Raw genomic sequence first — 176,154 nt, forward strand, 5'->3', positions numbered from 1 at the left:
GATCAGCCCGGTGCTGGTGATCCCCTGGATGATTTTCGTGGCGGTGCTGATGATCGCCTGGGGAGGGTGGAACCTGTTCCGCCGCCCGGCGTCGCGCGAGTTGAAAGAGATCCACTGCCTGCGCGGCACGCCAAAGCGCTGGGGCCTGTTCGGCGAATCCGGCCAGGGGCAGATCAGCAATATTTCGCTCGGCATTATCGATCTGATCTATCCGCCGCACTGGCAACCGTACCTGACGCAGGATCTGGGCAAAACCACCGATGTGGACGTCTATCTCAACCGTCAGGTGGTGCGGCAGGGGCGCTTCCTGTCGCTGCATGACGAAGTGAAGAATTTCCCGTTGCAGCAGTGGGGCCGCAATGCGGTGCTGGTCGCCAGCTCGGCGCTGGTTCTGCTGCTGCTGCTGATCTATATCCCGCTCAACCTGCCGTTGACCCTCAGCATGGCCTGGCTGCAAGGCGCGCAAAAAGTGGAAGTGACCAGCGTACAGGCGCTGGAGGCCACGCCGCTGCGCATCGGCGACACGCTGAAAGTGCGCGGCAGCGGCATGTGCTATGTCCCGCCGCCGGCCAACGGCGGCGGCGCCGTCAATTTTGCGCCGTTCGACTGCTCCGGCATCTATTGGAACACCGCCGCCCCGCTGCCGCAGCCGGAATCGGAAGTCATAGACAAAGCGACAGCCCTGCTGGCGACGGTCAGCGGTCAGCTGCATCCGAGCGGCGCCGATCAGAAGGTCAACCCGCAGCTGGCCAGCGCCATCGAGAAATCCGGCATGATCCTGCTGGACGATTTCTCCGATATCGTGCTGAAAACGCAGGATCTGTGCCAGACGGAAAACGACTGCGTACGGCTGAAAAACGCGCTGGTTAACCTGGGCAACGCGAAAAACTGGAGCAGCCTGGTGAAACGCGCCAAATCCGGCGCGCTGCAAGGCGTCAACGTCCTGCTTCGTCCGGTCAGCGCCGAATCGCTGGAAAGCCTGACCAAAGTGGCCACCTCGTCGTTCATCTTCAATGAGACGCGACTGGCCGCCGCTGCGCTCAACAGCCCGCCGCCAGGCGGTTTCCTGATCCGCAGCGACGAAGGCCGCCAGTGGGTCAGTCACCCCCAGCCGCAGACGCCGCAAAGCGAATACAACGCGCTCGACCAGTGGAATGAGCTGCAGCGCCAGTCCAACCTGCTGCTGCATACCCCATTCCAGGCGCAGGGCGTGATCACCAGCCTCAGCGTTGACGCCAACGGCACTCGCCACGTGGCGTTGCACAGCGAACCGGATATGATCACCCTGTGGCGCTATCTCGGCACCAGCCTGTTGTTGCTGGCCGTAGTGGTCAGCCTGGGTTATAACGCCTGGCGGCTGGTGCAGCGTCGGCGCATCAATCAGCACCGCGTCGCCGATATCCAGCGTTACTACGACAGCTGCTTCAACCCGCAGCTCAATCCGATGTCGATGCGGCCGATGGCCTGAACCTGACGCCGGGGCTTCGGCCCTGTCATCCGCTTATGCTACGCTAACGCTATTATTCTCATCTGCGGACTGCCCGTCGGTCCGCCCGTGGAGTTTTTATGGTTCCCGAGTTTGATTGGCCGCAGATCGATACCGTGCTGCTGGACATGGACGGCACATTGCTGGATCTGGAGTTCGACAGCCACTTTTGGCTCAGCCTGGTGCCACAGGCGCTGAGCGAAAGGCGCGCTATTCCGTTCGACGAAGCCCGCCACATCATCGAGCGGGAATACCAGGCGGTGCAGCACACCATGAACTGGTATTGCTTCGATTACTGGAGCGAGCGGCTGGATCTGGACATTTACCGCATGACCAGCGAAGTGGGCAGCCGCGCCCGGCTGCGCGAAGACACCGAGCCTTTTTTACGGGCGCTGCGCGACGCCGGCCTGCAAACCATTTTGCTGACCAACGCCCATCCGCACAGCCTGGCGGTGAAAATCGAGCATACCGGCCTCGATCGGCACCTTGATTTATTGTTTTCCACCCACACATTTGGTTATCCGAAAGAAGATCAGCGTCTGTGGCAAGCGGTGCAACAGCACACCGGATTCGACCCGCAGCGCACGCTGTTTGTCGACGACGGCGAGCCGATCCTCGACGCGGCGCGCACTTTCGGCATTCGTTACTGCCTGGGCGTGCAAAACCCGGACTCCAGCTCGGCGGAGAAAAGCTTCCAGCGCCATCCGTCGATGCGCGACTACCGCCTGCTGATACCGGCGCTGGCCAAGGGGGAAGCATGAAGGAAAAAGCGACGCGCGACGACGCGGTCCGACTGGATAAGTGGCTGTGGGCCGCACGCTTCTACAAGACCCGCGCGCTGGCGCGCGAAATGATCGACGGCGGCAAGGTGCATTACAACGGCCAGCGCGGCAAGCCGAGCAAGATTGTCGAGCTCAACGCCGAGCTCAAACTGCGGCAGGGCAACGAAGAACGTACGGTGATCGTGCTGGCGCTGACCAGCCAACGCCGCGGCGCCAACGAGGCGCAGCAAATGTATCAGGAAACCGAAGCCAGCATCGCCAACCGCGAAAAAATGGCGCTGGCGCGCAAGATGAACGCGTTGACCATGCCGCATCCGGACCGACGTCCGGACAAAAAGGAGCGGCGCGACCTGATGAAATTTAAATTTGGTGAGCAGGAATAACCCCTCACCGCAATGAGAGAAGATTATGTCCAACCATGACCAATTGCACCGTTACCTGTTTGAAAACTACGCGGTGCGCGGCGAGCTGGTTACCGTCAGCGAAACCTATCAGCAGATCCTGAACAACCACGACTACCCGGCGCCGGTGCAAAAACTGCTGGGCGAGCTGCTGGTCGCCACCAGTCTGCTGACCGCAACCCTGAAGTTCGACGGCGACATCACCGTTCAGCTGCAAGGCGACGGCCCGCTGAAGCTGGCGGTGATCAACGGCAACAACCGCCAGGAGATGCGCGGCGTTGCGCGCACCCAGGCGCCTATCGCCGACGACAGCACCCTGCATCAGATGATCGGCAACGGCGTCATGGTCATCACCATTTCCCCGACGGAAGGCGAGCGCTATCAGGGCGTGGTCGGCCTGGAAGGGGAAACGCTGGCCGAATGCCTGGAAGCCTACTTCCGCCAGTCTGAACAGTTGCCGACCCGCCTGTTCATCCGCACCGGCGAAGCGGAAGGCAACGCCGCGGCGGCCGGCATGCTGCTGCAGGTGCTGCCGGCGCAGGACGGCAACCTCGATGATTTCGATCACCTGGTGCAACTGACCAACACGGTCAAAAGCGAAGAGCTGTTCGGCCTGCCGGCCAATGAGGTGCTGTACCGCCTGTATCATCAGGAAGAAGTCACCCTGTATGAACCACAGGACGTGCAATTCCGTTGTACCTGTTCACGTCAGCGTTGCGCCGACGCGCTGCTGACGCTGCCGGCCGACGAAGTGGCGGACATGCTGGAGCAGGACGGCAATATCGACATGCACTGCGACTACTGCGGCAGCCACTATGTCTTTGACCCGGTTGATGTTGCCGCGTTGTATGCGGGCAACGCCGGCGAAAGCGACCGGTTGCACTAAGTCATACCCTCTCGGCGGGCGCGCCCGGCACCCGCCAAGCCCCGCCGTTTGCACGTTTGCTTTTTTCCGTGTGCTATCTCTCAGATCGTAACGAAATACCGCCTAAAACGTTAAATATTTGATACCCATCGCGGTTACGCACCGTTAGATCCCTACAATTGCCGCCAGAAATTCTGTGACCAAGGAGTAGTAACATGCGCGTTAAAGGTATAACCCCTCAGGATCTGGCCGCTTACGGCATTCACGACGTCAGCGAAATCGTTCACAACCCGAGCTATGAACTGCTGTTTAAGGAAGAAACAGACCCATCTCTGGAAGGTTTTGAGCGTGGGGTAGTCACCAAGCTGGGTGCCGTCTCCGTCGATACCGGCATCTTCACCGGCCGTTCGCCGAAAGACAAATACATCGTCCGCGACGACATCACCCGCGATACCGTGTGGTGGGCCGATCAGGGCAAAGGCAAAAACGACAACAAACCTCTCAGCCCGGAAGTCTGGGCCGATCTGAAACACCTGGTCACCGAGCAACTGTCCGGCAAACGCCTGTTCGTGGTGGATACCTTCTGCGGCGCCAACGCCGACTCGCGCCTGAAAGTGCGTTTCATCACCGAGGTGGCCTGGCAGGCGCACTTCGTGAAAAACATGTTCATCCGCCCAAGCGACGAAGAGCTGGCTGACTTCGAACCGGACTTCGTGGTGATGAACGGCGCCAAATGCACCAACCCGAACTGGCAGCAGCAAGGCCTGAACTCGGAGAACTTCGTCGCCTTCAACCTGACCGAGCGCATGCAGCTGATCGGCGGCACCTGGTACGGCGGCGAAATGAAGAAAGGCATGTTCTCGATGATGAACTACCTGCTGCCGCTGAAAGGCATCGCCTCGATGCACTGCTCGGCCAACGTGGGCGAGAAAGGCGACGTGGCGGTATTCTTCGGCCTGTCCGGCACCGGCAAGACCACCCTCTCCACCGATCCTAAGCGTCAGCTGATCGGCGATGACGAGCACGGCTGGGACGACGACGGCGTGTTCAACTTCGAAGGCGGCTGCTACGCCAAGACCATCAAGCTGTCTGAAGAAGCCGAGCCGGACATCTACCACGCCATCAAACGCGATGCGCTGCTGGAAAACGTCACCGTGTTGGCCGACGGCAGCATCGACTTCAACGACGGTTCGAAAACCGAGAATACCCGCGTTTCTTACCCGATCTACCATATCCAGAACATCGTCAAGCCGGTGTCCAAGGCGGGTCACGCCACCAAGGTGATCTTCCTGACCGCCGACGCCTTCGGCGTGCTGCCGCCGGTATCGCGCCTGACCGCCAACCAGACTCAGTACCACTTCCTGTCCGGCTTCACCGCCAAACTGGCAGGCACCGAGCGCGGCGTGACCGAGCCGACGCCAACCTTCTCCGCCTGCTTCGGCGCCGCATTCCTGTCACTGCACCCGACGCAGTACGCGGAAGTACTGGTGAAACGCATGCAGGCCGCCGGCGCCCAGGCTTACCTGGTCAATACCGGCTGGAACGGCACCGGCAAACGCATCTCGATCAAAGATACGCGCGGCATCATCGACGCCATCCTGAGCGGTGAAATCGACAAGGCGGAAACCGTTACCCTGCCTATCTTCGATCTGGCGATGCCGACCGCGCTGCCGGGCGTGAACCCGGAGATCCTCGATCCGCGCAACACCTATGCCAGCCTCGAGCAGTGGCAGGAAAAAGCGCAGGATCTGGCCGAGCGCTTCATCACCAACTTCGACAAATACACCGACACGCCTGCGGGTGCCGCGCTGGTCAGCGCCGGCCCGAAGCTGTAATTCGGTAGCGTTACCTCTTCAGCTAAGGCGCGGATCCCGCGCCTTTTTTTATTTCAATTGATTGCTTTTTAAGCAGCAGGACGAGAGAATAAGTCAATGCAATCATTGATAGCAAAGGAGGTTTCAATGGCTACTATCACCGTCAGAAATCTGGACGACGAAATCAAAGAGCTGCTGCGTATCTCAGCGGCGAAAAACGGCCATTCCATGGAAGAGGAAGCGCGCATGATCCTGAAACAGGCGCTGGTCAAAAAGCCGCCGCGCTATGGATTGGGTACCTGGATGCATCAGCACTTCGCCGAATTCGGCGGCGTTGAGCTGGAGATCCCACCGCGTGACGCCGTGCCGCCACGCATCGTCACCTTTGATGATGAAGATGACAACGCATGATCATTATCGACACCAACGTCATTTCAGAAACGCTGCGTCCCAGCCCGTACTACAACGTCATTAACTGGCTAAATGAAAAGGACAATGACGAGCTCTATCTCAGCGCCATTGTCCTCGCCGAACTGTTCAGCGGCGTGGCCTGCATGCCTGACGGCAAGCGCCAGCGGGATCTCAAGCTGAAATTGGCGGACGCCATTGAATTGAAGTTCGAGGGGCAGATATTGCCGTTTGATGGGCTGTGCGCGATGCAATACGCGGAATTGACGGCAAGGAATCGGCTGCTGGGTAAAGCGATGAGCGTGCCCGATACCCAAATCGCCGCCACCTGCCTGCATTACGGCGCCGCCTTGGCCACCCGCAATACCAAAGGCTTCCTCCACTGCGGCATCGAATTAATCGATCCGTGGCAGGCGCCGACCGGCCGCCGGTTGCATGAGGATGCGGCGGAATACTACGTGATGAGCAGAAAGTCCTGACGGGGCCGCAGCGGCGCGGCCCACATCAGAGGTCAGGCGGTTTCCCTGGCCGTTTGATGGCCGTTGGTCGACTCTTTTTTCTCCATCGGCAACGGAATATAAGCGCGGATCAATAGCCCGCCGCGCTCGCTGGTGCCGATATCCAGTTCGCCGTCATGCGCGTCGATAATACGCTGCACGATCGCCAGCCCCAGGCCGGTGCCGCTGGTGCTGCGCGCGCTGTCACCGCGTACGAACGGCTGCAGCAGGTGCTTCAACTCGTCCGGCTTGATGCCCGGGCCGTCATCTTCCACCTGGAACCAGCCGCGCTGCAGCTCACGGCCGCTGCTGACTTTGATCCAGCCGTTGCCGTAACGCGCCGCGTTCACCACCATATTCACCGCCGCCCGTTTAATCGACAGCGGATGTACGTTCATCATCAGCTCGCCCGGCGACAGCGCGGTTTCAATCACCCGCTCATAGCCGCTCTCGGCCGCGACCACTTCGCCTAAAATGGCGTTCAGATCGCTGCTTTCGGTCGGCATTTCCTGCCCGGTGCGCAGATAATCGATGAACTGCTCGATGATGGCGTTGCACTCTTCGATGTCTTTATTGATCGACTCGGCCAGATAGCCATCTTCGGCGCTCATCATCTCCGTCGCCAGGCGGATGCGCGTCAACGGCGTACGCAGATCGTGGCTGACCCCGGCCATCAGCAACGTACGGTCATCCGCCAGCTGTTTGACGCCCGACGCCATCTGATTGAATGCGCGAGTCACCGACCGCACTTCGGAAGCGCCATACTCGCGCAGCGGCGGCGGAATAATGCCCTTGCCCACCTGTAGCGCCGCATGTTCCAGCTCCACCAGCGGGCGGTTTTGAATACGAATAAACAGCCAGGCGCCGCCGATCGCGAGCAGCATAATCGCCAGCGTATAGCGGAACAGCGGCGAGAAATCGCCCTGGTGGATTTCCGTCAGCGGCACGCGCACCCAGATATCGGGCTGCAGCCAGGTTTTCAGCCACACCACCGGGGAGTTCTTGTTCACCTCCACCCGCACATCGGTCGGCCCGCCGAGCTGCTGCGCCATCTGCTGGCTGAGGAACTGGTAGTGTTGCGCCCAGCGCAGGCCGCTCTCCTCCGCCGCCGAGTTGGTGTAGAGAGAGATGCCCAGTTCGCGGTAGATCTCACGGCGGAACGCCGGCGGCACCTCCAGCAGCGTGCCGTCCTCCAGCTGCAGCCGATCGGTCATCAGCATACGCACTTCGTAGGCCAATACCTTGTTGAACTGCTGCAGGCTGGGCAGGATGGCGAAGTTCAGCACCACCAGATAGGTCGTCACCAGGCTGACAAACAGCAAGGTGACGATCAACAACAGGGTTCGGGCAAACGAGCTACGCGGTGAAAAGCGCAATCGCCTCATGCCTTACTGCCGTCCGGGACGAAGACGTAGCCGAGACCCCACACGGTCTGGATATAACGCGGATGCGCCGGATCTTCTTCAACCATACGGCGCAGACGAGAGATCTGCACGTCGATGGAGCGTTCCATGGCGCTGTATTCGCGGCCACGCGCCAGGTTCATCAACTTATCGCGCGACAGCGGTTCACGCGGGTGGCTGACCAGCGCCTTCAGTACCGCGAACTCGCCGCTGGTCAACGGCATCGGCTCGTCTTCGCGGAACATCTCGCGGGTGCCGAGGTTCAGTTTGAATTTGCCGAAAGCGATCACCGCTTCTTCCTGCGAAGGCGCGCCCGGCAGTTCGTTCGCCTGACGGCGCAGCACCGCGCGGATACGAGCCAACAGCTCACGCGGGTTGAACGGTTTAGGAATGTAGTCGTCGGCGCCGATTTCCAGGCCCACGATGCGATCGACCTCTTCGCCTTTCGCGGTGACCATAATGATCGGCATCGGGTTGCTCTGGCTGCGCAGGCGGCGGCAGATGGATAGGCCGTCTTCGCCCGGCAACATCAGATCGAGCACCATCAAATGGAAGGATTCACGAGTCAGCAAGCGATCCATTTGCTCAGCGTTGGCAACGCTGCGAACCTGGAAGCCCTGCTCGGTTAAATAACGTTCTAAAAGCGCGCGCAGGCGCATGTCATCATCGACAACCAGGATCTTATGATTCTCTTGCATGGTATTACTCCCAAAGGCTTTATTGCCTGACTCGAATATTGTTAGAAAACCTTGCCATTTGAGACAGCGTTTAATGGTATGTATTCTAGACGAAATTGTTACAAAGCTTATTCTTTTCCCCATTTATCAACAATTTTCAGTGAATGTCGACGGGGGTTCGTCAAAATTTCGCCCTTTATCGGCGCAATGTGGGGCGACGGCCCAATTTTGTGCAATTTCGCCACCGGGAAGCGCCCGGTGGCGTTCAGCTGTCGGGTCAGGAAGTTTGCAAGAAACGCGCCAGCTGCCTACGCAGCTGCCGGTTCTCTTGCTGTAGCGCATCAACTCGATCGAGCAGCGTCAGCGCCATGGCGATCCCCGGCCAGTCCAGATCCAGCTCCGCCCGCAGCCTGCGTGCGCGCTGCAGATGGCTCAGCGCCGGATAATCAAACTCCCAGCGCGGCTGCGCCGGCTCCAGCGGCACGATAACGCCCAGGCCGACGATCTCGACCAGCTCGTCCTCTGAAATCTCCACCCTCTGACACAATTCCACCACGGTGAAAGTGATCTCTTTTTTCATCATCTGCTTTACTCCCATTCCGCGCGCGGGTTGAACGCCGCCTGTTCAGCCAGTTCCCGCCACAGGGCGCTGGCCTTCTCGTTCGGCTTCGGCGGCATCACCACCTTGAGAATAACGTACAGGTCACCGGGCTCTTTCTTGCCCGCCAACCCTTTGCCTTTGACCCGCAGCCGTTTGCCGCTCTGGCTGCCGGCCGGCACGGTCAGCGCGATTTTGCCGGTCAGCGTCGGCACCTCAATGCTGGCGCCGAGCGCCGCTTCCCACGGAGCGAGCGGCGCCACGATGCTCAGGTTGTGGCCGTCTATCTCAAACAGCGGGTGCGGCGCGAGGCGGATAACCAGATACAGGTCGCCGTTCTGGCCGCCGCCCACGCCGGCAACGCCCTGCCCCTTGAGGCGAATGCGCTCGCCGTCGCCCACGCCGGCCGGAATTTTCACGTTCAGCGTCTTGCTGGCTTCGCTTACCTGCCGCCCCAGTTCGTCGTACACCGGCAGCTTGTAGGAAATCTCGCGGCTTTGACCATGCAGCGTTTCCTCGAGGAACAGCGGCACCTCCATCTCCAGATCCTGGCCACGGAAGCCATGCCCGCCGTGCGAATGCGCAGAGGAACGGTGCCCGCCCGCCGCCCGCCCGCCGAACATGCTCTCGAAGAAGTCGGAGAAGTCTTGCGCGTCGGCACCGCCGCCGTGCCATGAGGCGCTCTGCTGATAGCCGCCGTGATCGCCGCGCGCCTGGCGGCCAAAGTTCGGATCGTTGCGATGCAGCCGGATCTGATCGTACTCGGCGCGGCGCTCGTCGTCCTTCAGTACCTCATAGGCTTCGGCCAGTTCCTTGAACTTGCTCTCGGCGTCGTCTTCAGTGCTCACGTCAGGGTGATATTTACGCGCCAGCCGGCGGTAGGCCGTTTTGATGGTTTTCAGATCGGCGTTGGGCTCAACGCCCATCGTGGCGTAGTAATCTTTAAATTCCATGCGGTAATACCTTCAATGTGTTGGGTTGTGCGCCAAAATTCCTTGTCTCTCTCGCCAGATATCCTCCTTTCGTCACATTCCTTTTCCGCTATCGCTAAGCATACTCCCGATTGTTAAAAGCTGCGCAAACTGAATAAAAACCGTGCGACAAGGCGCAGGCCCGCGCGCCATTTTTAAAGCCCTGCGCATTCACGTACACTGTGGCGGTGGCCCCATAAAGATAAATCACGATGAGAACTCAACTGATAACCCGTGAAGGGTATGACAAGCTCAAACAAGAGCTGGATTACCTCTGGCGCGAAGAACGCCCCGAGGTGACCAAGAAAGTGACCTGGGCCGCCAGCCTGGGCGACAGAAGCGAAAACGCCGACTACCAATACAACAAGAAGCGGCTGCGCGAGATCGATCGCCGCGTCCGCTATCTGACCAAATGCCTGGAGCAGTTGAAGATCGTCGATTACTCCCCGCAGCAGGAAGGCAAAGTGTTCTTCGGGGCCTGGGTGGAGGTAGAAAATGACGACGGCGAGATCAAACGTTTTCGCATCGTCGGCTACGACGAGATTTTCGGCCGCAAGGATTACATTTCCATCGATGCGCCGATGGCGCGCGCCCTGCTGAAAAAAGAGGTCGGGGACGTCGCCACCGTCAATACCCCGCTGGGCGAGGCGCAGTGGTACGTTAACGAGATAAACTACCCGAAGTAAGCTTTCAGCTTTTTCCGAACCGCCGCCAACGCCGCCGCCTGAGCTGTTCTCCACGCCGCGGCCGCGCGGCGGCGGCCCGCTCCGCTGGCATTTTCCGCGATCAATCCGTATAACTGTCCCCTGTTTATTCACCGTTCTCAATACAGATACCAGACCTATGAATGACCCACTGAGCCGCATTATTGCAACAGAACTGCAGGCCCGGCCGGAGCAAGTCGACTCCGCCATCCGTCTGCTGGATGAAGGTAATACCGTGCCCTTTATTGCACGCTATCGTAAGGAAGTCACCGGGGGCCTGGACGACACCCAACTGCGCCAGCTGGAAACCCGCCTGGGTTATCTGCGTGAACTGGAAGATCGTCGTCAGACCATCCTGAAGTCGATCGATGAACAGGGCAAACTGACCGAACAACTGGCGGGGGCGATCAACGCCACGCTGAGCAAGACCGAACTCGAAGACCTCTACCTGCCGTACAAACCCAAGCGCCGCACCCGTGGCCAGATCGCCATCGAAGCTGGTCTGGAACCGCTGGCTGACACGCTGTGGCAGGATCCGCAACAGCAGCCGGAACAGCTGGCTGAACGCTACGTCGACGCCGAGAAGGGCGTGGCGGACGTGAAAGCCGCCCTCGACGGCGCGCGCTATATCCTGATGGAGCGCTTCGCCGAAGACGCCGCGCTGCTGGCCAAGGTGCGCGACTACCTGTGGAAAAACGCCCATCTGGTCTCCAAAGTGGTCGAGGGCAAGGAAGACGAAGGTGCCAAGTTCCGCGACTACTTCGATCACCACGAACCGATTTCCCAGGTGCCTTCGCACCGCGCGCTGGCGATGTTCCGCGGCCGCAACGAAGGCGTGCTGCAGCTGGCGCTGAACGCCGATCCGCAGTTTGAGGAAGCGCCGCGCGAAAGCCAGGCGGAGCTGATCATCATCAATCACCTCAATCTGCGCCTGAACAACGCTCCGGCCGACGCCTGGCGCAAGGCGGTGGTCAACTGGACCTGGCGCATCAAGGTGTTGCTGCACCTGGAAACCGAGCTGATGGGCACGGTGCGCGAACGCGCGGAGGATGAAGCGATCAACGTCTTCGCCCGCAACATGCATGATCTGTTGATGGCCGCGCCGGCCGGCATGCGCGCCACCATGGGCCTCGATCCGGGCCTGCGCACCGGGGTGAAAGTCGCCGTGGTCGACGCGACCGGCAAACTGGTGGCCACCGACACCGTCTATCCGCACACCGGGCAAGCGGCCAAAGCCGCCGCCATCGTCGCGGCGCTGTGCATCAAACACAACGTGGAGCTGGTGGCGATCGGCAACGGCACCGCTTCGCGTGAAACCGAGCGTTTCTATCTCGACCTGCAAAAGCAGTTCAGCGACGTCCGGGCGCAGAAAGTGATCGTCAGCGAAGCGGGCGCGTCGGTGTATTCCGCGTCCGAACTGGCGGCGCAGGAGTTCCCGGATCTCGACGTGTCGCTGCGCGGCGCGGTGTCCATCGCCCGTCGTCTGCAGGATCCGCTGGCGGAGCTGGTGAAGATCGACCCGAAATCCATCGGCGTCGGCCAGTATCAGCACGACGTCAGCCAGAGCCAGCTGGCGAAAAAGCTGGACTCGGTGGTGGAAGACTGCGTGAACGCCGTCGGCGTCGATCTGAACACCGCTTCGGTGCCGTTGCTGACCCGCGTGGCCGGCCTGACGCGCATGATGGCGCAGAATATCGTCAACTGGCGCGACGAGAACGGCCGCTTCAGCAACCGTGAACAGTTGCTGAAAGTCAGCCGTTTGGGGCCGAAAGCGTTCGAACAGTGCGCCGGCTTCCTGCGCATCAACCACGGCGACAACCCGCTGGATGCCTCTACCGTCCACCCGGAAGCCTACCCGGTGGTGCAGCGCATTCTGGCCGCCACCGAGCAGGCGCTGCAGGATCTGATGGGCAACGCCTCGGCGGTGCGCAGCCTGAAAGCGGTCGATTTCACCGACGACAAGTTCGGCGTGCCGACGGTCACCGACATTCTGAAAGAGCTGGAGAAGCCGGGCCGCGACCCGCGTCCGGAGTTCAAAACCGCCACCTTTGCCGAAGGCGTGGAAACCCTCAACGATCTGCAGCCGGGCATGATCCTGGAAGGGTCGGTGACCAACGTCACCAACTTCGGCGCCTTCGTGGATATCGGCGTGCATCAGGACGGCCTGGTGCACATCTCCTCGCTGGCGGACAAGTTCGTCGAAGATCCGCACACCGTGGTGAAAGCCGGTGACATCGTCAAAGTGAAGGTGATGGAAGTCGATCTGCAACGCAAACGCATCGCGCTGAGCATGCGTCTGGATGAGCAACCGGGCGAAGGCTCGCCGCGCCGCGGCGGCAACGCGCCGGCACAGGCGCGCGACAACGCCAACCGTTCGGCGGGCGGCAACAAGGCCAAACCGCGCAATGCGGCGCCGGCCGGCAACAGCGCCATGGGCGACGCGCTGGCGGCGGCTTTCGGCAAGAAACGCTAAGTCAGACCAACAGGGCGGAGCCTGCTCCGCCCTTTCCAATGAAGAAAACTTGCGGCATTTTTGACCCGTCTCAATAAACCATCATCTTTTTATTTCCCGTTCTTGTGTGACCGTCCTCCCATTATTCAGCCAGCAAAAATCCCTTCTGCAGCCGTTTATTAACAACTCCGTTAACACGCATTTTTCATCTCGCGAATTGTGAGAGAAACACAAATGGTTACCGCTCGCATTACGGCGGAATAATGTTATTGAATTGCCTTTCACCAGAAATAAAAAAGGAAAAAACGCCATCGCCATTTGCAAACGAGAAAACCTGGCTACAAATACGTAACTGATTTAACTCGCCATTCTCATTTGCCGCTGCGTAAAAGCGGTGGTAAAACGGGGATTATCAAGGGGGCCAGCCAAAAAGCGGCCGCCGCCAAAATAATTGGTTACAATACCCTTACTTTTTGTATTGAACGCGATAATGATAATTACTATTATTTTCGCTCACTTTATTGCATGACCTTATGGATGAATACCGCCGACGGCGTGGTATTTTCGCCGGCAACGTCCAATTATCATCAGCCCGATGCTCATCGGCACCCGGAAGGTTAATGACATGCAGCTTCAACCTAAACGCACATATAAGATTGTCGGCTTTTCCAGCGAGATTGCGCCGGCCTACCGCCAGAAACTGTTATCGCTCGGCATGCTGCCCGGCTCTTCGTTCGACGTGGTGCGCGTCGCGCCGCTGGGCGATCCGATAGAAATTAAAACCCGCCGCGTCAGCCTGGTGCTGCGCAGGAAGGATTTGGCGCTGCTGCAGCTCGACGGCCAGCCCTGAGCCGGCGCGCCCTCCGTTTGCCGGTGCGCCTTTGCGCCGGCGCTGTTCTCCTTGAAGACGACACGCAGAACTATGAAAAAACTCACCATCGGCTTAATCGGCAACCCGAACTCCGGCAAAACCACGCTGTTCAACCAACTGACCGGCGCGCGCCAGCGGGTCGGCAACTGGGCGGGCGTGACGGTCGAACGCAAGGAAGGCCATTTCACCACCCCGCAGTCCGACGTGCGGCTGGTCGATTTGCCCGGCACCTACTCCCTGACCACCATTTCGGAGCAGACGTCGCTCGATGAGCAGATCGCCTGCCACTACATTTTGAGCGGCGACGCCGATCTGCTGATCAACGTGGTGGATGCCTCCAACCTGGAACGCAACCTCTACCTGACGCTGCAGCTGCTGGAGCTGGGCATTCCCTGCATCGTGGCGCTCAACATGCTCGACATCGCCAAAAGCCAGCATATCGATATCGACGTCGCCGCCCTGTCGGCGCGCCTCGGTTGCCCGGTAGTGCCGATGGTCTCCACCCGCGCCGACGGCATCGGCGTGCTGAAACAAATGATCGACAATCATCGCATCAACGAACAGCAGGCGCTGGTGAACTACCCGCCGCTGCTGCTGAAAGAGGTCGCCACGCTGAGCGACGCCATGCCGCAAACGCTGCCGGCGGCGCAGCGCCGCTGGCTGGCGCTGCAGATGCTGGAGGGCGACATCTACAGCCATCGTCTGGCCGGCCCCGCCGTGGCGCGGCTGCCAGCGGCCATTCAGGCGCTGCAACAGCAGCAGCAGGAGGACCCGGCGCTGGTGATCGCCGACGCGCGCTACCAGTCCATCGCCGCCCTGTGCGACGCGGTCAGCAACTCGCAGCAGGCGATGCCCAACCGCCTGACCGACATGCTGGATAAAGTGATCCTCAACCGCTGGCTGGGCGTACCGATCTTCCTGCTGGTGATGTACCTGATGTTCCTGCTGGCGATCAATATCGGCGGCGCGCTGCAGCCGATCTTCGATATCGGCTCGGCGGCGATCTTCATTCAGGGCATTCAGTGGCTCGGCTATACCCTGCACTTCCCCGACTGGCTGACCGTCTTCCTGGCGCAGGGCGTCGGCGGCGGCATCAACACCGTGCTGCCGCTGGTGCCGCAGATCGGCATGATGTACCTGTTCCTGTCGTTCCTGGAAGACTCCGGCTACATGGCGCGCGCGGCGTTCGTGATGGATCGCCTGATGCAGGCGCTCGGGCTGCCGGGCAAATCCTTCGTGCCGCTGATCGTCGGCTTCGGCTGCAACGTGCCGTCCATCATGGGTGCCCGTACGCTGGACGCCCAACGCGAACGCCTGATCACCATCATGATGGCGCCGTTCATGTCCTGCGGCGCCCGTCTGGCGATCTTCGCAGTGTTCGCCGCCGCGTTCTTCGGCCAGGACGGCGCCGGCGTGGTGTTCTCGCTGTATATGCTCGGCATCGCGGTGGCGATCCTGACCGGCCTGGTGCTGAAATACACCCTCATGCGCGGCGAAGCCTCGCCGTTCGTGATGGAGCTGCCGGTCTACCACGTGCCGCACCTGAAAAGCCTGCTGCTGCAAACCTGGCAGCGGCTGAAAGGCTTCGTGTTGCGCGCCGGCAAGGTGATCGTGGTCGCCAGCATGTTTATCGGCGGCCTGAACAGTTTCTCGTTCAGCGGCAAAACGGTCGACAACATCAACGACTCCGCGCTGGCTTCGGTCTCCAAGGTGCTGACGCCGCTGCTGCAGCCGATGGGCGTCCACAGCGATAACTGGCAGGCCACCGTCGGCCTGGTGACCGGCGCGATGGCGAAAGAAGTGGTGGTCGGCACGCTGAACACGCTGTACACCGCCGAGCATATTAACAAAGAGGCGTTCGACGCCGCCAACTTCAACCTGCTCGACGAGCTGGGCGGCGCGCTGCAGGAAACCTGGGACGGCCTGAAAAACACCTTCAGCCTGAGCGTGCTCTCCAACCCGATCGAAGCCAGCAAGGGCGACGGCGAGATGGGCGTCGGCTCGATGGGGGTAATGAGCAGCAAATTCGGCTCAGGCATCTCCGCCTACAGCTACCTGATCTTCGTGCTGCTGTATGTCCCTTGCGTCTCGGTGATGGGCGCCATCGCCCGTGAATCGAGCCGCGGCTGGATGACCTTCTCCATCCTGTGGGGACTGAACGTTGCCTATTCGCTGGCAACGCTGTTCTATCAGGCGGCCACCTTCAACCAACACCCGCAGTACAGCCTGACGGCGATCCTGGCGGTGGTGCTGGTAAACCTGCTGGTGCTGTTTGGCCTGCGCCGGGCGCGCAGCCGCGTCACGGTTCGCTTGGGCAACGCCACGCCGGCGGCCTGCTGTCAGGGCGCCAAAGGGAGCTGCCACTGATGGCCGGGCTGCTGCAGGTGCGCGATGCGTTGGCGCTGCGCGGCAGCGCCCAGGCGCAGCAGCTCAGCCAATCGCTGGCGACGCCGCTGCCGCTGGTGCAGGCGATGCTGGACCGTTTGACGGCGATGGGGAAAGTGGAACGCATCGAACAGGATGGCGGCGCCTGTCTGAGCGGCGGCTGCAAAAGCTGCCCGCAGGGCCAGGGGTGCAGCACGGTGTTCTACCGGCTGAAGGCCTAACGTTCAGGGGCGCCGCTGCGGGCGCCCCTGAACGTTCAAGGCTTATTGCTTGTCTTTGTAAACTTCGGCGATGGCGCTGAATTTACCGTGTTCGCGGCCTGCCAGGATCACGTAGTATTGACCGCCCTTTTCGTCCGCCAGTTTGGACAGCTCTTCCTTGGCATCCATCGGCGACGTGGTTTCCGCCGTGGTGGTGACGGTGCCGATCTTCTCGTATTTACCCGGATTCTTATCCAGATCTTCCTTGGTCAGCAGGGTTGCCGCCATGGAGCCGAAAGACACCGAACCCAGCACTGCCGCTGCAATAATCATCTTCAATGATTTCATGACACTAACCTCTCAATGGATAATTTATCTGTTATGAAAGCCGTCCTGGATCCATGCGTAGTACTGCAGGCTGCCGCGACATCCTCAGGCCTCGTTGCTTTCCCTGACGGGGCCTGTTTCCCAGAGACGAAACGCCAAAATGAAAATCGCCGCACGCGGTCTTTTCATTTTGCAGCCAACGCATTGACTCACTAAGTATTGAACAGCTTTGTCTTTTATCCACCCGGCAACGTTTTTTTTCGCGCTCTATTGTGCGTTTTCACGCTGCATTCAATGTGCTGCAATAAACGCTTCGATCATCGTCACAAATTCATCGGGATGAGAGATAAACGGCGCATGGGCGGCTTTGGCCACGATCTGTGACGTGGAGTTCGGCCAGGCGGCGTCGAGCAGCTCGGCGACCTTGCGCGGCACCAGCCCGTCCAGATAGCCATAGATCCGCAGCAGCGGCAGATCCAGCTCCGCCAGCGGCGCGCGCAGATCGGCAGTGCGCAGGATCTCCAGCCCACCGTTCAATACTTCGACGCTCGGCGTCGGCTGGTTGAGCACCACCGCTTTCAGCTGGCGCGCATCCTGACGCGCGCTCTCGGTGCCCAGCGTCTGCAGCGCCAGAAAACGCTCGACGGTGCGCTGGAAATCCAGGCTTAGCTGGTGCTGGAAACCGCTCAGCACATCCGGACGGATCCCCGGCCACGCATCGCGGGCGGCAAAGCACGGCGAGGAGGCCACGGTGATAAGCCCGCTGACCCGCTGCGGCTGCATCAGCGCCGCCTGGCTGGCCACCAGCCCGCCGAGCGACCAGCCGAGCCACCAGGCCTGCGGCGGGGCGGCCGCCAGCACGATTTCCGTCATCTGCGCCAGCGACAGGGCGCCGACCCCCTGGCTGCGGCCGTACCCCGGCAGATCGACCAGGTGCAGGCGAAAATGCGGCGTCAGCCGCGCCTGAATGCAACTCCACACTTCGGCGTTCAACCCCCAGCCGTGCAGCAGCACAAGATCGCGTTCGCCTTCACCTATTGTTTGCCAGTACAGCGCTGTCATTGGTTATTGTCCTTTCATGCTTACCCGTCTCGGAGACGCTATGCTATCAATCCGCAGCCGCTGTTGGCTATGCCGACAGCCATTGAGCCTGATGCGTCATGGCCTCTGCAGCTGCTGCCTGCGTCACCTGCCGGCCAGACCGCCGTGTTGCCCGCGCTGCGGGCTGCCCGCCGGGGAGACGCGCACGCCCTGCGGCCGCTGCCTGCAACGGCCACCGCCCTGGCAACGGCTGGTGTTCGTCGGCGACTACGTGACGCCGCTCAGCCTGCTGGTAAAAAGGTTCAAGTTCCACCGCGCGCCCGAGCTGGCGCCGGCGCTGGCGCGCCTGATGCTGTTGCGCTGGCAGCAGGCGCGCGCAGAGCAGTATCTGAACAGACCCGACCTGATTTTGGCGGTACCCTTGCATGCAACACGCTGCTGGCGCCGTGGCTATAACCAGAGCGATCTGCTGGCCCGGCCGCTGGCGCGCTGGTTGGGTTGCGCCTACCGGCCCGCCGCCTTGCGCCGGGTGCGCAAAACCGCCCTGCAACAGCGGCTGAGCGCCTCTGCCCGCAGACGCAATCTGCAGCGCGCGTTCGTCTGTACCGTGCCGGTCGCCGGCCGGCATATCGCCCTGGTGGATGACGTGGTGACCACCGGCAGCACCGTCTCGGCGATCGCGGCGCTGCTGCGGCGGCAAGGCGCCGCCTCGGTGCAGATATGGTGCGTTTGCCGCACGTTGTAGTGCCACGGCAATGGGCGTATTATAACCGACTATAGAAGTCAACTATTGAGCTAATGCTATGATCCGTATAACAGATGCTGCACAGGAACACTTTGCCAAACTGCTGGCAAATCAAGAAGAAGGCACCCAAATCCGCGTATTCGTGATCAACCCGGGCACGCCGACGGCCGAATGCGGTGTCTCTTATTGCCCGCCGGACGCGGTAGAAGCGACGGATACCGAACTGAAGTTCGACAAACTGTCCGCCTATGTCGATGAACTGAGCGCGCCGTATCTGGAAGACGCCGAAATCGACTTCGTGACCGACCAGCTGGGTTCTCAGCTGACGCTGAAGGCGCCGAACGCCAAGATGCGCAAGGTCGATGACGACGCGCCGCTGATGGAACGCGTGGAATACGTGCTGCAGTCGCAGATCAACCCACAGCTGGCGGGCCACGGCGGCCGCGTAACGCTGATGGAGATCACCGACGACAACATGGCTATTCTGCAGTTCGGCGGCGGTTGCAACGGCTGTTCGATGGTCGACGTCACGCTGAAAGAAGGCATCGAGAAAGAGCTGCTGCAGAAGTTCCCGGAGCTGAAAGGCGTGCGTGATTTGACCGAGCACCAGCGCGGCGAGCACTCCTACTACTGATACCCTTCTTACTTGAAGTTGCAGCGTTGTTGGCCGCATGCGCGCACCCCAGTCACTTACTTAAGTAAGTTCCTGGGGATTTACGCACTTGCCGCCTAGCTGCAACGCCAATTAATTCGGGTATCCGTCATTTGGATGGGACTAAAGTTCTCGTCCTTTGACCTAATACAACGACACCTCATCGTCACCCCACCGACACCTTACGTCGGCGCTTGTCCAAATCCTTCAGCAGCCGGTTTATCCGCGGGTCGGCGAACATATCTTCCAGCGTTTGAGTCAGCTTGCGCCGCCAGTTAGGATACTGATCGCTGGTGCCGGGGATGTTGACCGGATCGGCCATGTCCAGCCAGTCTTCCGGCTGCAGGCCAAGCAAGGCGCTGGCGCTGTCGGCGACATAACGCTGCAGGCCGCGGTTGAGCAGCGGGCTCATGCCGAGCAGCGCCGCCTTCTTGCCCACCTTCTGCGGCACGCAGCCATAACGATGCAATCCATCCAGCAGCCCCTGCTTGGCGCGTTCCCGATCGGCGAACAGCGCCCGCAGGATTTCCGCATCCGGGTAGAGACCCAGCCGGTTGCCGAGCGTCAGATCGTCGCTTTGCCAGTAGCCGCGCAGCGTCGGCAGATCGTGAGTGGTGATGGTCGCCATCGCCTGCACCGGATAGGCCTGCGGCGCGCGGAAATGGTGTTCGCCGTCGCTTTCGAAATAGAGCACTTTGTAGGAATAGACGCCGCTGTCGCGCAGCTTGCCGACGATTTCCACCGGCACCGTACCGAGATCCTCGCCGATCACCATGCAGCGATGGCGCTGGCTTTCCAGCGCCAGCACCGCCAGCAGATCGTCCACCGGGTATTTGACGTAGGCGCCGCGATCGGCGGTTTCACCATACGGGATCCACCACAGCCGCAGCAGCGCCATGACGTGATCGATACGCAGCGCGCCACAGCTGGTCATGTTGGCGCGCAAAAGATCGATGAACGGCTGATACCCGCGCGCCGCCATCACGTGCGGATCCATCGGCGGCAGGCCCCAGTTTTGCCCCAGCGGGCCCAGAATATCCGGCGGTGCCCCGACCGACGCTTTCAGGCAGTACAGCTCGCGGTCACACCAGGTTTCCGCCCCGCCTTCCGCCACCCCGACCGCCAGATCGCGATACAGGCCGATCGGCATCTGCTGCTGCCTGCTCTGGTCAAAACACTGCGCGAACTGGGTGGCCGCCAGCCACTGCAGCCACAGGTAAAAACGAACCGTTTCCTGGTGTTCAGCGCAGAACTGCCGCACCGCTTCGCTATCCCCCTGCCGATAACGTTCGGGCCAGGCCGGCCAGCCCCACTGGCTGATGTCATCCGCCGCCAAATGGGCATGCAGCGCGTCGAAGGCCGCCTGCCGGTACAGGCTGTCGCCGCCGTCCGTCACGAATTGCTCGAACGCCTGACGCTGCGCGTCGTTTGGCTTGCGCGCCTGAAATACCGGAAACGCCAGCTTCAGCGCCGCCAGTTTCAGCTGCATCACGGCGGTGTAATCCACCCACTCCGCAGCGCGCGCCTTGGCCAGCTGTTTCTGCGTCGCCGGCTTCTGCCACCAGCGCTGCGCCGCGTCGCTGCGCTGGAAATCCTCCACCGCGTTGACGTCGATATACGCCAGGTTCAGCCAGCGGCGCGACGAGGGGCTGTAAGGGCTGGCGCTCTCCGGGTTGGCGGGGTACAGCGCATGGATCGGGTTGAGGCCGACGAAAGCGCCACCGCGTTTCCCCACCTCTTCCACCATCAGGCGCAGATCGCCGAAATCGCCGATGCCCCAGTTGCGATCGGAGCGCAGCGTGTACAGCTGAACGCAGGCGCCCCACAGCTTTTTGCCGGTCAACAAGGCGTCCGGCTCGAAGCAGCGCCTCGGCGCGACGATCACTCGGCATGACCACTGCCGTGCGCCCTGGCTCAACGTCAATTGGTGGTAACCCGCCGGCAGCTCACCGGGCAGCGTCAGGGTCTTGCGCGCGCCGACGCGCCCCTGCAGGCATTCGCCGTCTTCACGCTGCAGCGCCCACAGGTATTCGCCTTCGCCCGTCGGCGTCAGCGCCAACGGCGCGCCCTGATAGAACACCTTGACCGCCGGTAACGGCGGCGGCGCGGTATCCTGCACCGCATCATCGGGCCACTTCATGGCCGCCAGCAGCTTGCGCTTGGTCTGCGGCTCAATCGCCTGCCGTTTGCCGTGAGCATTGATGAAATCGGCAGCGATCCCCGCCTGCGCTGCCGCCTGATCGATACGCTTGCGATCCATTCGCTCTCCTTAACGTTTGGCTTGCCAGATGCGCTGCTGGTAATCGCGGATCGAGCGATCCGAGCTGAACATGCCGACGCGCGCGGTGTTAAGGATAGTCCGCCGCGTCCACTCGTCCCGATCGCGATACAGCTCATCGACCCGGCGCTGCGCCTGGCAGTACGAGGCAAAGTCCGCCAGCACCAGATAGGGATCGCCGCCTTCCAGCAGGCTGTGCAGCATCATGTCGAATGCGTGCTTGTCGCCGTGGCTGAAAGCGCCGCTCGCCAGCTCGTCCAAAATCGCCTTCAGGTGCTTGTCCTTCTTGCGGTAGCTGAGCGGATCGTAGCCCTTCGCCACTATTGCCTTCACCTGCTCCACGGTATTGCCGAAGATAAAGATGTTGTCTTCGCCCACCTGCTCGGCGATTTCGACGTTGGCGCCGTCCAGCGTGCCGACCGTCAGCGCGCCGTTCAGCGCCAGTTTCATGTTGCCGGTGCCGGAGGCCTCTTTACCGGCGGTGGAGATCTGCTCGGAGATATCCGCCGCCGGGATCATCAGTTCGGCCACCGACACGCGGTAGTCCGGGATAAACGCCACTTTCAGGCGATCCTTCACCAGCGGATCGTTGTTGATCTTCTCGGCCGCCTGATTGATGGCGTAGATGATGTTCTTCGCCAGGTAGTAGCCCGGCGCCGCCTTGGCGCCGAACAGGAACACGCGCGGCACGATGTCCAGATTCGGGTTGTCGCGCAGCTGGCGATACAGCGACAGGATGTGCAGCAGATTCAGGTGCTGGCGTTTGTACTCGTGCAAGCGTTTGATCTGCACGTCGAAGATTGCGTCCGGATCGAGCTTCAGCCCCATCACGCCGTGCACGTACTGAGCCAGCGCCACCTTGTTGTCGCGTTTGATCTGCTGATAACGCTGGCGGAACGCCGCGTCGTCGGCGAATTTCTCCAGCCCGCGCAGCGCGTCAAGATCGCCCGCCCACTCCACCTTCAGCGTCTCGTCGATCAAGCCTGACAGCGCCGGGTTGCACTGTTTCAGCCAACGCCGCGGCGTGATGCCGTTGGTGACGTTATGGAATTTGTTCGGCCACAGCTGGTGATATTCCGGGAACAGATCCTTCACCACCAGATCCGAATGCAGCTGCGCCACGCCGTTGACCGCAAAGCCGCTGACCACGCACAGGTTGGCCATGCGCACCTGCTTGTCATGGTGCACCGCCAGCTTGGCCCACATCGCCTCGTCGCCCGGCCAGTGCTTATCCACCAATTTTTTAAACCTGGCGTTGATCTGTTTGATGATGGAGAAATGGCGCGGCAGCAAGCTGCGCACCAATTTTTCATCCCAGCGCTCCAGCGCTTCCGGCATCAGAGTGTGGTTGGTGTAGGCGAAGGTGTTGCTGGTGATCGCCCAGGCCGCCTCCCACTCCAGCTGGTGCTCGTCCAGCAGAATGCGCAGCATTTCCGGAATGGCGATGGTCGGGTGGGTGTCGTTCAGCTGGATCACTTCATACTTCGGCAGTTCTTCAATCTTGCGGCCGGCCTGATGGTGCTTGCGCAAAATGTCCGCCACCGAGCAGGCGCACTGGAAATACTGCTGCATCAAGCGCAGGCGCTTGCCGGCCTGATGGTTGTCGTTCGGGTAGAGCACCTTGGTCAGCTTGTCGGCTTCTACGCCCTGCTTCTCAGCCTGCAGGAATTTGCCGTCGTTGAAATCGCTCAGGTTGAACGGATGCTGATGGGTCGCCTGCCACAGACGCAGCGGCTGCGCCACGCCGTTGCGATACCCCAGCACCGGCAGGTCCCAGGCTTCGCCGCGCAGGGTGAAGGCCGGGCGCCACAATTCGCGGCCGTCGGCCTGCTTCTCCAGCTTGCCGCCGATGCCCACGTCCACCGCTAATGCGGCGTTGTGGCGGAACCACGGATAGCTCTCGCGTTGCCAGTTATCCGGCGCCTCTTGCTGTTGCCCACCCTGGAACGACTGGCGGAACAGCCCGTACTGGTAGTTCAGCCCATAGCCGGTGGCCGGTTGTTCCACCGTCGCCATCGAGTCGAGGAAACAGGCCGCCAAACGCCCCAGCCCGCCGTTGCCCAACGCCGGATCGGTTTCCTGCTCCAGCAGATCCGCCAGCTTGACGTTCTGCTCGGCCAGCGCCTGCTCGACGGTGTCGTACCAGCCCAGGTTGATCAGGTTGTTCGCCGTCAACCGGCCGATCAGAAACTCCATCGAGATGTAGTTCACGTGACGCAGCGGTTTGGCGCTTTTGCGCGGCGCCGGCTGTGCGGCCAGTTGCTCGGCCAGCGCCGCACTGACGGCTTCCCACCATTGATGTTGCGTCATTTGCTGCGCGGAACTGAGGCCGAACCGTTGCCACTGACGGGCGAGCGCCGCCAGAAAAGCATCCTTCTTGAGCGTAGGCTGTGACATAAGGAAAACTCTCTATCCAGTAAGTGGGTCAAATTGCCGCTATCGTGCCGGTGAGAAAGCCTGACGGCATCATCCCGCCTGGGGATTAGCTGGGGAGGAGGATTGGGGCGTAGCTGGAATTGTGATCTCAGGCACTTTTTGACTCCCTTGCAACGATGCAAAAAAGCCCGCCAACGCGTGCGGCGAGCACTGAGAACGTTAACCATGACGTTAGCACCAGTATTCGCGCTGCTGAAGTTTTGTCCATGGCCGGAAATGCGATCCACAACCGTATCGCCGTACTCCGACGCCAAACGTAAAAAAGTGTGATCGATAGCAACTTAACTCCAAGCCGATGCGGAAGCTTGTTGCAATACGTTTAGGGTTGGCAGAAGTTAGGGGGAGCTATTAATTACGAACCATAAAATAATTAGCGCCACTCCAATCCCGGCGGGAACCGCGATTTATATCCTGGAATACTATGCTGATCCCATCAAAACTGAGCCGCCCGGTACGGCTGCAAAATACCGTGATCCGCGATCGCCTGCTGGCCAAACTGGCCAGCGCGGGCAACTATCGTCTGACACTGGTCAATTGCCCGGCGGGATACGGGAAAACCACGCTGATCGCCCAATGGGCGGCCGGCAAGGCCGATCTGGGCTGGTATTCCCTGGATGAGAGCGACAACCAGCCGGAGCGTTTCGCCAGCTACCTGATCGCGGCGCTGCAGCAGGCCAGCGGCGGCCGCTGCGTCAAGAGCGAGGCGCTGAGCCAGAAGCACCAGTACGCCAGCCTGTCTGCGCTGTTCGCCCAGCTGTTTATCGAGCTGGCCGACTGGCATCAACCGCTGTACCTGGTGATCGACGACTATCACCTGATCACCAACGACGCCATTCACGAAGCCATGCGCTTTTTCCTGCGCCATCAGCCGGAAAACCTGACGCTGATCCTGCTCTCGCGCACCCTGCCGCCGCTCGGCATCGCCAACCTGCGGGTGCGCGATCAGCTGCTGGAAATGGGCACGCAGCAGCTGGCGTTCACCCATCAGGAAGCCAAACAGTTCTTCGATTGCCGCCTGGCGGCGCCGATGGAACAGCAGGACAGCAGCCGCCTGTGCGACGAAGTCGAAGGCTGGGCCACCGCGCTGCAGCTGATCGCGCTGTCGGCCCGCCAATCCGCCTCCTCGGCCCAACTGTCGGCCAAGCGGCTGGCGGGGCTGAACGCCAGCCATCTGTCCGACTATCTGGTGGACGAAGTGCTGGATCACGTCGATGCCGATGCGCGCGCCTTCCTGCTGCGCTGTTCGGTGCTGCGCTCAATGAACGATGCGCTGATCGTGCGGCTGACCGGCGAAGACAACGGCCAGCAGCGGCTGGAGGAGCTGGAGCGCCAGGGGCTGTTTATCCACCGCATGGACGACACCGGCGAATGGTTCAACTTCCACCCGCTGTTCGCCTCTTTCCTGCGCCAGCGTTGCCAGTGGGAACTGGCGCTGGAGCTGCCGGGGTTGCACCGCGCCGCCGCCGAAGGCTGGCTGGCGCTGGGGTATCCGGCGGAGGCCATTCACCACGCGCTGGCGGCCAGCGACGTCAGCATGCTGCGCGATATCCTGCTGCAACACGCCTGGTCGCTGTTCCACCACAGCGAACTGGCCTTGCTGGAGGAGTGCCTCAACGCGCTGCCGTATGAGCGCCTGATCCAAAACCCCAAGCTGGCGCTGCTGCAGGCCTGGCTGGCGCAGAGCCAGCACCGCTACAGCGAAGTCAACACTCTGCTGGAGCGCGCCGAGCGCACCATGCGCGAACAGAAAATCGAGATAGACCAAACGCTGCACGCCGAGTTCGACGCCTTGCGCGCCCAGGTGGCGATCAACGCCGGCAAACCGGAAGAAGCCGAGCGGCTAGCGACCGAAGCGTTGAAATTCCTGCCGCTGTCCAGCTACTACAGCCGCATCGTCGCCACCTCGGTGACCGGCGAAGTGCACCACTGCAAGGGCGAACTGGCGCGCGCGCTGCCGATGATGCAGCAGACCGAGCAGATGGCGCGTCGTCATCAGGCGAACCATTACGCGCTCTGGGCGCTGCTGCAGCAAAGCGAAATCCTTATCGCCCAAGGCTTCCTGCAGGCCGCTTACGAAACCCAGGATAAGGCGTTCGAACTGATCCGCGAGCAGCACCTGGAACAGCTGCCGATGCACGAATTCCTGTTGCGCATCCGCGCCCAGATCCTGTGGTCATGGTCGCGCTTGGACGAAGCGGAAGACGCGGCGCGAGCCGGGCTGAAAATTCTGGCCAACTACCAACCGCAGCAGCAACTGCAGTGCATCGCCATGTTGGCCAAATGCTCGCTGGCGCGCGGCGATCTGGACAATGCCAATACCCATCTGCAGCGCTGCGAAACCCTGCTGCACGGCGCCCACTATCATCGCGACTGGCTGACCAACACCGACAAGTCGCGGGTGATCCACTGGCAGATGACCGGCGACACCGCCGCCGCCGCCCAGTGGCTGCGCCACACCGAAAAGCCCGGCATGGCGGACAACCACTTCACGCAGGGGCAATGGCGCAACATCGCGCGAGTGCAGATCCTGCTCGGCCAGTATGAAGAGGCCGGCGTGGTGCTGGATGAACTGAACGAAAATGCCCGCCGCCTGCGGCTGGTGAGCGATCTCAACCGTAATCTGCTGCTCAGCAACCAGCTCTACTGGCTGCAAGAGCGCAAGGGCGAAGCGCAGCAGGCGCTGATCGAAGCGCTGTCGCTGGCCAACCGCACCGGCTTTATCAGCCACTTCGTCATCGAAGGCGAAGCGATGGCGCAGCAGCTGCGCCAGCTGATCCAGCTCAACACGCTGCCGGAGCTGGAACAGCATCGCGCCCAGCGCATCCTGCGCGACATCAACCAGCATCATCGGCACAAGTTCGCGCATTTCGACGAGAACTTCGTCGATAAGCTGCTGACCCATCCGCAGGTGCCGGAACTGATCCGCACCAGTCCGTTGACCCAACGCGAATGGCAGGTACTGGGGCTGATCTATTCCGGTTACAGCAACGACCAGATCGCCGGTGAGTTGGATGTAGCGGCCACCACCATCAAGACCCATATCCGCAATCTGTACCAGAAGCTGGGCGTGGCCCATCGCCAGGAAGCGGTGCAGCAAGCGCAGCAGCTGCTGAAGATGATGGGGTACGGCGCCTGATAGTCAGCGCTGGCCGTAATAAGCGCCGGCGCCATGTTTGCGGCTGAAATGTTTCGCCGACAGGTGTTCATCGATCCGGCGCAGGCCAGGGTTAATGCCCCGGCTGATCCACGCCATCTTAGCCACCTCCTCGAGCACCACCGCGTTATGCACCGCCTCATCCGGCGAGCAGCCCCAACTAAACGGGCCATGCTGATACGCCAGAATACCGGGAATGTGCAACGGCTCGCGCCCGCACAGGGTTTCGATAATCACCCGACCGGTGTTCAATTCATATTCCCGCGCCACCTCTTCCGCCGTCAGCGCGCGGGTGCAAGGAATGTCGCCGGAAAAATAGTCGGCATGGGTGGTGCCGAACGCCGGTATCGCCTCACCCGCCTGGGCCCAGGCGGTGGCGTGAGTGGAATGCGTATGCACGACGCCGCCGAGTTGTGGGAATGCCCGGTACAGCGCCAGATGCGTCGGCGTATCGGATGAAGGCCGCAGTTGTCCCTCAACAACCTCCCCTCGCGCATTCACCACCACCATATCTTCCGCCCGCATCGTTTCATAAGGCACGCCGCTGGGTTTTATCACCATCAGATCGCTGGCCCGATCGATGCCGCTGACATTCCCCCAGGTATAGGTCACCAGCCCGTGCTCAGGCAGCGCCATATTGGCTTTGTAGACCTGCCATTTCAGTTGTTCCAGCATGTTAGCTCCCTATTTCCAACCCGGCCTCTGCCATGCGTTCAACCACCCAGGCACGCGCCTCCCGCACCGCCTGCAGCGGGTCGGGCGCCTTCTCGCTCCACATTTCGAGCAGATAGGGGCCGCGATAGCCGCTCGCAAGCAGCGTTTCGAAGCAGCGGGTGAAATCGACCACGCCCTCGCCGAACGGCACGTTCTTAAACTCTCCCGGCCGCGTATCCTTAACGTGCACCGCCACGATATGCCCGCGTCCGGCTACGAGCTCCATCTGTACATCGTTGTCCCAGGCAGACAAATTGCCGATGTCCGGGTACAGCTGAAACCATGGGTTATTCAGGTAGTGGGCATAGCCCAGCGCCTTGCTGACCGAATTCATCAGCGGATAGTCCATGATTTCCATCGCCAACATGACCTGAGCGCGGCTGGCCATCTCCACCGCCTGCGCCAATCCGGCGCGGAACCGGGCGCGGGTCTGCGCAGTAGACTGCTGGTAATAAACGTCATACCCGGCCAGTTGGATCACCCGGATGCCGGTATCCTGCGCCAGCCGAATAGCCTTGCGCAGGATTTCCAGCCCCTGTTCCCGCACCGCGTCGTCTTCGCTGCCCAACGGAAAACGCCGGTGGGCGCTGAGGCACAGTGAAGGCACCCGCACGCCGCTCGCTGCAACGGCGTTGACCAACGCGAGCCGCTGTTCGGCGCTCCAGTCCAGCCGCGCCAGACGGCCGTCGCTTTCATCGATCGACATTTCAACGAAATCGAATCCCAACTCCCCCGCCAGTTGCAAGCGCGTCAGCCAGTCCTCACCCGGCGGCAACGCTTTCTCGTAGATGCCCAACGGTACGGATTTTTGCAACATAACCGCTCCTCAGCCCCACAGTTGGGCGATGACGCGTTTAAATTCCCGCGCCGCCGCGACCGGATCGGCGGCATCGCGAATGCTGCGCCCGGCGATAAAGACATGGATGGGAATGCCCCGGAACAGAGGCAAATCCGCCAATGACAATCCGCCGGTAACCGTCACCTTGAAACCCATCTCGTTCAGGCGATGAACCGCGCGGATATCGTCATCGCTCCAGGCGACGCCCGCCGCCTGCGCGTCACGGCTGCGGTGATACACCACCTGACCAATACCCGCCTCACGCCACGCCTGCGCCTGTTCCCAGGTCCAAAATCCCGTCAGTTCGATCTGCACGTCGCCACCGAACTCATGCGCCACCTGCAGCGCGCCCTTGGCCGTATTGATGTCAGCGCAGCAGATCACCGTGATCCAGTCGGCGTGCGCCTCGAAGCACATCCGCGCCAAAATTTGCCCCGCATCGGCGATTTTCGCGTCCGCCAACACGATGCGATCCGGATACAGCGCTTTCAGATCGCGCACGGCCCGTACGCCTTCCGCCACACACAAAATAGTGCCGACCTCAATGATGTCGACTTCGGCCGCGATCAGGCGCGTCGTATTGTAAGCCGCGGCCATGGACAGGTTATCCAGCGCCACTTGCAGCATCGGTAAATGCGTTTTCATTGCATGTCTCCTTCAATTCGCCGCCGCCGCGGACGTTTTTTCGATCAACGCCAGTACCTCGCTCGCGCGGCGACAGGCCCGCAAGCGATCGAAGTTCGCCTCATCTTCGAACAGGTTCACTACCTGCATGATGCCCACCTCCTGATGCGTTTTGGCGTCCACCGCCGCCATGGTGATCAAGATGTCTATCGGATCGTTGTCCTCATCGCCGAAGCACACCGGCGTTTTCAAGGTGACCAAGGCGAAGCCGGTTTTCAGCACCCCTTCCTCTGGCCGACCGTGCGGCATCGCCAGGCCCGGCGCCAACACGAAGTAAGGGCCGTGCCGTTCGACGCCGGCCAGAATGGCGTCGAAATAGCGAGGCTCCACCACGCCGGCGGCCACCAGCAGATCGACCCCCAGCCGCACCGCCTGCCGCCAGTCGGCAGCCTCCGCCTGCAGGTGAATAGCGTTGTTCTGCGCCAACGAATCGCTCAGTTTCATGACTCGCTCCTCACTGCTTCAAATCTTGCGGAAAATGCGCGCCGATGACTTCCATCAGCTTCGGACCGAAGTCGGCCGCCGAGAGCATATTGCGCACCCCGACCACGTATTTGTTGCCGCTGACGACGATCTCATCCGCGACATGGGTGGAAGCGATGATGATGTCAGCCCCGCTCAACTCGGATTTGTATTCCCCCACCGCACAGCTGTTGACCGAATGATCCACGCCTTGCTGCGTTAAAAATTGGTCGACTTTCATTTTCATGATCATGGAACTGCCTTGTCCGCAACCGCACACCGCCAGGATTCGTACCGTCATAATCTGCACTCCTATTAACGTGACGCTGGTTCAACCGATTGTTTTTCAGCATCTTCCTCCGCGCGCAGGGTGCGCCCGGCGAAGAACATGTACAGCAGCGCGATGGCGATCACCACGCCCATAAACCACAGGCCGAGGCTCAGCCCTTGCATCAGCGGCGGCGCCAGAATCGACCAGTCCGCCATTCCCATCCAGGCGCTCAGCCCGGTCAGCTTGATGGCCCACACGCAGCCCAAGATCTCTATCATCCCCATCACCAGGCAGATCTTCATCGCCGCGCGCCAGCCGCCAAAGTGGTTAGCGAACACGCCGATGGTGGCGTTAGAGAAGAACATGGGAATGAAACCGGGAATGATCATGATGGAAGCGCCGCACGCCAGGAGGATGCCGACGGCGATCAGTTGGCCGATAGTGCCCCACATAAAGCCCCACACCACGGCGTTGGGCGCGAAGCTATAGATGGCGGCGCAGTCGATGGCCAGTACCGCACCGGGGATCAGGCGTTGGGAAATCCCGTTGAAGGCCTCGGTCAATTCGGCGACGAACATGCGCACGCCCTGCACGATGATGAAAATCGCCACCGCGAACATCAGCCCGGTTTGCAGGATATAGATGCTCCAGTGGGTTTTACCGGCCATCGCCTGCAGGGTATCCAGGCCGAACGAGCAAAGAATGATGCCGAAGAACAGCGTCATCACGATGGCGGTGGAAACGATGTTGTCATGGAAAATGTTCAGCCACCCGGGCAGCTTCAAATCTTCCACGCTGTCCTCTTTTTTACCGAGATACGGCGCTGCCTTATACGCCAGCCACGAAGCGAACTGCTGTTGGTGCCCAATGGAGAAACCGCTGTTTTCCGTCACCGCCTGCGTCGGTTTGAACATCATGTTGGACGTGATGCCCCAATACAGTGAAGCCAACAGCGCGCTGCACAATACCGTTGTCCACATGCCGTAGCCCAGAATGTAGAAAAATACCGCGATCAACCCCACCTGCTGAAACATGATATGGCCGGTAAGCATGATGGTGCGGATGCCGGTAATGCGCCTCAACAACACGTAGAGTATGTTCAGCGCCAGCGCCAGCAAGACCGCGTAGCCGACCCAGCTATAGGCCTCCCCCATCCGATCGATGGTGGCCATCATCGAGGCATAGGTATCTGAAATCGCCCCGTTGATGCCGTACACCTCGGACAGCTTCGCCACCACCGGTTTGAACGTGCCGGTCAGGATGCCGGAACCGGCTTGCAGCAACATGAAACCGATAATGGTTTTGATCGTGCCTTTGATAATGACCGCCGCGCTTTTGCGCAGCAACGTGTAACCCAGCAGCGTAACCAGCCCCAACAGCAGCGGCGCATTGGTCATCACCTGGTTAAAAAAGACGGTGAAGATGGTGTAAAGAGTTTCCATACGGCTCTCCCGAAAAGGTTGGCATGCAGGTAACGCCTTCACCATACCAATCACAAGAAATCACAAAAAGATCATAAATGATTATTTGTGAACAACCTCGCAAGTTAAAAATCAATTCCACTAACATTCAATGAATTAGACGGCTTACATTTTATTACTCATTGAATTTAATAGCAGTTAATCAAACAAAAAGGAGATAAAAGGACGGCGCAGCACGTAAATCCGGCGGTGTTAACGTGTATTTCTAACGTTGTCAGTTGAAAAAAACGGTGCTAGATTCGATCAAAACAAATCACATAAAATCTTTAAATGATTATTTGTGATTGCATTATCACCGCTAACGAGGAACGACCCATGAGTAAAGTCAACGACATCACCCGCGAATCCTGGATATTGAACACCTTTCCCGAATGGGGCACCTGGCTGAACGAAGAGATAGAGCAGGAGAACGTTGCGCCCGGCACCTTCGCCATGTGGTGGCTGGGCTGTACCGGCATCTGGCTAAAATCCGAAGAAAGCGCCAATCTGTGCGTCGACTTTTGGTGCGGCACCGGCAAGCAGAGCCACGGCAACCCACTGATGAAAACCGGCCACCAAATGCAGCGAATGGCAGGGGTGCGCAAGCTGCAGCCTAACCTGCGCACAACCCCATTCGTACTGGATCCCTTCGCGATTACCCAGCTCGACGCCGTCTTGGCCACGCACGACCACAACGATCACATCGATGTGAACGTCGCCGCGGCGGTGTTGCAAAATTGCGCCGCCACCGTTCCGTTTATCGGGCCGCAAAGCTGCGTGGATATCTGGATTGGTTGGGGTGTGCCGCCTGAGCGCTGCATCACCGTCAAACCTGGCGACGTGATAAAAATCAAAGACATTGAAATTCATGCGCTGGACGCCTTCGATCGCACGGCGCTCATTACACTGCCGGTGGAACAAAAAGCGGCGGGCGTTCTGCCGGACGGCATGGACCTGCGGGCGGTCAACTACCTGTTCAAAACGCCGGGCGGCAACCTTTATCACAGCGGCGATTCCCACTACTCCAACTATTACGCCAAGCACGGCAACGATCATCAGATCGATGTCGCCCTCGGTTCCTACGGCGAGAACCCGCGCGGCATTACCGACAAGATGACCAGCGCCGACATCTTGCGCATGGCGGAATCGCTGAACGCCAAGGTCGTTATCCCCTTCCACCATGACATATGGTCGAATTTCCAGGCGGATCCGCAGGAAATTCGCGTGCTGTGGGAAATGAAGAAAGACCGGCTCAAATACGGTTTCAAACCGTTTATCTGGCAGGTTGGCGGCAAGTTCATCTGGCCGCAGGATAAAGACAATCTGGAGTACCACTACCCGCGCGGTTTCGATGATTGCTTCACCCTCGAACCCGACCTGCCCTTCAAGTCTTTCTTGTAATCAACCGGTATTGCATACGGATGCGCGCTTTTGAACGGGAATGATTCAAATCGTCAAACGGCGCGCATATAATCATAGGCAACGACGTTTTCTCTCTCCGACGGAGCCCGCATGACAGAGTCCCAACGCCACAACGCCATTCTCGATCTCTTGCAGCGCAAGGGGCAAATCTCCGTGGCGGACGTCATCGCGGCGTTTGACATCTCTCCGGCCACCGCGCGCCGGGACATCAACAAACTGAATGAAATCGGCAAATTGCGCAAAGTGCGCAACGGCGCCGAAGCCACACAGACTCCGCGTCCGGCCTGGACGCCGCTCAATATCCACCAAACCCAGCACCTGGACGAAAAAATGCGTATTGCGGCGGCCGCGGCACAGCTCTGTCAGCCGGGTGAAAGCGTGGTGATCAATTGCGGCTCCACCGCATTTCTGTTGGGCCGTGAAATTTGCGGCAAGCCGGTTCAGGTGATCACCAATTATCTGCCGCTGGCCAATTACCTGATCGAGCAGGAACACGACAGCGTGGTGATCATGGGAGGCCAGTACAACAAAACCCAGTCGATTACGCTGGCGCCCCAGGACGGCGACGCCACCCTGTACGCCGGGCACTGGATGTTCACCAGCGGTATCGGCCTCACCGCTGACGGCCTGTATAAAACCGATATGCTGACCGCGATGGCGGAACAGAAGATGCTCAACTACGTCGGTAAACTGGTGGTGCTGGTCGACAGCAGCAAAGTCGGCCAACGCGCCGGCATGCTGTTCAGCCGCACCGAGCAAATCGCCATGGTGATCACCGGCCGCGCCGCCGATTCGGCGATCGTTGAGCAACTGCGTCAACAAGGGGTAGAAGTGCTGCTGGTGTGAGAAAACCACAAGCTTGCTCTGGTCTTAAACGCCGCAGAGTTGGTTACAATAGCGGCGTCCCCCAATAATGAGGCAGTCAGCAGTATGGAACAGTTCGAAGCGATCAACGTTGAACAGGCTTACACCCGCTGGAAAGAGGGCAGCGCTGCCCTGGTCGACATCCGCGATCCGCAAAGTTTTGAAGCCGGGCATACGCCGGGCGCCTTTCACCTCACCAACGCCACCCTGTCGGCCTTTATGCAACAAAACGACTTCGAGCGGCCGGTGATGGTGATGTGCTACCACGGCAACAGCAGCCGCAGCGCGGCGCAATACCTGCTGCACCAGGGGTTCGACGCGGTCTACAGTATCGACGGCGGCTTCGAGGCCTGGGCCCGTCAGTATCCGCAAGACGTGGAAACCTCAGCCTGATCCCCGCCGCCCGCCGTGCGTCGGCGGGCTTCCCCTGCGTTTTTATGCGCGTTTTCGCGGGTTTTTCGCAGATCCGTTTGCCAGCGCTCAGGATTTCGACGTTATAATCGGCCGTCAGGGTCGCCGGCGCGCAAGCGGCGGCCAAAATCATTCACTTACGACGGAAGAGCAATGGTTAGAGTAATCGCCGTATCCAACCCGCGCCTGGCGCTGGCCTTTGTCGACTATATGGCGACCCAGGGCATCCGGCTTGAGCTGCGCAACAGCGGCGAGGCGGCGGAAATCTGGCTGGCCGACGAAGGTCACCTCGAGCAGGTGCAACACGAGCTGCAGCAGTTTCTGGTCGATCCGCTCAACCGCCGTTATCAGGCCGCCAGCTGGCAGACCGGCCATACCGACGCCGGCCTGCACTATCAGAGCGAATCCTACCTGCACACCCTGCGCAGCAAAGCCGGGCCGCTGACGCTCGGCGTGATGGTGCTGTGCATCGCGGTCTACATCCTGATGCAGGCGCTCGGCGACGATACCGTGATGTACTGGCTCTCCTGGCCGCAGGACAGCAGCCAATACACCCAACTGTGGCGCTGGATCAGCCATGCGTTCCTGCATTTCTCCCTGCTGCATATCCTGTTTAACCTGATGTGGTGGTGGTATCTCGGCGGCCAGATGGAAAAACGCCTCGGCGCCGGCAAGCTGTTCGTGCTGGCGGTGGTGTCGGCGTTCTTCAGCGGCTGGGCGCAATCGCTGTTCAGCGGCGCGCTGTTCGGCGGGCTGTCGGGCGTGGTCTATGCGCTGATGGGCTATGTCTGGCTGTCGGGCGAACGTGCGCCGGAGCGCGGCCTGATGCTGCCGCGCGGCCTGATGGTGTTCTCGGTGCTGTGGCTGGTGGCCGGATATTTCGATATTTTAGGAATGTCGATCGCCAACGCGGCACACGTAGCCGGTTTAGTGTTAGGGTTATTGATGGCATTTTGGGATACGCGTCATCGCGCACACAACGAACAATAACAGCCGGGAGCTATGCCCAGCGGGCATAGCGGGCGTTTTAGGGGATTATCGTGAAGCAAACACAGCGTCATGACGCAATTATCGAGCTGGTGCGCCTGCAGGGTTACGTCAGCACGGAAGAGCTGGTCGAACATTTTGACGTCAGCCCGCAAACGATTCGCCGCGATTTGAATGACCTGGCCGACCAGAACAAGATCCAGCGTCACCACGGCGGCGCGGCGCTGCCTTCCAGCTCGGTCAACGCTGCCTATAACGATCGCAAGGTGATGTGGTCGGAAGAGAAAGCCCGCATCGCGCAGCGCGTCGCCAGCCAGATCCCGGACGGCGCTACGCTGTTCATCGATATCGGCACCACGCCGGAGGCGGTGGCCCATGCGCTGATGAACCACAAGAACCTGCGCGTGGTCACCAACAACCTTAACGTCGCCACCCTGCTGACCGCCAAAGAAGACTTCCGCCTGATCCTGGCCGGCGGCGAAGTGCGCACCCGCGACGGCGGCATCATGGGCGAAGCCACCCTGGACTTCATCTCCCAATTCCGCCTCGATTACGGCATTCTCGGCATCAGCGGCATCGATATGGACGGCTCGCTGCTCGAATTCGACTATCACGAAGTGCGCACCAAACGCGCGATTATCGAAAATTCCCGCTGCGTGATGCTGGTGACCGACCACTCCAAATTCGGCCGCAACGCCATGGTCAACCTGGGCAACATGAACCTGATCGACTACCTGTTTACCGACCAGCTGCCGCCGCCGAGCGTAATGAAAATCATCGAACAGTACGACGTGCAGCTGGAGCTGTGCTGATTCGGCCTTAACCGGCGGGGCGCGCCGCCGCCCCGTTTCATCCCTTTAGCCCCCCTCACCGATAGCCGTTTGCGCGCCCGCGCCATATCCATATTATTTGTGTGACTATCATCACCAAACTGTTACCTCTATCACGCCTAAATGTTTTTGTTTGGTTAAGTCTTGGCTTGCTTGTTGGTTTTTGATTACAATCATGAGCGAAAACGAACATGAAAGAGCTATTTCGAACATCTGGAGGAAGATGACGTGGAAACCAAAGACTTGATCGTTATCGGTGGCGGCATCAACGGTGCCGGCATCGCGGCGGATGCTGCCGGGCGCGGGCTGTCGGTACTGCTACTGGAAGCGCAAGACTTGGCCTGTGCTACGTCTTCCGCCAGTTCCAAACTGATCCACGGTGGCCTGCGCTACCTGGAACACTACGAATTCCGTCTGGTGAGCGAAGCGCTGGCCGAACGTGAAGTGCTGCTGAAACTGGCGCCGCACATCGCGTTCCCGATGCGTTTCCGCCTGCCGCACCAGCCGCATCTGCGTCCGGCCTGGATGATCCGTATCGGCCTGTTCCTGTACGATCACCTGGGCAAACGCACCAGCCTGCCGGGCAGCAAGGGGTTGCGCTTTGGACCAGAGTCGGTGCTGAAGCCTGAGCTGAAGCGCGGTTTCGAATATTCCGACTGCTGGGTCGACGATGCTCGCCTGGTGGTGCTGAACGCGCAGGAAGTGGAAAAACGCGGCGGCGAAGTGCGCACCCGCACCAAAGTGACCCGCGCATGGCGCGAAAACGGCCTGTGGATGGTGGAAGCGGTCGATATCGACAGCGGTAAAACCTTCACCTGGCGCGCCAAAGGCTTGGTGAACGCCACCGGCCCGTGGGTGAAAAACTTCTTCGACGACGGCCTGAAGCTGAAATCGCCTTACGGCATCCGTCTGATCAAAGGCAGCCACATCGTGGTGCCGCGCGTGCACGATCAGCCGCAGTCTTACATTCTGCAGAACGAAGACCACCGCATCGTGTTCGTGATCCCGTGGAATGACGAGTTCTCCATCATCGGCACCACCGACGTAGAGTACAAAGGCGATCCGAAAGACGTGAAGATCGACGAGAACGAAATCGCTTATCTGCTGAAAGTGTACAACGACCACTTCAAGAAGCAGCTGGGCCGCGACGACATCGTCTGGACTTACTCCGGCGTGCGTCCGCTGTGCGACGACGAATCCGATTCACCGCAGGCGATCACCCGCGATTACACACTGGACGTGCACGACGAGCAAGGCAAGGCGCCGCTGCTGTCGGTCTTCGGCGGCAAGCTGACCACCTACCGCAAGCTGGCCGAACATGCGATGGAAAAACTGGCCCACTACTACCCAGGCTGCGGCCCGGCGTGGACCAAAAACGCCACGCTGCCGGGCGGTGACATCGACGGCGACCGCGACAGCTACGCGGCCAAACTGCGCCGTGCGCACGGCTGGCTGCCGGAAGCCCTGGCGCGCCGCTATGCCCGCACCTACGGCAGCCAGAGCGAGCTGATCCTGGCCGGCGCCAACGGCCTCGCCGATCTGGGCGAAGATTTCGGCCACGGTCTGTATGAAGCCGAACTGCGCTACCTGACCGAGAAAGAGTGGGTCGTGGAGCTGGACGACGCTATCTGGCGCCGCACCAAGCTCGGCATGTGGCTGGACGAAGCGCAGCAGGCGCGCGTGAAAGCCTGGCTGGCGGAACACGCGAAAACGAAAGCGCTGTCGCTGGCTTCCTGAGCCGCAGCGTAACGAAAAAGGGCCGGTTATCCGGCCCTTTACTTTTTTCCTGCCCCGCTTTACAGCTTCACCGGCTTAATGTGCCAAATTTCATCCGCATATTCCTGAATGGTGCGATCGGATGAGAAGTAACCCATATTGGCGATATTCAGCACCGCGCGCCGCGTCCACTCGTCCTGATTGAGATACACCTCGTCCACCTTGTCCTGCGTGTCCACATAGCTGCGGTAATCTGCCAACAGCTGATAGTGGTCGCCGAGGTTCACCAGCGAGTCGAACAAATTGCCATAGCGCTTCGGCTCCTCCGGGCTGAACACCCCGGTGGCGATCTGCGTCAGCGCCTGATGCAGCTCCGGGTCCTGCTCATAGTACTGGCGCGGGTTGTAACCGTTGCGGCGCAGTTCCTCGACCTGCTCGGCGGTATTGCCGAAGATAAAGATGTTCTCCTCCCCCACGTGCTCGCGCATCTCGACGTTGGCGCCGTCCAGCGTGCCGATGGTCAGCGCGCCGTTCAGCGCGAACTTCATATTGCTGGTGCCCGAGGCTTCGGTGCCCGCCAGCGAGATCTGTTCCGACAGATCCGCCGCCGGGATGATGATCTGCGCCAGGCTGACGCCGTAGTTCGGAATGAACACCACCTTAAGCTGGGTATGCACGCGCGGATCGTTGTTGATCACTTTGGCCACGTCGTTGATCAGGCGGATGATCTGCTTGGCGGCATAGTAGGCCGAGGCCGCCTTGCCGGCGAAGATCACCACCCGCGGCACGCGCTCGAAATCAGGGTCAGCCAGCAAACGGTTATACAGCGTGATGACGTGCAACACGTTGAGCAACTGCCGTTTGTACTCGTGGATGCGTTTGATCTGCACGTCGAACAGCGCATCCGGGTTGACCACCACGTTGAGCGTTTTGGCGATGTACAGCGCCAGCCGCTCCTTGTTCTGCCGCTTGGCGCGCTGCACCGCCTGCAGGAAGCTCGGGTAATCGATGTTGGCCTTGATCTCGCTCAGCTGGCTGAGATCGGTGCGCCAGGTTTGGCCGATGCAGTCGTCCAGCACCGCCGCCAATGGCGGGTTGGCCAGCGCAAGCCAGCGACGCGGCGTCACCCCGTTGGTTTTGTTGCAGAAACGAGTCGGGAATAGCCGGGCGAAGTCGGCGAACAGCGACTGCACCATCAGTTCGGAATGCAGAGCGGAAACGCCGTTGACCTTGTGGCTGGCCACTACCGCCAGCCACGCCATGCGCACCCGACGGCCGTTGGTTTCGTCGATGACCGAGACCCGCGCCAGCAGATCGTTGTCGCCCGGCGCCACCTCCTGCACCATTTTGAGGAAGTGATCGTTGATCTCGAAAATCAGCTGCAGATGGCGCGGCAAGATGCGGCCGAGCATGTCCACCGGCCAGGTCTCCAGCGCCTCGCTCATCAGCGTGTGGTTAGTGTAGGAGAATACCTGCTCCACCACTTCCCAGGCGTCGAGCCACTTGAACTTGTGCTCGTCGATCAGCCGGTGCATCAGCTCCGGAATCGACAACACCGGGTGAGTGTCGTTGAGGTGAATGGCGATCTTGTCCGCCAGGTTGTCGAAGGTTTTGTGCATCAGCCAATGGCGATTGAGAATATCCTGCACCGTGGCCGACACCAGGAAATACTCTTGTCGCAAGCGCAATTCACGCCCGGAGGAGGTCGAATCGTCCGGATAGAGCACGCGCGACACGTTCTCCGAATGGTTTTTATCTTCCACCGCCGCGAAGTAATCGCCCTGATTGAACTTGCCGAGGTTGATCTCGTTACTGGCCTGCGCGCCCCACAACCGCAGCGTGTTGGTGGCGTCGGTGTCGAAACCGGGGATCACCTGATCGTAGGCGATGGCCACGATTTCTTCGGTCTCCAGCCAGCGCGCCTTGGCCCCCTCCTGCTGCACGCGGCCGCCGAAGCGCACCTTGTAGCGGGTGTTGTGGCGCGGAAACTCCCACGGATTGCCGTACTCCAGCCAGTAGTCCGGCGATTCCATCTGTTGGCCATTGACGATGTTCTGCTTGAACATGCCGTACTCATAGCGAATGCCGTAGCCGCGCCCTGGCAGCGCCAGCGTCGCCAGCGAGTCGAGGAAGCAGGCCGCCAGCCGGCCCAGACCGCCGTTGCCGAGCCCGGGGTCGTTCTCTTCCTCCAGCAGCTCCGCCAGGTTCAGCCCCATCTCGTTCAACGCGTTGTCGATGTCCTGATAAATGCCCATCGACAGCAGCGCGTTCGACAACGTGCGACCGATCAGAAACTCCATCGACAGGTAATACACCTGCCGCACGTCTTGAGACAGCTGGGCCCGGTTGGAGCGCAGCCAGCGCTCCACCATGCGATCGCGCACCGCGAACAGGACGGCGTTGAGCCAGTCGTGGCGGTTGGCGATCGCCGGATCCTTGCCGACGATAAACATCAGCTTATAGGCAATGGAATGTTTCAGCGCTTCCACACTGACCGTAGGTGAGGTGTAACTAAACGGTGAAGTCATGGCTTTTTAATCCCTTGTAGGGAGCCCAGCCATCCGCCGCGGAATAGCTGGCCCCGCTGAACATGGACGCGGCACGCCGCGCCCCGACAATCAACCCAAACGGCTGCCCGCCGCGCGTCAACCCGCGACGCGAAACGCGGGCTACAAGCGTTGATAAAGCGACAGATACTCTTTCGCCGCCACCGGCCAGCCGAAGTCCACGCTCATGGCGTGACGCTGAACGTGGCGCCAATGTTTCGGCCGGCTCCACAGCACCATGGCGCGGCGGATGGCGTTGCCCAGCGCGACGGCGTCGCAATCGTCGAACACGAATCCGCTGGCGGTGCCGTCGGCCAGGTTCTCCAGCGCGCAGTCCACCACCGTGTCCGCCAGTCCGCCGGTGCGGCGCACCAGCGGCAGCGTGCCGTATTTCAGGCCGTAGAGCTGCGTCAGGCCGCAGGGCTCGAAGCGGCTCGGCACCAGAATGACGTCGGCGCCGCCGATGATGCGGTGGGAGAAGGATTCGTGATAACCGATCTGCACGCCGACCTGCTCAGGGTAGTCGGCGGCGGCGGCCAGAAACGCCTGCTGCAGCACCGCGTCGCCGGCGCCCAGCAGCGCCAACTGCCCGCCCTGCGCCAGCAATTCGGGCAACGCCTGCAGCACCAGATCGAGGCCTTTCTGGCTGGTCAATCGGCTCACTACCGCGAACACCGGCAGCGATTCGTCCACCTTCAGCCCCATGGCCTTTTGCAGATGCAGCTTGTTTTTGACCTTGCTTTTCAGATCGTCGGCGTCATAGCGGGCGCTCAGCCGCGGGTCGTGGGCCGGATCCCAAATCTTGTCGTCCACGCCGTTGAGGATGCCGCTCAACCTGCCTTGCCGCTGCCGCTCCTGCAGCAGCCCCTCCATGCCGTAGCCGAACTCCGGCCGGGTGATCTCGCGCGCATACGTCGGGCTGACGGCGGTCACGTGGTCGGCATAAAACAGCCCGGCCTTGAGGAACGACATCTGGCCGTAGAATTCCAGGCCATAGACATCGTAAAACGACGCCGGCAGCCACAGCTCGGTCACGTGATGGGCGGAGAACAGCCCCTGATAGGCCAGGTTGTGCACGGTGAACACCGAACGCGCCGGGTGGCCGTTGGCGGCCAGATAGGCGCAGCTCAGGCCGGCATGCCAGTCGTGGGCGTGCACCAGTTGCGGACGCCAGTAGCGATCCAGCCCCTTGGCCAGCTCGCAGGCCATCCAGCCCAGCAGCGCAAAGCGCCGGTGGTTGTCGGGGTAGGCGTACATGGACTGATCGTGGTACGGGCTGCCCGGCCGGTCATACAGCCAGGGCGCGTCGATCAGGTAAATGCCCACGCCATGGTAGGTGCCGTAACGCAGGCCGACCCGGCCGGCGAACGAGTCTATCTCCGCCACCAGCACGGTGTCGGGTATGCCGTTGCGTACGTCAGGGAAAGCGGGCAATAGTACCCGAACATCGGCGCCTTCGGCGATTTGCGCCGCCGGCAGCGCGCCAACCACGTCTGCGAGTCCGCCCGTTTTCAGCAGGGGGAACATTTCAGAACATACGTGTAAGACCTGCATTATCACTCCTGAAAGTCGGCCGAAGGCCTCTGGATAAGAAATAAAGCAGGCTTGCCGCTGTTATGTGTGCCGCGTTGCGCAAGCCATCGAACCGTTCATCGGGCGGCAGGCTATCGTTCTGCCCCCACGTTAACTCACAATTTTGACAACATTTCGCGCGTCACCAGCACGATGCCGCCTTCCGAGCGATAGAAACGCTTGCTGTCCTCATCGGCGTTTTCCCCGATCACCATGCCCTCCGGAATATGGCACGCACGGTCGATGATGCAGCGCCGCAGGCGGCAGGAACGGCCGACGTTCACGTCCGGCAACAGTACGGTAGAGTCGATGGTGCAAAACGAGTTCACTCGCACGCGCGGGAACAGCACCGAATGCACCACCACCGACCCGGACACGATGCAGCCGCCGGACACCAGCGAATTCATGGTCATGCCATGGCTGCCGGAACGATCCTGCACGAACTTGGCCGGCGGCAGCGGCTCCATGTGGGTGCGGATCGGCCAGGCGCGGTCGTACATGTCCAGCTCCGGCGTCACCGACGCCAGATCGAGATTGGCGCGCCAGTAAGCGTCCAGCGTGCCCACGTCGCGCCAGTAAGGCGGCAAGTCGGGATTGGACGTCACGCAGGACAAGGTAAACGGATGCGCCCACGCCGCCTGCTGCGCGGTAATTTTCGGGATCAGATCCTTGCCGAAATCGTGGCTGGAGCCGGGGGTCGACATATCCTCTTCCAGCAGTTGGAACAGGTAGGCGGCATTAAAAATATAGATGCCCATGCTGGCCAGCGACATATCCGGGTTGCCCGGCATCGCCGGCGGATCGGCGGGCTTTTCCAGAAACTCGATGATGCGGTCGCTTTCATCCACCTTCATCACGCCGAATTCGCCGGCTTCGCTGCGCGGCACCGGCAGGCAAGCCACGGTGCACTGAGCGCCCTTCTCGACGTGGTCGATCAGCATGCGCGAATAATCCATCTTGTAGATGTGATCGCCCGCCAGGATCACCACGTATTCGGCCTCGTAGCGGCGGATGATATCCAGGTTCTGGTACACCGCGTCGGCGGTGCCCTTGTACCAATGCTCGGTGCTGAGGCGCTGCTGGGCCGGCAGCAGATCGACGAACTCATTCATCTCCTCGTTGAGGAACGACCAGCCGCGCTGAATGTGCTGCACCAGCGTGTGCGACTGGTATTGGGTGATCACGCCGATGCGGCGGATGCCGGAGTTCAGGCAGTTCGACAAGGCGAAGTCGATGATGCGGAATTTGCCGCCAAAGTGGACGGCGGGCTTGGCGCGGGTGGAGGTCAAATCTTTCAGACGTGAGCCGCGGCCGCCGGCCAGGATCAGCGCTACAGATTTAATCGGCAGCTGGCGCGCCAACATCAGGGGGTCTTTATTTTCAAACCTAACCATAGCGGACTCCTTTTATTATTTCTGTACCAGTACGCAAACCGAGCGCGCGGCCTGGTGCCAGGCGGGCAATACCGCCCGTGAGTCTTCCTGAATGAACGGGGCGACAACCTGCCAATCGCCTTCCGGCAGCCTCATCTCCATCGTTTGCGGCGTGGCGTTGACCAGCACCAACCAGCGCTGCGACAGCAGGATCTGCATGAGCGGCTCGCCCTGCTCCCACTGCTGCGCGTCGAGCGGCTGGCCTTGCGCGTTCAGCCACTGCACGCTGCCGTCGTCCTGCTGCCACCAGCGGTCCTGCTGCAGCGCGGGGATCTGGCGGCGCAGCGCGATCAGCGCCGCGACGTAATCGGTCAGCGCGTCGTCCGCCGTGGCCCAATCGAGCCAGGTGGTGGCGTTGTCCTGACAATAGGCATTGTTGTTCCCCTGCTGGCTGTGTCCCTGTTCATCGCCGGCCAGCAGCATCGGCGTTCCCTGGGACAGCAACAGCGTGGCGAGCATCGCCCGCTGACTGGCCCTGCGGCGTTGCACAATGGCGTCGTCGGCGACCAGGCCTTCCACGCCGTGGTTGTTGCTGAAATTGCGATCGCTGCCGTCGCGGTTGCCTTCGCCGTTCAGCTGGTTGTGTTTCTCGTTGAAGCTGACCACGTCTTGCAGGGTAAAACCGTCATGGGCGGTCAGCATGTTGACGGTGGCGTAAGGCGCTCGCCCGCGCTGATCGTACAGATCGCTGGAAGCGGCAAAACGCCGGGCGAACTGGCCGAGCGACACGCCGCTCTGCAGCCAGAAACGGCGCATGTCATCGCGGTAATGATCGTTCCATTCGGCGAAGCGGCCAGGAAACGCCCCCACCTGATAGCCGCCGGGGCCAACGTCCCAGGGCTCGGCGATCAGCTTGCAGCGCGACAGCACATCGTCCGCCAACATCGCCTGGAACAGCGGCGCATCGCGATCGAACCCCGGCGTGCGGCCGAGCACGCTGCCCAGATCGAAACGGAAGCCGTCGACGTGGCACTCCCGCACCCAAAAACGCAGGCAATCCATCACCCAGGCCACGCCCTGCGGCTGATCGAGCCGCAGCGTGTTGCCGCAGCCGGTGTCGTTGACATAGTCCCCTTCGGGCGTCAGCCAGTAGTAGCTCAGGTTATCGATGCCGCTCAGCGACAGCATCGGCCCGTCCCTGTCCAGCTCGGCGCTGTGGTTGAACACCACGTCGAGGATCACCTCGATGCCGGCTTTGTGCAGCGCCTTGACCGCATCGCGCAATTCGTTCAGCGGCGTGGCATCGGTGCTCAGGCTGGCGTAGCGGTTGTCCGGCGCATAGGGCGCCAGCACGTTATAGCCCCAATAGTTGATCAGCCCCAGCCGCTGCAGGCGCGGTTCGGAGGTATGTTGCTGCACCGGCAGCAGTTCCAGCGCGGTGATGCCGAGGCGTTTAAAGTGGGCGATCATCACCGGGTGCCCCAATGCGGCGAAACTGCCGCGCAGCGCCGGCGGGATCTGCGGGTGCAGCAGCGTCAGGCCGCGCACGTGCGCTTCGTAAATCACCGTCTGTCCCCAGGGCGTGGCAGGCGGGCGATCGTCCTGCCAGTCATACTGTTCGTCCACCACCACGCACTTCGGCATCAGCTCCGCGCTGTCGTGCGGGTCCGGCTGCTCGTAACCGCCGTGCAGGTGCGGGTGATCCGCCACCGGCCCTTCCACCGCGCGCGCGGCCGGATCGAGCGCCAGCTTGTTGGGGTTGAAACGCTGCCCGTTCGCCGGGTCAAACGGGCCGTAGACCCGATAACCGTAACGTTGCCCCGGCCTGCCGCCCGGCAAGTAGCCATGCCAGATATCGCCGCTGCGCGCCGGCAGCGGCAGGCGCACTTCGCGCTGCTGGCCGTCGAACAGGCACAGCTCCACCCGCTCGGCGTGCGCCGAGTACAGGGTAAAGTTGATGCCTTCGCCGTCGTAATGCGCGCCCAGCGGCGCGGCGAGGCCGGCCGTCAACTCCGTCATGGCGCCTCCCGCAGCAGATAAATGGTCGCCAGCGGCGGCAGCGTTACGCAGATGGAGAAGTCGCGGCCGTGGCTGCCGACCGCTTCGGAAGAGACCCGCCCCTGATTGCCGGCGTTGCTGCCGTGATAGTGGTGCGAATCGGTATTGAGGATCTCGCGGTAGTCACCGGCGCGCGAGAGGCCGATGCGGTAGCGGTAGCGCGGCACCGGGGTAAAGTTGCTGATGGCGATAAGCTCATTGCCCTGCGAATCGTAGCGCGCGAAGGCGAACACCGAGTTATCGTGATCGTCGACCACCAGCCACTCGAAGCCATCCGGGAAGTAGTCGCGCTCATACAGCGGCGCCTGCTGCCGGTAGCAGTGGTTCAGATCGCGCACCAGCCGCTGCACGCCGTTATGCCAGTTATCCAACCCTTCCAATAAATGCCAGTCGAGGCTGGTATCGAAATTCCACTCGCGCCCCTGTGCGAATTCGCAGCCCATAAACAGCAGCTTCTTGCCCGGATGCGCCCACATAAAGCCGTAATAGGCGCGCAGGTTGGCGAATTTCTGCCAGGCGTCGCCCGGCATACGGTCGAGGACCGATTTTTTGCCGTGCACCACTTCATCGTGCGAGATAGGCAACACGAAGTTCTCGGTATAGGCGTACAGCATGCCGAAAGTCATCTGGTTGTGGTGATACTTGCGGTGCACCGGATCGCACTTCATGTAATTGAGCGTGTCGTGCATCCAGCCGAGGTTCCATTTGTAGTGGAACCCAAGGCCGTTGGCGTCCGGCGGCAGGGTGACGCCGGGATAGTCGGTGGATTCCTCCGCCAGCGTCACCGCGCCCGGCTCCGCCTGGCCGATAGTCTGGTTGGTATAACGCAGGAAGGCGATGGCCTCCAGATTCTCGTTGCCGCCGTAGTAATTCGGCACCCACTCGCCGTCAGCGCGGCTGTAGTCGCGATAGATCATCGACGCCACCGCATCCACCCGCAGCGCGTCAATGCCGAAGCGCTCCAGCCAATACAGCGCGTTGCCCGCCAGGTAGTTGCGCACCTCGTGGCGACCGTAGTTGTAAATCAGCGTATTCCAGTCCTGATGGTAACCCTCGCGCGGATCGGCGTATTCGTACAGCGCAGTGCCATCGAAATTCGCCAGGCCGTAGGCGTCGCTGGGGAAGTGCCCCGGCACCCAGTCGAGGATCACGTTGATGCCCGCCTCATGCGCCGCCGCCACAAACGCCCTGAAGTCGGCCGGCGTGCCGAAACGCCGGGTCGGCGCATACAGCCCCAGCGGCTGGTAGCCCCAGCTGCCGTCGAACGGGTGCTCGTTGACCGGCAGCAGCTCGATATGGGTGAATCCCATGTCCTTTACATAGTCGATCAGCTGCACCGCCAGTTCACCGTAGCTGAGCCAAAAGTGGTTATCGGTGTGGCGGCGCCATGAGCCGAGATGCACCTCGTAAATGGCGATCGGCTGGTCAAAATCGTTGGCGCGGCGGCGCTCCGGCGTCGACGGCACCACCTCCGGCAGCGGCGCCACCAGAGAGGCGGTATCCGGGCGCATCTGCGCCTCAAAGGCGTAAGGATCGGCTTTCAGTTGGGTATTGCCATAGCAATCGACGATTTCATATTTGTACAGCTGCCCGGCCCGTACGCCGGGCAAGAACAGCTCCCAGATGCCGTTCTCACGCCGCAGACGCATCGGATGGCGGCGGCCGTCCCAGAAGTTGAATTCCCCCACCACCGAGACGCGCTGCGCGTTGGGCGCCCAGACCGCAAAGCTGACGCCGTCGACGCCATCCAGCGTGACGAGGTGAGAGCCCAGCCGTTCATAGGGGCGCAGGTGCGTGCCTTCGGCCAATAACCAGCTGTCGATATCCTGCAGCAGCGGGCCAAACCGGTAGGGATCGTCGACGATCTGTTGATGATCGCGCCAGCTGACCTGCAGCTGATAGCGGAAAGGATTTTTTCGCCGCGGCACCACGGCGCTGAAGAAACCGCGCGGATCGTCGCAGTTCAGCTGCACCAGCCGCCGGCCGGTTTGCTGTTCCACCAGCCAGACTGCGCCGGCGTCCGGCAGCAGCGCGCGCACCTGCAGACCGTTATCGGTCGCATGCATGCCAAGCAGAGCAAAGGGATCGGCGTAATGGCCGGAGATGATCTGATCAATCACGTCACGATCGGGAAGTACAGGCATAGTCTTCTTCCTTAGATTAACAGCATGATCTAAGCACGGCTTGTTGGTTATTCCTTGGCCGTTTTGGTCATCATGCAATGCATTCGGACTCTAAAGCGTGATTGCGGTCGGTTATTGACCAATCTTTACTCTGCCGACCTGAATTTCGCTCTTTATGCTTATTTTTTGAAATATTTCAGTCATGGTGAAAAAGCGTTCACCCCTGCGTTAAGCATAGCCAATGTCTGTTAAAAACTGCTCGGCATTGGTGAGGAAAATTCTTCATTAAGAAAACTGCCAGCCTGACGGCATCTGCATGCGGCGGCCGACGAGAAGAGATGCGGGATACAGCCCAATGAAACGAGGCTTGCGATAACGCTGCCCGACGCGGCGCGCAGCGAACAAAAAAGCGGAAAATAAAGCGTTAGGGGGCTGAAAGCGCTCAGCCCCCAGGAAGTATGGGTTTACAGCAGGATACGCAGCATGCGGCGCAGCGGCTCGGCCGCGCCCCACAGCAGTTGGTCGCCCACGGTGAACGCCGACAGGTACTCCGGCCCCATATTCAGCTTGCGCAGACGGCCGACCGGCGTATTCAGCGTGCCGGTCACCGCCGCAGGCGTCAGTTCGCGCATGGTCAGCTCGCGGTCGTTGGGGATCACGCGCACCCAGTCGTTGTGCGTCGCCAGCATCTGCTCGATTTCCGGCAGCGACACGTCTTTTTTCAGTTTCAGGGTGAACGCCTGGCTGTGGCAGCGCAGCGCGCCGACGCGCACGCACAGACCGTCGACCGGGATCACGCTGCCGGTATTGAGGATCTTGTTGGTCTCCGCCTGGCCTTTCCACTCTTCGCGGCTCTGGCCGTTGTCGAGCTGCTTGTCGATCCACGGGATCAGGCTGCCGGCCAGCGGCACGCCGAAGTTGTCGGTCGGCAGTTTGCCGCTGCGGGTCGCCTCGGTCACCTTGCGCTCGATATCCAAAATGGCGGAGGCCGGATCCTGCAGCTCTTTCGCCACGTCGGCGTGCAGCATGCCCATTTGGGTCAGCAATTCGCGCATATGGCGCGCGCCGCCGCCGGAGGCAGCCTGGTAGGTGGCGACCGACGCCCACTCAACCAGATCGTTGGCAAACAGGCCGCCGAGGGACATCAGCATCAGGCTGACGGTGCAGTTGCCGCCGACGAAGGTTTTGATGCCTTTGTCCAGACCTTGCTGAATCACCGCGTGGTTGACCGGATCCAGGATGATGATGGCGTCATCCTGCATGCGCAGCGACGAGGCCGCGTCGATCCAGTAACCCTGCCAACCGCTGGCGCGCAGCTTAGGATAAACTTCGTTGGTATAATCGCCGCCCTGACAGGTAATAATGATATCGAGCGCGCTCAGGGCGTCGATGTCATAGGCATCCTGCAGCGTGCCCTGCTGGCCGCCGAAGGCCGGCGCGGCAGAACCGTGCTGCGAGGTGGAGAAAAAGACCGGGCGAATGGCGTCGAAATCGCGCTCTTCCGTCATGCGTTGCATGAGAACCGAGCCGACCATTCCGCGCCAACCGATGAAACCAACGTTTTTCATAATATCTGTGTCCCGCCCGGATAAGGGCTTATTAGGTGATAACGAGTTGTGTGCAATATCTCCTCACCTTACAAAATGTCGGCGCGGGCGCAAAGTGAATTTATTCGATGGCTGGGGATTTCTCAGCAATCCTTCTTATAGGCAAGGACGCGGCCGAAAAGGCCGAGGCGTTTTCCCGATCACGAGGTCAGCATGACAGAGATGATTTCCGCTACGGTATTGCTGTTTTTAATTATGGATCCGCTGGGCAACCTGCCGATTTTCATGTCGGTGCTCAAACACCTGGAACCGCGCCGCCGCCGCGTGGTGTTGATCCGCGAGCTGCTGATCGCCCTGCTGCTGATGCTGATCTTCCTGTTCGCCGGCGAGAAAATTCTGGCGTTCCTCAACCTGCGCACCGAAACCGTCTCCATTTCCGGCGGCATCATCCTGTTTCTGATCGCCATCAAGATGATTTTCCCCTCGCAGGAAGGAAACAGCTCCGGGCTGTCCGCCGGCGAGGAGCCGTTCCTGGTGCCGCTAGCGATCCCGCTGGTGGCCGGGCCGTCGATTTTGGCTGCATTGATGCTGCTGTCGCACCAGTATCCGCATCAGATGCCCCATCTGGTGGCGGCGCTGTTGATCGCCTGGGGCCTCTCTGCGGCCATTTTGCTGATGTCGAACCTGTTCCTGCGCCTGCTGGGCAGCAAAGGCGTCAGCGCGCTGGAGCGGTTGATGGGGCTGATTCTGGTGATGCTGTCGACCCAGATGTTCCTGGACGGCGTGCGGGCTTACATGAAGCTGTAGGCGCCTGGCGGCGCCGACAACGGCCCGCGCTCAGCGGGCGGTAACGCGGCGAATATAGGCGAGCGTATCGGCGACCACGCCGTCCAGCGGCTGGTTGATGTCGATCGCTTGCACATCCGGCTCCTGCTCGCCCGGCTCTTCCAACGTGGCGAACTGCGAAACCAGCATCTGCGGTTTGAAGAAGTGACCTTTGCGCTGCTTCAGACGCTCCTCGATCACCGCCTTGTCGCCTTTCAGGTAGAGGAAATGCAGGTTGCTATTCCCTTCGCGCAGGCGGTCGCGATAGCTTTTCTTCAGCGCCGAGCAGACCAGCAGCGACACGGGATTGGTGCGTTGCATGGCGAAGATGGCGTCGTTCAAGGCCGCCAGCCACGGCGCGCGATCGTTGTCGTCCAGCGCATGCCCGGCAGCCATCTTGTTGATGTTGGCGCGCGGATGCAGATAATCGCCGTCCAGCATGGCGGCATCGGCCTCGCGGGCGACGGCGCTGGCGACGGCGGATTTGCCGCTGCCGGACACGCCCATCAGGATAAATACGTGATTCTGCGGATTGCTCATTGTGTCATGCCCTTATGGGAACTGGCGCAAACGCGCCAAATGCGTCCCGACTGATAAAGATACTTTGGAACGCCGACGCCCCGCAGGGCGCCGGATAAAGATTATACGACCGTCGCCAGCAGCAGGCAGCCCACCAGGCCGCACACCGAGATGATGGTTTCCAGCACCGACCAGGATTTGATGGTTTCCATGATGCTCAGGTTGAAGTACTCCTTGAACAGCCAGAAACCCGGATCGTTGACGTGCGAGAAGATGACGCTGCCGGAACCGACCGCAATCACCATCAGCTCAGGGCTGACGCCGGTAGTGGCGATCAGCGGCGCCACGATGCCGCCGGCGGTGATTGCCGCCACGGTGGCGGAACCCAGCGCCAGACGCAGTGCGGCGGCGATCGACCAGGCCATCAGGATCGGCGAAACGTTGCTGCCTTCCATCAGACCGGCGATGTACTTCTCGACGCCGCTGTCCACCAGCACCTGCTTGAAGGCGCCGCCGCCGCCGATGATCAACAGCATCATGGCGATGATTTTAATCGAATCGGTGATGGTGCCCATCACTTCATCCATGGTGCGGCCGCGGTTCAGGCCGAAGGTGAAGATAGCGATCAGCACGGCGATCAGGGTCGCCATCACCGGGTCACCGAAGAACTCGGCGAAGCGCAGCAGGCTGTGGCCCTTCGGCAGCACCATTTCAGCGACCGCGCGCAGCGCCATCAGGATCACCGGCACCAGCGACGTGGCGACGCTGACGCCAAAGCTCGGCATCTCCGCATCGGTAAAGGTTTTCGGGTTGTACAGGCCTTCCGGCACCGGTTTGTCGATGCCTTTCAGGAAGCGGGCATAGACCGGGCCGGCCAGGATCACCGTCGGGATCGCCAGCAGCGTGCCGTACAGCAGGGTTTTACCCATGTCGGCATGGAAGATGGTGGCGATAGCGGTCGGGCCCGGGTGCGGCGGCAGGAAGCCGTGGGTCACCGACAGCGCGGCGGCCATCGGCACGCCGACGTACAGCAGCGGAATGCGCGCGGAGGCGGCGATGGTGAACACCAGCGGCAGCAACAGCACGAAGCCCACTTCGTAGAACAGCGCGAAGCCGACGGTGAAACCGGTCAGCACCACCGCCCATTGAATGTGTTTTCTGCCGAACTTGTCGATCAGCGTGGTGGCGATGCGCTGTGCGCCGCCGCAGTCCGCCAGCAGCTTGCCGAGCATGGCGCCGAAGCCCATGATCAGCGCCAGGCTGCCCAGCGTGCCGCCCACGCCGGCCTTGATGGAGCCGATGACCTTATCGACCGGCATCCCCTGTGCAATCCCGACCGCCAGAGCAACCAGAACCAGAGAGATAAAGCCGTTCAGCTTGAAGCGGATCATCAGCAGCAGCAGCAGCGCTACGCCGCCTGCAACAATCACTAATGGCATAGTTTTTCTCCAACCTTTTATCGCGACTCTCTTTACGATAGGCGTAAAGCGTGCGGTTGTTTTATTTTTAGGCTCTTTCCCGGTGTTAAAGAAGAGCTGTAGGTGTTGTTGATTCAGAGGTTCAGTCTTGCAGCAAGATGACCGCCCACTCGTTGTTACCGGTATCATGATACCGGTAACAACCTAACCCTCGGAACCGGGTAAGCGGCTAAAATTCGCGTTCTGGGACAGAGATCAAACTTATGTCGGCAACGAGCGGCGGGCTTACAGGCAGGATAACCAGCGCGCTTCAGGGCGCGCTGCAAAAAGAAAGGGTGTTAAAACAGAACGTTAAAATGGCTCAGATACTGCCGCCTGGGATCACGGTGAAACCGACGTCCACCATGCGCGGGCACACCGTTTCGCCGCGCAGCCGGGCCAGCAGGCGCTCGGCGCCGATCTGCCCCATGCGTTCGCGCGGGGTCAGCACGCTGGCCAGCTTCGGCACCATCACTTGACCGATGTCATGGCCGTGGAAACCGGCGATCGCCATGTCCTGCGGGATCGACAGCCCCTGTCGCTGGCACTCGAAGGCCGCGCCGATCGCCAGGTCATCGTTGGTGCAGAAGATACTGTCGATCTGCGGATAATCGCGCTGCGCCTGGCGCAGCAGCTCGCCGCCGGCGGAATAGGAGGAAGACCGCGCGGTCATGATGCTGTACGGCTCCAGGCCGGATTCACGCATCGCCTGCTCATACCCCTGTTGTTTGATGATGGTACGTTCATCCTGACGGGCGCCGAAGTAGACCACGTGACGGTGGCCGTGCGCGATGATTTGCTGCGTCATCTGGCGCGCCGCCTCGAAGTTGTTGAATCCCACCGCCAGATCGATGCACGGCGAGATGCAGTCCATCAGCTCTACCACCGGAATGCCCGCCACCTCGATCATCTTCAGGGTGCGCGGCGTGTGGTGGCGCTCGGACAGGATCAAACCGTCGATATTGTAAGACAGCAGCGAGGTCAGACGCTCTTCTTCACGCTCCGGCAGATAGCCGTAGTGCGCCAGCATGGTCTGGTAGTTGTGCGCGTCGGTCACGCTTTCGATGCCGCGCAGCACTTCGGCGAACACCTGGTTGGTCAGCGACGGCAACAGCACGCCAATCGCCCGGCTGGTGGCGTTGGAGAGAATGTCCGGCGCGCGGTTGGGGATGTAGCCCAGCTCATCCAGCGCGACGGCGATTTTTTGCTGCAGGGCGGCGGAAACCTGGTCGGGATTGCGCAGATAACGGCTCACCGTCATCTTGGTCACGCCCACCTTGTCCGCCACATCCTGGAGTACCGGCCGTTTTTTCTTCATTATCAATGAACTGACTAACCGTGAATGGGCAGTCATTTTAGCAAAAAAAACGGCGCGCCGATATTGTCGGTTATGCGACGGCCAACGCAAAAAGGGCTCACACCGTGAGCCCTTCATACGCAGACAAAGGGGGAAAAAGCATGATTTCTCCCCCTTTGTGACGATCAGCCGAAAATCAATAAATTGATTTTCCTTGTTTTTATATGTTTTGCCGGCGTTAAGTCAGGCAACGTCGGCAGGCGAATCACTCACCTCAAGGGCCCACACCGTGAGCCCTTGATATTTACCGCTTAATCACACTGGCGGCAGATCGAACAGCAGAATTTCGCTCTCTTCGTCGGCCTGAATCGTCAGCGCCGATTCATCCCACACCGCAAACGCGTCGCTGATGCCGGCGGCCTGGCCATTGACCGAGACCTTGCCGCGCACCACCTGGATCCAAATGCGGCGGCCGGCGTCGATCGCGTATTCTGCCTGCTCACCTTTATTCAGCGCCCAACGCGACAGCGTCATGTCCTGGAACACTTTCAGCGAGCCGTCACGCGCATCCGGCGACAGCACCAGCTGACGGCCCTGCGGCGCGTCGAACATGCGCTGTTCGTAGCGCGGCTCCAGCCCGACCTGATCCGGGATGATCCAAATCTGGTACAGGTGCAACGGACGATCCTGATTGGCGTTGTACTCGGAGTGACGCACGCCGGTGCCCGCACTCATGATCTGGAATTCGCCGGCCTGGATCTGCTCCTTGTTGCCCATGCTGTCCTGGTGTTCCACCGTGCCGCTCAGCACGTAGGTCAGGATTTCCATGTCTTTATGCGGGTGAGTACCGAACCCCTGCCCTGCGTCGATCACATCTTCGTTGATCACCCGCAGCGCCGAGAACCCCATAAAGTTCGGATCGTAGTAATCGGCAAATGAGAAGGTGTGCCAGCTATCCAGCCAGCCATGATTGGCGTGGCCGCGGTCTTCCGCTTTACGTACATAAATCATATTCAACTCTCCTCAATGTTTTTTTACAGTCTAGTCCTGCCAGCAGAATAAGAAAGCGTAAAAAACTCATGCCTCTGTTCAAAAATTTCGATGAAATGAAACGGCGGATAGGCAGCGGATTTGTTGAAGGCGGAAACGGCTGAAAAATGGCAAAAAAAAAGCCAGCACCCGAGCTGGCTAAGTAAACACTGGAAGCAATGTGAGCAATGTCGTGCCTTCGCAGCGAGAGTATCAAGGGTTGATGCCCTCCCCGGAACGCATCGCAATAATAATCATTATCATTCGCACCTGTAAAGCGTTTTTTTTGACCCGTTTAAATAATATTGACTCAATGCAGTAAACGGATAAATTCAGAGGTTATTCAACCGGTAAGCGACAGGAGCAGCGAGATGAGCGAGATCGTGATACGCCACGTGGAAACAACGGATGCGCAGGCCCTGCATCATCTTTATTCTCAGACGCCCGTCTACCGCGATACGCTGCAGCTCCCGCTACCGTCCGTCGAGTCCTGGCAGAAGCGCCTCGCCAATCCCGAACCGGGCACGCATAACCTGGCCGCCATCATCGACGGGCAGCTTGCCGGCCAGTTGGTTGTGATGCTGAATCAGCGCGTTCGCCGCCGCCACGTCGCCACCTTCGGCATCGGCGTCGATCCGCGCTACCACGGCAAAGGCGTCGGCAGCCGCCTGATGCAGGCGATGATCGACCTGTGCGACAACTGGGCGGCCATCGAGCGCATCGAACTGACGGTGTTCACCGATAATCCGGCGGCCATCGCGCTGTACCGCAAATTCGGCTTCGAGATAGAGGGCACCAGCCGCGCCTATGCCATGCGCGACGGCGTGCTGGTCGATGCCTACCATATGGCGCGTCTGCGCTCCGGGCAGCCACGCGCAGATGCGTGATCTCATCCCCCCGCAGGGGCCACTGCGCCGGCCCCTTAACATCAATCGCCGAACCTTTTTACAAGCGCTGGCCGGCCTGACCGCCGCCGCCGGCATGTTCTCTCCCCTCACCCCATTAGGTGCCGCTATGCCAACTTCCGCCACCGGGCGCCCTGGTGCCCGCAACCTGATTACCGATGTGCCGGGCCTGAAGGTCGGCGTGGCGCAAGACAGCCGGGTGCGCACCGGCGCGACGGTGCTCCTGCCGGACAGCCCGGCGATTGCCGCCGTGGACGTGCGCGGCGGCGGCCCCGCCACCCGGGAAACCGATGCCCTGGGCGAAGACAATCTGGTGCAAACCATCGATGCGCTGACGTTCAGCGGCGGTTCAGTTTACGGCCTGGCGGCGGCGGACGGCGTCGCGGCCTGGCTGGGGCAACAGGGCCGAGGCTACGCGCTGCGCCCAGCGCCCGGCGTGCCGGTCTCCCCGATCGTGCCCACCGCCTGCCTGTACGATCTGGCCAACGGCGGTGACAAAAACTGGCAGCTCACGCCGCCGTATCGCCAGTTGGGTATCGACGCGGTCGGCAAGGCTGGATTGGACTTTCCGCTGGGCACCGTCGGCGCCGGCTACGGCGCCATGACCGGCATGGGCAAGCTGAAAGGCGGCCTCGGTTCGGCGTCTATCGTCGCCGCCAACGGCGCTACCGTCGGCGCGCTGGTGGCGGTGAACAGCCTGGGAGCGGTGGTGGCGCCCGGCACCCGCGCCTTTTGGGCGACGCCCTATGAAATTGACGGTGAATTCGGCAACGGCGGCGCGGCGGCGCTGGCGCAACTGCGCGCTCAGGGCGAAGACTGGATGGTGCAAGAGCCGCAGGGCGGCAGAAAGAACACCACCCTGGCCTGCATCGCCACCGATCTGGCGCTGACGCGCGTGGAGTTGAAACGGGTGGCCATCATGGCGCAAGACGGCATGGCGCGCGCTATTCGCCCGCTGCACAGCCCGTTTGACGGCGACGTGGTGTTCGCCCTGTCCACCGGGCAGCGCGAGGTACAGGGCAGCCGCGAACTGGCGGTGCTGCAGATCGGCGCGCTGGCTGCGGACACCCTGGCCCGGGCGATCGCCCGTGGCGTATACGCCGCCACGCCGTGGCCGGGCAGCCAGGTTGCCACCTGGCGAACGCTCGGCGGCTAACGCGCCGCCATCAAAAAGGGGCGCTGGCAGCGCCCCTCGAGTTTTATTGCCCTTACCGCTTAAATGCCGGCGGCTTCCCGAATATAGCGGCGCGCTTTCACCGCATACTCGAACGGGTTGGCCAGCGCCGGATCCTGCTCGGCCTCCACCACCATCCATCCCTTGTAACCGCGCTCGTCCAGCAGCTTGAACACCGGCCTGAAGTCGATCACGCCATCACCCGGCACGGTGAAGGTGCCCTTCTTCACGCCGTCGAGGAAGCTCAGCTTGTTGGCCTTCACTTCCGCCACCACCTCATCGCGCACGTCCTTCAGATGGACGTGGTTGATGCGCGGCAGATACTTCTCCAGGATCGCCATCATCGCCTGCTGGCTGCCTTCCGAATAGTAGGCGTGGCCGGTATCGAACAGCAGGTAGACGTCGTCGTTGACCATGCTCATGTAGCGATCGATTTCGGCGGTGGTCTGAATGCCGGTGCCCATGTGGTGGTGCAGACACACCTGCATGCCTTTGCCGGCGGCGATCTTCGCCAGCTCGTTGTAACCGTCGGCCACCCGCCGCCACTCTTCATCGCTGAAGTACGGCTTCTCTTCGAACACGCCTTTGGTGGTGCCCTGAATGCTCTTGCTCTGCTCGGAACAGCCGATCACCCTGGCACCCATGGCATGCAGGAAATTCATGTGGTTGATAAATTCATCGATGGTCTTGTCTTTCTGACCATCGGCGAAAAAGGTGCTGAACCAGGCGTTGCAGATCTGGATGCCGCGAATATCCAGCATCGGCTTCAGTACCGCTGGATCGCGCGGATATTTGCTGCCCACTTCGCTGCCGGTGAAGCCGGCCAGCGCCATTTCGCTGACGCACTGCTGAAAGGTGTTTTCCTTGCCCAGATCGGGCATGTCGTCGTTGGTCCAGCCGATCGGCGCAATGGCCAATTTCACGTTGTCTTTATTCATGGTCTGCCTCGGTCCTTGGAGGGCCGCCGGTGCAAACGCCGCCGGCGAGCCGAATAAGATTAGTTGCCCAACAGCTCTCTTTCGATGCGCTCTCGGGTCGCCACCGCCTGGTTCGGCATCTTTTCCGGATAGCCGAACAGCGAGGTGCAGATGATCGATTCGCCGCCAACCTTGAAGCTGCGGTTGGCGAATTCCATGTCGCGCAGCGTCTGGAACAGGGCGTCGAAATTCACCTCGCCTTCGCCGATGCCGACATGCTGGTGCACCGCAGCGTCAACGCCCGGCGGGTTGACGATATAGCGGCAGTGCTTGGTGTGGTTCATGGTGTCGGCGATCAGCACGTGGGAAAGATCGTCCCCGGCGTACTTCAGCATGCCGGCCACGTCGCCCTGCCCCTTGTCGTAGTAGAAGGTGTGCGGCACGCTGTAGAGGTATTTGACGTGGTCGCTGCGCAGCGATTTCACCAGATCGGCAGTTTCGTTGCTCAGCTCGCAGAAGTCCCACGGGTGCGACTGGATCTCCATACGGATGCCCTCACGCTCGACGATCGGCAGCAGCTCCTCCATCGAGCGATACCACAGCTCCTCGCAGATCTCCGGCTCGTTGGGGTTACCGGCCAGTTCGGTGTTGATCACCTGCACACCCATCTCCACCGCGATTTCGATCATCCGTCGCCAGTTTTTGACCGCCGCCTGGCGGCGATCTTCCCCCGGCCCGGACCAGCGATACACCACGATAAATGAGGAGATCTCCACGCCGGTCGCTTTCAGGGCGTTTTTATACTCCGCCATGATTTCGCGGCTGGCCTTCGGATGCTTGTAAAACGGGTTGATCTGCGGGTGCGGCGACTGCTCGATGTACTTATAGCCCCAGTCCGCCACCTGCTGAACCATTTTGGTCACGCCCAAATCCCGGATAACGTCGACATCAAAAGCGATCTTCATGGTCACTCCTCTGCAATCGTGGGTACAGGGTTCAAGCCGATGGCTTGTTGTAAAACGCCGGGCGCGCCGGCAGGGTCACCGGTACGATCTCGCCGCTGAGCTGGGCCGCCACGCAGGCGTCGGCGGTCACGGCGGCGGCGTAGCCGTCCCAGGCGGAAGGCCCGGTCAGTTGGCCCGCGGCCACGTCGTTGATGAACCCCTGCAGCTCGACGTCATAGGCGTCGATAAAGCGATCCTTCCAGTCGGTCAGGATTTCGGTCGACAGGCGGGCGCCGCTGCGCAGCTGCACCGAGGACGGCTCCGGCAGTTTGGCGATGCCGGTTTCCCCCACCACTTCACACTGAATGTCGTAGCCGTACTGGCAGTTGACGAAAATCTCGACGTCGATGCGGGTGCCTTTGGCGGTTTCGAACAGCACAATCTGCGGATCTTTCAGATGCGGGAACGCCTTCGGGCTCTTGCGCGGGAACACCACCTGCACCGACACATAGTCGTCGTCGAGCAGCCAGCGCAGCACGTCGATTTCGTGGATCAGGGTGTCGGTGATCGCCATATCGGTGGTGTAAGCCTCGCCGACCGTCGGGTTGCGGTGCGCGCAGTGCAACATCAGCGGTTCGCCGATCTGGCCGCTGGCCAGCACCTGTTTCAGCGCGCGATAGCCCTGGTCATAGGGGCGCATAAAGCCGACCTGCACCAGCCGCTTGCCGTGCTTCGCTTCGGCATCGACGATGTTTTTGCAGCCCTGCGCGGTCACCGCCAGCGGTTTCTCGCAGAACACCGGTTTGCCGGCGGCGATAGCCGCCAGCACGAATTCTTCGTGACTCGGCCCCCAGGAGGTGACCAGCACCGCCTGCACGTCGGCGGCCTTGATCAGATCGTGGCCGCTGTCATACACCCGCGCATCCAGCTGCAGATCGTTCACCGCCTTGGCGGCGTTGTCGCGATTGATGTCGTTCACCGCCACGACGCGGGCGCCCTGCAAAACTTTGCTGCAGCGACGGATATGATCGCGGCCGATGGCACCGGTGCCGATAACCCCAATGTTCAAAGTCATTTTCGCTACCCTCTGGAAAGTGTGTTGTGTTCGAAAACGAATCAGTAATCGCGCGCCTTATCGATGTTTTCCTGCAGTTTGCGCGCCACTGCGACGATTTTCTCGCTGTCGGCCACCTGAGCGCCCCCCACGCGCCACCAGCTGAGGTACTTGTGCACCATGGTCTTCGGCAGCACTTTGATGTCGAGCAGCGTGGAAACGGTTTGCCTGCGGGCGTCGGCCAGCGCGTCGAGCAGCTGCTGCTCGGTGGTGACGCGATAGGTTTTGCACCCGTAAGCCGCCGCCAGCATGGCGAAATCGACCGGCACCAACTTGCCGTCGAGCTTGCCGCCCTGTGGATTGCGGAAGCGGAATTCGGTGGTGTAACTGTCCATGCCGTGTTCCATCTGCAGGTTGTTGATGCAGCCGTTAGTCATGTTGTCAAACAGCACCACGTTGATCTTGCAGCCTTCCTGAATCGAAGTGACCAGCTCGGAATGGAGCATCATGAAGGCGCCGTCGCCCACCATCGCGTACACCTCGCGCTGCGGCTCGGCCAGCTTGACCCCCAATGCGGCGTTCACCTCGTACCCCATGCAGGAGTAGCCGTATTCCACGTGGTAACCGTGCTCGCCATGGTTGTGCCACACCCGCTGCAGGTCGCCCGGCAGGCTGCCGGCGGCGGCCACAATCACGCTGTCCGGCGGCAGCTCGCGGTTCAGCACCCCCAGCACCCGGCTTTGCGTCATCGCCGAGTCGGTCTGAGCGATAAATTCGGCGAACACCCGTTCGCGATCGAGGTGATCGTCTATTTCCGGCACAAAGCCTGCGCCGCTGTATTCCACCGCGTAAACACGCTCGGTCTCTTCACGCTGGGCGCCGCGCGCCGCGGCGATGGCGTCGCCCCAGCCGGCGCGATAATCAGCCTGCGCCAGCAGCGCACCCAGTTCGCTCAGGCCCTCGCGGGCGTCCGCCAGCACCTGCACGCCGTCGAGCTTGCCGGCGTCAAAGGCGCTGACGTTGATATTGAGGAAGCTGACGTCCGGATGTTGGAACAGCCATTTGGACGAGGTGGTGAAATCGGTGTAACGGGTGCCGACGCCAATCACCAGATCGGCCTGTCGAGCCAGCGTGTTGGCCGCCAGGCAGCCGGTTTCGCCGATGCCGCCGAGGTTAAATTCATGATCGCTCGGCACCGCGCCTTTGCCGGCCTGGGTCTCGGCGAACGGAATGCCGAAGCGCTCGGCGAATTCGCGCAGCGCCCGCCCGGCCTGCGAGTACTTCACGCCGCCGCCGCACACCAGCAGCGGTTTGCGTTTGGCCGTCAGCAGCGCCAAGGCGTCCGCCAACATGCCATCGGTCGCCGGGCGGCGATCGAGCCGGTGCACGCGTTTTTGGAAGAAATAGTCGGGGTAGTCGTAGGCTTCCCCCTGCACGTCCTGCGGCAGACACAGCGTCACCGCGCCGGTTTCCGCCGGATCGGTCAGCACGCGCATCGCGTTGATGCAGGCGCTCATCAGCTGTTCCGGCCGCACGATGCGGTCCCAGTACTTGCTCACCGCGCGGAACGCGTCGTTGGTGCTGATGCTGAGATCGTAAGACTGTTCGATTTGCTGCAGCACCGGATCCGGCTGGCGGGAAGCGTAAACGTCGCCCGGCAGCAGCAATAAAGGGATGCGGTTGGCGGTGGCGGTAGCCGCGGCGGTGATCATATTGGCGGCGCCGGGGCCGACCGAGGAGGTACAGGCGTAAATCTGCCGGCGCAATTTCTGCTTGGCGAAGCCGATCGCCGCGTGAGCCATCCCCTGTTCGTTACGGCCCTGGTGTACCCGCAGATCGCCACTATCCTGTTCCAGCGCTTGCCCCAGCCCCAGTACGTTGCCGTGGCCGAAAATCGCGAAAATGCCCGCGACGAATTTGGTTTCCACCCCGTCGGCCAGCAGATACTGGTTATCGAGAAATCTGACGAGCGCCTGCGCCATGGTTAGCCTGATCTTGCCCATTTACTCACCCTTTAGATTGAGGGCCGCCCCGGAAAGGGCTCGCGCCGAGCCGACAATCCCGTGTTTGTGTTACGCGGCGGCAGCTATTATCTTGAGCAGGCGATGCCCGCTGCTCACGAAGTCGACAACCTGAAACGTGAAGCGATTATAAACAAATATATTTTTCATAAAATCACATTACAGAAGAAACATTTCATTTTGCGATAAAGATCGCATATTAGATGAAAAGCCCGTTTCATCTCGTGGTTTGGCCTTTACCGACTTAGCGCCGCGCACCGGCCGGGGACCCCCATCAGCACGCAGGGCGACCCTCTTTCATCCTGCCCCGGCGCCTCTTTGCCGCACGCCCTCCGCCACCCTCTCATGGCGACTTAATCCGCTTTTTCCGCTCCTCCGTCGATGTTTTAAACGCATCACATTTTTGGGGTGTAAATTTCATTCCATATTGAAATTGAAATTTTCATTCCCCATACTGTTCCCATGCTTCCTGCAAGGCGCCACGCTCGGGCCGCCGCCGGAGTTTTGCTTAAACAGAAGGAAACGGGTATGGCTACACAAGAAAAACAGCTTGATGTCATTTGTCTCGGGCGCATCGCCGTCGATTTCTATGCTCAGCAGATCGGCGCGCGTCTGGAAGACGCCGGCACATTCGCCAAATACCTCGGCGGCTCTTCCGGCAATGTGGCCTACGGCACCGCCATTCAGGGGTTGAAATCCGGCATGCTGGCCCGCGTCGGCGATGAACACATGGGCCGCTTTCTGCGCGAAGAGCTGCAGCGCGTCGGGGCCGATACCCGCTGTCTGATCACCGACAAACATCGGTTAACCGGCCTGGTGATCCTCGGCATCAAGGATCAGGAAACCTTCCCGCTGATCTTCTACCGTGAAAACTGCGCGGACATGGCGCTGACGCCGGACGACATCGACGAATCCTACATCGCCAGCGCGCGCGCGCTGGCCATCACCGGCACGCACCTGTCGCATCCGAACACCCGCGCCGCCGTGTTGAAGGCGCTGGAGTACGCGCGCCGCCACGGTTTGCGCACCGCGCTCGACATCGATTATCGCCCGGTACTGTGGGGGCTGACGTCGCTGGGCGACGGCGAAACCCGCTTTGTGGAATCGGCACAGGTGACCCGCGAGCTGCAGGAAGTGCTGCACCATTTCGATCTGATCGTCGGCACCGAAGAGGAATTTCATATCGCCGGCGGCAGCACCGATACGCTGACGGCGCTGAAAAACGTGCGCCGGACGACCGCGGCCACGCTGGTGTGCAAGCGCGGCGCGCAGGGCTGCTCGGTGTTCGAAGATGACATCGCCGACGACTGGGCGCAAGTGAAGCTGCACGCCGGCGTGCGGGTGGAGGTGCTGAACGTGCTGGGGGCCGGCGACGCGTTTATGTCCGGTCTGCTGCGCGGCTATCTGAACGATGAGGGTTGGGATCAGGCCTGCCGCTACGCCAACGCCTGCGGCGCATTGGTGGTCTCGCGCCACGGCTGCGCGCCGGCGATGCCGACCAAACGGGAGCTGGACGACTACCTGCAGCGAGAACAGCAGGTCACGCGCCCGGATCGCGACGCGCGCCTGAACCACCTGCACCGGGTGACCACCCGCAAGCAACAGTGGCCGGAACTGTGCGTGTTCGCCTTCGATCACCGCAAGCAGCTGGCGGACATGGCGCGCGAAGCCGGCGTCGGCGAGGAACGCATTCCGCGTCTGAAGACCCTGCTGCTCACCGCGGCGCGGCAGGCTGCCGCGCAGGCCGGGCTCAAAGGCAACAGCGGCATTCTGGCCGACACCACCTACGGGCAGGCGGCGCTGAACGAGATCACCGGCCAGGGATGGTGGATCGGCCGGCCGGTGGAGCTGCCCAGCTCGCGCCCGCTGCGCCTGGAGCACGGCAATATCGGCTCGCAACTGATCGACTGGCCGCAGGAGCACGTGGTGAAGTGCCTGGTGTTTTATCACCCGCACGACGCGGCGGAACTGCGCTGCGAACAGGATGCGCTGATCGCCGACGTCTACCGCGGCTGCTGCAAATCCGGCCATGAGTTGCTGCTGGAGGTGATCCTGCCGGATAGCAACGCCGACAAGGACGAGCGCTATTACCTGGAGATGATTGAACACTTCTACCACATGGGCATTCAGCCGGACTGGTGGAAACTGCCGCCGCTGAGCGCGGAAAACTGGCAGCGGGTCGGCGCGCTAATCGACGCCTGCGATCCCGACTGCCGCGGCGTGCTGATCCTGGGGCTCGACTCCCCGGAGGCGGTACTGAAGGCGGGCTTTGCCGCCGCCGCGGATGCGCGCTGGGTGAAAGGCTTCGCCGTCGGCCGCACCATTTTCGGCCAACCTTCGCGCCGCTGGCTACAGGGGGAAATCGACGACGCGGCCCTGATCGAGCAGGTGAAACAAAAATACCTGACGCTGATCGGTTTCTGGCGCCAGTACCGTCCGCAGACGGGCGGCGCGCACTGACAGCGACAGCAGGTTCACGTCCCCTTAAGGCCATTTCGCCGCTTTAAGGGGATTTTTTTGCCCATTTTCTGTGAAGTCGCGCAATGTGCGATCGAATAAATCGCTTTTTGAGGAAATGAAATTTCCGCTCCATCTGTTAAAATACCCTGTTAATATTTCAGGCGTCAGGCCAATGCGCCTTCACCCCACTGCGAGCCGAATGGATGAACAACCCAACTCAACTTTCGCTGTTACAGGACGAGATCCGCCACCGTTATGAAACGCTGAGCAAGCGTTTGAAGCAGGTGGCGCGCTACATTTTGGATAACAGTAACAGCATCGCTTTCGATACCGTTGCCTCCATCGCCGCACAGGCCAGCGTGCCGCCCTCCACGCTGATCCGTTTCGCCAACGCCTTCGGCTTCAGCGGCTTCAACGAAATGAAGCAGGTGTTCCGTCAGCATCTGATGGAAGAGACGGTGAACTATACCGAGCGCGCGCGCCTGTTCCGCCAAACCTCCACCGACGACAACGTCGCGCCGGAGAAACCGGCGGAAATCCTCAACGTGTTCACCATGGTCAACGCGCAGGCGCTGCAGCAGTTGGCGATGCAAATCGCCCCCGAGCAGTTGGATCGCGCCGTCGAGCTGCTCAATAACGCCGAAAACATTTACGTGATCGGCCTGCGCCGCTCGTTCAGCGTCGCTTCCTACCTCACTTATGCGCTGCGCCATCTGGAGCGCCGCGCGTTTCTGATCGACGGGCTGGGCGGCATGTTCACCGAACAGCTGAGCATGGTGAAACCGAAGGACGTGGTGATCGCCATCAGCTATTCGCCGTACGCCCGCGAGGCGGTGGAACTGGTGGAATTGGGCGCCAAGCGCGGCGCGCAACAGATCGCCATCACCGACAGCCAGGTCAGCCCGCTGGCCGCCTTCAGCGACGTCTGTTTCGTGGTGCGCGAAGCGCAGGTGGACGGGTTCCGTTCGCAGGTGGCCTCGATGTGCCTGGCGCAGACGCTGGCGGTCTCGCTGGCGCTGAATAACGCCCGGGACGAGTAAGGCAGTTGTGAACGCGCCCGACAGGCTCGGGCGCAGCGGGATTATTGCAGCAACAAATAGCGGTAGAGCGCGCTTTCCAGATCATGCTTCATGCTGATGAAAAGCAGAATCTCCACCGTTTGGCCGTCGTAGTCATAGATGACGCGGTATTCGCTGTCGGGATCCAATCGTTCGTGCAACCGCACTCCCATGCCCGCCAGCACGGCGTTGAAGCGGTAGCGGGCGGGATCGTCGGCAATTGCCGCGAGGGACGATAACAGCAGATTGTCCACGAACATCCCGGCTGCGGCGGCCCCTATCGTTCCGCTCTTATAAGACTCGATGTCTTTCAGGCTCCATTCCGCCGCCGGCGCGACGGTAAAACGTATTTCCTGGGGCATCCTGCACCTCGGGTCTATTTCCGCGCGTCACGCAGCCGCTGCAAGGTTTCTTCGGGCGACAGACCGCGCTGATTTTTAATCTCTTGCTTCGCCATCATAGTCAGTTTCAACAACGCGTTGGACTGGCGCTCGAGATTGCGTTCCCGAATTTCGGCCTCTCTCTCAGCCGCCGTTTGTACAAACAGCTCGGCAACACCATTTTTTGTGACGTAAACCCCGCCTTCAAACAGATCGGGCGAACCTAATCCTTCGCGCGCCGCTTTTTGAGACATGGTGGTTGTCATCGTTTTTCCTCCTGTGTACCGGCATTCTCACTGCATAACAGCGGTTCGTTAGATTCACTCAGCCAGAGAGCAATCGCGTGCGGACAGGTTATCATTTGAGCAAGAGAGAGGACAAATTTAGGTCAAATTTATACCCTGATAAAGAGAAAGCCCGGCAAGCCGGGCCTCAAGCGCTTATTGCGCGGCGGGGTAACCTTCGCCGTTAATCCAGGCGTGGTCTTTTTCCCAGGTGAACTTCCACTGCCGTACCGGCCCGGCCATCACGTTGAGATAATAGTTGTCGTAACCCGCCAGGGTCGCCACCGGGTGATAACCGCGCGGCACTTTCACCACGTCGCGATTGTAGACCGGCATGCACTCGTCGAGCGTGCGATCGTCGGTATAGACGCGCTGCATGCAGAATCCCTGCTCCGGCTGAATGCGGTGATAGTAGGTCTCTTCCAGATAGGTTTCGTCCGGCGAGTCTTCACGATCGTGCTTGTGGCTCGGGTAGGAACTGGTGTTGCCCTCGTCGGTGTAAACCTCCACCACCAGCAGACTGTCCGCCGGCTCGCTATCCGGCAGAATGTTGTGCACCAGCCGCTGGTTGCGCCCCTTGCCGCGCCGCTCCACGCCGATATCCGCCGGCGTGATCAGCCGTGAAGGCAGGTGGCCACCGCCGGGCGCGCTGCACACCGCCAGCTCCAGATCGGTTTCCGCCCGCACCTCGATGCGATCGTGGTGCGGCACATACACCGCGTAAGGCGGCGTACGTTCGAACGGGCTCATGCGTTTGCCGATGTGCGGGTATTCGGCGCGCCGCGTGGCGACGGAGGCGATACCGGCCACCAGCACCAGACACAGTTCCTTGTCGCCACATTCCAGCTGCAGCGACTGCCCGGCGGCCAGGCGGTAAACGTCAAAGCCGACATAGCGCCAACCGGCATTTTCCGGCGTCACGTGCTGGATGCGCCCCTCGGCGTTCGGCGTCTGACATTTGGCAAGCAGTGAAGACATTTCGATTCTCCTGTTAACTCGCAGTGCAAAGGCCGTTACCCCGAAAGAGCAACGGCCTGGCCTGAGTGTGAAAGCGCTTAGCCCAGCGTCGGCATGCTGAATTCGGACACCGTCTGCTGCCCGGCCGGCCAGCGCGCGGTGGCGGTCTTCATGCGCGTGTAGAAGCGCACGCCGTCAGTGCCGTGCACGTTCAGCGCGCCGAACACCGAGCGCTTCCAACCGCCGAAGCTGTGGAACGCCATCGGCACCGGCACCGGCACGTTGACGCCGACCATCCCGGCCTGTACTTCTTGCACGAACTGGCGCGCATAGTGGCCGCTGCCGGTAAAGATGGCGCTGCCGTTGCCAAACTCGTGGCCGTTGACCGTGTCGATGGCGGTGCGGTAGTCCGGCACCCGCACGATGCCCAGCACCGGCCCGAAGATCTCTTCGCGGTAGATGCGCATGTTCGGCTTCACATGGTCGAACAGCGTGCCGCCGACGTAGTAGCCTTCAGGATAGCCCGGCACCTGATAGTTGCGGCCGTCGGCCACCAGGGTGGCGCCTTCTTCCACGCCCAGATCGATGTAGCCCAGCACCTTTTTCTGGTGAGCGGACGACACCAGCGGCCCCATTTCATTCTCTTCGCCGCCCTGCTGCAAGCCCGGCCCGACGCGCAGCTGCGCGATCAGCGGCTTCAGTTTGGCGATCAGTTTATCGGCGGTGTCGTCACCAACCACCACGGCGATCGGCAACGCCATGCAGCGCTCGCCGGCAGAGCCGAACGCGCCGCCCATCAGCGCGTTGACCGTGGCGTCCAGATCGGCGTCCGGCATGACGATCGCCTGGTTCTTCGCCGCGCCGAAGGCCTGCACCCGCTTGCCGTGCGCGCTGGCGGTGGTATAAATATGTTCCGCCACGGTGGAGGAGCCGACGAAGCTCACCGCCTGAATGCGCGGATCGGTACACAGCTGCGCCGCATCTTCATTGGCGCAGTGCACCACGTTGAACACGCCGTCCGGCAAACCGGCTTCTTTCAACAGTTCCGCCAGGCGCACCGAGGCCGAAGGCACCAGCGCCGGCGGCTTGAGGACGAAGGTGTTGCCGCAGGCCAGCGCGATGGGGAACATCCACATCGGCACCATCGCCGGGAAGTTGAACGGGGTAATGCCCGCCACCACGCCCAGCGGCTGCATCAGCGAGAAGCTGTCGACGCCGCTGCCGACGTCCGGCGAGTACTCGCCCTTGATCAGATGCGGGATGCCGCAGGCGAATTCGACCACTTCCATGCCGCGCGTCAGTTCGCCCAGCGCATCCGAATACACTTTGCCGTGCTCGCTGACGATAAGCTCGGCCAGCTCGTCGCGGTGCTGTTCCAGCAGCGCCTTGAAATTGAACATGATGCGCGCGCGGCGCAGCGGCGTGGTGCGCGACCAGTCTGCGAACGCCCGATGGGCCACGTCGATGGCCTGCTTGACTTCGGCGGCGGTGCTCTGCGTGACGCGCCGCTCAACCTGCCCGCTGGCCGGGTTGTGCACGTCAACGGTTTGATTGCTGCTGCTCAGGCACACCTGCCCGTCAATAAAGTTACCCACGGTTTTCATGTCACGCCCTCTTTTCAAGTCCGCTGTCGCCTGGCCACACCCAGGCGGCGCGGCGTTAATCGTCCCGCTCGCCAAACCCCGTCGGCAAGCCGGCTACATCCTGACCGGATGCAGCAAACTCTATTTCATTGAAAAAAAAGTTTCAAATAAATTGTTTTGAAAAATTTGTTTTTAGTGCGTGAGGTCGCAATTTTGCGGTGTCGATCGGGTTGGCGCTTTCATTACCGCGCCAGTCAAAGCGCGGTTTCGCAGGAGAGTCCATCGCTAATGCACACTGACTTTGCTACAGAAAATCCGCACTGCGCCTGACCTGCCGCCGTTACCGCCTCCCTCCGAGCGCCCAAGGCGCCCGGATCGCTCGCGACGGTTTTTTTTGAACTGGATCTAAAAATCAATATTCCATTATTCACTAATTATGAAATAAATGTTCTTGTTTGTTCCAGCATTTATCGACGACATCGCCTTGATGACAGGCACGGTTCACACCCTTCCGCTCGCCCTCTTCCCGACACCCCAACCGTGCGGACGGAAGCCAGGATAAAAATCGGAGCAACACATGTCATATCAGCGTAAGCACAATACCGGTTACATATTGCGAATTTGCGGCATCGCCGCCCTGGGCGGCATTCTGTTCGGCTACGACACCGCCGTGATCTCCGGCGCGATCGAAGCGTTGAAAACCTATTTCAATCTCAGCCCGGCCGAAACCGGTTGGGCGGTCTCCAACGTGGTGATCGGCTGCGTGATCGGCGCCTTCGCCGCCGGGCCGCTGGCGGCGCGCTGGGGCCGTAAAAAGGCGCTGATGCTGGCGGCGCTGCTGTTCACCGTTTCCGCCGTCGGCGCCGCATTGGCCCCGACCTTCACCTGGTTCGTCATTTACCGCATCATCGGCGGGCTGGCGGTCGGCATCGCCGCCACCGTGTCGCCGATGTACATGTCGGAAGTGTCGCCAAAAGACATGCGCGGGCGGGCGCTCAGCATGCAGCAGTTCGCCATCGTCTTCGGTCAGATCGTGATTTTCTACGTCAACTTCAAAATCGCCAGCCTCGCCAGCGAAGCCTGGCTGGTGGAAATGGGCTGGCGCTGGATGTTCGCCTCGGGCGTGATCCCCTGCATTCTGTTCTGCATCCTGGTGTTCGTCATTCCTGAATCGCCGCGCTGGAACGTGATGATGGGCCGCGACGATCAGGCGCTGGCGATGTTGACCAAGGTCTCCAACGCCGCCCACGCGCAGAATCTGCTGAAAGAAATCAAAGACTCGCTGCAGCAGGATCAACAGCAGCAGCACCGGAAGCTGAACTACGGCGATGTACGGGTGCGGTTCATCCTATTCGTCGGCTGTATGATCGCCATGTTGCAGCAGGTCACCGGCGTCAACGTAATGATGTACTACGCGCCAGTGGTGCTGAAAACCGTTACCGAAAACGCGCAGGAAGCGCTGTTCCAGACCATCTGGATCGGCGTGCTGCAGCTGGTCGGTTCGGTCATCGGCGCCATGCTGATGGATCGCATGGGCCGCATTCCGCTGATGCGTTACGGCACGCTGGGCGCCATCGCCGGCCTGCTGCTCACCTCGTACGCGCTCTACACCCAGGCCACCGGCTATTTCGCGCTGTTCGGCATGCTGTTCTTCATGGTGTTTTATGCGCTCTCCTGGGGCGTCGGCGCCTGGGTGCTGGTGTCGGAGATCTTCCCGAACCGCATGCGCGCGCAGGGGATGAGCATCGCCGTCGGCTGCATGTGGGTCGCCAACTTCGCGGTGTCGCAGTCATTCCCGATGATCAACGATCACCCTTACCTGTTCTCGCATTTCCACGGCGCCTTCCCGATGTGGATCTTCGCCGCCTGTTGCCTGTTCAGCTACTGGTTTATCGGCCGCTATATTCCGGAAACCAAAGGCGTCTCGCTGGAAAAAATGGAGCAGGTGGTGTTGGCCAAACGCCACCGCCACCCGTTGCCCGACGGCAAGCCGCTGCCGCTGGAAAACGGCAAATCCTGATCTCTCACCCTGACCGCTGGAGCCATGCCCCATGAACATTGCGCTGGACCGTTTCTGCATTAACCGCAAGATCTCGCCGAATCTCGATCTGGACCGTTTTTTCCGCCTGGTGAAACGCTGCGGGCTCAGCAAGGTTGAGCTGCGCAACGACATGCCCAGCGGCAAGGTGACCGACGATCTGAGCGACGCGCAGCTCAACGCGCTCGCCGCGCAATACGGCATCGAGATCGTCACGATCAACGCCCTCGGCAGGTTCAATCTGATGAATGACCCGGCGGCGCTGCAGCAGCGCGCCGAAGCGATGCTGACCCAGGCGCAGGCCATCCGCAGCCGGGCGCTGGTGCTGTGCCCGCACTGCAGCGCCGACGACACGCGCAGCGAGCAGCAAAAACGCGACGACACCCTCGCGGCGTTGCGGCTGCTGACGCCGCTGTTTACCCGCTATGGCGTTCAGGGATACGTCGAACCGCTGGGCTTCGGCATCAGCTCGCTGCGATCGTCGCTGTTGACCCAGGCGATCATCCGCGACTCGGGCGCGCCGTACCGCATTGTGCTCGATACGTTCCACCACTATCTGAGCGGCGTGACGCAGGCCGACTTCGACGCGCAGATCCAGGTGGCGCAGATCGGCCTGGTGCATCTGTCCGGCGTGGAGGACGGGCGGGATAAAAGCGCGCTGAGCGACGAAGAGCGCATCATGCTGAGCGAGGGCGATCGGCTGGAGAGCCGCCGCCAGGTGCAGAACCTGGAACGCCTGGGCTACACCGGCGTCTATGCCTTCGAACCCTTCTCTTCACAGCTGGACCGCTGGAGCGAGGCGGATATCGAACGGGAAATCCGCCAGAGCATCGCCCTGCTGCAAGAGTAAAAAAACGGCCTCCGCGGAGGCCGTTTTTCATGGCGTTACTTCAGGTTGCCGACCACCAGCTGATGGCGCTCGTTGTAAAACTTACGGTAGGCCAGATAGCAGGCGATGATGGTCGACAGGCTGGCGGTGGAAAGCAGCATGAAGGTCACCATAATCTGATATTTGATCGCTTTCACCGGATCGATGCCGGCGAAGATCAGCCCGGACATCATGCCCGGCAGGCTGACCAGCCCAACGGTTTTCGCCGAGTCGACGGTCGGGATCAGCGAAGCGCGGATGCTGTCGCGGATCAGCGCCGCCGACGCGAACTTGGGCGTCGCCCCCAGACTGAGCATCTCCTGAATCTTCTGCTGCTCGCTTTTGAAACGCTGACCGAGGTTGGTGTAGCACAGCCCCACCGCCACCATGGCGTTACCGGCGATCATCCCGGAGATGGGGATCACCTGCATCGGCGTAAATTCGATGGAGCCGGTCAATACCAGCACCGCCAGCGTCAGCACCGCGCCGGTGGTGATGGCGATAAACGACGTCACGAACGCGTGTTCGACGTACTTGCTGCGTTTCTTGGCGTTGTAGGCCGCGTTAAAGCAGATGAACAGCACCATCAACACGGTAAGAACGGCGTTATCCAGGTCGAAAATATACTTCAGCACGTAGCCGACGATGATCAGCTGCACCACCGCGCGGCAGATGCTCCAGATGATGTCCTTTTCCAGCGCCAGCTTTTCCCGGTGACTGATCAGGATGGCGACCACCACCAGCACCATCGACAAGCCCAAGGATTCGTTGGTGATATTATGCTGATTCATGCTGTTGCTCCTGTTGCTCGGCGCCGTGCGCGCGCAGGGTGATCACCTCGTCCGCATGCGCTATCTCTTCGGTATCGTGCGTCACCCACAGCACCGCCAGCCGGTGTTCCGCCACCAGCTGATGTACGATTTCGTTGACGTTGCGCTTATTTTCCTCGTCCAACGCGCTGGTGATCTCATCGAGCAACAGCACCCGCGGCATAAACTGCAGGTTACGGATCAAAGACACCCGCTGCTTCTCCCCGCCAGACAGTTCATTGATGCTTTTCGTCAGCATCGCCTCCGGCAGGCCGAAACGCGCCAGATCGGCCTTCATTTTTCGCTCGGCCGGCGGTTCCTGGCGGATCTGGTACGGCAGCGCCAGATTGTCGTAAACCGTATTGCCGAACAGCGCCGGCGTCTGGAAGCAATAAGAGACCTGCTTGCGATACGCCTCCGGCGACATCTCGTCGATCGCCTGGCCGTCAAAATAGAGGCTTCCGCTGGTCGGATTCATTAAGGAAGAGATGATTTTTAGCAGCGTGCTTTTTCCGCAGCCGGAAGGCCCGGTGATCAGTTTGAACTCGCCCTCACCCAACGTGAAAGAGACGGAGTCCAGGATCACCTGGCGGTCTATTTGATAATGAATATCATCCAATCTCAGTATGTCTTTCTTTTCCTTCATTACGATGCCGGCTCCCTACACCTGTTCCCGTCTGAGCGATAAGTATATGGTCGCAAAAAACATCTTAGCAATGCCTGCGCGGAGGGCGGAAAGCGGAGAGGAGGATTGGCGGAGCGAAACGCACCGCCAAATAATAAGATTAATTAATGTTTAGCTGTAAGATAGTCAAAAGCGACCGTCAGGGTCGAATCACTCTTTTTTTATCGCTGCCTGTTCGTCACAGCTGTACCAGCGTAGAGAATTGTTGATGCTGCGGTGGGTGCAGCGGACCTTGCCCTCCTTTTCCAGCGCCAGCAGCAGGGTCCGGGTGGTATAAATGTTTTCACCGCATTTATCCGCCAGCTCGCGGGTCTTCGGCCACTGCTCCGGCGGGGGATGATGGCCGCCGGAGCCTTCCACACGATCCCTGCACAATCCTTGCAACACATTCAGCATCAGCGATTTTCTGCTTTCAAACGTTTTCGGCGCCTTGGCCATAGCATTCCTCCTGAGTGGTTACTGCTGAGCTCCCCGCTCACGACTGCACGTCAGCGATGCGCAGGGTATAAATCATGGTGGCGTCCGGAGGGATCGCCGGCGGGCTGCCCTGCTTGCCGTACGCCAACGCCGGCGGCACCACCAGCGTGATCGAGCCGTGGCGCTGCAGCTTCTCGATAGCCGCGCGAAACAGCGGCGGATAGCGCGTCAATGGCTGCGAGATCACCGTTCCCGCCAGCTCCATGTCTTTGATCACCCGGCCGTCGGTCAGGCTTTCGCGCACCACGATATCCACCCGATCGTCGGCGCCGATCGCACCGCTGCCGGCATAGTCCACCCGGTAGTAGAAACCGAGCGCATCTTGCTTGACTCCCTCCTGGCGGGCGAAATCGGCCAGATAGGCCTTGCCGTCCGGAGGGGGAGCCTGTGTCTGTTGCGTCTGCTGCAAACGTTGCTGCGCCGTGCGCAGCGCGCTGTCGATGGCGGCCTCATCCAGCCGCAACCGCCCGGCCAGGGTATCGGCGATGCCCGCCAGCAAAAGCTGCCGATCCGCCTCCAGTCCCGCGCGCCGGTTCTCCTGTTGCAGATGCAAAATATCGCGCCCCAGCGATACGCCGGCGGCATACGCCTGCTTGTCCGCCTCGCTGGCCAGCACCGGGGCCTCAGCCGCCTGCCGCCGCTCAGCCAGCAAGGTGTCTACCCGCTGCCGTTGCTGTGCCAACTGCGCCGTCAAGCTTGCGCTGCGCTGTTCGGCCCGCGTGAGCGAAGCGGCCAGCGCGGTCACCTCAGGCAACGGCGCAACGGCCTGCCGCAACGCCTTCAGGGCATCGGCCAACGGCCGAATATCGATATCGGTCCGCTCGCTTTTCGGCGCCGCGGCGGCCTGCGCCGCCGCCAACTGGCGCTCCAGCTGACGGATTTTCTCCGCCTGCTGTTGCACAGAGTGCTTCAGAGAAGTTAAACGAGCGCCGTCTGCCCCCGCGACGGCGGCCGGTTTGGCGGCCGGTGCAGGCGCCGGTTTACGCGCGGTTTCCTCCTTGAGAGCGGCCGGCGGAGCCTGCCGCTGTTCGGCAAACTTCAACAGGGCGGGAATGCCGTCGTCAGCGGCGCAAACGGCACCGCTCAGCGCCAACAGCCAAAGCCCCATCACCCCTCTTTGCGCGCATCGCTTCATGGCTACAGATTCTCGACCCGGTTGGACAGATCGGACATCAGCTCATGTTCGACGTCGGCGCAGAATTTCTCGGTTTTATATTGATAAAGAGCATCAATCGCTTTACGGGTGCTTTCATCCACATTGCCGCGCACGCCGGCATATCCGGAAGCGTTGGAAAGCAGACCGTTAAAATAGGCAATGCGTTTTTGGTAACTCTGCGGATTAATATTTTTTAATGAGTTAACCCGTTGCTGGCAAAGCGCGATACGTTGTTCATCGGATTTATCATTAGGATTGTTCTGTGAAAGTTTTTTCACGGAATTCAGGTTTGTCTTGCTGCCGCTCACGCAGCCTGACAGCGACATGAAAGACAGTAAAAATATAGCAGAAACTACCGTGCGGCGGCCGCCGCAAGCATTAATCATCGTTATCATTCCGTTTATAATCCTTTAATTGTCACTTAGGTCATCATTATGTGGCGAACGGCAACGGCACATGCCTTAATTTGATTAATCAAAATGGGTTAGGCAGTGAAAAATCCCTATGCCGCAGTGCAATAGAATAATTCACTACCGATGATATTGTTATTTAATTGTTAATAAATTAGACCTAAACGCGGGCTAAACACGAATCAAAAAGCCAATCCCTTAGGGAAAGAAAACCATGAAACAACAATAAAAACAATAGATTATGTTTTATATTTTGTTTCTAAAGGGAAATTCATCATCTGCTGCCTCAGGGCGATATTAGCAAAACAATATGGCGAATTGTAGGTATCAGCCTATTTCCCCCGATCTAATATCTCGCATATCGTTATTTATATAGTGATTTATACTGGATAATATTTGTATACGATCTATTGGTTTTAAAGCAAATATATTTCTTTTTCCTTTTGGTTTTATATTCTGAATTTGACTTAATTTAATAAAATCTATTTCCAAGCAATACTATTATTTGCAAGAATATTCCCAGCAACACGCCATACGTAAAACTCGTATTTTATTTACCAGAAAATCCATTGTCGATTTTCCCAATCTCGTTATTTCTCATAAATAACGGATGTTGGCGTATTGCCCAGAGCAAAAGGATCTGGCTCCAACCGTACGGCCGGCGACATGACGTTGCCGCCGCTGCGGGGGATTTAGATGTGCTGTTCTTTTTATTTAAAAACTCTCTACAGGAACCTGAGAAATGAAACTGAATAAATTAATGCTGGCAACCGTGATTGCTTTCGCTTCTGCATCTGTTGCTCACGCCGCATCTAATCAGGGCAGCGGTAAAGTCACCTTTACCGGCGAAATTATCGATGCGCCTTGCAGCGTCGCGCCGGAATCCGTTGACCAAACCGTACCAATGGGCCAGATCAGCAGCCGCATCCTGGCTAACCAGGGTAAATCCAGCATGCAACCTTTCAACATCGAACTGAAAGATTGCTCCATCTCCACCATGAAAAACGTCAAGGTGACCTTTACCGGCACGCCTGATCCGGTCAACAACAAACTGCTGGCCCTGAGCGGCACGGCAACCGGCGCCGGCATCGTGATCTACGACAACCTGCACTCCAAGGAAGTGGAACTGGGCACGGCGACCGACGGTCAGGGCCTGAACGACGGCGACAACTCGCTGAAATTCGCCGCTTACCTGCAGGGCAGCAGCGCCTCCGCCGCCGTGGTGCCGGGCGACTTCACCAGCGTGGCCAACTTCACCCTGGCTTACCTGTAATACCCCACAGGGGATGTCTCAGGGCATCCCCCCGCTTGATTGCATGCCGACGAGAACGGCAAGGGAACAGGGCAAGACAGGGAGACGCCAGCATGACTATACGCCTTTGCGGCCTGTTGCTCATCGCGCTCAGCGTAGGCAGCGCGGCGGCGGCAGTGAAAAATCAGGGCCACGGCAAAGTCAGCCTGGGCGGCACCATCGTTGAAACGCCGTGCGGCATCGCCAGCGACAGCCTGGATCAAACCGTCGATTTCGGTCTGATCTCCATGACCGATGCCTCGCAGGACGGGCAATCGGTGCTGATCGGCAGCCGCCGCCATTTCACGATCAAACTGGTGAACTGCGAACTGGCCAGCCAGGTGAAGCCTGACTTCATCTATCGCGCGGCCAACGTCACCTTCGACGGCACCGCCGACAGCCGGGATCCTTCCCTGCTGGGCGTTTACGGCGAGGCGCAGGGCGTGGCTATCGAGCTGTTGACCGATGCCGGCACTCCGATCCCGCTCGGCAGCACGACGGCGGATTACCAGATCGTCGCCGGCGACAACACGCTGCGCTTTGGCGCGCAGTTGCGCCTGCATCCCGATAAGGCGCGGGCGGGCGGCTTCAGCTCTCTGGCCAAATTCACCCTGTCTTATCTCTAGCGCCGGCGGGCGCTGCACAGCATTACGTATTCAGGTCGCACGGATGACCTGCTATTGGGCGCGGACTTGCCATGAGTGATTATGCTATGACGTCATTACTGACACGGAAACACCTACCTCTTCTCGTCATTCTATCTTTCCTCTGGGTGCGTCCGGCATTTTCCGCCACGGAATTCAATACCGACGTCCTGGATATCGGCGAGCGCAGCAAAGTGGATCTTTCGCGTTTCTCCGATGCCGACTACGTCATGCCCGGCGCTTATTTGCTGGACATCAAGATCAACCAGAAAACGCTGCCCCAGCGCAGCATTCAGTATTTCCCGTCGCCGGATAACAAGAGCGGCAGCCAGGTGTGCCTGCCGCCTGATCTGGTGGAAAAAATGGCGCTGAAAGAAGAAGCGGCCAAAAAAGTCACCCTGTGGCACGACAACCAGTGCGCCGACATTCGCGGCATCAAAGGCGCGACCGTCTCCGATCGCATCGGCGGCGGCGTGCTGGCGATCACCATCCCGCAGGCGTGGATGAAATACTCCGATCCCGATTGGACGCCGCCCGAGCAGTGGGACGACGGCATTCCCGGCCTGCTGCTGGACTACAACCTGAGCGGCCAGTTAGGCAAGCAGAATCACAACAACAACACCGCCCAAAACCTGAGCAGCTACGGTACGCTGGGCGCCAACCTGGGCCCCTGGCGCCTGCGCGCGGACTACCAGGCCAATTACAATCAGCAGGCCGGCGATCGCAGCACCGGCTTCGACTGGAACCAGATCTACGCCTACCGCGCGCTGCCGATGCAGGCCGCCAAGCTGACGCTGGGTGAGATTTATCTCGACTCCGGGGTGTTCGACGCCTATCGCTTCACCGGCCTCAATCTGGCCAGCGACGAGCGCATGCTGCCGCCTAACCTGCAGGGCTACGCGCCGGAAGTGCGCGGCATCGCCAAGAGCAACGCCAAGATCACCGTCTCGCAGGAAGGCCGCACGCTGTACGAAACCACCGTGCCCGCCGGGCCGTTCGCCATTCAGGATCTCAACAGCTCGGTGCGCGGCAAGCTGGACGTCAAGGTGGAAGAGCAGGACGGCACCGTCTCGACCTTCCAGGTGGATACCGCCACCATTCCGTACCTGACCCGCCCGGGCTACGTGCGCTACAACGTGGCGCTCGGCAAAACCTCGGCCTACGACCACCGCACCCAGGGCCCGCTGTTTTCCGCCAGCGACTTCTCCTGGGGGCTGAGCAACGCCTGGTCGTTGTATGGCGGGGCGCTGCTCGGCGGCGACTATAACGCCTGGGCGCTCGGCCTCGGCCGCGATCTGAACGTGTTCGGCGCCATGTCGCTGGACGTCACCCAGTCGATCGCCCGTCTGCCCGGCGAGCCGACCGCCAGCGGCATGTCGTTCAAGCTCAACTACGCCAAACGCTTCGATGAGCTGAACAGCCAGATAACCTTCGCCGGCTATCGCTTCTCGCAGCGCAAGTTCATGAACATGTCTCAGTACCTGCAGGAGCGCTATGGCGATTATGACAAGAATTACAACGGCCGCCAGAAAGAGCTGTACACCATCACCGCCAGCAAAACCTTTATGGCGGAAGACAGCGCCAAGGCGATCACCGCCTACCTGACCTACTCGCACCAGACCTATTGGGATGCGCGAACCCAGGATCGTTACGGGCTGTCGGCCAGCAAGCTGTTCAGCGTCGGCGATATCAGCAACATCACCGCCTCGCTGTCGGCTTACCGCACCTATTACCAGGGCCGCACCGACGACAGCGTGATGCTCAACTTCACCGTGCCGATCGGCGACCGTCGGCGCGTCGGTTATGCGCTGCAAACCAACAACGGCGATGTCACGCAGACCGCGTCGTACAACGACTACAGCGATCCGGACAATACCTGGCAGGTCAGCGGCGGCTTTAATCAGTCCGGCAAATCGCTGGCGCGTGGGTACTACACCCACAACGCCTCGTTCGGCTCGCTGAACGCCAGCGCCTCTTACCAGCAGGACAGCTACTCGTCGATCGGCGGCTCGTTCCGCGGCGGCCTCACCGCGACCCGGCACGGCATCGCGGCGCATCAGAACTCGAGCAACGGCGGCAGCCGCATGATGCTTGACACCGACGGCATCGCCGGCGTGCCGATCAACAACGGCCGCGCCTACAGCAACCGTTTCGGGCTGGCGGTGATTTCCGACATCACCAGCTACTACAACACCGACACCCGCATCGACGTCAACAAGCTGGCGGACGACGTCGAGGCCACTCGCGCCGTGGTGCAAGGCACGCTGACCGAAGGCGCCATCGGTTACCGCCACTTCGAGGTGGTGAAAGGCAGCAAGCTGCTGGCCACCATTCGCCTCGCGGACGGCAGCGAACCGCCGTTCGGCGCCGCGGTGCTGAGCGAGAAAGGCCGCGAGGTCGCGGTGGTCAACGACGGCGGCTCGGTCTACCTGACCGGCGTGCAGCCGGAGGAAAAACTGGACGTCGCCTGGGAAGGCCAACGCCGCTGCCGCATCGTGATCCCGGGCGCCGCCAAGCCGCTGGACCAGCTGCTGCTGCCGTGCGCCACCCTGTAATCCGTAACGCTGAGAAATGATGACATGAACAAACACCCGATAACGCTACTGACCGCCGCCGGCCTGGCCTTGAGCGCCGTACTGCCCACCGCCGACGCGGCGATATCGCTGGATCGCACGCGCGCCGTCTACGTGAGCGACGCCAAATCGATCAGCCTGAATATCGTCAACGAAAACAAAGAGCTGCCCTTCCTGGCGCAGTCCTGGCTGGAGAACGAGCAGCACCAGAAAATCACCTCGCCGCTGGTGGTACTGCCGCCGCTACAGCGCGTGGAGCCGAGCGAGCGCAGCGTAGTGCGCATCACTAAAACGCCGGAGGCGGATCGCCTGCCGCAGGATCGCGAGTCGGTGTTCTACTTCAACCTGCGCGAGATCCCGCCGAAAAGCACCAAAACCAACGTGATGCAGCTGGCGCTGCAAACGCAGATCAAGCTGTTCTACCGGCCGAAGGCGATTGTCGCGCCCAAGGGTGAAGTGTGGCAGGAAAAGCTGGTGTTCCGTAAAAGCGGCGGCGCCATCACCGTCGACAACCCGACGCCGTTTTACATCACCCTGACCGGCATGACGCGGCAAACGCAAAAACAGGGCGGCGGCGCGATCGGCGGTTTTCAGCCGCTGATGCTGAAGCCGAAATCCAGCGAAAGCCTCAAGCTGCACGACACCGGCATGAACAGCTTCGTCATCACCTACATCAACGACTACGGCGGCCACCCCGAGCTGCGCTTCGCCTGCAACGGCAGCGTTTGCACCGCCGTGCCCGAGAAAAAATAAGGAGGTCCAGCATGGCTGAATTCACCGATCGACTGCGTCCGCTGCTGTTCGGCGCGCTGCTGTGCGGCGGCAGCGCGCTGGCGGCAACGCCGCTGGGCGTGATCGAAGGCACCACCGGCACCGTCAGCTTTCACGGCGGCCTGCTCAGCTCTCCCTGCAGCCTGACGCCGGACAGCCGGGACCAGTCCGTCGATCTGGGCGACGTCAGCGCACGCGACTTCCGCAACGCCGGCGATCGCAGCGCGCCGGTGCGTTTTCGCCTCTCGTTCCGCAACTGCCTGCTGGGCGCGCGCGCACTGGCGGATAACCCGGCTGGCCAGCGCAACGGCGACGCCGGCCGCCTCTACCTGCAGGGAGAGCAGGCCGCCACGCTGGTGTTTCTCGGCGAAAGCGATGTCGACAACCCATCGCTGCTGAAGCTGAACGGCGGCGTGCAGGGCATCGGTCTGCGCCTGCAAGACCAACAAGGCCAGGCGCTGGAGCTGAATCAACGCAGCCGCCCTTACATTCTGCAGCCCGGCAGCAACACCCTGTGGTTCAGCGCCAGCGTGGAATCCACCCAGCGGGCGGTGATGGCGGCCGGGTTCGCCGCCGTGGCGCACATTCAGGTGATTTACCTGTGAGGTTCGAGAACGCGATGAAAACTCAACTGACCAAACTCTGCCTGCCGCTGGCGATCGCGCTGGCGGCCCCCGCCGCCTGGGCCAACGGCTACGTCACGCCGGACGGCGGGCCGAAACAGTTCTATATCGATCTGAATGAAAGCAACATCACCAACCAGGTGGGGTTTACCAAAGTGTTCCCTTATTCGTTAGGTGGCCAATATACCGGCAAGGCCTACTGCGATACGCCGATCCCCAGAAGCCCGCACTTTTACAAGTCGGATTCGGCGTTGCCTCCCTCCGACTACGGCAACGGCTATTTAAAACTGAATGACTTTCTGGATTTAAAAGCCGAGGTGTGGATCGCCGGCAACAAGAAGGCCTATGTCACGGTGCCTTTTTACAACGAATCCAACGAGTATACCAATCACAGCTGTTCGCCGCCCTATGTGCAGGTAAACAACTACGAAAGCGGCTCCAAAGGCCGCATCACCTTCCGGGTGCGTAAAAAAATCATTAACGGCGTCGAGATTAACGATCGGCAGATCATCGAGATGTACGGCCGCCTCGGTTCGACCGACGGCGGTTTCGGCCCCAATCCGATGGCGCAGGTGTTTATCCAGTCCGCGATCCTTTACGTGCCGGATAAATGCGTGGTGAACGAAGGCCAGCTGATCAACGTCGAGTTCGGCGAAATCGGCGGCAGCGATCTCAACGGCTCGAACTACCCGCAAAGCATTCCGGTGCGCTTCCAGTGCGAAGGCGGCAGCTTCGAAGACGGCACGCTGAACATCAAGCTGGCGGTCTCGGGCACGGCCGCTTCCTTCAGCAACGAGGTGTTCAAAACCGACAAGAACGATCTCGGCATCCGGCTGACGCACAACGGCCAGCTGGTCATTCCGAACGAGTTTTACCCGGTGCCGAACATCGGCAACGGCGGCTCCTGGAACCTGGTGGCGGCGCCGTTCGCCAACGGCGGCGCGGAGATCGGCGAAGGGGAATTCAACGCGTCGGCCACCATCGTGGCGGCATTCCAGTAACCGAGGGAGGAACGAAAAAATGCGTCTACGCGCTTTAGCGCTGCTCAGCTGCGCGTCCTGGTGGGTTGCCGTCATGCCGGCAGCGGCGAACACCGAGCTTATCGGCGCACCGGTGCAGTTCCACGGTACCGTGGTGAGCCGGCCGTGCAATATCGAACCGCAGTCCGCCGATCAGCTGGTGGAGATGGGCACGGTGATCGTCAAAACCCTGTATCGCTACGGCCACAGCACGCCGGTGCCGTTCAGCATCAAGCTGACCGACTGCAAGACCACGGTATTCAAATCCGTCAGCGTGACCTTCAGCGGCACGGAAGACGGTGAGCTGCCGGGCAAGCTGGCGATCAACAACGGCGCGAACGGCGCCGCCATCGCCCTGTTCGATCATCAGGGCGCGGACATCGATTTGAATAAGGCCACCAGCGCCGTCGCGCTGCAAAACGGCCCCAACAACCTGAACTTCACCGCCTATGTGCAAGGGCGGCCCAGCGCGATTCAAAACCAAAGCATTACCGAAGGCGAATTCACGTCCATCGCCAATTTTGTGCTGGCATACCAATAAGCCCCGCACCGTCCCAGGGAAATCAGGAAAACGACCGGCGCGCGAACGCCGGCGATGGGCCGTCACCGTTTGCTCCGGCGCGGCGCCACGGCCTTTTAAGGAGTCACCCATGCCAGATATTCGCTTCACGCTGTTCGACAGCGATAACTTCTACCAGCAGGGGCTGCGTCTGCTGCTGCAGGACTATCTGCACTCCCTGAACGAATGCCACCGCCGGTACCCGCAGTTCTCGCCGCTGGCGCTGCAGGCGTTGGATAACATCGAGATCGTGTTCCGCACGCCGGAAGAGCGCTGGGGCTGCGCCTGTTGTTATCAAAGCCCTCACGGCGTTCCGCGCCAGCGGCAGCTGACCCTGCTGATCCTCGACGACGCGACCCAGCAACAGGTGAAAAACCTGCCGCCGCTGTTCAGCATCCATCGGCGCGATTCGGCCTACGCCATTCGCCTCAAGCTGCAGATGGCGTTGGAAAAGTTCATCCTGCATCCGTGGGTGGCGCTGCACGCCGCCGGCCAGTGGAAATGCCAGGCTTGCCGCATCGCCGCGCTCAGCCACTGCGAGAAAAAGGTGCTGGGTTTGATGAGCAGCGGCATGTCCGCCTGCAGCATCGCCGGCCTGCTGCAGCGCAGCCAGAAAACCATCAGCGCCCATAAGCGTTCGGCGATGCGCAAGCTTAACGTGCGTAAAAACAGCGAGCTGAATAAGGTGCTGCTGAATCAGCGCGGGCTGAATTAAGCGGTATACGCGATAAGCGAATGAGAATCATCGGGCTGCGCCTAAACGCAGCCCATGACAGATTAACCTGCCATTCTCTTTTCAATGAAAGAGCCTAAACGTCAGCCATAAATCAAAGATTCGTGCATTGGCCTGTAATATCACTGCGCCAGGATTTACCTTTGTCCTTAACCTTACAGTTATGTGCATCCCGGTGGCTAAGCACCTTCCCGGAACAGTTCTTTGCGCTATAACATGTGCCTGCGGCCGCAGACGCAGTCAGGGGTAGCAGTAAGCATGAAGCGAGTGTAATAACAATCGATAGACTTTTCATAACATATATCCTTATTCGTTCATATTTAAGTTTCATCGTTGTGCATATCGCAGAATAAATCTGCTTACGTCTTTCTATCTTCAACCCGTTTTGTTTAATACGCCTCCTTACCTCTCTATCAAAACTTCAACAATGAACGACGCCGTTCTATCGAACAACGCCCCAGGTAAATGCATTGATAATCACGCTCGTCCAGCGGCGATAAAAACGCGACGCCTTTTTACCGATATAAGAACCACCACCCAATGAATGAACAGGCTATGGTGATGACTATTATAGCTTTGCCGTCATTCCGGCACAGACCGCGTTGTAACATCCCTTGTCGAGGCGGATTTCCATATTTCCCGGCGCTATCCCCGCGTATCTACCGTAACAGAGGCCGAAAGGCCGCTGTCTATTTGTTGCGGAGAGTCAAAAACAATCTTTACTGGGACGCGCTGGACAATTTTGGTGAAGTTCCCTGTCGCATTATCTGGTGGTAATAAAGCAAAAGTTGCTCCTGTAGCCGGTGAAATACTATCCACCCTGGCATGAAATATTTTCCCTGGATACGCATCAACTTTCACCTCCACAGGCAATCCTTTACGCATACGTGCTTTCTGCGTTTCCTTAAAATTGGCGCTTATCCATGGAGCCGCTCCGGAGACGATACTGGCAATGGACTGCCCCGCCTGAACCATCATACCCACTTGCAAACTACGGTTGCTGATTACCCCATCAATAGGCGCAATAATCCGCGTGTAACTCAATGTCAATTTCGCCTGTTCCAGGTTTGCCTGAGCCTGTTCAACATTAGCCTGGCTTTGCTCAATTTCGCTTTGCAAGACCTGGAGTTTATCGCTTTGTGTTTTCAAGCTCGCTTGCGTTTGGTGGTATTTTGCCTCTGCGACGCGATAACTGGATGTGGCGTTATCCATGTCTCCCTTGGAAACATAATTCTTTTTCTGCAAAATTTGAAAACGGAGATACTGCTGATGCGCATACTGCAGAGTGGCTGCAGCAGAATTCACATCGCTGCGAAACTCGTCAATAGCACTTTTTTGCATTTGATAACTTGCCTGGGCATTCGTTAACGCCGCACGACTTTGCGCCAGAGTCGCCTCTGCTTTCTGCAACGCGACAACAAACTCCCTGTCGTCCAACTGAGCCAACAAGTCGCCCTTATTCACTCGATGATTGTCCCGAATCATAGAGTTAACCACCACCGCGCTGATGCGGGCGCTGACGTTTGTAATGTCGGCTTGCACATAAGCATTGTCGGTGGTTTGAAAGTAGCGCCAATAAAGCAACCAATAAAGAAATCCTGACAAAACCAGTAACACGAGCAGAAGGAAACCTATTTTTTTAGAATGTTTCATGATGAATTCCAACAACCTGAATGATGTACGCTTAATATCCACCATCCAGGTTGAAAATATTTTCATATTATGCGCAACAGTAGAGCCTATCGTTAGCACATCCGTATCAATTGTTTGCCGAAATGTTTTCCATTAAGTGAATCAATAAAAGCCTGAGGCGCATTTTCCAGCCCATCGACTATCGTTTCTCGGTATTTCAACACACCGTTCTCTGCCGCATTTAACAAGAATGCATCTGATTCGGCGTAGTCTTTGAACCATTCGGTTACCAAAAAGAAACGATTTACAGGCGCATCCGGCAGGGCAGAGAAAAAGTCCGCCGGGCCGGATGCATCAACATCAGTGCCTTTATTGTAATTGGCTGCATTACCGCAGATAGGCACCCTTGCCCCCTCATTCAGCAACTTGGCGACAAACAGTGATACGCGGCCGCCCACGTTCTCAAAATAGATATCGATACCCTGGGGGCACGCGGCGCGCAAATCCCGGTTAAGGTCGGCAGTCTTGTAGTTAAGGCAACTGTCAAAACCCAGCTCCTCCACGACATACCGGCATTTATCCTCGCTGCCGGCCAATCCCACAACGCGGCATCCCGCCAGTTTACCCAATTGCCCAACGACGGAGCCGACCGAGCCCGAGGCGGCTGAAACGACCAATGTTTCACCCGGTTTTGGCTTCGCGATTTTGTTTAAACCGAAATAGGCCGATCGGCCCGGCGTCCCGACCGCACCGAGAAAAATAGAAGGTGGTAATGTTGTCTCCGGCAAACGATGAACAGTGAAGTTTTGAGCATCACCGATATAATACTTTTGCCAACCGGAGAAGGTGAATACGCGATCGCCAACGTTAAACAAAGGATTACGCGAAGCCACGATTTCCCCAATAGCCTCTCCCTGAATCACTTCCCCCAGCTTTATCGGGTTCACGTATTTGGTACTTTTATTTAGCCGTGGCCGGAGATAGAGATCGATCGATAACCATTTGTTCTCAACCAGAAACTCTCCTGGTTCCAAGGGCCTCAACGAGCTGGTCTCCAATCTGAAGTTTTCCAGCGTAGCGGCGCCATCAGGGTGGCTGTTCAATACGATCGATGCATTCTCAAATTGACTCATGTTCTTCCCCCTCTTAACTACATAGATACATGTTTACGACATCAGCAACCGCCAGCCCAGTGGGCCAGGATTTAACGGCCTTTTTTACGCAAATGTGACGTCCAACGATATTTCGGCCAATAAAAACTGAACAACACCATCAACAAAGTCAGTGGCCAACCACAAATAAAAATAATCGTGTCAACGGGCAGATCCTCTCGCATTGACAGGCCATATACACCGACGGCTTTCAGAAGGAAAACCGAGATCCACGCCAATGATACTTCGTGCCACACTTGTGCGTATTGTGCGCTACCGTAAACGGGAATATCTTTCAACCTTGGCATCGCCTGTTCTGCCAGCGTACGTATCATTGGCTTGCCTACCAGAGAATAGAAGCCGAATACCACCACCACCGAAGATGCTCCGCTGACCGCGAGAAACACATTTTCTTTCTTGATTGCGAACGGAGCATAGCCGCGTAAATACAAATAGTGACTAACGCCTGAAACCAGAATTAATGCGATCACCGACAATGAACCGCTACGCTTGTTAAATATTTCCACTGCGCCTGAATAAATAGCCGTGAGCAGTAATGCAAAACCCGCCCCCCCCCACCAAAAGGCGATGTTATAAAGCACGATAGGGGTAATGATAGTAATGCAAGCATCGCGCGACATCAGGTAGTGCCATATCGTCATAGAGCGCTGACTCATTCCTTACCCTCTTTTTTGACATGCAAACGAAAATCGCGAGAAGAGAACATCACAAGCAACGCGGTTGCCAACATCATTCCGCCCATAATCAGAAATAGATCGTTAAACGCCATGATTTCCGACTGGCGGGCGATTCTTTTGCCAAGTATCGCGAAAGCCGTACTTTTTATACTCATGACGTCAACGGCCAAACCGCGTGCGATCATCAGACTTTTAACGTCATTGAGATACCCGGCAAAGGCATTGCTGCCGGTGACCAACGACGTCTTGACGACGTCGACATGCGTATAAATGCGCGTGATGAAAAAGGTGCTTAAGATGGCGGTGCCGCAAGAGCCTCCCAGACTGCGGAAGATATTGATCAACACCGCCGAAGAGGCACTGTCTTTTTGCTGAATATTGCGGGTAGCCAGCAAGGAAAGCGGCACCATGATAAAGGGCTGGCCTAATGCGCGGATCAACATGGACCAGGCCATCTGCGGGCCGGCAAAGTCGCCGTCCATCGCACAGTCCATAAAGGCACTGATGGCCAGACCAACAAACCCTATGCAAATGAGATACTTCTGGTTATATCGTTGAATAAGCAACGGGATAAAAGGCAGGATGATTAACTGAGGAAACCCCATCCAGATCACCACCGTACCGATATCAGAAGCATTGTAGTCATGTACCATCGTCAGGTAATACGGCACCAAGAATAACGTACCGTAGATAGCTACGCCCAACATTGCAAAAACCAAGATGGCGCACGAGAAATTGTAGTCCCGAAATAAACGAATATTGATAAGCGGCTGTGCATGCGTCAATTGGGCATACATAAATATTAAGAAACTAACAGCGGAAATGACCGCCAACACGCATATCATATTCGATTCTAGCCAGTTTTCTTCACCGCCCTTTTCTAAAATCACCTCAAGAGCACCCAAACACAGCATGACCGAAATGATGCCGACAAAGTCCCCGCGACGAATAATATTCCAGTCAATAACAGGGTGTTTTAAAGCATAGTGAATCAACCCCCAGGACAACAAAGCCGGTATTGCGTTGATATAAAATATGGCGTGCCAAGAGAAATTATCCGTCAACCAGCCTCCCAATGCCGGCCCTACCGCCGGCGCGAAAGTCCCTATAATGCTAAACAGCGACATGCCCAACGGCCGTTTTTTTAATGGCAGGATCTCAATTATCAAGCGAAATGAAATGGGGATTAGCGCCCCGCCACTGAACCCTTGAAGCGCCCTAAACACGATCATGGAACTCAGATTCCATGCGGCAGAACACAGCAGCGATGCCCCCAAAAAGCCGGCAATGCACCACAGCGCATAACGCCCGGTCCCCAGAGCCTGGCAAAGCCAACCACAAAGCGGAATTGCCACTATCTCTGCCGTAAAATAAGACGTCATCAGCCAGGAACTGTCATTCAGCGTCGCAGAAAGCGCGCCTTGAATCACTTTCATGGATGAATTGGCGATTTGGATATCCAAAATCGCCATAAAACCGCCGATTAATCCTCCGAGAATAGCGCACCATTCGCGCCTGGAGACCCTTGCGCCTTCGGCTGGCGTCGCGGCCGTTGTCAAAACGGCGCTCATGACAATATCTTCCGCAGCTGGCTGGCCGTATGGCTTATCTGAGGCAGATTCATCATCGAGATGTGATTGCCAGGCGCGCTTATTATCGTCATCCCCCCGCGAGCCAGACGAGCCCAACCCAGTCCGGGTATCTCTTGTGCAATGCGGTCCGGCAGAATCTCCTCCGCCTCCGCAACCACGATCCTGCCGGCATATTCTTTGCCCTGATAGCTATCTGTCGCAGCGATATGCGCCTGCAGAATCGTCAGAAAATGCTGGAACTGCGATGCGCTAATATTGTCAGGAACCAATTTTGCGCGCTTGAATTCCTGCAGGAACAACAATGAACGCTGCGCTTCGGACATCTCTGCCAGCGCAGGTGCGGCGATTGCAAATGACGCACCGGTAAAACGCTCCACCTTACGGGCGAAGTATGCAAGCCGTTCGAATTCATTCATCTGTGCGGCGCGATCAATCTGTATCTGAGGAGCGGGTTGATCGAGTATCAGCACCGTTGGCGTTCGCCCGTCGGCATGCTGCAGTTGACGCGCCATTTCGAACGCGATTGTCGCCCCCAGGGACCATCCGCCCAGCACCAGATTTCGCCGTTGCGCAATATCCTGCGCCTGCTGCAGATAGTATGCGGCCAGCACCTCTATATCGTGGTTGTAGGCCTGATCTTCACCGAAGTTCGCCACCTGCAGGCCATAGATCGGATAATCGGCCCCCAACTCACGCGCTAATGGGTAATAACACAAGATGTTGCCGCCTGCCGGATGAATCATCAAGAGCGTCGGTTTATCCTCCTCGACCCCGGCATTCAGCATCACCAACGGCGAAAATACTTGCCGTTCAGCCTGCGTCAGAAAGGCCGCCAACTCGCCGACACTGCCGTGTTCAAACAGCTGTCCTAAAGACAGGGTTGTGCCAAAATGCTGATTTATTTCAATCACCAACTTCAATGCGGTAATCGAATTTCCCCCCAGCGCGAAAAAGTCATCCCGCGTATCCAATCGCTCGCGTTGCAGCACGCGGCAATAAATGGCATATAAGCGTTGTTCGACGTCCCCTTCCGGCTCTCGCACCGATTGAGGTATGGCATCGTTCATGCGCGGCAAAGCACCATAGTCCACCTTACCACCGGCCGTTAGCGGCAAGCTGTCCAGCCAAACCCACTGATCCGGCTGCATGTAATGAGGGACCTTGCTTTGCAAAAACGCACGCACTTCCGAGCAACGAGCCGTTCCCTCGCCGCAACAATAGGCCACCAGCCGGCTCTCGCCCGCACCGTTCTGCCACTGTTTTACCGCGGCTTGAACGACCGTCGGGTGCTGCTGCAATACGTGCTCTATCTCTGCTAACTCCACACGATAGCCACGCACTTTCACCTGACGATCCAGGCGCCCTAAAAACTCGAGGTTTCCGTCCGGCAGCCAGCGTCCTTTGTCGCCAGTGCGGTAAAGGCACTCACCCGCCAAATAAGGATGCGGGATGAAATGCGCCCGGTTCTGCTCCTCTAAGCCGATATAGCCCGCAGCCACATGCTCGCCGCCAAGATAAATCTCACCAGGAAGGCCGATAGAGACTAACTGCTGATAAGGATCCAATACCAATACGTGGCTGTCGGCCAAAGGTTTGCCGACCGGCAAATAGTCGCTCATATCATCCAGCGAACCGTCCGGCAAGGTATAGGTCGCCACACCGACGGTGCACTCCGTAGGGCCGTAGTGATTGACCACCCGGCAGTCAGCCTGCAGTTGACGTATGCGTTTGACTAACGCCGCCGGGACTCTTTCTCCGCCCAAGACTAAAAGACGACGTGGCAATAACGCGCCCGCGTGGGGAGACATGAGCAATGCGGCCAGGTGGGTTGGCGTGATCTTCATGCAGTCCAAGGGATGACTCTCCAGATAGGAGAACAAGGCCTGCGGGTCATTAAGCTGCTGGGTGCTTATCACCTCCAGTTGTCCCTGGTAGATCAGCGCCGGGAACAGCATGGTATGCGCTAAGTCGGTAGTGAACGCGGAAAACATGCCATATCGCGCCTCGGCAGGTTGATCCAGGACAGAGGCGATGGCCTGGCAATATCGGCTTAGCTGAACATGATTGACCCTGACGCCTTTTGGCCTACCGGTGCTGCCTGAGGTATAAATGATGTAAGCGGGAGCGTCTGTCGGCATTGTTAATAATTGGGGATTCGTGCTCAGCGCGGCGCCGTGGCACTGGTCAATCGAGATTGTCGGCTGTGAAACCGCCGGCGAGCCGGCATCCACCAAAACGAAGCGCGCCTGTGCGTCCCGCAGAATAAAGTCGACCTGTTCCATCGGCAAAGTAATATCGACAGGCACATAGCATCCCCCGGCTTTCAATATTGCCAGCAGGGCCACGACACAGCGTTCGCTTTTGGCCATAAACAGCGCCACTGACTGCCCCGGCAACAGACCATGCTCCAGCAAACAGTGCGCGAGTCGGTTAGCCTGCTCGTTCAGTTGCCGATAGCTCAAAAGACGGCCATCGCAACGCACAGCCACCGAATCGGCATCCAAAGCCTCGGTCTGACGCTCAAACTGCCGATGAACCGCCATGGGAACGGCGTCAAGCATGCGTCTACACCCGCTCAGCAAGTGGCGACGTTCCTCGTGAGTCACCAATGAGAGATCGCGAACGGTTATTTGAGGCCGTTCGATGAGCGCTTCCAACACCGTACGCAGATCGCTCAACATGCGCGTTATCGTACTGCGGTTAAACAAATCGGGGTTGTAGTTTAAGGTAAACAGTAAACTACCGCGGCTTTCTTCAACCCACAGGTTTAGATCCAGTTTGGATACGCCATAATCGATTTTAAGCGGTTTATAGGTAAACAACGTGTTGTTGTGAAAATGAGGAAATACCTGATACGTCAGCGCCGCCTGAAAAAGCGGATTAACCTGCGGATTTCGGATATGGCCAATTTCCTCAAGAATATCATTGAGGGGAATAGCCTGATGTAGCTGAGCCTGTTCACTTTCCGAACGAACGTCGCCAATGATGTCTCGTAACGTCGCTTCCGGAACGATATCCAGTTTCAGGGGTAAGGTATTCATAAACAACCCCAGCATATTCTGTGTCTCAGGTTGGTTACGATTGGCAAAAGGACAACCGATAATGATTTGCTGCTGGTTGCTGTATTTGTGCAACAAGAGCATATAGGCCGAAAGAATCATATGGAAAGGCGTCGCGCCCAGCTGTGCAGCCTGCATCTGCAAACGCTGGGTGAAGCCACGATCAAAAGTATGGCTTGCCATACTGCCTTTGGTGCTCATTTTAGTTGGCCGTGGGCGATCGGTCGTTATCTCAAGCAGGCCTTGTGCGCTATCAAACTTTTTAGCCCAATACGCCAAACCCTTTTGATATTCCGCCGTGGCATACCACTGTTCTTCTGCCAATGCATAGTCGGAGAATTGCAGAAAATCGTTTGTACGCGGTGTCTCGCCATGGAGGATTTGGAAATACATCTCCATGAACTCTTTAAAGAACAAGCTGACCGTCCAGCCATCTGAGATAATATGGTGAAACGTCAGCAACAATACATATTCATGTTGATTGGTTTTAATCATGCGCCAATAGGAAAGTGGTCCACACGTCAAATCGAAAGAACGCTGCCCTTCCTCACGCGCAACGTTTTCTACCCATTCGTCACGCTCGTATTCAGGAAGAGACAAAATATCGTCATAGTGGAAATCGAACAGGACTTCATCACTCACGCACTGGCAGAGTTCGCCTTCCACCACGTTGAATGTGGTGCGAAGAATGTCATGCTTTTTCGTCAGAAACGTCAGCGCCTTTTTCACCCCCCCCATGTCGATGTCATGTTCGACGCGGCAAGTGACGGCATAAGGATTGTTGTACGCCTTACCGTCGTCAAGATACTGATCCAATACCCAAATACTGCGTTGGGAACCGGTCACAGGGAAGTGCCGCCTGGCCGAGTCAGCTTGTTTTCTGATGATTTTACCGGAAGCCAACACCGCTTGCGCTTTCTTCTCCCTAGCAATTTTTTTCAACTCATCCAAACTCAACGATTTGAGCATGGCGCTACTGATTTTAGTCATCATCAAGTCCCGCTTTTGCCTGATTGGCATGTTTGCCTACGTGGTTTCCCCCAGGCTCGCACCTGGGGGGAGCCGGGTTATTCGCCTTGCAGCAATACTTCCAACTCAGCAAGGATCAGTTTTGACAATCCTTTAACGGTCTGATCTTGGTAAAACAGATCGACGCGAATATCAATTTCAAAAATACCTGATACCGTCGACACAACCTGAACCGCCAACAGTGAATTACCGCCGAGTTCCGTGAAATTATCGTTCACGCCAATCCCAGAAATACCGAGGATGGACTGCCAAACTTTGACGATTTCCTTCTCGATGTCGTTTTCAGGTGCCACATATTCCACAGACAACACGGGCCGCACATGGCCATCAGCGACTTTTTCCTCTTCATTCGCCAATAAGGTTTCATTTTGAGCCGGGATAGATTCATCGATCAGTTGCCCAAGGTCACTGGTGACAATAACCAACTGTTCAAATTCCAAATGCGCCAGTTGGCGTTTCAGCGCATCGAGCCCTTCATTGAACAAAATATCCTTGTCTGCAAGATTGACTTTCACCGCCGCAGGCGCCGCCTTCTCGTCCGACTCCACCACCTGATTGACTTTGGTCATTTTAATCAGAGTGTAATTTTCCAACGTCAATAACGGCACACCGGCATGGGACAGGAAGATAATATCCATCGTAATGGCATTGTCCGTATGCTGATACGGCCCCTTCAGCTTGAGGTGTGCATAGCAATCCGTTTCCAGCGGCGAGTGGTAGGTTATTTTGCCGTAACTGATCGGCAGGAAGTTTTCCTGGGTGATATAAGTCAGGCAGCGGATCGCCGTGGCGTCGATCATCGCCGGGTGGAACGGATAGCGCGCAAAATCGTCATGGAAATCGGAACCGATGACTTTATGCATCAACCATTCGTTTTCCCCTTGCAAAATGTCTTGGTGATTGTCCCAACGCGGGCTCAGCGAAAGGAATACATCGCCAGTATTGGCGTTGCCCAGCTCGCACTCCAGCGGCTCGTATGCCAATGCTTTCGTACAGCGCTGGCGAATAGACTCAAGCGATGCTGGTTCCCCCTCTGACTCAGCCACTTTTGAGCTGACTAAACCCAACGCATGTTCCTGCCAGGTCAGATCCAACAGGCCTCTGCTTTGCAGGCTAAACTTGTAACCATGACTCTCTGCGGTGACCAGCAACTGCATGTTGCGCGGCCAGGCATGATGATAAATGATGGGTTGCGTCAACAGCAGATTCTTAACCTGCAATCTCTCTTGAGGTTTGAAATGGCTCATCCATTCGTACAGCATCGATAATATCGTCGCGCCGACCAATGACGGCTGATGCGTCAAGCGATGCTCATCAATGACCCAGTCTTTTTGCACCGCCAGGTTGACCCGATAACGCTCTTGCATTCCCTCACGGCCAATCAGCGTCAACAAATCGCCTTCTACTTCTTCAAACTGTGCAGATTTATTATTTTTTTGCTCAATCAGATGATTGCTCCAGCGCACCGCCATACCGATATCCCCCCACTTGCCCCAGTTGAGAGAAACCGTATGCCCAGAACGTTGCTGGTTACGGTAATGGGCGAAAGCGTCCATAAACGCATTGCCCGCGCAATAATCGATGCGCGCCTCATCGCCGACAATCGAAGTGATCGAAGAGAAGAGAATGAAGAAATCAGGCTGCTTATCTTTAAGCAGTTCGTCCAAAATCAAACTGCCGTTCACTTTGGGATTCAACACGCCGGCACAATCGGCGTCATTTTTAAGCGGAATAATTCCGCCGCCGGCAATCCCCGCGGTATGGAAAACGCCATCTATGCGGGTAAACCCGGCCAGCATATCGCGCATACTGGCATAATCGCAGACATCAACCTGCGCAAGATGCACGGTGTTTCCGCGTTCTTCCAGCCGTAAAACCCCCGCGATTTTCTCACTCACCGAATCGTCCACCGAATGCTGCTGCAGCCACGCTTGCCATTGATCGCGCGGCGGCAGTTCGGTGCGATAAGTCAGGATCAAAGTCGCATTGCTGACCTCTGACACATGGCCCGCAACCAACATGCCCAGACCGCCCAAACCGCCGGTAATCAGGTAGACACCCTCATCCTTCAACTCCGCAGCAATTCCCGTATCATCTTGCTTCAGATGAACAGCCTGATAATCTTCCTCCCAACGGTTGCGCCCGCGATAAGCCACCAGATTGCCATGTGTATCGATATGGCTTTCGTCAATCAATTGCTGTGCTAAATCATGGGGCGCCGCGTAGCCGAATAAATCCACATCCACAACGTGGCACCGCACTTCGGGATACTCGTGATAAAAGACGCGCGCAGGCCCAACGACCAACGCTTTTTGCGGTGAATACAGCCGTTCCTCCGTCACATTGAAAATATTGTTAGTCACAAACAAGAGGTGTAGGTTTTCCAGCAGGTTTTCACTGACCAATGCCTGCTGCAAATAAAGAGGGCTGTAAAATGCGTCGACCTGCAGCGCATAGCCATCACCGTTGCACTGCGGTGCGCCGTTATCGGCAGAAAGGTTCCACATATTAATGATGCGAGTGGGGCGCAACGCCAGGTTCTTCACACTTTTCAGCAGACGAACGTAGTCTTCGCGTTTAGAGGGATCGATAACGTAACAACCGTTCGCCGCATCCTCCTCATAGTGAGTGCCGCGCCAGACGGTCAATACGCGCTGTGCGCTTTCTGCCAGCTGCCTTTGAATATGCTCGGCGATAACCATGGCGTCCACGAACAGCAGCCAACATTCCGAGTCTGGATCGATGCGGCTACCTGCCATGAACCTGGCGGGAATGGTGCGTTTCCAGGCCGGCATGTGAAACCATTCTCCAATCTCCGCTTTTTTGCGTTTGAGAGCGCTGACGGAACTGGCGCTCTGTCCTCCTTCGGCTCCTCGCTTCAGCGCCGGCAGCTTGAATTCCTTACGTTCGAAAGGATAGCCCGGCAACGGCAACCGGCGGCGATGTTCATCACCGTAAAATTGAGCCCAGGAGATTGTTACACCGCTGGCCCACAGGCATCCCAGCGAGGTAAGTAAATATTCTCCCGTTAATTCCACATCCTTCGCGGTAGGCAGCGAAGAGTAAATCAACGCGCTTTCATCCGCCTTGAAATGCTGCTTCGCGGCCGATTCAAGAGAACGGCCTGGCCCCACTTCCAGGAAGATATAATGCTGATTTTCTTCAGACATCAACGTTTTGAATGCGTGAGAGAACAGCACTGGATTGCGCACATGTCTCACCCAATAATCACTGTCTGTGGCCAGCGCATCGGTTATCCAATCGCCACTCACCGTAGAGACGAATGGGATTTTTGGAGCGTGCAATTCAATGCCGTCAATGACCTCTTTAAAAGCAGGCAATGCCGGTTCCATCATGTATGAATGGAAGCCATGGGAGGTATCCAGATGCTTGCAAAACACATTGTTGTCTTCAAGCTGCCGTTGGAATACCTCAATCTCATCCAAATCGCCGGCGACCACGCAGAGCCCCGGATAATTCACGGCGGCAATCTCCAATTTGTCGCCCTGTAACCGCTGACGCAGCGACTCTTCATCCATCAGCACGGCAAGCATTGCGCCAGCCGGTAGCGCTTGTACCAGTTTGCCGCGTAACGCCACCGCGCGCAGCGCATCTTCAAGGGAGAACACGCCGGCAATACACGCTGCGACATATTCGCCAACGCTGTGGCCTATCATGGCATCGGGTTTAATCCCCCAGGACATCCATAATTGCGCCAGACTGTATTCGACAATAAATAACGCAGGTTGCGTAAACTGGGTTTCATTAATACGGTTTTTTCTTAATCCTTCGTCGCCTTGGAAAATTATCGACAATAAATTTACGCCCAAGATCGGGTCCAAATAGCGACAGCAGCGATCCATCACTTCGCGGAATTTCGGGTAAGTGACGTACAGCTCACGGGCCATATTGATGTATTGGTTGCCCTGGCCGGGGAACATAAACACCACGGCCTTATCGCCTTTCGTCAACGTTGAAATATTGGCAGACGGCTGGTTCAATTTCTCCAGTAACGTTTCACGATCCTGTCCTACGACGACCGTGCTGTGCGCAAACGACTGGCGGCCCACCTGTAGCGTGTAGGCAACATCGCCAAGATTGACGTCCTTGTTTTCAACCAAGAAATCATGCATACGTTGTTTCATCACTTCCAACGCAGTTCGGCTCTTCGCCGAGAATGGCAGCATAACCAGGCCATCATGGCGAGTGTTTGGCTCCGTTCGCGGCGGAGCCTCAAGAATGACACAGGCGTTCGTCCCCCCTACGCCAAACGAATTCACCAATGCACGATGCGGTTCGTCAGAACTCGCCAGTTTGCTCAATTCGGTATTCATCACAAACGGGCTGGTTTCAAATTCAATATTGGGATTTGGTGAAATATAATGCAGTGAAGCAGGAAGGTCCCCTTTCTCCAATGCCAATGACGCCTTAATTAAGCTTGCCATACCGGAAGCGGCATCCGTATGCCCGATATTCGTTTTTACCGAACCCAGCCGGCAATATTGTTTTCTGTCGGTAAATTCACTGAACGTCTGGCTGAGCGAAGTGAATTCGATAGGATCCCCCAACGCAGTCGCGGTGCCATGCGCTTCGACGAAACTGATGGTATCCGGATGAACTTGCGCGTTGTCGAACGCCTGTTTCGCCACCGAAATCTGGCCTTCGATACTTGGCGCGGTATAACCCGCCTTCATATTGCCGTCATTATTAATCGCCCCGCCTTTCAATACCGCATAGATATGGTCGCCATCACGCAATGCGTCACTCAAGCGCTTCAATATAACAACGCCGGCTCCGCGACTGAATACGGTGCCATTGGCACGAGAATCAAAAGCATAACAACGCCCATCCGCGGACTCCATTCCGCCTTGCATGTATTGGTAGCCACGGCGTTCAGGGGTATCGAGGGAAACGCCACCGGCGACTATCAGATCGCTTTCCCCATTCAACAGACTATTAATACCCATCACCACGGCGACCATCGCGGTAGAACACGCCGTTTGCACATTAACGCTGGGCCCTTTCAAATTCAGCTTGTACGACACCCTGGTGGTAACATAATCCTTATCGTTATTGGTCACCACTGAAGCACCGCTCACGTACTTTTGCACATCAGGATGCGTATTGACTTTATTCAAATGCCACGCAGTACCGGTTCCGCCAAAGACGCCGACTTTACCGGGATAGGTACTGGGTACATAACCCGCATCTTCAAATGCATGCCAACTGCATTCCAAAAATACCCGATGTTGAGGATCCATAATTTCCGCATCACGCGGCGTGATATCGAAGAAATTGGCGTCAAAATACTGCGCATTACCCAAGATGCCTCTGCGGCGAATATAGTTTGACGAGGCGATCATTTCCTCTTCAATGCCGCTGGCTCTAAGCTCCTCTTCAGTGAACGTACTGATCGTTTCTACACCATCTAGCAGATTTTTCCAGAACATTGCCTTATCTTCTGCACCCGGGAAGCGCGCAGACATTCCCACGATAGCGATATCCTTATCACGGCACGTCGTTTGATATTTCATCTTTACCTCACCATGTGTAGCACAATTAAAATTAATAAATTATTTGTTTTTTCCTAATAGCTCAGCATTTTTCTCTGCAATGCGTTGACTTAGCATCTGTACGGTTGGGTATTGGAATAAATCCATAATGGTAATGGGCGTGGGAAACTTATCTTTTATTTCCCTATGTACTTTAGACATTAATAGCGAATTACCTCCAGCGTCAAAGAAATTATCCTTCGTTGATAGCTCCTTATTTTTTAGAACCGTTCTCCATACAGAAATGATTTGCGCTTCTATATCAGAACTCATCTTGCCTTTTATATCAACCATCTCTTTCTCTCCTTTATTTTCATGCGAACGAAGGTTAGATTTATCGACTTTGCCATTTGGATGAATAGGCATCTTATCCAATGAAATAAATCTGGAAGGCAGCATAAAGAAAGGCAAAGACTTCGCCAAAGCGCTCTTTACCTCCTGAACATTAACAGGCTGTTGATGACGAGAAACATAAAATGCAGATAGCGTTGGCATTTTATTATTTTGGTTGAACTCTACAATAACGGCGGCGTGCGATATCTGGGGCAAAGCCTGCAAATGCATTTCGATTTCAGCCAGTTCAATCCGATGCCCACGAACTTTTACCTGATCATCAACCCTGCCGATAAATTCCAAGACATTGTCATCAAGGCATTTGACCAAGTCGCCGGTTCGGTACATTTTATGATTTTCGCCCGGGATAAAAGGATCTTTGACGAAACGCTCGAGTGTCAACGTTTCAGCATGCAGATACCCCTTGGCCAGAATGTCGCCGCCCAAATAAAGCTCACCGCAGTTTCCGGGGTGAACAGGTTTAAGCGCGTTGTCCAACACATAGGCGCGTGCATGGGGAATCGGCCGTCCTATGGGAACCATGCCGTCTCCCTGCTCTGGCAAGCACGGCCAGTGGCAGGCAAAAATAGTCGCTTCCGTCGGCCCATACAGATTGTGGATCTGTCCGGAGAATTGACGGCTCAAATCGTCGACCAAACTCTGCGACAGCGCTTCGCCACCGGCGAAAATATGCGTTAAAGTCCGACAATCTCCCACCACATCAGCATCAACGATAATACGTAACGCAGTGGGTACAAATTGGGCAACGGTAACCCGGTGGCGGCGAATGAAATTTGCCATTAGCAGGGGATCATATTTCATTTCCTCATCGATCAGGGCGCAGCTTGCGCCAGTCATCAAAGGCCAAAATATTTCCCAGACAGAAACATCGAAACTGAAGCTGGATTGGTTCAGTACCACATCATGCTGGCACAGACTGAATGCAGCCTGCATCCATTCCAGATACTGAACAACCGTGCGATGACTGACCATCACCCCCTTCGGCTTACCGGTTGATCCGGACGTATACATGACATAACAGAGATCGGAACCACTGACTTTCGGCAAAACCGATGCCAAGGGTAAAGTGAGGTCCAGGCACGTGATGTCCAACCATTCGCAACGCTGGGAGGCGTCTTTCAACGCCTGATCCAGAACACCGCTCGTAATGACCAGCCTCGTACCAGCATGGTCAATCATGTATGCCAAACGGTTAACAGGATAATACGGGTCCAATGGCAAATAGCAGGCGCCTGCCTTGAGTATTCCTAATAAACTGATAACCAGATCCATTCCCTTATTCAGGTAGACGCCGACGATATCGCCTGGCTTTATCCCATGACTAATTAATCGCTCCGCCAATGCATCCGTATATTGGTCCAACTTTTGATAGGTCAGTGTATTATTTTCACATCGCAACGCCACTAAATCCGGCGTGGTGTTACTCTGCCATTTAAATTTAGCATGAATAACTTCTTCAGATACCATGATCTGAACCTCTAATTTATATTGAATTGTTTGAAAAAATATCCCCTAAAAAACAGGACACATCAAAGAGTCATTCTTTCAATTATCCTGAGATATTCTTTTGACAGCCGAATCACTTCATCTTCTTTTATCGCCGCCATATGATAGTTAAAGCAAATATTTAGACATTCTCCTTCATGGATAGAAAATGTCATATCTACTTTTGCGAAATCGCTTTCTACCGCTTTGACGTCAATATCAACACCACCAGAATTGACCGGCGATGGCATCGCGCTTAAATAATTAAAACAGACCGGTGCATACAATATATCCATCCAACCCTGTGCACGAATGTCACAATTCAAAATATCATAAGGTATCGTCTGATTTTCCAATAACCCATGCACTCTTTTTCGACAACGCTCCAAAAGTAATCCGATATCCTCTTCGGGGCTGTACTTATCGTAATAAGTCACTCTATTTACGAAACAACCCAACAGCGAGGTTTCTTCATAAAGCATACGATTGGAGACAGGGATGCCAATAGGCACATGACGATAACGCGTAAAAGTATTTAGCAACACATTGAATGCCGTCAGCATACAAACAAAAACCGTGGTTTGGCGGCTTCTCGCAAAGGCTATGAGCGATTGCGTCAACGCTTTCGAGATCGTAAACCACAGATTTTTCCCCTCCGACGTATCTCTGGGGGAGAACAGGGAAGCATCTGCGCCGGTATGGACGTAATGAGCAAAAGTTTCCAGCCAAAATGCTCTTTCCTGCGGGTAACGCGTCGACTGAATGCACTGTTGTTGCCAGCAACGATAGTACCGATACCTCTTGCCTTGGCCTAGCCTAAAGCCACGATCGCCCGCGCGGTAGGCCTGAAAATAAGCAATGAATTGCTTGAAGAACAAACCGATAGAGTCATGGTCAAATACGGTGTGGTGGACCTGTAGCAAGAGAATATGCCGGCTCGCCGATAAGGACATGAACCGCATATGAATGAGCGGCATGAGTTCAAGATCCATCTCGGGTACGCCGGCGGCGGCCAACAGCCCTTCGTCGCTCAGCTCATCGAAAGTGCAGATCTCCGCCGCGCACTCCAGGCGCACGATCTTCAAGTCCGACGCGGGATATTCTCCCTCGCTGCAACTAACGTTGTCTAGATTAAAACAACTGCGCAATACTGGATTATTCTTCAAGATCTGCTGAATACTCCACTCCATGGCGGAAATATCCAGCGGCCCACCGAAGGTCAACCTAAACGCAATCTGATAAGCACCAGGCGCCGGACTGATTTGATCTAAAGTTAAAAAATAGCGCTGTTCACTAGAAATAGACGGGGGCGTAAAATCATTTCCAAGCACAACCGGGTCAGTATCATTGGCATAGTAAGGCACGATAAACGATAGCAGATGAGGCGTTGCATTATCGAAAAACAAGGTGTAATCAATATCGCTAAATAATCGGCGCTTAATTAATTGCCTTATCTGAATCACCTGCAACGAACCGCCACCCAGATCAAAGAAATTATCATCTGCGCCTAATTCACAGAAACCTAATGCCTCCTGGAATATATCAATGAGCTCTTGTTCCAACTCGTTGGCGGCGGGACGAAAAGCATAGCTCAGGGCAGGGCGTGATGGAACGGGTTGGGGTAATCGCTGGAGGTCCAGTTTTCCGTTAGGAAGTTTTGGCATGGTTTCGACAAAAATAAAGTGCGAAGGAATCATGGCTGCCGGTAACGTCAAACGCAAAAAATTCCTGATTTCGTTTGCCGAAATAGTTCCCTCAGATTCCGGAACCAGGTAAGCGATCAATCGTATGCCTCCCGTGCTTTCCTCTGTCTTCCGCACCAAGGCGTGTCTAATTCTGCAATCTTCACGTAAGGCGATTTCAATCTCTTCCGGATCGATTCGCACTCCATTTATCTTGATCTGGCGGTCGATGCGGCCCAGATAGACAATCTCGCCATGCGAATTGAATTTTCCCAAATCACCGGTTCGATGGCCACGATAGCACGCATGATCGATTTCCTGCGTAAAGAAACGTTGGTGAGTTAATGTATCGCGATTGAGGTAACCGCGCGCCACACCTTCCCCAACAATACAGATTTCCCCACACCGATCGCCGCTGACAGGTGAACAGTCATCATCAACAATCAGTATTTTACTGCCTCGCAATGCCTTGCCCAGAGTGACCGCCTTCCCTTTTTCCAAACGAGCGAAAGAGCCGTTTGCCGTCGTTTCCGTAGGACCGTAAAGGTTATACACCGTTGCGTCTGGACATTGCGCAAAGGTTCTCTCTTTTAGATCAAAGGGTACCGGCTCACCGGAAAGAAATACGGTTGTTGGTAAACGCGACGCGCCGTCGACTTGACGATCGTAGTGCAGCAACGCATCCCATACCGTCGGCACACAATAAAGCGCTCCTGAAGGATGTTGTTCGTACCAAGTCAGCAATTTTTCAGGCTCATGCAAAATATTGGCAGGTAAAATATGCAACGTATCGCCACGCAGCAAAGGGGCATAAAGTTGCGTAACCGCAGCTGCAAAACTCAAGGTTGAAGTCAGCGGTAATACTGCCTGAGCTTCAGGCCAAAGTGCTTGGTTGAACCAATCCAGGTAATAACTCAAATTCCCGTGCTCAATGACAACCCCTTTTGGTAACCCGGTAGAGCCCGAGGTATACAGCACATAAGCGATATCCGTTTTCTGTACCACGGGCAGGCTTATCGTAGCCGGCATATCTGCATAGACGATATCCTCTAACGCCAGCGTAGAAGGGAAATTTTTTTCTATCCCCGTTTTACGCATGATGGAAACCGTGGTCAGCAACAAAAAGGCTGCAGCATCATCGAGAATTTTTAATACTCTCTCGTTAGGCAAAAAATCTGATAAGGGAATGTAGGTGTAGCCCGCCTTGAGAATTGCCAACAATACCACAGGCATCATTAGACCTGGCTCCAGATAGACGGCAATTCTTCCTCGTGGATGCATCGGATATTTTGATAATAAATAGCGCGCTAGTAGATTAGACTGGTATTCAAGCTGGGCATAACTCAATGTGTGCTCGCCAAAAACGACTGCACGCTTAGCCGGTCGTTGGGTTGACCACGTCGAAATGGTTTCAAAAATAGGCTTTCTGTCATTCATAACAACTCCTTCCATATTTTCCGCCTAAACTTCAACAGTAAAAATCCAAAGAAACTCAGGCTCAAATCCCGGTATGTTTTTTGATCAAAAAAAGCCCGAAGATTGGCCATCAGATTCTTAATAAAGCTGGCGTTTTTCTTTGCAATCAAAAGACCGTCATTACGACAACTGACATATGCAGAGGAAAGCATGATCGCGCACTCTTGCCACGATTCATCTGAAATTTAAAATAATCTAGCCTATTTAATATCTCTAAATAGTTATAATTATGGATAAACCAAACTGAATGATTACGTCAAGTAATTAGTTATGGATAATAATGCCATGAGAATGATACTCAAAGACCAAAATGATTCAATTTGTAAACTATAAAGATTTGCGCATGATTACAATGGTCATAATTTAACCAAAATAATTGCAACAAGTTGATTTTAAAAAATATAAAAAAACAATCAAATAGGAAAATATTTGTTACATATGATATTTACTTTTGATTTTCTTGGCATTTGACAGAAGATAAAATTAAACGAACCTAAACAAATTGCGGTGTGAAACTCACTTTTAGAATAGGACTATAAATATGAAACCGTGATGCAATCGACATTTTATCAAATCATTTAAAAAATTATTTTTGTAATTATGAACATTTCAATATCTGGGTGTCGAGATAAAATCTTCGCATATATTCTCACCGTTAATGCATAACCATGTTACTGACGGGGGATAATTCAACGTTTCCCTTTGTATTACCCCTTTCCTTGTCGCTACATGATCAATCCTGCTTCAATGCTCACTTCACAGGACGCGACAGCGTTTGCGCTCAAAACCACCCACACGGATAGCCATGCCCCTATGGCCGCTAATGCTTACTTATTCCCGCAGGAGATTCCCGTTATTTACCCCGCATATTACGAATAAATACCCAAAATCTGGCGACCAGTTTTAAAACAGTTTCGAACGTTTCGTTACGCTCATTCAGGTGTAGCCAACGCTGAACTTAACAACAGCAAATAAATGATAAAAGATATCCGCTATTAACGCCGAAAATGGTCTACTCTGAGCGTTAATTTTCCCTATAGATTGCGAGCCGGAATGCATGCCCAGAACAGCCCAAGTCGTTGACGTTCCCGCCCTGGGCGAGCTCGATCGCCAGGCGGGGCAGCTAAGCCACCAGCTGGCGCAGGCCCTGCGCCGGGCTATCCACAAAGGCGATCTGAAAGCGGGCGATCTGCTGCCTTCGACACGCCGGCTGTCGGCGGCGCTGAATCTGGCGCGCGGCACGGTATTGGAGGCGTTCGCCCAGCTGACGGCGGAAGGCTTTCTCGAACCGCAGCCCGGTTCCGGCACCCGGGTTGCCCACTATCAGGCGCCGCGCCGCACGCCACGCGCCACGGTACAGGCGAGTTCGGCGGTAGCGGTTCCGCTTTCTTCACAGGCGCAGCATCTGGCGCGCTTCGCCGCCCAGGTGCGGGCGCTGCCGCCGGTGCCGTTCACCGTCTCGGTGCCGATCGGCGATACCGCGCCCGACGATGTCTGGCGGCGGCTCGGCAACCGCATCCGGGCGCGCGACCCCGGCGCCCCGTCGGGCTACGGCGATCCGCTGGGCGCGTTGCCGCTGCGCGAAGCCATCTGCGACTATGTGCGCCGTTCCCGCTCGGTAAATTGCACGCCGCAGCAAATCCTCATCACCGCCGGCACCCAGCAAGGACTGTATCTGGCCGCGCAGATCCTGCTGGACGCCGGCGACAGCGCCTGGGTCGAGGACCCCGCCTACGCCGGCATCACCGCCCTTTTTAACAGCCTGTTTCGCGATCGGCACATGATCAGGGTGCCCGTCGCTAACGACGGCATCGACGTTGCCGCCGGCGTGCGTCTGGCCGCCGACGCCCGCGCCGCCTTTGTCACGCCGTCGCATCAATACCCGCTGGGCATGCCGATGAGCATGGCGAAAAGAAGCGCCCTGCTGGCCTGGGCCAAAGAGCGGCAGGCCTGGATCGTGGAAGACGATTACGACAGCGAGATGCGCTACGCCGGCCACCCGTTCCCCTCGCTGCAAGGGTTGGCGCCCGAGCGGACGCTTTATCTCGGCACCTTCAGCAAGGTGCTGTTCCCTTCGCTGCGGCTGGGTTACGCCATCGTGCCGCCGCCGCTGGTCGACGCCTTTTGCGGCGCCCGGATCCTGATGGATCGTCACCCGCCCAGCGCGGATCAACACGTACTGGCCGCCTTTATCGCCGAAGGGTATCTCGATCGGCATATCCGCAAAATGCGCGGCGTCTACGCCGAGAAACGCCGGGTGCTGATCGAGGCGATCAACACGCATATCCCCGCCGATTTGGCGGTAGTGCAGCCCTGCGATCAGGGCATGCACATGGTGCTGTGGCTGAGGAAAGATCTCGATGACGTGCGGGTCGCCCAGTGCGCCAACGAAGCCGGGTTGGCGCTGCGGGCGGTGTCGCCGATGTATGCGCTCGGCCACGGTGAGCCGGGTCTGGTGCTGGGATTGGGCGGTTACCATGAACGCCAGGTACAGCAGGCGGTGAAACGGCTCGGCGAAGTGATCCTGGCCTGCGCCGGCAGCGGCGCCTAGCGGGAAAAACGCTTGGCGCCGAACACGCAAACCACCACGCCGGCCATCACGGCGATCATCATCGGCTGGACGGTTTCCTGCAGCAGCCAGGCCGCCAGCATCAGGCCGAAGAACGGCTGCAGCAGCTGCAGCTGCCCGACGGCGGCGATGCCGCCCTGCGCCAGGCCGCGATACCAGAAGATAAACCCAATCCACATGCTGAACACCGAGACGTACACCAGCGACAGCCAGGCGGCACCGCTGACGGCAGGCCAAGTGGCCGGCGCCGCCCACCACGCCGCCACCAGCGTCAACGGCAAGGCGACCACCAGCGCCCAGGAGATCACCTGCCAGCCACCGATCCGGCGCGACAGCACCGCCCCTTCGGCATAACCCAGACCGCACAGCAGCACCGCGCCGACCATCAGCGCATCTCCCTGCCAGGCGCCGCCGCTCCCTTGGCTCAGCGCGAACGCCCCCACCAGCGCAGCGCCGATGCCCGAAAAAGCCCAAAAAGCGGGCTTGGGCCGCTCTCCGCCGCACAAGACGCCAAAACCGGCGGTCGCCAGCGGCAGCAGGCCGATATACACCAGCGAATGCGCCGAGGTGGTGTGCTGCAGCGCCAGCGCCGTCAGCAGCGGGAAGCCGATGACCACGCCGAGCGCCACAAACAGCAGCGGCGGCAAATCGGCCCGCGTCGGCCGCGCCTGGCGAGTGATCCACAGCGCGCACAGGGCCAGCAAAGCGGCGATCGCCGCCCTGATCGCCGTCAGAAACAGCGGATCGAGCTCCAGCACCGCCACCCGGGTGGCGGGCAACGAGCCGCTGAAGATAATCATGCCGAGGAAACCGTTCATCCAGCCCTGAGCCGAATGCCCGACGGCGGAATGAGCAGGGGTAACAACAAGCGTTTTTTCAGACTGACTGTCCATCATGCGAATGCTCCGCACGCCTGAGGCATACCGAAATCGGCAACCCGCGAGGCGAGGTCATAGTGAAAGAGAACATCGTTCCCCCGGCGTCGCTTGCCGGGGCTGCGTTCTATTTTTCAGATAAAGCGGTTCACAAACAGGTCCAGATAGCGAGATTTTCACTGTGCCGGTTGCCAAAGTGCGCCGCTAACGCCAAAGAAGGGCGTTTTTCGGGCTGTCCTTGGCCGTTTGGCGGCGCTGCCTGCAGGGTATCATGGACTTTTATGCGTTTTTGCAGAACAGGACAAGGTGCGGCGCCGTGGTGAAACCCTTCTTACGCAGTGGCAGTTTGGATGATGTGCTGGCTTTAGGCGAAAACGGGCAACCGATCTACGCCTGCGCGCAGCAGCTGCGGGAAACCCTGCGTCTTCGCCGACAGCAGCAGGCCGCCGACTGTCTGGCGATCCCCCAGCCGAACGAAAGCGGCACGCGCATCGACTGGTATGCGCCCTTTCCGGGCAAGGTGACCTCCTGGCTGGCGGCAAGCGATGCCCAGCGCGCGCAGGCGGTGCGCCACCTGGAACACTGTCTGGCGACCTTCCGCAGCCTGACCGAACAGACCCAGGCGACCGATCACCCCAGCCACCGCCTGTTCGGCGCGCTGCTGGCCAAAGCGATGCACATTCCCGATCCCAACCACGTCTACCTGGTGGACGATCGGCCGGTGCTGACCTTTTGGGGCTTTATCAAACCGCAGGCGCAGAGCCCGGACGATCCGTTAGCCTGCCTGCGCCCGCTCGAATCGGAAGTGGAAAAACCGGCGCCGATCGCCGCCGCTCCGCGCAAACCGGCCGTTGTCGAACCGGTAAAACCAGCCCCGGCCGCCGAGCCTGAACCGGTGCCCGCCCCGACGGCGCCCGCCGAATCCCCCGCCGTTGTTCGCCCGCGTCGACGCCACGCGCTGTGGCTGTTGCCGGTACTGCTGCTAGGCAGCGCGGCGCTGGCCGCCTGGCTGCACCGCTCACCGCCGCCGCAACCGGCGATGCCGGCTGAGGTGCGCCATCCGGCACCGCCGGAAAAAACCGCCGCGCCGTTGCCTGAGCTGCGCTTGCCGCTGGCGCACGCCACGCTGATGCCGCCGCCCCCGGCGCCGGTCATCCCGCAGCCGGCGGACAAAAATGCGCTGGTGCTGCCGCCCGAGGCGGTGAAGGCCGGCTCCACCCGTTTCCTTAACGGCAAATGGCGCGCCACGGTGGCGCTGAAAGATCCGATCACCGGCAAGCGCCCCAGCCTGCAATACCGCCTGAACGCAGGCAAAGGCAGCGCCGTCATCGCCTACGGCGATGGCGTCAGCTGCCGGGTGGCGGTCGAGGCCGGGCTGATGCAGTCCGGCAATCTGGTGATCAACAGCCGCACCAAGGCGCGCTGCAGCGACGGCAGCCGCTACCAGATCCCGGAAATCGTCTGCCGCCAGGGCGAGACCGGGGCCGCGGAATGCACCGGCCGCTACGATGCGGACACCACCTATCCCATGACGTTCAAGCGCGAGAGTAAATGATGCTGGCACCCCTTACGGACTACAAACACGGCATTACGCTGATTCAGGACAGCGGCATTCAGTTTATGGACTTTGCCCTGACGCCGCGGCTGGACGCCGAGTTTCCCGGCAAATTCGTGCGCAAGACCGCCAGCGGCCCGCTGCTGCGCCTGCAATGGGAGGCCGAGAGCGGCAAATATCAGCTGCCGGCCGAGGGTGGGCAAGCCGCCGAAGTGGTGCGGCCGGAGTTCAGCTACCCGCTGCAGCAGTCGCTGCGCCTGCTGGATAAGCTCTGGCTGCCGTTGCCGTTCTTGCGCTATACCGCCTCGGGGACATTTTTGTCGGGCCCGGATAACTGGGCTCGCCTGCAGGTGGTGCAGCTGGATGAACCGGATCAGGACGGCAACCTGCTGCGGGTGGTGCTGGCCTTCGATACCCGCGCCGCCGCGCCCGGCCAGGAAGCGCTGGCGCCGGGCGAGAGCGATCTCGGCGCCGATCTGAGCTTCGCGCTGGCGCACCGCAACCACGAGCTGGGCGAGTTCCTCGATCTGACCTGGGTGGACGGCTGGCTGCGCGAGGCGTTCAGCCAGCGCGCCGCCGAGCGGGAACAGCGCACCGAGGCGGAGATCAACGCCGGGCTGAAAACCTTCGAGTATCAGGCGCACTACCTCAACCTGTTGCACATGCTCGGCCATCAGCTGACGGTGCCGCAGATAAAAATGGCGGCGGCGACGCTGCAACAGCCGGCGATCGACGTCGATCTGGTGCTGGACGTCGGCAATTCTCACACCTGCGGCGTGCTGGTCGAAGACCATCCGGAAGAGAGCAACGGCCTGAAGCAAACCTATGAGCTGCAGCTGCGCTCGCTGTCCGAACCGCATCACGTCTACAACGAACTGTTCGAGAGCCGGGTGGAGTTTTCTCGGGCCGCGTTCGGCAAGCCGCATCTGTCCTTCCAGAGCGGACGCGACGATGCCTTCCAGTGGCCGTCCATCACCCGCGTCGGCCGTGAAGCCGCGCAATTGGCGCAGCGACGCGAAGGGCATGAAGGCACCACCGGCATCTCCAGCCCGCGCCGCTATCTGTGGGACGAAGAGCGCTATGCGCCCGGCTGGCGCTTCAACGAGCGGCACGAGCCGATGGCCGCCGCCGCGCCGTTGACCACCTTGATCAACGACGAGGGCGTGCCGCTGTCCACCCTGCCGACGGCCGAACGGCTACCGGTGTTCGCCGCCCATTACAGCCGCAGCGCGGTGATGAGCCTGATGCTGAGCGAGCTGTTGGCGCAGGCGCTGATGCAGATCAACAGCATCACCCAGCGCAGCCGCATGCCGAACGCCGCCGCCCCGCGCCGTTTACGCGCCATCATCCTGACGCTGCCGTCGGCCATGCCGAAGCCGGAGCGGGAGATCTTCCGCCGCCGCATGCGGGAAGCGATCGGGCTGGTGTGGAAAGCCCTCGGCTGGCACCCGCAGGATGCGCCGTTCGACGGCGCGCACACTCGCTTCCCGGCGCCGCAGGTGCAGATCGAGTGGGACGAAGCCACCTGCGGCCAGATGGTCTATCTGTACAACGAAACCCAGGTGAACTTCGCCGGCCGCACCGACGCCTTCTTCGCCGCCATGGCTCGGCCCGATCGGCCGCTGGCGCCGGGTGAACAGCCCGGCAAGACGCTGCGCATCGCCTCCATCGACATCGGCGGCGGCACCACGGATCTGGCGATCACGCACTACTCGCTCGATGACGGCGTAGGCAACAACATCAAAATCAACCCGCGCCTGCTGTTCCGCGAGGGCTTTAAAGTCGCCGGCGACGACATCCTGCTGGACATCATCCAGCAGTTTGTCCTGCCCGCCGTGCAACAGGCGTTCGAGGCCGCCGGCGTGAGCGCCGCCGCGGCGCTGATGGACAAACTGTTCGGCAACGAAGGGCGCATGGACGGGCTTTCCACCCTGCGTCAGCAGGCCGCGCTGCAGATCTTCATGCCCGCCGGACGCGCGCTGCTCGCCGCCTATGAGCAGTACGATCCGCTGGACAGCCGCGCGGAAATCGCCGCCGGCCTCGGCGATCTGCTGCCGCAGCGGCCGACGCCGCAGGTGCTGGCGTTTATCAACGGCGAAGTACAGCGCGAAGCCGACAGCGACACCTTCGATATCCTGCACACCCCGCTGGTGATCCGTCTGGCCGACCTGCACGCCGCCTTCTTGTCCGATCGCATCGGCATCGGCCGCTGCCTGCGCCTGCTGGCCGAGGTGGTGGCGCTGTATACCTGCGACGTGTTGCTGCTGACCGGCCGCCCGGCGCGCTTCCCCGGCGTGCAGGCGCTGCTGCGCCACCTGCAGCCGCTGCCCGCCAGCCGCATTCTGCCGCTCGAGGGGTATCACACCCGCAGCTGGTACCCGTTCAACAAACGCGGCCGCATCGACAACCCGAAATCCACCGCCGCCGTGGGCGCCATGCTGTGCCTGTTGGCGATCGATCTGCGGCTGGAGAGCTTTTACTTCAACGTCGGGGATTTCCAGCCCTACTCCACCATTCGCTATCTGGGCATGCTGGACGGCAACAACATGCTGGCGGACGATAACGTCTATTACCGCGACATCGATCTGGATCGCGCCGATTTCGCGCTCGATCCCGCCGGCAGCTTCCAGCTGCGCGGCCCGCTGCGTCTGGGCTTCCGCCAGCTGGACAACGAACGCTGGCCGGCCTCGCCGCTCTATACGCTCACCATCAATGACGCCCAGCTGGCGCGCAAGCTGGCCGGCGACGCGGTGATCAGCCTGCGTCTGGCCATCACCGCCAGCGCCGAGCAGGGCGCCGAGAGCGTCAAGATCGCCCAGGCGCTGCTGGCCGACGGCAGCCCCGTCCCGGCGCACCACCTGCAACTGAAACTCAATACCCTGGCTGCCAGCGCCTCCGGTGCGACCCACTACTGGATAGACAGCGGGAGCATTTACCCACGATGAACACGCAAACCCTCGCCCCAGCGGCTCCGAATAACGCGCTTAGCGCCGGCATTTTGCAGGCGATCGACTGGGTGGACGCCGCACGCCGTCACTCCGCCCGCCTGGAACGGGAAGCCGATCGGCTGATACAGCGTTTACGGCGTTGCCATAACCGCGCCGCCCTGTTGGAAAACACACGGCCTGCGCAGGTCGCCATCGGTTTATATGGCCACAACGCCGCCGCCAAAGCCTATCTGTTGGCGGCGCTGGCGCCCGGCGCTAAACGCTTCGACGCGGACCTTTCGCTCGCGGTGCGCTACTGCACGGCGGCCGAGACGGGGCCCGCCGATTATCCGATCGCCCTCGCCTTACTCGATGAAGCGCAGTTGTTGGCCATGACGATTGACGCCGCCGCGATGAGCGGCTTCCGCCCGGACTGGGACGCCCGCGCCATCGCCGACCACCTGCAAGCGCTGACGCGCCACCGGCAGGCGGTCGCCATCGATGGCCTCGACGGCAATGCCGTACTGGCGCTGTGGGACAGCCTGCGCCGCCACGGCGACAAGGAGCAATCCACGCTCGACAGGCACTTCTGGCCGCAGGCGGTGACGCTGGCGCCGCAGTTGAGCATTGATGACCGCGCGCGCCTGTTTGCGCCGCTGTGGGGAGAGGAAGCGACGCTGACGGCGCGTTACCGCCAGTTGGCGCACGCGTTGCAGGCGCTCGACGGCAGCAGACGGGTTCATGCCCCGCACCGCGCGTTGGCGCTGCTAACCGCAAGCGCCGCACCGGAAAACGCCACGATCGCCGTCATGACCGAAAACGGCGATGAACGGGATATCGCACTGAGCGATCTGGCCTGGCTGACCGCAGAAGTGACCACCCTGCTGCCGCAGACGGCGCAGGCAGGCTTGCCCGCCGACGTGGCGCTGATCGACCTGCCCGGCAGCCGCATCTGTCCGCAGGCGGAGCCGGCGCAGCGTCTGCAGCAGGCGAAGCGCGCCCATTTACTGGCCCGTTGCGCCGACGGCCTGCACGCCAGCCTGCTGCTGGTGACCGATGCCGCCGCCACGCCGCAGGACGCCGCGCGCGTCGGCCAGGCGCTCGCCGATTGGGTCAACCACACCCAGGGGGAAACCCCGACGCTGCGCCAGCGCCGCAAGCCCGGTTTAATCTGGGCGATCACACCGTTCGACCTGCGTCAGGAAGGCAAAGCGCGGCCCGACGACGCCGTCCAGCGTCAGGTCGGCGAGCCCGGCGACAGCTGGGCCACGCTGCTGGCGCTGGATGAACAGGACTGCCGCCGGATGGTGAACTACCTGGCTGCACAGGCGCGCCCGGCCCACAAACAAGCGCGCTTGATCGAACAGCGTGAAGAGTTGCAGCGCGAACTGACGGAAAGCCTGCTCGGCAACTGGCTCTCCGCCGCCGATCCGCACGCGGCGCAGCAACACGCCCAGCAACTGTTGCGCGCACTGCAGGCGCAGGCCGGCCGCCACGGCGAACTGCTGGAACGGTTGCTGCCCCAGCGCGATACGCTGCGCCAGCTTTATCAGCAACAGCAGCATACGACGCCGTCCCAGACGACGCCGCCTTCGCCGTTTGGGCTGGATATCGATCTGTTCGGTGCGCAAGACCCTGCGGCGCCCGGCGAGCAGCCCGCATCGCCTTTCGCCGCGCGGATCTTCGCCGACTGGGTCAACCATCTGCGCGCGCTGCCTGACAGCCGCCGATTGCTGGATCTGCTCGGCGTCGACAGGCCGCACCTCGAACTGCTGGTCGATGCCCTGATCGGCGCCGCCTGCCGCCTGCGGCTCGACGACGAACTGGAGCGCGCGCTGTGCGCCGGGGGCTTGCCGGAACAGGGTGAAGATCGGCAGATCAGCCAGGCGCTGGCGCTACTGGGCGACTTCGTCGCCTGGCTCGGCTTCCAGCGGCGCGACGCGGCCACGCGCCCCGAGAGCCGCGTCAATCCCGGCCAGCCGATCTTTACCCCGCCGCCGCAGCCGGCGGTGGACTGGAGCGGCCAGCAGCGGCTAACCCGGCTGGCGCCGACGCCGACCAAAAATACCGCGTTTTATATCTATGACTGGCTGATCGGCCTGCAAACCCTGCTGGCGGAGAATGCCGCGATGGACAGCGCACTTGGTGAGGTGCAGCGTGCTGAGCTGGAGGGGATCGTGGCCGCGTTGCGATAAGCGGCGGCGCTGACGGCAATAGGGGGTGAAAACAGGATAAATCGGGCGCGACCGCTTATGCTAAAGAGTCACGTACCGCTCTTGGGAGAGAACCATGCCCCCTTTCAGCCTGAAGAATATCGATCATGTGGTGCTGCGCGTGCGCGATATGCAGAACAGCCTGCGTTTTTATACCCAGGTTATCGGTTGTGATATCGCCAAACAGCGGCCGGATTTGGGGCTGGTGCACCTGCGCGCCGGCGCCTCCATGATCGATCTGGTGGACGTCAACGGCATGCTCGGAAGAAAAGGCGGCATGCCGCCCGATGCCAGACAGCAGAACGTCGATCACTTTTGCCTGCGCATCGATCCGTTCAACGAAGACGCGTTGTTGACCTACCTGCGATCGCAGGGGATCGACGCTGATCCCGCCGAATCGCGCTACGGCGCGGAAGGCGACGGGCCGTCCATCTATTTCAGCGATCCGGACGGCAATCGCGTGGAATTGAAAGGGCCGGCAGGTTGAGAGAGAAAATGGAGCCTAATCACGATCGCCTCGGTGATTTTTGTCCTGCTATGCGCTGTCTTGCCGAACATCATTCTCTCTCGGCTGCTGCTGACACCGGACATGGCGTTGGAAATGGTTCACAAGTCTAATGAATGGGGTCTCGGCGATCCGCCAGCGCTTTCGACCGTCTACCTGCTAATGCTTTATGCAGCAGCAGCGGCGGTCGCTGGGTTGTGTCTGCGTTGTGTTCCAAAAAAATCGGCCTAACCCGTCACTGCTGAACGTTACCGCCCCTGCGCCGCCAGCGCCTGGGCGCAGGCCCAGGCCGAGCTCCAGGCCCACTGGAAGTTGTAACCGCCCAGCCACCCGGTCACGTCCACCACTTCACCGATAAAATAGAGCCCCGGCGCCTTGTGGGCCTCCATCGTCTTGGAGGAAAGTTCGTTGGTGTCGACGCCGCCGAGCGTCACCTCCGCCGTGCGATAACCTTCGGTGCCATTCGGCTGCACGCGCCAGTTCTGCAACAGATCCACCAGCGCCGCCTGCTGCGGCGCATTCAGCTGCTTCAGCGTCGCCTCCGGCAGTTGTCCCAGGGTCTGCAAGCATTCTACCAGCCGCTTCGGCAAGTGCAGCGCCAGGGTGTTTTTCAGGCTTTGGTTCGGGTGCTGCAGGCGCTGTTCATCAAGGAAGCCCGCCAGATCCAGCTCAGGAAGTAAGTTAATACTCACATACTCACCCGGTTGCCAGTAGCTGGACAGCTGCAATACCGCCGGGCCGGACAGGCCGCGATGGGTGAACAGGATGCTTTCACGGAAGCTGACGCCGTTCTCGGCGGTGATCACCGCCGGCACCGACACGCCGGACAGCGTTTGCACATGCTCCAGCAGCGGCTTATGCAGGGTAAACGGCACCAGCCCGGCGCGCGTCGGCAGCACCCTGAGGCCGAACTGCTCCGCCAGCTTGTAACCGAACGGCGAGGCGCCCAGCCCCGGCATGGATAATCCGCCGCTGGCCACCACAAGTGAGCGAGCACTTACTTTTTCGCCATTGAGCGCCAGCGCGTAGCCGTTCTCGGTTTTCTCCACGCCCAGCACTTCGCTGCGCAGGCGCATCGTCACCTGGCCCAGCTCGCACTCTTTGACCAGCAGATCCACCACCTGCTGCGCCGAATCGTCGCAGAACAGCTGCCCCAGCGTTTTTTCATGGTAGGCGATGCCGTAACGGTTGATCAGATCGATAAAGTCCCACTGGGTATAGCGCGCCAGCGCCGACTTGCAAAAATGCGGGTTGTTCGACAGATAGGCCGCCGGTTCGGCGTACATGTTGGTGAAGTTGCAGCGCCCGCCGCCGGACATCAGGATCTTGCGGCCCGGTTTTTTGCCGTTGTCGAGCAGCAACACGCGGCAACCGAGTTGCCCCGCCTGCGCGGCGCAAAACATGCCGGCGGCGCCCGCCCCAATCACTACGACATCAAACTGTTCCACCTGAGCCTCACTTATCAAAACCACAATCGCGACAAAAGAGCGCCATATTACGCCGTTTCGCCGCCGGTCACCGCCAAATTCACGGCGGCAGATTGTAAAGCCCCCGCGCCGCCAACGCCATAGTAAGAAAATATTACAGAGGTCAGAGCAGATTAACGCGTTGATATTCCATATTTTTGTTATAGACACGCCACCATTTCGTCATGTCCAAATCAAAAAAACGTCATATTTTCCTTTTCCCCGGCACCGGTTGTCACTGATAATGCGCGGCGTTCATGTCCACAAACTGGCGTAACGCTTATGCTGCATTTGTTCGCTGGCCTGGATTTCCATACCGGCCTGATGTTAATTCTCGCATTGTTGTTCGTGTTGTTTTATGAAGCCATCAACGGTTTTCATGATACGGCCAATGCGGTCGCTACAGTTATTTATACCCGCGCCATGCGCTCGCAACTTGCGGTCGTGATGGCAGGTTTGTTCAACTTTCTTGGCGTAATGCTCGGCGGTTTGAGTGTTGCTTACGCCATCGTCCACTTGTTGCCTACCGATCTGTTGTTGAACGTCAGTTCAGCACACGGATTAGCCATGGTCTTCTCCATGCTGTTGGCGGCAATCATCTGGAACCTCGGCACCTGGTATTTCGGTCTGCCGGCGTCCAGTTCCCATACGCTGATAGGCGCAATCATCGGTGTCGGTTTAACCAACGCCCTGATGACCCACACTTCGGTCGTGGATGCGCTTAACGTCCCGAAAATGATTGGCATTTTCCTTTCTCTGCTGTTCTCGCCGCTGGTCGGCATGATGGTGGCGGGAGTGATGGTGTTCGCCTTGCGCCGCTATTGGAGTGGCACCAAGAAACGCCAGCGTATCCACATGACCCCAGCGGAACGTGAAAAGGTCGACGGCAAACGCAAGCCGCCGTTCTGGACCCGTATCGCGCTGATCCTGTCGGCGATTGGCGTCAGCTTCTCGCACGGCGCCAACGACGGTCAGAAAGGCATCGGCCTTATCATGCTGGTGCTGATCGGCGTTGCCCCGGCCGGCTTCGTGGTCAATATGAATGCAACCGGTTATGACATCACCCGTACGCGTGACGCCGTGACCCACCTGCAGCAATATTACCAGCAGCACGGCGACGCGCTGTCGCATGCGGTGTCGTTGACGCCGCTGGTGCCAAGCCCGGATGACGACGCCGCGCCTGGCAAACCGGCCGAGTTCCACTGCGACAGTTCGCGCGCCATGCCGGCGATCGAGCTGGCTCAGGGCATGCTGACCGACCTGCAAAGCTACGATCAGTTGACGGTTGAGCAGCGCAGCCATTTGCGCCGCCTGCTGATGTGCGTGACCGACACGGCGGATAAAGTCGCCAAGCTGCCGGAAACCTCATCCGCCGATCAGCGCTTCCTGAAGAACCTGCGTCAGGATCTGCTGCAGACCGTCGAGTACGCGCCGATGTGGATCATCGTCGCCGTCGCGCTGGCGCTGTCGCTCGGCACCATGGTGGGCTGGAAACGCGTAGCCACCACCATCGGCGAGAAGATCGGCAAGAAAGGCATGACCTACGCCCAGGGCGTATCGGCCCAGATGACCGCGGCGCTGTCGATCGGCGTGGCGAGTTATACCGGCATGCCGGTCTCCACCACCCACGTTCTCTCTTCGGCGGTTGCCGGGACGATGATCGTGGACGGCGGCGGCGTGCAGAGCAAAACCGTGAAGAACATCCTGTTGGCCTGGGTGCTCACCCTGCCAATCTCGATTCTGCTTTCCGGTGCGCTGTATTGGGTCGCGTTGAAGCTGATCTAAGCGATAAGCATCATGAGGAAGGCGGCCGCATGGCCGCCTTTTTTTTGCCTGCATCAAGGGAAACAGAAAGGCATTAATACCAAATCATCATCGCTATCAGGCAGATGACCACCAGGCCGCACAGGGCCGAAGTCAGCATAAACTGCCCGCGCACCCGCTCGCAGCGGCGAATAAACTCCGGATCGTGGTGCTCGACATAGCGCTGCGCGAAAATATAACGCACCAGCCTCAGCTGCTTGCTGGGTTGGCCGTGGGCGGTAAAGAAGCCGCCGCCGTCGACATATTGGTACAGCAGCGGGTCACAGCCGCGCAATACCACCAGCAGCGCGCGCAGAGAAGAGTAATACCGCACCATGTTAACCACACACACCACACACAAGGCCCAAAACAGCGCGACGGTACTGATCATGATTGCCCCCTCAAGGCGTTGTTATCCGCGGCCATCCGCCGGGTCCAACCGCCCTACCTCATTACCCGATACTCTGCTGGAGCTTACCGCTCTCATCCCCTTTTTTTGCCTGCACGGGCCACGCCCATAACCCACCGCCTCCGAAGACGTTGCCGCACCGCACGATGAGATTTGCACGGCATGGTTCTACTCAGAGGAGAAATGATGAGGCCCATATCCATCATTGTAGGTTAATGAAACGCAAACTGGCCTGAGCAGTGGATAAAATTTACCGTCCTGTGCCGAAAAGTCACCTGCCGGGGCGTTATAAGCGATAACCGCCCGTTTTCGATTAGGCTGTTTTTATGGATAGTCTATCCCGCGCCACGCCGCTGATCTTTCCCCCCACGCTGGCTAGACTCAGGTTTCCGTTACGCTTTTCCAAGGAAACTGTTATGGCAAACCATTCAATCAAGGGAAAAACCGTCCTGATCGCCGGCGGTGCCAAGAACCTCGGCGGACTGATCGCGCGCGATTTGGCTGAGCAAGGCGCCAAAGCGGTGGTGATCCACTACAACAGCGCCGCCTCCAAAACCGAGGCGGAGAAAACCGTCGCCGCCATTCAGGCCGCCGGGGCGCAAGGCGTCGCGCTGCAGGCCGATCTGACCACCGCAGGCGCGGTCGAGAAGCTGTTCGCCGATGCTGTCGCCGCCGTCGGCAAGCCGGATATCGCCATCAATACCGTCGGCAAGGTGCTGAAAAAACCGATGATCGACATCAGCGAAGCCGAGTACGACGAGATGACCGCAGTCAACGCCAAAACCGCGTTCTTCTTCCTGAAAGAAGCGGGTAAGCACCTTAACGACAACGGCAAAATCTGCACGCTGGTCACCTCGCTGCTCGGCGCCTTCACGCCGTTCTACGCCGCTTACGCCGGCACCAAAGCGCCGGTGGAGCACTTCACCCGCGCCGCCGCCAAGGAGTTCGGCGAGCGCGGCATCTCCGTGACGGCGGTCGGCCCCGGCCCGATGGATACCCCGTTCTTCTACCCGGCGGAAGGCGCGGACGCCGTGGCCTACCACAAGACGGCGGCGGCGCTGTCGCCATTCAGCCAAACCGGCCTGACCGATATCGAAGACGTGGTGCCGTTTATCCGTCATCTGGTCAGCGATGGCTGGTGGGTCACCGGCCAAACCATCCTGATCAACGGCGGCTACACCACCAAATAAACCCGGCGGGGGCACCTATCGCCCCCGCACCTGCTCGCGCGCAACCGCGCCATGCGGCTACACTCTCTGTCAGAAACGGCGCCAAGGAACAGCAGGTCAACGAGATGGACAGATTCAATCAATATCGCGTATTCGTGCAGGTGGCGGAGATGGGCAGCTTTATCCGGGCGGCCCATGCGCTGGAGGTGCCGCGCGCCTCGGTGTCCGCCGCCGTTCAGCAACTGGAAACGCAGCTGGGCGTGCGCCTGCTGCACCGCACCACACGGCAAGTGCGGCTGACCGCCGACGGCGAACAGCTGCTCGAACGGCTGCGCCCGCTGCTGGCCGAGGTGGAGGATATCGATCAGTCGTTTCAGGCCAGCCAACGGCAGGCCTCCGGGCGGCTCAGCGTCGACGTGCCGAGCCGCATCGCCCGTCGGCTGATCGCGCCGGCGCTGCCCAGCCTGCTGCGGCGCCACCCTCATCTGCAGCTGGTGCTCGGCTCCGCCGATCGCGCCATCGATCTGGTGCAGGAAGGGGTCGACTGCGCGGTGCGCGTCGGCGATCTGCACGACAGCAGCCTGGTGATGCGCCCACTCGGCCATATCGCGCTGATCAACTGCGCCAGCCCCGCCTACCTGAGCGAATTCGGCCATCCTCTCCATCCCGCCGACCTCGCCAAGGGGCACTGGAGCATCGGCTACGCCTCGCCCAAAACCGGCCGCGAATCCCCCTGGGAATACCTGACCGGCGACGGCCACACCCAGCGGCTCGACTTGCCCAGCCGGGTGGTGGTCAACAACGCCGAAAGCTATATCGCCTGCTGCCGCGCCGGGCTGGGATTGATGCAAATCCCGCGCTACGACGTGCAACACCTGCTCGACGCCGGTGAACTGGTGGAAGTCCTGCCCGGTTACCGCGCCGCCTCCATGCCGATCGCCCTGATCTACCCCCATCGCCGCCAGCGTTCCCGCCGTTTGGCGGTGTTTCATGAGTGGTTTGAAAGCCTGCTGCAACCGCATCTGGAGCGCTGATTGCACATTTAGCGCTATACTTTGTTTAATAACGCTTATAATTCAAGCGGTCAGACCGTTAAAACCCGCATAACCCTTAGGCTTTTTCGCCGCGCGGGTGTACAACGAAAGGTATCGTGCGCAGAGATTTTCGATGCGGCGCAGTGTGATCGCCCCAACATATCATTGCGTTATCCGAATGATACTATGGAACCAAAAGCGCCAGGCGGGTACACGGAACGCCTGCTAACCCTTTTTAATCGGCATGTTTATGGAAGGAGTATTCTTATGGCTTACAAACACATATTGATCGCGGTAGACCTATCCCCGGAAAGCAAGATCCTGGTAGAAAAAGCCGTCTCTATGGCGCGGCCGTATAACGCCAAAGTTTCTCTGATCCACGTCGATGTCAACTATTCCGATCTCTATACCGGCCTTATCGACGTCAATCTCGGCGACATGCAAAAGCGCATCTCTGAAGAAACCCACCAGGCGCTGACCGAGCTGTCGCAAAACGCCGGCTACCCGATCACCGAGACCCTGAGCGGCAGCGGCGATCTGGCGCAGGTGCTGGTGGACGCCATCAAGAAATACGACATGGATCTGGTGCTGTGCGGCCACCACCAGGACTTCTGGAGCAAACTGATGTCTTCCGCTCGCCAGCTGATCAATACCGTGCACATCGATATGCTGATCGTGCCGCTGCGCGACGAAGAAGACGAATAAAGTAAGCGCTTGCTAACTTAACTGCCCAACGCCCGCGCCCTGCGGGCGTTTTTCATGCCGCCACGCCGATTAATCGCTTGATAATCAACCGCCCTCCGATGATATAGTCGCTAAAGACACAACATCCTCCCCCGAGCATCACCTATACCCAAATCTATAAGAAATAGCGGGGGAAAATTTAATGCTAAAAGGAGTTATCCATGGAATATGCCGTATCGGTAGAGTCTTTCCTGTCCTCGTTACAACGCCATAACCCCCACCAGCCGGAATATCTGCAGGCCGTGCGCGAAGTGTTCACCTCGCTGTGGCCATTTATCGAGCGCAACCCGCGCTATCGCGAACAGGCGCTGCTGGAGCGCCTGGTGGAGCCCGAGCGCATCATTCAGTTCCGCGTCAGCTGGGTGGACGATCGCGGCCAAGTGCAGGTCAATCGCGCCTTTCGCGTCCAGTTCAACTCGGCCATCGGCCCCTACAAGGGCGGCATGCGCTTCCACCCGTCGGTAAACCTGTCGATCCTGAAGTTCCTCGGCTTTGAGCAGACCTTCAAGAATGCGCTGACCACCCTGCCGATGGGCGGCGGCAAAGGCGGCTCCGATTTCGATCCGAAGGGCAAAAGCCAGGGCGAGATCATGCGTTTCTGCCAAGCGCTGATGACCGAGCTGTATCGCCACTTGGGCCCGGACACCGACGTGCCGGCCGGCGACATCGGCGTCGGCGGCCGTGAAGTCGGCTTTATGGCCGGCATGATGAAGAAACTGTCCAACAACACCGCCTGCGTGTTTACCGGCAAAGGGCTCTCCTTCGGCGGCAGCCTGATCCGCCCCGAGGCGACCGGCTACGGCCTGGTGTACTTTACCGACGCCATGCTTCAGCGCCACGGCCTGGGCTTTGAGGGGATGCGGGTGGCAGTGTCCGGCTCCGGCAACGTGGCGCAGTACACCATCGAGAAAGCGTTGGAGCTGGACGCGCGCGTGATCACCGTGTCGGATTCCGGCGGCACTCTGGTGGACGAAGACGGCTTCACCACCGAGAAGCTGGCGCACCTGGCGGAGATCAAAAACCAGCGCTACGGCCGGGTGGCGGACTACGCCCGCGAACGCGGCCTGACCTACCTGGCGGGCCAGCAGCCGTGGAACGTGCCGGTGGATATCGCCCTGCCGTGCGCCACGCAGAACGAACTGGATCTCGAGGCGGCGCAGACGCTGATCCGCAACGGGGTGAAAGCGGTGGCGGAAGGCGCCAACATGCCGACCACCATCCAGGCCACCGACGCCTTCCTCGACGCCGGCGTGCTGTTCGCGCCCGGCAAGGCGGCCAACGCCGGCGGCGTGGCCACCTCGGGGCTGGAGATGGCGCAAAACGCCGCGCGCATCGGCTGGCGGGCGGAAAAAGTGGATGTACGTTTACAACATATCATGGCGGATATTCACCATGCCTGCGTGGAATACGGCGGCGAGGGCAAGCAAACCCACTATGTACACGGCGCGAATATCGCCGGTTTCGTCAAGGTCGCGGAGGCGATGTTGGCCCAGGGCGTGCTGTAATCGGGCGCAAAGGTGATCTTGTTCACACATCGATTAAATGCTTCAATGCCGGCTCCTTCGCCGGCATTTTTTTCCGCGTCCAAGCCATCGAAATGATGCAAATTAGTTAATTAAAAGTTAATAAAAAGTTATTTATAGCCGTTTGATTGGTAGTAAATTTACCACCACTAAATAATTAAACATTTATTTAACAATAAATACGCCAGTATTTTACTTAAATGTGCACAGATCACATTTCATTAACTTCGGCTACGCTCCCTCTTCCATTCCTTTGTAATCTGCAGCGGTGGAAAAACCGCCACCCCTACAGATAAAAAAAGGTACAGCTAATGAAATTTAACCTCGCATTATTAAATGCATGTGTGGTTTCTGCGTGCATGTTATCGACAACACCTGTGTTCGCCGCTGATAAATATGAGATTGCCGTGGTTGCCAAAGTGACCGGCATTCCGTGGTTCAACCGCATGGAAGTGGGCGTCAACGAAGCGGCGAAAAAACTCGACGTCAACGCTTACCAGACCGGCCCGTCTACGCCGGATCCGGCCGCGCAGGTCAAGGTGATTGAGGATCTGATCGCCAAGAACGTCAACGCCATCATCGTGGTGCCGAACGACGCCAAGGTGCTGGAGCCGGTGCTGAAAAAAGCGCGCGACAAAGGCATCGTGGTGCTGACCCATGAATCCCCGGATCAGCAGATCGGCCAGTGGGACATCGAGACCATCGACAGCGAGAAATACGCGCAGGCCAACGTCGATGAGCTGGCGAAGGACATGGGCGGCAAAGGCGGCTACGCGATCTACGTCGGCTCGCTGACCGTGCCGCTGCACAACGCCTGGGCCGATTCCGCCATCAAATACCAGAAAGAAAAATACCCGGACATGTTTGAAGTCACCTCGCGCTTGCCGGTGGCGGAAAGCATCGATAAATCCTACGCCACCACGCTGGATCTGATGAAAACCTATCCGCAGATGAAGGGCATCATTGGCTTCGGTTCGCTCGGCCCAATCGGCGCCGGCCAGGCGGTGGCCAAGAAACGCGCCAAGGACAAAATCGCGGTAGTGGGCATCGCCATGCCGGCGCAGGCCGCCCCTTACCTGATGCGCGGCGACATCAAGAAAGCGCTGCTGTGGGATCCGAAAGACGCCGGTTATGCGCTGGTGACGGTGGCCGACCAGCTGCTGCAGGGCAAAGAAGTGAATAAGGACCTGTCGATCGAGGGCCTCGGCAAAGCCGACGTCGATATGGAACACAAAGTGATTCGGTTTAATAAGATTTTGGAAGTGACCAAAGACAACGCCCAATCGCTCGGATTCTGATTTTTCGCGTAATTTCGCCACACCGGGAAAGTAGTTAAACCCTCGTAGGGGCGCAGCGTTGCTGCGCCCAGGGCTTCGGCCGCTACGCAAGCACAGGTTAACGTTATGACAGCCTCCCCCGCATTTATCACCCTGGAGAATATCAGCAAGCGATTCCCAGGCGTGCTGGCATTAGACCAGATCAACCTGACGCTGAATAAAGGCGAAGTGCACTGCCTGGCCGGGCAAAACGGCTGCGGCAAAAGCACCATCATTAAAATCATCTCCGGCGTCTATCAGCCGGAAAAAGGCGCCAATATTTCGCTGGAAGGCAAACTCTTCCACGCCCTGACGCCGCAGCTGTCCGGTTATTACGGCATACAGGTGATCTACCAGGACCTGTCGCTGTTCCCTAACCTGACGGTGGCGGAAAACATCGCCATCCACCGTTACCTGCCCGGCGGCCACTTCTGGGTGCGCAAGCGGGTGATGCGCCAGACGGCGCTGGACGCCATGGCGCGGGTCGGCGTACACATCGATCCCGATAAAAAAGTAGAAAAACTGTCGATCGCCGATCGGCAGCTGGTGGCGATTTGTCGCGCCATCGCCGCCGAAGCGCGGTTGGTTATCATGGACGAACCGACCGCCTCGCTGACCCGCCAGGAGGTCGACGGCCTGTTGCGGGTGGTCAACGAGCTGAAGGCGGCCGGCATCTGCGTGGTGTTCGTCAGCCACAGATTGGATGAAGTGATGGAAGTCGCCGATCGCATCAGCGTGATGCGCGACGGCAAGCTGGTGGGCACCTGGCCGGCCAGCGAACTGGACAGCCATGAACTGGCGTTCCTGATGACCGGCCAACGCTTCCATTACAGCCCGCTGCCCCCGCTGCCGCCGGCCGAACAGGCGCCGCTGCTCGAGGTGCGCAACCTCAGCCGCGGCGAAAAATACCGCAACGTCAATCTGGCGCTGCGCGGCGGCGAGATCGTCTCGATCGTCGGCCTGCTCGGCGCCGGCCGCACCGAACTGTGCCTCAGCCTGTTCGGCATGACGCGGCCGGACAGCGGCGAGATCCGCATCGAGGGCCGGGCGGTGCAGCTGCACAACAACCGCGAAGCGGTGCGCCACGGCATCGGCTATGTGTCGGAGGATCGTCTGACGCAGGGATTGATCATGGAGCAATCGATCTACGACAACACCATCGTCACCGTCTTCGATCGGCTGCATACCTCGCTCGGGCTGCTGGATCACGCCAGGGCGACCGAACTGGTCAACCGGCTGATCCGCGATCTGAACATCAAGGTGTCCGACAGCGCATTGCCGGTGAAAACCCTGTCCGGCGGCAACGCCCAGCGCATCGCCATCGCCAAATGGGTGGCGACCCAGCCGAAGATCCTGATCCTCGACTCGCCCACCGTCGGCGTGGACATCGCCAACAAAGAGGGGATCTACCAGATCGCCCGCGATCTGGCGCAGCTGGGCATGGCGGTGCTGATGATCTGCGACGAGATCCCGGAAGCCTATTACAACAGCCATCGGGTGATGGTGATGCGCAAGGGCGAGCTGATCGCCGAATTCGCGCCGCACCAGAGTACCGAACAACAGATCGCCGAGGTGGTGAATGGATAAGTCATTATTGGCCCGCCTGGCCGGGCGGCACGAGTTTTATCTCGGCCTGCTGGTGCTGCTGCTGGCGATCGGCCTGAGCGCCGGCACCGATGAGTTTCTGACGCTCGGCAACCTGACCGACGTCGCCACCAGCTACGCCATTCTCGGCATCCTGGCCTGCGGGCTGTTCGTGGTGCTGATCGCCGGCGGCATCGACATTTCGTTCCCGGCGGTCACCGCCATCGCGCAGTATGTGATGGCCAGCTGGGTGATCCAGCACGGCGGCAGCTTCCCGCTGGCGTTCGCCCTGGCGATTGGCGTCGGCCTGCTGCTCGGGTTGGTGAACGGTTTCCTGGTGTATTGGCTCAAGGTGCCGGCGATCATCATCACCATCGCTACCCTTAACCTGTTCTACGGCCTGCTGGTGTACGCCACCAACGGTACCTGGCTGTACGGCTTCCCGGACTGGTTCATGAACGGCATCAACTGGTTCTCGTTCCAGGGCGCCGACGGTTACGACTACGGCCTGACGCTGCCGCTGCTGTGCCTGCTGGCGACCATCGTCGTCACCGGCGTGCTGATGAACCGCACCCGGCTGGGGCGCCAGATCTACGCCATGGGCGGCAACCGCGACGCGGCGTCGCGCCTGGGGTTGAACCTGCTGCGGCTGCACTTCTGCGTCTACGGCTATATGGGCATTCTGGCCGGCGTCGCGGCGGTGGTGCAGGCGCAGATCACCCAGTCGGTGGCGCCCAACTCGCTGCTCGGCTTCGAGCTGACGGTATTGGCGGCGGTGGTGCTGGGCGGCACCAGCATGAGCGGCGGCCGCGGATCGTTGACCGGCACCCTGCTCGGCGTGGTGCTGCTGGCCTTCCTGCAAAACGGGCTGACGCTGCTCAGCGTCTCGGCCTATTGGCACCAGGTATTCAGCGGCGCGATCATTTTGATCAGCATCAGCACCACCGCCTGGAACGAAAAACGCAAGCTGCTCAAGGAGATCTGACATGACGCAGTTAACTCGGTTGATCCCAAACGATCGGATCATTCGCCTGCAGGGCGCGATCATCATCGCGGTGGCGCTGCTGTTCGCCGGGCTGCTCGGATCGCGCTTCTTCAGCCTCGGCAACTTCCAGTCGATCGCCTCGCAGCTGCCGATCCTCGGCCTGCTGGCGCTCGGCATGGGCATCACCATGCTGACCGGCGGCATCAACCTGTCGATCATCGCCGGCGCCAACGCCTGTTCGCTGGTGATGGCGGCGATCATCGTCAGCCATCCCGACCAGCCGCTGTTCCTGGCGCTGGCGCTGTTGGCCGGCCTGCTGGTGGCGGTGGCGATCGGCACGCTCAACGGCGCGCTGGTAGCCTGGATAGGCGTCTCGCCCATCCTCGCCTCGCTCGGCACCATGACGCTGATCACCGGCCTGAATATTCTGCTGTCCAACGGCGCGGTGATCTCCGGCTTCCCGGCGGCGATTCAATTTCTCGGCAACGGCGCCGTGCTCGGCGTGCCGGTGGCGCTGATCCTGTTCCTGCTGGTGGCGGTGGGTCTGTGGCTGCTGCTGGAGCACACCACGCTGGGGCGCAGCCTGTACCTGATCGGCTCCAACGAGCAGGCCACCCGCTTCAGCGGCGTGAACACCGCGCGGGTGCAGATCGCGGTGTATATCCTGTCGGCGCTGCTCGGCTGGGGCGCCGCGCTGCTGATGATGGCCAAGTTCAACTCGGCCAAGGCCGGCTACGGCGAATCTTATCTGCTGGTGACCATTCTGGCCTCGGTGCTGGGCGGCATTAACCCGGACGGCGGCTTCGGCCGCATTCTGGGACTGGTGCTGGCGCTGATCGTGCTGCAAATGTTGGAAAGCGGCCTCAATTTGCTGGGGGTCAGCAGCTACCTGACCATGGCCCTGTGGGGCGGCGTGCTGATCCTGTTTATCGCGTTACAGAATCGAAAAGCCTGAGGAGAAAATAATGGCGAGCTATTTTATTGGCGTAGATGTGGGCACCGGAAGCGCGCGCGCGGGCGTATTCGATCTCAATGGCCGCATGGTCGGCCAGGCCAGCCGGGCCATCGATCTGTACCGGCCGAAGGCGGATTTCGTCGAGCAGTCGTCGGATAACATCTGGCAGGCGGTGTGCAATGCGGTGCGCGACGCGGTCAACCAGGCCGACATCAACCCGATCCAGGTCAAAGGGCTGGGCTTCGACGCCACCTGTTCGCTGGTGGTGCTGGATAAAGAGGGCAAACCGCTGACCGTCAGCCCCTCCGGCCGCACTGAGCAGAACATCATCGTGTGGATGGATCACCGGGCGATCGCCCAGGCCGAGCGCATCAACGCCACCAAACATCGGGTGCTGGACTTCGTTGGCGGCATCATTTCGCCGGAGATGCAGACGCCGAAACTGCTGTGGCTGAAGCAACACATGCCCACCACCTGGGCCAACGCCGGTTACCTGTTCGATCTGCCGGACTTCCTCACCTGGCGCGCTACCCAGGACGCCACCCGCTCGCTGTGTTCAACGGTGTGCAAGTGGACCTATCTCGGCCACGAGCAGCGTTGGGACAAGAGCTACTTCCAGCAGATCGGGCTGGAAGACGTGCTGGAACACGACGCGGCCAAGATCGGCAGCGACGTTAAAATGATGGGCGAGCCGCTGGGCCACGGCCTGACTCAGCGCGCCGCCAGCGAGATGGGGCTGATCGCCGGCACGGCGGTGAGCGTGTCAATCATCGACGCCCACGCCGGCACCCTCGGCACGCTGGGCGCCACCGGCGTCTCCGGCGAGGTGGCCGACTTCAACCGCCGCGTCGCGCTGATCGGCGGCACCTCCACCGGCCATATGGCGATGTCGCGCACCGCGCGCTTTATCGGCGGCGTCTGGGGGCCGTATTATTCGGCGATCCTGCCGGAATACTGGTTGAACGAAGGCGGCCAGTCCGCCACCGGCGCGCTGATCGACCACGTCATCCAGTCGCACCCGTGCTATCAGGAGCTGCTGGCGCAGGCGAAAACTCAGGGCCAGACCATCTATGAGGTGCTGAACGCCATTCTGCGCCGCATGGCCGGCGAGCCGGAGAACATCGCTTTCCTGACGCAGGACATTCACATGCTGCCGTACTTCCACGGCAACCGCTCGCCGCGCGCCAACCCGACGCTGACCGGCATCCTGACCGGGCTGAAGCTGTCGCGCACGCCGGAAGACATGGCGCTGCACTACCTGGCCACCATTCAGGCCATCGCGCTCGGCACCCGCCACATCATCGAAACCATGAACCACAGCGGCTACAGCATCGACACCATCATGGCCAGCGGCGGCGGCACCAAGAACCCGATCTTCGTGCAGGAGCACGCCAACGCCACCGGTTGCGCCATGCTGCTGCCGGAGGAGAGCGAAGCGATGCTGCTGGGCGGCGCGATGATGGGCACCGTGGCGGCCGGCGTGTTCGACACCTTGCCGGAGGCGATGAGCGCCATGAGCCGCATCGGCAAGACGGTGACGCCGCAGACCAACCAGATAAAAAGCTACTACGATCGCAAATACCGGGTGTTCCACGAGCTGTACAACGACCACATGAAATACCGCCGGTTGATGCAGGAGGAGGCGTGATGCAGCAAGAGTGGCGGCAGGCCGTGCAGGGCTGGCAAACCTACAGCCAGGAGCTGGCGCAGCTGAGCGAGCGCCTCGATGCGCACACCTGGCAACGGCTGCTGGCGCTGCTGGCCGACTGCAGCGGTAAAATCGCCGTCACCGGCGTCGGCACCTCGGGGATTGCGGCGCGCAAGATAGCCCATATGCTGGCCTGCGTGGAGCGGCCGGCGGTCTATCTCGACGCCACCGGCGCGGCGCACGGCGATCTGGGCTTCCTGCGCGCCGACGATCTGCTGATCCTGATCTCGCGCGGCGGCAATTCCGACGAGCTGACCCGCCTGCTGCCGACGCTGCAGGCCAAGGGAGTGACGCTGATCGCGGTGACGGAAAACCCGCATTCCGCCATCGCACAGGCGGCGCAGCTGACAATCGCCTCCGGGGTGCGACGGGAGATCGATCCGCTGAACATGCTGGCCACCACCTCGATTGTGCTGGTGTTGGCGATCTTCGACGCCGCCTGCGCCTGCCTGATGACGCGCAGCGGCTATGACAAGGCCGCCTTGCTGGCGGTGCATCCGGCCGGCGGCGTGGGGAAAAGTTTGCGGAAGGGAAACTGAGGGCCCGACACGGCGGGCCCGGCTGACATTACAGCGGCATGTAGATATCGAAACGGTGGCTTTTGGTCAGCGTGGCGGCGTGCGCCGGCACGTCGGCCAGCGGCGGCGCGTAGTCCGGGCGTTTCACCACCACGCGCTTGGTCGCCAAACGGCGCGCCGGTTCCAGCAGGCCGTCGGCGTCATCGTCGCTGCCCACCAGCGATTGGAACACCCGCATCTCTTTCTTCACCAGCGCGCTTTTCTGCTTGTGCGGGAACATCGGATCGAGATACACCACCTCCGGGCGCGGGCTGAGATCCGCCAGCGCCGTCAGGCTGGAGGCGTGCAGCAGCGTCAGGCGCTCGCGCAGCCACGGGCCGATTTCCGCATCCTGATAGCCGCGCTGCAGGCCGTCGTCCAGCAATGCCGCCACCACCGGATTGCGCTCCAGCATCCGCACCCGGCAGCCCAGCGCCGCCAGCACGAAGGCGTCGCGCCCCAGCCCGGCGGTGGCGTCCACCACGTCCGGCAGGTAGCTGCCCTTGATACCGACCGCCTTGGCCACCGCCTCGCCGCGGCCGCCGCCGAAGCGGCGCCGGTGCGCCATGGCGCCGGAGACGAAATCGACGTAGATCCCGCCCAGCTTCGGCTCGTCGCGCTTGCGCAGTTCCAGCCGCTGCGGGGTCAATACCAGCGCCATCGGCGCGTCGTCGTCGGACGTCAGCCGCCAGCGCTGCGCCAAAACAGACAAGGCGCCGGGATCGGCGCCTGCTTCACACAATAAACACACGCTCACGTGTCGGGTTATCCTTTAATGCCGTAATGGCGCAGCATAGCATCCAGCTGCGGCTCGCGGCCACGGAAGCGTTTGAACAGCGCCATCGGCTCTTCCGAACCGCCGCGCGACAGGATGTTGTCGAGGAAGGATTTGCCGGTCTCGGCGTTGAAAATCCCCTCTTCTTCGAAGCGCGAGTAGGCGTCGGCCGACAGCACTTCCGCCCACAGGTAGCTGTAGTAACCCGCCGCGTAGCCGCCGGCGAAGATGTGGCTGAAGGCGTGCGGGAAGCGGCCCCAGCTCGGCGAAGGCACCACCGCCACCATTTTCTTCACTTCCGCCAGCGTCGGCAGGATCTGCGCCCCTTTCTCCGGACTGTATTCGAAGTGCATGCGGAAATCGAACAGACCGAACTCCAGCTGGCGCAGAATGAACAGCGCCGCCTGGTAATTCTTGGCCGCCAGCAGCTTGTCGAGCATGGCCTTCGGCAGCGGCTCGCCGCTCTGGTAGTGGCCGGAGATAAACGCCAGCGCTTCCGGCTCCCAGCACCAGTTTTCCATAAACTGGCTCGGCAGCTCGACCGCATCCCACGGTACCCCGTTGATGCCGGAGACGCCGGCGGTATCGATCTGCGTCAGCATGTGGTGCAGACCGTGGCCGAACTCGTGGAACAGCGTCGTCACTTCGTTATGGGTGAACAGCGCCGGCTGGTCGCCCAGCGGGCGGTTGAAGTTGCAGGTCAGGTAAGCGACCGGTTTTTGCAGCGTGCCGTCGGCCTTGCGCAGGCTGCCGACGCAGTCGTCCATCCAGGCGCCGCCGCGTTTGTTTTCGCGGGCGTACAGATCGAGGTAGAAGCTGCCGCGCAGCTCGCCGTCGGCGTCGAACAGATCGAAGAAGCGCACATCCGGATGCCAGGTATCCACGTCTTTACGCTCTTTGGCGGTGATGCCGTAAATGCGTTTCACCACTTCGAACAGCCCTTCCACCACCCGCTGTTCCGGGAAGTACGGGCGCAGCTGCTCGTCGCTGATGGAGAACAGGTGCTGCTTTTGTTTTTCGCCGTAATAGGTGATGTCCCAGGCGTCGAGCTCGTCCACGCCATAGTGCTGTTTGGCGAAGGCGCGCAGCTGCGCCAGCTCCTGCTCGGCCTGCGGGCGGGCGCGCTTGGCCAGATCGCTCAGGAAGCCGATCACCTGCTCCGGACTTTCCGCCATCTTGGTCGCCAGCGACTTGTCAGCGTAGGTGTCAAAGCCCAGCAGCTGAGCCAGCTCATGGCGCAGCGCCAGCGTTTCCGCCATCACTTCGCTGTTGTCCCATTTGCCGGCGTTCGGCCCCTGATCGGAGGCGCGGGTGGCGAAGGCGCGGTACATCTCTTCACGCAACGCGCGGTTGTCGGCGTAGGTCAGCACCGGCAGGTAGCTCGGCATGTCCAGCGTCAGCAGCCAGCCGTCCTGCTCTTTGGCCTGCGCCATCGCCTGGGCCTGCGCCAGGGCGCTTTCCGGCAGGCCGCTCAGCTCGGCTTCGTCGGTAATCAGTTTGCTCCAGCCCATGGTGGCGTCGAGCACGTTGTTGCTGTAGGTAGAGCCCAGCTCGGACAGGCGCGCGACGATCTCGCCGTAGCGCTGCTGTTTATCCGCCGACAGGCCGATGCCCGACAGTTCGAAGTCGCGCAGCGCGTTGTCCACCGCCTTGCGCTGCGGCACGCTCAGCGTCTCGAACGCCGCGCCCTCTTTCAGGCTGCGGTAGGCCTGGTACAGCCCTTCGTGCTGGCCGACCCAGGTGCCGTACTCGGACAGCAGCGGCAGCGCCTGCTCATAGGCGGCGCGCAGCTCCGGGCTGTTTTTCACCGAGTTCAGGTGCCCGATCGGCGACCAGATGCGCGACAGGCGATCGTCCGACTCCGCCAACGGCTGACACAGATTGTCCCAGGTGAACGGCCCCGGCTGCGCGACCACGCGCTCTACCGCGGCGCGGCAGTCCGCCAGCGCGGATTGCACCGCAGGCACGATATCTTCAGGGCGGATCGCCGAGAACGGCGGCAGGGAAAACGGGGTCAGCAACGGATTTGTCATAGGGCAGTCCTGATTAGCGTTGGGGCCCGCTACGAGGGCGAGCCTTAAAATGCGTATGAATCTCTAACATGGAGCCAGGCAACAGGAAAATCAATGCCCGGCGTTGATCGTTCGTGCCTTAAACGGCGCATTGGCGAATGCGGGCGGCCAGCGCCGCCAGCTGTTCGTCGTCGGCGCGCGCCGCGTCGTGGGAGGAAATGTAGCCTTCGTAACGCGTGAAAAACTTCGGCGAGGTCGATTCGATCGGCCGCCACTGCGCCAGCGACGCGGTGCCGTGCAGCGGGATCAGTTTGGCATGCACATGGTCGACGCCGTAGCCCTCGAACACCATGCCGCAGCGGCCGACGTCGTCGAACGCGCGATCCAGCTGCCGCGCCACCCGTTTGGTCGCCAGCATCAGCGCGCTCAGCACCTCGTCCGGCAGCTCAAACGCGTAGCTCGGGTGGTGCTCCTTGGGGATCACCACGCTGAAACCGTCGGTGTTGGGAAAGATGGACAGGAACGCCAGATGGTCGTCGTCTTCCCAGATTTTATGGCACGGCGCCTTGCCCGCCACGATGTCGCAAAAAATGCAGCTCATCCTTTCTCCTTGTGATTCACAGCGTTTCAACCCGTTCGAATTCTTCGAACACCAGCCACATGTCCGGCGCAAAGCTCCCCTCGCGGGTAAAGAATGCCTGATGCCCCTCGCGCCAAAATGCCAGGCTTTTGTCGCCTTCGCCCTCTTTGGCCGCCATCTCGGCGGTCACCTGATAGTAGCGCACCAGGCGCAGCGCCAGGGTTCTGATCACGCAGGCCGGTTCGCCGCGGCCATCGAGAACAATGCTGTAATCGCCGATCCTCGGGGTTTGTTCCCGACGATAGCTCGCATAGGAACTGCAGGTGGCGGTCTTCTCCCCGCTCAGCACCAATCCCAGCAGTTCGTCGGCTAACGCGGGGCCGTCGCCGAACGCCCAGCGCGCCGCGTCGGGGTAATTCGCCAAAATCGCCTGTTTGCTCATCGTCCTGTCCCTTTCTGTTAACGTCTGCGGCAACGGAGTCCGGTTTTTCCCGGCCAGACAGTTTATACTGTGCAGATTATAAGCCTTATTGCATTGAATGCTCCGTCTGCGGAGCACAAGGAACCGCCACCCGTCATGTTAAGTTATCGCCACAGTTTCCACGCCGGCAACCACGCCGACGTGCTCAAACACACCGTTCAGAGCCTGATCATCGAATCGCTGAAGGAAAAAGAGAAGCCGTTCCTGTATCTGGATACCCACTCGGGCGCGGGCCGTTATCAGCTCAGCGGCGAACACGCCGAGCGCACCGGCGAATACCTGGAAGGCATCGGCTTGCTGTGGCAACGCGACGATCTGCCGGAAGAGCTGGCGGCCTATATGAGCGTGGTGCACAACTTCAACCGTTCCGGCACGCTGCGCTACTATCCCGGCTCGCCGCTGATCGCCCGCCAGCTGCTGCGCCCGCAGGATAAAATTCACCTGACCGAGCTGCACCCGAGCGATTACCCGCTGCTGCGCAGCGAGTTCCAGAAAGACGAGCGCGCCAAAGTGCAGCGCGCCGACGGCTATCAGCAGCTGAAATCCCAGCTGCCGCCACCGTCGCGCCGCGGCCTGATCCTGATGGACCCGCCGTATGAAATGAAGACCGATTACCAGGACGTGGTCAAAGGCATTCAGGAAGGCTACAAGCGCTTCGCCACCGGCACCTACGCGCTGTGGTATCCGGTAGTGATGCGCCAGCAGATCAAACGCATGCTGCGCGATCTGGAAGCCACCGGCATTCGCCGCATCCTGCAGATCGAGCTGGCGGTGAAACCCGACAGCGATCAGCGTGGCATGACCGCCTCCGGCATGATCGTCATCAACCCGCCGTGGAAGCTGGAGCAGCAGATGAAAAACGTGCTGCCGTGGCTGCACAAGGTGCTGGTGCCGTCGGGCATCGGCCACCATCTGGTCAACTGGGTGGTACCGGAATAATCCCCGGCAGGGCGCGGTTCGCCGCGCCCTGCGTCCGCCTATCACAGCCATCGACGCAATCTTTGCGACAAACCCCGGTCAGGCGTTAAACTCTTACCCTCTTCAAATTCACAACTCATGGAAATCCCAGATGACGAAACATTACGATTATCTAGCAATTGGCGGCGGCAGCGGCGGTATCGCATCGATCAACCGGGCAGCCATGTACGGCCAAAAGTGTGCGCTGATTGAAGCCAAAGAGCTGGGCGGCACCTGTGTAAACGTGGGTTGTGTACCGAAAAAAGTCATGTGGCACGCGGCGCAGATCGCCGAGGCCATCCATCAGTACGGCCCGGACTACGGCTTCGACACTACCGTCAACGCCTTCGACTGGAAAAAGCTGGTCGCCAACCGCACCGCCTATATCGACCGCATCCACAATTCCTACGATAACGTGCTGGGCAAGAACAAGGTCGACGTGATTAAAGGGTTCGCGCGCTTCGTGGATGCGCACACCGTGGAAGTGAACGGCGAAACCATCACCGCCGATCACATCCTGATCGCCACCGGCGGCCGCCCGAGCCATCCGGCTATTCCGGGTGCGGAATACGGTATCGACTCCGACGGCTTCTTTGAGCTGGACGCCATGCCGAAACGCGTCGCCGTGGTGGGCGCCGGCTATATCGCCGTGGAGATCGCCGGCGTGCTGAACGCGCTGGGCGCGGAAACGCACCTGTTCGTGCGCAAGCACGCGCCGCTGCGCACCTTCGATCCGATGATCGTCGAAACCCTGGTGGAAGTGATGAACACCGAAGGGCCGAGCTTGCACACCGAATCGGTGCCGAAAGCGATCGTCAAGAACGCCGACGGCAGCCTGACGCTGCAGCTGGAAAACGGCAAGGCATTCACCGTCGACTGCCTGATTTGGGCCATCGGCCGCGAACCGGCGACCGACAACCTGAACCTCGGCGTGACCGGGGTGAAAACCAATGAGAAAGGCTACATCGACGTCGATAAGTTCCAGAACACCAACGTCAAAGGCATCTACGCGGTGGGCGACAACACCGGCGCGGTAGAATTGACCCCGGTCGCCGTGGCCGCCGGCCGTCGCCTGTCCGAGCGCCTGTTCAACAACAAGCCGGACGAGCATCTGGACTACAGCAACATCGCCACCGTGGTGTTCAGCCACCCGCCGATCGGCACCGTCGGCCTGACCGAGCCGGAAGCCATCGAGAAGTTCGGCGCGGACAACGTGAAGGTGTACAAGTCCTCCTTCACCGCCATGTACAGCGCCGTGACGCAGCACCGCCAGCCGTGCCGCATGAAGCTGGTGTGCGCGGGTAAAGAAGAGAAAATCGTCGGCCTGCACGGCATCGGCTTCGGCATGGACGAGATCCTGCAGGGCTTCGCGGTGGCGGTGAAGATGGGCGCCACCAAGAAGGACTTCGACAACACTGTGGCTATCCACCCGACCGCGGCGGAAGAGTTCGTCACCATGCGCTAAGCGCTACGTTTATCCCACTCTCAGGCCGGGGTAAATACCGGCCTGTTCTTTTTGTGCGGTTTACTATTCCCTTCGCACCCGCCTGCTTTTTCTGCCATTATTCTGCCTGATAAATTAGCGGGACTGATACAAACCTCCCCGCGCCTCTGGAGAACGCCGATGCTGTTCAAACTATGCAAAACCCTTGCGATGGCCTGCGTGGCCCTGATTATCGCCCAGAGCAGCGCGCTCAGCTTTACCCTGGAAGTGGCGGGCAAGATCGACAACGTGACCGATCCGGTCAAAAAAAGCTATCTGTTCACCGATAAACAGCTGTTGGCGATGCCGGTGCACAGCATCACGACCTCCACCTCCTGGACGCCGCAGAGGAAGTTTGAAGGGATTTCGGTGGCCGACATCCTGGAGCGCGTCGGCGCCAAGGGCGAGACGCTGACCTTCTACGCGCTGAACGATTATTACATCGACGTGCCGTTGTCCGACGTCAAGAAGTACAACATGATCCTGGCCTACAAGATGGACGGGGAGATGCTGAAGCTCAGAAACTTCGGCCCGCTGTTCCTGGTTTATCCGCGTGACGCCGCCGGGCCTGAGCTGAACTCGCCGTTGTACAACTCGCGCTTTATCTGGCAAGTCGACAGGATCGTGATCAAATGAAGCTGACGACCTTTAAGAACGGCAGCAGGCTGGCGATACCGGCTATCTTCGCCGCGCTGTTTCTGGTGGCTTCGACCGTCACGCTCTATTACTACAGCGCCACCCTGTCGAAGAAAGGGCTGTATGCCATCGCCGGCACGCAGGAGAATTACTCCTGGTCGATCGCCAAGTTCTCCATCAAGCTGGCGGAATTCGACACGTTCGTCGAGCAGCAGAGCCACGCGCCGCAGGTGGACAACGACAACCTGCGGCTGCGATTCGAAATCCTCTATTCGCGCTTTTACGTGCTGGAAACCGTCTCCGAATCCACGCAACCGCTGTACGCCGAGCCGGGTTACCCGGAAGTGGTCAAGCAGATGCGCCTGCAGATGGATCGCATCGATAAACTGCTGGATAACCCGAAAATCGACTTCAATCAGGTTTTCGCGGCCATGAAGGCCATCAAGCCTTACGCCATCGAAATGGCCAACCTGACCGACCACGCCGAGGTGAAGCAGCGCACCGCCGCCTATGAGGACTACATCGAGAAACGGCACATCATTTTCTATGGGCTGGTGATTGTCATGTTCTCGGTGATCGCGCTGATCGCCATCACCCTGATCGTGTTCCGTCAGCAGCGGCTGACCATTCGCCAGCAGGCCAAGGCGATCGAGGCGGAGAAAGCGACCCGCACCAAAAATGCCTTCCTCGGCGCCATCGGCCACGAGCTGCGCACCTCATTGCAGAGCGTGATGTCGGCCATCGACGTGCTGGTGAACACCCGAGTGTCGGCGGAGCATGCGGACACCTTCCAGCGGCTGGAGACCGCCGCGCAGCAGATCGAAAGCCAAATGAAAGATCTGACCGACTACGCGCACCTCGACAGCGGCATGATGGAGCTGCGCATCGTGCCGTTCGACGCGCAGAAGCTGATCGCGGAGACCGCCAACGAAATCGCCACCCTGACCCGCAAAGAGCAGGTCAAGCTAAGCTGCGAAGTGGAGTGCAGCCACCTGTTGGTGCACTCCGACCCGCTGCGCATCCGGCAGATTATCGTCAACCTGCTGACCAACGCCTACAAATACACCGAAAGCGGCAGCATTACGCTGCACAGCTGTCTGCGCCGTCAACCCGGCGGCAGTTCGCTGATTATCGAAGTGACCGACACCGGCATCGGTATCGAAAAAGACCAGCTCGATCAGATCTTCAAACCCTTTACCCAGTTGGATCAGTCGCATACCAAGCAATATGCCGGCGTGGGGATGGGATTGGCGATCGTGCACGGCCTGGTGACGCTGCTCGACGGCACCATCACGGTGTACAGCGAAATCAAGAAGGGCAGCACCTTTATCGTCAGCATTCCGGTGCAGATCAGTGAAGAAGAACGCGCCGACGAGCCCGCCACCGCCAATACCTCTCTGCAGCAGAAACCGCAGCAGGTGCTGGTGGTGGATGACAACAAGTCGGTGGGTGACGCCTTTGCGGCGTTGCTGGATAAGCTGGGTTACCAGCACGAACTGTGCGACTCGCCGGAGCGCGCGCTGCAGAAACTGCTCAGACGCCCTTACGACGCGCTGTTGCTGGATCTGCAGATGCCGGGCATCGACGGCGCCGCCCTGGCCAGGCAGCTGCGCAATCGTCGCGGCCCCAACCGCCATGTGCCGATCATCGGCATCAGCGCCTACACGCCGGAGCAGCTCACGGCGGATCAGCGCGCACTGTTCGACAACTACCTGATGAAGCCGGTTCGGCTGGATGCGCTGTCGAACGCGCTGGCCGAGGTGTTCCCCGCTAAAGATTAAAACAGCGTTGCAGTGCGGCTTCGATCACATGGAGCCGCACCGGTTTTTCATAAGGGCCGAGTACATCGTACTCACGCATCGCCTGAGCGATCTCCGACTCGCGTCGGTCGGTGCCCAGTTCGCCGGTCAGCACCAGTACCGGCGCGTCCGGGTTGTCGGAGGCGCGGATGGTGGCGATACAGCGATCCGCCGTTTCCTCACCGATCAGCCAGTCCACCACGTAACCGTCGAACAGGCTTTGCTGCAACGCTTGGCAGAAGCTGTCGACATCGTAAAACGCCACTGCGTTGAAACCGCAGCCGCCAAGATACTTGGCCAGCTCATCGGCCGCCTGATGCGAATCGTCCAATACCGCGATGCTCAACCGCTCGTCATCGCCGTAGCCGGGCCGGATTTCGATCAGCTCGACGCCATAACGCGGCCCTGCCGGCGCCTCATCGGCGCGATAGATATGCCATTGCCTCTCGATGCGCAGCGCCACAAATTCCGCCGGCCGCCCGGTGGGAAGCTCGTCGCCGATGTGCCCGACGCAAGGCATCGCCACCCCTGCCACAAAAAAGATGGCATCACGCGCCATGTTCGGTTCGGCCACCTCGTGTTCGGCGCTCAAATCGGCGATCGCCGCCGGCGTTTCTCCCAACGCGGCCGCGACGCTGTTGATCTGTTCCAGCGTCCAGGGGCTTTGCCCTTTCAATTTGCGGTGCGCATGTGAAAAACTCAGATCCAAGATGCGGCTGAGCTCTCGGGCATGCTGACGTTTTCCAATCCCATAATGTAAAAACAGCTCTCTGACCCGATTGGCAATCGACTGTGAATCGAATTTTTGGTGATTGTTATCCATTTGTTCCTTCGATTTTTTTTACTGATTTATCAGTCGTTTTGATTATTTCTGCTGAAAAAGCCACATCTAAAACTAGCATCCCATGCAATTATGCGTTAAAAACGTTGCTTGACATACCATGTTGCATCGTCAAACATGGTATCAAAAGAGACATACAGCAATACACTATAAAAAAACAACACCAGCACGTTTTTAATAATAACCATAGTAACACCAGGGAAAATTTGTTCCGTTGCCGCTACTGAGACGATGTCCACATCGCTCGGACTGCATAAGCAAAACGGGGCTTGAGCCTTTAGCGCTAATCTGTTTTACCCACTTTTGAGCCGGGATCCGTCAGGGTCCCGGTTTTTTATTGTCCTGACGCCGCGCCATCATACGTTCTCCCCCCGCCGCCGCAAATAAAAACGGAGCCGGCATGCCGGCTCCGTTGTCGTTGTAATGACCGCTGAACGTCAGAAGCGCCAGGTGAAGCCGGCGTTGACGCTGTTGTCCTGATGGTGCTGCGACAGCAGCCCGCCGTAGCCCAGCGACAGCGAGGCGTTTTCGTTCACCGCCACTTCCGCCCCCGCCTTCAGCACCATGCCGTCGCGCGACACCGGCACGCTGTCCACCACGAACGGCGCGTTGCCGCCGTTGAACCGCAGCCCGGTGCCGCGCGCCAGCCCGCCGTACTGGTGTTGCCACCCCAGCTCGCTGCGCAACGCCACCGTCGTGCCCGGGGTCACCTGCCACGCGGTGTCCGCGCGCAGCCCCAGCGTCGACACCGTCGCATCCGTGTGCTGCTTGTCGCCGCGCAGTGCCGCCGCGCCGCCGCTTTCCGCGATGCCGTTGTTTTCGAAGTTCACGTACGCCAGGTTGACGAACGGCTCCAGATTCAGCCACTCGCCCTGCACGCTGTAGCCCGCTTCCGCGAACAGCTGTTCGGTGCGCGCGCTGTACTTCGCCGCGTCACGGTCCGACTGCATCCCATAGTTCACCGACCGTTTGGTGTCGATGCGGTGCCAGGTGTAGCCCGCACCGCCGCGCAGCGCCAGTGCACCGAACTGCTTGTCGCCGTACGCCGCCAGGTGGTAGTTGTCGCTGTCCGCCTTCGACCCGTAGCCGCCGTGCAGCGAGGTGCGGGTGTAGCCGGTCGCCACCCCCAACCGCCAGTCGGCCGCCGCCGCCGAGTCCAGCCCGACCAGCACCCCGTAGGTCGAGGCCTGGTAACCCGTGGCGTTGGCGTCGCCCGACGCGTGGTCCCACGCCCCCAGCAGCTGCGCCCAGGCGCCGTCCTCGTCCGCCTTGATGGCCGACGAGCTCGCCAGCCCTTCCGCCTGACGCAGCCGCCCGTTCAGCGCCTCACGCAGGTAGCGGCTGTCGTTCACCAGCGCCGACGCGATATCCGCATGGATTTGCCCCGACAGCTGACGGAACGCCTGCCGCGCCTCGCCCGCCGTGCCGCTGTTGAGAACGCTTTCGTACACCGGGTTGCCCGCCGCCAGCGCATCCGCCGCCGCCGCCACCGCCCGCTCGTTCGGCGTCTGCGCCACGCTGGCGAAGCTCGTGCCGTTGCGCCCGACGCTCAGCGTCACCCCGGCCGGCTGGTAGCTCAGCCCGGTGCCGAGGAACAGGTAGTTCGGCGCCACCGTGTCAAACTGCCCGCTCACCCCCTGCTGCGCGCTCAGGATGGTGTACTGCTGGCCCAGCAGGCTGCGCACCTCGCTTTGCGTCAGCAGGTTGCTGCTGTTCTCCAGCGTGACCGCCACCTCGCCGCCGCCGATCGTCGCCGATCCGCTGCTCTGGATCCGATCGCTCTGGCCGTTCGGCCCCACTTCCACCGCGTAGCGCGAACCCGGCTCGAAGCTGACGTTGCCCGCCACGTTCAAGGTGCCGATCGAGTTGCCCGGCGCCACGGTGCCGCCGCGGCGGGCGGTCAGCGAACCGACCGTGCCGCTGCCGCCGACGATGCCGCCGCTCTGCACGCTGACGTCCGAGGTGACCGAGCCGTTGATCGCCAGCCGCCCCTGATTGACCAGCGTCGGGCCGGAATAGGTGTTGGCGCCGGTCATGACCAGCGTGCCCATCCCTTCCTTGGTCAGGCCGCCGTGGCCGGAGATGTTATTGGAGTAAACGTCCAACTCACAGCTGATATCGTCACACTTCCTGGCATGCAACGTACCGGCATCCACCTCGGCGCCCAGTCCCGGAATATTGACGACAAACTGGGTCGGGCCGTAGGCCACGCCCGTCGGATCCGGGATGCGGAACTCTGCGGGAATATCTTCGGCGGTATAGAACATGCCCGGGCCGTTGATGGCCTTGCCCAGGTTGATCATCCCCCAGCCGTAGAGCGCGTCGATGCCCGGCGCGCCCATGTCGGTGGCGGTGGTTTTCAGCACGTCGGCAATCTGCGCCGAGTTCATGTACGGGAAACGCTGCAGCAACACCGCCACTGCGCCGGTGACGTGCGGGGTCGCCATCGAGGTGCCGTTTTTATTGCCGTAGTCCGACACCAGATTGGCCGGATCGGAACCGTTGGCCACGGTGCTGTAGATTTTGCTGCCCGGCGACGACACGCAGAAGCTGGCGGTATAGCCGCAGCGGGACGAGAAGCTGCTGATGGTGTAAGGCACGCTGTTGGCCGATGCCGCATCTTGCGCCACGCTGGCGACCGACAGCCAGTTCGGCGCGATGTCCGGCACGAAGTAGGCCAGCCCGCTGATCACATCCGGTTGGTTGTAATTGCCGTCGTTACCGGCGGCGAACAGCACCAGAATATTTTTGCGCGCCGCGTCGATGGCGCCCTGATAGCCTGCGCCGGCCAGGCTGCCGAGCAGCGGCTTAACCTGATCGAATTGCTCCTGCGCATCCTTCAGCTCGAAGTGCAGCGCGTTAGGATCGCGACCGCCGTCGGACAGGAAATCGGGAATGCTGACGCCCCAGCTGTTGTTGATCACCCGCACGCCGCTCTTGATCATCGCCTGCCAGCCGGCATTGGTGACAGCGCCGTCCAGGCCGAGGAATTCGCCGTACGCCGGGCCGTCGTTGTCGTTATCGACGCTGATCACCTGCGAATCGAAGGCCACGCCGTGCATGCCGACGCCGTCGCGATTCGCCGCGCTGATCCCCGCGACGTGCACCCCGTGATTGCTCAGCATGCCCTGCGAACCGCTGTAGAAGTGGAAGGTGCCGTCGAAATAAAAGCGATCGCCGGCGTTAATTCCCGGCCGGTGCGGATCGGTATAGGCGCGGTAGCCTTCGGTGACGACGTTGATCAGTTTGCCGTCGCCGGCGAATTCGGGATGGCGGTTAACCGGGGTGTCGAAAATGCCCACCTTTTGTCCTTTGCCGGTGTAGCCGGCGGCGTAGGCCTCATCGGCGTGGATCGCCCCCAGCCCCCAGTTGGCGTTGAATTCGGCGCTGCGCCAGCTGGCCGGATCGCCGGGTTGGCCATTCACCTCGTGCGGCGCTGCCTGCGCATACCCTGCCAGCGCCATGCAGCAGACCAGCGCGTTCAGCCGCCACGGCGAGCGACGAACGTTTCCTTTGCTATCAAAACCCATTGTTGTTGTCATTTCCTTACCTTTTGCTTGTTATTGGCCGACGCCCCAGGTGCGCCGGGTTCTCATTAGCAGGATGTGAAAAAGGAACCGCCCGCAGGCGGTTCCCGTACAAGGATTGAGTCGATGTTGCTTAGAAACGCCAGGTGAAGCCGGCGTTGACGCTGTTGTCCTGATGGTGCTGCGACAGCAGCCCGCCGTAGCCCAGCGACAGCGAGGCGTTTTCGTTCACCGCCACCTCAGCCCCCGCCTTCAGCACCATGCCGTCGCGCGACACCGGCACGCTGTCCACCACGAACGGCGCGTTGCCGCCGTTGAACCGCAGCCCGGTGCCGCGCGCCAGCCCGCCGTACTGGTGTTGCCATCCCAGCTCGCTGCGCAGCGCCACCGTCGTGCCCGGGGTCACCTGCCACGCGGTGTCCGCGCGCAGCCCCAGCGTCGACACCGTCGCATCCGTGTGCTGCTTGTCGCCGCGCAGCGCCGCCGCGCCGCCGCTTTCCGCGATGCCGTTGTTTTCGAAGTTCACGTACGCCAGGTTGACGAACGGCTCCAGGTTCAGCCACTCGCCCTGCACGCTGTAGCCCGCTTCCGCGAACAGCTGTTCGGTGCGCGCGCTGTACTTCGCCGTGTCACGGTCCGACTGCATCCCGTAGTTCACCGACCGTTTGGTGTCGATGCGGTGCCAGGTGTAGCCCGCACCGCCACGCAGCGCCAGCGCCCCGAACTGCTTGTCGCCGTACGCCGCCAGGTGGTAGTTGTCGCTGTCCGCCTTCGACCCGTAGCCGCCGTGCAGCGAGGTGCGGGTGTAGCCGGTCGCTACCCCCAGCCGCCAGTCGGCCGCCGCCGCCGAGTCCAGCCCCACCAGCACCCCGTAGGTCGAGGCCTGATAGCCGGTGGCGTTGGCGTCGCCCGACGCGTGGTCCCACGCCCCCAGCAGCTGCGCCCAGGCGCCGTCCTCGTCCGCCTTGATGGCCGACGAGCTCGCCAGCCCTTCCGCCTGACGCAGGCGCCCGTTCAGCGCCTCACGCAGGTAGCGGCTGTCGTTCACCAGCGCCGACGCGATATCCGCATGGATTTGCCCCGACAGCTGACGGAACGCCTGCCGCGCCTCGCCCGCCGTGCCGCTGTTGAGAACGCTTTCGTACACCGGGTTGCCCGCCGCCAGCGCATCCGCCGCCGCCGCCACCGCCCGCTCGTTCGGCGTCTGCGCCACGCTGGCGAAGCTCGTGCCGTTGCGCCCGACGCTCAGCGTCACCCCGGCCGGCTGGTAGCTCAGCCCGGTGCCGAGGAACAGGTAGTTCGGCGCCACCGTGTCAAACTGCCCGCTCACCCCCTGCTGCGCGCTCAGGATGGTGTACTGCTGGCCCAGCAGGCTGCGCACCTCGCTTTGCGTCAGCAGGTTGCTGCTGTTCTCCAGCGTGACCGCCACCTCGCCGCCGCCGATCGTCGCCGATCCGCTGCTCTGGATCCGATCGCTCTGGCCGTTCGGCCCCACTTCCACCGCGTAGCGCGAACCCGGCTCGAAGCTGACGTTGCCCGCCACGTTCAAGGTGCCGATCGAGTTGCCCGGCGCCACGGTGCCGCCGCGGCGGGCGGTCAGCGAACCGACCGTGCCGCTGCCGCCGACGATGCCGCCGCTCTGCACGCTGACGTCCGAGGTGACCGAGCCGTTGATCGCCAGCCGCCCCTGATTGACCAGCGTCGGGCCGGAATAGGTGTTGTTACCGGTCAGCACCAGGGTGCCGATACCCTGCTTGGTCAGGCCGCCGTGGCCGGATATATCGTTGCTCCAGACATCCAGCCCGCACAGCACATCGCTGCAGACGCGCTCGGTCGGTTTGCCCTTGTCCAGCACCGCGCCGACGCCCGGCAGATCCACCACGAACTGGGTCGGGCCGTAGGCCACGCCCGTCGGATCCGGAATACGGAACTCTGCGGGAATATCCTCGACGGTCACCAACATGCCAGGCCCGTTGATAGCCTTGCCCAGGTTGATCATCCCCCAGCCGTAGAGCGCGTCGATGCCCGGCGCGCCCATGTCGGTGGCGGTGGTTTTCAGCACTTCCGCCACCTGTGCGCCGCTCAGATACGGGAAACGCTCCATCAGCACCGCAACGCTGCCGGCCACGTGCGGCGCCGCCATCGAGGTGCCGCTGTATTTGGCGTAGCCGGTCGTCAGATTCTCCACGCTGGTGCCTTCAATCACCGAGCTGTATACCCGGGTGCCCGGCGCCGAAACGCAGAAGCTGGCGGTGTAGCCGCAGCGGGAAGAGAAGGTGCTGATGCTGTAATCGCCGCTATTAGAGGGGTCCTGCAAGCTGGCGACCGACAGCCAGTTCGGTGCAATCTCCGGCACGAAATAGGCCAGGCCGGCCATGGCATCGGGGTTATTCAGATTGCCGTCGTTACCGGCGGCGAAGATGGTGACCACGCCGCTGCGCGCCGCGTCGATCGCGCCCTGATAGGCGCCGCCGGGCTTGGTGCCGAGGATCTGTTTGATCTGATCGAACTGCTTTTGCGCATCGTTTACTGTGAAATGCGGATAAGCCGGGTCATAACCGCCCTCATCAAACTTCTCGGTAATGCCGATGCCCCAGCTGTTGTTGATGATGCGCGCGCCGCTGGCCACCAGCGCATCCCAACCGGCCTGGTACACCGCGCCGTCGTTGCCGAGGATGATGCCGTCCTCCGGGCCGGGATCGCCGTTTTCGGCGCTGATGATCTGCGCATTGAACGCCACGCCGTGCATGGCGCCGCCGTCGCGGCTGCCGGCGGCGATGCCACCCACGTGGGTACCGTGCGAACCGAGCGTGCCATCGGAATCCACGCTCGGCGTACCGTCATAGCGGAAAGTGTCGCCTTTTTTCACCGGAATATAGGGATCGGTGTATTCGCGGATGCCTTCGGTAACCAGATTGATCACCTTATTCTCACCGGCAAACTCCGGGTGCTTGGCGTAGACCGGCTGATCGAAAATGCCAAGTTTGATGCCTTTTCCGGTATAACCGGCGGCGTAGGCCTGGTCGGCGTGGATCGCCCCCAGCCCCCATTCCGCGTTGAACTCACTGCTGCGCCAGCTGGCCGGATCGCCCGCTTTGCCGTTCTCTATATAGCTGGAGGCCTGCGCGCCGCCGATCGCCGTCAGGCAGATCAGCATTGCGCTCCATTGTGCGCGATGAACTCCGATTTCAGGCCAGCCGAAGGCCGCCCGAGCGGATTTGACTCCTCTAAGTTTCTTCTCCATCCCAGATACCGTCCGTTGTTGTTTGCAAATGTTTTATAAGATTTTTTGTGTAACAGTTTGGTAACACCAAATAAATAAAGCACAACAATCTCAAGTGCGCTTAATGTGTCACTCGGCAGTTCGGTGGGCGGAGAGAACGTTTCAGGGATGAATCAGACGGGGGACGATAAGGAAAGAGAATGATCTCGCTCAGCGCTGAGGCGGCATTCCTCCGTGGAAAGGAATCACTTTAATTCAATGATAAATAATGATATTTAATTAAAAGACAACCAAGGAGAGCGTCGCCTGAAAAGTGCTTAACAGGCGCTTTTTATCACTTTTAATTATAACTTTTGCCAATATTTACTCAGTGAATTATGCTGGTTTTTCACTCAGGCAGCGGCAAAAATTGGATTATCCTGCTGATGTTTTTTTGCTGTTCATCGCATCCTCTTCCGCCTGACGCAGGATGGCTTTGGCCATCCATTGCGTGACATCCTGGATACCCTCAAGCTCCAGCCCCCAGATATCTTTCAGCACCAGGAACACCTCAGAACCGTAAATCAACGAGAAAGCATGAATCACTCTCTGTAAAGAATCTGGCGGCAGTTTACCCTGCAACGGCTCTACCGCCAGCGCCAGCAGCCGCTTGCGGTTGCCGCGCACAAACTTTTCGCCCGGCGTGGCGTGCGCCCACTGCTGCAAAGAGAGCTGCAATGCGGCGCGCAACGCCCCTTCGTGTCGCTCCATCTGAGGATAGGCCAACGTCAGCAACTGCTGGATGCGCTTCAGGGCATCATCGTCCTGCGGGCGCCACGCCAGAATAGGCCCCAGACTCTCCGCCACCACCGCAGTAATTAATGCGCTTTGGGTCGGGAAATAGCGGTAGGCGGTCGCGCGCGATACCTGCGCATGCGCCGCCAGATCGGTGATCGATGGAAACGCGCCCTCGCCATACAGCGTCATTGCGCTGGCCAGCAACAAACGATGTGTTTTCGCCCGGGCGGAGGTCAGAGAAAGGTCGGACGGGGTGGGAAAAGCATTTATCGGCACTTAAACCTCATACATCTGTACACGCTTGCGAGACAGGCGAGACGCCACTGCCGACAGGTTGACGACAAAGGGTTGGCCGCGCAAAAAGCTCAAAAATGAGACAGGAGTCCCATTTTGCACTGAGCTGCCCTTGCAAAAATGATACTGCCGTCTCATTATATAAATACATTAACCAATTTAATTTAAATGCCAACACCAGGGCACCTAAAAAAATATAATACATTAATTTTTAAATAAAAATTATAAACACACCGGAAAAACCCATGAAAGATACTTCAAATTTTGTCTATATTGCTACCACAGCAGATACGAAAGGACAAGAGTTGGAGTATGTGCGGCGGCTGATTGCCAGCCTGAATTTACCCACGCGAACCGTCGATCTCTCCACCCGAAGCTTGCCGTTTGACTCCCCGGCCGATATCGGCCCAGAAGAGGTCGCTCGTCACCATCCGGCGGGCGCAGGCGCGGTCTTTCTAGCCAGCCGCGGCCAGGCAATCGCCGCCATGGCGACCGCTTTCGAACGTTTTATCCTGACGCGCCGCGATATCGCCGGCCTGCTTGGCCTGGGCGGCTCCGGCGGCACCGCCATCATCACGCCGGCAATGCAGCAGTTGCCGATTGGCCTGCCGAAATTGATGGTCTCGAGCATGGCGGCGGGAGACGTTTCCGCCTATGTCGGCGCCAGTGATATCAGCATGTTGTATTCGGTCACCGATCTCGCCGGCCTGAACCGTATCTCGCGCCGGGTGCTGGGCAATGCGGCGCGCCAGATAGCCGGCGCAGTCCGCTTCGCCGCCGTCGATCATCACGACGACAAGCCCGCAATCGGCCTGACGATGTTTGGCGTCACCACCCCCTGCATTCAGGCGCTGGTTGCCGATCTTGAGCCGCAATGGGACTGCCTGACATTTCACGCGACCGGCAGCGGTGGCAGAGCGCTGGAAAAACTGATCGATAACCGGCAACTGCACGGCGCTATCGATTTGACCACCACCGAAGTGACCGATTACCTGTTTGGCGGTGTGCTGCCCTGCAATGCAGATCGTTTCGGGGCTATCGCGCGTACCGGCATCCCGTGCGTCCTCTCCTGCGGCGCGATCGACATGATCAATTTCGGCGCGCTGAATACGGTGCCGGCTCGCTACGCGAACCGCCTGCGCCACCATCACAATCCGCAAGTGACGCTGGTGCGCACCAGCCCGCGGGAAAATGCGCTAATCGGCCATTGGATTGGCGAGAAAATCAACGCCTGCGCGGGAGAAGTGCGCTTCGTGATCCCGGCGGGCGGCGTGTCGGCGCTGGATGCGCCTGGGCAACCGTTCTGGGATCCGGCGGCGCTGGCCGCCTTTACGCAAACGCTGGAGGAGACGGTGCACGCCACCCATAAGCGCCGGTTAATAAAAACGCCTTACCATATTAACGATCCGCGCTTTGCGCAGGCCGTTGCCGAACAGTTCCGACACATTGCCGATGGGGAATGATAATCACTCGCTGCCGGGTCTGCCGGTGATAACGCCGGAAAAAAAAAGGCCAGACAAATAGTCTGGCCCTTTTTTATTTACCGCGAGCGTATATTACTGACCGGAGGACATCTGCTCCTTCATTTTATTCATATGGTCCATCATCTTTTGCTCACGTTTCTGATAATTCTCATTGTATTGTTTTTTCTGCTCAGGGGTCAGCAGGTTATACATTTTATTTTCCGCCTTGGCGCGTTCCAGCATGCGTTCGGATTGCGCTTTGCCGATCGCGTCAATTTGCGCCTTCGCCTTCGCTTCATCGAAGCTGTCGGAAGCGACCAGATTATGCAGCGCCTGGCGTTCCTCTTTCATGCCCGGACCGCGTTTCGAGTGCGACTCTTTCATGATATCGCGCATTTGCTGGCGCTGCTGCTCGGTCAGGTTCAGCCCGGCGAACGGGCCGCCTTTACCTTCACCCTTGTGATGCATCATTTTCATCGGCGCCGCATCCGCAGCCGGGGCCGCCGTCGTATCAGCGGCGAACGCCGCAGAAGCAGAACCCAGAGCCAGCGTGGAAGCAATAAATAAAGCCGTCAATTTACGCATAATCATTTCCTTAAAAATTTTTCTTCATCAGGAGCGCTGTACGTTAACAGGCTCATTCGTTCGTCGAAGATAATAATAGGCTGATAAAATTCAAGTAATGCGAGGGTGTGTAAACTTTTTAAAACCCGTCACGGGTTTATTCACCAATTATGAGAAAACTATGAAGATGGCGTTTATTCGGCGGAAATTTTAATTTCCCGGCGCAAATCCCCTCGGCGGAGTTATTTTTCAGTCTCACCCTCAACGCTATAATTTACTCACGTTCACGGCAACCTTGCATCAACCGTTTTTCGTTAGCGAGAAGAATCTGTACAAACTTCGCGCGGCCCGATGTTCTCCTCCTACACTTTAAGACAACCGGTCGCCGGGTGGCGCGTACACCGCAAAACTAATCATTGCTTATAGAATAGTTTCCATTACCCGCCCCGCCTGTGAAAACCTGTTATATGATGCACAGACGCGCACGGCGACCACTTTCGGGCCACAGGCCGCCAGCGGTTCTTCGTGCTGACCGGCCGCCCGTGCTCTTTTGAGGAATCATCATGTCCGCAGACCAAGGCCCTGAGCTTCTTAACGCCCACTTCGGCACCCAGAGCCCCCACTGGCGGCTGGCGTTTGACAGCAATGCCCTGGAGCTGTCCGCCGTTAAGGGCAAAGCTCACGTCGCGGTGGCGCTGAGCGCCATGGACGCGGCGAAAATTCGCCGTTTGACCGGCGTGACCGCCAGCCTTGAACTCACCATCAAGCTGGCCGGCGAACCGCTGCATCTGCATCTGGTCGGGCGCCGCGTCAATAACCTCGAATGGGCGGGCACCGCGTCCGCGTTCAGCGATACCCAATCCGTGGCGCGCGATCTGGTGCATGGGCTCTCCTTCGCCGAGCAGGTGGTGTCCGAAGCCAACTCGGTGATCGTGATCGTCGACCAGCACGGCCGCATCCAGCGCTTCAATCGGCTGAGCGAGGAGTACACCGGGCTGCACGAACACGAGGTGATCGGCAAGAACGTTTTCCAGCTGTTTATGAGCCCGGAAGAAGCCGCCGCCTCGCGGCGCAACATCGCCGGCTTCTTCCGCAACGGCTCTTCGTATGAGGTGGAACGCTGGGTAAAGACGGTCAAGGGCGAGCGGCTGTTCCTGTTCCGCAATAAGTTCGTGCACAGCGGCAGCGGCAAGAACGAGGTGTTTCTGATCTGCTCAGGAACCGACATCACCGAAGAGCGTCGCGCGCAGGAACGGCTGCGGGTGCTGGCCAACACCGATATCATCACCGGCCTGCCGAACCGTAACGCCATCCAGGACAAGATCAACCACGCCATCGCCACGCGCGGCGAAGAGAGTTTCGGCCTGGTGTACCTCGATCTCGACAACTTCAAAAAGGTCAACGACGCCTACGGCCATATGTTCGGCGATCGGCTGCTGGTTGAGGTCTCGCTGGCGATCCTCGGCTGCCTGAGCCCGGATCAGGTGCTCGCCCGCCTCGGCGGCGACGAATTTTTGGTGCTGGCGCCTCAGACCGATCGCGAACGTTTGCAAACGCTGGCACAGCGCATCATCGATCGGCTGAAGACCCCTTTCCGCATCGGCCTGATCGAAGTGTATACCGGCTGTTCGATCGGCATCGCGCTGTGCCCGGAGCACGGCAACGATCTCGACAGCCTGATCCGCAGCGCCGATACCGCCATGTACGTCGCCAAGGAGCACGGCAAGCGCACCTATACCGTCTTCTCGCCGGAGATGAACAAGCGCGTCGCCGAATACATGTGGCTGGACACCAACCTGCGTAAAGGGCTGGAACAAAATCAGCTGGTATTGTATTACCAGCCTAAAATCGACGCGCGCAGCGGTGAAATGCACAGCGTGGAAGCGCTGGTGCGCTGGGATTCGCCGGAGCGCGGTCTGATCCCGCCGCTGCAGTTCATCTCCTACGCCGAGGAGTCCGGCCTGATCGGCCCGCTGGGCCAATGGGTGTTGCAGACCGCCGCCTGCCAGGCGGCGCAGTGGAGAGAGCGAGGATTGAATCTGCGGGTGGCGGTCAACCTCTCCGCCCGGCAGCTGGCCGACGACGGCATCGTCAACGATCTGCTCGGGGTGCTGCGCCGTCACCGCATGGCCCCTTGCCTGCTGGACTTCGAGTTGACTGAAAGCAGCCTGATTGAAGACGAAAACCGCGCGCGCGTGCTGATCACCCGGCTGCGCGAGCTGGGCGCGCAGGTGCATCTCGACGACTTCGGCACCGGCTATTCGTCGCTGGCGCAGCTGGCGCGTATTCCGCTGGACGCCATCAAGCTGGATAAAAGCTTCGTGCGCGGGGTGAATTTCAACCCGGTTTCGCAATCGCTGGTGCGCGCGATCGTCGCGGCGGCAGAGGCGCTGGCCTTCCGCGTGATCGCCGAAGGGGTGGAGACCGAGAGCGAAAATCAGTTCCTCGACGAGGTCGGCGTGGACGAAAAGCAGGGCTTTCTGTTTGCGCGGCCAATGCTCCCGGAACAGCTGGAGCATTGGCTGCAGTCCTATCGCCCGCGCTCACCTTCCGCGTGAGGCGGGCGCGTTAACGTTAGCCGGCACGACGCAGGTTCAGGGTGTGGCGATCCTGCAACATCACCAGCCGCTCGATGTAGGCGCGATCTTTTTCCTCAATGGTGAAGGCCGAGTGCACCCAATCCTCGGTAATGTCCATCAGCTCGGAACGCGTCAGCTGCAGCACGCGCTGACGCGCCCGCAACATGGCGCGCATGCCGTTGAGCTTCGGCCGGATGGTATCGATGAAAGTGCGCGTCGCCATGTAGGCGTCGCCGGGCTGGAACAGCTGATCCACCAGCCCACGGCTCTCGAACCACTCTGCGGTGTGCGACTCGCCGCCCCAAATCAGTTCTTCGGCCAAGCGCATGCCCGCCTTGCGCGCCACCAGCGAGTAACCGCCCATGCCGGGAAACAGGTTGAACGCAATCTCCGGGAATCCCATGCGCGCATTGTTCTGCGCCAACACGAAATGGTGCGCCAGCGCCGCTTCAAAGCCGCCGCCCAGCGCGCTGCCTTCGACCATCGCAATGCTGACCGCGCCGGTATCGAAACCGCGCGCCGCCGCATGCACGCAGTCGATGCAGGCACGCGCGTAGGCCATCATCGCCTCGCGTTTGCGATTCTTGATGGCTTCGGCGAAGAACTGCAGATCGCCGCCGACGTTAAACATGTTCGGCACCAGCGAGCCGGTGACCCAGAAATCGAACCGCAGCGAAGACTCTTTCGCCGCCTGCGCCAGCGTCATGATGTCTTCGATCAGCGCCTGATTAAAGCAAGGACGCGGCGCAGCGCGCAGCAGCATCCACATGATATGCCTCTCCTCTTCATAGTAGGCGGAAAGCTGCGACAGATTGCCCGCTTCGGTAAACGGACGGCAGGTGGGGTGATTAAGCAATTTCATAAGACCTTCCAGTTTTTCTGTTGATGACGGGTGAGACCGTTCCAGCCCCTACGGCTGCAGCGGAGCGGCGCTTGGCAACGCGTGGCGCCACATCATGAGTAAACGCTTTCTCGCCGACGAAACAGATAAAAATTGGAGGTAGGGAAGTGAAAAAAACCGAGGCGCGGCGGGGTTTTCATAGGAATTTTACCTATCGACCGCCTCCTGGCATTTCATGCCAGGCGCTAACGCGTTAAGCTCGGAAAATGACCGTTTGCCGCCCCGGCGCTCAAAACGCCGCGGGGCTTTGGCTATAATCAACGCGGATACATGCCGTTTAACGTTAAGGAAATCGTGAAGTAATGCCTACAGGACCAGACCAGGAACGCCGCCAGCCCGCACAAGACACGCCGCCGAAGCCGCTTATCGCCATCAAGACCGGCCATGAAACGCTCGACCGCCGCATCAGCGGTTTTTCACGTCTGATTGAACGCATCAAAGCCTGGCCGAGCGTTGCGCACCTGCTGCGCGCCGCCGAACGCTTTAACGATCGGCTGGGCAGCCAGTTCGGCGCCGCCATCACCTATTTTTCATTCCTCTCGCTGATCCCGATCCTGATGGTGTCGTTCGCCGCCGCCGGTTTCGTGCTGGCTTCCAACCCGGATCTGCTGGCCCGTTTGATCAACCGGATCGTCGGCAGCATCAGCGATCCGACGCTGGCCAGCACGCTGAAGAACACCGTGAACACCGCCATTCAGCAGCGCACCACCGTGGGATTGACCGGCCTGGCGCTGGCGCTCTATTCCGGCATCAGTTGGATGGGCAACCTGCGCGAAGCGATCCGCGCGCAGTCGCGTGACGTCTGGGAGCGCAATCCGCAGGATCAGGAGAAAATCTATTTCAAGTACACCCGCGACTTCATCTCGCTGACCGGCCTGGTGGTCGCGCTGATTATCACGCTGTCGCTGACCTCGGTCGCCGGATCGGCGCAGGCGGCGATCGTCAACGCGCTGGGGCTGGACGGCATCGAATGGCTGCGGCCGGCGCTGACGACGATCGCGCTGTCGATCTCGATTTTCGCCAACTATCTGCTATTCCTGTGGATTTTCTGGATGCTGCCGCGCCACAAACCGAAGAAAAAAGCGCTGCTGCGCGGCACCTTGCTTGCGGCTATCGGTTTTGAGGTGATCAAATTCGTGATGACGATGACGCTGCCGCAGGTGGCGAAATCGCCTTCCGGCGCGGCCTTCGGCTCGGTGATCGGGCTGATGGCGTTCTTTTACTTCTTCGCCCGCCTGACGCTGTTTTGCGCCGCCTGGATCGCAACGGCCGACTACAAAGGCGACAAAGCCTTGCCGGAACGCGAGCCGCCGGCGCGCTGAAGCCATGCAATCGTGCCGGTGTTATCGCACGCGCCGGCACTTTCCTCTGGTTAATAAGCCAAAAACCAGTCAATCCCTCTAAATCATGCGGCATGGCATTCGAAAAACCAGCATAACAAACTACCCAGTCACTTTTCTTTCCCGTTTTTACAGCCATTCACACTACATGAAGCCTATTTCTCAACGTTTAACGCTACAGAAAAGAAGTCAGGTAAAACATTAGTCTTTTTAACCGGTTAGCGGCGGCGCTGCCCAAAGTTCCAGCGTTGAAAAGGCGCAATGCTGTCACTAAGATGGATTTTTACCCCCTCCAACAATAAGAAATAGATATGCAAGCCACCATCGCACCCCCACTCGACGCCGACGACGCGTCTACACCGGTGAATTCCCGCGGGAAAGTCATCGTCGCCTCGCTGGTCGGCACCGCCATCGAGTTCTTCGACTTTTACATCTACGCCACCGCCGCAGTGATCGTGTTCCCGCACATCTTCTTCCCGCAGGGCGACCCGACCACCGCGACGCTGCAGTCGCTGGCCACCTTCGCCGTCGCCTTTGTCGCGCGCCCTATCGGCTCTGCGCTGTTCGGCCACTTCGGCGATCGCGTGGGGCGCAAGGTGACGCTGGTCGCCTCGCTGTTGACCATGGGGATTTCCACCGTGCTGATCGGCCTGCTGCCGAGCTATGAAACCATCGGCATCTTCGCCCCTATCCTGCTGGCGCTGGCGCGCTTTGGCCAAGGGCTGGGGCTGGGCGGCGAATGGGGCGGCGCCGCCTTGCTGGCGACGGAGAACGCGCCGGCCAAAAAACGTGCGCTGTACGGCTCCTTCCCCCAGTTGGGCGCCCCGATCGGCTTCTTCTTCGCCAACGGCACCTTCCTGCTGCTCTCGTGGCTGCTGAGCGACCAGCAATTTATGGAATGGGGCTGGCGCGTGCCGTTCATCCTCTCCGCCGCATTGGTGCTGATTGGCCTGTACGTCCGGGTGTCATTGCATGAAACGCCGGTGTTCGCCAAAGCGGCCAAGGCCGGCAAACAGGTGAAAGTGCCGCTCGGCACGCTGCTGAGCAAGCATCTGAAAGCCACCATCCTCGGCACCTTCATCATGCTGGCGACCTACACGCTGTTTTATCTGATGACGGTCTATTCGATGACCTACGGCACCGCGCCGCAGCCGCTGGGCCTCGGTTACTCCCGCAACAGCTTCCTGTGGATGCTGATGGTGGCGGTGATCGGTTTCGGCGTGATGGTGCCCATCGCCGGCCTGCTGGCGGACGCTTTCGGCCGTCGCAAGACCATGATCGCCATTACCCTGCTGATGATCGGCTTCGCGTTCCTGTTCCCGACCCTGCTGGGTTCCGGCAACCAGGCGCTGGTGATGGGCTTCCTGCTGTGCGGCCTGAGCATCATGGGGCTGACCTTTGGCCCGATGGGCGCGCTGCTGCCGGAGCTGTTCCCCACCGAAGTGCGCTATACCGGCGCCTCGTTCTCCTACAACGTCGCGTCGATTCTCGGCGCGTCCGTGGCGCCTTACATCGCCACCTGGCTGGCGGCCCACTACGGGCTGTTTTACGTCGGCATGTACCTGGCGGCGATGGCCGGGCTGACGCTGCTGGCCCTCCTGCTGATGAAAGAAACCCGCCACCAGTCGCTGTGATCCTCTGCGGCCCCCTCACTGCGGGGGGCCGCACGCGTTGTTCGTTTCCTGTCATAAAACCGGGCTATGCTGGACGTTTCTCTCGGTAACAGGATCGGCCGATGTCTCTGCGTCGTGGGGTATTTGTCTGCGTGGCGCTGCTGGCGGCTCTCGCCATCGCGCTCTATTACGGGTTGAAACCCGACCATCCCGATGCGCTGTGGCGCATCGTCAGCCAGCAATGTCTGCCCAATCAGCAGGCGCACGACAACCCGGCGCCCTGCGCGCAGGTGGATGTACAGGCCGGTTTCGTAGTGTTTAAAGATCGCAACGGGCCGCTGCAATACCTGCTGATGCCCAGCGCCAAAATCACCGGTATCGAAAGCCCGGCGGTGCTGGACGCCGCCACGCCGAATTTCTTCGCCCAGGCCTGGCGCGCGCGCCACGTGATGGCGGAACGCTATGGCAAACCGATCGACGACGGCGATATTTCATTGGCGATCAATTCGGAATACGGCCGCACGCAAAACCAGCTGCACATTCATATCTCCTGCCTGCTGCCGGCGGTAAAACAGCGGCTGGCGCAGATCGGCCCCCATTTCATCGAGCAATGGCAACCGCTGCCCGGCGGCCTGTTGGGGCATGACTATCTGGGGCGGCGGGTGACCCCTGCCGAACTGGAACAACAGGGCGCCTTCCGCCTGTTGGCCTCCGGCCTGCCGCGCGCCGACGGGCGCATGGGCAGCTTCGGCCTGGCGATGACCGCGCTGCCGGACGGGGATTTCCTGCTGCTGGCAACCGAGCGCAGCCTGCTGCCGTTCACCCTGGCCTCGGCGGAAGAGATCCAGGATCACGACTGCCGGCTGCTCACGCCGCCGCCGCGCACCTGATTATTTTTTGCCTTTCATCTCCCGCAGGATCTGCCCGCACTGGTTCTCCTCGCCGCCTTCACTGGGCGAGACCAGCGCCAGCAGCGCCGCCGCCGGCGTCAGCACCGCCCCCAACGCCACCGCCGCCGCGCCGCGCGCGATCAGCGGCCCGGCTTTGACCCCGGCGTCCGGATGCTTGAAGGTGCCTTTCACGTACAGCGGCGATCGCAGCGTCAGCACGCGCATGCCCTTGCTTTCCGGATCGATGGACAAATCCAGCCGTTCGGTGGCGAGGTTGGTGTTGCCGGTGATGTTGATCACCGCGTTTTCGGTGTCGAACACAAACAGTCGCGGCGCGGCGACGCCGCTGCGGATGCCGACGTCCGCCGCCGCGCAGTTGATGCCCACCACGTCGTCACCGAACAGCTGCGCCACCAGATAGTTACCGACGTTCAGGCCGAGGATCTCCATCAGGCTACGGCTGATCACCCCGTTATTGATCAGCAGGCGCAGATCGCCGTTGCTGGTCGCCAGCAGCTCGGCCACCGAATTGCCGCTGCCCGTCAACCTGGCGTCGCCGTTCATCTGCCCGAGGCTGCGCTTCATCGCCTCCACGTTCGGCAACAGCTGTTTAAGCTGAAGTTTGCGTGCATGCATATCCACCTGCCCGCGCATCGGCTTTTTGCCGCCGTCGAGGCGCACGACGGCGTTCAGGCTGCCGCCCGCCATGCCAAAGCGCAGCGGATCCAGGCGCAGTTCGCCATTGTTCAGCTTCAGGTGCGTGGCCAGATCGCTCAGCGGCAAATCGCTGCCGCGTTCAATGCGCGCGGCGGCAAACTTCACGTCCGCATCCATCTTGCGCCAGCTTTGCGTATCGAACTGTTCGACCGGCAGCACCTTATCCGCAGGCTGACGGCTTTTCTCGCCGCGCCCGGCTTTGGCGGCGTTGGAGTCCGCGCCGATCAGCGGCGCCAGATCCGCCAACCTCAGCTGCCGGGAGTTCACCGCGCCGCTCAGCGTGGGCCGCGGTTTACCGGCAACGTACTTCAAGCTGCCGTGAATGTCGCTGTCGCCGATTTTTCCGTCGAATTTCTGGTACTCAAACACCGCCCCGCCCGGCTGATGCAGGCGGGCGGTCAGATGTCCATCGGTCGCATACGGCGGGGTGTTCGGCAACAACACGCCGGTCAGGCCATAGAGGTTGCTCAGGCTTTCACCGGAAAATTTCAGCTGTACGTCCAGGCCGCCGAGGTTCAGCGGATCGGACAAAGTGCCCGCGACCACCACCCGGGTGCTGCCGGAGCGCACATCGGCCTGCAGCGGGAACGGCAAATCGGCGCTCTGCAGCGACAACATGCCGCCAATCTTGCCGCTGCCGCTCAACGGCTCGCCGTTATATTTGCCCTTCACCTGCCAGCCGAAAACGTAATCGGGGGTCGCGGCCTTGTCGCCGCCCTGTTTGCCGGTCACTTCACTGAACGGCAACGGCTTGCCGAGCGGATCGATGACGGCGCGGAAATCCGCCTTCAGCGTGGCGTCTCTAAAGGCGATCTGCCCCTTGTCGAATACGATGTCGTGAACGGTGAACGACCAATCGGAAGGCGGCTGCTTGGGATCCTGGCCGGCGGCCAGGTCAAACGTCCAGTTGTTGTCGCCGTTGGCCAGACGTTGCAACGAAGCATTCGGCTGCTTCAGCCAGATGCGCGGGATCAGCAGCTCTTTACCCAGCAGCGCCAGCGGCGCAATGCTGGCGTCGACGCGCTGCAGCGTCACCATGCTGTCGCCGGGCATGTTTTTCGGGTTACCCAGCCACACGTCTTCGGCGTGAATATGCGGCCAGGGCACCCAGGCGCGCCAGCCGCCCTCATCCGGATTGCGCGACCAGTCAACGCCCAGATCGCCGCGAATGGCGAACGGTCGCCGCAGTTCGGCCGACACTTTGTCGTTGATGGTAGGCTTGAGTCGATTCCAGTCGAAGGTAGCAATGAAGATCGTCAGCGCGACGATCAGCAGCAGCACAATGCCGCCCAGCCAGCTGAAAACCTTTCCTGTTCTTGTCATAGCGGCTCCCTCAGCGCATAAATCGGGCTGCCGAATGAAAGGAAAAGGAGTTAGCAGCCCCGTTTAAGCCTAGCTGAGGATAGGCCGGAGTTCACGCTGGCGCGCCGGGCGCGGCGAACAGCGTCGGCACGCTGTGCAGAGTTTCAAAGCACGCCGGGCGAGACAGGTAGTAGCCCTGTGCGGCCAACGCGCCGGAACGCTGCACCAGCCGCCACTCTTGTTCGGTTTCCACGCCCTCGACGATCACCCCGTCGCTGTGCTGGTTCATCATCTTGATCAGGGTGCCGAGCAGCTGGACGCCCTCTTCCGACTGTTTGAGCAAAGTAAACAATTCGCGCGCCACCTTGATGTATTGATAGCGCCAGGCGCCGACGGCGGAGAAGTTGGCCAGCCCGCTGCCGAAATCGTCCAGCCACAGCCGCTCGCCGCCGACGATCTGCTGCAGCGGGCAGTTTGACGCCGTTTCGGCGTGCTCCACCAGCTCGAAGCGCAGATAGGGCATTTCGGCGATCTGCCGTTGCAACGCGCTATGGCGCTGCAACGCTTGCAGCGCGATGCCGTCGATATTGACCGACACCATCACCGCGTGACGAATGAACAACGCCTGCCAGCGCTGCAACAGCGCCAGCTGTTCCTGGATCACCTGCAAACGCTGGGCGACGCCGAGCGAGGAAAAATAATGTTCCGGGGATTGCCGCTTGTCCGGCTCATTCGGGTGATACACCGCCGTCAGCAGTTCCACCGCCAGCAGCGCGCCGCTGGTGCGATAAATCGGCTGGAAGGTATACAAACGCCGGCATTGCCGCCAGTAGCGCCGCGATTTGGCGCAGGCATAGAGGGCAAAACAAGGCGCCAGCAGACCAGAGATCAGATTGGTTATCATCGGTACTATCGCCGTGGCGGGGAAATGAGAGCGCTGCCGCTGTTTCTTTACCCAGCTTATCGGCAACGCGGCGTAAAACTTTAAGCCGAATTGCCGCCCGTTTCTCCTCCGTCCTGCCCGCGTTCGCCGATCGCGATCATAAAAAATTAAAACACCGTTTTAATTTATTGACTCCCTTACCGCCTTGCGTGGAGACTGACGGCTATTGCTTCTTCTTTAGCCAGGGCTTATTGACGATGACTATCCGAAATCTCGCCGTGATCGGCGAATGCATGATCGAGCTGTCGCAGCAGGGCGCACAGCTGACGCGCGGCTTTGGCGGCGATACCCTCAACACCGCCGTCTACCTCGCCCGCCAAATGCCGGAACAGACGCTGCGGGTGCATTATGTCACCGCACTCGGCACCGACAGTTTCAGCGGCGAAATGCTGCAGGCCTGGCGGCAGGAGAAGATCGAGACCGGGTTGATTCAGCAATTCGACAACAAGCTGCCGGGCCTGTACCTCATCGAAACCGACGCCGCCGGCGAACGTACTTTCTACTACTGGCGCAATGACGCCGCCGCCCGGTATTGGCTTACGGGACCGCAGGCCGACACACTGTGCGAACGGCTGGCGCAGTTCGATTACCTGTACCTCAGCGGCATTAGCCTGGCGATCCTCGCGCCTGCCGATCGCATGAAACTGCTGGCGCTGCTGCGCCGCTGTCGCGCCAACGGCGGCAAGGTGATCTTCGACAACAATTACCGTCCGCGCCTGTGGCAAAGCCGTGAGGAAACGCAGCAGGCCTACCGCGAGGTGCTGGCCTGTACCGACATCGCTTTTCTGACGCTGGATGACGAAGAGTTGCTGTGGGGAGCGCAGCCTATCGAACGGGTGGTCGCACGCACGCAGGCGCTCGGCGTCGGCGAGATCGTCATCAAACGCGGCGCGCACGCCTGCCTGGTGTTCAGTATGGCAGGGGAGAAGCTTGAGGTGCCGGCGATCGCGCTGCCGCCAGAGCGTGTCGTCGACACCACCGCAGCGGGCGATTCTTTCAGCGCCGGTTACCTGGCGGCCCGCCTGAACGGCGGTAGCGCCCAACGGGCGGCGCAGCGCGGCCATCTGCTGGCCGCTACGGTGATCCAGCATCGCGGCGCCATCATTCCCGCCGCAATGATGCCGGAGGCATAAAAAAAAGCCGGCATCGCTGCCGGCTCTTTCTCTTTGTGCTTTGCCTTGCGGAAAATCAGCCCGCGACGGCGATGCGTTTCATATCGGTCATGTAGCCGCGCAGTTTACGGCCGACGGTTTCGATAGGGTGGCTGCGCACCGCTTCGTTCACGTCGCGCAGCTGCGCATTGTCCACCGCCGTACCCGCCACGGCTTTGCCCAAATCGCCCGCCTGCAGGGTGGTCATGAAGTCCTTCAGCAGCGGCACCGCCGCGTTGGCGAACAGGTAGTTGCCGTACTCTGCGGTATCGGAGATAACCACGTTCATTTCATACAGACGCTTACGCGCAATGGTGTTGGCGATCAGCGGCAGCTCGTGCAGCGACTCGTAGTAAGCCGACTCTTCGATGATGCCGGCATCGACCATGGTTTCGAACGCCAGCTCAACGCCCGCTTTCACCATCGCCACCATCAGCACACCGTGATCGAAGTACTCTTGCTCGCTGATTTTGCCTTCAAACTGCGGCGCATTCTCGAACGCGGTTTTGCCGGTCTCTTCGCGCCAGGTCAGCAATTTCACGTCGTCTTCCGCCCAGTCGGCCATCATGCCGCTGGAGAACGCGCCGGAGATGATGTCGTCCATGTGCTTCTGGAACAGCGGCGCCATGATGGTTTTCAGCTGTTCGGACAGCGCATAGGCGCGCAGCTTGGCCGGGTTGGACAGGCGATCCATCATCAGAGTGATGCCACCCTGCTTCAGCGCTTCAGTGATGGTTTCCCAGCCGAACTGAATCAGTTTCTCAGCGTAAGCCGGATCGGTGCCCTCAGCAACCAGCTTGTCGAAGCACAGCAGCGAACCCGCCTGCAGCATGCCGCACAGAATGGTCTGCTCGCCCATCAGGTCAGATTTCACTTCAGCGACGAAGGAAGACTCCAGCACGCCGGCGCGGTGGCCGCCGGTCGCCGCCGCCCAGGCCTTGGCGATCGCCATGCCTTCGCCTTTCGGATCGTTTTCCGGGTGAACCGCAATCAGGGTCGGCACGCCGAAGCCGCGCTTGTACTCTTCACGCACTTCGGTGCCCGGGCATTTCGGCGCGACCATCACCACGGTGATGTCTTTACGCACCTGCTCACCCACTTCAACGATGTTGAAGCCGTGGGAGTAACCCAGCGCCGCGCCGTCTTTCATCAGCGGCTGCACCGCACGCACTACGGAAGAGTGCTGCTTGTCCGGCGTCAGGTTGACCACCAGATCCGCCTGCGGGATCAAATCTTCGTAGGTGCCGACCTTAAAGCCGTTTTCGGTCGCCTTGCGCCAGGAAGCGCGCTTCTCGTCGATCGCTTCTTTGCGCAGGGCATAGGCGACATCCAGGCCGGAGTCGCGCATGTTCAGACCCTGGTTCAGACCCTGGGCGCCACAGCCGACAATCACCACTTTTTTACCTTTCAGGTAGCCGGCTTCGTCAGCAAATTCGTCGCGCGCCATAAAGCGGCATTTACCCAATTGCGCCAACTGCTGACGCAGGTTCAATGTGTTGAAATAGTTAGCCATGGTGGTACTCCGGTTTGATGTTGTCTTGCATTGTTATTTTCATTCCCCGCCCTGTCTGTGCGGAGATTCGTTAAACTCAATGTATAACAGGAAATGCGTTGCTTAAATTGATATATTGAGAACGTGATATTGCAATTTTTGCAACACTCTCACTGCGAGCGTATCGATATGGATTTACGTGATTTAAAGCTGTTCCTGCATCTGGCCGAAAGCCATCACTTCGGGCGCACCGCCAAGGCGATGCACGTCAGCCCGTCGACGCTCTCCCGCCAGATCCAGCGGCTGGAAGAGATCCTCGGGCAGCCGCTGTTCCTGCGCGATAACCGCACCGTGCAGCTCACCGACGCCGGCGAACAGCTGAAAGAATTCGCCCAGCAAACGCTGCTGCAATATCAGCAGCTGAAGCACTCGCTCGGCCAGCACGGCCCTTCGCTGAGCGGCGAACTGCGGCTGTTCTGCTCGGTGACCGCAGCGTACAGCCACCTGCCGCCGATCCTCGATCGCTTCCGCGCGCAGCACCCGCTGGTGGAGATCAAGCTGACCACCGGCGACGCCGCCGACGCGGTCGACAAGGTGCAGTCCAACGAGGCCGATCTCGGCATCGCCGGCCGGCCGGAAACGCTGCCCGCCAGCGTGGCGTTCACCAAAATCGGCGAAATTCCGCTGGTGCTGATCGCGCCGGCGCTGCCCTGCGCGGTGCGCAGCCAGGCGTTCGCCGACAAGCCCGACTGGGCCGAGATCCCTTTCATCCTGCCGGAACACGGCCCTTCGCGAAAACGCATCGAGCTGTGGTTCCGCCGTCACCGCATCAGCAATCCGCTGATTTACGCCACCGTCGGTGGCCACGAAGCGATCGTGTCGATGGTGGCCCTGGGCTGCGGCATCGCGCTGATCCCGAGCGTGGTGGTGGACAACAGCCCGGAACCGGTGCGCAACCGCATCTCGCAGTTGGATAACATCTCGATGGTCGAACCGTTCGAGCTGGGAGTTTGCGTCCAGAAAAAACGCCTCAGCGATCCGCTGATCGACGCCTTTTGGCGGTTGCTGCATCCCCGCTGACGCGGGGTTTTACAGATCCGCCGGATCGATCTGCTTCATCGTCTCTACCTGCATCAGCCAGTGGTAGAGCGGCTCAAGCTGCAAAAATGCCCCGGCCAGCAGCGGCACCAGATCGGCGCTGAACAGCTTTTCCACTTCGCTGTCGGTCACCATCACCGCGAACGATTTGCGGTTGTACCAGGTGGCGATCTCCGCCGCCTGCTCCTTCACCAGCGGGCGCTTGTAGCTCTCGCCCACCAGCTCGAACGGCGGCCGGCAGCAGGCAGCTACCTCAAGGAAAGGCTGCGGCCGCTGCCTCAGCGTATGGCGGAACAGATCCATGGTCGGCTTGTTGGCGCTGTAGTAACCGAGCCCATAGCGCAGCATGTCCGGCCCCAGTTCGAAAAAGTAGACCGGCGCATCTTTCCAGTCTTTGCTCGGGCGCTTGAACGTGAGCCACATGCGGCTGCGGTAGCGCGACTTGTCGTGAGAAAACCGCGTATCGCGATGAATGCGCGACAGCGTTTTGCCGATCGCCGGGCGAGTCTCGAACTGCGGATCGATCGCCAGCATGCCGGGAGCAAGCTGCTCCACCAGCGCGCGAAACGGCGCCAGCAGCTCGCGATCGTAGATGTCGCGGTTGCCGTCGAACCACGCCTTATCGTTCTCGATCCGCACCTGCTGCAGGAAATTCAGGCCCTGCTGGCTAAAGCCGGAGAAAGGTTGCGTCATAAGTTTTTCCGTTCTGACGGTTTATCGGGTATTGCGCAGCTCTTCCCTCTGCCAACGGCGTTTGATAAACACGCGCCGACGCGTGCGGAAATAGGCGACATACAGGTAGAACGCCGCCCGGTTGCTGAACAGCGCCCCGCCAACCACGCCCCCCAGCAGCAGGGCGCCGGTGGCGATACCGGTCATGCCCGCCGCCCACGCCGCCGCGGCGCCGAGGCAACAGAGACCGAGCATGCCAAGGTAATATTGCAGCAATACCACCCCGCTGTTTTTACCCTGCACCAGTTGGAACAGGATCAGCGTCATCCACACCGCCACGATCGCGCCGCTGCCCATCAACACGGCGGCGGAGGTCTTGCCGCTCCAGGCGGCCGCCACATCCGTGACCAGACCCATCACACCCGCCAGGCCCAACATCAGGCACACCATCAGCAGCATGACGTTGCCGACGCCCGGCGGCGATAGCCGCTGGCCCGGCGTCAGGAAATGCTGCTCGAGCTGCGCATCCACACCGGCGAAAAGCGCGCGATCGCGCGCCGCGATTTGGCTTTCCATCTCCCGGCCCTGCACAATCAGGCGTTTAATCATCCAGTCCGCCATTACCTCACCATCTGCGGCAATTTCTGCATAATGCCCACAAAATACTGCCCGGTGGTTTTCACATTCACCGGTGCAGACAGGGTGCCGCTGATGCCGCTGCCCACGAACGTCAATGAGTTATTGAGCGCCGAGTGCAATTGCTGACGCAGCCCGTTTTGGATCGCTTCCGTCGGATAGCGCTTCGGGTATAAACCGTTCTTCACCATCTCTTTCAAGACGTTATTGGAAATCCCCGGGTTTTCCGCCCGAATGATGTTTTCGGTCAGCCGCTTCCTTTCGCTGCGGGGCATGCTTTTCAGCCACTCCGTCGCCTTGCGCGCCGAAATGCGGCGCATGGCGCGATAGGTCATCGTCGCTTCCTTCAGGGCGGCCCCGGCGCTGGCCAGCGAGATCACATCGAGCACGGTACTGGTGGCGATATACCACTGCTCTGAATCGAGCTGAGCCAATTCATCCCCTTTCCCGTCATAAAGCTTGTTGACGCGGTACAGCCCATTACCGCATTGCAACGCACTGGCGGCCATACCGGCATAGCCCAGATAAGCCACCGCCGAGCTGGTGCCGCCGGTAAACGGCACGGCGACGCTGCCCGACGCCAGTAAAAAGACCGATACCAGCAGCGTTCCACACGACAGCGCGGCCGAGGCCAGCTCTTTGCTGACGCTGGGTTTGCTCAGCGCTTCCGACAGCGTATTGGTCGCGGCAACGCGCGAGGTATGAGCCACCGTTTTGCTGATGACCACGTGGGTAACCTGCGAAGCGTTCGAGTAACCGGTGTGCTGCGTCGGGCGGACTAAAAATGAGTTTTGCCCGTCGGAAAAAATAATTCCCACGCCATGAAAGGCGAGGCTGCAGTCCAGCGAGTCCTGCAAGGCTTGCAGATTAATATCGCGATAGAATTCTTGTACGCCGGTATTGCCCAACAGGCGGGCAAACTCGGCGTTGGTCAAATCGTCTTCGGGAGAACCGAACGGCGTAGAAAAAGCAGTTTTCATTGTCGTGCATCCCTATACGTCAGAAGTCTTGGCAGTATAAAAATGCACGACAAAATCACAACCGCGCAACCCATAAACTGACTAATGCGTCACGGTTACTTATCAATCCGGCTCACCCCTGCAAAAAGAAGCGGAACGCCGGGTTGTCGGTTTCGTCGTGGCAATCGTAGCCCAGCGCCTGCAGGTGCCGCTCGAATTCCGGCTCGCTTTGCGCCAGCTCGAAGGCCGCCAGCACCCGGCCGAAGTCGGTGCCGTGGCTGCGATAGTGGAACAGCGAGATGTTCCAGTGCGTGCCCAGCGTCTGCAGGAACTTCAGCAGCGCGCCCGGCGACTCCGGAAACTCAAAGCTGTACAGCCGTTCGCGCAGCGGCTTCGACGGACGCCCGCCCACCATGTAGCGCACGTGCAGTTTAGCCATCTCGTCGTCCGACAGATCCACCACCTGGTAACCGTCGGCGTTGAGTTCGTCGATGATCTCCCGCCGTTCAGCGTGGCCGCGCGTCAGCCGCACGCCGACGAAAATGCAGGCGTTGTCGGCATCGGCGTAGCGGTAGTTGAATTCGGTCACCGAGCGCCCGCCCAGCAGTTGGCAGAACTTGAGGAAGCTGCCCTGCTGTTCCGGAATGGTCACCGCCAGCAGCGCTTCGCGCTGTTCGCCCAGTTCACAACGCTCGGAAACGTAGCGCAGCCCGTGGAAGTTGAGATTGGCGCCGGACAGCACGTGCGCGAGACGCTCGCCCTGAATGTTGTGCTGCTGGACGTACTTTTTCAGCCCCGCCAGCGCCAGCGCGCCGGAAGGTTCGGCAATGGCGCGCACGTCCTCGAACAGATCTTTGACCGCCGCGCAGATGGCGTCGCTGTCCACGGTGATCACGTCGTCCAGATATTCACGGCACAGGCGGAAAGTTTCGTCGCCGATGCGCTTCACCGCCACGCCTTCGGCGAACAGCCCGACGCGTGCCAGATCCACCGGATGGCCGGCATCCAGCGCCGCGCGCAGACAGGCGGAGTCTTCCGCTTCGACGCCGATCACTTTGATCTGCGGCATCAGCTGTTTGATCAGCACCGCCACCCCGGCGGCCAGGCCGCCGCCGCCGACCGGCACGAAAACCCGATCCAGATGCGCGTCTTGCTGCAGCAGCTCCATCGCCAGCGTGCCCTGCCCGGCGATCACCGTCGGGTGATCGAACGGCGGCACAAAAGTCATGCCCTGCTGTTGGGAAAGCTCGATCGCCTTCGCTTTGGCCTCGTCGAAATTGGCGCCGTGCAGCAGCACTTCACCGCCGAAGCCGCGCACCGCATCCACCTTGATGTCCGCGGTGGACACCGGCATCACGATCAGCGTTTTGATCCCCAGCCGTTTACCGGAGAAGGCGACGCCCTGCGCGTGGTTGCCGGCCGAAGCCGTCACGACGCCGCGCGCCTTCTGCTCTTCGTCCAGCCCGGCGATCATCGCATAGGCCCCGCGCAGCTTGAAGCTGTGCACCGGCTGGCGATCTTCGCGCTTCACCAAAATGGTGTTGCCGAGGCGCGAAGAGATTTTGCTCATGGCCTGCAACGGGGTGACTTGCGCCACCTCGTAAACCGGCGAGCGCAGTACCGCTCGCAGATATTCCGCGCCGCAGGGGGCGCTGGGTAGGGGTTGAGAGACCGCCATGCTGCTTATCCCCCCAGTTTGCTCTTGTCGCGCACCGCGCCTTTGTCGGCGCTGGTGGCCAACGAGGCGTAGGCGCGCAGCGCGAAGGACACCTGACGTTCACGATTTTTCGGCGTCCAGGCCGCGTCACCGCGCGCCAGTTCCGCCTCACGCCGCGCCGCCAGTTCCTGCTCGCTGACATCCAGCTGGATGCCGCGATGAGGAATGTCGATCGCGATCATGTCGCCGTCCTGCACCAGGGCGATCAGGCCGCCGTTGGCCGCTTCCGGCGAGGCATGGCCGATGGACAGCCCGGAGGTGCCGCCGGAGAAACGCCCGTCGGTGATCAGCGCGCACGCCTTGCCCAGCCCCATCGATTTCAGGTAGGTGGTTGGGTACAGCATTTCCTGCATGCCCGGCCCGCCTTTCGGCCCTTCGTAGCGAATCACCACTACGTCACCCGCCACCACTTTACCGCCGAGGATCGCTTCTACCGCGTCGTCCTGGCTTTCATACACCTTGGCCGGGCCGCGGAAGGTGAGGATTTCCTTGTCTACGCCGGCGGTTTTGACGATGCAGCCGTTTTCCGCCAGATTGCCGTACAGCACCGCCAACCCGCCGTCCTGACTGTAGGCGTGTTCACGGGTGCGGATGCAGCCTTCCTTGCGGTCGGTGTCCAGCGAATCCCAGCGGCAGTCCTGAGAGAATGCCTGCGTGGTGCGGATACCGGCCGGCCCGGCGGAGTACATTTTCTTGACGCTTTCGTCGCGGGTCAGCATCACGTCGTAGGCTTCCAGCGTCTGCGGCAAGGTCAGCCCCAACACGTTGTTCACCTCGCGGTTCAGCAAGCCGGCGCGATCCAGCTCGCCGAGGATGCCGATCACGCCGCCGGCGCGGTGCACGTCTTCCATGTGATATTTCTGCGTGCTCGGCGCCACCTTGCACAGGTGCGGCACTTTGCGCGACAGGCGATCGATGTCTTCCATGGTGAAGTCCACCTCGCCTTCCTGCGCCGAAGCGAGCAGGTGCAGCACGGTATTGGTCGAACCGCCCATGGCGATATCCAGCGTCATGGCGTTTTCGAACGCCGCCTTGTTGGCGATATTGCGCGGCAGCGCGCTTTCGTCATCCTGCTCGTAATAACGTTTGGTCAGCTCGACGATGCGCTTGCCGGCGTTGAGGAACAGTTCCTTGCGATCGGCGTGGGTGGCCAGCAGCGAACCGTTGCCCGGCTGCGACAGGCCCAGCGCTTCGGTCAGGCAGTTCATCGAGTTGGCGGTGAACATGCCGGAGCAGGACCCGCAGGTCGGGCAGGCGGAACGCTCGATCTGCTCGCTGTCGGCGTCGCTGACATTCGGGTTCGCGCCCTGGATCATCGCGTCCACCAGATCCAGCTTGATGATCTGGTTGGAGAGTTTGGTTTTGCCGGCTTCCATCGGGCCGCCGGAAACGAAGATCACCGGAATGTTCAGGCGCAACGCCGCCATCAGCATGCCCGGGGTGATCTTGTCGCAGTTGGAGATGCACACCATCGCGTCGGCGCAGTGGGCGTTCACCATGTATTCGACCGAGTCGGCGATCAGCTCGCGCGACGGCAGGGAATAGAGCATGCCGCCGTGGCCCATGGCGATGCCGTCATCCACCGCGATGGTGTTGAACTCTTTGGCTACGCCGCCTGAAGCTTCGATCTGTTCGGCGACCAGTTTGCCCAGATCGCGCAGATGCACGTGGCCCGGCACGAACTGGGTAAAGGAGTTGACCACGGCGATGATCGGCTTGCCGAAATCGGCGTCGGTCATCCCGGTCGCGCGCCACAAGGCGCGGGCACCCGCCATATTGCGGCCGTGGGTGGTGGTGGCGGAACGGTACTTAGGCATGCTCTTTTCACTCCAAATGTATTTATGGCAGGCGGCGAACGAACCGCCTGGATATTTCTTATCTTGTCTGTCTTGTCGTCCGCCACGCTGCGCGGCGAGCCTTGTCGTTAAGGGTTTACCGGATCCAGCCAGCCGTACTTGTCTTCCGTCTTGCCGGTGAACAGGCCGAAGAACGCCTCCTGAATCTGTTTGGTCACCGGGCCACGTTTACCGATACCGACCTGAATGCCGTCCACGCTGCGTACCGGCGTGATCTCCGCCGCGGTGCCGGACATGAACACTTCATCGGCCAGGTACAGCGATTCGCGCGACAGCACCTGCTCGCGCACGTCGAAGCCCATGTCTTTCGCCAGCTTGATGATCGCATCGCGGGTGATGCCCGGCAGCGCCGACGAGGTGAACGGCGGGGTGTAGATCACGCCGTCTTTCACCTGGAACAGGTTCTCGCCCGCCCCTTCGGAAATGTAGCCGTGCACGTCGAGCGCGATGCCTTCCTGATAGCCGTGGCGGCGCGCTTCGCTGCCCACCAGCAGGGAGGAAAGATAGTTGCCGCCGGCTTTGGCCGCGGTCGGGATGGTGTTCGGCGCCGCGCGGTGCCAAGATGAGACCATCGCATCGATACCTTGCTCCAGCGCCTCTTCACCCAGGTACGCGCCCCAAGGAAACGCCGCGATAATCACGTCCGTTTTATAACCGGCCGGCGGGTTGACGCCCATGCCGACATCGCCGACGAACACCAGCGGGCGAATGTACGCGCTGACCAGGTTGTTCTTGCGCAGCGTGGCGCGGCAGGCTTCCATCAGCTCGTCGACGCTTTGCGACACCGGCATGCGGTAGATTTTCGCCGAGTCGTGCAGACGCTGCATGTGCTCGCGATGGCGGAACACCACCGGCCCCAAGTGCGAGTCGTAGCAGCGCACGCCTTCAAATACCGACGTACCGTAATGCAGCGCGTGCGACATCACGTGCACTTTGGCCTCGGCCCAAGGAACCATCTCACCATTGAACCAAATGTAATCGGCTTTCTTTGTCATTGTTATTTATCCTTCTCGGCGCCTCAGGCGCGTATTTGTTGTGATGTTGGCTGCTGGATCTCGACGCAGGAGACGTCCATCAGTTTGCTTAATTGAGATGACAACAGGGCGACCGGACGCGGGCTGGCAACGGTCAGTTCGATATTGATGCTGTCAGCGTTGGCCGGGGAAACCATATTCATAGCACAAACCTGAAAGCCGCGATGACGCACGACCCGCAATACGCGCTCTAACATTTCGGGGCGAAAACGCGCCTGGATCGAGAGTTGATGCTGCATCATGATATTTCCTCCAACATGGTTTCGTTGCCAGCGCCCGGCGGCACCAGCGGCCAGACGTTTTCGAGTTCGTCGATAGAGACCTGCAGCAGATAAGGGCCTTCGGTGTTGAACAGCGCCTCGAGGGCGCCCTCCACCTGATCCTTGCGGCTGATGCGCTGGCCGGGAATGCCGAAGGCGGCGGCCAGCATCAGGAAGTCGGGGTTATCGGACAGGTTGGTTTCGCTGTAGCGGCCGTCGAAGAACAGCTGCTGCCATTGACGCACCATTCCGAGGCGCTGGTTGTCCAGCAGCACGATTTTGAGCGGCAGCTGCTTGCGCTTGATGGTGCCCAGTTCCTGCACGTTCATCATGAAGGAGCCATCGCCCGAGACGCAGATCACCGTATCTTGCGGGCGGGCAATCTGAGCGCCTACCGCGGCCGGCACGCCGAATCCCATGGTGCCGAGGCCGCTGGAGGTGATGAAATTCTCCGGGCGCTCGAACGTCATGTGCTGCGCGCTCCACATCTGGTGCTGACCGACGTCGGTGGTCACTACGCTGTTGGCCGGCTTGCGGGCGGACAGCTGGCGCAAGAACAGCGGCGCAAAGATCGGCTGGCCGGGGTGATCGTAGCGGCAGGCGTGCTCGGCTTTCAGCGCCGTTACCCGCTGCCGCCAGGCGGCGATGTTCAGCGGGCGCTGCAACGCCGGCAGCAACGCTTTCAGATCGCCCTGCAGGGCCACATGCGCCTGGCGCAGCTTGCTCATCTCCGCCGGATCGATGTCCATGTGGATCACTTTGGCGTGCGGCGCGAACGCGTTCAGCTTGCCGGTCACGCGGTCATCGAAACGCGCGCCGACGGCGATCAGCAGATCGCACTCCTGCACCGCCAGGTTGGCGGCCTTGGCGCCATGCATGCCCAGCATGCCGAGGTACAGCGGATCTTGCGCATCCGGCGCGCCCAGCCCCTTCAGGGTGGCGACGTTCGGCATGCGGGTCACGGCGATGAACTCGCGCAGCGCCGGCACCGCCTGCGCCATGCCCACGCCGCCGCCGACGTACAGCATCGGTTTGTGCGCCTGCGCCAGCAGCTCGGCCGCCTCGGCCAACGCCGCCGTCGGTAACGCCGGCGCTTCATCGACCGGCATCAAATGCGGATGCAGATCGCCCTGCGCCAGCTGGATGTCTTTCGGGATATCGATCAGCACCGGGCCAGGACGGCCGCCGGCGGCGATGGCGAAAGCTTCCGCCATGATGCCCGGCAAGGCATCCAGCGATTCCACCAGGAAGCTGTGCTTGGTGCAGGCCAGAGACAGGCCGAGAACATCGATCTCCTGAAAGGCATCGGTGCCAATCAGCGCGGACCCCACCTGACCGGTGATGGCGACAACGGGAACAGAATCGAGCAACGCATCCGCCAGGCCGGTGATCAGGTTGGTGGCGCCGGGGCCGGAAGTGGCGATACAGACACCGACTTTGCCGGTGGCGCGGGCATAACCGATGGCGGCCATGGCGGCGCCCTGTTCATGGCGGCACAGCAGGTGTTCCACGCCGCCGTCGTACAGCGCATCGTACACCGGCATGATTGCCCCGCCCGGATAGCCGAATACGGTATCCACACCCTGCGCACGCAACGCTTGAACTACCCACTGAGCGCCATTCATAGTTATTTCCCCGCCTTACTTCGACAACTGCAGAATTTTGTTCTGTTTTTCATCTTCCGCCCCTTGCTCCACTTTTCTCTTGCCAATAAAAAACCCCCGGACCTGACGGTGCGGGGGTTCTCTTGCGATTCCGGCTTGTTTGCTAAGCCTTTCTTCGTCCAAGTGCAGCCCCGCACGGTGGGATAATAATCACCACCACGCTAATCACGACTAGGCTAATCACTTGGGCAAAGGCTTTCATAATGGGTTTGTTCACTGTGCTCATTCAGAACTAATGCTTACAGAGGTACCACAGCCGCGCGCGACATGACAACACTTTTTTTGCGTTATTATTCGGCGCAATCTGGTCATACCTCACGCGAATCGCCCGGATTTCACACGTTGGCGCGCATACCTGGATTTTTCACCGCGCCGGTGCTGGCCTTGCCGCGCGTATCCTTGCCGAAGAACACCAACAGAGCGATCGCTACCGCCACCGTCCCGGCAACCATGGCCATCGCCAGGCCGTAATTATGCCCATGATGCTCGGCGAGGGTGGCTTGCAGCGTGGCGTTGACCGAAGCGATCAGGTTGCCCAGCTGATACACGAATCCCGGCAGCACCGCGCGGGTGTTGGCCGGCACCAGCTCGGTCAGGTAGGTCGGCACCACGCCCCAGGCGCCCTGCACCATGAATTGCATCAGAAAAGCGCCGATCCCGAGCATCAGCGAACCGCTGGAAAACGCCCAAAGCGGGATCACCGGTAACGCCAACAATGCGGCGATGATAATCGCTTTTTTGCGGCCGATTTTTTCCGATAACGAACCGAAGAAAACGCCGCCGATAATTGACGCGATATTGTAGCTAATAGCGATGATACTGACGGTTTTCGGATCGAAACCGTGCTGAACTTTCAGAAATACCGGGTATAGATCCTGCGTGCCGTGAGAGAAGAAATTGAACGCCGCCATCAGCAGCACCAGATAGCAGCACAGCTTCCAGTGGCTCTTCAACACCGGCAGCAAGGCACTGCTCTCTTTACGCTCACGCGCCGCCAGCCATACCGGCGACTCCTGCACGCAATAATAAATAAACGGCAGCAGCAGGATCGGCGCCGCGCCGATGACGAACATGCCGCGCCAGCCGACCGTTTCGAACAGCAGGCCGTACACCACCGCCGCCAGCAGATAACCGAACGGATAGCCGGCCTGGAAAATCCCTGACATCAGGCCGCGCGAGCGGTCCGGTATGGTTTCCATTGCCAATGATGACGCCACGCCCCAGATACCGCCCATCGCAACGCCGTACAACACTCGTAACAGCAAGAAGACCGTCAGCGAGGGCGCGGCGGCGGAGAGCAGCTCAAACACCGAGAAGAAGACGATATTCAGCATCAGGATCGGTTTGCGGCCATATTTTTCCGCAGCGCGTCCGAAGATCAGCGCGCCGATCGGCCGCACCGCCAGCGTGAGCAGAATCGCCAACGTGACCTGTTCCAGGCCGACGTGAAAGGATTGTGCGATGTCGCTGAGTAAGAATACCAGCACGAAAAAATCGAAAGCGTCGAGCGTCCAGCTTGAAAAACTGGCGATTGCCGCATTGCGTTGCAGCGGGGTCCAACCAAACATAGTGTTATCCCTACCGTAGAGTACGAAGTCAGGAGATTTAGCGGCTGCCGGGCAGACTGCGGCGGCGGTCGGAGTGTGTTAAAGAAGTGATTTTTCTTTTAATCAATTGTTAAATACACCCATCAAGCCTATGGCTGCAATGCGTACAGGCCGCTAATGTGTTGCAGGCTTCAGCGAATTGTTAATGGGTATTGCCACAGGCTGCGAGGCGGTTCGCACAATTTCGTTCAATTCGATGAAAATCAGTGATTATGCTGCGAGTTTCATGGAAAAAATGCCAAGAACGCCGCGCGGCATCGGGATAAATCGCGCATCATGCCGCCCTCAGCAAGGAGAGCGATATGTCACTGGCGGTAATCTATAGCCGCGCCATCATCGGCGTTCAGGCCCCTTCCGTAACGGTAGAGGTGCATATCAGCAATGGCCTGCCCGGCCTGACGCTGGTTGGCCTGCCGGAAACCACGGTAAAAGAGGCGCGCGATCGGGTGCGCAGCGCCCTGATCAACAACGGTTTCACCTTTCCCGCCCGGCGCATCACCGTCAATTTGGCACCGGCCGATCTGCCGAAAGAAGGCGGGCGCTACGATCTGCCGATTGCGCTGGCGATCCTCGCCGCCTCCGAGCAACTGCCCCTCGCACCGTTGGCACGCTACGAGTTTCTTGGCGAACTGGCGCTGTCCGGCGCGCTGCGCGCGGTCAGAGGCGCCATCCCGGCGGCGCTGGCGGCGGCTAACGCCGGGCGACAATTGGTCCTCTCGACGGACAACGCCGCCGAGGTCGGCCTGATCGCGCAGTCACAATCCCATACTGCCCAACACCTGTTGGAGGTCTGTGCCTTTTTGCTCGGCCAGGGCGAGCTGCCGGTAGCCGTCATGCCTCCCGCGGCAGACAACCCGCACGAAAACGCCGATCTGCGCGACATCATCGGCCAGGAGCAGGCCAAGCGGGCATTAGAGATCGCCGCCGCCGGCGGGCATAACCTATTGTTGATTGGGCCGCCGGGCACCGGTAAAACCATGCTGGCCAGTCGACTGACTGGCTTACTGCCGCCGCTGACGGAACCCGAGGCGCTGGAGAGCCTGGCGGTCGCCAGCTTGCAGCATCCTGTTCTCACCGCTTTGCCATGGCGCCAGAGGCCATTTCGCGCACCGCATCACAGCGCATCGATGGCGGCGTTGGTCGGCGGCGGCTCACTGCCGCGCCCGGGTGAGATATCTTTGGCGCATAACGGCGTGCTGTTTCTGGATGAGCTGCCGGAATTCCAGCGTAAGGTGCTGGATGCGCTGCGTGAACCGCTGGAATCCGGCGAGATCGTGATTTCACGCGCCAACGCCAAGGTCTGCTTCCCGGCCAAGGTGCAATTGATCGCGGCGATGAATCCCAGCCCAACCGGGCATTACCAGGGTATGCATAATCGCGCCTCGCCGCAGCAGATGCTGCGCTACCTGGCCCGGCTGTCAGGGCCTTTTCTCGATCGTTTCGATCTGTCTATCGAAGTGCCGCTGTTACCTCCAGGTACGCTCAGTAAGCGGCAAACTCAGGGAGAAAGCAGCGAGCAGGTGCGGGAAAGAGTGCGACAGGCACGCACCCGGCAGCTCGAACGCGCCGGTAAAATCAACGCGCTGTTAACCAACCGTGAAGTGGAACGGGATTGCGTGTTGCAGGCGGCAGACGCCGAGTTTTTGGAAGCGACATTAAACGCGTTGGGGTTATCGGTCCGCGCCTGGCAGCGCATCTTGAAAGTGGCGCGCACGCTGGCGGATTTGGCGGGGGATGCCGAGATCGGCAGGCACCACCTCAGCGAAGCGCTGAGCTATCGCAGTATGGACCGTCTGCTGTTACAACTGCATCGTAGTCTGGAATAGAAAATGGGGCCCGAAGGCCCCATCGTCTTTAGTCTTCGCTGTCGCTGTAATCTTCTACTGCGTCAGCCTGCGGCTTACCGCCGGACAGCGTATGGAATTTCTTCGGGCGACGTGTGCGCGCCAGATATTTAGCCCATACTTTTTCCTGCTCGGTGGCCGCTTCGCGCTCACCGCGGCACACTGCGACGAACAGCTGTTCTTCTTCAGTGGCCGGCTGGCGTTTGCCCGAGTCCAACTCGTTAAACGCGTAGCCGAAGCGCTCTAGCAATTGCGCCTCTTTAATGGTGAAATCGCCGTGACGGGAGAACCCGCGAGGGTAATGTTTATTATCAAAAAAACGATTGGTCGTGGTGAAGCTATCCGCCATCTGACACGCTCCTAATTCTCTTATGGCCGTGCTGTTTATGGCGCGGAGTATTAGATAGGCTTGACAGCGTGTAAAACAAAACATTTAAATCTTAACGACAAATTTTTTTGGAGATAGGTGTGGATACCGAATTACTGAAAACCTTTTTGGAGGTCAGTAGAACGCGTCACTTTGGCAGAGCCGCAGAATCTTTGTACTTAACGCAGTCCGCGGTCAGTTTCCGCATCCGTCAGTTAGAAAACCAGTTGGGCGCAAATTTATTTACCCGTCATCGCAATAACATCCGCCTGACGCCTGCCGGTGAGCGGCTTCTGCCCTATGCCGAAAGCCTGATGAACACCTGGCAGTTGGCGAAGAAAGAGGTCGTGCGTTCACTGCAACATACCGAGCTGTCGATCGGCGCGACTGCCTCGTTGTGGGAGGCTTATTTGACCCCCTGGTTGCAGTCTCTCTATCAACAAAGAGAGGCGCTGCAGCTCGAAGCCAGGGTGGCCTTAAGGCACTCTTTGGTAAAGCAACTGCATGAAAGGCAGCTCGATTTACTGATCACCACTGAGCCGCCAAAGATGGATGAACTGGCCAGCCAGCAGCTGGGCAATTTCTCATTACGCCTGTTCTCATCCGCGCGTCGTGACAAGCAATCCCCCATGCCGTACATCAAGCTGGAATGGGGGGCCGACTTCCACCAACAGGAAAACCGCATGTTGGAAGGTGATAACGTGCCGGTACTCACGACCACCTCGGCACACCTTACGCGTCAGTTGCTGGAAACCACAGGCGGATGCGCTTTCCTGCCCAGCCAGTGGGAAAAAGAGTATCCGCAGTTGCTTGCCGCTGCCGAGATCCCGCCGATTGTCCGCCCACTGTATGCCGTCTGGTTGCAAAACAGCGATCAACAGCCTTTGATTCGGCAATTACTTAAAATACCTTTAAATACCGCAGCCTAAAGCGCTATGGCGGCCTTAAAAGCCGCCACCGTGGTTATGGCTGTCTATCATGCCAAAAACCGCCCATCGCCTTCTGAGAGAAGAAAATGCAAAACGGTAGGAGAATCAGGTGGTCTGCGGGGGTAAAGATCGAAAGATCATAAGGCAACTCGGATCAGATAGACATCAGCATAGAGCAGCCAATGCGCTCTTTTTCAAAGCGGGAATGCTCCAAGGGAATGGATAGTAGGTAAAAAAAAACCCTTTGCTTTCGCAAAGGGTTCTTAATATGGCAGGGGCGGAGAGACTCGAACTCGCGACACCCGGTTTTGGAGACCGGTGCTCTACCAACTGAGCTACGCCCCTAAATCTCGCTTAACATTATGCCTGCTAAAAAAGCAGGCACAATTAAATAAGTGGCGGAACGGACGGGGCTCGAACCCGCGACCCCCTGCGTGACAGGCAGGTATTCTAACCAACTGAACTACCGCTCCACCGATTCTTTTACGTTGTATCTTTCGATACCGGCAATATCGCGCTTTGCGACTTGCGCATTACCAGTCGTCACACTGATAACGTTTATTTGATGCCTGGCAGTGTCCTACTCTCGCATGGGGAGACCCCACACTACCATCGGCGCTACGGCGTTTCACTTCTGAGTTCGGCATGGGGTCAGGTGGGACCACCGCGCTATTGCCGCCAGGCAAATTCGTTTTAATCAACCCGCTTCATCACGAAGCCAGTCAATCCAATCTGTCAACAAGCTGAATATTGTCTCGGTCTCACCAAAACACCTTCGGTGTTGTAAGGTTAAGCCTCACGGATCATTAGTACTGGTTAGCTCAATGCATCGCTGCACTTACACACCCAGCCTATCAACGTCTTAGTCTTAAACGTTCCTTCAGGGGCCTTGAAGGCCCAGGGAAGACTCATCTTGAGGCAAGTTTCGCGCTTAGATGCTTTCAGCGCTTATCTTTTCCGCACTTAGCTACCGGGCAATGCCATTGGCATGACAACCCGAACACCAGTGGTGCGTTCAC

The 176,154-nt window shown here is 59.7% G+C and carries 138 protein-coding genes, 2 tRNA genes and 2 rRNA genes (1 of these 142 cut by a window edge); 66 read left to right on the forward strand and 76 right to left on the reverse strand.

Annotation, left to right across the window (positions count from 1 at the left end; translation table 11 throughout):
• The 7 genes from J9788_RS21225 to J9788_RS21255 form a co-directional block, all read left to right on the forward strand.
• Positions 1-1,468, forward strand: partial view of an intracellular growth attenuator family protein gene (locus tag J9788_RS21225; protein ID WP_046898706.1) — the 3' portion only. It extends 668 nt beyond the left edge of the window; only the last 1,468 of its 2,136 coding nucleotides appear in the window; its start codon lies beyond the left edge, outside the window; the stop codon is at positions 1,466-1,468.
• A gap of 98 nt (positions 1,469-1,566) precedes the next feature.
• Positions 1,567-2,247: a GMP/IMP nucleotidase gene (yrfG, locus tag J9788_RS21230; RefSeq protein WP_182265716.1), complete on the forward strand. Its 681-nt coding sequence runs from the start codon at positions 1,567-1,569 to the stop codon at positions 2,245-2,247.
• The gene (gene hslR / locus J9788_RS21235; protein WP_033645283.1) at positions 2,244-2,651 is read left to right on the forward strand and encodes a ribosome-associated heat shock protein Hsp15; all 408 of its coding nucleotides are present in this window, start codon (positions 2,244-2,246) and stop codon (positions 2,649-2,651) included. Before yrfG ends, hslR begins: the two co-directional genes overlap by 4 nt.
• Before the next feature lie 25 nt (positions 2,652-2,676).
• Positions 2,677-3,555 (forward strand): Hsp33 family molecular chaperone HslO, encoded by an 879-nt coding sequence (hslO, locus tag J9788_RS21240; protein ID WP_182265715.1) that lies wholly within the window; start codon positions 2,677-2,679, stop codon positions 3,553-3,555.
• 194 nt (positions 3,556-3,749) lie between these two features.
• Positions 3,750-5,369 (forward strand): phosphoenolpyruvate carboxykinase (ATP), encoded by a 1,620-nt coding sequence (pckA, locus tag J9788_RS21245; RefSeq protein ID WP_015379308.1) that lies wholly within the window; start codon positions 3,750-3,752, stop codon positions 5,367-5,369.
• Positions 5,370-5,495: 126 nt separating this feature from the next.
• Complete coding sequence (locus tag J9788_RS21250) at positions 5,496-5,759, forward strand: plasmid stability protein (protein WP_004930730.1); 264 nt, start codon at positions 5,496-5,498, stop codon at positions 5,757-5,759.
• The gene (locus tag J9788_RS21255; protein WP_079450505.1) at positions 5,756-6,235 is read left to right on the forward strand and encodes a type II toxin-antitoxin system VapC family toxin; all 480 of its coding nucleotides are present in this window, start codon (positions 5,756-5,758) and stop codon (positions 6,233-6,235) included. The genes J9788_RS21250 and J9788_RS21255 overlap by 4 nt, the downstream gene beginning before the upstream one ends.
• Positions 6,236-6,267: 32 nt before the next feature.
• Here J9788_RS21255 and envZ read toward each other — a convergent pair whose 3' ends face one another.
• The 4 genes from envZ to cbpA all read right to left on the reverse strand — a co-directional run bounded on the left by envZ (position 6,268) and on the right by cbpA (position 9,884).
• On the reverse strand, positions 6,268-7,638 hold the full coding sequence (gene envZ, locus J9788_RS21260; protein ID WP_033645286.1) for a two-component system sensor histidine kinase EnvZ: 1,371 nt from the start codon (positions 7,636-7,638) through the stop codon (positions 6,268-6,270).
• Complete coding sequence (gene ompR, locus J9788_RS21265) at positions 7,635-8,354, reverse strand: two-component system response regulator OmpR (RefSeq protein WP_004709363.1); 720 nt, start codon at positions 8,352-8,354, stop codon at positions 7,635-7,637. The genes envZ and ompR overlap by 4 nt, the downstream gene beginning before the upstream one ends.
• 256 nt (positions 8,355-8,610) lie before the next feature.
• Positions 8,611-8,916 carry a chaperone modulator CbpM gene (locus J9788_RS21270; RefSeq protein WP_004930739.1) on the reverse strand — a complete coding sequence of 102 codons (306 nt, stop codon included), beginning with the start codon at positions 8,914-8,916 and terminating at the stop codon, positions 8,611-8,613.
• 5 nt (positions 8,917-8,921) lie between these two features.
• Complete coding sequence (gene cbpA, locus J9788_RS21275) at positions 8,922-9,884, reverse strand: curved DNA-binding protein (protein WP_046898703.1); 963 nt, start codon at positions 9,882-9,884, stop codon at positions 8,922-8,924.
• 230 nt (positions 9,885-10,114) lie between these two features.
• Here cbpA and greB point away from each other — a divergent pair, with 230 nt between their 5' ends.
• From greB to J9788_RS21305, 6 genes are all read left to right on the forward strand, one after another.
• Positions 10,115-10,588, forward strand: coding sequence for a transcription elongation factor GreB (gene greB / locus J9788_RS21280; RefSeq protein ID WP_033645289.1), 474 nt, complete (start codon positions 10,115-10,117; stop codon positions 10,586-10,588).
• A gap of 157 nt (positions 10,589-10,745) precedes the next feature.
• Positions 10,746-13,079, forward strand: a complete 2,334-nt coding sequence (locus J9788_RS21285; protein ID WP_046898702.1) for a Tex family protein — start codon at positions 10,746-10,748, stop codon at positions 13,077-13,079.
• A gap of 297 nt (positions 13,080-13,376) precedes the next feature.
• The gene (locus J9788_RS21290) at positions 13,377-13,679 is read left to right on the forward strand and encodes a hypothetical protein (protein ID WP_182265714.1); all 303 of its coding nucleotides are present in this window, start codon (positions 13,377-13,379) and stop codon (positions 13,677-13,679) included.
• Positions 13,680-13,683: 4 nt separating this feature from the next.
• A complete protein-coding gene (feoA, locus tag J9788_RS21295) occupies positions 13,684-13,908 on the forward strand; it encodes a ferrous iron transporter A (RefSeq protein WP_033645291.1) in 225 nt (74 codons plus the stop codon).
• Between the two features lie 72 nt (positions 13,909-13,980).
• Entirely contained in the window at positions 13,981-16,296 is a 2,316-nt protein-coding gene (gene feoB / locus J9788_RS21300) for a Fe(2+) transporter permease subunit FeoB (protein WP_033645292.1), read from the forward strand.
• Positions 16,296-16,535, forward strand: coding sequence for a FeoC-like transcriptional regulator (locus tag J9788_RS21305; protein ID WP_016930385.1), 240 nt, complete (start codon positions 16,296-16,298; stop codon positions 16,533-16,535). Before feoB ends, J9788_RS21305 begins: the two co-directional genes overlap by 1 nt.
• Positions 16,536-16,577: 42 nt before the next feature.
• Here the strand turns inward: J9788_RS21305 and J9788_RS21310 are convergent, their stop codons facing one another.
• Together J9788_RS21310 and bioH are read right to left on the reverse strand one after the other, a co-directional pair.
• A complete protein-coding gene (locus J9788_RS21310) occupies positions 16,578-16,862 on the reverse strand; it encodes a YdgH/BhsA/McbA-like domain containing protein (protein WP_004930765.1) in 285 nt (94 codons plus the stop codon).
• A 270-nt stretch (positions 16,863-17,132) separates the two neighbouring features.
• Positions 17,133-17,903: a pimeloyl-ACP methyl ester esterase BioH gene (gene bioH, locus J9788_RS21315; RefSeq protein WP_182265713.1), complete on the reverse strand. Its 771-nt coding sequence runs from the start codon at positions 17,901-17,903 to the stop codon at positions 17,133-17,135.
• 40 nt (positions 17,904-17,943) lie between these two features.
• On the opposite strand from bioH, the gene gntX reads away from it, so the two are divergent.
• Positions 17,944-18,627, forward strand: coding sequence for a DNA utilization protein GntX (gene gntX, locus J9788_RS21320; RefSeq protein WP_182265712.1), 684 nt, complete (start codon positions 17,944-17,946; stop codon positions 18,625-18,627).
• 58 nt (positions 18,628-18,685) lie between these two features.
• Complete coding sequence (gene nfuA, locus J9788_RS21325; RefSeq protein WP_004930777.1) at positions 18,686-19,261, forward strand: Fe-S biogenesis protein NfuA; 576 nt, start codon at positions 18,686-18,688, stop codon at positions 19,259-19,261.
• 184 nt (positions 19,262-19,445) lie between these two features.
• Here the strand turns inward: nfuA and malQ are convergent, their stop codons facing one another.
• Positions 19,446-21,539 (reverse strand): 4-alpha-glucanotransferase, encoded by a 2,094-nt coding sequence (malQ, locus tag J9788_RS21330; RefSeq protein ID WP_182265711.1) that lies wholly within the window; start codon positions 21,537-21,539, stop codon positions 19,446-19,448.
• A gap of 9 nt (positions 21,540-21,548) precedes the next feature.
• Positions 21,549-23,954: a maltodextrin phosphorylase gene (gene malP, locus J9788_RS21335; RefSeq protein ID WP_046898697.1), complete on the reverse strand. Its 2,406-nt coding sequence runs from the start codon at positions 23,952-23,954 to the stop codon at positions 21,549-21,551.
• A 460-nt stretch (positions 23,955-24,414) separates the two neighbouring features.
• Here malP and malT point away from each other — a divergent pair, with 460 nt between their 5' ends.
• On the forward strand, positions 24,415-27,129 hold the full coding sequence (gene malT, locus J9788_RS21340; protein WP_033651750.1) for an HTH-type transcriptional regulator MalT: 2,715 nt from the start codon (positions 24,415-24,417) through the stop codon (positions 27,127-27,129).
• A gap of 3 nt (positions 27,130-27,132) precedes the next feature.
• Here the strand turns inward: malT and J9788_RS21345 are convergent, their stop codons facing one another.
• From J9788_RS21345 to ulaA, 6 genes are read right to left on the reverse strand one after another with little or no spacing between them, the layout of a single operon-like run.
• On the reverse strand, positions 27,133-27,819 hold the full coding sequence (locus J9788_RS21345) for an L-ribulose-5-phosphate 4-epimerase (RefSeq protein ID WP_046688554.1): 687 nt from the start codon (positions 27,817-27,819) through the stop codon (positions 27,133-27,135).
• 4 nt (positions 27,820-27,823) lie between these two features.
• Positions 27,824-28,678, reverse strand: coding sequence for an L-ribulose-5-phosphate 3-epimerase (locus tag J9788_RS21350; protein WP_182265710.1), 855 nt, complete (start codon positions 28,676-28,678; stop codon positions 27,824-27,826).
• Between the two features lie 9 nt (positions 28,679-28,687).
• Positions 28,688-29,344: a 3-keto-L-gulonate-6-phosphate decarboxylase UlaD gene (locus tag J9788_RS21355; protein WP_182265709.1), complete on the reverse strand. Its 657-nt coding sequence runs from the start codon at positions 29,342-29,344 to the stop codon at positions 28,688-28,690.
• Between the two features lie 12 nt (positions 29,345-29,356).
• Complete coding sequence (gene ulaC, locus J9788_RS21360; protein WP_182265708.1) at positions 29,357-29,827, reverse strand: PTS ascorbate transporter subunit IIA; 471 nt, start codon at positions 29,825-29,827, stop codon at positions 29,357-29,359.
• 10 nt (positions 29,828-29,837) lie between these two features.
• A complete protein-coding gene (ulaB, locus tag J9788_RS21365) occupies positions 29,838-30,146 on the reverse strand; it encodes a PTS ascorbate transporter subunit IIB (protein ID WP_033645301.1) in 309 nt (102 codons plus the stop codon).
• Positions 30,147-30,160: 14 nt separating this feature from the next.
• Positions 30,161-31,558: a PTS ascorbate transporter subunit IIC gene (gene ulaA / locus J9788_RS21370; protein ID WP_046898693.1), complete on the reverse strand. Its 1,398-nt coding sequence runs from the start codon at positions 31,556-31,558 to the stop codon at positions 30,161-30,163.
• A 354-nt stretch (positions 31,559-31,912) separates the two neighbouring features.
• Between ulaA and ulaG the strand changes: the two genes are divergently transcribed.
• The 6 genes from ulaG (at position 31,913) to glpD (ending at position 37,827) form a co-directional block, all read left to right on the forward strand.
• Positions 31,913-32,977 (forward strand): L-ascorbate 6-phosphate lactonase, encoded by a 1,065-nt coding sequence (gene ulaG / locus J9788_RS21375; RefSeq protein WP_046898692.1) that lies wholly within the window; start codon positions 31,913-31,915, stop codon positions 32,975-32,977.
• A gap of 111 nt (positions 32,978-33,088) precedes the next feature.
• A complete protein-coding gene (gene ulaR, locus J9788_RS21380) occupies positions 33,089-33,844 on the forward strand; it encodes an HTH-type transcriptional regulator UlaR (protein ID WP_033651753.1) in 756 nt (251 codons plus the stop codon).
• An 84-nt stretch (positions 33,845-33,928) separates the two neighbouring features.
• On the forward strand, positions 33,929-34,255 hold the full coding sequence (glpE, locus tag J9788_RS21385) for a thiosulfate sulfurtransferase GlpE (protein ID WP_004930790.1): 327 nt from the start codon (positions 33,929-33,931) through the stop codon (positions 34,253-34,255).
• Positions 34,256-34,426: 171 nt separating this feature from the next.
• Positions 34,427-35,263 (forward strand): rhomboid family intramembrane serine protease GlpG, encoded by an 837-nt coding sequence (gene glpG / locus J9788_RS21390; protein WP_033651754.1) that lies wholly within the window; start codon positions 34,427-34,429, stop codon positions 35,261-35,263.
• A gap of 50 nt (positions 35,264-35,313) precedes the next feature.
• The gene (locus J9788_RS21395) at positions 35,314-36,072 is read left to right on the forward strand and encodes a DeoR/GlpR family transcriptional regulator (RefSeq protein ID WP_004930797.1); all 759 of its coding nucleotides are present in this window, start codon (positions 35,314-35,316) and stop codon (positions 36,070-36,072) included.
• A gap of 246 nt (positions 36,073-36,318) precedes the next feature.
• Positions 36,319-37,827 (forward strand): glycerol-3-phosphate dehydrogenase, encoded by a 1,509-nt coding sequence (gene glpD / locus J9788_RS21400; protein WP_019455182.1) that lies wholly within the window; start codon positions 36,319-36,321, stop codon positions 37,825-37,827.
• A 59-nt stretch (positions 37,828-37,886) separates the two neighbouring features.
• Here glpD and glgP read toward each other — a convergent pair whose 3' ends face one another.
• From glgP to asd, 6 genes are all read right to left on the reverse strand, one after another.
• Positions 37,887-40,334: a glycogen phosphorylase gene (gene glgP / locus J9788_RS21405; RefSeq protein ID WP_182265707.1), complete on the reverse strand. Its 2,448-nt coding sequence runs from the start codon at positions 40,332-40,334 to the stop codon at positions 37,887-37,889.
• Between the two features lie 141 nt (positions 40,335-40,475).
• The gene (gene glgA / locus J9788_RS21410) at positions 40,476-41,906 is read right to left on the reverse strand and encodes a glycogen synthase GlgA (RefSeq protein WP_033645308.1); all 1,431 of its coding nucleotides are present in this window, start codon (positions 41,904-41,906) and stop codon (positions 40,476-40,478) included.
• Between the two features lie 134 nt (positions 41,907-42,040).
• Positions 42,041-43,318 carry a glucose-1-phosphate adenylyltransferase gene (gene glgC, locus J9788_RS21415; RefSeq protein WP_004930810.1) on the reverse strand — a complete coding sequence of 426 codons (1,278 nt, stop codon included), beginning with the start codon at positions 43,316-43,318 and terminating at the stop codon, positions 42,041-42,043.
• A gap of 15 nt (positions 43,319-43,333) precedes the next feature.
• Entirely contained in the window at positions 43,334-45,316 is a 1,983-nt protein-coding gene (gene glgX, locus J9788_RS21420) for a glycogen debranching protein GlgX (protein ID WP_182265706.1), read from the reverse strand.
• A complete protein-coding gene (gene glgB, locus J9788_RS21425) occupies positions 45,313-47,499 on the reverse strand; it encodes a 1,4-alpha-glucan branching enzyme (RefSeq protein WP_182265705.1) in 2,187 nt (728 codons plus the stop codon). Before glgB ends, glgX begins: the two co-directional genes overlap by 4 nt.
• Positions 47,500-47,942: 443 nt before the next feature.
• Positions 47,943-49,046 (reverse strand): aspartate-semialdehyde dehydrogenase, encoded by a 1,104-nt coding sequence (asd, locus tag J9788_RS21430; protein ID WP_016930397.1) that lies wholly within the window; start codon positions 49,044-49,046, stop codon positions 47,943-47,945.
• Between the two features lie 192 nt (positions 49,047-49,238).
• Between asd and J9788_RS21435 the strand changes: the two genes are divergently transcribed.
• Positions 49,239-49,832 (forward strand): YhgN family NAAT transporter, encoded by a 594-nt coding sequence (locus J9788_RS21435; RefSeq protein WP_182265704.1) that lies wholly within the window; start codon positions 49,239-49,241, stop codon positions 49,830-49,832.
• 30 nt (positions 49,833-49,862) lie between these two features.
• On the opposite strand, the gene gntK is transcribed toward J9788_RS21435, so the two are convergent.
• The 4 genes from gntK to J9788_RS21455 form a co-directional block, all read right to left on the reverse strand.
• Positions 49,863-50,390, reverse strand: a complete 528-nt coding sequence (gene gntK / locus J9788_RS21440; protein WP_046687937.1) for a gluconokinase — start codon at positions 50,388-50,390, stop codon at positions 49,863-49,865.
• A 101-nt stretch (positions 50,391-50,491) separates the two neighbouring features.
• Entirely contained in the window at positions 50,492-51,808 is a 1,317-nt protein-coding gene (gene gntT / locus J9788_RS21445) for a gluconate transporter (RefSeq protein WP_004930830.1), read from the reverse strand.
• Between the two features lie 340 nt (positions 51,809-52,148).
• Complete coding sequence (gene gntR / locus J9788_RS21450; RefSeq protein ID WP_182265703.1) at positions 52,149-53,144, reverse strand: gluconate operon transcriptional repressor GntR; 996 nt, start codon at positions 53,142-53,144, stop codon at positions 52,149-52,151.
• A gap of 294 nt (positions 53,145-53,438) precedes the next feature.
• Positions 53,439-54,134 (reverse strand): pirin family protein, encoded by a 696-nt coding sequence (locus J9788_RS21455; RefSeq protein WP_033651758.1) that lies wholly within the window; start codon positions 54,132-54,134, stop codon positions 53,439-53,441.
• Between the two features lie 389 nt (positions 54,135-54,523).
• Between J9788_RS21455 and J9788_RS21460 the strand changes: the two genes are divergently transcribed.
• Both J9788_RS21460 and J9788_RS21465 read left to right on the forward strand, forming a co-directional pair.
• A complete protein-coding gene (locus J9788_RS21460; RefSeq protein WP_046898688.1) occupies positions 54,524-55,039 on the forward strand; it encodes a GNAT family N-acetyltransferase in 516 nt (171 codons plus the stop codon).
• Positions 55,032-56,213, forward strand: coding sequence for a P1 family peptidase (locus J9788_RS21465; RefSeq protein WP_182265702.1), 1,182 nt, complete (start codon positions 55,032-55,034; stop codon positions 56,211-56,213). Before J9788_RS21460 ends, J9788_RS21465 begins: the two co-directional genes overlap by 8 nt.
• Positions 56,214-56,272: 59 nt before the next feature.
• On the opposite strand, the gene iolE is transcribed toward J9788_RS21465, so the two are convergent.
• Genes iolE through iolD form a run of 4 tightly spaced genes read right to left on the reverse strand, consistent with a single transcriptional unit; the run spans position 56,273 to position 61,149 of the window.
• Positions 56,273-57,169 (reverse strand): myo-inosose-2 dehydratase, encoded by an 897-nt coding sequence (gene iolE, locus J9788_RS21470; protein ID WP_046898686.1) that lies wholly within the window; start codon positions 57,167-57,169, stop codon positions 56,273-56,275.
• A gap of 59 nt (positions 57,170-57,228) precedes the next feature.
• On the reverse strand, positions 57,229-58,113 hold the full coding sequence (locus J9788_RS21475) for a sugar phosphate isomerase/epimerase family protein (protein WP_046898685.1): 885 nt from the start codon (positions 58,111-58,113) through the stop codon (positions 57,229-57,231).
• Between the two features lie 31 nt (positions 58,114-58,144).
• Positions 58,145-59,167 (reverse strand): Gfo/Idh/MocA family protein, encoded by a 1,023-nt coding sequence (locus J9788_RS21480; RefSeq protein ID WP_182265701.1) that lies wholly within the window; start codon positions 59,165-59,167, stop codon positions 58,145-58,147.
• 41 nt (positions 59,168-59,208) lie between these two features.
• Positions 59,209-61,149, reverse strand: a complete 1,941-nt coding sequence (gene iolD, locus J9788_RS21485; RefSeq protein WP_182265700.1) for a 3D-(3,5/4)-trihydroxycyclohexane-1,2-dione acylhydrolase (decyclizing) — start codon at positions 61,147-61,149, stop codon at positions 59,209-59,211.
• A gap of 546 nt (positions 61,150-61,695) precedes the next feature.
• On the opposite strand from iolD, the gene iolC reads away from it, so the two are divergent.
• A complete protein-coding gene (iolC, locus tag J9788_RS21490; RefSeq protein WP_182265699.1) occupies positions 61,696-63,627 on the forward strand; it encodes a 5-dehydro-2-deoxygluconokinase in 1,932 nt (643 codons plus the stop codon).
• Between the two features lie 203 nt (positions 63,628-63,830).
• A complete protein-coding gene (locus J9788_RS21495; protein WP_004930856.1) occupies positions 63,831-64,667 on the forward strand; it encodes a MurR/RpiR family transcriptional regulator in 837 nt (278 codons plus the stop codon).
• Positions 64,668-64,708: 41 nt separating this feature from the next.
• Here the strand turns inward: J9788_RS21495 and J9788_RS21500 are convergent, their stop codons facing one another.
• From J9788_RS21500 to J9788_RS21515, 4 genes are all read right to left on the reverse strand, one after another.
• The gene (locus tag J9788_RS21500; RefSeq protein WP_182265698.1) at positions 64,709-65,047 is read right to left on the reverse strand and encodes a type II toxin-antitoxin system RelE/ParE family toxin; all 339 of its coding nucleotides are present in this window, start codon (positions 65,045-65,047) and stop codon (positions 64,709-64,711) included.
• A 14-nt stretch (positions 65,048-65,061) separates the two neighbouring features.
• Positions 65,062-65,331 carry a hypothetical protein gene (locus J9788_RS21505; protein ID WP_004930864.1) on the reverse strand — a complete coding sequence of 90 codons (270 nt, stop codon included), beginning with the start codon at positions 65,329-65,331 and terminating at the stop codon, positions 65,062-65,064.
• A gap of 174 nt (positions 65,332-65,505) precedes the next feature.
• The gene (gene iolB, locus J9788_RS21510; RefSeq protein WP_046898680.1) at positions 65,506-66,327 is read right to left on the reverse strand and encodes a 5-deoxy-glucuronate isomerase; all 822 of its coding nucleotides are present in this window, start codon (positions 66,325-66,327) and stop codon (positions 65,506-65,508) included.
• Positions 66,328-66,404: 77 nt separating this feature from the next.
• Positions 66,405-67,910 carry a CoA-acylating methylmalonate-semialdehyde dehydrogenase gene (locus J9788_RS21515; protein WP_044030038.1) on the reverse strand — a complete coding sequence of 502 codons (1,506 nt, stop codon included), beginning with the start codon at positions 67,908-67,910 and terminating at the stop codon, positions 66,405-66,407.
• Between the two features lie 556 nt (positions 67,911-68,466).
• Between J9788_RS21515 and J9788_RS21520 the strand changes: the two genes are divergently transcribed.
• Complete coding sequence (locus J9788_RS21520) at positions 68,467-69,909, forward strand: sugar porter family MFS transporter (protein ID WP_046898679.1); 1,443 nt, start codon at positions 68,467-68,469, stop codon at positions 69,907-69,909.
• Positions 69,910-69,940: 31 nt separating this feature from the next.
• Positions 69,941-70,777, forward strand: coding sequence for a TIM barrel protein (locus J9788_RS21525; protein ID WP_182265697.1), 837 nt, complete (start codon positions 69,941-69,943; stop codon positions 70,775-70,777).
• A gap of 35 nt (positions 70,778-70,812) precedes the next feature.
• On the opposite strand, the gene fetB is transcribed toward J9788_RS21525, so the two are convergent.
• The 5 genes from fetB to J9788_RS21550 all read right to left on the reverse strand — a co-directional run bounded on the left by fetB (position 70,813) and on the right by J9788_RS21550 (position 74,248).
• Positions 70,813-71,586: an iron export ABC transporter permease subunit FetB gene (fetB, locus tag J9788_RS21530; RefSeq protein ID WP_033645324.1), complete on the reverse strand. Its 774-nt coding sequence runs from the start codon at positions 71,584-71,586 to the stop codon at positions 70,813-70,815.
• The gene (gene fetA, locus J9788_RS21535; RefSeq protein WP_042785526.1) at positions 71,573-72,250 is read right to left on the reverse strand and encodes an iron ABC transporter ATP-binding protein FetA; all 678 of its coding nucleotides are present in this window, start codon (positions 72,248-72,250) and stop codon (positions 71,573-71,575) included. Before fetA ends, fetB begins: the two co-directional genes overlap by 14 nt.
• Before the next feature lie 189 nt (positions 72,251-72,439).
• A complete protein-coding gene (locus J9788_RS21540; protein ID WP_033645326.1) occupies positions 72,440-72,727 on the reverse strand; it encodes a FaeA/PapI family transcriptional regulator in 288 nt (95 codons plus the stop codon).
• Positions 72,728-72,764: 37 nt separating this feature from the next.
• The gene (locus J9788_RS21545; protein WP_182265696.1) at positions 72,765-73,874 is read right to left on the reverse strand and encodes an FKBP-type peptidyl-prolyl cis-trans isomerase N-terminal domain-containing protein; all 1,110 of its coding nucleotides are present in this window, start codon (positions 73,872-73,874) and stop codon (positions 72,765-72,767) included.
• Positions 73,875-73,903: 29 nt separating this feature from the next.
• Positions 73,904-74,248: a hypothetical protein gene (locus tag J9788_RS21550; protein ID WP_370571642.1), complete on the reverse strand. Its 345-nt coding sequence runs from the start codon at positions 74,246-74,248 to the stop codon at positions 73,904-73,906.
• An 826-nt stretch (positions 74,249-75,074) separates the two neighbouring features.
• Here J9788_RS21550 and J9788_RS21555 point away from each other — a divergent pair.
• From J9788_RS21555 to J9788_RS21590, 8 genes are all read left to right on the forward strand, one after another.
• Positions 75,075-75,605, forward strand: a complete 531-nt coding sequence (locus tag J9788_RS21555; RefSeq protein ID WP_019455211.1) for a fimbrial protein — start codon at positions 75,075-75,077, stop codon at positions 75,603-75,605.
• Positions 75,606-75,697: 92 nt separating this feature from the next.
• Positions 75,698-76,249, forward strand: coding sequence for a fimbrial protein (locus tag J9788_RS21560; protein WP_033645330.1), 552 nt, complete (start codon positions 75,698-75,700; stop codon positions 76,247-76,249).
• Between the two features lie 71 nt (positions 76,250-76,320).
• Positions 76,321-78,822, forward strand: a complete 2,502-nt coding sequence (locus tag J9788_RS21565; protein ID WP_033645331.1) for a fimbria/pilus outer membrane usher protein — start codon at positions 76,321-76,323, stop codon at positions 78,820-78,822.
• Positions 78,823-78,846: 24 nt separating this feature from the next.
• A complete protein-coding gene (locus tag J9788_RS21570) occupies positions 78,847-79,593 on the forward strand; it encodes a molecular chaperone (RefSeq protein ID WP_016930416.1) in 747 nt (248 codons plus the stop codon).
• A gap of 11 nt (positions 79,594-79,604) precedes the next feature.
• Positions 79,605-80,216, forward strand: coding sequence for a fimbrial protein (locus tag J9788_RS21575; protein WP_046898673.1), 612 nt, complete (start codon positions 79,605-79,607; stop codon positions 80,214-80,216).
• A 14-nt stretch (positions 80,217-80,230) separates the two neighbouring features.
• Positions 80,231-81,235, forward strand: coding sequence for a fimbrial protein (locus J9788_RS21580; RefSeq protein ID WP_046898672.1), 1,005 nt, complete (start codon positions 80,231-80,233; stop codon positions 81,233-81,235).
• A gap of 19 nt (positions 81,236-81,254) precedes the next feature.
• Positions 81,255-81,794 carry a fimbrial protein gene (locus J9788_RS21585; protein ID WP_182265695.1) on the forward strand — a complete coding sequence of 180 codons (540 nt, stop codon included), beginning with the start codon at positions 81,255-81,257 and terminating at the stop codon, positions 81,792-81,794.
• A gap of 109 nt (positions 81,795-81,903) precedes the next feature.
• Complete coding sequence (locus J9788_RS21590) at positions 81,904-82,527, forward strand: LuxR C-terminal-related transcriptional regulator (RefSeq protein WP_089195280.1); 624 nt, start codon at positions 81,904-81,906, stop codon at positions 82,525-82,527.
• 663 nt (positions 82,528-83,190) lie between these two features.
• Here J9788_RS21590 and J9788_RS21595 read toward each other — a convergent pair.
• From J9788_RS21595 to J9788_RS21630, 8 genes are all read right to left on the reverse strand, one after another.
• Positions 83,191-84,198, reverse strand: coding sequence for an HlyD family secretion protein (locus J9788_RS21595; RefSeq protein WP_033638614.1), 1,008 nt, complete (start codon positions 84,196-84,198; stop codon positions 83,191-83,193).
• A 92-nt stretch (positions 84,199-84,290) separates the two neighbouring features.
• Positions 84,291-85,310 carry an NADP-dependent oxidoreductase gene (locus J9788_RS21600; RefSeq protein WP_182265694.1) on the reverse strand — a complete coding sequence of 340 codons (1,020 nt, stop codon included), beginning with the start codon at positions 85,308-85,310 and terminating at the stop codon, positions 84,291-84,293.
• A gap of 71 nt (positions 85,311-85,381) precedes the next feature.
• Positions 85,382-86,005 carry a hypothetical protein gene (locus J9788_RS21605; RefSeq protein WP_182265693.1) on the reverse strand — a complete coding sequence of 208 codons (624 nt, stop codon included), beginning with the start codon at positions 86,003-86,005 and terminating at the stop codon, positions 85,382-85,384.
• Entirely contained in the window at positions 86,002-87,597 is a 1,596-nt protein-coding gene (locus tag J9788_RS21610; RefSeq protein ID WP_182265692.1) for an MDR family MFS transporter, read from the reverse strand. Before J9788_RS21610 ends, J9788_RS21605 begins: the two co-directional genes overlap by 4 nt.
• Positions 87,594-91,670, reverse strand: a complete 4,077-nt coding sequence (locus J9788_RS21615) for an amino acid adenylation domain-containing protein (RefSeq protein ID WP_227414673.1) — start codon at positions 91,668-91,670, stop codon at positions 87,594-87,596. Before J9788_RS21615 ends, J9788_RS21610 begins: the two co-directional genes overlap by 4 nt.
• 74 nt (positions 91,671-91,744) lie before the next feature.
• The gene (locus tag J9788_RS21620; RefSeq protein WP_046898666.1) at positions 91,745-97,240 is read right to left on the reverse strand and encodes a type I polyketide synthase; all 5,496 of its coding nucleotides are present in this window, start codon (positions 97,238-97,240) and stop codon (positions 91,745-91,747) included.
• Between the two features lie 39 nt (positions 97,241-97,279).
• Positions 97,280-99,079 carry an amino acid adenylation domain-containing protein gene (locus J9788_RS21625; protein ID WP_046898665.1) on the reverse strand — a complete coding sequence of 600 codons (1,800 nt, stop codon included), beginning with the start codon at positions 99,077-99,079 and terminating at the stop codon, positions 97,280-97,282.
• Positions 99,080-99,141: 62 nt separating this feature from the next.
• Positions 99,142-102,216: an AMP-binding protein gene (locus J9788_RS21630; RefSeq protein ID WP_046898664.1), complete on the reverse strand. Its 3,075-nt coding sequence runs from the start codon at positions 102,214-102,216 to the stop codon at positions 99,142-99,144.
• A gap of 1,096 nt (positions 102,217-103,312) precedes the next feature.
• Between J9788_RS21630 and J9788_RS21635 the strand changes: the two genes are divergently transcribed.
• The gene (locus tag J9788_RS21635; RefSeq protein ID WP_182265691.1) at positions 103,313-104,806 is read left to right on the forward strand and encodes a PLP-dependent aminotransferase family protein; all 1,494 of its coding nucleotides are present in this window, start codon (positions 103,313-103,315) and stop codon (positions 104,804-104,806) included.
• Here the strand turns inward: J9788_RS21635 and J9788_RS21640 are convergent.
• On the reverse strand, positions 104,803-105,717 hold the full coding sequence (locus tag J9788_RS21640; RefSeq protein ID WP_182265735.1) for a DMT family transporter: 915 nt from the start codon (positions 105,715-105,717) through the stop codon (positions 104,803-104,805). The genes J9788_RS21635 and J9788_RS21640 overlap by 4 nt on opposite strands.
• A gap of 298 nt (positions 105,718-106,015) precedes the next feature.
• Here J9788_RS21640 and J9788_RS21645 point away from each other — a divergent pair, with 298 nt between their 5' ends.
• From J9788_RS21645 to J9788_RS21660, 4 genes are all read left to right on the forward strand, one after another.
• Positions 106,016-107,254 (forward strand): SrfA family protein, encoded by a 1,239-nt coding sequence (locus J9788_RS21645; protein ID WP_182265690.1) that lies wholly within the window; start codon positions 106,016-106,018, stop codon positions 107,252-107,254.
• Positions 107,254-110,199, forward strand: a complete 2,946-nt coding sequence (locus J9788_RS21650; protein WP_182265734.1) for a virulence factor SrfB — start codon at positions 107,254-107,256, stop codon at positions 110,197-110,199. The genes J9788_RS21645 and J9788_RS21650 overlap by 1 nt, the downstream gene beginning before the upstream one ends.
• A complete protein-coding gene (locus J9788_RS21655) occupies positions 110,196-112,376 on the forward strand; it encodes a virulence factor SrfC family protein (protein WP_182265689.1) in 2,181 nt (726 codons plus the stop codon). The genes J9788_RS21650 and J9788_RS21655 overlap by 4 nt, the downstream gene beginning before the upstream one ends.
• Before the next feature lie 94 nt (positions 112,377-112,470).
• Positions 112,471-112,881, forward strand: a complete 411-nt coding sequence (locus tag J9788_RS21660) for a VOC family protein (protein ID WP_046898660.1) — start codon at positions 112,471-112,473, stop codon at positions 112,879-112,881.
• Positions 112,882-113,147: 266 nt separating this feature from the next.
• Here the strand turns inward: J9788_RS21660 and J9788_RS21665 are convergent, their stop codons facing one another.
• Positions 113,148-114,347 (reverse strand): NAD(P)/FAD-dependent oxidoreductase, encoded by a 1,200-nt coding sequence (locus J9788_RS21665; protein ID WP_033645347.1) that lies wholly within the window; start codon positions 114,345-114,347, stop codon positions 113,148-113,150.
• 300 nt (positions 114,348-114,647) lie between these two features.
• Here J9788_RS21665 and pitA point away from each other — a divergent pair, with 300 nt between their 5' ends.
• On the forward strand, positions 114,648-116,150 hold the full coding sequence (pitA, locus tag J9788_RS21670; protein ID WP_046898659.1) for an inorganic phosphate transporter PitA: 1,503 nt from the start codon (positions 114,648-114,650) through the stop codon (positions 116,148-116,150).
• Positions 116,151-116,223: 73 nt separating this feature from the next.
• Here pitA and uspB read toward each other — a convergent pair whose 3' ends face one another.
• Entirely contained in the window at positions 116,224-116,559 is a 336-nt protein-coding gene (gene uspB, locus J9788_RS21675) for a universal stress protein UspB (protein WP_004930978.1), read from the reverse strand.
• Between the two features lie 434 nt (positions 116,560-116,993).
• On the opposite strand from uspB, the gene J9788_RS21680 reads away from it, so the two are divergent.
• The 10 genes from J9788_RS21680 to J9788_RS21725 all read left to right on the forward strand — a co-directional run bounded on the left by J9788_RS21680 (position 116,994) and on the right by J9788_RS21725 (position 128,134).
• On the forward strand, positions 116,994-117,767 hold the full coding sequence (locus J9788_RS21680) for an SDR family oxidoreductase (protein ID WP_046898658.1): 774 nt from the start codon (positions 116,994-116,996) through the stop codon (positions 117,765-117,767).
• Between the two features lie 104 nt (positions 117,768-117,871).
• Positions 117,872-118,780 carry a LysR family transcriptional regulator gene (locus J9788_RS21685; protein ID WP_182265688.1) on the forward strand — a complete coding sequence of 303 codons (909 nt, stop codon included), beginning with the start codon at positions 117,872-117,874 and terminating at the stop codon, positions 118,778-118,780.
• Positions 118,781-119,047: 267 nt separating this feature from the next.
• A complete protein-coding gene (uspA, locus tag J9788_RS21690; protein ID WP_004930988.1) occupies positions 119,048-119,485 on the forward strand; it encodes a universal stress protein UspA in 438 nt (145 codons plus the stop codon).
• A 200-nt stretch (positions 119,486-119,685) separates the two neighbouring features.
• Positions 119,686-121,029, forward strand: coding sequence for an NADP-specific glutamate dehydrogenase (gene gdhA, locus J9788_RS21695; protein ID WP_021505207.1), 1,344 nt, complete (start codon positions 119,686-119,688; stop codon positions 121,027-121,029).
• A 329-nt stretch (positions 121,030-121,358) separates the two neighbouring features.
• The gene (locus J9788_RS21700) at positions 121,359-122,345 is read left to right on the forward strand and encodes an autoinducer 2 ABC transporter substrate-binding protein (protein ID WP_033636379.1); all 987 of its coding nucleotides are present in this window, start codon (positions 121,359-121,361) and stop codon (positions 122,343-122,345) included.
• Positions 122,346-122,450: 105 nt separating this feature from the next.
• Positions 122,451-123,950, forward strand: coding sequence for a sugar ABC transporter ATP-binding protein (locus tag J9788_RS21705; RefSeq protein WP_046898656.1), 1,500 nt, complete (start codon positions 122,451-122,453; stop codon positions 123,948-123,950).
• Positions 123,943-124,932 (forward strand): ABC transporter permease, encoded by a 990-nt coding sequence (locus tag J9788_RS21710; protein WP_015379367.1) that lies wholly within the window; start codon positions 123,943-123,945, stop codon positions 124,930-124,932. Before J9788_RS21705 ends, J9788_RS21710 begins: the two co-directional genes overlap by 8 nt.
• 1 nt (position 124,933) lies before the next feature.
• Entirely contained in the window at positions 124,934-125,887 is a 954-nt protein-coding gene (locus J9788_RS21715) for an ABC transporter permease (protein WP_094141595.1), read from the forward strand.
• 10 nt (positions 125,888-125,897) lie between these two features.
• Complete coding sequence (locus tag J9788_RS21720) at positions 125,898-127,535, forward strand: FGGY-family carbohydrate kinase (RefSeq protein WP_004931001.1); 1,638 nt, start codon at positions 125,898-125,900, stop codon at positions 127,533-127,535.
• Positions 127,535-128,134: an SIS domain-containing protein gene (locus tag J9788_RS21725; RefSeq protein WP_182265687.1), complete on the forward strand. Its 600-nt coding sequence runs from the start codon at positions 127,535-127,537 to the stop codon at positions 128,132-128,134. The genes J9788_RS21720 and J9788_RS21725 overlap by 1 nt, the downstream gene beginning before the upstream one ends.
• A gap of 28 nt (positions 128,135-128,162) precedes the next feature.
• Here the strand turns inward: J9788_RS21725 and rsmJ are convergent, their stop codons facing one another.
• The 4 genes from rsmJ to J9788_RS21745 form a co-directional block, all read right to left on the reverse strand.
• The gene (gene rsmJ, locus J9788_RS21730) at positions 128,163-128,909 is read right to left on the reverse strand and encodes a 16S rRNA (guanine(1516)-N(2))-methyltransferase RsmJ (RefSeq protein WP_028128290.1); all 747 of its coding nucleotides are present in this window, start codon (positions 128,907-128,909) and stop codon (positions 128,163-128,165) included.
• An 8-nt stretch (positions 128,910-128,917) separates the two neighbouring features.
• Positions 128,918-130,960: an oligopeptidase A gene (gene prlC, locus J9788_RS21735; RefSeq protein ID WP_033645356.1), complete on the reverse strand. Its 2,043-nt coding sequence runs from the start codon at positions 130,958-130,960 to the stop codon at positions 128,918-128,920.
• Positions 130,961-131,078: 118 nt separating this feature from the next.
• Positions 131,079-131,540 carry an HIT family protein gene (locus J9788_RS21740; protein WP_046898653.1) on the reverse strand — a complete coding sequence of 154 codons (462 nt, stop codon included), beginning with the start codon at positions 131,538-131,540 and terminating at the stop codon, positions 131,079-131,081.
• Positions 131,541-131,556: 16 nt separating this feature from the next.
• Positions 131,557-131,961, reverse strand: coding sequence for an ASCH domain-containing protein (locus tag J9788_RS21745; RefSeq protein WP_182265686.1), 405 nt, complete (start codon positions 131,959-131,961; stop codon positions 131,557-131,559).
• Between the two features lie 135 nt (positions 131,962-132,096).
• Between J9788_RS21745 and J9788_RS21750 the strand changes: the two genes are divergently transcribed.
• The 4 genes from J9788_RS21750 to J9788_RS21765 all read left to right on the forward strand — a co-directional run bounded on the left by J9788_RS21750 (position 132,097) and on the right by J9788_RS21765 (position 136,857).
• Positions 132,097-132,939, forward strand: coding sequence for a 23S rRNA (adenine(2030)-N(6))-methyltransferase RlmJ (locus J9788_RS21750; protein ID WP_033636386.1), 843 nt, complete (start codon positions 132,097-132,099; stop codon positions 132,937-132,939).
• Positions 132,940-133,069: 130 nt separating this feature from the next.
• On the forward strand, positions 133,070-134,422 hold the full coding sequence (gene gorA / locus J9788_RS21755) for a glutathione-disulfide reductase (RefSeq protein ID WP_004931014.1): 1,353 nt from the start codon (positions 133,070-133,072) through the stop codon (positions 134,420-134,422).
• 159 nt (positions 134,423-134,581) lie between these two features.
• On the forward strand, positions 134,582-135,076 hold the full coding sequence (locus J9788_RS21760; protein ID WP_033645359.1) for a molybdopterin-dependent oxidoreductase: 495 nt from the start codon (positions 134,582-134,584) through the stop codon (positions 135,074-135,076).
• Positions 135,073-136,857, forward strand: a complete 1,785-nt coding sequence (locus J9788_RS21765; protein WP_116286893.1) for an ATP-binding protein — start codon at positions 135,073-135,075, stop codon at positions 136,855-136,857. Before J9788_RS21760 ends, J9788_RS21765 begins: the two co-directional genes overlap by 4 nt.
• On the opposite strand, the gene J9788_RS21770 is transcribed toward J9788_RS21765, so the two are convergent.
• The 4 genes from J9788_RS21770 to J9788_RS21785 form a co-directional block, all read right to left on the reverse strand.
• Positions 136,847-137,698 (reverse strand): helix-turn-helix domain-containing protein, encoded by an 852-nt coding sequence (locus J9788_RS21770; protein ID WP_182265685.1) that lies wholly within the window; start codon positions 137,696-137,698, stop codon positions 136,847-136,849. The two genes, J9788_RS21765 and J9788_RS21770, sit on opposite strands and share 11 nt — an antisense overlap.
• A 455-nt stretch (positions 137,699-138,153) precedes the next feature.
• A complete protein-coding gene (locus J9788_RS21775) occupies positions 138,154-141,258 on the reverse strand; it encodes an autotransporter outer membrane beta-barrel domain-containing protein (RefSeq protein ID WP_370576368.1) in 3,105 nt (1,034 codons plus the stop codon).
• 118 nt (positions 141,259-141,376) lie between these two features.
• Positions 141,377-144,400: an autotransporter serine protease gene (locus J9788_RS21780; protein ID WP_209333065.1), complete on the reverse strand. Its 3,024-nt coding sequence runs from the start codon at positions 144,398-144,400 to the stop codon at positions 141,377-141,379.
• A 480-nt stretch (positions 144,401-144,880) separates the two neighbouring features.
• Positions 144,881-145,519 carry a TetR/AcrR family transcriptional regulator gene (locus tag J9788_RS21785; RefSeq protein ID WP_033645365.1) on the reverse strand — a complete coding sequence of 213 codons (639 nt, stop codon included), beginning with the start codon at positions 145,517-145,519 and terminating at the stop codon, positions 144,881-144,883.
• 263 nt (positions 145,520-145,782) lie between these two features.
• Here J9788_RS21785 and J9788_RS21790 point away from each other — a divergent pair, with 263 nt between their 5' ends.
• Positions 145,783-147,000, forward strand: coding sequence for a Tm-1-like ATP-binding domain-containing protein (locus tag J9788_RS21790; protein ID WP_182265683.1), 1,218 nt, complete (start codon positions 145,783-145,785; stop codon positions 146,998-147,000).
• A 93-nt stretch (positions 147,001-147,093) separates the two neighbouring features.
• Here the strand turns inward: J9788_RS21790 and spy are convergent, their stop codons facing one another.
• Positions 147,094-147,585, reverse strand: coding sequence for an ATP-independent periplasmic protein-refolding chaperone Spy (gene spy / locus J9788_RS21795; RefSeq protein ID WP_033645367.1), 492 nt, complete (start codon positions 147,583-147,585; stop codon positions 147,094-147,096).
• A gap of 542 nt (positions 147,586-148,127) precedes the next feature.
• Here spy and pdeR point away from each other — a divergent pair.
• On the forward strand, positions 148,128-150,122 hold the full coding sequence (gene pdeR / locus J9788_RS21800; protein WP_182265682.1) for a cyclic di-GMP phosphodiesterase: 1,995 nt from the start codon (positions 148,128-148,130) through the stop codon (positions 150,120-150,122).
• A gap of 16 nt (positions 150,123-150,138) precedes the next feature.
• Here pdeR and J9788_RS21805 read toward each other — a convergent pair whose 3' ends face one another.
• Positions 150,139-151,005 (reverse strand): crotonase/enoyl-CoA hydratase family protein, encoded by an 867-nt coding sequence (locus J9788_RS21805; RefSeq protein ID WP_033652699.1) that lies wholly within the window; start codon positions 151,003-151,005, stop codon positions 150,139-150,141.
• Between the two features lie 341 nt (positions 151,006-151,346).
• On the opposite strand from J9788_RS21805, the gene yhjD reads away from it, so the two are divergent.
• The 3 genes from yhjD to J9788_RS21820 all read left to right on the forward strand — a co-directional run bounded on the left by yhjD (position 151,347) and on the right by J9788_RS21820 (position 154,887).
• Entirely contained in the window at positions 151,347-152,366 is a 1,020-nt protein-coding gene (gene yhjD, locus J9788_RS21810; protein WP_021505224.1) for an inner membrane protein YhjD, read from the forward strand.
• Positions 152,367-152,695: 329 nt separating this feature from the next.
• Positions 152,696-154,018, forward strand: coding sequence for an MFS transporter (locus J9788_RS21815; protein WP_016930463.1), 1,323 nt, complete (start codon positions 152,696-152,698; stop codon positions 154,016-154,018).
• 101 nt (positions 154,019-154,119) lie between these two features.
• The gene (locus J9788_RS21820; RefSeq protein ID WP_072626779.1) at positions 154,120-154,887 is read left to right on the forward strand and encodes a CDP-diacylglycerol diphosphatase; all 768 of its coding nucleotides are present in this window, start codon (positions 154,120-154,122) and stop codon (positions 154,885-154,887) included.
• Here the strand turns inward: J9788_RS21820 and J9788_RS21825 are convergent, their stop codons facing one another.
• Complete coding sequence (locus tag J9788_RS21825; RefSeq protein WP_182265681.1) at positions 154,888-156,927, reverse strand: AsmA family protein; 2,040 nt, start codon at positions 156,925-156,927, stop codon at positions 154,888-154,890.
• A 91-nt stretch (positions 156,928-157,018) separates the two neighbouring features.
• Positions 157,019-157,810 (reverse strand): cyclic-guanylate-specific phosphodiesterase, encoded by a 792-nt coding sequence (gene pdeH / locus J9788_RS21830; protein ID WP_046898887.1) that lies wholly within the window; start codon positions 157,808-157,810, stop codon positions 157,019-157,021.
• Between the two features lie 236 nt (positions 157,811-158,046).
• Between pdeH and J9788_RS21835 the strand changes: the two genes are divergently transcribed.
• Entirely contained in the window at positions 158,047-158,982 is a 936-nt protein-coding gene (locus J9788_RS21835) for a sugar kinase (RefSeq protein ID WP_182265680.1), read from the forward strand.
• A 55-nt stretch (positions 158,983-159,037) separates the two neighbouring features.
• Here J9788_RS21835 and ilvC read toward each other — a convergent pair whose 3' ends face one another.
• Entirely contained in the window at positions 159,038-160,513 is a 1,476-nt protein-coding gene (ilvC, locus tag J9788_RS21840) for a ketol-acid reductoisomerase (RefSeq protein WP_033636408.1), read from the reverse strand.
• 168 nt (positions 160,514-160,681) lie between these two features.
• On the opposite strand from ilvC, the gene ilvY reads away from it, so the two are divergent.
• Positions 160,682-161,572, forward strand: a complete 891-nt coding sequence (gene ilvY / locus J9788_RS21845; RefSeq protein ID WP_004929971.1) for an HTH-type transcriptional activator IlvY — start codon at positions 160,682-160,684, stop codon at positions 161,570-161,572.
• A 9-nt stretch (positions 161,573-161,581) separates the two neighbouring features.
• On the opposite strand, the gene J9788_RS21850 is transcribed toward ilvY, so the two are convergent.
• The 10 genes from J9788_RS21850 to J9788_RS21895 form a co-directional block, all read right to left on the reverse strand.
• Positions 161,582-162,283 carry a DUF2461 domain-containing protein gene (locus tag J9788_RS21850; protein ID WP_038874696.1) on the reverse strand — a complete coding sequence of 234 codons (702 nt, stop codon included), beginning with the start codon at positions 162,281-162,283 and terminating at the stop codon, positions 161,582-161,584.
• Positions 162,284-162,304: 21 nt separating this feature from the next.
• On the reverse strand, positions 162,305-162,883 hold the full coding sequence (locus J9788_RS21855) for a hypothetical protein (protein WP_182265679.1): 579 nt from the start codon (positions 162,881-162,883) through the stop codon (positions 162,305-162,307).
• On the reverse strand, positions 162,883-163,878 hold the full coding sequence (locus J9788_RS21860; protein ID WP_033654501.1) for a hypothetical protein: 996 nt from the start codon (positions 163,876-163,878) through the stop codon (positions 162,883-162,885). Before J9788_RS21860 ends, J9788_RS21855 begins: the two co-directional genes overlap by 1 nt.
• A gap of 112 nt (positions 163,879-163,990) precedes the next feature.
• Positions 163,991-165,535 carry a threonine ammonia-lyase, biosynthetic gene (gene ilvA, locus J9788_RS21865; RefSeq protein WP_015379394.1) on the reverse strand — a complete coding sequence of 515 codons (1,545 nt, stop codon included), beginning with the start codon at positions 165,533-165,535 and terminating at the stop codon, positions 163,991-163,993.
• A 5-nt stretch (positions 165,536-165,540) separates the two neighbouring features.
• Positions 165,541-167,391, reverse strand: coding sequence for a dihydroxy-acid dehydratase (gene ilvD, locus J9788_RS21870; RefSeq protein ID WP_182265678.1), 1,851 nt, complete (start codon positions 167,389-167,391; stop codon positions 165,541-165,543).
• A gap of 107 nt (positions 167,392-167,498) precedes the next feature.
• Positions 167,499-168,425 carry a branched-chain amino acid transaminase gene (locus J9788_RS21875; RefSeq protein WP_182265677.1) on the reverse strand — a complete coding sequence of 309 codons (927 nt, stop codon included), beginning with the start codon at positions 168,423-168,425 and terminating at the stop codon, positions 167,499-167,501.
• A gap of 23 nt (positions 168,426-168,448) precedes the next feature.
• A complete protein-coding gene (gene ilvM / locus J9788_RS21880) occupies positions 168,449-168,706 on the reverse strand; it encodes an acetolactate synthase 2 small subunit (protein WP_004929955.1) in 258 nt (85 codons plus the stop codon).
• The gene (gene ilvG, locus J9788_RS21885; protein ID WP_182265676.1) at positions 168,703-170,349 is read right to left on the reverse strand and encodes an acetolactate synthase 2 catalytic subunit; all 1,647 of its coding nucleotides are present in this window, start codon (positions 170,347-170,349) and stop codon (positions 168,703-168,705) included. The genes ilvM and ilvG overlap by 4 nt, the downstream gene beginning before the upstream one ends.
• Before the next feature lie 142 nt (positions 170,350-170,491).
• Complete coding sequence (gene ilvL, locus J9788_RS21890) at positions 170,492-170,590, reverse strand: ilv operon leader peptide (protein ID WP_013814970.1); 99 nt, start codon at positions 170,588-170,590, stop codon at positions 170,492-170,494.
• A 133-nt stretch (positions 170,591-170,723) separates the two neighbouring features.
• Positions 170,724-171,956 carry an MFS transporter gene (locus tag J9788_RS21895; protein ID WP_182265675.1) on the reverse strand — a complete coding sequence of 411 codons (1,233 nt, stop codon included), beginning with the start codon at positions 171,954-171,956 and terminating at the stop codon, positions 170,724-170,726.
• A 341-nt stretch (positions 171,957-172,297) separates the two neighbouring features.
• On the opposite strand from J9788_RS21895, the gene J9788_RS21900 reads away from it, so the two are divergent.
• Positions 172,298-173,821: a YifB family Mg chelatase-like AAA ATPase gene (locus J9788_RS21900; RefSeq protein ID WP_182265674.1), complete on the forward strand. Its 1,524-nt coding sequence runs from the start codon at positions 172,298-172,300 to the stop codon at positions 173,819-173,821.
• A 28-nt stretch (positions 173,822-173,849) separates the two neighbouring features.
• On the opposite strand, the gene J9788_RS21905 is transcribed toward J9788_RS21900, so the two are convergent.
• Positions 173,850-174,188: a DUF413 domain-containing protein gene (locus tag J9788_RS21905; RefSeq protein ID WP_004929946.1), complete on the reverse strand. Its 339-nt coding sequence runs from the start codon at positions 174,186-174,188 to the stop codon at positions 173,850-173,852.
• 119 nt (positions 174,189-174,307) lie between these two features.
• Here J9788_RS21905 and hdfR point away from each other — a divergent pair, with 119 nt between their 5' ends.
• On the forward strand, positions 174,308-175,135 hold the full coding sequence (hdfR, locus tag J9788_RS21910; protein ID WP_033645382.1) for an HTH-type transcriptional regulator HdfR: 828 nt from the start codon (positions 174,308-174,310) through the stop codon (positions 175,133-175,135).
• Between the two features lie 269 nt (positions 175,136-175,404).
• On the opposite strand, the gene J9788_RS21915 is transcribed toward hdfR, so the two are convergent.
• The 4 genes from J9788_RS21915 to J9788_RS21930 form a co-directional block, all read right to left on the reverse strand.
• Positions 175,405-175,480, reverse strand: a tRNA-Trp gene (locus J9788_RS21915).
• Between the two features lie 51 nt (positions 175,481-175,531).
• Positions 175,532-175,608 (reverse strand) — tRNA-Asp (locus tag J9788_RS21920).
• Between the two features lie 94 nt (positions 175,609-175,702).
• Positions 175,703-175,818: ribosomal RNA gene (rrf, locus tag J9788_RS21925) — 5S ribosomal RNA — on the reverse strand.
• 102 nt (positions 175,819-175,920) lie between these two features.
• Positions 175,921-176,154, reverse strand: a 23S ribosomal RNA gene (locus J9788_RS21930); the annotation flags it as partial.

Source organism: Serratia sp. X10, assembly GCF_017811775.1.
Taxonomy (GTDB): Bacteria; Pseudomonadota; Gammaproteobacteria; order Enterobacterales; family Enterobacteriaceae; genus Serratia; species Serratia ureilytica.

What these genes read in the sequence shown, in the direction of transcription:
- yrfG (WP_182265716.1), top strand. Translation starts at nt 1,567, where the DNA reads ATGGTTCCCGAGTTTGATTGGCCGCAGATCGATACCGTGCTGCTGGAC.
- hslR (WP_033645283.1), top strand. Translation starts at nt 2,244, where the DNA reads ATGAAGGAAAAAGCGACGCGCGACGACGCGGTCCGACTGGATAAGTGG.
- hslO (WP_182265715.1), top strand. Translation starts at nt 2,677, where the DNA reads ATGTCCAACCATGACCAATTGCACCGTTACCTGTTTGAAAACTACGCG.
- pckA (WP_015379308.1), top strand. Translation starts at nt 3,750, where the DNA reads ATGCGCGTTAAAGGTATAACCCCTCAGGATCTGGCCGCTTACGGCATT.
- J9788_RS21250 (WP_004930730.1), top strand. Translation starts at nt 5,496, where the DNA reads ATGGCTACTATCACCGTCAGAAATCTGGACGACGAAATCAAAGAGCTG.
- J9788_RS21255 (WP_079450505.1), top strand. Translation starts at nt 5,756, where the DNA reads ATGATCATTATCGACACCAACGTCATTTCAGAAACGCTGCGTCCCAGC.
- envZ (WP_033645286.1), bottom strand. Translation starts at nt 7,638, where the DNA reads ATGAGGCGATTGCGCTTTTCACCGCGTAGCTCGTTTGCCCGAACCCTG.
- ompR (WP_004709363.1), bottom strand. Translation starts at nt 8,354, where the DNA reads ATGCAAGAGAATCATAAGATCCTGGTTGTCGATGATGACATGCGCCTG.
- J9788_RS21270 (WP_004930739.1), bottom strand. Translation starts at nt 8,916, where the DNA reads ATGATGAAAAAAGAGATCACTTTCACCGTGGTGGAATTGTGTCAGAGG.
- cbpA (WP_046898703.1), bottom strand. Translation starts at nt 9,884, where the DNA reads ATGGAATTTAAAGATTACTACGCCACGATGGGCGTTGAGCCCAACGCC.
- greB (WP_033645289.1), top strand. Translation starts at nt 10,115, where the DNA reads ATGAGAACTCAACTGATAACCCGTGAAGGGTATGACAAGCTCAAACAA.
- J9788_RS21285 (WP_046898702.1), top strand. Translation starts at nt 10,746, where the DNA reads ATGAATGACCCACTGAGCCGCATTATTGCAACAGAACTGCAGGCCCGG.
- feoA (WP_033645291.1), top strand. Translation starts at nt 13,684, where the DNA reads ATGCAGCTTCAACCTAAACGCACATATAAGATTGTCGGCTTTTCCAGC.
- feoB (WP_033645292.1), top strand. Translation starts at nt 13,981, where the DNA reads ATGAAAAAACTCACCATCGGCTTAATCGGCAACCCGAACTCCGGCAAA.
- J9788_RS21305 (WP_016930385.1), top strand. Translation starts at nt 16,296, where the DNA reads ATGGCCGGGCTGCTGCAGGTGCGCGATGCGTTGGCGCTGCGCGGCAGC.
- J9788_RS21310 (WP_004930765.1), bottom strand. Translation starts at nt 16,862, where the DNA reads ATGAAATCATTGAAGATGATTATTGCAGCGGCAGTGCTGGGTTCGGTG.
- bioH (WP_182265713.1), bottom strand. Translation starts at nt 17,903, where the DNA reads ATGACAGCGCTGTACTGGCAAACAATAGGTGAAGGCGAACGCGATCTT.
- gntX (WP_182265712.1), top strand. Translation starts at nt 17,944, where the DNA reads ATGCTATCAATCCGCAGCCGCTGTTGGCTATGCCGACAGCCATTGAGC.
- nfuA (WP_004930777.1), top strand. Translation starts at nt 18,686, where the DNA reads ATGATCCGTATAACAGATGCTGCACAGGAACACTTTGCCAAACTGCTG.
- malQ (WP_182265711.1), bottom strand. Translation starts at nt 21,539, where the DNA reads ATGGATCGCAAGCGTATCGATCAGGCGGCAGCGCAGGCGGGGATCGCT.
- malP (WP_046898697.1), bottom strand. Translation starts at nt 23,954, where the DNA reads ATGTCACAGCCTACGCTCAAGAAGGATGCTTTTCTGGCGGCGCTCGCC.
- malT (WP_033651750.1), top strand. Translation starts at nt 24,415, where the DNA reads ATGCTGATCCCATCAAAACTGAGCCGCCCGGTACGGCTGCAAAATACC.
- J9788_RS21350 (WP_182265710.1), bottom strand. Translation starts at nt 28,678, where the DNA reads ATGTTGCAAAAATCCGTACCGTTGGGCATCTACGAGAAAGCGTTGCCG.
- J9788_RS21355 (WP_182265709.1), bottom strand. Translation starts at nt 29,344, where the DNA reads ATGAAAACGCATTTACCGATGCTGCAAGTGGCGCTGGATAACCTGTCC.
- ulaC (WP_182265708.1), bottom strand. Translation starts at nt 29,827, where the DNA reads ATGAAACTGAGCGATTCGTTGGCGCAGAACAACGCTATTCACCTGCAG.
- ulaB (WP_033645301.1), bottom strand. Translation starts at nt 30,146, where the DNA reads ATGACGGTACGAATCCTGGCGGTGTGCGGTTGCGGACAAGGCAGTTCC.
- ulaA (WP_046898693.1), bottom strand. Translation starts at nt 31,558, where the DNA reads ATGGAAACTCTTTACACCATCTTCACCGTCTTTTTTAACCAGGTGATG.
- ulaG (WP_046898692.1), top strand. Translation starts at nt 31,913, where the DNA reads ATGAGTAAAGTCAACGACATCACCCGCGAATCCTGGATATTGAACACC.
- ulaR (WP_033651753.1), top strand. Translation starts at nt 33,089, where the DNA reads ATGACAGAGTCCCAACGCCACAACGCCATTCTCGATCTCTTGCAGCGC.
- glpE (WP_004930790.1), top strand. Translation starts at nt 33,929, where the DNA reads ATGGAACAGTTCGAAGCGATCAACGTTGAACAGGCTTACACCCGCTGG.
- glpG (WP_033651754.1), top strand. Translation starts at nt 34,427, where the DNA reads ATGGTTAGAGTAATCGCCGTATCCAACCCGCGCCTGGCGCTGGCCTTT.
- glgP (WP_182265707.1), bottom strand. Translation starts at nt 40,334, where the DNA reads ATGACTTCACCGTTTAGTTACACCTCACCTACGGTCAGTGTGGAAGCG.
- glgA (WP_033645308.1), bottom strand. Translation starts at nt 41,906, where the DNA reads ATGCAGGTCTTACACGTATGTTCTGAAATGTTCCCCCTGCTGAAAACG.
- glgC (WP_004930810.1), bottom strand. Translation starts at nt 43,318, where the DNA reads ATGGTTAGGTTTGAAAATAAAGACCCCCTGATGTTGGCGCGCCAGCTG.
- glgX (WP_182265706.1), bottom strand. Translation starts at nt 45,316, where the DNA reads ATGACGGAGTTGACGGCCGGCCTCGCCGCGCCGCTGGGCGCGCATTAC.
- glgB (WP_182265705.1), bottom strand. Translation starts at nt 47,499, where the DNA reads ATGCCTGTACTTCCCGATCGTGACGTGATTGATCAGATCATCTCCGGC.
- asd (WP_016930397.1), bottom strand. Translation starts at nt 49,046, where the DNA reads ATGAAAAACGTTGGTTTCATCGGTTGGCGCGGAATGGTCGGCTCGGTT.
- J9788_RS21435 (WP_182265704.1), top strand. Translation starts at nt 49,239, where the DNA reads ATGACAGAGATGATTTCCGCTACGGTATTGCTGTTTTTAATTATGGAT.
- gntK (WP_046687937.1), bottom strand. Translation starts at nt 50,390, where the DNA reads ATGAGCAATCCGCAGAATCACGTATTTATCCTGATGGGCGTGTCCGGC.
- gntT (WP_004930830.1), bottom strand. Translation starts at nt 51,808, where the DNA reads ATGCCATTAGTGATTGTTGCAGGCGGCGTAGCGCTGCTGCTGCTGCTG.
- gntR (WP_182265703.1), bottom strand. Translation starts at nt 53,144, where the DNA reads ATGAAGAAAAAACGGCCGGTACTCCAGGATGTGGCGGACAAGGTGGGC.
- J9788_RS21455 (WP_033651758.1), bottom strand. Translation starts at nt 54,134, where the DNA reads ATGATTTATGTACGTAAAGCGGAAGACCGCGGCCACGCCAATCATGGC.
- J9788_RS21460 (WP_046898688.1), top strand. Translation starts at nt 54,524, where the DNA reads ATGAGCGAGATCGTGATACGCCACGTGGAAACAACGGATGCGCAGGCC.
- J9788_RS21465 (WP_182265702.1), top strand. Translation starts at nt 55,032, where the DNA reads ATGCGTGATCTCATCCCCCCGCAGGGGCCACTGCGCCGGCCCCTTAAC.
- iolE (WP_046898686.1), bottom strand. Translation starts at nt 57,169, where the DNA reads ATGAATAAAGACAACGTGAAATTGGCCATTGCGCCGATCGGCTGGACC.
- J9788_RS21475 (WP_046898685.1), bottom strand. Translation starts at nt 58,113, where the DNA reads ATGAAGATCGCTTTTGATGTCGACGTTATCCGGGATTTGGGCGTGACC.
- J9788_RS21480 (WP_182265701.1), bottom strand. Translation starts at nt 59,167, where the DNA reads ATGACTTTGAACATTGGGGTTATCGGCACCGGTGCCATCGGCCGCGAT.
- iolD (WP_182265700.1), bottom strand. Translation starts at nt 61,149, where the DNA reads ATGGGCAAGATCAGGCTAACCATGGCGCAGGCGCTCGTCAGATTTCTC.
- iolC (WP_182265699.1), top strand. Translation starts at nt 61,696, where the DNA reads ATGGCTACACAAGAAAAACAGCTTGATGTCATTTGTCTCGGGCGCATC.
- J9788_RS21495 (WP_004930856.1), top strand. Translation starts at nt 63,831, where the DNA reads ATGAACAACCCAACTCAACTTTCGCTGTTACAGGACGAGATCCGCCAC.
- J9788_RS21500 (WP_182265698.1), bottom strand. Translation starts at nt 65,047, where the DNA reads ATGCCCCAGGAAATACGTTTTACCGTCGCGCCGGCGGCGGAATGGAGC.
- J9788_RS21505 (WP_004930864.1), bottom strand. Translation starts at nt 65,331, where the DNA reads ATGACAACCACCATGTCTCAAAAAGCGGCGCGCGAAGGATTAGGTTCG.
- iolB (WP_046898680.1), bottom strand. Translation starts at nt 66,327, where the DNA reads ATGTCTTCACTGCTTGCCAAATGTCAGACGCCGAACGCCGAGGGGCGC.
- J9788_RS21515 (WP_044030038.1), bottom strand. Translation starts at nt 67,910, where the DNA reads ATGAAAACCGTGGGTAACTTTATTGACGGGCAGGTGTGCCTGAGCAGC.
- J9788_RS21520 (WP_046898679.1), top strand. Translation starts at nt 68,467, where the DNA reads ATGTCATATCAGCGTAAGCACAATACCGGTTACATATTGCGAATTTGC.
- J9788_RS21525 (WP_182265697.1), top strand. Translation starts at nt 69,941, where the DNA reads ATGAACATTGCGCTGGACCGTTTCTGCATTAACCGCAAGATCTCGCCG.
- fetB (WP_033645324.1), bottom strand. Translation starts at nt 71,586, where the DNA reads ATGAATCAGCATAATATCACCAACGAATCCTTGGGCTTGTCGATGGTG.
- fetA (WP_042785526.1), bottom strand. Translation starts at nt 72,250, where the DNA reads ATGAAGGAAAAGAAAGACATACTGAGATTGGATGATATTCATTATCAA.
- J9788_RS21540 (WP_033645326.1), bottom strand. Translation starts at nt 72,727, where the DNA reads ATGGCCAAGGCGCCGAAAACGTTTGAAAGCAGAAAATCGCTGATGCTG.
- J9788_RS21545 (WP_182265696.1), bottom strand. Translation starts at nt 73,874, where the DNA reads ATGGGGCTTTGGCTGTTGGCGCTGAGCGGTGCCGTTTGCGCCGCTGAC.
- J9788_RS21550 (WP_370571642.1), bottom strand. Translation starts at nt 74,248, where the DNA reads ATGTCGCTGTCAGGCTGCGTGAGCGGCAGCAAGACAAACCTGAATTCC.
- J9788_RS21555 (WP_019455211.1), top strand. Translation starts at nt 75,075, where the DNA reads ATGAAACTGAATAAATTAATGCTGGCAACCGTGATTGCTTTCGCTTCT.
- J9788_RS21560 (WP_033645330.1), top strand. Translation starts at nt 75,698, where the DNA reads ATGACTATACGCCTTTGCGGCCTGTTGCTCATCGCGCTCAGCGTAGGC.
- J9788_RS21565 (WP_033645331.1), top strand. Translation starts at nt 76,321, where the DNA reads ATGAGTGATTATGCTATGACGTCATTACTGACACGGAAACACCTACCT.
- J9788_RS21570 (WP_016930416.1), top strand. Translation starts at nt 78,847, where the DNA reads ATGAACAAACACCCGATAACGCTACTGACCGCCGCCGGCCTGGCCTTG.
- J9788_RS21575 (WP_046898673.1), top strand. Translation starts at nt 79,605, where the DNA reads ATGGCTGAATTCACCGATCGACTGCGTCCGCTGCTGTTCGGCGCGCTG.
- J9788_RS21580 (WP_046898672.1), top strand. Translation starts at nt 80,231, where the DNA reads ATGAAAACTCAACTGACCAAACTCTGCCTGCCGCTGGCGATCGCGCTG.
- J9788_RS21585 (WP_182265695.1), top strand. Translation starts at nt 81,255, where the DNA reads ATGCGTCTACGCGCTTTAGCGCTGCTCAGCTGCGCGTCCTGGTGGGTT.
- J9788_RS21590 (WP_089195280.1), top strand. Translation starts at nt 81,904, where the DNA reads ATGCCAGATATTCGCTTCACGCTGTTCGACAGCGATAACTTCTACCAG.
- J9788_RS21595 (WP_033638614.1), bottom strand. Translation starts at nt 84,198, where the DNA reads ATGAAACATTCTAAAAAAATAGGTTTCCTTCTGCTCGTGTTACTGGTT.
- J9788_RS21600 (WP_182265694.1), bottom strand. Translation starts at nt 85,310, where the DNA reads ATGAGTCAATTTGAGAATGCATCGATCGTATTGAACAGCCACCCTGAT.
- J9788_RS21605 (WP_182265693.1), bottom strand. Translation starts at nt 86,005, where the DNA reads ATGAGTCAGCGCTCTATGACGATATGGCACTACCTGATGTCGCGCGAT.
- J9788_RS21610 (WP_182265692.1), bottom strand. Translation starts at nt 87,597, where the DNA reads ATGAGCGCCGTTTTGACAACGGCCGCGACGCCAGCCGAAGGCGCAAGG.
- J9788_RS21615 (WP_227414673.1), bottom strand. Translation starts at nt 91,670, where the DNA reads ATGATGACTAAAATCAGTAGCGCCATGCTCAAATCGTTGAGTTTGGAT.
- J9788_RS21620 (WP_046898666.1), bottom strand. Translation starts at nt 97,240, where the DNA reads ATGAAATATCAAACGACGTGCCGTGATAAGGATATCGCTATCGTGGGA.
- J9788_RS21625 (WP_046898665.1), bottom strand. Translation starts at nt 99,079, where the DNA reads ATGGTATCTGAAGAAGTTATTCATGCTAAATTTAAATGGCAGAGTAAC.
- J9788_RS21630 (WP_046898664.1), bottom strand. Translation starts at nt 102,216, where the DNA reads ATGAATGACAGAAAGCCTATTTTTGAAACCATTTCGACGTGGTCAACC.
- J9788_RS21635 (WP_182265691.1), top strand. Translation starts at nt 103,313, where the DNA reads ATGCCCAGAACAGCCCAAGTCGTTGACGTTCCCGCCCTGGGCGAGCTC.
- J9788_RS21640 (WP_182265735.1), bottom strand. Translation starts at nt 105,717, where the DNA reads ATGGACAGTCAGTCTGAAAAAACGCTTGTTGTTACCCCTGCTCATTCC.
- J9788_RS21650 (WP_182265734.1), top strand. Translation starts at nt 107,254, where the DNA reads ATGCTGGCACCCCTTACGGACTACAAACACGGCATTACGCTGATTCAG.
- J9788_RS21655 (WP_182265689.1), top strand. Translation starts at nt 110,196, where the DNA reads ATGAACACGCAAACCCTCGCCCCAGCGGCTCCGAATAACGCGCTTAGC.
- J9788_RS21660 (WP_046898660.1), top strand. Translation starts at nt 112,471, where the DNA reads ATGCCCCCTTTCAGCCTGAAGAATATCGATCATGTGGTGCTGCGCGTG.
- pitA (WP_046898659.1), top strand. Translation starts at nt 114,648, where the DNA reads ATGCTGCATTTGTTCGCTGGCCTGGATTTCCATACCGGCCTGATGTTA.
- uspB (WP_004930978.1), bottom strand. Translation starts at nt 116,559, where the DNA reads ATGATCAGTACCGTCGCGCTGTTTTGGGCCTTGTGTGTGGTGTGTGTG.
- J9788_RS21680 (WP_046898658.1), top strand. Translation starts at nt 116,994, where the DNA reads ATGGCAAACCATTCAATCAAGGGAAAAACCGTCCTGATCGCCGGCGGT.
- J9788_RS21685 (WP_182265688.1), top strand. Translation starts at nt 117,872, where the DNA reads ATGGACAGATTCAATCAATATCGCGTATTCGTGCAGGTGGCGGAGATG.
- uspA (WP_004930988.1), top strand. Translation starts at nt 119,048, where the DNA reads ATGGCTTACAAACACATATTGATCGCGGTAGACCTATCCCCGGAAAGC.
- gdhA (WP_021505207.1), top strand. Translation starts at nt 119,686, where the DNA reads ATGGAATATGCCGTATCGGTAGAGTCTTTCCTGTCCTCGTTACAACGC.
- J9788_RS21700 (WP_033636379.1), top strand. Translation starts at nt 121,359, where the DNA reads ATGAAATTTAACCTCGCATTATTAAATGCATGTGTGGTTTCTGCGTGC.
- J9788_RS21705 (WP_046898656.1), top strand. Translation starts at nt 122,451, where the DNA reads ATGACAGCCTCCCCCGCATTTATCACCCTGGAGAATATCAGCAAGCGA.
- J9788_RS21710 (WP_015379367.1), top strand. Translation starts at nt 123,943, where the DNA reads ATGGATAAGTCATTATTGGCCCGCCTGGCCGGGCGGCACGAGTTTTAT.
- J9788_RS21715 (WP_094141595.1), top strand. Translation starts at nt 124,934, where the DNA reads ATGACGCAGTTAACTCGGTTGATCCCAAACGATCGGATCATTCGCCTG.
- J9788_RS21720 (WP_004931001.1), top strand. Translation starts at nt 125,898, where the DNA reads ATGGCGAGCTATTTTATTGGCGTAGATGTGGGCACCGGAAGCGCGCGC.
- J9788_RS21725 (WP_182265687.1), top strand. Translation starts at nt 127,535, where the DNA reads ATGCAGCAAGAGTGGCGGCAGGCCGTGCAGGGCTGGCAAACCTACAGC.
- prlC (WP_033645356.1), bottom strand. Translation starts at nt 130,960, where the DNA reads ATGACAAATCCGTTGCTGACCCCGTTTTCCCTGCCGCCGTTCTCGGCG.
- J9788_RS21740 (WP_046898653.1), bottom strand. Translation starts at nt 131,540, where the DNA reads ATGAGCTGCATTTTTTGCGACATCGTGGCGGGCAAGGCGCCGTGCCAT.
- J9788_RS21745 (WP_182265686.1), bottom strand. Translation starts at nt 131,961, where the DNA reads ATGAGCAAACAGGCGATTTTGGCGAATTACCCCGACGCGGCGCGCTGG.
- J9788_RS21750 (WP_033636386.1), top strand. Translation starts at nt 132,097, where the DNA reads ATGTTAAGTTATCGCCACAGTTTCCACGCCGGCAACCACGCCGACGTG.
- gorA (WP_004931014.1), top strand. Translation starts at nt 133,070, where the DNA reads ATGACGAAACATTACGATTATCTAGCAATTGGCGGCGGCAGCGGCGGT.
- J9788_RS21760 (WP_033645359.1), top strand. Translation starts at nt 134,582, where the DNA reads ATGCTGTTCAAACTATGCAAAACCCTTGCGATGGCCTGCGTGGCCCTG.
- J9788_RS21765 (WP_116286893.1), top strand. Translation starts at nt 135,073, where the DNA reads ATGAAGCTGACGACCTTTAAGAACGGCAGCAGGCTGGCGATACCGGCT.
- J9788_RS21770 (WP_182265685.1), bottom strand. Translation starts at nt 137,698, where the DNA reads ATGGATAACAATCACCAAAAATTCGATTCACAGTCGATTGCCAATCGG.
- J9788_RS21775 (WP_370576368.1), bottom strand. Translation starts at nt 141,258, where the DNA reads ATGACAACAACAATGGGTTTTGATAGCAAAGGAAACGTTCGTCGCTCG.
- J9788_RS21780 (WP_209333065.1), bottom strand. Translation starts at nt 144,400, where the DNA reads ATGCTGATCTGCCTGACGGCGATCGGCGGCGCGCAGGCCTCCAGCTAT.
- J9788_RS21790 (WP_182265683.1), top strand. Translation starts at nt 145,783, where the DNA reads ATGAAAGATACTTCAAATTTTGTCTATATTGCTACCACAGCAGATACG.
- spy (WP_033645367.1), bottom strand. Translation starts at nt 147,585, where the DNA reads ATGCGTAAATTGACGGCTTTATTTATTGCTTCCACGCTGGCTCTGGGT.
- pdeR (WP_182265682.1), top strand. Translation starts at nt 148,128, where the DNA reads ATGTCCGCAGACCAAGGCCCTGAGCTTCTTAACGCCCACTTCGGCACC.
- J9788_RS21805 (WP_033652699.1), bottom strand. Translation starts at nt 151,005, where the DNA reads ATGAAATTGCTTAATCACCCCACCTGCCGTCCGTTTACCGAAGCGGGC.
- yhjD (WP_021505224.1), top strand. Translation starts at nt 151,347, where the DNA reads ATGCCTACAGGACCAGACCAGGAACGCCGCCAGCCCGCACAAGACACG.
- J9788_RS21815 (WP_016930463.1), top strand. Translation starts at nt 152,696, where the DNA reads ATGCAAGCCACCATCGCACCCCCACTCGACGCCGACGACGCGTCTACA.
- J9788_RS21820 (WP_072626779.1), top strand. Translation starts at nt 154,120, where the DNA reads ATGTCTCTGCGTCGTGGGGTATTTGTCTGCGTGGCGCTGCTGGCGGCT.
- J9788_RS21825 (WP_182265681.1), bottom strand. Translation starts at nt 156,927, where the DNA reads ATGACAAGAACAGGAAAGGTTTTCAGCTGGCTGGGCGGCATTGTGCTG.
- pdeH (WP_046898887.1), bottom strand. Translation starts at nt 157,810, where the DNA reads ATGATAACCAATCTGATCTCTGGTCTGCTGGCGCCTTGTTTTGCCCTC.
- J9788_RS21835 (WP_182265680.1), top strand. Translation starts at nt 158,047, where the DNA reads ATGACTATCCGAAATCTCGCCGTGATCGGCGAATGCATGATCGAGCTG.
- ilvC (WP_033636408.1), bottom strand. Translation starts at nt 160,513, where the DNA reads ATGGCTAACTATTTCAACACATTGAACCTGCGTCAGCAGTTGGCGCAA.
- ilvY (WP_004929971.1), top strand. Translation starts at nt 160,682, where the DNA reads ATGGATTTACGTGATTTAAAGCTGTTCCTGCATCTGGCCGAAAGCCAT.
- J9788_RS21850 (WP_038874696.1), bottom strand. Translation starts at nt 162,283, where the DNA reads ATGACGCAACCTTTCTCCGGCTTTAGCCAGCAGGGCCTGAATTTCCTG.
- J9788_RS21855 (WP_182265679.1), bottom strand. Translation starts at nt 162,883, where the DNA reads ATGGCGGACTGGATGATTAAACGCCTGATTGTGCAGGGCCGGGAGATG.
- J9788_RS21860 (WP_033654501.1), bottom strand. Translation starts at nt 163,878, where the DNA reads ATGAAAACTGCTTTTTCTACGCCGTTCGGTTCTCCCGAAGACGATTTG.
- ilvA (WP_015379394.1), bottom strand. Translation starts at nt 165,535, where the DNA reads ATGGCGGTCTCTCAACCCCTACCCAGCGCCCCCTGCGGCGCGGAATAT.
- ilvD (WP_182265678.1), bottom strand. Translation starts at nt 167,391, where the DNA reads ATGCCTAAGTACCGTTCCGCCACCACCACCCACGGCCGCAATATGGCG.
- J9788_RS21875 (WP_182265677.1), bottom strand. Translation starts at nt 168,425, where the DNA reads ATGACAAAGAAAGCCGATTACATTTGGTTCAATGGTGAGATGGTTCCT.
- ilvM (WP_004929955.1), bottom strand. Translation starts at nt 168,706, where the DNA reads ATGATGCAGCATCAACTCTCGATCCAGGCGCGTTTTCGCCCCGAAATG.
- ilvG (WP_182265676.1), bottom strand. Translation starts at nt 170,349, where the DNA reads ATGAATGGCGCTCAGTGGGTAGTTCAAGCGTTGCGTGCGCAGGGTGTG.
- ilvL (WP_013814970.1), bottom strand. Translation starts at nt 170,590, where the DNA reads ATGAAAGCCTTTGCCCAAGTGATTAGCCTAGTCGTGATTAGCGTGGTG.
- J9788_RS21895 (WP_182265675.1), bottom strand. Translation starts at nt 171,956, where the DNA reads ATGTTTGGTTGGACCCCGCTGCAACGCAATGCGGCAATCGCCAGTTTT.
- J9788_RS21900 (WP_182265674.1), top strand. Translation starts at nt 172,298, where the DNA reads ATGTCACTGGCGGTAATCTATAGCCGCGCCATCATCGGCGTTCAGGCC.
- J9788_RS21905 (WP_004929946.1), bottom strand. Translation starts at nt 174,188, where the DNA reads ATGGCGGATAGCTTCACCACGACCAATCGTTTTTTTGATAATAAACAT.